The organism is Nocardia sp. NPDC055029 (assembly GCF_053608525.1).
Genome location: NZ_JBSGVQ010000002.1, coordinates 1 through 227,856 on the forward strand (window position 1 = coordinate 1; position 227,856 = coordinate 227,856).

218 protein-coding genes and 3 pseudogenes (1 of these 221 only partly in view) are annotated in these 227,856 nt (G+C 66.7%); 117 read left to right on the forward strand and 104 right to left on the reverse strand.

Annotated features, from left to right (window positions below; all coding sequences use genetic code 11):
* Nucleotides 1–22 precede the first annotated feature (22 nt).
* Nucleotides 23–904: a glucosyl-3-phosphoglycerate synthase gene (locus ACWF9G_RS01875; protein WP_452512943.1), complete on the reverse strand. Its 882-nt coding sequence runs from the start codon at nt 902–904 to the stop codon at nt 23–25.
* Between the two features lie 187 nt (nt 905–1,091).
* On the opposite strand from ACWF9G_RS01875, the gene ACWF9G_RS01880 reads away from it, so the two are divergent.
* Nucleotides 1,092–2,393: a TerD family protein gene (locus ACWF9G_RS01880; protein ID WP_452512945.1), complete on the forward strand. Its 1,302-nt coding sequence runs from the start codon at nt 1,092–1,094 to the stop codon at nt 2,391–2,393.
* Here the strand turns inward: ACWF9G_RS01880 and ACWF9G_RS01885 are convergent.
* Nucleotides 2,363–3,307 (reverse strand): LysR family transcriptional regulator, encoded by a 945-nt coding sequence (locus ACWF9G_RS01885; RefSeq protein ID WP_452512946.1) that lies wholly within the window; start codon nt 3,305–3,307, stop codon nt 2,363–2,365. The genes ACWF9G_RS01880 and ACWF9G_RS01885 overlap by 31 nt on opposite strands.
* A 135-nt stretch (nt 3,308–3,442) precedes the next feature.
* Here ACWF9G_RS01885 and ACWF9G_RS01890 point away from each other — a divergent pair, with 135 nt between their 5' ends.
* The 4 genes from ACWF9G_RS01890 to ACWF9G_RS01905 all read left to right on the forward strand — a co-directional run bounded on the left by ACWF9G_RS01890 (nt 3,443) and on the right by ACWF9G_RS01905 (nt 10,476).
* The gene (locus ACWF9G_RS01890) at nt 3,443–4,834 is read left to right on the forward strand and encodes an MFS transporter (RefSeq protein WP_452512948.1); all 1,392 of its coding nucleotides are present in this window, start codon (nt 3,443–3,445) and stop codon (nt 4,832–4,834) included.
* Nucleotides 4,831–5,577, forward strand: coding sequence for a 3-hydroxybutyrate dehydrogenase (locus ACWF9G_RS01895; RefSeq protein ID WP_452512950.1), 747 nt, complete (start codon nt 4,831–4,833; stop codon nt 5,575–5,577). Before ACWF9G_RS01890 ends, ACWF9G_RS01895 begins: the two co-directional genes overlap by 4 nt.
* The gene (locus ACWF9G_RS01900) at nt 5,574–7,520 is read left to right on the forward strand and encodes an acetoacetate--CoA ligase (RefSeq protein WP_452512951.1); all 1,947 of its coding nucleotides are present in this window, start codon (nt 5,574–5,576) and stop codon (nt 7,518–7,520) included. Before ACWF9G_RS01895 ends, ACWF9G_RS01900 begins: the two co-directional genes overlap by 4 nt.
* Before the next feature lie 1,183 nt (nt 7,521–8,703).
* A complete protein-coding gene (locus tag ACWF9G_RS01905; protein WP_452512952.1) occupies nt 8,704–10,476 on the forward strand; it encodes an exonuclease domain-containing protein in 1,773 nt (590 codons plus the stop codon).
* Between the two features lie 15 nt (nt 10,477–10,491).
* Here the strand turns inward: ACWF9G_RS01905 and ACWF9G_RS01910 are convergent, their stop codons facing one another.
* The 5 genes from ACWF9G_RS01910 to cysD are packed head-to-tail and all read right to left on the reverse strand — an operon-like array spanning nt 10,492 to nt 16,397.
* On the reverse strand, nt 10,492–11,625 hold the full coding sequence (locus tag ACWF9G_RS01910) for a sulfotransferase family protein (RefSeq protein WP_452512954.1): 1,134 nt from the start codon (nt 11,623–11,625) through the stop codon (nt 10,492–10,494).
* A gap of 17 nt (nt 11,626–11,642) precedes the next feature.
* Complete coding sequence (locus ACWF9G_RS01915) at nt 11,643–12,428, reverse strand: SDR family oxidoreductase (protein WP_452512956.1); 786 nt, start codon at nt 12,426–12,428, stop codon at nt 11,643–11,645.
* Nucleotides 12,425–13,642, reverse strand: a complete 1,218-nt coding sequence (locus ACWF9G_RS01920; RefSeq protein WP_452512958.1) for a hypothetical protein — start codon at nt 13,640–13,642, stop codon at nt 12,425–12,427. Before ACWF9G_RS01920 ends, ACWF9G_RS01915 begins: the two co-directional genes overlap by 4 nt.
* Nucleotides 13,639–15,492, reverse strand: a complete 1,854-nt coding sequence (gene cysC / locus ACWF9G_RS01925; protein ID WP_452512960.1) for an adenylyl-sulfate kinase — start codon at nt 15,490–15,492, stop codon at nt 13,639–13,641. Before cysC ends, ACWF9G_RS01920 begins: the two co-directional genes overlap by 4 nt.
* Entirely contained in the window at nt 15,492–16,397 is a 906-nt protein-coding gene (cysD, locus tag ACWF9G_RS01930; protein ID WP_452512962.1) for a sulfate adenylyltransferase subunit CysD, read from the reverse strand. Before cysD ends, cysC begins: the two co-directional genes overlap by 1 nt.
* A gap of 87 nt (nt 16,398–16,484) precedes the next feature.
* Between cysD and ACWF9G_RS01935 the strand changes: the two genes are divergently transcribed.
* The 6 genes from ACWF9G_RS01935 to ACWF9G_RS01960 all read left to right on the forward strand — a co-directional run bounded on the left by ACWF9G_RS01935 (nt 16,485) and on the right by ACWF9G_RS01960 (nt 21,792).
* A complete protein-coding gene (locus tag ACWF9G_RS01935) occupies nt 16,485–17,393 on the forward strand; it encodes an IclR family transcriptional regulator (protein ID WP_452512963.1) in 909 nt (302 codons plus the stop codon).
* A 109-nt stretch (nt 17,394–17,502) separates the two neighbouring features.
* Nucleotides 17,503–18,474 (forward strand): hypothetical protein, encoded by a 972-nt coding sequence (locus ACWF9G_RS01940; protein ID WP_379311172.1) that lies wholly within the window; start codon nt 17,503–17,505, stop codon nt 18,472–18,474.
* A gap of 169 nt (nt 18,475–18,643) precedes the next feature.
* The gene (locus ACWF9G_RS01945; RefSeq protein ID WP_452512964.1) at nt 18,644–19,534 is read left to right on the forward strand and encodes a DUF5995 family protein; all 891 of its coding nucleotides are present in this window, start codon (nt 18,644–18,646) and stop codon (nt 19,532–19,534) included.
* A 100-nt stretch (nt 19,535–19,634) separates the two neighbouring features.
* Complete coding sequence (locus tag ACWF9G_RS01950; RefSeq protein WP_452512966.1) at nt 19,635–20,288, forward strand: GNAT family N-acetyltransferase; 654 nt, start codon at nt 19,635–19,637, stop codon at nt 20,286–20,288.
* Nucleotides 20,289–20,533: 245 nt separating this feature from the next.
* Nucleotides 20,534–20,920, forward strand: coding sequence for a VOC family protein (locus ACWF9G_RS01955; RefSeq protein ID WP_452512968.1), 387 nt, complete (start codon nt 20,534–20,536; stop codon nt 20,918–20,920).
* On the forward strand, nt 20,917–21,792 hold the full coding sequence (locus ACWF9G_RS01960; RefSeq protein WP_452512969.1) for a sigma-70 family RNA polymerase sigma factor: 876 nt from the start codon (nt 20,917–20,919) through the stop codon (nt 21,790–21,792). The genes ACWF9G_RS01955 and ACWF9G_RS01960 overlap by 4 nt, the downstream gene beginning before the upstream one ends.
* A 145-nt stretch (nt 21,793–21,937) precedes the next feature.
* Here ACWF9G_RS01960 and ACWF9G_RS01965 read toward each other — a convergent pair whose 3' ends face one another.
* Nucleotides 21,938–22,534, reverse strand: coding sequence for a TetR/AcrR family transcriptional regulator (locus tag ACWF9G_RS01965; RefSeq protein ID WP_452512971.1), 597 nt, complete (start codon nt 22,532–22,534; stop codon nt 21,938–21,940).
* 142 nt (nt 22,535–22,676) lie between these two features.
* Here ACWF9G_RS01965 and ACWF9G_RS01970 point away from each other — a divergent pair, with 142 nt between their 5' ends.
* From ACWF9G_RS01970 to ACWF9G_RS01985, 4 genes are all read left to right on the forward strand, one after another.
* Complete coding sequence (locus ACWF9G_RS01970) at nt 22,677–25,052, forward strand: MMPL family transporter (protein ID WP_452512972.1); 2,376 nt, start codon at nt 22,677–22,679, stop codon at nt 25,050–25,052.
* Nucleotides 25,053–25,088: 36 nt separating this feature from the next.
* Nucleotides 25,089–25,961: a phytanoyl-CoA dioxygenase family protein gene (locus ACWF9G_RS01975; RefSeq protein ID WP_452512974.1), complete on the forward strand. Its 873-nt coding sequence runs from the start codon at nt 25,089–25,091 to the stop codon at nt 25,959–25,961.
* A 68-nt stretch (nt 25,962–26,029) separates the two neighbouring features.
* The gene (locus ACWF9G_RS01980) at nt 26,030–27,187 is read left to right on the forward strand and encodes a zinc-binding dehydrogenase (protein WP_452512976.1); all 1,158 of its coding nucleotides are present in this window, start codon (nt 26,030–26,032) and stop codon (nt 27,185–27,187) included.
* Between the two features lie 159 nt (nt 27,188–27,346).
* On the forward strand, nt 27,347–28,573 hold the full coding sequence (locus ACWF9G_RS01985; protein ID WP_452512977.1) for a PucR family transcriptional regulator: 1,227 nt from the start codon (nt 27,347–27,349) through the stop codon (nt 28,571–28,573).
* Nucleotides 28,574–28,587: 14 nt separating this feature from the next.
* On the opposite strand, the gene ACWF9G_RS01990 is transcribed toward ACWF9G_RS01985, so the two are convergent.
* The gene (locus ACWF9G_RS01990; RefSeq protein ID WP_452512979.1) at nt 28,588–29,082 is read right to left on the reverse strand and encodes an SRPBCC family protein; all 495 of its coding nucleotides are present in this window, start codon (nt 29,080–29,082) and stop codon (nt 28,588–28,590) included.
* Between the two features lie 295 nt (nt 29,083–29,377).
* Here ACWF9G_RS01990 and ACWF9G_RS01995 point away from each other — a divergent pair, with 295 nt between their 5' ends.
* From ACWF9G_RS01995 to ACWF9G_RS02020, 6 genes are all read left to right on the forward strand, one after another.
* A complete protein-coding gene (locus ACWF9G_RS01995; protein WP_452512981.1) occupies nt 29,378–30,937 on the forward strand; it encodes a flavin-containing monooxygenase in 1,560 nt (519 codons plus the stop codon).
* A complete protein-coding gene (locus ACWF9G_RS02000) occupies nt 30,930–31,904 on the forward strand; it encodes an alpha/beta fold hydrolase (protein ID WP_452512983.1) in 975 nt (324 codons plus the stop codon). Before ACWF9G_RS01995 ends, ACWF9G_RS02000 begins: the two co-directional genes overlap by 8 nt.
* Before the next feature lie 146 nt (nt 31,905–32,050).
* Nucleotides 32,051–33,472, forward strand: a complete 1,422-nt coding sequence (locus ACWF9G_RS02005; protein WP_452512984.1) for a flavin monoamine oxidase family protein — start codon at nt 32,051–32,053, stop codon at nt 33,470–33,472.
* Between the two features lie 10 nt (nt 33,473–33,482).
* The gene (locus ACWF9G_RS02010) at nt 33,483–34,913 is read left to right on the forward strand and encodes an aminobutyraldehyde dehydrogenase (protein ID WP_452512986.1); all 1,431 of its coding nucleotides are present in this window, start codon (nt 33,483–33,485) and stop codon (nt 34,911–34,913) included.
* A 138-nt stretch (nt 34,914–35,051) separates the two neighbouring features.
* The gene (gabT, locus tag ACWF9G_RS02015) at nt 35,052–36,395 is read left to right on the forward strand and encodes a 4-aminobutyrate--2-oxoglutarate transaminase (RefSeq protein WP_452512988.1); all 1,344 of its coding nucleotides are present in this window, start codon (nt 35,052–35,054) and stop codon (nt 36,393–36,395) included.
* Entirely contained in the window at nt 36,392–37,846 is a 1,455-nt protein-coding gene (locus ACWF9G_RS02020; RefSeq protein ID WP_452512990.1) for an NAD-dependent succinate-semialdehyde dehydrogenase, read from the forward strand. Before gabT ends, ACWF9G_RS02020 begins: the two co-directional genes overlap by 4 nt.
* 743 nt (nt 37,847–38,589) lie before the next feature.
* On the opposite strand, the gene ACWF9G_RS02025 is transcribed toward ACWF9G_RS02020, so the two are convergent.
* On the reverse strand, nt 38,590–39,369 hold the full coding sequence (locus ACWF9G_RS02025; protein WP_452512992.1) for an alpha/beta fold hydrolase: 780 nt from the start codon (nt 39,367–39,369) through the stop codon (nt 38,590–38,592).
* A 60-nt stretch (nt 39,370–39,429) separates the two neighbouring features.
* Here ACWF9G_RS02025 and ACWF9G_RS02030 point away from each other — a divergent pair, with 60 nt between their 5' ends.
* The gene (locus ACWF9G_RS02030) at nt 39,430–41,196 is read left to right on the forward strand and encodes a GNAT family N-acetyltransferase (protein WP_452512993.1); all 1,767 of its coding nucleotides are present in this window, start codon (nt 39,430–39,432) and stop codon (nt 41,194–41,196) included.
* Between the two features lie 307 nt (nt 41,197–41,503).
* Here the strand turns inward: ACWF9G_RS02030 and ACWF9G_RS02035 are convergent.
* A pseudogene (locus ACWF9G_RS02035) lies at nt 41,504–41,677 on the reverse strand (response regulator); the annotation flags it as partial.
* 306 nt (nt 41,678–41,983) lie between these two features.
* Here ACWF9G_RS02035 and ACWF9G_RS02040 point away from each other — a divergent pair.
* Together ACWF9G_RS02040 and ACWF9G_RS02045 are read left to right on the forward strand one after the other, a co-directional pair.
* Nucleotides 41,984–42,931 (forward strand): ATP-binding cassette domain-containing protein, encoded by a 948-nt coding sequence (locus ACWF9G_RS02040; RefSeq protein WP_379310092.1) that lies wholly within the window; start codon nt 41,984–41,986, stop codon nt 42,929–42,931.
* The gene (locus tag ACWF9G_RS02045) at nt 42,928–43,713 is read left to right on the forward strand and encodes an ABC transporter permease (protein ID WP_452512995.1); all 786 of its coding nucleotides are present in this window, start codon (nt 42,928–42,930) and stop codon (nt 43,711–43,713) included. The genes ACWF9G_RS02040 and ACWF9G_RS02045 overlap by 4 nt, the downstream gene beginning before the upstream one ends.
* On the opposite strand, the gene ACWF9G_RS02050 is transcribed toward ACWF9G_RS02045, so the two are convergent.
* The 7 genes from ACWF9G_RS02050 to ACWF9G_RS02080 form a co-directional block, all read right to left on the reverse strand.
* On the reverse strand, nt 43,693–46,845 hold the full coding sequence (locus tag ACWF9G_RS02050) for an ATP-binding protein (protein ID WP_452512997.1): 3,153 nt from the start codon (nt 46,843–46,845) through the stop codon (nt 43,693–43,695). The two genes, ACWF9G_RS02045 and ACWF9G_RS02050, sit on opposite strands and share 21 nt — an antisense overlap.
* Nucleotides 46,846–46,905: 60 nt before the next feature.
* Nucleotides 46,906–47,604, reverse strand: a complete 699-nt coding sequence (locus ACWF9G_RS02055) for a hypothetical protein (protein WP_379310646.1) — start codon at nt 47,602–47,604, stop codon at nt 46,906–46,908.
* A gap of 33 nt (nt 47,605–47,637) precedes the next feature.
* Entirely contained in the window at nt 47,638–48,822 is a 1,185-nt protein-coding gene (locus tag ACWF9G_RS02060) for a serine hydrolase domain-containing protein (RefSeq protein ID WP_452512999.1), read from the reverse strand.
* Nucleotides 48,823–49,392: 570 nt separating this feature from the next.
* A complete protein-coding gene (locus tag ACWF9G_RS02065) occupies nt 49,393–49,686 on the reverse strand; it encodes a TetR-like C-terminal domain-containing protein (protein ID WP_452513354.1) in 294 nt (97 codons plus the stop codon).
* Complete coding sequence (locus ACWF9G_RS02070; protein ID WP_452513001.1) at nt 49,581–49,895, reverse strand: TetR/AcrR family transcriptional regulator; 315 nt, start codon at nt 49,893–49,895, stop codon at nt 49,581–49,583. The genes ACWF9G_RS02065 and ACWF9G_RS02070 overlap by 106 nt, the downstream gene beginning before the upstream one ends.
* A gap of 93 nt (nt 49,896–49,988) precedes the next feature.
* A complete protein-coding gene (cutA, locus tag ACWF9G_RS02075) occupies nt 49,989–50,321 on the reverse strand; it encodes a divalent-cation tolerance protein CutA (RefSeq protein WP_452513002.1) in 333 nt (110 codons plus the stop codon).
* 393 nt (nt 50,322–50,714) lie between these two features.
* Entirely contained in the window at nt 50,715–51,806 is a 1,092-nt protein-coding gene (locus tag ACWF9G_RS02080; RefSeq protein ID WP_452513004.1) for an MCE family protein, read from the reverse strand.
* A gap of 444 nt (nt 51,807–52,250) precedes the next feature.
* Between ACWF9G_RS02080 and ACWF9G_RS02085 the strand changes: the two genes are divergently transcribed.
* The 4 genes from ACWF9G_RS02085 (at nt 52,251) to ACWF9G_RS02100 (ending at nt 56,782) form a co-directional block, all read left to right on the forward strand.
* Nucleotides 52,251–53,798, forward strand: a complete 1,548-nt coding sequence (locus ACWF9G_RS02085; RefSeq protein WP_452513006.1) for an MFS transporter — start codon at nt 52,251–52,253, stop codon at nt 53,796–53,798.
* Between the two features lie 99 nt (nt 53,799–53,897).
* Nucleotides 53,898–54,821: a hypothetical protein gene (locus ACWF9G_RS02090; RefSeq protein ID WP_452513008.1), complete on the forward strand. Its 924-nt coding sequence runs from the start codon at nt 53,898–53,900 to the stop codon at nt 54,819–54,821.
* Between the two features lie 15 nt (nt 54,822–54,836).
* Nucleotides 54,837–55,577: a hypothetical protein gene (locus tag ACWF9G_RS02095; RefSeq protein ID WP_452513010.1), complete on the forward strand. Its 741-nt coding sequence runs from the start codon at nt 54,837–54,839 to the stop codon at nt 55,575–55,577.
* 167 nt (nt 55,578–55,744) lie between these two features.
* Nucleotides 55,745–56,782, forward strand: coding sequence for an amidohydrolase family protein (locus ACWF9G_RS02100; RefSeq protein ID WP_452513012.1), 1,038 nt, complete (start codon nt 55,745–55,747; stop codon nt 56,780–56,782).
* A 9-nt stretch (nt 56,783–56,791) separates the two neighbouring features.
* Here the strand turns inward: ACWF9G_RS02100 and ACWF9G_RS02105 are convergent, their stop codons facing one another.
* The 5 genes and pseudogenes from ACWF9G_RS02105 to ACWF9G_RS02125 all read right to left on the reverse strand — a co-directional run bounded on the left by ACWF9G_RS02105 (nt 56,792) and on the right by ACWF9G_RS02125 (nt 63,156).
* Nucleotides 56,792–57,457, reverse strand: coding sequence for a TetR/AcrR family transcriptional regulator (locus ACWF9G_RS02105; RefSeq protein ID WP_379310638.1), 666 nt, complete (start codon nt 57,455–57,457; stop codon nt 56,792–56,794).
* Between the two features lie 210 nt (nt 57,458–57,667).
* Nucleotides 57,668–59,434 (reverse strand): AMP-dependent synthetase/ligase, encoded by a 1,767-nt coding sequence (locus ACWF9G_RS02110; RefSeq protein WP_452513014.1) that lies wholly within the window; start codon nt 59,432–59,434, stop codon nt 57,668–57,670.
* Nucleotides 59,435–59,500: 66 nt separating this feature from the next.
* A pseudogene (gene mhpA / locus ACWF9G_RS02115) lies at nt 59,501–61,020 on the reverse strand (bifunctional 3-(3-hydroxy-phenyl)propionate/3-hydroxycinnamic acid hydroxylase MhpA).
* Nucleotides 61,021–61,084: 64 nt separating this feature from the next.
* Nucleotides 61,085–62,023 (reverse strand): fumarylacetoacetate hydrolase family protein, encoded by a 939-nt coding sequence (locus tag ACWF9G_RS02120; RefSeq protein ID WP_379310635.1) that lies wholly within the window; start codon nt 62,021–62,023, stop codon nt 61,085–61,087.
* Nucleotides 62,020–63,156, reverse strand: a complete 1,137-nt coding sequence (locus tag ACWF9G_RS02125; RefSeq protein ID WP_452513016.1) for a VOC family protein — start codon at nt 63,154–63,156, stop codon at nt 62,020–62,022. Before ACWF9G_RS02125 ends, ACWF9G_RS02120 begins: the two co-directional genes overlap by 4 nt.
* 137 nt (nt 63,157–63,293) lie before the next feature.
* Between ACWF9G_RS02125 and ACWF9G_RS02130 the strand changes: the two genes are divergently transcribed.
* Together ACWF9G_RS02130 and ACWF9G_RS02135 are read left to right on the forward strand one after the other, a co-directional pair.
* Nucleotides 63,294–63,923 carry a TetR/AcrR family transcriptional regulator gene (locus ACWF9G_RS02130; protein ID WP_452513356.1) on the forward strand — a complete coding sequence of 210 codons (630 nt, stop codon included), beginning with the start codon at nt 63,294–63,296 and terminating at the stop codon, nt 63,921–63,923.
* A 328-nt stretch (nt 63,924–64,251) separates the two neighbouring features.
* A protein-coding gene (locus ACWF9G_RS02135) for an IS5 family transposase (RefSeq protein ID WP_452513017.1) occupies nt 64,252–65,060 on the forward strand; the annotation gives its coding sequence in 2 pieces (ribosomal slippage) (nt 64,252–64,564 and nt 64,564–65,060; 810 coding nt in all).
* Between the two features lie 29 nt (nt 65,061–65,089).
* Here ACWF9G_RS02135 and ACWF9G_RS02140 read toward each other — a convergent pair.
* The 6 genes from ACWF9G_RS02140 to ACWF9G_RS02165 all read right to left on the reverse strand — a co-directional run bounded on the left by ACWF9G_RS02140 (nt 65,090) and on the right by ACWF9G_RS02165 (nt 71,049).
* A complete protein-coding gene (locus ACWF9G_RS02140) occupies nt 65,090–66,094 on the reverse strand; it encodes an alpha/beta hydrolase (protein ID WP_452513019.1) in 1,005 nt (334 codons plus the stop codon).
* A gap of 126 nt (nt 66,095–66,220) precedes the next feature.
* Nucleotides 66,221–66,940: a response regulator transcription factor gene (locus ACWF9G_RS02145; protein ID WP_452513021.1), complete on the reverse strand. Its 720-nt coding sequence runs from the start codon at nt 66,938–66,940 to the stop codon at nt 66,221–66,223.
* A gap of 20 nt (nt 66,941–66,960) precedes the next feature.
* Nucleotides 66,961–67,794, reverse strand: coding sequence for an SDR family NAD(P)-dependent oxidoreductase (locus tag ACWF9G_RS02150; protein ID WP_452513022.1), 834 nt, complete (start codon nt 67,792–67,794; stop codon nt 66,961–66,963).
* Nucleotides 67,795–67,935: 141 nt separating this feature from the next.
* Complete coding sequence (locus tag ACWF9G_RS02155) at nt 67,936–69,096, reverse strand: amidohydrolase family protein (RefSeq protein ID WP_452513023.1); 1,161 nt, start codon at nt 69,094–69,096, stop codon at nt 67,936–67,938.
* 259 nt (nt 69,097–69,355) lie between these two features.
* The gene (locus ACWF9G_RS02160; RefSeq protein WP_452513024.1) at nt 69,356–70,084 is read right to left on the reverse strand and encodes a hypothetical protein; all 729 of its coding nucleotides are present in this window, start codon (nt 70,082–70,084) and stop codon (nt 69,356–69,358) included.
* A 53-nt stretch (nt 70,085–70,137) separates the two neighbouring features.
* Entirely contained in the window at nt 70,138–71,049 is a 912-nt protein-coding gene (locus ACWF9G_RS02165) for a cutinase family protein (RefSeq protein WP_452513025.1), read from the reverse strand.
* Between the two features lie 263 nt (nt 71,050–71,312).
* On the opposite strand from ACWF9G_RS02165, the gene ACWF9G_RS02170 reads away from it, so the two are divergent.
* The 4 genes from ACWF9G_RS02170 to ACWF9G_RS02185 all read left to right on the forward strand — a co-directional run bounded on the left by ACWF9G_RS02170 (nt 71,313) and on the right by ACWF9G_RS02185 (nt 74,862).
* Complete coding sequence (locus ACWF9G_RS02170) at nt 71,313–72,014, forward strand: response regulator transcription factor (RefSeq protein WP_452513358.1); 702 nt, start codon at nt 71,313–71,315, stop codon at nt 72,012–72,014.
* Between the two features lie 32 nt (nt 72,015–72,046).
* Nucleotides 72,047–73,339: a sensor histidine kinase gene (locus ACWF9G_RS02175; protein WP_452513026.1), complete on the forward strand. Its 1,293-nt coding sequence runs from the start codon at nt 72,047–72,049 to the stop codon at nt 73,337–73,339.
* Between the two features lie 122 nt (nt 73,340–73,461).
* Nucleotides 73,462–74,196 carry an LmeA family phospholipid-binding protein gene (locus ACWF9G_RS02180; protein ID WP_452513028.1) on the forward strand — a complete coding sequence of 245 codons (735 nt, stop codon included), beginning with the start codon at nt 73,462–73,464 and terminating at the stop codon, nt 74,194–74,196.
* Nucleotides 74,197–74,298: 102 nt separating this feature from the next.
* The gene (locus ACWF9G_RS02185; protein ID WP_452513029.1) at nt 74,299–74,862 is read left to right on the forward strand and encodes a YhgE/Pip domain-containing protein; all 564 of its coding nucleotides are present in this window, start codon (nt 74,299–74,301) and stop codon (nt 74,860–74,862) included.
* 103 nt (nt 74,863–74,965) lie between these two features.
* On the opposite strand, the gene ACWF9G_RS02190 is transcribed toward ACWF9G_RS02185, so the two are convergent.
* Nucleotides 74,966–76,795, reverse strand: coding sequence for an acyl-CoA dehydrogenase (locus tag ACWF9G_RS02190; protein ID WP_452513030.1), 1,830 nt, complete (start codon nt 76,793–76,795; stop codon nt 74,966–74,968).
* A 221-nt stretch (nt 76,796–77,016) separates the two neighbouring features.
* On the reverse strand, nt 77,017–78,225 hold the full coding sequence (locus ACWF9G_RS02195; protein WP_452513031.1) for a TetR/AcrR family transcriptional regulator: 1,209 nt from the start codon (nt 78,223–78,225) through the stop codon (nt 77,017–77,019).
* Nucleotides 78,226–78,476: 251 nt separating this feature from the next.
* Here ACWF9G_RS02195 and ACWF9G_RS02200 point away from each other — a divergent pair, with 251 nt between their 5' ends.
* From ACWF9G_RS02200 to ACWF9G_RS02240, 9 genes are all read left to right on the forward strand, one after another.
* Complete coding sequence (locus ACWF9G_RS02200; RefSeq protein ID WP_452513033.1) at nt 78,477–78,650, forward strand: hypothetical protein; 174 nt, start codon at nt 78,477–78,479, stop codon at nt 78,648–78,650.
* Nucleotides 78,651–78,904: 254 nt separating this feature from the next.
* Nucleotides 78,905–79,651, forward strand: a complete 747-nt coding sequence (locus ACWF9G_RS02205; RefSeq protein ID WP_452513035.1) for a lysophospholipid acyltransferase family protein — start codon at nt 78,905–78,907, stop codon at nt 79,649–79,651.
* A gap of 100 nt (nt 79,652–79,751) precedes the next feature.
* The gene (locus ACWF9G_RS02210) at nt 79,752–80,612 is read left to right on the forward strand and encodes an alpha/beta fold hydrolase (RefSeq protein WP_452513360.1); all 861 of its coding nucleotides are present in this window, start codon (nt 79,752–79,754) and stop codon (nt 80,610–80,612) included.
* Nucleotides 80,609–81,634 (forward strand): VOC family protein, encoded by a 1,026-nt coding sequence (locus ACWF9G_RS02215; RefSeq protein ID WP_452513037.1) that lies wholly within the window; start codon nt 80,609–80,611, stop codon nt 81,632–81,634. The genes ACWF9G_RS02210 and ACWF9G_RS02215 overlap by 4 nt, the downstream gene beginning before the upstream one ends.
* A complete protein-coding gene (mhpA, locus tag ACWF9G_RS02220) occupies nt 81,631–83,391 on the forward strand; it encodes a bifunctional 3-(3-hydroxy-phenyl)propionate/3-hydroxycinnamic acid hydroxylase MhpA (RefSeq protein ID WP_452513361.1) in 1,761 nt (586 codons plus the stop codon). The genes ACWF9G_RS02215 and mhpA (ACWF9G_RS02220) overlap by 4 nt, the downstream gene beginning before the upstream one ends.
* Nucleotides 83,388–84,203, forward strand: a complete 816-nt coding sequence (locus ACWF9G_RS02225) for a 2-keto-4-pentenoate hydratase (RefSeq protein ID WP_452513039.1) — start codon at nt 83,388–83,390, stop codon at nt 84,201–84,203. The genes mhpA (ACWF9G_RS02220) and ACWF9G_RS02225 overlap by 4 nt, the downstream gene beginning before the upstream one ends.
* Complete coding sequence (locus tag ACWF9G_RS02230; protein ID WP_452513041.1) at nt 84,203–85,144, forward strand: acetaldehyde dehydrogenase (acetylating); 942 nt, start codon at nt 84,203–84,205, stop codon at nt 85,142–85,144. Before ACWF9G_RS02225 ends, ACWF9G_RS02230 begins: the two co-directional genes overlap by 1 nt.
* Nucleotides 85,144–86,157 carry a 4-hydroxy-2-oxovalerate aldolase gene (gene dmpG, locus ACWF9G_RS02235; RefSeq protein WP_452513042.1) on the forward strand — a complete coding sequence of 338 codons (1,014 nt, stop codon included), beginning with the start codon at nt 85,144–85,146 and terminating at the stop codon, nt 86,155–86,157. Before ACWF9G_RS02230 ends, dmpG begins: the two co-directional genes overlap by 1 nt.
* A gap of 99 nt (nt 86,158–86,256) precedes the next feature.
* The gene (locus ACWF9G_RS02240; protein WP_452513362.1) at nt 86,257–86,910 is read left to right on the forward strand and encodes a TetR/AcrR family transcriptional regulator; all 654 of its coding nucleotides are present in this window, start codon (nt 86,257–86,259) and stop codon (nt 86,908–86,910) included.
* Here the strand turns inward: ACWF9G_RS02240 and ACWF9G_RS02245 are convergent.
* The 3 genes from ACWF9G_RS02245 to ACWF9G_RS02255 form a co-directional block, all read right to left on the reverse strand.
* Nucleotides 86,867–87,514, reverse strand: a complete 648-nt coding sequence (locus ACWF9G_RS02245) for a TetR/AcrR family transcriptional regulator (protein ID WP_452513044.1) — start codon at nt 87,512–87,514, stop codon at nt 86,867–86,869. The genes ACWF9G_RS02240 and ACWF9G_RS02245 overlap by 44 nt on opposite strands.
* A gap of 559 nt (nt 87,515–88,073) precedes the next feature.
* Nucleotides 88,074–88,694, reverse strand: coding sequence for a hypothetical protein (locus tag ACWF9G_RS02250; protein WP_452513045.1), 621 nt, complete (start codon nt 88,692–88,694; stop codon nt 88,074–88,076).
* Nucleotides 88,695–88,843: 149 nt separating this feature from the next.
* The gene (locus ACWF9G_RS02255) at nt 88,844–89,455 is read right to left on the reverse strand and encodes a hypothetical protein (RefSeq protein ID WP_452513047.1); all 612 of its coding nucleotides are present in this window, start codon (nt 89,453–89,455) and stop codon (nt 88,844–88,846) included.
* Nucleotides 89,456–89,832: 377 nt separating this feature from the next.
* Between ACWF9G_RS02255 and ACWF9G_RS02260 the strand changes: the two genes are divergently transcribed.
* The 5 genes from ACWF9G_RS02260 (at nt 89,833) to ACWF9G_RS02280 (ending at nt 93,915) form a co-directional block, all read left to right on the forward strand.
* A complete protein-coding gene (locus tag ACWF9G_RS02260; protein ID WP_452513049.1) occupies nt 89,833–91,449 on the forward strand; it encodes a sensor histidine kinase in 1,617 nt (538 codons plus the stop codon).
* Nucleotides 91,446–92,120 (forward strand): response regulator transcription factor, encoded by a 675-nt coding sequence (locus ACWF9G_RS02265; RefSeq protein ID WP_452513051.1) that lies wholly within the window; start codon nt 91,446–91,448, stop codon nt 92,118–92,120. Before ACWF9G_RS02260 ends, ACWF9G_RS02265 begins: the two co-directional genes overlap by 4 nt.
* Nucleotides 92,121–92,225: 105 nt before the next feature.
* A complete protein-coding gene (locus tag ACWF9G_RS02270; RefSeq protein ID WP_379310525.1) occupies nt 92,226–92,390 on the forward strand; it encodes a hypothetical protein in 165 nt (54 codons plus the stop codon).
* Nucleotides 92,391–92,642: 252 nt separating this feature from the next.
* Nucleotides 92,643–93,278: a TetR/AcrR family transcriptional regulator gene (locus ACWF9G_RS02275; protein ID WP_452513053.1), complete on the forward strand. Its 636-nt coding sequence runs from the start codon at nt 92,643–92,645 to the stop codon at nt 93,276–93,278.
* A gap of 193 nt (nt 93,279–93,471) precedes the next feature.
* Nucleotides 93,472–93,915 (forward strand): hypothetical protein, encoded by a 444-nt coding sequence (locus ACWF9G_RS02280; RefSeq protein WP_452513055.1) that lies wholly within the window; start codon nt 93,472–93,474, stop codon nt 93,913–93,915.
* A 596-nt stretch (nt 93,916–94,511) separates the two neighbouring features.
* Here ACWF9G_RS02280 and ACWF9G_RS02285 read toward each other — a convergent pair.
* Nucleotides 94,512–94,742, reverse strand: a complete 231-nt coding sequence (locus tag ACWF9G_RS02285; RefSeq protein WP_452513057.1) for an SDR family NAD(P)-dependent oxidoreductase — start codon at nt 94,740–94,742, stop codon at nt 94,512–94,514.
* Nucleotides 94,743–94,762: 20 nt separating this feature from the next.
* Between ACWF9G_RS02285 and ACWF9G_RS02290 the strand changes: the two genes are divergently transcribed.
* The 3 genes from ACWF9G_RS02290 to ACWF9G_RS02300 all read left to right on the forward strand — a co-directional run bounded on the left by ACWF9G_RS02290 (nt 94,763) and on the right by ACWF9G_RS02300 (nt 96,117).
* The gene (locus ACWF9G_RS02290) at nt 94,763–94,990 is read left to right on the forward strand and encodes a hypothetical protein (protein WP_452513059.1); all 228 of its coding nucleotides are present in this window, start codon (nt 94,763–94,765) and stop codon (nt 94,988–94,990) included.
* A 165-nt stretch (nt 94,991–95,155) separates the two neighbouring features.
* Entirely contained in the window at nt 95,156–95,560 is a 405-nt protein-coding gene (locus tag ACWF9G_RS02295; RefSeq protein WP_452513061.1) for a hypothetical protein, read from the forward strand.
* A 266-nt stretch (nt 95,561–95,826) separates the two neighbouring features.
* The gene (locus ACWF9G_RS02300) at nt 95,827–96,117 is read left to right on the forward strand and encodes a hypothetical protein (RefSeq protein ID WP_452513062.1); all 291 of its coding nucleotides are present in this window, start codon (nt 95,827–95,829) and stop codon (nt 96,115–96,117) included.
* A gap of 220 nt (nt 96,118–96,337) precedes the next feature.
* Here the strand turns inward: ACWF9G_RS02300 and ACWF9G_RS02305 are convergent, their stop codons facing one another.
* Nucleotides 96,338–96,979, reverse strand: coding sequence for a TetR/AcrR family transcriptional regulator (locus ACWF9G_RS02305; protein WP_379310518.1), 642 nt, complete (start codon nt 96,977–96,979; stop codon nt 96,338–96,340).
* Between the two features lie 169 nt (nt 96,980–97,148).
* Here ACWF9G_RS02305 and ACWF9G_RS02310 point away from each other — a divergent pair, with 169 nt between their 5' ends.
* From ACWF9G_RS02310 to ACWF9G_RS02325, 4 genes are read left to right on the forward strand one after another with little or no spacing between them, the layout of a single operon-like run.
* Nucleotides 97,149–98,249, forward strand: coding sequence for a hypothetical protein (locus ACWF9G_RS02310; protein WP_452513064.1), 1,101 nt, complete (start codon nt 97,149–97,151; stop codon nt 98,247–98,249).
* 15 nt (nt 98,250–98,264) lie between these two features.
* Entirely contained in the window at nt 98,265–98,825 is a 561-nt protein-coding gene (locus tag ACWF9G_RS02315) for an ester cyclase (RefSeq protein ID WP_379310516.1), read from the forward strand.
* Between the two features lie 34 nt (nt 98,826–98,859).
* Nucleotides 98,860–100,452 carry a zinc-binding dehydrogenase gene (locus ACWF9G_RS02320; protein WP_452513066.1) on the forward strand — a complete coding sequence of 531 codons (1,593 nt, stop codon included), beginning with the start codon at nt 98,860–98,862 and terminating at the stop codon, nt 100,450–100,452.
* Nucleotides 100,449–101,243, forward strand: coding sequence for an MBL fold metallo-hydrolase (locus ACWF9G_RS02325; protein ID WP_379310514.1), 795 nt, complete (start codon nt 100,449–100,451; stop codon nt 101,241–101,243). The genes ACWF9G_RS02320 and ACWF9G_RS02325 overlap by 4 nt, the downstream gene beginning before the upstream one ends.
* Nucleotides 101,244–101,525: 282 nt before the next feature.
* Here ACWF9G_RS02325 and ACWF9G_RS02330 read toward each other — a convergent pair whose 3' ends face one another.
* Complete coding sequence (locus ACWF9G_RS02330; RefSeq protein ID WP_452513069.1) at nt 101,526–105,857, reverse strand: nSTAND1 domain-containing NTPase; 4,332 nt, start codon at nt 105,855–105,857, stop codon at nt 101,526–101,528.
* Nucleotides 105,858–106,180: 323 nt separating this feature from the next.
* Entirely contained in the window at nt 106,181–107,293 is a 1,113-nt protein-coding gene (locus ACWF9G_RS02335; protein WP_452513071.1) for a helix-turn-helix domain-containing protein, read from the reverse strand.
* Nucleotides 107,294–107,507: 214 nt separating this feature from the next.
* Between ACWF9G_RS02335 and ACWF9G_RS02340 the strand changes: the two genes are divergently transcribed.
* Nucleotides 107,508–108,206 carry a carboxymuconolactone decarboxylase family protein gene (locus ACWF9G_RS02340; protein WP_452513072.1) on the forward strand — a complete coding sequence of 233 codons (699 nt, stop codon included), beginning with the start codon at nt 107,508–107,510 and terminating at the stop codon, nt 108,204–108,206.
* 117 nt (nt 108,207–108,323) lie between these two features.
* On the opposite strand, the gene ACWF9G_RS02345 is transcribed toward ACWF9G_RS02340, so the two are convergent.
* A complete protein-coding gene (locus ACWF9G_RS02345; RefSeq protein ID WP_452513075.1) occupies nt 108,324–108,944 on the reverse strand; it encodes a TetR/AcrR family transcriptional regulator in 621 nt (206 codons plus the stop codon).
* 16 nt (nt 108,945–108,960) lie between these two features.
* On the opposite strand from ACWF9G_RS02345, the gene ACWF9G_RS02350 reads away from it, so the two are divergent.
* The 3 genes from ACWF9G_RS02350 to ACWF9G_RS02360 all read left to right on the forward strand — a co-directional run bounded on the left by ACWF9G_RS02350 (nt 108,961) and on the right by ACWF9G_RS02360 (nt 111,020).
* Nucleotides 108,961–109,647 (forward strand): hypothetical protein, encoded by a 687-nt coding sequence (locus ACWF9G_RS02350; protein ID WP_452513077.1) that lies wholly within the window; start codon nt 108,961–108,963, stop codon nt 109,645–109,647.
* Between the two features lie 155 nt (nt 109,648–109,802).
* Nucleotides 109,803–110,651 (forward strand): alpha/beta fold hydrolase, encoded by an 849-nt coding sequence (locus tag ACWF9G_RS02355; protein ID WP_452513078.1) that lies wholly within the window; start codon nt 109,803–109,805, stop codon nt 110,649–110,651.
* A gap of 36 nt (nt 110,652–110,687) precedes the next feature.
* Nucleotides 110,688–111,020 carry an alkyl sulfatase C-terminal domain-containing protein gene (locus tag ACWF9G_RS02360; protein WP_452513080.1) on the forward strand — a complete coding sequence of 111 codons (333 nt, stop codon included), beginning with the start codon at nt 110,688–110,690 and terminating at the stop codon, nt 111,018–111,020.
* 142 nt (nt 111,021–111,162) lie between these two features.
* Here the strand turns inward: ACWF9G_RS02360 and ACWF9G_RS02365 are convergent, their stop codons facing one another.
* Both ACWF9G_RS02365 and ACWF9G_RS02370 read right to left on the reverse strand, forming a co-directional pair.
* Nucleotides 111,163–112,686 carry an FAD-binding oxidoreductase gene (locus ACWF9G_RS02365; protein ID WP_452513082.1) on the reverse strand — a complete coding sequence of 508 codons (1,524 nt, stop codon included), beginning with the start codon at nt 112,684–112,686 and terminating at the stop codon, nt 111,163–111,165.
* Nucleotides 112,687–112,863: 177 nt separating this feature from the next.
* The gene (locus ACWF9G_RS02370) at nt 112,864–115,326 is read right to left on the reverse strand and encodes an FHA domain-containing protein (RefSeq protein ID WP_452513084.1); all 2,463 of its coding nucleotides are present in this window, start codon (nt 115,324–115,326) and stop codon (nt 112,864–112,866) included.
* 554 nt (nt 115,327–115,880) lie between these two features.
* Between ACWF9G_RS02370 and ACWF9G_RS02375 the strand changes: the two genes are divergently transcribed.
* From ACWF9G_RS02375 to ACWF9G_RS02385, 3 genes are all read left to right on the forward strand, one after another.
* Nucleotides 115,881–116,657 carry a histidine phosphatase family protein gene (locus ACWF9G_RS02375; protein ID WP_379309555.1) on the forward strand — a complete coding sequence of 259 codons (777 nt, stop codon included), beginning with the start codon at nt 115,881–115,883 and terminating at the stop codon, nt 116,655–116,657.
* A 224-nt stretch (nt 116,658–116,881) separates the two neighbouring features.
* Nucleotides 116,882–118,141, forward strand: coding sequence for a sensor histidine kinase (locus ACWF9G_RS02380; protein ID WP_452513086.1), 1,260 nt, complete (start codon nt 116,882–116,884; stop codon nt 118,139–118,141).
* Complete coding sequence (locus ACWF9G_RS02385) at nt 118,129–118,773, forward strand: response regulator (RefSeq protein WP_379309557.1); 645 nt, start codon at nt 118,129–118,131, stop codon at nt 118,771–118,773. Before ACWF9G_RS02380 ends, ACWF9G_RS02385 begins: the two co-directional genes overlap by 13 nt.
* 42 nt (nt 118,774–118,815) lie before the next feature.
* Here ACWF9G_RS02385 and ACWF9G_RS02390 read toward each other — a convergent pair whose 3' ends face one another.
* Complete coding sequence (locus tag ACWF9G_RS02390) at nt 118,816–120,327, reverse strand: alpha/beta fold hydrolase (RefSeq protein ID WP_452513088.1); 1,512 nt, start codon at nt 120,325–120,327, stop codon at nt 118,816–118,818.
* Nucleotides 120,328–120,394: 67 nt separating this feature from the next.
* A complete protein-coding gene (locus ACWF9G_RS02395; protein WP_379309559.1) occupies nt 120,395–121,582 on the reverse strand; it encodes a serine hydrolase domain-containing protein in 1,188 nt (395 codons plus the stop codon).
* A gap of 233 nt (nt 121,583–121,815) precedes the next feature.
* Between ACWF9G_RS02395 and ACWF9G_RS02400 the strand changes: the two genes are divergently transcribed.
* The 6 genes from ACWF9G_RS02400 (at nt 121,816) to ACWF9G_RS02425 (ending at nt 125,885) form a co-directional block, all read left to right on the forward strand.
* A complete protein-coding gene (locus ACWF9G_RS02400) occupies nt 121,816–122,130 on the forward strand; it encodes a hypothetical protein (RefSeq protein WP_379309560.1) in 315 nt (104 codons plus the stop codon).
* 423 nt (nt 122,131–122,553) lie between these two features.
* Nucleotides 122,554–122,691, forward strand: coding sequence for a hypothetical protein (locus tag ACWF9G_RS02405; protein ID WP_452513090.1), 138 nt, complete (start codon nt 122,554–122,556; stop codon nt 122,689–122,691).
* Nucleotides 122,692–123,077: 386 nt separating this feature from the next.
* Complete coding sequence (locus tag ACWF9G_RS02410; protein WP_379309564.1) at nt 123,078–123,416, forward strand: WXG100 family type VII secretion target; 339 nt, start codon at nt 123,078–123,080, stop codon at nt 123,414–123,416.
* Entirely contained in the window at nt 123,416–123,715 is a 300-nt protein-coding gene (locus ACWF9G_RS02415) for a WXG100 family type VII secretion target (protein ID WP_379309565.1), read from the forward strand. The genes ACWF9G_RS02410 and ACWF9G_RS02415 overlap by 1 nt, the downstream gene beginning before the upstream one ends.
* Nucleotides 123,716–123,720: 5 nt before the next feature.
* On the forward strand, nt 123,721–125,235 hold the full coding sequence (locus tag ACWF9G_RS02420) for a polymorphic toxin type 37 domain-containing protein (RefSeq protein ID WP_452513093.1): 1,515 nt from the start codon (nt 123,721–123,723) through the stop codon (nt 125,233–125,235).
* Nucleotides 125,223–125,885 (forward strand): pentapeptide repeat-containing protein, encoded by a 663-nt coding sequence (locus tag ACWF9G_RS02425; RefSeq protein WP_379309567.1) that lies wholly within the window; start codon nt 125,223–125,225, stop codon nt 125,883–125,885. The genes ACWF9G_RS02420 and ACWF9G_RS02425 overlap by 13 nt, the downstream gene beginning before the upstream one ends.
* Nucleotides 125,886–126,207: 322 nt before the next feature.
* Here the strand turns inward: ACWF9G_RS02425 and ACWF9G_RS02430 are convergent, their stop codons facing one another.
* A complete protein-coding gene (locus tag ACWF9G_RS02430) occupies nt 126,208–126,702 on the reverse strand; it encodes a flavoprotein (RefSeq protein WP_379309568.1) in 495 nt (164 codons plus the stop codon).
* Nucleotides 126,703–126,740: 38 nt separating this feature from the next.
* The gene (locus ACWF9G_RS02435) at nt 126,741–128,099 is read right to left on the reverse strand and encodes a helix-turn-helix domain-containing protein (RefSeq protein WP_379309569.1); all 1,359 of its coding nucleotides are present in this window, start codon (nt 128,097–128,099) and stop codon (nt 126,741–126,743) included.
* Nucleotides 128,100–128,405: 306 nt separating this feature from the next.
* On the opposite strand from ACWF9G_RS02435, the gene ACWF9G_RS02440 reads away from it, so the two are divergent.
* Genes ACWF9G_RS02440 through ACWF9G_RS02450 form a run of 3 tightly spaced genes read left to right on the forward strand, consistent with a single transcriptional unit; the run spans nt 128,406 to nt 130,897 of the window.
* Nucleotides 128,406–129,092 carry a hypothetical protein gene (locus ACWF9G_RS02440; protein ID WP_379309570.1) on the forward strand — a complete coding sequence of 229 codons (687 nt, stop codon included), beginning with the start codon at nt 128,406–128,408 and terminating at the stop codon, nt 129,090–129,092.
* The gene (locus tag ACWF9G_RS02445; RefSeq protein ID WP_452513097.1) at nt 129,089–130,234 is read left to right on the forward strand and encodes a radical SAM protein; all 1,146 of its coding nucleotides are present in this window, start codon (nt 129,089–129,091) and stop codon (nt 130,232–130,234) included. The genes ACWF9G_RS02440 and ACWF9G_RS02445 overlap by 4 nt, the downstream gene beginning before the upstream one ends.
* Nucleotides 130,235–130,243: 9 nt before the next feature.
* Nucleotides 130,244–130,897, forward strand: a complete 654-nt coding sequence (locus ACWF9G_RS02450) for a hypothetical protein (protein WP_452513099.1) — start codon at nt 130,244–130,246, stop codon at nt 130,895–130,897.
* A 57-nt stretch (nt 130,898–130,954) separates the two neighbouring features.
* Here ACWF9G_RS02450 and ACWF9G_RS02455 read toward each other — a convergent pair whose 3' ends face one another.
* A complete protein-coding gene (locus tag ACWF9G_RS02455) occupies nt 130,955–131,401 on the reverse strand; it encodes an NUDIX hydrolase (RefSeq protein WP_452513364.1) in 447 nt (148 codons plus the stop codon).
* Between the two features lie 102 nt (nt 131,402–131,503).
* Between ACWF9G_RS02455 and ACWF9G_RS02460 the strand changes: the two genes are divergently transcribed.
* Nucleotides 131,504–131,707 carry a hypothetical protein gene (locus tag ACWF9G_RS02460; protein ID WP_452513101.1) on the forward strand — a complete coding sequence of 68 codons (204 nt, stop codon included), beginning with the start codon at nt 131,504–131,506 and terminating at the stop codon, nt 131,705–131,707.
* A 351-nt stretch (nt 131,708–132,058) separates the two neighbouring features.
* Here the strand turns inward: ACWF9G_RS02460 and ACWF9G_RS02465 are convergent, their stop codons facing one another.
* The 7 genes from ACWF9G_RS02465 to ACWF9G_RS02495 form a co-directional block, all read right to left on the reverse strand.
* Nucleotides 132,059–132,601, reverse strand: a complete 543-nt coding sequence (locus tag ACWF9G_RS02465; protein WP_379309573.1) for a hypothetical protein — start codon at nt 132,599–132,601, stop codon at nt 132,059–132,061.
* A 415-nt stretch (nt 132,602–133,016) separates the two neighbouring features.
* Nucleotides 133,017–133,427 carry a lasso peptide biosynthesis B2 protein gene (locus ACWF9G_RS02470; RefSeq protein ID WP_452513103.1) on the reverse strand — a complete coding sequence of 137 codons (411 nt, stop codon included), beginning with the start codon at nt 133,425–133,427 and terminating at the stop codon, nt 133,017–133,019.
* Nucleotides 133,424–133,684 carry a lasso peptide biosynthesis PqqD family chaperone gene (locus ACWF9G_RS02475; protein ID WP_379309575.1) on the reverse strand — a complete coding sequence of 87 codons (261 nt, stop codon included), beginning with the start codon at nt 133,682–133,684 and terminating at the stop codon, nt 133,424–133,426. Before ACWF9G_RS02475 ends, ACWF9G_RS02470 begins: the two co-directional genes overlap by 4 nt.
* Complete coding sequence (locus ACWF9G_RS02480) at nt 133,665–135,530, reverse strand: asparagine synthase-related protein (protein ID WP_452513105.1); 1,866 nt, start codon at nt 135,528–135,530, stop codon at nt 133,665–133,667. Before ACWF9G_RS02480 ends, ACWF9G_RS02475 begins: the two co-directional genes overlap by 20 nt.
* Nucleotides 135,531–135,670: 140 nt before the next feature.
* Entirely contained in the window at nt 135,671–135,826 is a 156-nt protein-coding gene (locus ACWF9G_RS02485) for a lasso RiPP family leader peptide-containing protein (protein ID WP_452513107.1), read from the reverse strand.
* A gap of 387 nt (nt 135,827–136,213) precedes the next feature.
* Nucleotides 136,214–136,417: a hypothetical protein gene (locus tag ACWF9G_RS02490; protein ID WP_452513109.1), complete on the reverse strand. Its 204-nt coding sequence runs from the start codon at nt 136,415–136,417 to the stop codon at nt 136,214–136,216.
* A gap of 9 nt (nt 136,418–136,426) precedes the next feature.
* A complete protein-coding gene (locus ACWF9G_RS02495) occupies nt 136,427–136,654 on the reverse strand; it encodes a three-helix bundle dimerization domain-containing protein (RefSeq protein ID WP_379309580.1) in 228 nt (75 codons plus the stop codon).
* Between the two features lie 416 nt (nt 136,655–137,070).
* Between ACWF9G_RS02495 and ACWF9G_RS02500 the strand changes: the two genes are divergently transcribed.
* Complete coding sequence (locus ACWF9G_RS02500; protein WP_379309581.1) at nt 137,071–137,535, forward strand: hypothetical protein; 465 nt, start codon at nt 137,071–137,073, stop codon at nt 137,533–137,535.
* A gap of 405 nt (nt 137,536–137,940) precedes the next feature.
* Here ACWF9G_RS02500 and ACWF9G_RS02505 read toward each other — a convergent pair whose 3' ends face one another.
* Nucleotides 137,941–138,456 (reverse strand): hypothetical protein, encoded by a 516-nt coding sequence (locus ACWF9G_RS02505; protein ID WP_452513112.1) that lies wholly within the window; start codon nt 138,454–138,456, stop codon nt 137,941–137,943.
* Between the two features lie 255 nt (nt 138,457–138,711).
* Here ACWF9G_RS02505 and ACWF9G_RS02510 point away from each other — a divergent pair, with 255 nt between their 5' ends.
* The gene (locus tag ACWF9G_RS02510) at nt 138,712–139,245 is read left to right on the forward strand and encodes a hypothetical protein (protein ID WP_379309584.1); all 534 of its coding nucleotides are present in this window, start codon (nt 138,712–138,714) and stop codon (nt 139,243–139,245) included.
* 183 nt (nt 139,246–139,428) lie between these two features.
* On the opposite strand, the gene ACWF9G_RS02515 is transcribed toward ACWF9G_RS02510, so the two are convergent.
* Both ACWF9G_RS02515 and ACWF9G_RS02520 read right to left on the reverse strand, forming a co-directional pair.
* Nucleotides 139,429–139,902: a hypothetical protein gene (locus ACWF9G_RS02515; protein ID WP_379309585.1), complete on the reverse strand. Its 474-nt coding sequence runs from the start codon at nt 139,900–139,902 to the stop codon at nt 139,429–139,431.
* A 95-nt stretch (nt 139,903–139,997) separates the two neighbouring features.
* Complete coding sequence (locus ACWF9G_RS02520; protein ID WP_379309586.1) at nt 139,998–140,999, reverse strand: helix-turn-helix transcriptional regulator; 1,002 nt, start codon at nt 140,997–140,999, stop codon at nt 139,998–140,000.
* A gap of 109 nt (nt 141,000–141,108) precedes the next feature.
* Here ACWF9G_RS02520 and ACWF9G_RS02525 point away from each other — a divergent pair, with 109 nt between their 5' ends.
* Both ACWF9G_RS02525 and ACWF9G_RS02530 read left to right on the forward strand, forming a co-directional pair.
* Nucleotides 141,109–141,576, forward strand: a complete 468-nt coding sequence (locus ACWF9G_RS02525) for a VOC family protein (protein WP_452513115.1) — start codon at nt 141,109–141,111, stop codon at nt 141,574–141,576.
* Nucleotides 141,577–141,888: 312 nt separating this feature from the next.
* Entirely contained in the window at nt 141,889–142,659 is a 771-nt protein-coding gene (locus tag ACWF9G_RS02530) for a MerR family transcriptional regulator (RefSeq protein WP_452513117.1), read from the forward strand.
* Between the two features lie 241 nt (nt 142,660–142,900).
* Here ACWF9G_RS02530 and ACWF9G_RS02535 read toward each other — a convergent pair whose 3' ends face one another.
* Together ACWF9G_RS02535 and ACWF9G_RS02540 are read right to left on the reverse strand one after the other, a co-directional pair.
* Nucleotides 142,901–143,971 carry a hypothetical protein gene (locus tag ACWF9G_RS02535; RefSeq protein WP_452513118.1) on the reverse strand — a complete coding sequence of 357 codons (1,071 nt, stop codon included), beginning with the start codon at nt 143,969–143,971 and terminating at the stop codon, nt 142,901–142,903.
* A 171-nt stretch (nt 143,972–144,142) separates the two neighbouring features.
* Nucleotides 144,143–144,652, reverse strand: a complete 510-nt coding sequence (locus ACWF9G_RS02540; protein WP_379305805.1) for a MarR family winged helix-turn-helix transcriptional regulator — start codon at nt 144,650–144,652, stop codon at nt 144,143–144,145.
* Between the two features lie 92 nt (nt 144,653–144,744).
* Here ACWF9G_RS02540 and ACWF9G_RS02545 point away from each other — a divergent pair, with 92 nt between their 5' ends.
* Nucleotides 144,745–146,841 (forward strand): MMPL family transporter, encoded by a 2,097-nt coding sequence (locus tag ACWF9G_RS02545; RefSeq protein WP_452513365.1) that lies wholly within the window; start codon nt 144,745–144,747, stop codon nt 146,839–146,841.
* 90 nt (nt 146,842–146,931) lie between these two features.
* Here ACWF9G_RS02545 and ACWF9G_RS02550 read toward each other — a convergent pair whose 3' ends face one another.
* Nucleotides 146,932–148,659, reverse strand: coding sequence for a GMC oxidoreductase (locus ACWF9G_RS02550; protein ID WP_452513120.1), 1,728 nt, complete (start codon nt 148,657–148,659; stop codon nt 146,932–146,934).
* A gap of 99 nt (nt 148,660–148,758) precedes the next feature.
* Between ACWF9G_RS02550 and ACWF9G_RS02555 the strand changes: the two genes are divergently transcribed.
* From ACWF9G_RS02555 to ACWF9G_RS02565, 3 genes are all read left to right on the forward strand, one after another.
* Complete coding sequence (locus ACWF9G_RS02555) at nt 148,759–149,490, forward strand: MerR family transcriptional regulator (RefSeq protein WP_452513122.1); 732 nt, start codon at nt 148,759–148,761, stop codon at nt 149,488–149,490.
* Nucleotides 149,491–149,497: 7 nt separating this feature from the next.
* On the forward strand, nt 149,498–150,217 hold the full coding sequence (locus tag ACWF9G_RS02560) for a TetR/AcrR family transcriptional regulator (protein WP_452513124.1): 720 nt from the start codon (nt 149,498–149,500) through the stop codon (nt 150,215–150,217).
* Nucleotides 150,218–150,356: 139 nt separating this feature from the next.
* Entirely contained in the window at nt 150,357–150,950 is a 594-nt protein-coding gene (locus ACWF9G_RS02565) for a hypothetical protein (protein WP_379305813.1), read from the forward strand.
* A gap of 89 nt (nt 150,951–151,039) precedes the next feature.
* Here the strand turns inward: ACWF9G_RS02565 and ACWF9G_RS02570 are convergent, their stop codons facing one another.
* Complete coding sequence (locus ACWF9G_RS02570) at nt 151,040–151,207, reverse strand: hypothetical protein (RefSeq protein WP_452513126.1); 168 nt, start codon at nt 151,205–151,207, stop codon at nt 151,040–151,042.
* Nucleotides 151,208–151,395: 188 nt separating this feature from the next.
* Between ACWF9G_RS02570 and ACWF9G_RS02575 the strand changes: the two genes are divergently transcribed.
* Nucleotides 151,396–152,394 (forward strand): AurF N-oxygenase family protein, encoded by a 999-nt coding sequence (locus tag ACWF9G_RS02575; RefSeq protein ID WP_379305817.1) that lies wholly within the window; start codon nt 151,396–151,398, stop codon nt 152,392–152,394.
* A gap of 21 nt (nt 152,395–152,415) precedes the next feature.
* Here the strand turns inward: ACWF9G_RS02575 and ACWF9G_RS02580 are convergent, their stop codons facing one another.
* The gene (locus tag ACWF9G_RS02580; protein WP_379305819.1) at nt 152,416–153,144 is read right to left on the reverse strand and encodes a TetR/AcrR family transcriptional regulator; all 729 of its coding nucleotides are present in this window, start codon (nt 153,142–153,144) and stop codon (nt 152,416–152,418) included.
* A gap of 38 nt (nt 153,145–153,182) precedes the next feature.
* Nucleotides 153,183–154,505, reverse strand: coding sequence for a family 1 glycosylhydrolase (locus ACWF9G_RS02585; RefSeq protein WP_452513129.1), 1,323 nt, complete (start codon nt 154,503–154,505; stop codon nt 153,183–153,185).
* A 344-nt stretch (nt 154,506–154,849) separates the two neighbouring features.
* Between ACWF9G_RS02585 and ACWF9G_RS02590 the strand changes: the two genes are divergently transcribed.
* Nucleotides 154,850–155,332, forward strand: a complete 483-nt coding sequence (locus tag ACWF9G_RS02590) for a nitroreductase family deazaflavin-dependent oxidoreductase (protein ID WP_452513131.1) — start codon at nt 154,850–154,852, stop codon at nt 155,330–155,332.
* A 3-nt stretch (nt 155,333–155,335) separates the two neighbouring features.
* On the opposite strand, the gene ACWF9G_RS02595 is transcribed toward ACWF9G_RS02590, so the two are convergent.
* Together ACWF9G_RS02595 and ACWF9G_RS02600 are read right to left on the reverse strand one after the other, a co-directional pair.
* A complete protein-coding gene (locus ACWF9G_RS02595) occupies nt 155,336–156,544 on the reverse strand; it encodes a site-specific integrase (protein WP_452513133.1) in 1,209 nt (402 codons plus the stop codon).
* A 72-nt stretch (nt 156,545–156,616) separates the two neighbouring features.
* A complete protein-coding gene (locus tag ACWF9G_RS02600; protein ID WP_379305827.1) occupies nt 156,617–156,820 on the reverse strand; it encodes a hypothetical protein in 204 nt (67 codons plus the stop codon).
* A gap of 165 nt (nt 156,821–156,985) precedes the next feature.
* Here ACWF9G_RS02600 and ACWF9G_RS02605 point away from each other — a divergent pair, with 165 nt between their 5' ends.
* Nucleotides 156,986–157,543 carry a hypothetical protein gene (locus ACWF9G_RS02605; RefSeq protein ID WP_452513135.1) on the forward strand — a complete coding sequence of 186 codons (558 nt, stop codon included), beginning with the start codon at nt 156,986–156,988 and terminating at the stop codon, nt 157,541–157,543.
* A gap of 5 nt (nt 157,544–157,548) precedes the next feature.
* On the opposite strand, the gene ACWF9G_RS02610 is transcribed toward ACWF9G_RS02605, so the two are convergent.
* A complete protein-coding gene (locus tag ACWF9G_RS02610) occupies nt 157,549–158,250 on the reverse strand; it encodes a winged helix-turn-helix transcriptional regulator (RefSeq protein ID WP_379305830.1) in 702 nt (233 codons plus the stop codon).
* Between the two features lie 90 nt (nt 158,251–158,340).
* Between ACWF9G_RS02610 and ACWF9G_RS02615 the strand changes: the two genes are divergently transcribed.
* Entirely contained in the window at nt 158,341–159,471 is a 1,131-nt protein-coding gene (locus ACWF9G_RS02615; RefSeq protein WP_452513138.1) for an acyl-CoA dehydrogenase family protein, read from the forward strand.
* Between the two features lie 31 nt (nt 159,472–159,502).
* Here ACWF9G_RS02615 and ACWF9G_RS02620 read toward each other — a convergent pair whose 3' ends face one another.
* The gene (locus ACWF9G_RS02620; RefSeq protein WP_452513139.1) at nt 159,503–159,853 is read right to left on the reverse strand and encodes a hypothetical protein; all 351 of its coding nucleotides are present in this window, start codon (nt 159,851–159,853) and stop codon (nt 159,503–159,505) included.
* A gap of 30 nt (nt 159,854–159,883) precedes the next feature.
* Entirely contained in the window at nt 159,884–161,026 is a 1,143-nt protein-coding gene (locus ACWF9G_RS02625; RefSeq protein WP_452513141.1) for a DUF6183 family protein, read from the reverse strand.
* A 221-nt stretch (nt 161,027–161,247) separates the two neighbouring features.
* Between ACWF9G_RS02625 and ACWF9G_RS02630 the strand changes: the two genes are divergently transcribed.
* A complete protein-coding gene (locus ACWF9G_RS02630; protein WP_452513143.1) occupies nt 161,248–161,643 on the forward strand; it encodes a RidA family protein in 396 nt (131 codons plus the stop codon).
* A 48-nt stretch (nt 161,644–161,691) separates the two neighbouring features.
* Here ACWF9G_RS02630 and ACWF9G_RS02635 read toward each other — a convergent pair whose 3' ends face one another.
* Together ACWF9G_RS02635 and ACWF9G_RS02640 are read right to left on the reverse strand one after the other, a co-directional pair.
* On the reverse strand, nt 161,692–162,819 hold the full coding sequence (locus ACWF9G_RS02635) for an acyl-CoA dehydrogenase family protein (protein ID WP_452513145.1): 1,128 nt from the start codon (nt 162,817–162,819) through the stop codon (nt 161,692–161,694).
* A gap of 9 nt (nt 162,820–162,828) precedes the next feature.
* Complete coding sequence (locus ACWF9G_RS02640; protein WP_379305842.1) at nt 162,829–163,992, reverse strand: acyl-CoA dehydrogenase family protein; 1,164 nt, start codon at nt 163,990–163,992, stop codon at nt 162,829–162,831.
* A 71-nt stretch (nt 163,993–164,063) separates the two neighbouring features.
* Here ACWF9G_RS02640 and ACWF9G_RS02645 point away from each other — a divergent pair, with 71 nt between their 5' ends.
* Nucleotides 164,064–164,648, forward strand: coding sequence for a QsdR family transcriptional regulator (locus ACWF9G_RS02645; RefSeq protein WP_452513147.1), 585 nt, complete (start codon nt 164,064–164,066; stop codon nt 164,646–164,648).
* 107 nt (nt 164,649–164,755) lie between these two features.
* A complete protein-coding gene (locus ACWF9G_RS02650; protein ID WP_452513149.1) occupies nt 164,756–165,595 on the forward strand; it encodes an alpha/beta fold hydrolase in 840 nt (279 codons plus the stop codon).
* Nucleotides 165,596–165,702: 107 nt separating this feature from the next.
* On the opposite strand, the gene ACWF9G_RS02655 is transcribed toward ACWF9G_RS02650, so the two are convergent.
* From ACWF9G_RS02655 to ACWF9G_RS02665, 3 genes are all read right to left on the reverse strand, one after another.
* Nucleotides 165,703–166,686, reverse strand: coding sequence for a TauD/TfdA family dioxygenase (locus ACWF9G_RS02655; protein WP_452513151.1), 984 nt, complete (start codon nt 166,684–166,686; stop codon nt 165,703–165,705).
* A gap of 77 nt (nt 166,687–166,763) precedes the next feature.
* On the reverse strand, nt 166,764–167,762 hold the full coding sequence (locus tag ACWF9G_RS02660; RefSeq protein ID WP_452513153.1) for a hypothetical protein: 999 nt from the start codon (nt 167,760–167,762) through the stop codon (nt 166,764–166,766).
* Between the two features lie 244 nt (nt 167,763–168,006).
* Nucleotides 168,007–168,405 (reverse strand): VOC family protein, encoded by a 399-nt coding sequence (locus tag ACWF9G_RS02665; protein ID WP_452513155.1) that lies wholly within the window; start codon nt 168,403–168,405, stop codon nt 168,007–168,009.
* A gap of 103 nt (nt 168,406–168,508) precedes the next feature.
* On the opposite strand from ACWF9G_RS02665, the gene ACWF9G_RS02670 reads away from it, so the two are divergent.
* Together ACWF9G_RS02670 and ACWF9G_RS02675 are read left to right on the forward strand one after the other, a co-directional pair.
* Nucleotides 168,509–169,504, forward strand: a complete 996-nt coding sequence (locus tag ACWF9G_RS02670; RefSeq protein WP_452513157.1) for a helix-turn-helix transcriptional regulator — start codon at nt 168,509–168,511, stop codon at nt 169,502–169,504.
* A gap of 453 nt (nt 169,505–169,957) precedes the next feature.
* Entirely contained in the window at nt 169,958–170,353 is a 396-nt protein-coding gene (locus ACWF9G_RS02675; RefSeq protein WP_452513159.1) for an NUDIX hydrolase, read from the forward strand.
* Here the strand turns inward: ACWF9G_RS02675 and ACWF9G_RS02680 are convergent.
* Nucleotides 170,340–171,695: a hypothetical protein gene (locus ACWF9G_RS02680; RefSeq protein WP_452513160.1), complete on the reverse strand. Its 1,356-nt coding sequence runs from the start codon at nt 171,693–171,695 to the stop codon at nt 170,340–170,342. The two genes, ACWF9G_RS02675 and ACWF9G_RS02680, sit on opposite strands and share 14 nt — an antisense overlap.
* A gap of 233 nt (nt 171,696–171,928) precedes the next feature.
* On the opposite strand from ACWF9G_RS02680, the gene ACWF9G_RS02685 reads away from it, so the two are divergent.
* From ACWF9G_RS02685 to ACWF9G_RS02695, 3 genes are all read left to right on the forward strand, one after another.
* The gene (locus tag ACWF9G_RS02685; RefSeq protein WP_452513162.1) at nt 171,929–172,144 is read left to right on the forward strand and encodes a hypothetical protein; all 216 of its coding nucleotides are present in this window, start codon (nt 171,929–171,931) and stop codon (nt 172,142–172,144) included.
* Nucleotides 172,145–172,319: 175 nt separating this feature from the next.
* Nucleotides 172,320–172,799, forward strand: coding sequence for a DNA-directed RNA polymerase subunit beta (locus ACWF9G_RS02690; RefSeq protein WP_452513164.1), 480 nt, complete (start codon nt 172,320–172,322; stop codon nt 172,797–172,799).
* A 71-nt stretch (nt 172,800–172,870) separates the two neighbouring features.
* Nucleotides 172,871–173,014 carry a hypothetical protein gene (locus ACWF9G_RS02695; RefSeq protein ID WP_452513166.1) on the forward strand — a complete coding sequence of 48 codons (144 nt, stop codon included), beginning with the start codon at nt 172,871–172,873 and terminating at the stop codon, nt 173,012–173,014.
* Between the two features lie 171 nt (nt 173,015–173,185).
* Here ACWF9G_RS02695 and ACWF9G_RS02700 read toward each other — a convergent pair whose 3' ends face one another.
* Complete coding sequence (locus ACWF9G_RS02700; protein WP_452513167.1) at nt 173,186–173,629, reverse strand: winged helix-turn-helix transcriptional regulator; 444 nt, start codon at nt 173,627–173,629, stop codon at nt 173,186–173,188.
* A 129-nt stretch (nt 173,630–173,758) separates the two neighbouring features.
* Between ACWF9G_RS02700 and ACWF9G_RS02705 the strand changes: the two genes are divergently transcribed.
* The 6 genes from ACWF9G_RS02705 to ACWF9G_RS02730 all read left to right on the forward strand — a co-directional run bounded on the left by ACWF9G_RS02705 (nt 173,759) and on the right by ACWF9G_RS02730 (nt 178,100).
* A complete protein-coding gene (locus ACWF9G_RS02705) occupies nt 173,759–174,631 on the forward strand; it encodes an aldo/keto reductase family oxidoreductase (RefSeq protein WP_452513169.1) in 873 nt (290 codons plus the stop codon).
* Nucleotides 174,632–174,928: 297 nt separating this feature from the next.
* Nucleotides 174,929–175,252 (forward strand): hypothetical protein, encoded by a 324-nt coding sequence (locus ACWF9G_RS02710; protein WP_452496817.1) that lies wholly within the window; start codon nt 174,929–174,931, stop codon nt 175,250–175,252.
* A gap of 6 nt (nt 175,253–175,258) precedes the next feature.
* Nucleotides 175,259–176,254, forward strand: a complete 996-nt coding sequence (locus ACWF9G_RS02715) for a hypothetical protein (protein ID WP_452513171.1) — start codon at nt 175,259–175,261, stop codon at nt 176,252–176,254.
* 368 nt (nt 176,255–176,622) lie between these two features.
* Nucleotides 176,623–176,793: a hypothetical protein gene (locus ACWF9G_RS02720; RefSeq protein ID WP_452513172.1), complete on the forward strand. Its 171-nt coding sequence runs from the start codon at nt 176,623–176,625 to the stop codon at nt 176,791–176,793.
* Between the two features lie 33 nt (nt 176,794–176,826).
* Complete coding sequence (locus tag ACWF9G_RS02725) at nt 176,827–177,765, forward strand: LysR family transcriptional regulator (RefSeq protein ID WP_452513174.1); 939 nt, start codon at nt 176,827–176,829, stop codon at nt 177,763–177,765.
* 32 nt (nt 177,766–177,797) lie between these two features.
* On the forward strand, nt 177,798–178,100 hold the full coding sequence (locus tag ACWF9G_RS02730; RefSeq protein ID WP_452513177.1) for a DUF6506 family protein: 303 nt from the start codon (nt 177,798–177,800) through the stop codon (nt 178,098–178,100).
* 214 nt (nt 178,101–178,314) lie between these two features.
* Here ACWF9G_RS02730 and ACWF9G_RS02735 read toward each other — a convergent pair whose 3' ends face one another.
* Both ACWF9G_RS02735 and ACWF9G_RS02740 read right to left on the reverse strand, forming a co-directional pair.
* The gene (locus ACWF9G_RS02735) at nt 178,315–178,854 is read right to left on the reverse strand and encodes a TerD family protein (RefSeq protein ID WP_452513180.1); all 540 of its coding nucleotides are present in this window, start codon (nt 178,852–178,854) and stop codon (nt 178,315–178,317) included.
* Between the two features lie 137 nt (nt 178,855–178,991).
* Nucleotides 178,992–179,780, reverse strand: a complete 789-nt coding sequence (locus ACWF9G_RS02740; RefSeq protein ID WP_452513181.1) for a CPBP family glutamic-type intramembrane protease — start codon at nt 179,778–179,780, stop codon at nt 178,992–178,994.
* Nucleotides 179,781–179,878: 98 nt separating this feature from the next.
* On the opposite strand from ACWF9G_RS02740, the gene ACWF9G_RS02745 reads away from it, so the two are divergent.
* Both ACWF9G_RS02745 and ACWF9G_RS02750 read left to right on the forward strand, forming a co-directional pair.
* On the forward strand, nt 179,879–180,736 hold the full coding sequence (locus tag ACWF9G_RS02745) for a helix-turn-helix domain-containing protein (RefSeq protein ID WP_452513183.1): 858 nt from the start codon (nt 179,879–179,881) through the stop codon (nt 180,734–180,736).
* Nucleotides 180,733–181,551, forward strand: coding sequence for a DUF998 domain-containing protein (locus tag ACWF9G_RS02750; protein WP_452513185.1), 819 nt, complete (start codon nt 180,733–180,735; stop codon nt 181,549–181,551). The genes ACWF9G_RS02745 and ACWF9G_RS02750 overlap by 4 nt, the downstream gene beginning before the upstream one ends.
* Before the next feature lie 492 nt (nt 181,552–182,043).
* Here the strand turns inward: ACWF9G_RS02750 and ACWF9G_RS02755 are convergent, their stop codons facing one another.
* A complete protein-coding gene (locus tag ACWF9G_RS02755; protein ID WP_452513187.1) occupies nt 182,044–182,262 on the reverse strand; it encodes a hypothetical protein in 219 nt (72 codons plus the stop codon).
* Nucleotides 182,263–182,374: 112 nt separating this feature from the next.
* Between ACWF9G_RS02755 and ACWF9G_RS02760 the strand changes: the two genes are divergently transcribed.
* Both ACWF9G_RS02760 and ACWF9G_RS02765 read left to right on the forward strand, forming a co-directional pair.
* Nucleotides 182,375–183,049 (forward strand): response regulator, encoded by a 675-nt coding sequence (locus ACWF9G_RS02760; protein WP_452513189.1) that lies wholly within the window; start codon nt 182,375–182,377, stop codon nt 183,047–183,049.
* On the forward strand, nt 183,037–184,320 hold the full coding sequence (locus ACWF9G_RS02765; protein ID WP_452513191.1) for a sensor histidine kinase: 1,284 nt from the start codon (nt 183,037–183,039) through the stop codon (nt 184,318–184,320). Before ACWF9G_RS02760 ends, ACWF9G_RS02765 begins: the two co-directional genes overlap by 13 nt.
* Before the next feature lie 446 nt (nt 184,321–184,766).
* Here ACWF9G_RS02765 and ACWF9G_RS02770 read toward each other — a convergent pair whose 3' ends face one another.
* Nucleotides 184,767–185,123: a hypothetical protein gene (locus ACWF9G_RS02770; protein ID WP_452513193.1), complete on the reverse strand. Its 357-nt coding sequence runs from the start codon at nt 185,121–185,123 to the stop codon at nt 184,767–184,769.
* A gap of 199 nt (nt 185,124–185,322) precedes the next feature.
* Between ACWF9G_RS02770 and ACWF9G_RS02775 the strand changes: the two genes are divergently transcribed.
* Nucleotides 185,323–185,832: a hypothetical protein gene (locus ACWF9G_RS02775; protein WP_452513195.1), complete on the forward strand. Its 510-nt coding sequence runs from the start codon at nt 185,323–185,325 to the stop codon at nt 185,830–185,832.
* Between the two features lie 88 nt (nt 185,833–185,920).
* Here ACWF9G_RS02775 and ACWF9G_RS02780 read toward each other — a convergent pair whose 3' ends face one another.
* Entirely contained in the window at nt 185,921–186,082 is a 162-nt protein-coding gene (locus ACWF9G_RS02780) for a hypothetical protein (RefSeq protein WP_452513197.1), read from the reverse strand.
* A gap of 225 nt (nt 186,083–186,307) precedes the next feature.
* On the opposite strand from ACWF9G_RS02780, the gene ACWF9G_RS02785 reads away from it, so the two are divergent.
* The 9 genes from ACWF9G_RS02785 (at nt 186,308) to ACWF9G_RS02825 (ending at nt 198,231) form a co-directional block, all read left to right on the forward strand.
* The gene (locus tag ACWF9G_RS02785; protein ID WP_452513199.1) at nt 186,308–186,649 is read left to right on the forward strand and encodes a hypothetical protein; all 342 of its coding nucleotides are present in this window, start codon (nt 186,308–186,310) and stop codon (nt 186,647–186,649) included.
* 777 nt (nt 186,650–187,426) lie between these two features.
* On the forward strand, nt 187,427–188,377 hold the full coding sequence (locus ACWF9G_RS02790) for a hypothetical protein (protein ID WP_452513200.1): 951 nt from the start codon (nt 187,427–187,429) through the stop codon (nt 188,375–188,377).
* A 130-nt stretch (nt 188,378–188,507) separates the two neighbouring features.
* Complete coding sequence (locus ACWF9G_RS02795; protein ID WP_452513202.1) at nt 188,508–189,959, forward strand: S8 family peptidase; 1,452 nt, start codon at nt 188,508–188,510, stop codon at nt 189,957–189,959.
* 87 nt (nt 189,960–190,046) lie between these two features.
* Entirely contained in the window at nt 190,047–191,252 is a 1,206-nt protein-coding gene (locus tag ACWF9G_RS02800) for a GNAT family N-acetyltransferase (protein WP_452513204.1), read from the forward strand.
* 410 nt (nt 191,253–191,662) lie between these two features.
* Entirely contained in the window at nt 191,663–192,268 is a 606-nt protein-coding gene (locus ACWF9G_RS02805) for an HdeD family acid-resistance protein (protein ID WP_452513206.1), read from the forward strand.
* 224 nt (nt 192,269–192,492) lie between these two features.
* A complete protein-coding gene (locus ACWF9G_RS02810) occupies nt 192,493–193,929 on the forward strand; it encodes a three-helix bundle dimerization domain-containing protein (RefSeq protein ID WP_452513208.1) in 1,437 nt (478 codons plus the stop codon).
* A 277-nt stretch (nt 193,930–194,206) separates the two neighbouring features.
* Entirely contained in the window at nt 194,207–195,838 is a 1,632-nt protein-coding gene (locus tag ACWF9G_RS02815; RefSeq protein WP_452513210.1) for a TlrC/CarA/OleB/SrmB family ABC-F type ribosomal protection protein, read from the forward strand.
* A 90-nt stretch (nt 195,839–195,928) separates the two neighbouring features.
* Nucleotides 195,929–197,296, forward strand: a complete 1,368-nt coding sequence (locus ACWF9G_RS02820; protein WP_452513212.1) for an MFS transporter — start codon at nt 195,929–195,931, stop codon at nt 197,294–197,296.
* A gap of 107 nt (nt 197,297–197,403) precedes the next feature.
* Nucleotides 197,404–198,231, forward strand: a complete 828-nt coding sequence (locus ACWF9G_RS02825) for an alpha/beta fold hydrolase (RefSeq protein WP_452513213.1) — start codon at nt 197,404–197,406, stop codon at nt 198,229–198,231.
* 39 nt (nt 198,232–198,270) lie between these two features.
* Here the strand turns inward: ACWF9G_RS02825 and ACWF9G_RS02830 are convergent, their stop codons facing one another.
* On the reverse strand, nt 198,271–199,236 hold the full coding sequence (locus tag ACWF9G_RS02830) for a helix-turn-helix transcriptional regulator (RefSeq protein ID WP_452513215.1): 966 nt from the start codon (nt 199,234–199,236) through the stop codon (nt 198,271–198,273).
* Nucleotides 199,237–199,298: 62 nt separating this feature from the next.
* On the opposite strand from ACWF9G_RS02830, the gene ACWF9G_RS02835 reads away from it, so the two are divergent.
* Nucleotides 199,299–200,435 carry an epoxide hydrolase family protein gene (locus tag ACWF9G_RS02835; RefSeq protein ID WP_452513217.1) on the forward strand — a complete coding sequence of 379 codons (1,137 nt, stop codon included), beginning with the start codon at nt 199,299–199,301 and terminating at the stop codon, nt 200,433–200,435.
* 6 nt (nt 200,436–200,441) lie between these two features.
* Here ACWF9G_RS02835 and ACWF9G_RS02840 read toward each other — a convergent pair whose 3' ends face one another.
* The 3 genes from ACWF9G_RS02840 to ACWF9G_RS02850 are packed head-to-tail and all read right to left on the reverse strand — an operon-like array spanning nt 200,442 to nt 203,505.
* The gene (locus tag ACWF9G_RS02840; RefSeq protein ID WP_452513219.1) at nt 200,442–201,998 is read right to left on the reverse strand and encodes a multicopper oxidase family protein; all 1,557 of its coding nucleotides are present in this window, start codon (nt 201,996–201,998) and stop codon (nt 200,442–200,444) included.
* 5 nt (nt 201,999–202,003) lie between these two features.
* A complete protein-coding gene (locus ACWF9G_RS02845) occupies nt 202,004–202,387 on the reverse strand; it encodes a hypothetical protein (RefSeq protein ID WP_452513221.1) in 384 nt (127 codons plus the stop codon).
* Nucleotides 202,384–203,505 (reverse strand): amidohydrolase family protein, encoded by a 1,122-nt coding sequence (locus ACWF9G_RS02850; RefSeq protein ID WP_452513223.1) that lies wholly within the window; start codon nt 203,503–203,505, stop codon nt 202,384–202,386. The genes ACWF9G_RS02845 and ACWF9G_RS02850 overlap by 4 nt, the downstream gene beginning before the upstream one ends.
* 161 nt (nt 203,506–203,666) lie before the next feature.
* Here ACWF9G_RS02850 and sigJ point away from each other — a divergent pair, with 161 nt between their 5' ends.
* Complete coding sequence (gene sigJ / locus ACWF9G_RS02855; RefSeq protein WP_452513224.1) at nt 203,667–204,605, forward strand: RNA polymerase sigma factor SigJ; 939 nt, start codon at nt 203,667–203,669, stop codon at nt 204,603–204,605.
* A gap of 18 nt (nt 204,606–204,623) precedes the next feature.
* On the opposite strand, the gene ACWF9G_RS02860 is transcribed toward sigJ, so the two are convergent.
* A complete protein-coding gene (locus tag ACWF9G_RS02860; protein ID WP_452513226.1) occupies nt 204,624–205,628 on the reverse strand; it encodes a saccharopine dehydrogenase in 1,005 nt (334 codons plus the stop codon).
* Nucleotides 205,629–205,694: 66 nt separating this feature from the next.
* Between ACWF9G_RS02860 and ACWF9G_RS02865 the strand changes: the two genes are divergently transcribed.
* Nucleotides 205,695–206,303 carry a TetR/AcrR family transcriptional regulator gene (locus ACWF9G_RS02865; protein ID WP_452513228.1) on the forward strand — a complete coding sequence of 203 codons (609 nt, stop codon included), beginning with the start codon at nt 205,695–205,697 and terminating at the stop codon, nt 206,301–206,303.
* 31 nt (nt 206,304–206,334) lie between these two features.
* Nucleotides 206,335–206,688 (forward strand): hypothetical protein, encoded by a 354-nt coding sequence (locus ACWF9G_RS02870; protein ID WP_452513230.1) that lies wholly within the window; start codon nt 206,335–206,337, stop codon nt 206,686–206,688.
* Nucleotides 206,689–206,721: 33 nt separating this feature from the next.
* On the opposite strand, the gene ACWF9G_RS02875 is transcribed toward ACWF9G_RS02870, so the two are convergent.
* Complete coding sequence (locus ACWF9G_RS02875) at nt 206,722–207,111, reverse strand: SRPBCC family protein (RefSeq protein ID WP_379305926.1); 390 nt, start codon at nt 207,109–207,111, stop codon at nt 206,722–206,724.
* 185 nt (nt 207,112–207,296) lie between these two features.
* Here ACWF9G_RS02875 and ACWF9G_RS02880 point away from each other — a divergent pair, with 185 nt between their 5' ends.
* Nucleotides 207,297–207,908, forward strand: a complete 612-nt coding sequence (locus tag ACWF9G_RS02880; protein WP_452513232.1) for a CGNR zinc finger domain-containing protein — start codon at nt 207,297–207,299, stop codon at nt 207,906–207,908.
* A 36-nt stretch (nt 207,909–207,944) separates the two neighbouring features.
* Here ACWF9G_RS02880 and ACWF9G_RS02885 read toward each other — a convergent pair whose 3' ends face one another.
* The 19 genes and pseudogenes from ACWF9G_RS02885 to ACWF9G_RS02975 form a co-directional block, all read right to left on the reverse strand.
* On the reverse strand, nt 207,945–208,583 hold the full coding sequence (locus tag ACWF9G_RS02885) for a class I SAM-dependent methyltransferase (RefSeq protein WP_452513234.1): 639 nt from the start codon (nt 208,581–208,583) through the stop codon (nt 207,945–207,947).
* Between the two features lie 2 nt (nt 208,584–208,585).
* The gene (nuoN, locus tag ACWF9G_RS02890; RefSeq protein ID WP_452513236.1) at nt 208,586–210,208 is read right to left on the reverse strand and encodes an NADH-quinone oxidoreductase subunit NuoN; all 1,623 of its coding nucleotides are present in this window, start codon (nt 210,206–210,208) and stop codon (nt 208,586–208,588) included.
* The gene (locus tag ACWF9G_RS02895) at nt 210,205–211,827 is read right to left on the reverse strand and encodes an NADH-quinone oxidoreductase subunit M (RefSeq protein WP_452513238.1); all 1,623 of its coding nucleotides are present in this window, start codon (nt 211,825–211,827) and stop codon (nt 210,205–210,207) included. The genes nuoN and ACWF9G_RS02895 overlap by 4 nt, the downstream gene beginning before the upstream one ends.
* Nucleotides 211,824–213,710 carry an NADH-quinone oxidoreductase subunit L gene (gene nuoL, locus ACWF9G_RS02900; protein WP_452513240.1) on the reverse strand — a complete coding sequence of 629 codons (1,887 nt, stop codon included), beginning with the start codon at nt 213,708–213,710 and terminating at the stop codon, nt 211,824–211,826. The genes ACWF9G_RS02895 and nuoL overlap by 4 nt, the downstream gene beginning before the upstream one ends.
* A 1-nt stretch (nt 213,711) precedes the next feature.
* The gene (gene nuoK, locus ACWF9G_RS02905) at nt 213,712–214,011 is read right to left on the reverse strand and encodes an NADH-quinone oxidoreductase subunit NuoK (RefSeq protein WP_189028720.1); all 300 of its coding nucleotides are present in this window, start codon (nt 214,009–214,011) and stop codon (nt 213,712–213,714) included.
* Complete coding sequence (locus ACWF9G_RS02910; RefSeq protein WP_379305937.1) at nt 214,008–214,829, reverse strand: NADH-quinone oxidoreductase subunit J; 822 nt, start codon at nt 214,827–214,829, stop codon at nt 214,008–214,010. The genes nuoK and ACWF9G_RS02910 overlap by 4 nt, the downstream gene beginning before the upstream one ends.
* Nucleotides 214,826–215,386 (reverse strand): NADH-quinone oxidoreductase subunit NuoI, encoded by a 561-nt coding sequence (nuoI, locus tag ACWF9G_RS02915; protein WP_452513367.1) that lies wholly within the window; start codon nt 215,384–215,386, stop codon nt 214,826–214,828. Before nuoI ends, ACWF9G_RS02910 begins: the two co-directional genes overlap by 4 nt.
* Nucleotides 215,381–216,610 (reverse strand): annotated as a pseudogene (nuoH, locus tag ACWF9G_RS02920) (NADH-quinone oxidoreductase subunit NuoH); the annotation flags it as partial. The pseudogene nuoH and the gene nuoI, both read right to left, overlap by 6 nt.
* A complete protein-coding gene (locus tag ACWF9G_RS02925) occupies nt 216,603–219,062 on the reverse strand; it encodes an NADH-quinone oxidoreductase subunit G (RefSeq protein ID WP_452513242.1) in 2,460 nt (819 codons plus the stop codon). The pseudogene nuoH and the gene ACWF9G_RS02925, both read right to left, overlap by 8 nt.
* Nucleotides 219,059–220,381: an NADH-quinone oxidoreductase subunit NuoF gene (gene nuoF / locus ACWF9G_RS02930; protein WP_379305943.1), complete on the reverse strand. Its 1,323-nt coding sequence runs from the start codon at nt 220,379–220,381 to the stop codon at nt 219,059–219,061. The genes ACWF9G_RS02925 and nuoF overlap by 4 nt, the downstream gene beginning before the upstream one ends.
* 1 nt (nt 220,382) lies before the next feature.
* Nucleotides 220,383–221,084 carry an NADH-quinone oxidoreductase subunit NuoE gene (gene nuoE / locus ACWF9G_RS02935; protein ID WP_452513244.1) on the reverse strand — a complete coding sequence of 234 codons (702 nt, stop codon included), beginning with the start codon at nt 221,082–221,084 and terminating at the stop codon, nt 220,383–220,385.
* Nucleotides 221,081–222,394 carry an NADH dehydrogenase (quinone) subunit D gene (gene nuoD / locus ACWF9G_RS02940; RefSeq protein WP_452513245.1) on the reverse strand — a complete coding sequence of 438 codons (1,314 nt, stop codon included), beginning with the start codon at nt 222,392–222,394 and terminating at the stop codon, nt 221,081–221,083. Before nuoD ends, nuoE begins: the two co-directional genes overlap by 4 nt.
* Nucleotides 222,394–223,149, reverse strand: coding sequence for an NADH-quinone oxidoreductase subunit C (locus tag ACWF9G_RS02945; RefSeq protein ID WP_452513247.1), 756 nt, complete (start codon nt 223,147–223,149; stop codon nt 222,394–222,396). Before ACWF9G_RS02945 ends, nuoD begins: the two co-directional genes overlap by 1 nt.
* The gene (locus ACWF9G_RS02950; RefSeq protein WP_379305951.1) at nt 223,146–223,700 is read right to left on the reverse strand and encodes a NuoB/complex I 20 kDa subunit family protein; all 555 of its coding nucleotides are present in this window, start codon (nt 223,698–223,700) and stop codon (nt 223,146–223,148) included. The genes ACWF9G_RS02945 and ACWF9G_RS02950 overlap by 4 nt, the downstream gene beginning before the upstream one ends.
* A 10-nt stretch (nt 223,701–223,710) precedes the next feature.
* Entirely contained in the window at nt 223,711–224,091 is a 381-nt protein-coding gene (locus tag ACWF9G_RS02955) for an NADH-quinone oxidoreductase subunit A (RefSeq protein WP_189028737.1), read from the reverse strand.
* A 370-nt stretch (nt 224,092–224,461) separates the two neighbouring features.
* Nucleotides 224,462–224,863, reverse strand: a complete 402-nt coding sequence (locus tag ACWF9G_RS02960; RefSeq protein ID WP_452513248.1) for an Rv3143 family two-component system response regulator — start codon at nt 224,861–224,863, stop codon at nt 224,462–224,464.
* A 99-nt stretch (nt 224,864–224,962) separates the two neighbouring features.
* Nucleotides 224,963–226,057 carry a hypothetical protein gene (locus ACWF9G_RS02965; protein WP_452513250.1) on the reverse strand — a complete coding sequence of 365 codons (1,095 nt, stop codon included), beginning with the start codon at nt 226,055–226,057 and terminating at the stop codon, nt 224,963–224,965.
* 94 nt (nt 226,058–226,151) lie between these two features.
* Nucleotides 226,152–227,345, reverse strand: coding sequence for a hypothetical protein (locus tag ACWF9G_RS02970; RefSeq protein ID WP_452513252.1), 1,194 nt, complete (start codon nt 227,343–227,345; stop codon nt 226,152–226,154).
* Nucleotides 227,346–227,405: 60 nt separating this feature from the next.
* Nucleotides 227,406–227,856 carry the 3' portion of a LysR family transcriptional regulator gene (locus tag ACWF9G_RS02975; protein ID WP_379305959.1) on the reverse strand. 431 nt of this gene lie beyond the right edge of the window, so the window shows 451 of its 882 coding nt (coding positions 432–882); the start codon falls outside the window, past its right edge; the stop codon is at nt 227,406–227,408.

Below are 227,856 nucleotides of genomic sequence, written 5' to 3' on the forward strand. Positions count from 1 at the left end.
GGCCGGACCGGCGTTCATGGTTTCAGGTGCTCGCGCGCTGGGCCGCGATCAGCTGTGTTATCGGTGGGCGGTCGGTGAGGCTGACCTCGGACGGTGTTCGCTGCCAGCCGGTTTCACCCGGCTGGAACTGCACGAGCCCGATCCCGGAGTCGCGGATGCCGAGCCGGTCGAGCAGGGTCGCCACGACCTGTCTGCTCATCACCGCGAGTTCGTGGGTCGGCCTGCTGCGGTGCACCCGGGTGCCGAGGTCGACCTGGGCGATCGCCGAGAGTCCGTGCCGCTGCCAGCAGTCGATGAGGATCCCGATCTCCGCGCCGTATCCGCTGGCGACGGAGATGTCACCGAGAAACGTTCGGGTGGCGGCATATTCGCCGCCGAGCGGCTGCACGATCTCGGCCAGGGCTGGGGCGAGGGCGGTGAGCAGCGGGCGGGCCACCAGCTGCGTCACCCGTCCGCCGCCGTCGGCGTCGACGCCCGTCGCGCTCGCCAGCGGCCGCCGGTAGTACCCCTTCACCAGCGCCAGACCGGGATCATCGAGCAGCGGCGCGAGCAGGGAGGGCACGAACGACGGATTCGGCTCGACGAGATCGGCGTCGAGGAAGACGATCAGATCACCCGTGCACACCGCGAGCGAGCGCCACAGCACCTCGCCTTTCCCCGGCCTCGGGACCACGGCGGGCAGCGCCTCCTCCCGGGTGTAGACCGTGGCGCCCGCCGCCCGTGCCCGTGCGATGGTGCGATCGGCCGAGCCGGCGTCGAGGACAAGTAGTTCGTCGACCAGCCCGCCGAGCCAGGGCCGCGCGGCGGCGATCACCCCGGCGACGGTGTCCTCGTCGTCGAGTGCGGGCACCACCACCGAGACCCGGCGACCCAGCTTGTGGTCGATCAGTTCACGGACGTCCATGCAGACCAGTGAACGACAGACGGCTGCGCACCGCCACTGTTCCCCGCGATTGCTGTGATCGAAGCCAACGAGCCCCGAGCTCACTGGTGCGGACGCAGGGCCGATCCCGCTCCGCGGGAGTACCGTTGGCCTGATCGCGCTGGTAGCGGTTGCTCGGCGCGGCAATCGACCGGTGGAGGGCGGCGTCATGACGGAGAGCGCAACGGTGGCCGAGGTGGCCAAGGGGTCCAAGACCGATCTGGTCGAGGGCCGGTACACGGTGCGCATCGACCTCGACGGCCCGGCCGGAGCGGTGGATGTGTCGGCGGTGCTGGTGACGGCCGATGGCCGGGTGCGTTCCGACGCCGATTTCGTGTTCTTCAACAATCCGGCGGCGCCGGGTGTGCGGTTGGAGTCCGATGCCGTGGTGTCGGTGGATCTTTCGGCAGTGCCCGCCGATATTCATCGGGTGGTGATCGCCGGCAGCACCGAAGCGCAGGGCATGCGGTTCGGGGAGGTCACCGGGTTGCGAGTGTCGGTCACGGGCACCGCGCAGACGCTGAGTTTCGTACCATCCGGACTGGATTCGGAGACCGTGCTGCAGGCCGTCGCGTTGTATCGGCGCGGGAGCGGATGGCGGCTCGACGCGATCGGGCAGGGATACAGCGCCGGGCTCGCGGCGTTCGCGACCGAGCACGGGATCGCCGTCGACGAGGAGCCGAGCGTGCCGCCTGCTGGTGTGCCGCAACCTGTTCCGGTCGCGCCCGCGGTCGATCTGCGCAAGGTCGACGTGGTTCTCACCAAGGACTCGCTCGACAAACGCGCCAGCATCGACCTGCGCAAGGGCGACCCCGGCTACGTACTCACCGTCGGTCTCGAATGGGACGGGCGCGGCGCGCAGTACGACCCGGCCGGGCGCGTGACGAAGTTCGGCAAGGGCGACCTCGACGTGTACTTCTTCTGCCGCAACGAGATCACCGGCGACTACGTGGTGATCAGCGGCGAGAAGGGCCACCAGGGCGACCTCGCCGCCTGGCCGTTCATCCACCACCAGGGCGACAGCCGCGGTCCCGGCGCGCACAACCTCCCCGCGACCGAGCAGGTTGTCGTGCGCCCCACCGAGAACGGCGATCTGCTGCTCAACGTCTACCAGTCCGTCGACAACGGCGCGGGCGCCATCGACACCTTCGGTCGGCCCCGCGTCCGTGTCCGCTACGGCCGCCCCGGCCCGGACGGTTTCCCGGGCCCCGACGCCGACCAGATCACCGTCGTCATCGGCAACGGCAAGAACTCCTTCTGGGCCACCGTCGCCCACATCGATGTCCGTGACGGCGTTCTGACCGTCGACGGCACCACGCGCTACAGTCGCGCCTTCAGCGAGAAGATGCCGGTCCTCGACACCGCGGGCACCTGGTTGCGCTCGGCCAAGAACGGTCCGGTCGGCCGCAGCAAGAGCAGCAACGGCCTGGGCCTGAGCCACTACGCGGGCCGCTGCCCCGACCCACGCTGATCCCCGAGTAGTTCCGCGCGCCGCTCGTCGACCGTGGCGCGCAGGGCATCGACGACCGCGGCGACCTCGGGGCGGCGCAGTGTCTCCGCGCGTGTGACGAGCCAGTAGGTGAGCCGCACCCGCACCTGCTCGCCGAGCACGCGCACCAGATCGTCGTGGCGGTCGGCCATGAAGCAGGGCAGCAGGCCGATCCCCGCCGCGGCCCTGGTGGCCTCGACGTGGACGAAAACATTGGTCGAGGAGACGGATTGGCGCATGGCGGGTGCGAAGCTGGTGGCCAGGTCGAGATCGTCGACCTGCAGGATCGATTCGATGAAGTAGACGAGCGGGTAGCGGCGCAGGTCCTCGATCGTCTCCGGTGTGCCGCGGTCGGCGAGGTAGTCGCGCGCGGCGTAGAGGCCCAAGCTGTAGTCACCCAGCCTGATCGCCTCGGCCCGATGGACCTGGGGCTGGCCGACCACCACCTCGATATCGAGCCCACTGCGCTGGGTGGACGCGCGCCGTGTCGTCGCGATGATCTCCACCGCCACTCGCGGATGCTTGCGCTGCACGCGCGCGGCGGCCGGGGCCGCCAGATACGCGCTGAAGCCGTCGGTGGCCGAAAGCCGAACCACCCCTTCGAGTTCCCGCTCGCCATCGGTCGCACCGAGCGAACGCACCGCGGCCTCGATCGTCTCGGCCGCCGACAGCGCCGCCCGCCCCAGGTCCGTCAGTTCCCAGCCGCTGGTGGCCTTGGTCAGCACCCGTCCGCCGACCGCCCGCTCGAGTGCGGCGATCCGCCGCGAGATCGTCGTGTGGTTGATTCCCAGCTCCTCCGCGGCGGCGACATACCGCCCCGACCGGCCGACGGCCAGGAGAACCAGCAGGTCGTCGGCGCTGGGACGCCGACCCGGATCAGGCGAGGTCGCGCTCATTTCTGCATCCTTGCAGATGCGCGGTGCGAACTTGGCCATTGCGACCGAATCCGATCTGCACGAATACTCTCCCCAGTGCTAGTGGGCCATGTCACATTCATGCGGTGGTGTGGTCGTGATCACCAAGGAGTAGTGATGAGCGTCAGCAACGCGACCAAGCAGGCCGGCGACGATCCGGGCGGGGCACCCAGCGGTCTGCGCCGGGTGGTGGCCGCCTCGATGGCAGGCACCGTCGTCGAATGGTACGAATTCTTCCTCTACGGCACCGCCGCCACCCTCGTCTTCAGCAAGGTGTTCTTCGCCAAGGGGACCAGCGATCTCGATGCGATCCTCGCGGCCTTCGTCACCTACGCCGTCGGCTTCGCGGCCCGCCCGCTCGGCGGCATCGTCTTCGGCTACTTCGGCGACCGCTACGGCCGCAAGCAGCTGCTGCAACTGAGTCTCGTCCTGGTCGGCGGCGCGACCTTCCTGATGGGCTGTCTGCCCACCTTCACCCAGATCGGCTATTGGGCGCCGGCCATGCTGGTGACGCTGCGGTTCATCCAGGGCTTCGCGATCGGCGGCGAATGGGGTGGTGCGGTCCTGCTGGTCGCCGAGCACAGTCCCAGCCGCAGCCGCGCGTTCTGGGCGAGCTGGCCGCAGGCGGGTGTGCCCGCGGGCAATCTGCTCGCCACCGTCGTGCTGCTCGTGCTGACCTCGACGCTGTCCGAGGCCGCGTTCCTGAGCTGGGGCTGGCGGGTCGCGTTCTGGCTGTCGGCGGTGGTCGTACTGGTCGGCTACTACGTGCGCACCAAGGTGACCGACGCCCCGATCTTCGTCGAGGCGCAGCGGCACAGGGAACAGGTCGAGGCGACGTCGTTCAGCGTGTTCGAGGTGCTGCGCCGCTACCCGCGTGGCGTCTTCACCGCGATGGGACTGCGTTTCGGCGAGAACATCATGTACTACCTGGTCGTCACGTTCTCGATCACCTACCTGAAGGTGCACGTGCACGCCGACACCACGACGATCCTGTGGTGGCTGCTGGCCGCGCACGCCGTGCACATGGCGGTCATCCCGCTCGCGGGTCGTCTCGGTGACCGCGTCGGCCGCCGCCCCGTCTACCTGGTCGGTGCGGTGGCTGCCGCGACCTGGGGCTTCTTCGCCTTCCCGTTGATGGACACCGCCAACAGCGCGCTGATCCTGTCGGCGATCATCATCGGCCTGGTCTTCCACGGCCTGATGTACGCGGGTCAGCCCGCGATCATGGCGGAGATGTTCCCGACCCGGATGCGGTATTCCGGTGTGTCGCTGGGCTATCAGGTCACCTCGATCGTGGCGGGTTCGCTCGCGCCGATCATCGCGGTCAAGCTGCTCGACTCCTACGGTTCCTCGGTCCCGATCGCGGTGTATCTGGCGGCGGCGTCGGTCGTCACGGTGGTCGCGGTGCTGTGCGCCAAGGAGACCAAGGGCATCGACCTCGAATCCCTCGACGCCGCCGATGCCGCCACCGTGGCCGCGACCACACAGGTCAAGGTCGTGTCGGCATGACCGACCTCATCGGACGCAAGGCGCTGGTCACCGGTGCGGCGGGCGGGATCGGGGCGGCCTGCGCGCACGAGCTGGCCGCGCGCGGGGCGGCGGTCACCGTCGCCGATATCGACGAGGTCGGCGCGAAGACCGTGGCCACCGAGATCGGCGGAAGTGCCTGGGCGGTGGATCTTCTCGACGTCGGCGCGCTGGCGGAGCTGAGCCTGTCGGTCGACATCCTGGTGAACAACGCAGGCGTGCAGACCGTCAGCCCGATCGAGGACTTCCCGCCCGAGCGGTTCCGGCTCATCCAGACGCTGATGGTGGAGGCGCCGTTCCTGCTCATCCGCGCCGCGCTGCCGCACATGTACGAGCAAGGATTCGGGCGCATCGTCAATATCTCGTCGGTCCACGGGCTGCGCGCGTCCCCGTTCAAGGTGGCGTACGTGACCGCCAAGCACGCACTGGAAGGGCTGTCGAAGGTGACGGCGCTCGAGGGCGGCCCGCACGGCGTCACCAGCAACTGCGTGAACCCCGGCTACGTGCGAACACCGTTGGTGGACAAGCAGATCGCCGAGCAGGCCGTCGCACACGGCATCCCCGAACAGGAAGTGGTGGAGAAGGTGCTGCTCACCGAGAGCGTGATCAAACGGCTGATCGAACCGGAGGAGGTCGCGCGACTGGTCACCTGGCTGGCGTCCGACGACGCGGGGATGGTCACCGGCTCCTCCTACGTCATGGACGGGGGGTGGAGCGCGCGATGACGAGTGTGACCGTGGCGCCGCAGTGGGTGCTGACCGAGCAGGACATCGCCAAGGCGCGGATCACCGATTTCGCACGGTTCGTGGAGTCGCGGCACCCGGTCGCGCTCCCGGACTACCGGGCGCTGTGGCAGTGGTCGGTCGACGACCTGGCCGGGTTCTGGGGTGCGCTGTGGGACTACTTCTCCCTGGGGGAGCGGTCCGCCGTCGTGCTCGCCAACGCGGACATGCCTGGGGCACAGTGGTTTCCGGGTGCGCGGTTGAACTACGTCGACCAGGTTATCCGGCAGGCACGGACTGATCGGCCCGCGATCATCTCGGTCGACGAGGGCGGCACGGTCACGGAGTGGTCGTGGGACGAAATGCTGGGCCGAGCAGCCGGATTCGCGCGGACCCTGCGGGAACTAGGTATCCGGCCCGGCGATCGGGTAGTCGGCTACCTGCCCAACATCCCCGAGGCGGTGATCGCGTTCCTGGCGACCGCCGGCCTCGGGGCGGTGTGGAGTGCCTGCGGGCAGGACTACACGGCAAAGGCTGCCATGGATCGGCTCGGTCAGCTGGAACCCGCCGTGCTGGTAACCACCGACGGCTACCGGTTCGGCGGCAAGGAACACCACAGGGTCGCCGAGGTCGAGGCACTGCGCGACGGTCTGCCGGGGCTGCGGGCGACGGTGCTGGTGTCGCGGTTGGGTGGCGTGGTCGACGGCGCGCTCGACTGGGACAAGGTGAGTGCCGACGACGGAACGCGGTGGCGCACCGAGCAGGTGGCGTTCGATCACCCGCTGTGGGTCCTGTACTCCTCGGGGACGACCGGTCTCCCCAAGGGCATCGTGCACGGCCACGGCGGCGTGCTGCTCGAACATCTCAAGGCGATGGCACTGCAGTCCGACATCGGACCCGACGACACCTTCTTCTGGTACACCAGCCCGAGCTGGATGATGTGGAACTTCCAGGTCGCCGGACTGCTGGCCGGCGCGACCATCGTCTGCTATCCGGGCAGCCCGACGGCCCCGAAGCCGGATGCCCTGTGGGACATGGCCGCGCACCTGCGCGTCACGGTGCTCGGCGCCAGCCCCGGCTATGTCCTGGCGTGCGCGAAGGCCGACGTGGTCCCGCGGCGCGACTACGATCTGTCCGCGCTGCGCCTGATCGGCATCACCGGTTCCGCGCTGCCCGCCAGCTCGTCGATCTGGTTGCGCGACAACGTCGTCGCCCACATCCCGGTCGCCTCGATCAGCGGCGGCACCGACGTCGTCTCGGCTTTCGCCGGCGGCGCGCCGACCGTCCCCGTCCGTCCGGGCGAGTTGTCCGCGCCGTACCTCGGCGTCGCACTGGCAGCCTGGGACGACCAGGGTAGGCCCGTCCACGGCGCCGTCGGTGAACTCGTCGTCACGAAACCCATGCCGTCGATGCCGATCCGCTTCTGGAACGACCCCGACGGATCCCGCTACCGCGCCGCCTATTTCGAGGACTACCCCGGTGTCTGGCGCCACGGAGACTGGATCACCGTCACCGACCAGCACAGCGTCATCGTCCACGGCCGCTCCGATTCCACCCTCAACCGGCACGGCATCCGCATGGGCAGCGCCGACATCTACCAGGCTGTCGACCGACTCCCCGACATCGTCGACTCGCTCGTCATCGGCGCCGAACAGCCGGACGGCGGCTACTGGATGCCGCTGTTCGTGGTCCTGCCCACCGGCGCCACTCTCACCGACGACATGAAATCCCGCATCATCGTCACCATCCGCACCGAAGTGTCCCCTCGCCATGTCCCCGACGAGATCATCGCCGCACCCGGCGTGCCCCGCACCAGGACCGGCAAGAAGCTGGAGGTTCCCATCAAGCGAATCCTGCAGGGCGCTACCCCATCCCAGGTCCTCGACACCTCCGCGGTCGATCACCCGGCCCTCCTCGACTGGTATGCCCAGGTCCGTCGCCCCTGACGCTGCGTGGGCGACGACCACGGTGCGTAACGTGCGGTCTGCCGGATCCGATCCGCAATCGTGTGATCCGATATCTCGATGAGGGGGCAACGTGCGCGGGACGGCCGGTCTGACGAAACGAATTCTCACAGCGGGGGCCGCGGGATGCCTCGGCCTGCTCGGCGACAGCGGTGTCGCGGCCGCCGAACCGGGACTCACCACACGCGTGGGGGCGAGCATCATCGGCGAAGCTGGGGATTGGCCCGGCGGGAATGGGATCTCCAGGGCGCACGGAGTCGGAGGAAACGGCGGCGTCCAGCTGGCGGCTGGACCGGGCGGCAATGGCAATGGGGGCGGCAATGGCAATGGGGGTGGCAATGGAAATGGGGGCGGGAATCAGGGGAACAACGGGAACTCGAACCCGGGAAGCGGGAACGGTAACCAGGGTAACGGGGGCGGGAATCAGGGCAACAACGGCAACCCGAACCCGGGAAGCGGGAACGGCAATCAGGGTAACGGGGGCGGGAATCAGGGCAACAACGGCAACCCGAACCCGGGAAGCGGGAACGGTAACCAGGGTAACGGGGGCGGGAATCAGGGCAACAACGGCAACCCGAACCCGGGAAGCGGGAACGGCAATCAGGGTTACGGGGGCGGGAATCAGGGCAACTATGTGAACCCCAACCTAGGCAACGGAACCGAGCCCGAAGCGACGGCCGAAGAGCCCGACCCCAGCGGCCGGGCCCCCGCTGCGCCGTCCCCGCCTGCCCCCGAAGCACCCGGACCGTCCGTACCTGCTCCGGCCGCACCACCCGGTGAAGGTGGGGCGCCGCACGCTCCAGTGGCCCAGAGCAGTGACGCGCCGGTACCCTCGCACGACGTCACACCCACCAGCGCCACGGACGCCCTCCCCGCGCCGAATCTCCTGTCGGTAATCGGCGGACTCCTCGCGCTAGGAATAGCCGGCGGCGGATCGGCCGCGCTGAGCTTTCAGAGCGCGGCACAGGCGCAGGCCCGTGTCACCGCGGCGCGAGCCGAGTTCTTCGGCCCACGTCCGTAACCCACCCGCCGAACACAGGCCTGCTGTCCTGTCGCGCGCAGCCGCGATGCTGACCAATGTGGGTGACGCGCTGAACGGCCGCTGAATCCCATTGCGGCCTGCAACATTTCGGCGCTCGATGACGATGCGATGCTCATGCAACCGATGACACGTCGCGACGAGCAACAGCAGACCTCCGGCTTCGGGGAATTCACCGTGGTGGATGTCGAGACCTCAGGACTCCAGCCGCGGCGACACCGGGTGCTATCGGTTGCCGCACTCACGTTGGACAGCACGGGACAGGTGACCCGTGAGTTCCACACCCTGGTGGATCCCGGGTGCGACCCGGGTCCAGTCCATGTCCACGGTCTCACCGCCGAGGTGCTGCGCGGCTCACCGCGATTCGCGCAGGTGCACGAGCAACTGTCGTCGATGCTGGACGGCCGGGTCCTGGTGGCGCACAACGCGGTGTTCGACTTCGGCTTCCTTGCGACGGAGTTCCAGCGGGCCGGCGGGATACTCCCGGTTCAGCGGCGACTGTGCACGCTGGCGTTCGCCCGTCGGGTCGGACTGCCGACTCCGGACTACAAGCTGGGTACGCTGGCCGACTACTACGGTGTGCCGCAGCAGAAGGCGCACGACGCTCTGGACGACACCCGCGTCCTCGCGAACGTGCTGCGCGCGCTGGTGGCCGATGCGGCCCGCCTTGGCATCGCCCCGCCCCTGCTGACGTGCACGCCGGACACAGACAGCCCGGCGCAGACTGCGTGGGTGACCGAGCGCCGCGGCCCGAAGCAGTCGTGTGTGTACGCCTACCCGGGGCGCTGGGAGCCGGATGGGCCACTGCGCCAGGGCATGAAAGTCGCGTTCACCGGGGAAACCCGAGTCCAGCGCGAGGAGTTGGTGGCGCGGGCTGAAGCCGCCGGGATCGACGTGACGAGCATGGTCAGCGGCCGGACGAGTGTTCTGGTCACCAACGCGCCCGATTGCGGAACAAGCAAGGCGATCAAGGCGATCCAGCACGCGACGCCTACCGTCGACGAAACCCGTTTCCTCGAGCTCCTCGCAACAACCGAGCCGGGAATTCCCCGGGAGGGCCAGCGCACCAAGGTGCCCCCGCGCCGTCGAATTCCCAGGCCCGCGGGCAGGCTGGCGGGACGCAGGGTCCTGGTCCTCGGCGGCACCCACGACGAGGCCGCCACGAGCAGAACCCGGATTGTGGAGCTCGGCGGATCGGCGGCGGTGAACCTGTCCGCCTCGGTGACGGATCTGCTGCTTCTCGCGGGCGGTGACACCGATCGCCGAGTACGGAAGGCAACCGAGCTGGGGCTACCTGTCCACGGAGCCGAACTGTTGGAGCCGACGGCGCCGACAGCTCCCGAATCTGCGCCGGGCAGAGTGGAGCCGTCAGCCTCCGAACCGACCGTGCTGGCGCGGGGCCAGGTGGTAGACCTGCCGATGGAGGCGGAATCGTGGACCGTGCGCGCCACGTGGAACCAGCTCGGTCACGCGGCCGTCGACCTGATCGCCTTCCTGGTCGACAGTGCCGAGAAGGTCGCCGCCTCCGGCGATTTCGTGTTCTACAACCAGCCGGAAGCCGGTGGGGCCCGGCTCTCCGAAGAGGGCCCCACCGAGCAGTCCATCACGATCTCCCTCGATGACCTTCCCGAACACTGCACCCGCGTCGTCTTCGCGGCCGCCATCGACGCTCCCGGCGTCACCTTCGGCGACGTCGGGGCGATCGAAGTCGACGTCGCTCCCGGCCTCGAATCGGGCGCCGTGATCCGAGCGACCCTCGACGCAGCCACCGTCGAACGAACCCTGTTGCTCGCCGAGCTGTACCTGCGCGGCGAGACCTGGCGCCTGCGCGCCGTCGGTCAGGGTTACGAATTCGACCTCGCCGCCCTGGCACGCAAGCACGGGGTGGAGGTCGAATAGCGCATTCGTCGGCGCTCAGGCGCCGAAGCGGTCGGCGACCATCTCCTCGGTGAGTCCGTAGTCGGCGAGCGAGTAGTGGTGGGTGGGTTTGCGGTCGCCGGTGCGGCTTTCGTTGTCGAGGGCGGTGATGGCGGTGCGTGCCTCCTCGGTGAAATCGGCGCCGATCCGGGTGTAGATGCGTTCGACGACGCCGAAGGGGTCGGCGCGCAGGTCGTCGAACTCGACGTCGATGAAGGTGGCGTCGGTGTGGCGGGCGCGGGCCGCGGTGAATGCGGAGAGGCCGCGGGCCCACAGGTCGAGCTGGGTACGGCCGATGGTCTCGCCGGTGAAAGTGGTCGACCAGCCGCGGGTGGCGTGTTCGTTGAGGCTGCACACCGACGGGATGATGGTGGCGGGGTCGCGGTGGGTCTGGATGACGACGGCGTCCGGGTAGACGGCGAGCAGGGCGTCCAGGCAGAACAGGTGACTGGGGTTCTTGAGAACCCAGCGGCGGGTGTCGTTCATGCCGATCAGCTGCAGGTTGCGACGGTGGCGCGCGTAGGCGGGCGTCCAGTCCTGGCCGGCCAGCCACCGCGAGTAGCTAGGGACGTAGGCCAGGCATTCGTAGGAATGCGAGGTGCCCGACTGCCGCAGCAACTGCCAGCATTCCTCCACGTCGGAGGCGCTCATGTAGTGCAGGCCCATGAATTCGGGGTTCTGCACCTGATGCTGCCGCAGGCCCGCGTCGATCTGCTGGTAGGCCGGATTCTCCGACCAGGTTTCGCGTGGCGGGCGCGGCTGCGGGAAGTCGGTCAGCCACATCTCCAGACCCTGGTTGGCCGGATCGGCCGCCAGCAGACGGTGCAGCGCGGTGGTACCGGTCCGAGGCAGACCGGTGACGAAGATCGGCCGGGTGACGGGTGTGTCGACATAGCCGGGATTGGCCGCCCACGCGGCCTCACTCAGCGCGCGAGCGACGAGTGTGCCGCGCAGGAAGAATCGCGACATCTTGCTGCCGAGCTCGGTGAGTCCGGCCTCGTCGCGATAGGAGTCGAGCAGCACCTGCAACGCCTCGGTGTAGTCGTCGGTCCCGAAATCGGTGAGACCGGTGAGTTTGGTGGCTGAGGTGTGCAGGTCAGCCACGGTGCCGACATCGGTGCGCACGGTCATCGAAGGAAACTCCTTGCTCAGTTGTGGTATTCGCCGCAGTTGACGTCGAGGGTCTGACCGGTGATCGCCGAGGACCAGTCGGACGCGAGAAACACCACGGCACGGGCGATCTCGTCGGGCTCGGGCAACCGTTTCAGGTCGGACTTCGAGGCGGTCTGTTCGTAGACCTGCTCGACGGTGATGCCGTACTTCTCGGCGACCTGACCGAAGTACCACTTCAGCTGGTCGGTCCAGATGTAGCCCGGCAGCACACTGTTGACCCGCACACCCTTGCCGCCGAGCTCGGTCGCCAAGGTCTGCGACATCGCCAGCAACGCGGCTTTGGTGAGTTTGTAGCTGCCGTACCGCGGTTCGGAGTGCCGCACGACCATCGAATTGATCATCACCACAGCGCCTTTGGCCTCGGCGAGGGCGGGTGTGAACGCCTGCGTCATGCGCAGGCCACCCAGCACCGTCATGTCGAGGCTCGAGCGGATGTGGTCGAAGTCGGTACGGTCGAGCGGCTTCATCGACGGCACGGAGAACGCGTTGTTCACCAGCGCGTCCACCCGCCCGAAGGTCTCGACGGTCTTCGCCACCAGATTCTGGACCGCTGCCTCGTCGGTGATGTCGGTGGGCACGCTCAGCGTGGCGCCACCTGCCGCCCCGATCTCGGCGGCCACCTCGAGCAGCCGCGATTCGGTCCGCGCCGCCAGCACCACCATCGCGCCCGCGGCGGCGGCCTCCAGGCAGATCGACCGGCCGAGCCCGGGACCGACCCCGGAAACGACGACGACTTTTCCATCCAACAAAGCCCCGCTCATCCGAGCATCCTTTCTGCGAAAGCCCGCTGCCGGGCGGCGATCCGGTCACGCCAGCCTGCGGCGTCGATCCGGTTGTCTTCGATATGGGGGAGGTGCTGTGCGACCTCGGTGACCGGCACGAGGGTGACCGTCGGGCCGTCGGCCTCGGTCATCGGCCGGTCGGTGCGCTGCCACCGGAACTGCAGGATGCCCCGCGTGCGCCCGGTGGTCTCGATCCAGTTCGCGATGCCGGGATCCTGCTTGCTCACCACCATCCGGATCATCCCGTCCGGATCCACCTGCGCCTGCGCGTGATTGAGGCTGGTCTGGTGGTTGACGTAGTCGAGCGAGATGTACCAGAGGCTGCCCAGCTGGAAACCCTGATACGGCGCATCCGATTTCGGGACGGTGATCACCAGCGCCTGATCGTCGGCGAGATCGAAGTGCCCCACCGAGGAGTACTGGGTGCTCAGTCCGCCCGGGGTGAGCCGCGGTGTGGTGAGGGTGTTCACCGGCAGATCCAGATAGAACCACTTCGGGAAGTTGAACCAGGTGTGCACCCGGGTGAGCAGCATCTTCGCCGCGGCGCCGTAGCGTTTGCGCATCCGCGCCAGATCCGGCTCGATCGGGGCGGTGCCGATCGTATCGACCCGTTCGATGCGGATCGAGCCCTTGCGCTCGGTCCAGTCGCTGTAGACCTCACGCACGGCCAGCATGGACGCCCCCTCACCGAGCGCGAAGTAGCCGGGGCCCGCGTCCGGCTTGGCAGGGCCGAACCGGATCGAGAAGCTGCCGTCCTCGGCGATCGGAATCCGCCGATCATCGAAGGCGTCCTCACCACCTGGGACGTCAGTCGCGGTGTAATCACCCTTGAGCACTTGGAAACTGAGGTCGACGGTGGTGCCGCGCACGCCGCTCACCAGGTACTCCGCGTCGGGCTCGATGTTCGCGTGGTAATAGAGCGTGTCCGGATTGTCCAGGCCCATCTTGGCGTACGGCCCGGTCGACGACACGAAATACGGATGGCTGGTGCCGTGCGCGCCGGAGAGCCGCAGACAGGCGGCGACGCTCGCGGCGAGGTAGTCGTAGCCCTCGGCGAGATCGGTCTCGCTACGCACGAATTCGGCGCCGGCGATGAGCTTTTCGGCCTGAGCCACCGCGGCCGTGAACGGCGCGGTGAGCGGCTCCGGTGGCGCGGTGCTCCCGGCTTCGGTGGCGGTACTGGAGTGGGTCAACGGTCTGCGATTCCTAGCTCTCGGAGGATATGGGCGGCGATGTCGGCGGGAGAGCCGAGATCGGGGGTGATGACGAGATCGGCGTGCTCGGGTCGTTCGTACGGCGAGCTGATACCGGTGAAACCGGGCAGCTCACCGGCGCGAGCCTTGGCGTAGAGCCCCTTGGGGTCGCGCCGTTCGCATTCCGGCAGCGGCGTGTCGACGAAGACCTCGTGGAACGGCAACGTCCGCTCGGCGTGCGTGGTGCGTGCGCGGGCACGCTGCTCGGCGAACGGGCTGATCACCGACACGATGGCGACCGCACCCGAATCGGCGAACAATGCCGCGACTTCCGCGACCCGGCGCACGTTCTCGTCCCGGTCGGCGGGGGAGAAGCCGAGACCGGCGTTGAGGCCGTGCCGCAGATTGTCACCGTCGAGCAGGTAGGCCGCGCGACCCGCCGCGACCAGCTGACGCTCCACCTCGACCGCGATCGTGGACTTCCCCGAGCCCGACAGGCCGGTCAGCCAGATCGTGGCGCCGGAGTGCGTGCGATCCTCGCGGGTCACCGCCGAGCGATGCCAGACCACCGTCGCCGGTGCGGCGTGCGCGCCGGTGTCGCGTCCGGTGACCATGCCCGCGGCGACCGTCTGATCGGTCACCGGGTCGATCAGGATGAAACTGCCGGTGCGCCGGTTCTCCCGGTACGGATCGAACAGCAGCGGTTGCCTGCTGCGCAGCCGGACCCGGGCGATGTCGTTGAGCGACAACGCGTCCACGTCCTCGACCCGGTGCAAGGTGTTGACGTCGAGCTGGTACTCGATGGCGGTGACTTCCGCGGGTGAGGTCTGTGCCGCGGTGCGCACCAGATACCGCGCGCCCTCGCGCAACTGCGTGGTCTCGGAGAACCAGCACACCATCGCGTCCAGATCGGCGCCCTGTTGCGGGCGGTTGCCCGGCCTGGCCAGCAGATCGCCACGGCCGATGTCGATCTCGTCGTCGAGCGTCAGCGAGATCGCCATGCCGGTGAACGCCTCGTCGACCTTGGTCCCGCCCGGCCCCCAGATCTCGCGCACCCGCGAGGAATGCCCGGCGGGCAGCACCACCACTTCGTCACCGGGCTTGAAGATGCCGCCTGCGACGGTGCCCGCGTAGCTGCGATGGTCGAGGCCCTGCTGAGCCCGGATGACGTACTGGATCGGCAGCCGCGCATCGATGAGATTGCGGTCCGAGGCGATGTGCACGTCCTCGAGGTGGCGCAGCAGCGGTGGTCCGGGATACCAGTCCATATGCCCGGAGCTCTCGACGACATTGTCGCCGAGCAGGGCCGAGACAGGAACGAAACTCAGGTCACCGACCGTCAATTTCGCGGCGAACGCGGCGAATTCGGTGCGGATCTCCTCGAACCGCTCCTGCGACCAGTCGACCAGATCCATCTTGTTCACGCACACCACCAGGTGCGGCACCCCGAGCAGGGTGGCCAGAAAGGCGTGCCTGCGGGTCTGCTCGGACACCCCGGTACGGGCGTCGACCAGGATCAGCGCGAGGTCGGCGGTGGACGCGCCGGTGACCATGTTGCGGGTGTACTGCACATGGCCCGGAGTGTCGGCGATGACGAATTTGCGCCGCGGTGTCGTCACATAGCGGTAGGCGACGTCGATGGTGATGCCCTGCTCGCGTTCGGCGCGCAGCCCGTCGGTGACGAGCGCGAGATCGGCCGAGTCGCCGCCGCGTTCGGTGCTCACCCGCTCGATCGCGGCCAGCTGGTCGTCGAACAGCGACTTGGAGTCGTAGAGCAGCCTGCCGATGAGGGTCGACTTGCCGTCGTCGACGCTGCCCGCGGTCGCCAGGCGTAACAGGTTGCGGCTCATCAGAAGTAGCCCTCTCGCTTGCGGTCTTCCATGCCGGTCTCGGAGATCCGGTCGTCGGCGCGGGTGGCGCCGCGCTCGGTCAGCCGGGTGGCGGCGGTCTCGGCGATCACCTTCGCCGCGGTGTCCGCGTCACTCTCCACGCACCCGGTGCAGGTGGCGTCGCCGACGGTGCGGAAGCGCACGGTCGCCTCGAACGTGCGCTCACCCGGTTGCGGGGTGATGAACCGGCCCGCCGACAACAGCATGCCGTCGCGTTCGACGACCTGGCGCCGATGCGCGTAGTACAGCGTCGGCAGCTCGACGGCCTCGCGGTCGATGTACTCCCAGATGTCGAGCTCGGTCCAGTTCGACAGCGGGAACACGCGGATGTGCTCGCCCTGCTGATGCCGCCCGTTGTAGAGGTTCCACACCTCGGGCCGCTGCGCCCGCGGATCCCACTCGCCGAAACGGTTGCGGAAGCTGAAGACGCGCTCCTTGGCCCGTGCCTTCTCCTCGTCGCGGCGCGCGCCACCGAACACGGCGTCGAAACGGTGTTCACCGATCGCCCGCAGCAAGGTGGTGGTCTGCAACGGATTGCGGGTGCTGCCGGGGCGTTCCACCGAGCGGCCCGCGTCGATGTCGTCCTGGACCCGTGCGACCAGCAGCCGCGCGCCGGTGCGGTCGGCGGTCCGATCGCGGAACTCGATCACCTCGTCGAAATTGTGCCCGGTGTCCACGTGCAGCAGCGGAAACGGCAGCGGCGCGGGCCAGAAGGCCCGCCGCGCCAGGTGCAACAGCACCGCCGAATCCTTGCCACCGGAAAACAACAGCACCGGCCGCTCGAACGTGGCCGCCACCTCCCGGAAGATGTGCACCGACTCGGCCTCCAAGGCCGCCAGATGCGACAACTCGTACCCCGTCTGCACTGTTCACCTACTTCGTTCGCTGCTCCGGCGGCAGAACTTCCATCGCCGGGTTGCAATGTCGAATATTCGACGCTATTGTTCGATATTGTGACACCGACGATAAGCCGGGCCGAGCGCGCCGGTCAAGAGGCGACCGCTGATTCGGTGGGCGAAGTGGGTGTCGCATCACCGCCGACCCAACGGGTCGTCAAGGTGCTCGAGCTGCTCTCGCGGCACCCGACCGATCGGCTGTCCCTGGCCCGGATCGTTCGCGAAGCGGGATTGTCCAGAGCCACCGCGCACGCGGTGCTCACCCAGCTCACCGCGGACGGCTGGACCGTGCGCGACGACGACGGCTGCTACGGCATCGGTCTGCGCCTGCTGACCGTCGCCCGCCGAGCCGAAGCGGCCTTCCCGCTGCGCCGCACCGCGGCGCCCCACCTGCGCGCCCTGTTCGAGCGCACCGGTGATCCGGTGTTCCTCGCCGAACGCGACGGGGACAGCATCGTGGTCACCGAGGTCGTCGGGAACCCGTCCGCGGGCTGGATCCGCCCTGGCCGCAGGCTCCCGCTCGCGCCGCCTGTCTGCCGTGAATTCGTCGCCTGGGCGCCCGAGCCGGCCCGGCAGGCGTGGCTCGCGACCGCCGATCCGGTCCACCGCGATCGCCTGGCCCGCGTCCTCGCCGAGATCCGTGCCCGCGGCTACTCGGTCGAACGGCTCGTCGACGATTCGACGCCGATGCTGGAAGTGCTGGCGGGCCTGCGGGAGTCGCCGATCACCGCCGCGCTGCGCGCACAACTGGGCTCGGTCATCACCGAACTGATCACCATCGACTACCTGCCCGACGAGCTCGGACCCGAGAACGCCGTCGTCACCCTCGCCGCACCGGTGCGCGATGCGCGTGGCGCGGTGGTCGCCGCGGTCGTGAGCTGCCCCGACACCCGCTTGTCGGCGGCGGCGCTGAGCGATCTCGGCTCCGCCACCGTCGCCGCCGCCGACCGGATCAGCGCGTTGTAGCCGCCCGGCCCACGGCACCCGTCGAGGACGGTTCACCATTACGCTGACGGGTGAACCTGGCCTGACCCGCAGGACGGTCGCGGAGGCAGGTGGCGAGGGAGGACTCGACGTGGCAAACGACAGCGATCGCTGGTGGGAGGCGCCGGGCATGTCGGGGGAGTCCCCGCAGACCGGAGCCGACCCCTACTCCCAGCCCTCCATCCCGCAGCAGCCGGGCGGATATCCGCCGCCGCAGTACGGTGCGCCTCAGCCCGGGTACGGGCAACCGCCGTATGGCCAGCAGCCTTACGCGCCGCAGCCCTACGGCCAGCAGCCCTATGCGCAACAGCCGTACGGGTATGCGCCACAACCGAATCCGGGTCCGCCGCGCAGCGGAAACGGCGCCGGTGTGATCATCGCGGTGGTCGTCGTTGTCGCGTTGATCGCTGTCGTCGGGATCGCCGCCGTCGTGATCGGCACCAGCAGTTCCGACGACACCTCCGCCGCGGCGACCTCGACCACCGCGACGACGGTGAAAGCGGGACCGCTGACCGGCACGACCACCGCACCGGCGACGCCGGGTTCGAAAGGCGTGCTCGTCGCCTCCTACCGCGTCGCCTACGACGTGCCGTCCGCGTGGTCGGTGTCCGAGGAGTACGACACCATGTCCTTCACCACGGGGCTCGGCTCGATGAACGGCCGCGGCCAGGCGACCGAAGGCGAGAGCTACTGCCCCGGCTCGGCCTATCGCGCCATGGCGGGCGTCACCACGACCACCGAATCCGATCCCGCGGCCGCTGCCAAGGCCGTCGCGAAAATCGCTGCGGCAGGCGGATACTCGGACCCGACCGGCGGAAAGCTGACCTCACCGACCGCGCTCACGACCCAGAGTGGTGTCACCGGCCAGTTCGTCGAGAGCACAGGCCCCTGGAAGCCGACGGTCGCCGGCTGCACCGCCGACTCCTACTCGGTGTACACCTTCGCCTTCAAAAACGCCGCCAATACGTTGCTGGTGCTGACCCTCCTCGTCGACCGCAACGCCACCGGCGAACTCACCGCCGACCAGGCCAAGAAGATCATCACCAGCTTGCGCCTGGTCTGAGCTCTGGTCAGGACTGTTACGGGAGCGTCGCCAGATAGTCGATGAAATCGGTGGCGGAAAGTGGTTTCCGGCATTCGCCCAGGCTATGGCACCGTTCGCCCGGTTTCCCGGCTCGCTTCGCGCCGTGTTGTGCGCTGCGGTGCCGGCTCGCGGGTGGTGGAATCTGCGGGTGCGTGTATCGAGTGGAATAGCTGCTGTCGTTGCGGCCCTGATCATGATCCTGCCCGCTGTCGTCGCGGGACCGGCCACCGGCGCTGTTCGCGACACGGCGTGTGGTTCGACGCTCTCGTCTGCCGATATCGCCGACGTCGCACGGCTGTCGGATACTTCGACGATCACCGGCGCCGACAGTCTCGCGCGACTCGAGAACGCGGTGGACCGGCACCACCGGATCACCGAGATCCTCGTCGCCCACCGGGACCTGCGCGGTCTGTTCGCCGTCGGCCTCGACGGCGTCGAAAATGCGGCCGTCATGCCGCTCCAGCGCGACCCCGCCGCGTTCGCGAACCGCGAGTACGCGCACGCGATCAGCACGGAACTCCTGCACCGATTCCTCGACAACCTGCACGCCGAATTCACCGGCGGTGTTACCGAACCCCACTGGGCCCACTATTTCGCCCTCGCCCAGGACTGCGGCGTATCCAGAGCCCGCACCGCGATGGCAGGCTACAACGCCCATCTCACCGTCGACCTGACGTATTCGGTTGCGGCAGTGGGCAGTCGACCCGAGAACGCCCCGGACTACTTCAAGATCGTCGCGAGCATCGCCGCCGTCGGCGACGTGATCATCGACCGCACCAAAGCGGTCTACGGCGCCGACCTCGGTCCACTGTGGCGGTTCTACTTCGTCGGCGAGGGACTCGACCAGCTGTTCGGCGCCGGCGTCGCCACCGAGCAGATGCTCATCGCCGCCGACCTGGGCGCCAATACCGTCATCTTCACCAACGGCCTTGCCCTGCAGGATCCCGCCCTCGCCCCTACGGTGCGCGCGGAGGTCACGGCCTTGTGGCAGGCGGCCGACCTGGCCTTCGACGCACTGGCGCGGATCAACGCCCTGTGATGCGCTTCCAGCACTGGGTGTGCAGCGCACAGACATCCAGGTCGCTGCTGGTAGACAAATCGTTGGCCGCGACGGCCGCTCGATGGTCATGATGGCCGGTATGAGCCTGATGAAGTACTGGCCCCTGGCCGGATTGCAGGTGCGTACACCCCGACTGGAATTGAGATTGCCCGATCCGCAGGACCTGGGCGCACTTGCCGGGCTGGCCGCTGAGGGAGTGCACGATCCGGCAGTGCAACCGTTTACCGCCGAGTGGACAGACGCAGACCCGGACGTCCGCGCACAGCGGGTACTGCAGTGGCACTGGCGATGCTGGGCCGAGTGGCAGGCCGACGCGTGGAGCCTCAACTTCGTCGTGCTCCGAGACGGAACCGTGGTCGGTACCCAGTCGCTCGCCGCGAAGAACTTCGCGGTCTGCGCCGAGGTGAACACCGGCTCCTGGCTCGGCCGAACACACCACGGCCAAGGAATCGGAACGGAGATGCGGGCCGCGGTCCTAAATCTGGCCTTCGCCGGGCTCGGAGCGAATTCGGCGGTCTCCGGCGCCTTCGAGGACAACCAGGGCTCCCATGGGGTCTCCCGCAAACTCGGGTACGAGCCCGACGGTATCGAAGTGCACGCGGTGCGGGGAAAGCCGGCGGTTCTCCGACGACTGCGGCTGACGCATGCCCGATGGGAAGCCCATCGAAGCGTGCCCGTAGAAGTGACCGGACTGACGGAATGCTTGCCGCTGTTCGGCATTCGAAGGTCTTGAGGTGCAGCGGCATTCGGCATGAGCGCGCATCGTCAGCGAACGCGCGCTACGCGGCAGGACAGTGCATCGGGCTCGACGGCGGAAATCGTGTGTGGAGGCGGGTTCGGTACGTCCCGAGTGGGTGCTGCGATTCGCTCGGCAATCGCTTCGGGGGCGATCCTGTTACCTTTTGCGGACCACACTCGTCATAGAAGCGACGACCGGTTACGGACGGTCTCGCATCTACGATCGAAGTGGAGCAGCCGATGCTGACCAACATCATGTACGTGACGATCTACGTCACCGATCAAGACCGCGCGCTGGAGTTCTACACCGAAGGCCTCGGCTTGGACAAGCGGATCGACTTCACCGGGCCCGATGGGCGTTTCCTCACCGTAGGAATCGCCGATAGCCCGGTGCAGATCATTCTGTGGCCGCAGTCCGCGGACGGGCCGGTGGTCGGGACCCGAAACGGTGCGCCGGGCCAGCTGATTCTCGAATCCGATGATCTGCGAAAGGACTTCGAGGTGTTCCGCGGTCGCGGAGTGACTTTCGTGAAATCCGAGCCCGAGGATTATCCGTTCGGGATCCGGGTCGAGGCGACAGACCCAGACGGCAACCGAATCTCGCTGCGCGAGCAGCGTAAGCCGTGACCGGCCACCCATTCGGCCTGGTGGCCGAGACGTTCGAGGCCCAGCGCGATCGGCTGCGTACCGTCGCCTATCGCGTGCTGGGCTCGCACGCCGATGCCGAGGACGTGGTCCAGGAAGCATGGCTGCGCTTGATCCGTCTGGACACAGCGACGATCGATAGCCTGGCGGGCTGGCTGACCACCGTGGTCGGCCGAATCAGCCTGGATCTGCTGCGCTCCCGCCAAGCCCGCCCCGAAACCGGATATGGGCAGGAGTTTCCGGGGTTCGTGGTGACACCTGACGACGGCCCTACACCGGATGAGCAAGTCGCGCTGGCAGATTCGGTTGGGCTCGCCCTGCTGGTCGTGCTCGATACCCTCAGCCCGAGCGAGCGCCTTGCGTTCGTCCTGCACGATATGTTCGCGGTCTCGTTCTCCGAAATCGGGCAGATCCTGGGCAAATCCGCCGATGCCAGCAAGATGATCGCCAGTCGCGCCCGCCGCAAGGTTCAAGCCACGGAACGTCGAGCGGGGCCCGGGCGTGAGCACCAAGAGGTCGTCCAAGCCTTCCGTGCCGCGGCCCTAGCCGGCGACTTCGAAGCGCTCCTGCGCGTCCTCGACCCGCAAGTGAAGTTGACTGTCGACACTTCCGACGGTGTGGTCGTCACCCTGGGCGCGACCGCGGTTGCCTCCGGCGCTCGCATGTTCTCCGGCGAGGTCGCTCGACAACGGCCCGTGCTGGTCAACGGCATCCCTGGCCATATGTCCTGGCGTCCTGACGGAACCCCTCTCTCAGTCATTGCCTTCACCGTCACCGATGGCCGGATCACCGCGCTTCACATCGTGATCGACCCGGCCAAACTTGCCTCGGTCCGGTTGCCCGAACCGGCCTGAACCGGCTCCGTCAGAGTTGGCCGGCCCGCGCAGGCGAGTGACCCTTTGTGCGGGTCACTTCTTTCCATGCCGGCTGGTTCGCCCCGGCCCAGTTTCTGGCCCGTTTCGGCGACACGGTCCGCGGTGGTCGGATCCGAAATGCAATTCATTCTCTGGTGATGATCTCCCAGATCCATTCTGCGACATCGGGTGTCGGTGTCTGCGGCAGATGTTCCAGCCAGTAGGTGATGACGGCGAGTATCGCCCCGGCCAGTGCGGCGGCGTCGACCGCGGCCGGGACTGGGGATTCGACCGGCGCGTGCTGGCCGAGGAGCCCGATTCCTTCGACGAGGATGGTGGCGATACTGCGAGCCAGTCGTGCGTGGACCGCGGCGGATCCGTGGGCGCCGAGCACATTGCGATACAGCTGGGCGTGATCGGCGATGTGTTGGAGGTAGTCGACCAGGAACTGCGGCGGTTGACCGGGCAACCCTTCGTCGAGTCCTTCGGTCCGTAGTGAGACGCCCGCGTCGAGGGCGTGGCGGTCGATGGCGTCGGCGAGCAGCGTCTCCTTGTCGGTGTAGTGGTCGTAGAAGGTGCTGCGGCTCACTCCCGCGCGCTGGGTGATGTCGGAGATCGCGATGCCGTCCACCGGGCCTTCTTGCCCGAGTTTCAGGATCGCGTCTTGCAGTAACCCGCGGCTGCGCAGCACGCGCGCGTCATCGGATGCCGGTTTGCGCTGGGCTGTCTGCTCTCGATTCACACCTCAACCTTCCCATCTCCGCTTCGTGTGCTGCGCGACACGTTGACGTGCCTAGGCACCTCCCTTTTATCCTACATGTGTAGGTAAACCGACAGATGTAGGCAAACGGACGTTTGTAGGTTTTGATTCTGAAGGGGTAGGCATGGCTCGTGTTCTCTATCGCCTCGGCGATCTCTGTTTCCGAAACCCGTGGCGGGTGGTCGCGGCTTGGTCGCTGATCGCTGTTGTCGTTGCCACGGTCGGGATCACGTTGGGCGCCAAGGTTTCCGACAAGTTCGAGATCCCCGGTACCGAGTCCGATCGTGCGCTGCAGGTACTGGTCGACAGCTTCGGCAAGGGCGCGCCGACTACGCCCGGCGAGGCCGCGGCACGCCTTGTCGTCCGGGCGCCGGCAGGCCAGGGCCTGCCGCTGGAGCGGATCGACGCCGAGCTGGCAGGGCTGACCGGCGTACCGGGCATCGAGTCGGTCACCCCGGCCTCGCCGGCGGTCGCTGAGCGCGGTGATGTCACCTTCGCCGACATCAGCTTCTCCCGGCCGGTGGATCCGGCAGCGAAGGCGGCGGTGGACAAGGCGCACACGACGTTTCAGGCGATGGGGTTGCGTCCTCTGCTGACCGGTGGCCCGTACTACTCGGAGGCCTCGTTTGTCGGTCCGGCCGAGGCGATCGGTGTGGCGATCGCGATGGGGGTGTTGCTCGTGACCTTCGCGTCGCTGCTGGCCGCCGGGTTGCCGATCCTGATCGGGTTGATCGGCGTCGCTGTCGGAACCGGCGGTGTGGTGGCGGTCTCCACCCTGTTCGACGCATCCTCGGCCACCCTGGCGTTGTCGTTGATGCTGGGCCTGGCGGTGGGTATCGACTACACGCTGTTCATCGTGTCCCGCCACCGACAGCAGCTCGCCGAGGGCATGGCTGTGCGCGAATCGGTGGCCCGGTCGATCGGGACGGCGGGCAGCGCTGTCGTCTTCGCCGGTGCGACGGTGCTCATCGCCCTGTGTGGGCTGTCGATCGCCGGGATACCGTTCCTGACCGGTATGGGTCTGGCGGCCGCGGCGTGCGTCAGCGTCGTGGTGGCGCTGGCCGTCACCCTTCTGCCTGCGCTACTCGGATTCTCCGGTGCCCGGCTCATTCCCCGTGGGCGCGGGCTTCGCGCGATCGAGGGCGCGCGACGGCCCAACCGGTGGGGCCGGATCGTCACCGAACGTCCGATCACCACCCTGGTCGCGGGAATCGCGGCTCTGGCGGTACTCGCGCTGCCGGTCGCGGATCTGCGTCTCGGCCTGCCGAATGCCGGTCAAGACCCCGCAGGCACGGTGTCACGCACGTCCCATGACCTGCTGGCCCATGCCTACACGCCGGGACTGAACGGGCCTCTCATCGCAGTCGTCGACGGTGAGCCCGGCCGGATCCACGCTCAGACTGAGGCCGCGGTGCTGCGGATCACCGCGATGCCCGGGGTCGCGATGGTCTTGCCGCCGGAGGTCGACGATGCGGGCGACACCGCTCAGTTCGTCGTCGTTCCCGCTACCGCTCCCAGTTCCGAACGGACCGCCGAGCTGGTGCGCGCCATCCGTGACAGCGCAGGGGACCTGCGTACCGAACAGGGCGCGGCCCTGCACTTGACCGGTGAGACCGTGATCGGGATCGACGTGGCAGACAAGCTCTCCGACGCCCTGGTCCCGTTCCTTATCGTCGTGGTCGGTCTCGCGCTGGTGTTGCTGATGGTGGCGTTCCGGTCGGTTCTGGTGCCGCTGACCGCGGCGCTGGGATTCCTGCTGTCGTTGGCGGTCGCACTCGGCGCGACGACTGCGGTCTACCAGTGGGGGTGGCTGGGCTCGCTGCTGAACGTGCATCACCCCGCCCCGATCCTGGCATTCCTGCCGATCCTGTTGATCGGCGTACTTTTCGGCCTGGCAATGGACTATCAGGTGTTCCTGATGTCGCGGATGCGGGAGGCCTACGTCAGCGGCAAGAACACGGCGCTGGAGGCGGTGCGCATCGGATACGCGGACAGCGCCCGGGTGATCACCGCAGCGGCCGTGATCATGATCGCGGTCTTCGCCGGATTCCTGTTCAGCCACAACACGATGATCGGGCCGATCGGCTTCGCGATGGGCATCGGCGTGCTGTTCGACGCGCTCGTCGTCCGCATGACACTCATCCCGGCAGTCATGGCCCTGCTCGGCCGCCACGCGTGGTGGCTGCCCGCGTCACTCGAACGGTGGATGCCCCACGTCGACATCGAAGGCGAAACACTACCCGAACCAGCCGCGCCGAACCCGGAGCGAAAGGAGGCCGCTGTGCAGCAGTCAGGCCTACACCGGGCCACGGTGGGGGAATCGGAGACCGAGGTGTGCAGTGTGCACCGGCATCAGGTGCACTCGTGGGCGCCGTGGCGTAGTGGACAGACGCCGCCGCAGGCAGAGTGGCATTACGCCGGTGGCCGCGAAGTGCGGGTGTCCGAGCAGTCCATTCCGGAGGCGAAATGCGCTGGCGAGCAGCAGCATCCGACCTCATAGCGGTGAGTCCATCCAGTCGAGACGAAGGTGAAAACCATGACATCAACGGCAGAGCGCCGGTCACGGCCCTTGCGCAAGGTATCGCGGTCGACGGAGGTGCGGGAGACCCTGCAAATCGTGGCCGAGGACGGGGCGGTGATCATCGGCGAGTTCCTCTCCGTCGATCAGGTCCGCCGGTTCAACGCCGAACTCGACCCCGCCCTGGCAGGAGTTTCAGCAGGATCGCAGCATTGGAACCCGATCATGCAGGAGTTCCACGGCGCCAACACCCAACGCATGACCGGCCTGGTGACACAGAGCCCGACCTTCCGCACCGAAATCCTCGACGACGATCTCCTACACGCCCTGTGCGAGGGAACATTCCGCGATCAGCTGGGGGACTGGTGGCTCTCGACCGGGCAGGTCATCCAGATCGGTCCCGGCAACCGGGCCCAGTTCCTGCATCGTGACAACGAGAACTATCCCGCCTTCGCCGCAATGGGCCGGTACGCACCCGAAGTGTGTGCCAATCTCCTTGTCGCGCTGACCGATTTCACCGACGCCAACGGCGCGACCAGGGTATTGCCGGGGACTCATCTGGCCGACGACTTCGGTGTCCGCGGAGATCCAGGGGAAACCGTTGCCGCCGAAATGAGCGCCGGTGACGCATTGTATTTCTCCGGCAAAGTCCTGCACGGTGGCGGCGCCAATCGGACCCATGATCACAGCCGACGGGCAGTGAGCATCGCCGTCCAAGCATCGTTTCTGACTCCGGAGGAGGCACACGCGCTGCTGATCGACCGAGACACAATCCGCGACCTGCCCGCGCGGGTGCAGAAACTACTCGGATTCCGCTCGCAGTACCCCGTGGGATCACCGGGCCTGTGGACATCCGATGCCCACGAGATCGCTCGTCACCTCGGCCTCTGACAAGTCGTATACGACGGTCCACCACGGCCGCGCACCACTGTTCAGTGACACGAATCAGGAAGCCTCACATGCCTACTCACGACATCGCGAGTTCGCGGCCTACGTCGATCCGCGCCGTCGTCCTCGACGACGACGGCAAGATCGCGCTCAGGGACGTCGACCTCGCACCCCCGGGACCCGGCGAAGTACAGGTACGGATCGTCGCTGCCGGGGTCTGTCACTCCGACCTGCACGTCACCGCCGGCGCGTGGCAGGTGCCCCGACCGCTGGTCCTGGGGCACGAGGGATCAGGGATCGTCACCGGGGTCGGAGAAGGTGTCGACGAGCTCGAGATCGGCGACCACGTCGTCCTGTCCTGGGTGCCCGGTTGTGGGCACTGCCGAACCTGTCGCGCCGGGCGACCGGCACAATGCTCACTGGTGGCCGCCATCGTCGCGCCCGGCGGGGTGCTCTACGACGGCACGACCCGGCTGTCGGACGCGGAGGGCCGCATCCACCACTATCTCGGAGTGTCGTCGTTCGCCGAGGAAGTCGTCGTCCCGGTTTCGGGCGCCATCAAGGTTCGCGATGATGCTCCGCTCGAGGATGTCGCGATCATCGGCTGTGCCATCGCGACCGGTGTCGGCGCGGTACGTAACACCGCGGCGGTCCGACCGGAGTCCACCGTGGCCGTGATCGGCTGCGGCGGAGTCGGTCTGGCGTGCATCCAGGGCGCGAGGCTGGAAGGCGCCACCCGGATCGTCGCGGTCGACATCGTGGCCGAGAAACTCGAACTGGCTATGACTCTGGGGGCAACCGACATCGTCGATGCCGCCGCTGTGCCCGATGTGGTTGCCGCGCTTCGTTCGGTCGTACCTGACGGCTACGACTATGTGTTCGACGCCATCGGCAAAATACGGACCACCGAGCAGGCCATCGCCGCACTTGGGCTCGGCGGCGCGGCGGTGATCGTGGGCCTCCCGGCGCAGGGAGAACACGCGACCTTCGATCCGCTCGCACTCGCCGAAGCCGACCAACGCATCCTCGGCTGCAACTACGGCTCGTCCATCCCGCACCGCGACATCCCGGAACTGGTGGATGAGGTCATGGCCGGACGCCTCGATCTGGCATCGATGATCTCCGCCCGCCGGCCGCTGTCGGAAGCTGCCGACGCCCTGGCCGACCTGTCTGCCGGCCATGCCCTACGTCAGCTACTGCTCCCCGACCGGGACGTCGTCGAGGGCTGAGGAGTTGCAGCGGCCGCCCTGCGCACCGATGGGAGTGGAGTGTGCGGCGCTCACCGCTGCGGACGGCAAGAGCGTGCGGCTCTTCGTAGCGGCGCGGGCATCGTGGCCGTTCTCGGAGAGTCGGGTGCAATCGAGGCAGCGATGGTGAACAGTGCCCCTATGGAGGAACTGTGGCCGGTGCCGAGCGAACGGGCGTGCGTGTTGATGCGTGGCGTTGCCGAACGGATCCTGCCCACCACCGAGGCGCTTGTCGACGAAGTGTTCTCCGCCTCTCAGCTCGGCACCCAGTACCCGTTCATCGTGGAGGATCCGGTACTCGCCGCCGGCGACCGGCGGATGCACAAGGCGTATCTCATCCACTGGCTCACCGCGACCATCCAGAACCCTGGCCGGCGCGTTCCGCCGTGCGAAGATCCCGAGACTCTGGGTTTCGCCCGCGACCTCGTGCGGCGAGGGCTGGACACCAGCGATCTGGGATCGTGGCGGGCCGGCCAGCGGGTTGCGTGGCAACGGTGGACCGACGAGTGTTTCGGTGCGACGAGCGACCACGAACTGCTCCGCGAGACCCTGCGGGTGTCGGGCTGTTCGATCATCACCTTCGTCGACGATTCGATGGCCGCGCTGTCCGCCTATGTCGAAGCCGAACGTACCGACCTGGCCCGCAGCGCCCACGCAGAACGGCACTCGACCGCCCAGCTGTTGCTCGAAGGCGCACCGATCAGCCGTGCGCGCGCCGAGGCCCGCCTCGGCTACGCCCTCACCGGTAACCATGTGGCAGCCATCGTCTGGGTGGATTCCACCGAACGCTCCGAGGCCATCGAAACGGCAGCCGAGCAGGTGATGCGGGCCTGCGGAGCCGGTCGGCGGTTGACGCTGGTGGCGAGCACCAACGCGCTGTGGTTGTGGCTGCCTACCGATCAGGTCCCGCCGATATCGGTGTTGCGGCAGGAGCTGGCGGGATTGTCCGGCGTGCGGGTGGCATTGGGCCGCCCCGGACGCGACATCGAGGGCTTCCGCCGCACCCACCTGGACGCGGCCACGGCGCAGCGGGTCCTGGCACGGTTGGGCTCGGCCCGCCAGATCGTTCGCTACGAGGACATCCAGCTCGTCGCGGCCCTGTCCGCCGATATGGTCCAAGCCGAACAGTTCGTCGCCGACACCCTCGGCGAATTCGCGACCGCCGACACCGTCCTGCGGGAAACAGCGCTGACCTACGTGCAGGAACGGTTCAACGCCACCAGCACCGCCGAGCGCCTGTTCACCCACCGCAACACCATCGAGCGCCGGCTGACCCGCGTCGACCGGCTGTTGCCGCAACCGCTGGTCGACAACGCGACCAGCGTGGTCGCCGCGCTGATGTATCTGCAGTTGCGCGACGACCGTTGACCGGGTTGCCGGAGCTAGAAACGATCGGCGTTGCGAGCAGCGTGACGGCCGGCGAGCTTTTCGAGGTTGGCCAGTGAGGTCGTGAATTCGGTAGCGAGCATTCGCCGCAGCAGCCGTGTCACGATCGGAATGAACCGGCCATAGGAAAGCTCGATCGATGACCCGTAGGTGACGTAGGCGAGTTCGGCGCCCGCAGCGTCGGTCACCGGTTCCATCCGCACGAACGGCCGGATCTCGCCGACACCGGGAAACCCTTTCCCGGTAAAGGTGCGTTCGCGTTGCGCAACGACAGTGCGCAGGGTCCAGGTGGTGACCGATGTCAACGGCCCAGCCACGACACTGATCTCTTCGAAACTGCGCCCGATTCCGAACGGACGGTCGACTTGGGTCACCTCGCGAACGTTGTTGCACCATTGGGCGTTGTGGCGCGGATCTTCGGTGAACTCCCACACTGCCGCCACCGGCACCGGCATCAGCCGCGATGCGCTGAACTCGTGAAATTCTGACATGCGCCCAGCCTGGCGCGTCGGTTGTGCCGTCGGCCACGCCGCCGTGCACCCTCATCCGTCGCCGGTGCGACACACTGCACCGCCGCCGCACGGGAGGCAACTGAGCCGATTTCATCAACTGGACGTCGACGGCTCATCACCCACTTCCCTCCGGCGAGCCCGAATTCGCCCGCACCGGCCGGTGTGCACTGTGCACCTGTCCAGGTCCCAGCTGGGGGCACGGCGCTGTAGTTGGCGACCTGTCACCAGAGGGAGGGTGGGTCAACGCCTAACCAACGGAAAAGGGGTGAATGTGATGAACACGTCGACGATCGTCAACGAAGAGTTCGACATCGTGATCATCGGTGCCGGAATCTCGGGAATCGGCGCCGCTCGCTACGCCACGAAAGCGTTTCCGACCAAACGCGTCGTCGTGCTGGAAAGCCGCGACAATATCGGTGGCACATGGGATCTGTTCCGCTACCCCGGCATTCGATCGGATTCGGACCTGCACACCTTCGGCTACGAATTCAAACCGTGGAAGGACCGCGCCGCGATCGCCGACGCCCCGCTCATCCGCGACTACCTGCACGAGACCGTGCAGGAAAACGGGCTCGAAAAGTTGATCCGCTTCCGGCACCGGGTGATCTCGGCGGACTGGTCCACCGCCGAAGCGGCCTGGACCTTGCAGGTACAGATCGACAACGGCGGTGAGTCGGCCACCCACCATCAGATCAAGGCGAACTGGGTCTTCGCAGCGACCGGGTACTACCGCTACGAGGAGGGCTTCACCCCGCATTTCGAGGGACGCGACGATTTCGCCGGGGACATCCTTCATCCGCAGCACTGGCCGGAGGGCTACGACTACGCCGGCAAGAAGGTAGTGGTGATCGGCAGCGGCGCCACCGCGATCACGCTCGTGCCGTCGATGGCCTCGGGCCCGGGCGCAGCCGAGCACGTGACGATGCTGCAGCGCACCCCGACCTACGTGATGTCGCTGCCGCGGGTGGACTCGCTCGCGCTGACACTGACCAAGTTGTTCGGAGAGCAGCGTGGGTACGCGTTGACCCGGTTCAAGAACATCTGGCTCGATCGCGCGGTTGTGAAGGGCCTGCGCATGTTCCCGCGGGCCGGCCGCGCGCTGATCCGCCACGTCAACAAGGGCCTGCTACCGCAGGGTTTCGACGTCGACACCCATTTCAACCCTCCTTATGATCCGTGGGATCAGCGGCTGTGCCTGGCACCCGACGGCGACTTCTTCGAATCGATCCGCGACGGCGACGCCTCGGTGGTCACCGACAAGATCGTTCGGTTCACCGAGACCGGCATCCTGCTCGAATCCGGTCGCGAGCTGGCGGCCGACGTCATCGTCACGGCCACCGGCCTGAACCTGCAGTTGCTCGGCGGCATGGACCTGCGGGTCGACGGGAACCTGGTCAACCTCGCCGAATCGATCGCCTATCGCGGCATGCTGCTCTCCGGTGTCCCCAACTGGGCGATCGCGGTCGGGTACACGACCTCGTCGTGGACGCTGAAGATCAGCCTGATGTGCCGCTACTTCTGCGACCTGCTCGCGCACATGGACAGCTTCGGCTACGACACCGCGGTCGCGGTGGCCGAGCCCGGAATGCAGACCAGGCCGGTGCTCGACATCAGCGCCGGGTATGTGTTGCGTTCGCAGCACACCGTGCCTCGGCAAGGAACTGAACTGCCCTGGCGGATGGGGCTGTCCTACCCGGAAGACGCCAAACTGCTCCGGGGCGCGCTGTTCGACGAGAGCCTGCACCTCAGCGCCAGCACCGACCGGCCCTTCAGCGGCGACACATCCACCGTCGGCGAACTGACCGGAGCGGCACAGGAATCCGGCAATGTCTGAGCTGTCCGTGCGGAGTCCGGATCAGTTCACCCGTCTGCCCAGCGGCATCCGTGTCTGCTATCGCGTCGACGGTCAGCTCGGGCAGCCCGCAGTCCTGCTGATCGGTGGTCTCGGTGAAGACCTGACCATGTGGTCCCAGCACTTCGTAACAGCTCTCGTGTCGCGCGGTTTCCTCGTCGTCCGGATGGACAACCGGGACAGTGGGCGGTCGACCTTCGTCTCCACTCCCGCCCCGGGCGTCCTGCGCCTGGCATCGGCACGCCCACGCTCGGATGCCTACACCCTCGCCGACTGCGCAACCGACTGCGCGTACCTGATTGAGCACCTCGGCGTCGGTTCTGCTCATGTTGTCGGGCGATCGATGGGCGGCATGATCGCGCAGACGATCGCCGCTGAATTCCCGACGCGCGCCGCATCATTGACCTCGATCTACTCGACAACGGGCAACCCCGGGGTCGGGCGTGCGTCGTTGAAGACGACCTTCATCCTGGCCACCCAGGCGCCGCGGACGAAACCGCAGGCGGTCAAAGCGCACCTGCGGCTGACCGCCGATCTGGCGGGCTCGGGGTATCCCATCGACGTGCTCGCCGAGGCCGAGCACGCAGCCACCCAGTGGGATAGAACCGCCGGCGACGGCCCTGCGGGGATGCAACGCCAGCTACAAGCCATCCAGGCCTCCGGCGACCGCACCGCCGAGCTGCGCACGATCAACGTGCCCACGCTCGTCATCAACGGCGAACGCGACCCCCTCGTCGACCCCTCGGGGGGTGAGGCCACCGCGGCCGCCATCCCCAACTCCCGCCACATCGTCATCGCCGGAATGGGTCACCACATTCCGGACGCGCTTGCCGACCTGATCGTCGAACGCGTGGCCGCCCACATCGACAAGCACATCCCGAAACCGGTTACGGCACAGCACCGTCGACGATCCACTGCTAAGAAGCGCCAGGGACGAACCCGATCATGAAAGCCGACGACAGGTGCCAACCACCGGCCCAGTCGCGATAGCCGGCCCCGGGCTCGTCGCGCCGCGGGCCCCGGCAGCGGCGCAGAGGAGATCAGGACCAGGAGCCGACGTTTCCCACTCACCGATAGCACAGGAGGACTCACCCCATGAGCGAGCAACTTACTGCCGACGTCGTCGTCGTCGGTGCCGGAGTGTCGGGACTCACCGCAGCCCGCCGACTCCACCAAGCCGGACATTCTGTCGTTGTGCTGGAAGCAGGCGACCGGGTCGGAGGACGTACCGTCAACCTCGATGTCGCACCCGGTGTGATCACCGAGGGCGGCGGGCAGTGGGTCGGACCCGGTCAAGACCACGTGCTGGCGCTGCTGGACGAACTCGGCCTCGACACGTTCAAGACCTTCGTCGAGGGCAAGTCGATCTATCTGCGTAAAGGCAAGAAGAAGCTGTACAAGGGCACGATCCCGCCGTTGAACCCGATGGTTCTGGCCGACTACGCCCAGATGCAGCTGCGTCTGGAGCGGATGGCGAAAACGGTTCCGCTCGATGCGCCGTGGAACGCACCCGAGGCCCGCCACTGGGACAGCATCACCTTCGGACAGTGGATCGACGCGAACTCCTTCACCAAGGAAGTACGGCTGCTGTTCAAGCTGGCCTTCACCGTGACCGACGGCGAAGATCTGCACAGCACCTCGCTGCTGGTGCAGCTGGCCCGCATCGCCGGCTGTGGCGGGATCGAGCACCTGGTCAACATCACCGGTGGCGCGCAGGAATCCCGGGTGGTGGGCGGCACCCAGCTGATCTCGCTGCGCATGGCCGAAGCCCTGCCCGGAAGGGTCGTGCTCGACTCGCCGGTCTCGCAGATCACCCAGGACGACACCGGGGTGCTGGTGTCCTCTGCCCGTGCCGATGTTCGCGCCGACCAGGTGATCGTCGCGATGGCCCCCTCCGACGCCAACCGCATCCGGTTCGCACCGGACCTGCCGACCCGCCGGGCCATGCTGCAGCGCCGCTGGTGCAACGGCACCGAGAGCAAACTGTTCGCGATCTATGACCGACCGTTCTGGCGCGACAACGGATTCAACGGCCAGGCCATCACCGACCTGCGGGTCGCCAACTACGTCGTCGACAACTCCCCGCCCGACGGCAGCGTCGGGATCCTGCTCACCTTCCTCGGCACCGCCGGATCCGGGTACGGCCTGCACTGGAGCGATGACATCCTCGACAACCCCGAGGTGCGCCGCGCGATGTTGCTGGCAGACCTGCAGACCTTGTTCGGGCCCGAGGCTGCACACCCGCGGGCCTATCTGGAGAAGGACTGGACGCACGAACCGTGGATCAGCGGGTGCGTCAGCTCCCGTCCGCCCGGCGTGATCACCCAGTACACCGACGCCGACCGCCGACCGGTCGGGCGCATCCACTGGGCAGGCACCGAGACCGCCACCATCAACCAGGGCTACATCGACGGCGCGGTGAGCGCGGGCCAGCGAGCAGCCGAAGCCGCGGGCTGGGCACTGTCGCAGATCCCGGTGACTTCGCCTGCCGGACCAGTCGCCACCGCACAACGCTGAGAGGGAAATCATGTCGATCGCGCTGTTGCGCAACTATATCGATGGCCAGTTCGTGCCCTCGATGTCCACCGAGGCTCTGGACCTGATCAATCCGGTTGACGAGCACGTGGTGGGTCGGGCACCGATCTCGACTCGGGGCGATGTCGAGGCGGCGGTCGCCGCCGCATCACGCGCTTTTCTCACCTGGGGCAAGACCACCCCGGCCTTCCGGCAGTCGGCACTGCTGAAACTGGCCGACGCGATCGAGGCACACAGCGACGAGATCGTCGACGCGCAGTGCCGCAACACCGGTCAGCCGCGGGCGGTCATCGCCGGCGAGGAGGTGGCGGTGGCTGCCGACCAGCTGCGCTTCTTCGCCGGAGCGGCCAGATTGCTCGAGGGCAAAGCCGCCGGGGAATACATGGACGGATTCACCTCCTACGTGCGGCGCGAACCGATCGGGGTCGTCGGGCAGGTGACGCCGTGGAACTACCCGTTCATGATGGCGATCTGGAAGATCGGACCAGCCCTGGCCGCCGGTAACACCGTGGTACTCAAGCCCAGTGACACGACACCCGAAAGCACTCTTGTCCTGGCGCGGATCAGCAAAGGGATCCTGCCCGACGGGGTGTTCAACGTGGTGCTCGGTGACAGCGGCACCGGCGCGGCGCTGGTATCGCGTCCCGCGCTCGGGCTGGTCTCGATCACCGGATCGGTGCGGGCCGGGATCGCTGTCGCGGCCGCGGCGGCAGAGCAGGTCACACGCTTACACCTCGAACTCGGCGGCAACGCACCGGCGGTGGTGTTCGCCGACGCCGACATCGACAAGGCAGCCGGTGGTATCGCCGAGGCGGCCTTCTTCAACGCAGGACAGGACTGCACCGCCGCAGCCCGGGTCCTGGTCCACCACTCCGTCCACGACCAGCTCGTCGAGGCGCTGGTGAAAAAGGCGGAGACCCTGCGCCCCGGACTGCCCGAGGACCCGAATGCCTTCTACGGCCCGTTGAACAACATCGACCACTTCACCGCGGTCACCGACAAACTCGAGGCCCTTCCATCGCACGCCCGGATCGTCTGCGGTGGCCAACGGGTGGGCAACCTGGGCTACCTCCTCGAGCCCACCATCATCACCGGTGTCGGTCAGCACGACGAGATCGTGCAGCAGGAGACCTTCGGGCCGGTGCTGACCGTGCAGGCCTTCACCGACGAAGCCCAGGCCATCGACTACGCCAACGACGTGCCCTACGGCCTGGCGGCGAGCGTGTGGACCCGCGACCACGGCACCGTCGAACGGCTGACCCTGGCATTGGATTTCGGCGCGGTATGGGTGAACTGCCACATCCCGCTGGTCGCCGAGATGCCCCACGGCGGATTCAAATACTCCGGATATGGCAAAGACCTCTCCGCCTACAGCGTCGAGGAATACACCCGGATCAAGCACGTGATGAGCACCCACGACTGACACCCGAACAGTCCTGCTCCGGGTGGTGTGCTGCGCAGCCCGGGCGGGGCAATCTCCACGAATCACTCGAATCACAGTGGTGTGGAGCAAATTACGAGTATTCGGCACCCACCGAACCGTTCACTTGGGAGATTTCCGATGATCGACATCGCCTATCGTCTCGCGCAACAGCGCTCTATCGTCACCGCGCTGCCTGGGCCACGTTCCGCCGCACTGGCAAAGCGGCGCGGCCGGGCCGTCGCGGCCGGCGTCGGCTCCGCGGTGCCGGTGTATGCCGCCGACGCCGATGGAGGGGTGATCGTCGACGTCGACGGCAACTCCTTCATCGATCTCGGCTCAGGGATCGCGGTGACCACCGTCGGCGCGGCCAACCCGGAGGTGGCCGCCGCGGTGGCCGAGCAAGCCCGCCGCTTCACCCACACCTGCTTCATGGTCACCCCGTACGAGGGGTACATCGAGGTCGCCGAACAGCTCGCGGCCTTGACCCCGGGCGCATACGACAAGCGCACGGTCCTGTTCAACTCCGGCGCCGAAGCCGTGGAAAATGCCGTCAAGGTCGCGCGCCTGGCCACCGGCAAGACCGCGGTGGTCGCCTTCGATCACGCCTATCACGGCCGCACCAACCTGACCATGGCGCTGACCGCGAAGTCGATGCCCTACAAGGCCCAGTTCGGGCCGTTCGCGCCCGAGGTCTACCGGATGCCTGCCTCGTATCCTTACCGCGACAGGCTGTCTGGCGACCTCGCTGCCCGCCGCGCCATCGAGCAGATCGACAAGCAGATCGGCGCCGAATCGCTGGCCGCGATCATTATCGAACCGATCCAGGGCGAAGGCGGGTTCATCACTCCGGCCCCGGGTTTTCTTCCCGCGCTGGCGGATTGGGCCAAACAGCACGGTGTGGTGTTCATCGCCGATGAGGTGCAGACCGGTTTCGCACGCACCGGCGCCTGGTTCGCCAGTGAACACGAGCAGATCGAGCCCGACATCATCACCATGGCCAAGGGCATCGCCGGCGGCATGCCCCTGGCCGCGATCACCGGCCGCGCCGAACTGCTCGATGCGGTACACCCGGGTGGGCTCGGCGGCACCTACGGCGGCAACCCGGTGTCCTGCGCGGCCGCGCTGGCCACCCTGCACACGATGCACGATCTCGACCTGCCTGTCCGGGCACGGGCCATCGAGCACGCGATCAAACCCCGGTTGCAGGAATTGGCTGACCGGACCGGTGTGATCGGCGACGTTCGCGGCCGCGGCGCGATGCTGGCCATCGAGATCGTCCACCCCGGCAGCACCGATCCAGACCCCGAACTCACCAAGTGGATCGCCGCCGAAGCCCTCACCCAAGGAGTGGTGTTGCTGACCTGCGGCACCCACTCCAACGTGATCCGGTTGCTGCCACCGCTGGTGATCAGCGACCACCTGCTCGACGAGGCCGTCACCGTGCTCGGCGATGTCCTGCACGCAGCGGCAGGCCGCCGATGACCGACTTCGACGCCCTGCTGTCCACGCTGCCGACCGACCTGTGGATCGGCGGGCACCAAGTCCGAGCGGCCACCGGGTCGACGTTCCCCGTCCACAACCCCGCCACCGGAAAGGTCCTGGCCGAGGTGGCCGATGCTGACCCAGCCGACGGCGCACAGGCCCTGACCATCGCAACCGCAGCGCAACCGGCGTGGGCGGCGACGCCGCCACGCCGCCGCGCGGAAATCCTGCACCGGGCATGGGAACTGGTGACAGCTAGCCGACACGACTTCGCGCTGCTGATGACCCTGGAAATGGGCAAGCCACTACCCGACAGCCATGCCGAGGTCGGCTACGGTGCTGAGTTCCTGCGCTGGTTCGCCGAGGAAGCCGTGCGGATCAACGGCCGCTACACGCCCTCCCCATCCGGGAACGGCCGGATCCTGGTGACCAAACAGCCCGTCGGCCCGACCTTGGCGATCACGCCGTGGAATTTCCCCCTGGCCATGGGCACCCGCAAGATCGGCCCCGCACTCGCCGCCGGCTGCACGATGGTGGTCAAGCCCGCCTCCGAAACGCCACTGACCATGCTGCTGCTCGGCCAGATTCTCGCCGAGGCCGGCCTGCCGCCCGGCGTCCTGTCGATCCTGCCGACCTCGCGATCAGCGCAACTGACCGACCCGATGCTGACCGACCCGCGGCTGCGCAAGCTCACCTTCACCGGATCCACCGCGGTGGGAAAGCGCCTGCTCGCGCGCGCAGCCACCTCGGTGTTGCGAACCTCTATGGAGCTAGGCGGCAACGCACCGTTTGTCGTGTTCGCCGACGCCGATCTCGATGCCGCGATCGAAGGGGCCATGGCCGCCAAGATGCGCAACACCGGCCAGGCATGTACCGCCGCGAATCGCTTCCATGTCGACAACGCGGTCCGCGCCGAATTCACCGCTCGGCTCACCGAACGCATGCGCGGGCTCACCATCGGCCCGGGCCACCTCGACGGCGTACAGGTCGGCCCGTTGATCACCGACAAGCAGCGACGTGCGGTCGACGAACTGGTGATCGACGCCGTCACCAAGGGCGCGGTAGTCACCACCGGCGGCACCTACACTGACGGCGACGGCTACTTCTACGCCCCGACCGTGCTGACCGACATCAGCGCCGATGCGCGCATTCTGCGTGAGGAGGTATTCGGCCCGGTGGCCGCGATCGCCGGCTTCGACGACGAGGATCAGGCCGTCTACGCCGCCAACCACACCGAATACGGGTTGGCCGCCTACATCTACACCCGTGACCTGCACCGCGCACTGCGGGTATCGGATGCACTCGAAGCCGGGATGGTCGGAGTGAACCGCGGGATCATCTCCGACGTCGCGGCCCCGTTCGGCGGAATCAAACAATCCGGCCTCGGTCGGGAAGCCGGCAGCGAAGGCATCGACGAATACCTCGAAACCAAATACGTTGCGCTGCAATAGTGGATGTCGGCTGCGGCCCGGTGTCTCGGTATAGCCGGCACCTGCGGCAGCGCTGACCTTCTGGTTGCAGGGACATGGCGTGCGTTTCCTACTCGACCTCACAACCTCGTGTCCCCGCCAACGTTCTCGTGTGACCAGCACCGCGGCTCGACACCGGCAGTTTCTGGTTCGAGTCCAGATGGGGGAGCAGAACTACCAGTAGATTAGCCAAGAATTCCTGGCCGAAGTTCCGGGTCCTGCCACCGTTTCGCCTGGTCATCGCAGATTCTTACTCGATCTGACGATGCCGGTCCGCTCGGTACGGGCGGTTTTCGGCCTTCGCACTGCAACGTGCCATGTCTGGTTTCGCGCCGCTCCGGCTACGGCCGGTGGCTCGACGTCCGCGCGCACACGCTACCGGCTTCGGTTGACAACGTCTGCCCAGAAGCATCATTCGCGGTGCAGAGCAGATCTGCGGCGGTGGTCCGGGTAGCCGGCACGCACCATGAATTCGTCGCATTTGTCGGCGAAGCGCACACACCCACACGGCCCGCACACCTTGTGCAGCTGGCGCTGCGCCACACGAGATCCGGCTGGCGCTCGGCTGTTATGCACCCGTCCTGGGACCGATTCGATCAGTTCCGTGTAGCCAGAGCGTACATTTGGGCGCTCGGACCCCAGTCGGACCGGCCGATGGCGAGCTGTGGGGCACGGGCGATCGTATCGGGCGGTTGGCCCCAGAACGAATCGCTAGGGCGTCGTGCCTACGCGTGTCGTGCTACGTCCTCGCACAGGATGCTCGGCCAGCGTGCGAGATCGGCCGGTGTGTGCGCCACCTCCAGTGTGGCCGCCGGCAGCAGGTCCACCAGCGCCTCGGCGGTCGACACCGGATGGGCGAGGTCGTCGATCCAGGCCAACACCGTGGTCGGCACCTCGATCGCGGCGATCGCCTCGGGGGCGGGCAGGTCGCTCATCGCTGCCCCGCGGAACAGTGAGGGCAGTAGGTGCTCGGCGACATCCGGCACGGTTTCCGGCGTTCCGACGGTGGCCGGCGGGCGAGGCACGGTGAGATCGGCACCGAGGAAGGCGTCGAGTCCCTGCTCCTCGATCAAGCGGGCATTCTTCCGGTAGATCTCGGCCTTCGCGGCGCGGGTGCGCCAGGCGGTCGCGGGTACCAGCAGGGTGAGACCGGAGAATCGGCCAGGATCGCGGACAGCGGCATGCAGCAGTGTCCCGGTGCCCATCGAAGGACCGACACCGTGCACCTGTTCACCGGGGAACCAGTGGTCGAGCAGGTTCAGCAGGTCATCGGCCAGAACCGGCCACCGATAGTCCTCGGGGACGGTACGGCCCGTCGAGTGGCCGTGGCCGCGCGCGTCGTACCGCAGCAGTCGGGTTCCGCTGAGTCCGCGGCCGAGATCGAGGTCCATCAGACGGTCGCGGTGGCGGCTGGAGGTGAGGCCGTGGAGTTGGACGACTGGGTGGCCGCCCTCGTCGCTCAGTTCCACGTCGAGGTCGGCGCCGGGAACACGGAAGGTCGGCACGGCGGCTCCAAGGGTGCTGGTGAGACGGCGATCGCTCGGGAGGAAGCCTAGGATACAGTCATGCGGCTGACCAACGTCGCGCACTTGCGCCTGCCGTTCGGCCGCCTGCTGGGCTTCGACGTCACTGCGGGTCGCGTGGGCCGGTCACTTCCCGTGTCCTTCGACCAACGACGCCACGTCGGCGCCGGCGACCGAGCGGGATCCTGGATGGCGTTGTCCTTCAGGCTCTCCGCGCCGGTACCGCCCGACGAGTTCGCGACCGCCTGGCTGGCGGTGATCGAGCGGCACGGCACGCTGCGGTCGGTCTTCGTGCCGGGCGAGGACGGCGAGCCTCGGCTGCACGAGGTCGATATCCTCCCCGGCGGCTGGGTCGAGCATGTGATCGCTCCGGGGCAGGCGGTCAACGATGCGCTCCGCGCCGTGCTCGACCGTGCTTGTACACCGTACGGTCGCCCGTCGTACCGGCTCTGCGTGCTCGAGACCGCGGTAGGGCCGACCGTGGTGGTCGCCGCCGACCACGCGCACGTCGACATGTGGTCGATGCTGGTGATCGCGCGCGACCTGCTCACCGCGCTGGCCGCGGTGCAGAGCGGTCGTGCACCGTCGTTGCCGCCCGCACCCGCCTTCGCGGAGCACACCCGCGCGCTGCGGGATCGCCCGCCGGCACCCGACGAGGTGCACCGCCGCTGGGCAGAGGTGCTGGCGGGCAGCGGCGATGTGATGCCACGGTTCCCGCTGCCGCTGGGTGAGGCGACGTTGCAGGAGGAGCGCGTGGAGGTGCGCGATGTCCTCGACGTCGACGACAGCGCCGCGTTCTCGGCGCAGGCCCGCGACGACGGCGTCTCGACCTTGGCGCTGGTGGTGGGGGCGATGACCGAGGTGACCTACGAGTTGGCCGGCACCGCACTGCGGGCCGTGTTTCCGGTGCACAGTCGGTACGACACCACCTGGCACGACTCGGTGGGGTGGTTCATCACCAACTCGGTGCTCGAGTCGGCCGACTCCGATCCCCGTGCCAGCGCGGAGGCGGTGAAGGAGGCCGTCCGGATGGGGTCCTGGCCACTGGAGGACATCCTGCGTCCGTGGGGCGGGATGCCCGAGGCGCCGGGGATGTTCGCGATTTCGTGGCTGGACCTGCGCCGGCTGCCGGTGCGAGTCGACGCGACCGGATTGGAGGCGCAGTACGTCGGCGCGACGATTCGGACCGACGGCGTGATGCTCTGGTTCATCCTCGACGAGGCGGGGCTGCACCTGCGCTGCCGGTATCCGGACACTCCCGAAGCCCGGCGGCACGTCGGCGCCTGGCTGGACACGCTGATCGCCCGACTGCAGTCACGGGCACGGGCTTCGGTCGGTGGTCGGCTCCGACTCGGCGACCGGATCTATCGTGTGCAGCGGGCGGGGCGTGCCGACGTGCCAACGCTGGTCGCGCTGCTCTCCGACGACGAGATCGGCCGTACCCGCGAAGGTTTCGAAATCGCCCGCTACGAGGAGGCATACGATGCCGTCACCAGGGACCCGTCGCACTATCTGGCCGTGGTCCGGGACGAGGGCGACCGGATCGTCGGCACCATGCAGCTCACCATCATTCCGGGGCTGTCCCGCGGCGGCGCCACCCGCCTCCAGATCGAGGGAGTCCGGGTCGCTGCCTCGGAACGCTCTCGCGGCATCGGAACCGCGATGCTCGAGTGGGCACATGACCACGGCAGGCACCGAGGTGCGACACTCGCGCAGGTCACCACAGACCGGGTCCGCGAGCGGGCTCACGCCTTTTATGCGCGGCTCGGGTACGACAACAGTCACGTCGGGCTGAAGCGGGCGCTCTGACCGATTCCCGGCGCTCGCTCAGGGGCGCGAGAGGGCGCCTCGTCCAACGTCCGGTGGTGACTGAACCGCCGTGGCAGGCCGATCACCGGGATTTGTCGCAGGTTGGTGACTCAGGGCACGAACCTGCGACATCTCACCTGGGGTTCTACTGCCACTTACCCAATCCAACCGTCGCGATGACGGCGGCATCTGCGCCTATCGCAGAGTCAGGTCTGAGTAAAACGACACGACCTTGCTCGCGTCACCCGATTCTGCCATTACCTGAGTACTCCCATGCGCGCAAAGCTGCGCAACCTCTCTCTCGACTGAGCACGCCGATGCGGTCGTTGACCTTCGACCGAGCGCTGAGCACACAGATTGGCACATCGTTGCCCAGCGAGCGCAACGCGGTCACCACCGCGACGCCGTCCAGTTCGGGCATGTTCAGGTCGAGGACCATGGCCGCGGGCGGGTTGTCGACAATACGCTGCAGCAGGCGTTGACCTGGTTCAACATCGCCACCTCACGGCTGTCCGACGACGAGATGGCCGAGCGCGACACCGAACTGGGCTTTCTCTGCTACGCCAACCACATCATCGCCGCGCCGCCGCCGCGTCCGCCGGGCGCTGGAACTACCCCCAGACGACCTCGACGACTCGGTCGCCTCCCTGGCCGAGGCGGCCGACGAATTCACCCGCGGTTTCACGTACGCAACCCGGTGAAACCGTCAGGCAACCGTGGTGAAGTCGGGGTACCGCAATCTTCCTCTCGACAGCGACCGAGCCGGTCGCGAATCCGAGGAGGAATCATGACGAGCAACCGCCCGCCGGCGATCACGGCGACCGGGCTGCGGAAGTCCTACGGCGACCACCAGGTGTTGGCGGGGATCGATCTGCGGGTCGATGCCGGGACCATCTTCGCGCTGTTGGGTCCGAACGGTGCCGGAAAGACCACCACCGTGCAGACTCTGTCCACCATGATCGCCGCCGACGCGGGCGAGCTGCGCGTCGCGGGGCACGATGTCGGGCGCGAGCCCGACGAGGTCCGGGCCGCCATCGGTGTCACCGGTCAGTTCGCGGCGGTGGACAACTTGCTCACCGGCGAGGAGAACCTGGCCATGATGGCCGTGCTGCACCACCTCGGGCGGCGCGAACGCAAGGAACGCGTCAGCCGTCTGATCGAGCAGTTCGATCTGGTGGATGCCGCCCGCAGGCCCGCGTCCACCTATTCCGGTGGTATGCGCCGACGGCTGGATATCGCCATGGGCCTGGTCGGCGATCCACAGGTGCTGTTCCTGGACGAACCGACCACCGGACTCGATCCGCGCAGCCGCCGTGCGGTCTGGCGCTTGGTACGGGAATTGGTCGCCGGCGGCACCACTGTCTTCCTGACTACGCAGTACCTGGAGGAGGCCGACCAACTGGCCGATCAGATCGCTTTGATCGACGGCGGCAAGGTGGTCGCGCAGGGAACTCCGGAGCAGCTCAAGCGCCTGGTACCGGGTGGCCACGTGAACCTGCGCTTCACCGACGCCCGGGCGCTCGCCGCGGCGGCGCTGCTGCTTGGCGCCACCACCCGCGACGACGACGAACTAACGCTGCAGATTCCGAGCGATGGCGGCGTCGACACCCTGCATACCCTGCTCGACCGGCTGTCCGCAGCCGCCATCCAAGCCGCCGAATTGTCCATCCACACCCCCGATCTCGACGATGTTTTCCTCGCCCTCACCGGCCAGCCGAAGGAGTCCGTGCGATGAGCACCACGATGAAGTACGCCCTGACCGATTCCATGATGATGGTGCGGCGCAGCCTGCTGCACATCGTGCGCTACCCCGCCATGACGGTGCCGCTCGTCATCGGACCGATCGTCTTCCTCCTCTTGTTCGTCTACGTCTTCGGCGGCACCCTCGGAGCCGGGCTCGGAAACTCCGGTGGGCGAGGCGATTACGTCAACTATGTGACTCCGGGCATTCTGCTGCTGGCGGTCTCGGGCGCGGCGACGGCCACTGCTGTGTCGGTGTGCACAGACATGACACAGGGCATTGTGGCGCGGTTCCGCACCATGTCCATCTTCCGGCCATCCCTGTTGACCGGACATGTGGTCGGCAGCATGGTGCAGACCTTCCTCAGTGTCACGGTCGTCATCGCCGCCGCGGTCGTGGTCGGATTCCGGCCGAGCGCCGGACCGCTCGAATGGCTGGGCGCCGCAGGCATACTGGCGCTGCTGACCATGGCGATCACCTGGATCGCCGTGCTGATGGGGCTGGTCAGCGACAGCGTCGAAACCGCGTCCAATCTGCCCATGCTGCTGATGGTCCTGCCCTTCTTCGGCAGCGGTTTCGTACCCACCGACTCCATGCCGACCTGGCTGGGCTGGATCGCCGAGCACCAGCCTTTCACCCCGGTCATGGAAACCCTGCGCGGCCTGATGCTGGGCACCGAGATCGGGAACAACGGCCTGATCGCCGTCGCCTGGTGTGTGGCCATCACCGCCGCCGCAAGCTTCGGCGCCACCAAACTACTGAACCGCGAGCCCTAACCCATCCCGGACCGTGTCGAGCGCTTCGGCTCGCACACCAGCCACATCCAAGGCGGCGTACGTCGAGACAGCCTCGACGTACGCCGCCTTATCGGCGTTCTCGGCGCTCACCCGAGTTCGATTGCTGGACATGGTCGGATGGATCTGGCGCGGGGGGTCGAGCCGCTCGGCCAGCGCGACCATACGGGCTCCGACCGCCGGTTGGTCCCGAGAGATCTGCACCTGGGCGAGCGCCAGCAGGCCGGCCCCGCAGGCCGTCAACTCCGCGAGGAATCCACCCGGCTGCGCCGCTGGTTGCTCCAGCAGCGCGATCACCTGCCGGGGCAGGTCCGCCGCCAGCTCGTCGACCAGATCCAACCGGCTGTGATAGGCGTGGGCCAGCACGATCGCGGACAGGCTTTCCAGCGCCCACACCTGCACCCCGCGCGGGTCCGGCCGGTAGAACGGGTTCGCGGGATGCGATAGCAGCCCGGCGATTTCCCGCCAGCGCCACAGACCATCCTCGATGTCGCCACACGCCAATCGGATCTCGGCATTCGCCACCAGGGTGTACGGGTGCGCGAACGGGTCGGCTGGATCGGGCACCCGCGACAGCCACCGCTGCGCCGTATCGACGTCGCCGAGTTGCAGCGCGGCCATGGCCATCGCGACCATGAGGTCATTGCGGTCGGGCCGGGGGCCGACATCCTCGATCAAGCCGAGGGCGTATTCGCAGTGCGTGCTGGCCTGTTCGGCGCGTTCGGACAGCAAGGCGAGTTTTCCGATCCGGCAGTGCGCCTGGTACCGCAGCCACACGATGTTCGCGCGCTGCGCGCTCCCGTCCAGGACGGTGAGCGCGCGCTCGGTGGCGGTGAGCGCGGTATCCCGGTCGCCGAATTGTTCGGCACGGAAACTCGCGACCAGCCAGGCGATTCCGGCGAGCAGGGGATACGGTGACGCGCACCGCTCATCGAGCGGGCCGGGGTCGGTCGACAACTTGGGTACAGCCGTGACGATGGCCGCCATCGCCCGGACCGGCGTGTCGGGCAGCGCGGGTGGTAGGCGTCGCAACACCACCAAGGATCTCAATTCGAATCCGCTCTGGGTCGCACCACTGAGCACACAGACGACGGCGGCGGTCCGGGTGACCTCCACCAGCTCCGGGCCGGGCCGGAAATGCGAAAGCACCCAGGCGCATTCGCGCGCCGACTCCGCGATTCGCGAGTATTGCGCCCCGGCGTACCACCAGCCTCCCAGCGTCGCCCAGACGGCTGCCACCGTCGGCCCGTCCGCCCGATCCAACCCGATCCGGAGCGCCCGCGCCAGATTGTCCTGTTCGGCGCGCAGCCCGGCAGGATCGACCAGGCCGGTGAACGCGCTCACATTGCGACTGATGCCGAAATCGCGGGCCCACGCCAGGAATTCGGTCCGCGCCCGGTCCTCCTCGCCCGCCTCGGCCCGCCGGGTAGCGGCGAACTCCCGGACGGTCTCCAGCATACGGAAACGCGTGCCGGTCGCCGCCTCGACAACCTGGATCAGCGACTGATCCACCAGATGTTCGAGCAGATCCAGGGTGTCGTCGAGCTCGCCGCCGCACAACCGATTCCCCGCCTCGGCGGTGAACCCGCCCGGGAAGACCGACAGCATCCGCATGGCCGCCCGGCCCTGTTTGTCGAGCAGGTTCCAGCTCCAGTCGACGACCGCGTGCAAGGTCCGATGCCGTAGCGGTGCATCACGAGATCCTCCCCGCAGCAGCGTGAACCGATCGATGAGCCGACGTGACACATCGGCGACGGTCAGCACGCGCACCCGGGCCGCTGCCAGTTCGATAGCGAGGGGCAGTCCGTCCAGATGCGCGCACAGCGCCGCCACCTCCGCCGGGGGCAGGTCGATGTCCGGCCGCACCGCGCGGGCGCGCTGGGCGAAGAGTTCGGCGGCGGTGCCGGACGGCAGTTCCGGCAACGCGTGCACGGCCTCGGAGCTCAAACCCAGCGGTGCGCGGCTGGTGACGAGCACGCGGAGTTCGCCGGTCAGTGACACCAGAGCGCTCACCAGTTCGGCGACGCCGGAGCGGACCTGTTCGCAGTTGTCGAGAATCAGCAGGGCGGGTCCCGATCCCAGAGCTTCGGCGATTCCGCTGACCAGACCTTTCCCGCTGCCCGCCGGCGAGGTGGCGCCGGTACCGAGCGCGCCGGCCACCGTCGCGGCCACCGTATCGTCGTTGCCGATGGCGGCCAGCTCGATCAGATGTATCGTGCGTTGCTCGGCCGCCTGGCCGATGGCATGTGCCAGGCGAGTCTTGCCCAGCCCGCCCGGACCTACGATCGACACCACCCGCGCGGAGCGCAGCAGCGCGGTCACTGTCGCGATGTCGTCCGACCGTCCGAGCAAAGGATTCGGATCGTGCCGGATACCTTCTCGCACAACGGGTTCGCTTGATCGCAGCAGCTCCCGGTGGACTGCTCGCAGCGCCGCACCGGGATCGGCGCCCATCTCGTCGCGTAGTGCCCTGCGGTAGCGGTCGTAGCGGATGAGCGCGGTGGCGGACCCGGCCGTTTCACCCTCCGCGCGCAGCAACTCCGCCAGCACTTCCTCATCGCGCGGCGCACCCGCCGCGATTTCCATCAGCGGCTCGACCGCCTCGGCGTACCTGCCGGTGCGGGACAAGGCCAGCGCCCGCAGTCGCAGCAAGGTCCGATACGCGGGTGCCCGGCTCGCACGCAGCGCGGTCACCGGATCGTCGAGATCGGGATACTCCTCGACCGAACCGTCCCACAGCGCCAGCCCCGCCTCCGCCTGTTCGAGGGTGGCGAGGTGGTCTCCGGATCGGGCATGCCGCTGTGCCGCCGCCGCCCGGATCTCCAGCGCGGCCGAATCAACCTGCTCCGGAACCAGATTCAGGCGATACCCATTCGATGTGCTCGCGATGAGTTCGGCACCCAACTGCGAGCGGGTCCGCGACACCAGCACCTGAAGCGCCTTCGACGGGTTCTCCGGCATGGCATCGAGCCAGATCCCCGCCACCAGCGCCGAGGCACTGACCCCGGTCCGCAACTCACCGGCGAGCAGTGCGAGCAGAGCCCGCGAACGAGCCCCGTGGATCTCCCGGCCGGACAGCGCTACCCCGGACAGGAACGTCAACTCGATTCTCACCCTCACACCTTAGTGGCGCGCCGACCGATCGGCGCGCCACTAGGTGAGCTCGAACTCCGGCTACTTTGCGGATGCGGGCATCGGCGAGTTGATGGTCGCGAAATACTGCGTCACCGCAGCGAGCGCCACCGGGGCCGACACCAGCAGCTGTCCTGCGATGGTGCCGAGCGCGCCGGCCGCCATCGCACCGCCGAGACACCCGAGGGCCGCAGCGGGAAGGAACGGCCCGAACAGTCCGACGATGGTGGCGGCCGCGACCGTGGCGCCTGCGAGTCCGCCCAGTACACAACCCACTGCCGCGCCGCCGATGCCGCCGACCAGCGCGCCGATACTGATACCGAGGCCGATGGTGCTGGCCATGCGCGCCCACGCCGCCTGCTCCCGCTCATACGGGGTGCGCCAGCCCGACTGGTCTTCGAAGGGCAGCGCCACCGGCTGGTAGCTGGCGAGAACAGGATCGAGCCGCGGGGTCAGGGTGGCCGTATTCGCACTGATGTCGGCGTGGATCGGGAAGACGAAATCGTCGACGCGGAAGCGTAATTCGGTTCCGGCGAGCAGCTTCCCGCCAGCGGACTCGATTCTGAATACCCCGTCCTCGACGGACATGGAACCGCTATCGATGGTGATGGTGGCCGTGGTGGTGTCACTGGTCGCGGTGAACCCGACGCTCTCGGCAGAGTCTGCGGACGCGGTGCCCGCGGACAGCCCGAGCGCGGCGATGAGCGCGGCGGCGGCAAGCGTGTAGGCGCGAATGGTCATGGCGTGGAAGTCCTCTGATCGCGGGAGAGTTGGCTACTTGGCCGGGCACAGTGCGGCGGAGGTGATATCGGTCAGCGCACCCAGCGCGGTGCCGTGGTCGGCGTTCACGGTCGCCACGATGGTCCGCTCGCCGTCGCGGGTGCCCATGCTGTAGGTAAAGGCGCCGTTGATCGCGCCCGCCATGCCGTACGCCGTGGTGCCGCAGGGCAGCGTCTGCTCGAAGATGCCTGCGCCATAGCGGGTCTGCGGAATCCAGCCCGCACCTTCGGTGCTCACAGTCGTCCACATTTCCCGGTGCAGTTCCGCCGGCAATAGTTCACCGCGCAGGATCGCCTCCAGGAATCGGCTGAGATCGGCTGTGGTGGAGATGATTCCACCAGCCGCGTAGCCCCAGGAGGCATTGATGTCGGTGACATCGTGGACCGGGGCGGCGGGGTCGAGGCTGGCGAGGTTGGAGTACATGCGCGAGTGCGGACCGCGAATCGTGAATTCCCCGTCCGGCGGCAGGTAGGTGCCGGACAGCTGGAGCGGCACGACGACCAGTCGTTCGAGTTCCGCGGCGAAGGTTCGCCCGGTCGCCTTCTCGATGATCAGGCCGAGCAGATCGTGGTTGACGTTCGAGTAGCGGAAGCCGCCGCCGGGGGCGAAGTAGGGCGGGAACTTCACTGCGATCTCGACGATTTCGACCGGTCCCAGGTTGTCGAAACGGTGTTCCAGGTAGTTCTGGCCGACGAAGTTGTCGAATATCGTCTGATCCTCCAGGAAGTTCCGCAGACCGCTGGTGTGGTTCAGCAGATGCCGCAGTGTGATCGCGCCGCCGTCATTGCCATTGCCCTGCACCAGGCCGGGCAACCACTTCTCCACGGTGTCGTCGAGGCTCAGTTCGCCCTCGGCGACAAGACGCAGTGTCATGAAAGCGGTGAACGCCTTGGAGATGCTGCCGACCCGAATACGGTCCTCGGCCCGCTGCTGGCGGCCGTCGGTGATATCGCCGGCACCTGCTCGGCCCCACCAGGAACGATCGCCATCACGCAGTTCGGCCGCGGCTCCCGGCAGACCGGTGGCGACCGCACGCTCGAGAGCCTGCTGGACGGCTTGACTGGCTTCGGGGGTGGCGTTGGCCGGCGTGGCGGCGGTGGTGCCGCAAGCGGCGGTGCCGATGGCGGTGGTGGCGACGACGAGTGCGGCGATGCCGGCGCGAATTGCTTTGGTGCTCATGATCTTCTCCTTGTTCGCGACCACTCGGTCGCTGTCGAGAAGAAGAGTGCGCGCCCTCGGATTCACCGTGGTTCCGCCGCGGTTTCACGCCCGGCCCACGGTGAAACCGGCTCGAATCCCGCAGGTGTGCAGTGATAGGTCCGGCTCCCACGTCGTCTACCGACTGCCCGGGCGCACCGTCGCCCTGTCCCGGGACTACCGGAGCCCGCGGCCGTCTCCGACCACCCCGGACTCCCACAGCACCTCGGCTTGGCATCGCGCGAGCGTCTCGCCATCAGCGCCTTCGGCGACCACGATCTCGAACCCCCCTCGGAGGCTCCTGTCGGCGGCTCCCACGGCGTGGAAGACTCTCGGGTGCATCATTGTCAGCCACCCTCGGCGGGGCACATCGAAGAAGGGAACGCGGGCGACCTGCGAATCTGCTCTGGCCGACTGGTAGTCGAGGCGGACTTCGCTCTGAGCTGAGAAGAGGCGGCGTTTCCTAGGTGTAGGTTCCCGGCAATTCGGAGGACTTCTGACTGATCCGGAACTCGCAGGCGCCCGGACAGCTCATGCCCGAGACCGGGGCTCCTATCGGCCGATCCCTTGGAGCAGTTGATCGACCACACGCTCGAGGAAGGGTTCGTCAATCGGCTGGTGGGTCAGTAGTGCACGAAAGTGCACTGGCGCGATCAACGCCTCCAGAGCCATTGCTGCGTCGACGGTTTCGGGAACTTCGCCCCGCGCTACGGCACGGTCGATCATTACCCGTGCGAGCTCTAATCGTGACTGCCAGAACTCGATCCGACTGCTTGCCAGCACCGAATCGTCATCAGCGCAGCCATTGCCCGCGCCAACGCGATCCCCTGGGGGCCTGCTTGGTATGTCGCAATCGAGCGGGCGAATTCGATCAAATCCTTACGCACCGACCCCGAGTCGGGTATCGGCAAGTGCTGGGAGCTGAAGCTGAGCAGCGCGTGGAGGATGACGTGTTCCCGGGTCTCCCAGCGTCGATAGATCGAGGACTCGTGCACCCCGGCGAGCCTTGCGACCTCGCCGATACTCACCGCGTCGGGACCGTTCTCCGCGGCCATTGAATCGAATCCGAGAGGTCGCGCAGCGGTGCGTCGGCATGGGCGTCACCGCCGGGCCCGAACTCCTCACCCGCGCAACAACAGCGCGGGCTCCTATTCCTGCGAAACTGTAGGGTTTTCAACCCACTCGGCGTACTTCTCGATCGTCCACGGCACCGGTGTCGCGCTGATCTCGGGCCCGCTCCACGGATGCAACTCCGCGATGCGTTCGGCGAGACGGTCCCGACCGGCTGCGGCGACGCGGAACGTCAACCTCCACTCCGGGCCGGTGCCGACTTTCCCGAGGTGCCAGAAAACGCTGTCCTGCTTGACGATCTCGGCACCAGCGGCGAGACGATCACCGACGACACTCGCTGCGATCGTGTGCGCGTCGTGTTTGGTAGGCAACGTCGTGGTCACGGCCCACACGCGAGATTCGGAAGTCATGATGTCGAGGCTAGCGCCGGGCGGTCGCGGTGGCGGCGATGTCACCACACGGCCCGCACCGCCGCGGCCGGCGGCGGGTCATCTAGACCGCGAGATCAGCGCCGACGGTCTGCTCCGACACCCCAGCTTCCGCGGTATACGTACCGACAAGACTTTCGACGAGGTCGGCCTGCCCAGCTGACATCAGGTGCAGGCCGGCCAGCTCGTGCGGCTGGTGGAAGTGATGGCACTACCGCAGATCTCGCTGGGCGTCGTGCCTTTGGTGCACGAACGCGGCGATGTCGGCTCTGCGGGATTCTGGATCTTCGACGACGACGTGGTCGTGCTAGAGCCCCCGATGGCGGGCATCCAGGTTGAACTGCCGAGCGTGCTTGGGGCGAGGGCGATTTCGAGCTACTTTGTCAGACCTAGCAGCGCGGCTGTGAGGCCGTAGTCGGGACCGAAGTCTTGCATGTTCCCCGTGCGGCAGCCGTCCGCGCGCATCTGGATCCGCTCGCAGAAGACACTGATGATCTCACCCGACAACGCTGGACCGATCAGTGCGTGAGTGCGGAAGTAGCGTCCCTCCTTGTCCATGGTTCCGTCGATGTTCTGCATCAGCAGCGGCACGATATCGACGAGTTCGATCATCGCGCCGGAATTGGCGCGTAGCTGGTTGGTGACGTTGGTCAGGCCGGTGAGTGAGGCGGCGAGTTCGTCCTGGTGCCCGGCGAATGTGGTGCTGGTGTTGGCCAGGAACGCGTTGAGCTGATCGAGGGTGGCTTGCAGGCCGGGGGCCTGTTCGGCCAGTAGCCCCGACATGGCGGTCATCCGGTTGCTGAAATCGCGCACGGACTGGTCGTTGTCGGCCAGCATCGTCGTCAGCTCGTTGAGCTTGATGATGATGGTGGAGATGGCGTCCTTGTTGTCGATACCGACCTTCAACGCCGAGGACAGGGCGTCGAGGGTTTCGCGGATCTTCTGGCCGTTGCCGTTGAGTACCGGGTAGAGCACCCGGCCCGAGAGCGGGCCGAGTCCTTCATGGCCGGGTTCGGGCTCGAGTGAGGCGGAGAACTGGTCGATGGTCTTGATCATCGTGTCCAGCTCGACCGGGGTGCGGGTGCGCGCCTTGGGCAGGTGCTCACCGGACTTCATCGCCTCACCGCCGGTATAGGGCGGGGTGATCTCGATGTGGCGGTCGGTCACGATCGAGGGCGAGATGATCGCGGCGATCGCTTCCTTGGGGATCTTCACTCCGCCGTCGATGGTCATGTGGACCTCGACGTAGGTGCCCTTGGGAATGATCTTGTCGACCTTTCCGACGGCCAGTCCGAGGACCATGACGTCGTTGCCCTCGTACATGCCGGCGATGTTCTCGAAGTCGGCCGTGATCTCGGTTGCGGGTGTCGACTCGGGCAGGGATGCGCAGCCGCTGAGTGCAAGGGCGGCCGCCCCACCCGCCAACCCATATCGCCATCGGACCCTGGTCCTGTTTCTGGCCAGCATTAGATCCCTTCGAACCGAAAGAAGTGATGAGATGGTCACAGATGATAGAAGCAAACAGCAGAGTAGGTGATGAAACCATCAAATTTGACCGATGACTCGGCTTGTGGGTGGCACCGCGTCCGATCGATGCCCGCACCCGGTCGCGCTCCCGGCCTTCTGCTCGGTGCTCGAATCGACCGTGAGGCTGCGTGACTTGCTCGGCATGGGGGCGGGTGGTCGGGTCTGCGAGCTCAAAACTGGAACGGTATGGATGATGTCCGTCACTCATGAGCGATCTATCATTGCCCTGGTTGGATGTTGACATCATTATTGATGAAATAGTCACCATGGCCGCGTGCTGCGTGCCTTATACGGATCGGTGAACGGAAGGCCTGCTCTTCGGGCCGGTTGTCCAGGGCCGGCCACACGCACTGCTCGAGCTCGATACGTCTGTCAGGAGGAAAGATGGGTTACGAACCACTCGCGTCGCGGGCTTTGCCGTCGTCCGGTAACGCGGTTGCCGGACGGGCCGGTACCGGGGGAGTCCTCTTCGCGATGTGCACCTGTCTGGTGCTGGTTGTCGCTTCGGTGTCGGCGCTCAACCTGGCGATGCCGGACCTGGCCATCGACCTCTCGGCGTCCACGACATCGCTGACCTGGATCGCAGACGCGTACACCGTTGCCCTAGCCGCGCTCGTGCTACCGATCGGCGCACTCGGCGACCGATTCGGTCGCCGGAATATCCTGATCGCGGGCACGATCGTATTCGCGATCGCGTCCCTTGCCGCTGCCTCGGTCGACACCACCGAATTGCTCATCGGATGGCGCGCCGTGATGGGCGTCGGCGCCGCCATGATCATGCCTGGAACGCTGTCGACCATCACAGCGGCCTTTCCCGCCAACCGCCGGGACCGCGGTGTCGCGATCTGGTCGGGATTCGCGGCAGCCGGCGCGATCATCGGCCTGCTCGGCGCGGGACTCCTTCTCGAACAGTGGAGTTGGCGCTCGATTTTCGTCACCAGTGCCCTGGTCGCCGTTCTCGGCGGACTGGCGGCGCTGATCCTGGCCCCCAACACCAAGGATGAGGAACGGCATCCGCTCGACCACCCGGGGGCGTGGACCAGTGCGGTAGCGATCGGCGCACTCGTGTACGGAATCATCGAGGGCAGCGAGGCGGGCTGGACGAGCTGGCCCGTCGTTGTGAGCCTCGCGGTTTCGGCGGTCGCGTTGACGTTGTACGCGGTGCTGGGGCTCCGCAACAACCACCCATTGCTGGACCCACGGCTGTTCGGAATCCCGGGATTCCGGGCCGGCGCGATCACGATCCTTGTGCAATTCATGGCCGTCTTCGGGTTCTTCTTCGTCGGACTGCAGTACCTGCAGCTGATCCTGGGCTACAGCCCGCTGAAGAGCGCCCTGGCGCTGGTCCCGATCGCCGTGGTGGTCTTGCCGACCAGCGTCCTCACTCCGCGACTGACCCGAATTGTCGGGATCAAGGCGGTGATGGGTGCCGGGCTGTTGCTGCTCGCCGCCGGCATGCTCGCGTTGTCGTTCCTGGAGGTCGACTCCGGCTACCTCCCGTTCTTCGGCGGCCTGATTGTCTCAGGGCTGGGCGTCGGTCTGACGAGCACCGTCGGCACCGCGGTCATCGTCGGATCATTGCGGATCGAGCAACAAGGCGTGGCCTCGGCGATGAACGACGCGACCCGCGAAGTCGGCTCCGCGGTCGGTATCGCGCTGATGGGGTCGGTCTTCGCGAGTCACTACAAGTCGGCACTGCCATCGGTCGACCAGTTGCCGCCGGAAGCCGTCCATGCGGTGGAGTCATCCCCAGCGGCAGGCATCCATGTCGCGGGTCTGATCGGTCCGCAAGGCCCGGCGCTGGCCGAAGCGGTGCGGTCGGCCTTCATCAACGGGCTCACGGCGTCATTGATCGCGGTGGGCGTCATCGTCGCTGTCGCGGGTGTCGGTGCGCTGCTGTTCGCACCGCACCAGCAGCCCACTCCGGAATAGATGCGGCGAACGTCTGTGTACGCGTCGGATCGAGTGAATCGAATCAGAAAGGAGCGGTTGGGGATGTCGAATCTGCGCCGCCTCGTCACCGTGCCCGCGATGGGGGTCGTGCTCTCCGCCGCGCTGTTGGCCGCCGGGTGTGGCATCCCCGGCGGGACGCATCAGAGCGACGGAAACTCAACGGCTGGAACCCCGCACGCCACGCCAAGTGCCGTTCCGGTGGAGGCGGTCGTACCCGGCGACGCCGGACATCGATGGGCGGCTGCCGCCTCCGCGGTCTTGACGCCCGGCATCCAGGCGAACACGCAGGGAGCTGGGCAATGCACGACGAACTATGTCTTCGTCGACGACACCGGTGGGGTCTATCTCGGCCAGGCCGCGCATTGCGCCACCCTGGGTGAGTCCACCGAAACCGACGGATGTCAGGCCACGAGTCAGCCGCTCGACACCGCTGTCCAGTTCACTCGCCATGGCTCACTCCGCGGCGCCGGCACCAACATCGGTACCGGCCGGCTGGCCTACAGCAGTTGGCTGACCATGCAGCAACTCGGTGAGGCAGATCGAAACGCGTGTGCGTACAACGACTTCGCGCTCATCGAGATCGACCCCGCACTCGTCGATCAGGTCAACCCGAGCCTGCCCTACTGGGGTGGCCCGACCGGGCTCAACACCACCGGCACGCCCGCGGGGGACCGCGTCTACAGCTATGGGAACTCGAGCTTGCGCGCCGGTCTCGCGGCGCTGTCGCCCCAGCGAGGCGAGAGCTTCGCCGATGACAGCTCTCTCGGCGGTTGGTCCCACGCGCTGAAATCGCCGACCCCCGGTATTCCGGGCGACAGCGGGGCCGCCTTCCTCGACAGCGAAGGACGGGCCGTCGGCACGCTCTCGACGATGGGGATCGGGCTCCCCATCGTCAACAACATCGGCGACCTCAGTCGTGAATTCGCCTACGCACGAGCGCATTCCGGGATCTCCGGGCTGCGCCTCGTGTTCGGAACCGAAGCATTCGACCCCAACCGGTGACAAGGAGTGGACAACGTGATTGCACGACGACGGATTGGGCGCTGGTGGGCCGGCGCGGTGGTCTGCACCGCGTTGCTGGTCGGGGGCTGCGCCGCCGGTACCGCCGGGCTCACCTCGGGCACGCAAGCAAGCTCGGACGAAGCTCGGGATCAGCTGCTGCTGACGTCGAGTGAACTGCCCGCTGGATCTTCCCCGGTCGAGGTATCGGAAGACCGGATCGCCGACGGATTCGCCACCGCGGCGGGGGTCGCTGACTGGAGCACCACCGCCGGACCGTTGACCGTGATGCCGGCAGAATGCGGACCGGCGCAGAAGGACCTCGCGAATCAGCTGCAGCAGCTCACCGGCAATGCGTCATTCGCGGGCGCGCAGACCGTCGATGGCATCGTCTTCACGGAAGTCATCTCCGACACGGCCGTAGACCTGGCCTCGATCTCGGACATCCTTGCCCGATGCGGACAGATGACTGTGTCCGCATCGGTATTGGGCAAAGAAGTGAGCAGCACGAGCGTGGACATTTCGACCCTGTCCACGCCCGGCGATCTGAATGCGCTGGGTGCCACCGCATTCCACACCGCGGTCCGTTCCGATGTGGTCGGGCAGCAGGCCATGGCCACGAGCTCCTACACCGGGTGCGCAGTCATCGGCGGCATGACCATCGTCGTTCGCGCCGAGAATCTGGCAGGGGGCGGCGAGAGCGCGTTCGAGGCCGTCTTCAACTCGGCCGTGGAGAAGGTGCGGGCCGCCATGCAGTAGCTCCTGCACTCGATGCCGTCACCGACAGGGCGTTGCCTGCCCAGTCCTGGAAGTTCGGAACAGAAGGATGCGGATGACACATCACTCATATATGATGAACTTATCAAAGAATGCCGTTGCCTTCGTCACGTGACGAACGCAACGGAGATGAGAGGAAGCTGCTGTCCATGGATCGGATCGACGTACATCAGCACCTGATACCGCCCATGTATCGGGAGGCGCTGATCAGTCAGGGGATCAGCGCCGCGGGTGGACGCGAGGTACCGGCCTGGTCGGTGGACTCTGCCCGGGAGATGATGAACGAATCCGGGATCGGGGCGGCGGTGCTGTCGGTGTCGACCCCGGGAACCAGCTTTCTGGCCGACCCGGACGACGCCGCGACCCTCGCCCGTGCCGTGAACGACTTCTCCGCGGCCGTCGCAGACCAGGAGCCCGACCGCTTCGGCTTCTTCGCGACGGTTCCGTGGCCGGACGTGGATGCGGCTGCCGCGGAGGCGACGCGGGCACTGGACACCCTCAACGCCGACGGTGTGGTGCTGCTGAGCAACGCGCGCGGCGTGTACGTCGGGCAGCCGAACCAGGACGCGCTGTTCCGGGTGCTCGACGAGCGTTCGGCGGTGGTGTTCGTGCATCCGGCGGATGTGCCGGGACCGACCGTGGACGGAGTGCCGCCCTTCGCCACCGACTTCCTGCTCGACACGAGTCGCGCCGCGTACCTGCTCGTCCGCAATGAGATTCGCCGACGATATCCCAATATCCGGTTCATCCTCAGCCACGGCGGCGGGTTCGTACCATACGCCGCGCACCGGATGGCGCTGGCGATCTTCAGCGAGACCGGGCGCAGTCCCGTCGAGGTGCTCGAGGAGTTCGCCGGCTTCTACTTCGACACCGCATTGTCCTCGAGCGCGGCGGCGCTGCCGAGCTTGCTGGCCTTCGCCGATCCCGGTCACGTGCTCTACGGCAGTGACTGGCCCTTCGCGCCACAGGCCGCAGTGGCCTGGTTCGATGCCGGACTGGGGGAGTTCGACGGTGTCAGCCGAGACGCTCGAGACGCGATCCGCCACGGCAACGCCGCCGCGCTGCTTCCCCGCTTCGGCGGAGCACCGGCCGCCGTGCCGACGGCTCCGCTGTTGACACGGACGCGCCGCGAGCTGCGCAGGCGCGCCTTCGGGGCGATCGCGCGGGCGGCCTCTCGGCGGGCCTGACTCAGCGGCCTACGCCCCGGTCTGCAGGGGCAGGTCGGGGTTGGTGGGCAGCTCGGGCAGCGGGGCGGAGCTGAGGCGTTGCGCGGACCGCTTGTTCATGCCGAACATGCGCAGGGCTCGATAGGTCATCTCGTCGGCGAGTGCGGCCGCGTCCGCGTCGGGTTTGGCGTCGAGCAGCTGGAGCAGTCCGAGCAGTGTTCCGCCCGCCGCCATGATGGCCAGATCGGGATCCATCGGTTCGAAGCGCCCGGCCTCCTGGGCGGCGATGATGTCCTGGCGCGCGCTGGGTGCGAGCCCTTGATCGCGCAGCATCACTCCCATGCCGGAGTGGAGGACGACGCGCACCATCTCCGGGAGCTGGCGTTGCAGCCGACCGGTCAGCCGGAAGCTGACCGCGAAGATCTCCGCGGGGTCGTCGTAGCGGGCCACGATGTGGTCCCGCATCTCGTTGTAGACCTTCAGCGCGGACTGCACGGCCTCGTCGAAGAGCTGTTCCTTGGAATCGAAATGGTTGTAGAAGGATCCGAAACCGACGTCCGCGGCGTCGGTGATCTCCTTGATGCTCACCGCCGACTGGCCTTCGGACAGGAACTTCCGCGCCGCGCCGAGCAATGCGTTGCGCGTGCGTTCCCTGCGGCGATCGGTACGCGTGGGTGCGATCTGTTCGGCTGTCATCTGCCCTCCACCTCGAGTTGCCGCAAGAATCATAACTGATCGTACATTCAGTACCGATTCGTGCGCAGATGTGTGACGGTGGTATCTCATGTACGTCGAGTGAGGGCGTCGACGTACCGATCGATCGTCGCGGGCAGGGCGGATGAGGGGCATAGGCGAGCGACATATGCGTCGAACGTGATGCCCCTCATCCGGACTCGCGCTTGGAATCTAACTTCGGCCGTAGATTTCGTCGATGAGCGCGGCGTGATTGGCGACGACCGCGGCACGTTTGACCTTCAAGCTCGGCGTGAGCTCGCCGGCTTCCACGCTGAGCTCGCGGGGAATGATCCGGTACTCCTTGATCGTTTCCCAGCGATTCAGCGACGCGTTCACCGCATCGATCGAGGTCCGGACGGTGTCGCGAATCGCTTCCTGCTGCATCGATGCGGTCACCGCGGTATCCAGGGCGAGCAGAATGCTGGCGAAGTGTCTCCCGTCGGCGATGACGACAGCTTGCGAGACGATCGGGCACGCGGACTTCACGGCCGACTCGATGGCTGTCGGCGCGATGTACTTGCCCCCGCTGGTCTTGGCGAGGTCCTTCTTTCGATCGGTGATGGTGAGGAAGCCGGACTCGTCGACCTGACCGATGTCGCCTGTCGAGAACCAGCCGGAGGGTGAGATCACCGCGGCTGTTTGGATGGGGAGGTTGTGGTAGCCGCGCATCACGCCCGGACCGCGCAGGAGAATCTCGCCGTCCTCGGCGATGTCGACTTCCATGCCGGGGAAGGCTGTTCCGACGGTGCCGATCTGTGCGGTGCCCGGCCGGTTGACGAACGATGCTCCCGTGGTTTCGGTCAGCCCGTAGCCTTCGAGGATCGGTAGTCCTGCGGCCTCGAACCACTCCGCGATCTGGGGCGCCAATGCCGCACTGCCCGACACGAGGTATTCGAGGTTGCCGCCGAACCGCGAGCGGATGCGGGAGAACACGAGCCGGTCGGCGATCGCGAGCGCGGCCGAGTGCCAGGGTGGGATCCGCTTTCCGGACTGCCGGCCTCGCACCGCGGCGATGCCGAGCGAGAAGGCCCACCGGTAGGCCGCCGCGCTGAGCCCGCCGGAAGCCGTGGCGGTGGTGGCGACCCGGCTGTAGATCTTCTCGAAGATGCGAGGTGCGGCTGCCATGAACGTGGGCTGGATGACCGGAAGATTGTCGATGATCCTGTCCAGCCGGCCGTCGATGGCGGTGATGAATCCGATCTCGTACTGCGCCGCCAGGAGCAGCTTTCCGAAGACGTGGGACAGCGGCAGCCACAGGAACTGCACGTGGTCCGGCCGTACCACCTCCTCGGTGGCGACCGCTGCTCCCAGATACAGCCAGTTCCCGTGGGTCAGCTCGACACCCTTCGGGCGCCCGGTCGTGCCCGAGGTGTAGATGATGGTCGCCAGGTGGTCGGGGGCGAGCTGTGCCAGTGCCTCGTCGATCGAGGCCGGGTTGGCTGTCAAGTACTGCCGCCCGGCCTCGATCGCCGCTGTCCACGACAGCACCCCGGGTTCGGAGCTGTCACCGTCGAAGAGGACGACCTGCCGGATCGCCCCGACGAAGCCGGATTCTGTTCGCAGCTTCCGCAGCTGTTCGACGTTCTCGACGAACGCGACCGCGGCGCCGCAGTCGGTGAGGATGAAGGCGACGTCCTCCGGGTTCGTCGTGGGATAGACGGTTGTCGCGGCCGCCCCGGCCAACGATATGCCGAGGTCGGCGAGCACCCACTCGATTCGGGTCGAGCTGGCGACAGCCACCCGATCCTCGGCGCGGACGCCCATGCCGAGCAGCGCGGCGCTGAGCTCGCGCGCTCGGACCGCGGTCTCGGACCACGTCAGCGACTGCCAGTTGTCAGCGTGATCCGGGTACCGAAACGCTTCTGCCTGAGGGTTACGGTCGCACTGGGCCAGAAATCGGGCGCCGACCGAATCGAACCCGGTGTGGGTGACAGGCAATGGACTCTCTTTCACTTGAAATCGACTGCTGCGAACAGTTGTCGGGGGGTAGGGATTTCGATCTCGTCAGACGCGGGCCGGCCGGTCGAGCCGCACGACCCCGCGAGACAGCGCAGACGACTCGCTGCCCGCCTGCTGAATGGTTCCGTCCGGCCGGACGAGAACGGCTCCCGCGCCGTAACCCCGCAGCCACCGGCTCAGGATCGCGGACGAGGTCGCCTCCACGACAACGGCATGACGGCTCTCGAGCTCTCGCCGCAGGGCGGCATCGATCGGCACGTCGGTGACCACCGCGTACCGGCCCGCGATGAGGTCGTCGAGACGGCGGCCATCGGCGAGCCCCGGGTTGGGGATCAGTCGGCCGACCGCTCCGCGGTACCGGCGCGGAGCATCGACCAGGGCGCTGCGGTGGAGCGCGGGTGTCTCACCGGAGGCGACGAGGCGAGACACCAGCGGCATGTATCGAGCGCAGATGCCTACGCCGCGGCGTACCCGGTCACCGAGCCGGCCGCCCGCGGACATGACGACGCCGACGGTCCGCGCCAGGCGAATCATGGCTTGTGCGTGCGGCTTACGCTCGATCTCGTAGGTGTCGAGCATGTCGTCGGACAAGCGCCCCTGCAGCACTGCGGCGAGTTTCCACGACAGGTTGGCGGCATCGCGAAGGCCGGCGCCCATGCCCTGACCGATGAACGGGGGCGAGAGATGCGCCGCGTCACCGAGGATGAAGATCCGGCCGAGACGCCAGCGGTCGGCGAGCGCGGCACGAAAGGTGTACTCCGCGACTCGGACGAGCTCGAGGGCATCGAGCGGTACGCCGTCGAGCCAAGGTCGGAGTCGCGGCAGGAGCTGCGCGATGTCCTGGAAGTCCGCCGCCTTCTCGCCGTCGTCGAGCCGGAATTCCCAACGGTATCGGGTGTCGCCGATACGCATGAAGGTGGCGGCGTGCGTGGCATCGCAGACTTGCTGGATGCCGTCCCATTGACCGAGGTCCGCCGCGGTGCGGATGTCGACCACCAGCCATCGTTGCCGGAAGCTACCCTCGCGCAGCTCGGTACCGATCGCGTCGCGAACCCTGCTGTTGGCGCCATCGCACCCGAGTACGTACCGCGCCCGGATGCTGCTCGGTTCGCCGGTGGATCGATCGGTGTATTCGACTCGGACGCTGTCGATCTCGTCGATGACGCCGGTGACCTCGACCTCGCCCCGCATCGTCACCGACGGGTACCGGCCGAGGTTGTCTCGCAACAGTGCTTCCAGTACCGGCTGATCGAACAGGTTGGCCTCGACGTGGCCGTTGGAGCCACCGTTCGGATCTCGGTCGAACTGTGCGAGGACCTCATGGTCGACGCTGTCCAGAAGTCGTAGGCCCAGAGCGGGTCGCGATGTCGCGTCGAAAGCCTCGCCCACGCCCAGCCTGGTGAGAATCCGGCGTACCTCACCGTCGAGGTGTACTGCCCGCGGTACACACCGGGCCAGCGCTCGAGGACGACACACTCGATTCCGTACTGCGCGAGCAGGGTCGCCGCAGTGAGACCGGTCGGTCCCGCGCCCACGATGGCGACGGGCACGATCGAAGTGCTCATGCCGTCGGCCTGTCGCTGGTGCCGCGAGGTGCGGATATCCGACCAGGGAGTGCCGACCAGGCGATCACCGTGCGTACCGCACAGCCGTACGTTGCCTGCCCAGATCGACGGCGCCGTCGTCGGTGGCGATCGCCGCTTCGATGACGTCACCGTGCTGGAGATACTTCGAGTTTTTGGCCTGGCGGTCGAAGAACAGCTTCCACTTGATCTTGGGCGGCAGCATCGCGCCGATGACCTCCACCGGCTTGGCAGGCGCGCTGATCGCGGTCCCCACCGGGGTGCCGGTGAGGAGCAGATCTCCGGCGTCCATGCGCTGGAACCGGGACAGCGCCCGCACGGTGTCGAGCGGCTTGTAGATCATGTCGGCCACGGTCATGTCCTGGCGCTTGTCGCCGTTGACCCACAGCCGCAGCCGCAGGTCGACGAACCGTTCCAGCTCGCCGTCTTCCAGGAGTACCAGCGCGGGGCCCGTCGGGGTGAAGGTCGGGTACGACTTTCCCTCGTAGTACTGGGTTTGCGGCAATTGCACGTCGCGTGCGGAGATGTCGTTGGTGACGACGAGTCCTGCGATGTAGTCGCCGAGGTTGTCGGCGTCGATCTCGGCACCGACGGGCATCTCCTTGCCGAACACCAGCCCGATCTCGACTTCGTAGTCCAGCAGCCGCACGTGGCTCGGACGAATGACGTCGTCGTGGGGCCCGCTGATCGATCCCGATGTCTTCCTGAAGAAGGTGAGTGGTACCGAGTCGGGATCGCCGCCGGAATCCTTCACGTGGGAGGCGAAGTTCGTCATCTGAGCGACCACTCGACAGGGGGTCGTCACCGGGGACAGCAACGCGAGCTCGTGTACCGGGACCAGGTCGGCGTTGCGGGCGGCATCGGCGATCGTGGCACGGTCGGCGAGCAGCTCGGCGGTCGTGGTGGCGCTGGTCTCGATGCGGGCCGCGCCCGCGCCGGTGTGCAGCCACCAGCCGTCGATTGTCCGGAGAACGGTGTGTGTCATGAGCGAGCTACTTTCATCAGGCCGACGAGGCGGCGGAGGTCGAATTCGTTGTCTTCTTCACGGAGTGCGCTGACCATCGCGCCGAGTTCTGCCGCGGCGTGCCGACCGGGTGCGACTCCGAGGAAGTCGGCGGTGGCGGGCGGTCCCCACTGCGCGAGGCCCGAGGCGGTCATCGGAGCCCAGCCGGGTGCCTCGGTGTTGTCGAACAGGTCGCCGTCGCTGAAGTGCTCCACCATGAATCCGTCCGGATCTCGCCAGTAGTCGAAGATCTGACTGCCTTGGACGTGCCGGCCGATGCCCCAGGAGTGGTGGTAGCCGTGGTCGTGCAGGTAGGCGCCGCCTGCGGCGAGGGTGTCGAGGTCGGGCACCTGGAAGGCGGAATGCACGTACCGGTTGCTCGGCCCGAGGGTCAGGGCGAGGGTGTGGTGATCGGTCGGGATCGACCCCTGGTCGCAGCGGATGAAGCTCATAACCGGGCCACGTTCGCGTTGCCGGTCGTAGTAGAGGAAATCGCTGACGATGAGGCCGAGGTACTGGAGGTACCAGTCGAGGGTTTCCCGATAGCGAGTGGTCTGTACAACGACGTGTCCGAGTCGCTGGATCGGTGCGGGTTCGCGCGGCGGTCGCTGGGGCCTGTTGATTCGTATCGTTTCGTCCCCGCGGTTCCAGTCCAGCGGGGCAGGGGTCGGTAGGGGATCGAGGCGATGCGTTTCGGCCACCACGCGCACCCGGAGGCCGCTGGGGTCCGTCGTGCCGACCGTCCAGCCACCGAGCGACTCCTGCAGCGGGAATGTCCTGGTGTCGAGCGCTGTCGCCAGCCGCTCGAGATCGGTCAGGTCGGCGGCGTGGAAGACCGGGCCGGTGAACCGCGAGACGGCCCCGCGGCGGATCCGGACGCACGGAGCTCCTGCGCGGGCGCCGCGTAGTTGCAGTTCGTGCTGGTCACGGTACGCGGTGCGGAAGCCGAACGCGTGGGCGAACGCCTCGGCTCGGATCAGGTCGGGCTTCTCGAATTCCAGCCAGGCGAGGTCGAGGACCTTGATGACGGGATTCGGGTGTCTGCCGGGATGCTCGCCGGGTAGGGCGCCGTGTTCGCTGTGTATCCCTGCGTGTGCATCGCGATGGCCATGCATCGGTGACTCCTTCGCTTGACTGACGATATCATCACTCAAGACGTATCTGTCAGTCAAGGGCTATTGGATGATATCGTCAACTATGAGTATGCGATCATTGATGCGAGGTCGGGATCGATGGATTCCGAGTGGAGGGCATGATGGATGACGGTGCGAGCGCCAATCGTCTGGAGCGGCGAAAAGCGCGAACTCGGGCCGCGCTCGTCTCAGCTGCGCAGGTCTTCATCGCCCAGGGCAGACTCAACGTGCCCATTTTGGAGATCACGCAGGCCGCGGACGTCGGCATGGGGTCGTTCTACAACCACTTCTCGAGCCGGGAGGAACTCCTGCAGGTGGCGGTGGGGGAGGTCCTCGACCGGCTAGGCGCCGTGCTGGATGAGCTGACGGCCGGGATCGACGATCCGGCGCATGTCTTTGCCCAGAGCTTCCGCTTGGCCGGCAGACTCCATCGGCGTGAGCCCACCGCCAGCAAGGTTTTGCTCGCGGAGGGACTTGTTTACGCGGGCTCGGGCAAAGGAGTCGCCGCACGGGCGCGCCGAGATATCGAAACGGGTGTGCGAGCAGGTCGATTCTTCGTGCGCGATGTCGAGCTCGCGCTGGTTATCGTGTCGGGCGCTGCGCTGTGTCTCGGGCAGTTGCTGCACGAACAGCCGACTCGCGACGACTCCGCGGCCGTCGATCAGGTAGCCGAAGACCTGCTTCGGATGCTCGGGTTGAGTGTGGACGAGGCGCACGACATAAGTCAGCGCCCCTTGCCTGAGCTCTGAGTCGGCCTATGCCTTGCCCTGGGAAGGTCGATGTGGGGTGGCCGGCCGACGTCGCTGACGGCCGGGCGCGACACGGGGCGACCCCATGGGTTGGTGATGTAGCTGCTGATCGAACAGCTATGCTTGCGGCCTGAGACAGGCTGGCGCCGTGGTTCTTTCCCCTGAGCTTTGCTGTCGGTCGGCGGTTGTTCACTGTGGGTACGGCGTAGACCCACAGCGAACAACGACTAGGCCCTGTCCTGTAATTCGTTGTGCTGGTTGGTGTTAGCTGTAGAACGTGGTTGGTCGTGGCGAGTTGACGGATCGGGCATGGGCTCGGATCGAGCCCATGTTGCCGGTATCGGGCCGGGGCCGACGGTGGCGTGATCACCGGCAGGTGATCAATGCGATTCTGTGGAAACTCCGGACCGGCGCACCGTGGCGTGACCTGCCCGAACGATATGGGCCGTGGAAGACCGCCCACGAGCGGCTGCGGATGTGGACCGTCGACGGCACCTGGCAGGCGATTCTGGATGAGGTGATCGTCAAGGATGACTCGATCGGGCAGGTCGAGTGGACCCTGAGTGTGGATTCGACCATTGTCCGGGCCCACCAGCACGCTGCCGGTGCCCGGAAAAAGGGGGCGCCACAAGCGCAAACATCGCCGTCGATGGGGAAGCGCTCGGCCGGTCGCGCGGCGGGCTGAGTACCAAGATCCATCTCGCAGTCGATGGCCGCGGCCTGCCGATGCGAGTGTTGCTCACACCCGGTCAGGCCGGTGACAACCCGCAAATCCTGCCGCTGCTCGACGGGATCAGCGTTGCCCGCACCGGCCCCGGCAGGCCACGGACACGGCCGGAGACCGTGATTGCCGACAAAGCGTATGCACATCCATCGACCCGAGCCGCGCTGCGCCGCCGGCGAGTCAGATTCGTCAGTCCCGAACGAGACGACCAGATCGCCCGCCGACGGGCCAAGGGATCGGCGGGCGGTCGGCCACCGATGTTCGACCATGAGACCTACATGCAGCGCAATGTGGTCGAGCGATGCTTCAACAGACTCAAGCAATTCCGTGACCTGGCCACCCGCTACGCCAAACGCGCCGTCTACTACCAGGCCGAACTCACCATCGCCGCGATCATCCTCTGGCTCCGATGACTTACAGGACAGAACCTAGTCGGATCGGTTCAGCCGATAGCCCCGGACAAGGTGGGAAGCATCTTGATCACCTGGGCTTCCCAGTACTTCCAGGCGTGGATGCCGGCGGAAGGAAAGTCGTAGGTCACAGCAGGTGCCCCTAGTGCGGTCATCCGCGCCTGGAACGAACGTGAGTTGCTCAGGGAGAGTGTCTCGAGCGCTGATCCCTCTGCCGCCGCCCGACTCGGCTCACCCGACTCTGTCGGCACACCGGTTGCGGCCGACACCCAGACCCTGGTCCCGTTCTTGATCAAGTCGGGCGCGAAGAACATGGGATCCATTCGTTCCCATTTATCGGACGTCGGCGAACTGATCATGCACGCGATATTGTAGCCACCGGCCTTGGCCATCGCCGCGGCGATCGCCCCGCGCATGCCCGGCGCCGAAGGGCTGAGATATCCGGACAGTGATGCGGCATAGCTGAACTGACTCGGGTGGTGGGCCGCGAGCGCCAGCGCAGCGCTTCCGCCCATCGAGAGTCCCACTACGCCGTTACGTACCGGGGACAGGCCGAGTCGTTCGTGCAATGCGCCAGGCAGTACCCGAGTCAGCAGTGTTTCCCAGGTGTAGGTGTAGGATTTTCCGGGGCCGGTCTCCGCTGCTTCCACCGAAATATTTGCGATTTCGGATGGTGAGCTCTCCGGCTGACGGGAGGGGCGGTCCCAGTCCATGTAGAAGCTGGACTGTCCGCCGATCGGCATCACAACGTTGATATTGTTTTCCGTCAGAGTTCGAGCGACCTCTGTTTCGATTTCCCATCCGTTGAGGTCTTCGCGTGCCCACATGCCATCGAGGGCATACACCACACGCTGTGTGTTGCCGTCTGCCGCGCGGAATACTCGGCTCTTGACGGGCCCCATGTCGGAGTCGACCCAGAAGTCGACTCCGGTCGGGTTGAAGGCGGCGTTCGCGCGAGGCACGGTCGTGTAGACGAGAAGTACTGCGAGCGATGAGAACAGGGACAGCCAAAATGTCATTCGGGCGAGCGCGATCAACGCTTCGTCTCTTTTCTGGGGTAGTCGGATCCAGTTGTGCGACTGGTCGGCTGGGCGGCGCCCAGCTCGAATTGGATCCTACGGAGCAGATGTGAAGATTCTGGCTGCCTGATTCTGAGACAAATTTTAATCCAGGTCGCTTCTCAGCACGTACCCGACGCCATGGATGGTGTGAATCAATCGGTCGTGGTCACCTGATTCCAATTTGCGTCGAAGGTGAGAAATGAAGACTCCGACCACGTTGCTCTGCGTCGGAAAACTGTACCCCCACACCAGTTCGAGGAGCTGCTCGCGGCTTACTGTCTGACCGTGGTGCAGGGCGAGAGTATGCAGCAGGTCGTACTCGCGCCGCGTCAGGGCGATTTCCTTGCCCGCGATCGTGACGCGTCGAGACGAGTCGCTGATCTGAAGCGGACCGATTGTGAAGGTAGGTGGGTGGACGACCTGCTGGCCGCGGGTACGGCGCAGCATCGCGTGGAGACGTGCGGTGAGTTCCTCGAGAACAAACGGTTTCACGAGGTAGTCGTCAGCGCCCACCTCGAGGCCTTCGACTCGCTCGGCGAGACCGGTCTTCGCGCTGAGGATGCATATCGGTACATCGCTACCGAGCGCACGGATCGCACGAATCACCTGGAGTCCGTCGAGATTCGGCATCTGGAGGTCGAGGACTATCGCGGCCGGTGGATGGCTTCTGAAAACATGGATCGCCTCGACTCCGTCGGCTGCTGTACGCACCTCGAAGCCGAGGAGGGTCAGCCCCCGCTCGAGCGACTCGCGGATGTGCACGTCGTCGTCGACGACGAGGACTGGGTCCGGTGCCTGATAGCCAATGGTCGCCGGCGTCACAGCGCCTGTGTGGGGTTCCGTCACGAATGCAGACCGACAAGTTGGTCGCTGGCCTCGCGAAGACGCTGCCCCAGGATCGGGTCCTGTGCCTCCATGGACGGCAGGCGCAGCTCACCGTCCTCGAAGTAGCCGCCGGTGGTGTCTTTCAGCGCGGGGTCCGTGGCGAGGGCGGTGAGTCGGTGAGCCCCGTCGGCTGCTGGAATCATTCGTACGCGCTTGACCGCTGCCACGATCGGCTTGGCGAACCACGGGGCGTTGTTCCATATGCCGGTGGCTACCATCCCCGGGTGAACGGCATTGACCGTGACCCTGGACTGTTCGAGCTCCGCGGCAAGGCTTCGGGCGTACAGGACGTTGGCGAGTTTGGACCTCGCGTATGCCTTCATGGTCGAGTAGCCGCGAAGGTAGTGGAGGTCGTCGAAGTCGATGTTGCCGCGGTAGTGCGCGGTGGATGCCGTGATCACGATGCGGGCTGACTCCGGGGACACGAGCAGCGGCTTGACGGACTCGGTCAAGAGGTATGGCGCAAGATGATTGACGGCGAAGGTGGCTTCGTATCCGTCTTCGGTCGTGGTATGCGACGCAAACACCGCGCCCGCATTATTGATCAGGATGTCGATCGCGTCGTACCGATTGCGTACTGTCGTCGCGAGAGATCGCACGGAGGCGAGCGACGCGAAATCGGCCTGGAGCACATCCGTTCGGGCGGCGCCCGCCGCACGGGCTCTTGTCGATGCGGCTTGCAGCCGGGCTTCGTCTCGGCCGACCAGCACGAGGTGCGTGCCAGGAGCGAGTTGGATGGCGCATTCCAGGCCGATGCCTGACGTTGCGCCAGTGATGAGAATTGTCTGCACGACCCCTCCGCAGTCAAGATCAATAGTGATGACTTAATCATATGTGGTTGTTGTGACTGGAAGGCAATCGGCAAACCGGGCTCAGGGAGCTGCCGGGCGCGCAGAGGGCCGCTGCGCGCCCGGCGGCAGGCGGATGGGAGGTCAGCCTGCGTTGATCGCCGCGGCCAGTCTGGGAAGCTGGCGCAGCGGGGCGTGGTGCTCGACTTCCATGCGCTGGTCGGCATCGAAGATGTCGCTGAGTCCCGGGGCGGGGTCATGGGTTCCGGACTGTGGCAGGGTGGTCGCGCTGAACGGCCAGTCGGAACCGAAGACGATATGGTCTCGACTCGTCACGGCCGAAACTGCCGACATCGCGGCAGGAGACGCGCTGAGTGCGGTGTCGTAGAAGAATCGCGAGATCTGTGTCTTCGCGTCGAGCAGGGATGGCTTACCCAGGCCCTGCGGCCAGTTTTCGCCGATCGCCGTCTCCGACGCGACGCCGATCCGCCACGACAGGAACGGCAGGGTGCCGCCTGCGTGGGAGAGTTGGAAGCGGATGTTGGGGTACCGCTGGGTGACGCCGGTCAGCATCATCATCGTCGCGGCTCGGGTCGTGTCGAACGTGAACTCTTCGAGGAAGTCGGGCAAGGGCAAGGTTGGCTTGGCGTCGTCCGGGATCGCGGCGGGGTGCACGAAAACGTAGGCCTTGCGCTCGTTCAGCGCAATCATCAAGGGCTCGTAGGAGGGGTCGCCCAGGTACACGCCGTTGTAGGCGGACAGTAGGACGATGCCGTCGGCGTGGAGGACGTCGAGGGCGTGGATCGCCTCGGCGACCGACGCGGCGATGTCCGGCATAGGGAGGACCGCGAACGAGCCGAAGCGCGTGGGGTGTTGCTTGGTGAGCCCGGCGACATAGTCGTTGCAGTAGCGAGCCATGTCGTTGGCTTCCTTGCCCGCGGGCAGGAACCCGACGCCGGGGTCGGAGACCGACAGGGCCTGGGCCTGGATGCCGTAGTAGTCCATGAACGCCAGCGCGGACTCGGGTGACCACTCGGGAGTCGGGTAGCCGCCGATGGTGAAGTGTCCGTGCGACAGCAATGCCGCCCGGTAGTCCGGTGGCAGCACGTGGGAGTGCAGGTCGATGCGATACGTGCCGCTCGGCGCGGCCTGCTGAGCGCGGGCCGTTCCGGCCGCGCCGAACTGAGTCGACGTGCTCAGGGGGAGGGCCGTCGCCGCGGCTATGCCGAGGGTGCCTGCGACGGTCCCACCCAGCATGCGGCGGCGGCTCACGCCGGCGCGTGACGGTGTATCGGATTCGTTCACGAGTATGTCCTTCCTGGCGGTTGGTTCAGCCGCACCGCGGATCCGCACTTGGTGGTGCCGGGATGGTCGGTATCCGCTCGGCGGTCGATGCCGCGTTGTGGGAGTGTTCGATCGAGCTGATCGAGCCGAGTAACGCGCTCAATCGCTGACGAAAATATCAGATGCGATCAAATTGCTCACTGAACCGGTGATCTTGGGTCCTGTTCGGTCTGCCGGGCCGACGGACACGGTCGGCCCGGCAGACCGAAGTTTCGGAGCGCTACTTCGCCTGCTGCTCGCTCTTCTGCTGCTGCTCGCTCTTCACCGACGGCTGGTTGATCGTGGTGAAGTACTGGACCGCGGCGTAAATCGCCACCGGGGCGGCGATCAGCAGCTGGCCGGCCAGCACGCCGAGGAAGCCGCCGGCCGCGACGCCCGCGATGCAACCCTGAACTTCGGCGGGCAGTCCACTGAACATGGTGGCAAGAGCACCGGTGAGGGACGCTCCCGTCGCGCCGCCGATGACGCAGCCCACCGCTGCGCCGCCGATGCCGCCGACCATCGCGCCGATCGAAGCGCCGAGTCCGATGGTGCTGGTCATGCGGCTCCACGCGTCCTTCTCGCGGTCGTAGTCGTTCTTCCAAGTGGCCTGATCTTCGTACGGCAGTGCGATCGGCTCGTAGTGAGCCTTGTCGAGGGTGAACTGCGGGGTGAGCGTCGCCGTCCGCTCCTTGATCTCGGCTTCGATGGGGAAGACGAATTCGTCGACGCGGAACTTCAGTTCGGTGCCGGCGAGGACCTTGCCGTCCGGCGCCTTCACCTTCAGGGTGCCATCCTCGACGACCAGGGAGCCCGCGTCGATCTGGATGAGTGTGGTCTTGTCGGTTGTGGCCGTGGTGTAGTTCACGACACCGAGGTCCTCGGAGGGGGCGGCGTGTGCGGTCCCGACGCCGGCGGCCAGCGCGCCGATCATGACCGCAGAGACTGCTGTGAGGTATTTGATGCGCATTTCTGTTCTTTCTTGTGGTGGTGGAGATTCCCGGGGAGGGTCTGGATGGCAGGTCAGCCGAGTCCGGAGAGCCAGTCGTGGAGCCAGGTGACGGCGGTGTGACTGCCGTCTACCCGGTAGCTGCCGTACGACATGTGCGTTCCGGATCCGTAGAAGTTGGCCAGCTGACGTGCGCGTTCAGTGCGTGCCTGTTCGCTGAGTCCGCCCTGTTCGTCGGTGGATCGCAGGGCGGCCAGCAATTCGGCTGCTCTGGCTCGGTAGAGGGGGAGGTCGTCGGGGTGGTCGTCGGAGATGCCGGCCAAGCTGCCGGCGATGACGGTGATGAAGTCTTCGTCGTCTGTCGAGCAGTAGAGGTCGCCGATCGCGCAGATGGTGCGGACGCGGGAAGCGATCGACCCGAACCCTTCTGGACGCGACCCCCGGACGCCGACGCCGGCGGCGGGTGGGCCGACCTGGATGTCGGCCGGTGACCGTTGTGGGTCGGAGAGCAGGCCGACCGCTTTCAGGCGGTCCGGCGACACCACGCCACGGCCACGTCCGATCTCTGCCGCCAGGTCGCCGGCAGCGTCCGCGCCCTGGCTGTAGCCGACTAGAGCGAAGTGCGTGTTCGCGCAGCGCTCCGCAGTGGTGCGCATCATCTCCCGTGCGGTATCCACGGCGACCTTCTGTGATGCGCCATAGGCCTTGCCCTCCCAGGGGAAGGCCGTCGCGGGGTAATCGACATAGGCCACCTGCTCGTGCGCGGGCAGACCATCGGTTACGCCGGCCAGCATGCCGGGGCCGGTGGTGTGCCTTGTTTCACCGGTCTCCCACGTGCCTGGTATCGCGATGACATAGACGGCGGGGCAGCCCGGGTCGGCTCCGGCACTGCTCGCGGTCATGCCTTGGATGGCCGTGCCCGCGGCCATCGTGATGGCTGTACCGGCAGCCAACGCGATGGCCGCGGCGTGAACGTTCACTCGCACCTTTCTTGCTCCTTCGTCGGTCTGCGCTGATGGGTTGTCGGGACAGCAGCGTGACCGGCGTCATCGGCGGAGTTGCTCACTGCTGGTATAAACCGTCACAGATGATGCTCTGATCAGCAATCGCTGTCAGAGAACTCTCAAGCAATCGGTAAACCTCCGATAGGGAAGTGTCCGACCGGCAGAGGAAGAGATTTCAGGTGAACCCAGCAACCACTGCGCGCACGACGCCGACGCGCGAAGTGAACGCAGTCGAGGTCCGCACCGTGTCGGGCGAGTACGGGACTGTGCTGATCGTCGACGACGACGCCGATGTGCGTGAATCACTGGAACGCGGTCTACGTCTACACGGGTTCGGGGTGTGTGTCGCGGCTGACGGCGCGGGGGCGCTGACCGCGATCCGCACGCGCATGCCCGACGTCGTGGTACTCGACATCGAGATGCCGGGATTGGATGGGCTGGCCTTCATCACCGCGCTGCGCGCACTCGGCAGCGACGTGCCCATTTGTGTGCTGAGTGGCCGTACCCGGGTGACCGACCGCGTCGAGGGGCTCGAACTCGGCGCCGACGACTACCTGACCAAGCCGTTCGACTTCGTGGAACTGACCGCGCGATTACATGCTCTGCTTCGGCGGCGCGGTAGCGGCTGGAGTGCTGCACAGGAATCGGTCACTGTGGGTGCGCTACGCATCGAGTTCGCGGCACGCCTGGTGTCGGTGCAGGGCCGGGACGTTCCGCTGACGCGACGGGAGTTCGAGCTGATCAGCGTGCTGGCCGCCCACCGTGGTTCGGTCGTGACCCGTGACCGGTTGCTGGAAACGGTATGGGGCTATGACTTTCGACCGCAGACGAACGTCGTGGACGTTGTCGTCGGTCACCTTCGTCGAAAGCTGGAGACCGGCGGCGTCCCCCGCCTACTGCACACGGTGCGAGCCGTGGGATTCGTACTACGGGAGGAACTGCCGTGAATGGAATCCTTTCTCTGCGAACGCGAGTCGCGGTGGCCGCCGCGACGGGAACCACGCTCATCGTCGGCGCCCTTGCTGTCTTCTTGTTCGTTGCCATCGAGGAGAACAACATCCGGCATGTCGATGAACAGCTGGACATCATGACGGGGCTCGTCGAAGCCAATGTCGGTACGGCACAGCTGTTCATCGGCCGGTTGAGTGACGGCGGTATCGCGGCGATCACTCTCTCTCACGACGGCACTGTCCTGGCGAGTACGTCAACGGAGCTCCCACGACTACCCGCAGGGCATCAGACCTTGGTGATGGCGGATGCCGGATACCGTGTCAAGACCATGGTGGTAGAGCAATCGCCCATCGGCCCCCATTCTGTGTCGGTCGCCGCCCCGTTGTCCGCGGCGGAATCGGTAACACGTGAGCAGCGCCAGCACGTGCTCCTCGCCGGCGCGGCAGCGATCGCCGTCGCATCAGGGTTGGGTTGGATTCTCGGTGGCCGGGCGATCAGACCGCTGGTGGACCTGACACGCCGAATCGACGAAGGTGGCGGACTCCCCGAGGCGGGTGGGTGGTTCCGTGTGCGGGAGGCCGAACAGCTCACTGCTGCTGTCCGGTCGATGCTCGCGCGCATCGACTCGGCGCAGCAGCGGACGATGTCCGCTCTCGAGACAGCCAGGACGTTCGCGAACTCGGCGGCCCATGAGCTGCGAACTCCGCTGACCGCAATGCGCACCGATATCGAGATCGCGCGTGACGTCGAACTGGTTGCCGATGTGCGCGCGGAGATCCTCGGAGATGCACTGCGAAAACACAGCCGAGTGGAATCGACTCTGGTGGCATTGGAACTGCTGGCTGCCGGCGAGCTCACCTCCGAGCATGCGAATGAACCTGCCGATCTGGTCGAGCTGGCCTACTTGGCGATCGCGGATGCGGCGCGCGTGCATCCGGGAATCCACCTGGGCGTATCAGGCGATGAACGAGCGGATTGCCATTGCTCCCCAGCCGGAATTCGGCTGATCCTCGACAACGCGATTGCCAACGCGGTACGCCACGGGCGGGCTACGCGGATCGAGATTTCGGTGCAGCGAGCCGGGCACGGGGTGCTGCTGGCGGTCGACGACAACGGTGCCGGTCTCCCGGAGGGCGAGCGGACAGCGGTATTCGCCCGGTTCCGGCGCGGCACCGGCGCCGCACGTGAAGGCTCGGGCCTGGGGCTCGCGTTGGTTGCGCAACAGGCCGAACTGCACGGCGGCCGGGCAGAGTTGGTCACCAGCACACTGGGTGGCCTGCGGCTCGCTGTCGATATCGCCTGCTCGGGCATCGGCCGGTAGGTGGGCGAAATCACCCAACTTGGCCGCTTCGGTCATATATGATGATTTCGTCACTATTGGTGCAGTGATGCAAATGGCACCCTGGATCATCCCTGGATCCGCAGGGGTCTGGAGGAGGATGCATGAAGCTTCAAGAGTTGGATGCCGTTGGTCATGACCACGTCCCTGCGCGGAGCGCACGGCGAAGAATCGCGCGCGGTGCCACGCTCGGACTCGTTGTCGCGCTCGTGCTGGCGACGATCGGGATAACGTCCGCTGAGCTCTACCTGAGGAACCGCCTCGAGCATTGTCTGGCTGCCGGTCTGCACGATGACCTCGGTTCTTCGGTGGACGTGAACCTCGGCACGCGTCCAGTCGTGCTCAGTCTGATCGACCGGCAGATCCCGGAGCTGACCGTAGACGGCGACAATGCCCAGTTCGGGCCGGCGGTGGGCATGGCAGTCCACACCACGCTGCACCGGGTCTCTCTGTCGAAGGACGGCGGTTCGGCCACCGTGGGCAGCTCCGAAGCGCGCGTCGACTGGGGTGCTGAAGACATCGAGCGGACGTTGCATGGCCTGGCCGGTGATGTCAGCACGTCAGCCGTCGACGGCACGGTTGATGTCACAGGGATCGTCGGAGTGGTCTCAGTACGTCTGCGCCCCTTCATCGAAGGCGGGGCGATCCGGGTCGAGACGGTATCCGCCCGCGGTGTCCCGACGCAGCTTGCGGACGAGATCGCAGACCTGCTGATGCAAGGTCTCCGCGACTATCCGCTGGGACTTCAGCCGGAATCGGTGATCGTGACCGATTCGGGAATCCGGGTCGAGCTCCGTGGTGGCAGTGCTGATCTCCCGATCACCGGCGACAGGTGCTGATAATTTCATCAATAGTTGCTTGACCTGCGAAGAGCTCGTGGTCGATGATCGAAATGGTCGGTAGTACGTAGTTGCCAGGCAGTCAGGAAAGGAGACGGTTCCATGGCGATCACCGTTAAGGACCTGATGAGGTGGCTCCGGCCCAGTGCTGTCGTCGCAGTGCTCGCGGCGCTGCTGGCCACGATGTATCTGGGATACATCGTCGACCCGGAGGGGAACTTGCACGACTTCCCGGTCGGACTGGTCAACCTCGACGTCGGAGACGTCGTCGGAGGTCAACAGGTCAACGTGGGTGATCAGATCGAGGCCGCGCTGGTTCAGCAGATTCCTGCCGACACAGTCGATCTGCGTGAAATGGGTCTGCCGGAGCTACACAGGGCAATGCTCAACGGCACGATCTACGGGGCGATCGTCATTCCGAGCGACTTCACCAAGCGTGTCTCCATCCTCGGCGCGGCCAGTGTTGTGCCCGGCGACGTAGAGCGGCCCGTCACGGTCCGGGCAATCCTCTACTACGACGCCCGAGCGAGCTCAGGCTTGGCTCACGGAGTGTGGATGGCACTCCTCGGTCTGGCGATCGGTCTGGTCATCGGCCTTGTCGCAACCAGCTTCTACGACAGAAAGGGGCTCGAACGCCGAGCCGGTTCGACGTCCGGAACGCGTTGAGCACTAACGATTTTCGCGCACCGCAGACGCTGCGTTCCCGTATTCCGTCGAAGAGCGGATGCCGACCGGCGCCGACCGCGGCAGGTCGGCGCCGGCCCGAAGGTCAGAAGGCGGCCTCGTCGAGCTCCATGATCGCGGTATCTATTTCCGATATCACCACACGGTCGGCGCTGAGCCGCGGCAGGACGGTTCTGGCGAAGTAGGACGCAACCGCGATCTTGCCTGCATAGAGGTCCTTGTCCCTGGTAGCGGAGGGAAGGGCGATCGAAGCGACTTCGGCGGCTACCAACAGTCGCCACCCGATCAGCAGATCGCCTACTGCGAGCAGGAAGCGGACCGACTCCAGCCCGATCTTGTAGAGCTCCCGACTGTCACCCGCTGCCGCGAGCAGGTGCTGTGTCAGGGTGGCGGTCATCGCCTGCACGTCGTCGAGTGCGGTCATCAGTAGCGCGCGTTCGGCTTTGAACTCAGGCGTGCCGGATTCGGGCTGGGCGGTTGCCCGGACATGATCGGCGATATGGGCGAAAGCGACGCCGCGGTCGCGGGCGATTTTGCGGAAGAAGAAGTCCTGCGCCTGGATGGCGGTGGTGCCCTCGTAGAGCGAGTCGATCTTGGCGTCGCGGATGTACTGCTCGATCGGGTAGTCCTGCAGGAAGCCGGAGCCACCGAAGGTCTGCAGCGAGTCGGTCAGGTACTGGTAGGCGCGCTCGGAGCCGACACCCTTGACGATCGGGAGCAGCAGGTCGTTCACGCGGGCGGCCAGCTCGGCGTCGGCGCCCGAAACCCGCAGCGCGGTGACCGGGTCCTGGTGTGCCGCGGTGTAGAGGTATATCGCGCGCAGGCCTTCTGCGTAGGCCTTCTGCATCATCAGCGACCGCCGGACATCCGGGTGGTGGCTGATGGTCACCTTCGGAGCGGTCTTGTCGGCGATCTGAGTCAGGTCGGCGCCCTGAACACGGGTCTTGGCGTATTCCAGCGCGTTGAGGTAACCGGTCGACAGGGTCGCAATGGCTTTGGTGCCGACCATCATGCGGGCTTCCTCGATGACCTGGAACATCTGTGCGATGCCGCTGTGCGCGTCACCGACGAGCCAGCCCTTGGCGGGCACGCCGTGTCCGCCGAAGGTGAGTTCACAGGTGGCCGAGGCTTTCAGGCCCATTTTGTGCTCGACGTTGGTGACGAACACCCCGTTGCGATCACCGAGTTCACCGGTCTCGTGGTCGAAGTGGAACTTCGGCACCAGAAACAGACTCAGGCCCTTGGTTCCCGGGCCGGCGCCCTCGGGGCGAGCCAGGACCTGGTGGATGATGTTTTCGTGCAGGTCGTCGGCATCGGCCGAGGTGATGAACCTCTTCACGCCCTCGATGTGCCAGGAGCCGTCCTCCTGTTCGATGGCCGTGGTACGACCGGCGCCGACGTCGGAGCCGGCGTCCGGCTCGGTCAGCACCATTGTGGCGCCCCAGTTCTTTTCGACCGCGATCCTGCCCCAGCGACGTTGGGCTTCGGTACCGATGCGGTCGACGATATCGGCCATGTTGGGCCCGGTCAGGTACATGTATGCCGCCGGTTGGGCGCCCAGGATGAGTTCGCTGACAGCCCATGCGAGCATGCGCGGTGCCGGGATGCCGCCGATGGCCTCGGACTTCGCGATACGCCACCATTCACCGGCCTGCCACGCTCGCACCGAACGCTTGAACGCCTCCGGTAGCCGCACGGTGTGGGTCTCGGGATCGAATTCCGGAGGGTTGCGGTCAGTTTCGGCGAACGATGCCGCGGCTGGTCCCTCGGCGATCCGTGCCGCTTCGACAAGCATCGTTCGCACGGTGTCGCCATCCAGGTCACCGAACGCGCCGGTGCCCAGTACGTCCTCCAGCCCGAAGACCTCCAGCAGATTGAACTCGAGGTCTCGGACGTTGCTCTTGTAGTGGCCCACTGGCCCAGTCCCTTCGACGGTCCGGTCGACGTGACCGGAACTGAGGTGGAGAGCGCGGATCCGGCACGCGCCGTGAGCAATTGTGGTTGCGTACCGAACCGCTACGCAACCGTAAGTTACTCACCGCTAAGTGAATATCTAGGCGCGGTCGCCTTCAGAATCTGGACATTCGGAGTTAAGTTGATGGCAGCTAAGTCGGTCGATTGGTGTGCGCCGCTGTGTCAGTCGTGCAGCACGATACGGTCGCCGATAGCGATCAGCGCACCTGCCAGATTCTGGCGGCTGAGGGCGCGCGGATTGCGTACGGCATCGATCACGACAGTGCTGATCGCCTGGATGAGGACCCGGGCCTCTGGCGGCGTCAATTCGGAATCGGCTGACTGCAGCAGTCGAGCCCAGCCCAGGATCCCGTCGCGATGGATCCGGCGGTAGTGCTCGGCTTGCGGCTCCGGCAGATGTCCAACCTCGCTGACGGTTGTTCCGAGCAAATCCGGTTGTTGAAGTGCGAATCCGACGAATGACTCCAGCAGTAGGTGCACTGCTTCCCGAGCGTCTCGGCCCTCGGCCAGCGCGCGGGCGGTGTAGAGGCCGATCCACTGCTCGTTGCGCACGATGATCTCGTTCAGCAAGTCGGCCTTGCTCGAAAAATGGTGATAGAGAGCGGGTCCTCTCACCCCGACAGCTGCCCCGATGTCCTCGATACCTACGGCGGCATAACCTCGGGAGTTGAACAGGCGTGCGGCTGCGCCGATGAGGCGCTCGGGTCGGATCGCTCGCTCGAAGTCCGCGGAGTGCGGCGGCGAAGTAGACGGCCGGGACGTTGGAGGCGTGGCGCCGCCTGGGGGCAATTCGGTGGTGAGAAGCCGCAGGATCGCGGCCTCGAGTATTGATGTGAACGCCGTTGTCGGCAGCTCCTGGCGGTGATATGACGGGCTGACCGCAACTGAGAGAACGCACCAGCTCAGCAGTTCTGCGTCCTTGTCGGGTAGTTCTGGGCGATGCGCGCGCACTGCCCGGCGCAGGTGCCTGGTCAATCGGACCGCCCGAATCAGTACCGAACGGCGGTGTACGGAGGCGAGGTTTCGGAACTCGAGCTGCCACAGCCTCGGCAGTCCGCGCAGTTCGAGGGCGATAGCAACAAGCTCTTCGAATACCCGATGACCGCTCACGTCATGGGCTGCGGCAGCGTCCAGCCGGGCCACCGTCGAATCCAAGCCTGACATCAAACAGTGACCGAGTAGCTCCTGCTTGTTGCGGAAATGGCGATACAGCGCGGTCGATGAAATCCCGACCGCAGTGGCGATGTCGGTCATGGATGTGCCGTGGTATCCCGCCTGTGAGAAGGCGTCGGCGGCCGCGGCCAGGATGGTTGCGCGGCGGTCGCGTGGCCGACGGCGAATCGGGCGGCTGGCCGGGATGCTGGTGCTCATTGCCTCCCAGTGTGGCGTACCCGGTCGTGGTCCGGTGTTCGGTCGTTGGCAGACCTACCGTCGAGATTCCTGCCTGTGCCGGGGTGGCGCCCCAGGCGGTTCAGTGGGTGAACTCACAACATCATGGGTTAGATCATCAAATATGATCACCTCATCAACTACGCGGGCGGTGATCGCTTCGCGTGTCAATCGGCACCGGATACGAGGTGGAAGTCATGAGTAGAACCTTGACGCGCCCGAATGCTCACTCCGTGACGATGTCCGGCCAGCACGCGCCTCTATGGATTGTCCGCGGGGTCGGAGCGGTTCAGATTCTCTTCGGAGTCACCGTCATCGCCTCCTGCGCGGCCGGGGTGGACATGGGAACCGGCACCGCTATGCCGGTGATGTTGCTGACCGGAACCGGGTTCGCGCTGCTGCGATGACACGCGTACACGACTGAATGGCATGGAGGGCAGGCCAGGTCGTCGCGAACAGATGCGTTCGCTGGTTGTGAGGTGTCCATTGGGTTCGGCCGTCGGGCCGGCCCGTGTTCTCGGAATCGTCAATATGTTTGCGCCACCGCGCAGCGAAAGTGCAATGGAAGCGAGAAGTAGTGCCTGACAGTGGTGTTCAGCCGCTCCATGATGGGCCGTTCGAAGACTTGCCACAGGGCGGGGGCCAGGTCGAATCAACGCCGATGCCGATTGTCGTCCGTATTCTGCTCTGGGCGTTCCGGTGGTACCACCGTCATGAGATCGGCGGGGTGCTCGAGCCGCCGACGGGACCGGCGCTGGCGGTCGCCAATCACGGCTTCGGTGGTGTTTTCGACCTCAATGTGTTGGCTGCTCGCGCGGCGTACACCCGAATCGGGGACCCGCGAAGGGTGGTCACCCTTACGCATCACATGGCGTGGGCGCTCGGGCTCGGTCCGATTCTGTCGAAGCTGGGCGCTGAGCCTGCGACCGGTGAGAATGCGCTTCGGGCGCTTGCGCACGGCGCGCACGTGCTCGTCTTTCCTGGCGGCGATGTGGATGCCTTCAAGCCGTGGAGCAGGCGCAACAGGATCATCTTCGATGGTCGGACGGGGTTCGCTCGGCTGGCAATCCAGGCGGGAGTTCCGATCCTGCCGATAGTCACCTCGGGGGCGGGGGAATCGCTGATCTGCCTGTCCGACGGCCGTGCGCTGGCTCGCTGGCTTCGACTGGACAAGCTGCTGAGGCTGAAGCGATTGCCGGTGACCCTTTCGCTGCCGTGGGGGCTTACCGCCGGGGTCGCGGGACTACTGCCTTACATCCCCCTGCCCACCAAGGTGCGCACCACGGTGCTTCCGGTGATGGCGCCTGTGGCGGGCGAGCAGCCGTCGGAGTTCGCGGAGCGGGTGCGCCATGCGATGCAGGCCGAGATGGATCGCCAGACCGCGAACCGCATCCCGATGATCGGCTGACAACAGTCCAGTTCTGATTCTTTCATCAAAACCACTTGACGAGGAATCAATCGGAGGTGATGATTATATCAACTTCATTGGGAGGTACATCGTGGCAAGCATCGACAAGGGTGTCGACACCGGACGAACGGTCCAGGTCGGCAACTGCGAGGTCTACTTCAACGAGTTCGGGACCGGGCCGGCGGTCGTGCTGTTGCACGGCGGTGGCCCCGGCGCGACCGGGCTGTCGAACTACTCGCGCAATATCGACGTCCTGGCGAAGAACTTCCGGGTGATCGTGCCGGACATGCCCGGCTACGGCCGGTCATCGAAATGGGTCGACCAGTCCGACCCGTTCGGCTACCTGGCTCGGGTGCTCGGAGAGTTCCTCGACGTCGTGGAAGTGGACTCGGCGGACCTGATCGGCAACTCCTACGGTGGGGCTGCTGCGCTGCGGCTTGCGATGGACCGACCGGAAAAGGTGGGGCGACTGATCCTGATGGGCCCTGGCGGCGTCGGTTCTTCTCGCGCCTTGCCGACCCAAGGTCTACAAGAACTACTCAACTACTACCCGGGAAGCGGTCCCAGTCGCGAGAAGATCATCCGCTTCATCCGCGAATGTCTGGTGTACGACGGTTCGACGGTCCCGAATGACCTGATCGAGGAACGCTACCGGGCAAGCATCGACCCCGAGGTGATCGCTCACCCGCCGTTGCGCCGTCCCTCCGGCTTGTTCGCACTGCGCACGCTCGTGCGGATGGACTTCACCCGTGATTCGCGCCTGAAGAAGGTCGAGCACCCGACACTGGTCGTGTGGGGCGCGGATGACAAGGTCAACCGGCCATCGGGCGGTAGGGCGCTCGCCGAGGCGATGCCGAATTGCGATCTGTACCTGATCGCGCGCACCGGCCACTGGGCGCAGTGGGAGCGGGCGGATCTGTTCAACGCCCTCGCGATCGAGTTCTTGAAGGCTGAGCGATGAACGGCGATGGGGTGTTCGACGACGGATCGGTCTTCGGTGCAGTCCACCTCGGCTATATCGTCGTGGAGTCCTCGCGGTTGACCGATTGGCATCGCTTCGGGACCGACGCGATCGGTATGCACGCCGATGAAGTGGATCGTTCTACGCTGCGTTTCCGTCTCGATGATCACGCATGCCGATTCCTCGTCCAGCACGGTGCACAGGAAGATGTGACAGCCATCGGCTGGCAGGTCGACGATCACCAGTCATTCGACCGCATCATCTCCCGGGTCTCGGATCGTGGCGTGCCCATCACCGAGGGCAGTGCCGAGGACGCCGCGCGCCGCGGCGTAGAGCGGCTGTGGCGGTTTCCCGGCCCCAAAGGGATCACGCAGGAGATCTTCACCGTCCCGGTGACCACACCCGACCCGCTGCGCATGCTCAGCTCCGGCTGGGTGACCGGCGAAGCCGGAATGGGCCACGTGGCGATCGTGTCGAAGGAACCGGAAACACTGCGGGGCTACTACGAGACGGTCTTCGACTCCCGCCTCAGTGACTACATCGACGAGAACGTGTCCGGTCTCAAGCTCAAGATCAGGTTTCTGCGGGTGAACGAGCGCCACCACTCGATCGCTATCGCGAACATCCGCGGCGTGAAGATCAATCCGATCAGGACTCGCGTGCAGCACATCAACATCCAGTCGGGTTCGCTCGACGACATGCTGGCGGCCTACGAGAGAGTCACTGATCTGGGCTTCCGGATGGCCTGGGCAGTCGGTCAACACACCAACGACCGAGAGCTGTCCTTCTACTGCGTGACCCCGTCCGGGTTCGAACTCGAGGTCGGCTGGAACCCGATCGTTGTCGGTCCGGAACGCGAGTCCACGTGGGAGCCGACCACCTACCAGGGCATCAGCATCTGGGGCCACACCCCGGTCGGCGAGACCGTACTGGACAAGTTCAACCAGTTCCGGCAAGTCGTCCGTACCTTGCGGACACCCGAGATCACAGTCCCCCAACTCACCGGAGGCATGGCGCGATGAAATCGTTCGACTACGACGTGGTAGTCGTCGGACTGGGGCCGACCGGTTTGACCCTGGCGAACCTGCTGGGCCGGCGCGACGTGCGCGTTCTGGTGCTCGAACGCGAGCCGGAGTTCTACGGTCTGGCTCGAGCTGTCTATACCGACGACGAAGGCATGCGGATCTTCCAGACCGCCGGAGTTGCCGACGAAGCCTCGGCCCAGATGAACCTGGACTGCACTGTGCAGTGGGTACGCAAAGACGGTTCGGTGCTCGCCCAGTTCAATCAGGCTTCGCGCCCGCTGGGATGGCCGGTGGCGAACTTCCTGTACCAGCCCTACCTGGAGAACACGCTCGAGCAGGCCCTCGACCGGTATCCCCATGTGACCGTGCGCCGGGGCCGAGAGGTGCTCAGCTTCGACCAAGACGCCAACGGCGTACTCGTACGACATGCCGAATGTCAGGGCACCGGATACGGCAAGCACGACGCCGACACCGACACGACCACCACCGAGGAAGTCCGGGCGAAATTCCTCGTCGGATGCGATGGCGGGCGCAGTGTGGTGCGCACGCAGTTGGGCATCGACATGACCGGCACGAGCTTCCCCGAACGCTGGCTCGTGGTCGATCTGATCGCCAACGACGGCATCGATGCCTTCCGTCACCTGCCGTATTTCGACTTCGTCTGCGACCCCGAAATGCCCACGGTGTCATGCCCGCAACCTGGCGGACATCACCGTTTCGAGTTCATGCTCCACGATGAGCAGAGCAAAGAAGAGATGGAGGATCCCGAAAAGGTCCGCCACCTCATCGGCGAATACGTCGACCCTGACGAAGTCCAGGTATTGCGCAAGCTGGTCTACACCTTCAACGCCGTGGTCGCAGACCAATGGAGACAAGGTCGCATCCTCCTCGCCGGCGACGCCGCGCATATGACCCCGCAGTTCATCGGTCAGGGCATGAACTCCGGCGTTCGCGACGCAGACAACCTGTCGTGGAAACTCAGCGCCATCGTCCACCACGGTGCCAGTCTCGACATTCTCGACACCTACGAATCCGAACGGCGGCCACACGCCAAGGCCATGATCGACCTGTCGGTGCTGAACAAGAGCCTTGTCTCGATCGACAACAAGCTCGCGGCGGGTGCTCGCGATGTCGCGTTGGCGACCGCACTGAAGGTTCCCGGACTCAACACGTGGATCCGGGAGGCGAAGATGAAGCCTTCCCCGCGGTTCCGTCGCGGCTCCTATCTGGGACTTCCTCGCAAGATGCTGCGCGGAGTGGAAGGCACCTTGGCGCCACAACCGGACGTCCGCACCTTCAATGGTCGGCATCAGCGATTCGATGATGCACTCGGCCTCGGTTTCGCCGTCATCGGCTACGGCAACGATCCGCGTGAGGGGCTGAGCCTCGCCCAGCGAAATGCCCTGCAGGTACTCGGTACACGATTCGTCACCGTGTATCCGACCGGAGGCCGCCCCCAGGGCGAGCCCGGGGATGCGCGCCTCGACGCCACCGACTACCTCGACGTCGAGGACCATACCGGCGAACTGGCGCATTGGTTCACCAAAGCCGGTGTTTCCCTGGGCGGCACGGTTCTCCTGAGGCCGGACAAGTACGTATTCGGCACCGCTGCGAAATCCGAGGGCTCCGAGCTGGTCACCGCCTTGCTCGTCCGCCTCGCACTCACTCCCGAAATCCTGTCAGCGAACCAGAGTCCGAGCCCGCTTCGCATCGTGCGGTCCGCATCGCCCGTCAAACTGGAGGAAGCACGATGACCACGGCCACCAAAGAGCTGCCAGCAGTGCGCGCGGCTGCCGAACGACTCGCGAACGCAGCAGATTTGGGCATGCCCGTCGCAGCGGTTCGCGACCTGATCGGCTCCGACGATGTCGAGCTGGCTTACGCGGTTCAGAGCTTGGGTACCCGTCGGCGGATCGAAGCCGGAGCGCGGGTGGTCGGACACAAAATCGGACTGACCTCGCCAGCAGTGCAGCGGCAGCTCGGTGTCGACCAGCCCGATTTCGGTGTGCTTTTCCACGACATGGACGCGGGCACAACACCGGCAAGGGAGCGGCCGAAACTGCTGCAGCCCAAGATCGAGGCCGAACTCGCCTTCGTCCTCGGCTCCGACCTGACCGGAGACGACCTCAACCCCATCACCGTCCGCGGCGCCGTCGACTACGCCGCTGCCGCGCTCGAGATCGTTGACAGCCGGATTGCCGGGTGGGACATCACTTTCGGCGACACGGTTGCCGACAACGCGTCGAGCGGCTGGTTCGTGCTCGGCGCGCAGCGGCTCTCGCTCGAAGACTTCGAGCCGAGGGATATCACGATGTCCATGACCATCGACGGCGACGTTGTCTCCCGCGGCAAGGGCGTGGACTGCCTCGGCGATCCCCTGGTAGCACTGGCCTGGCTCGCACGTACCGCCCAGGACCTGGGAGATCCACTACGGGCGGGCGAGGTCGTCCTGTCCGGTGCGTTGGGTCCGATGGCACCCCTACGGCCCGGCGTCCGTGTACACGCCGAACTGTCACAGCGTTCGGGGCCGCTCGGCACCGTCGACTTCACATTGGAGGAGGAGTAATGAGCCGCACCAAAGTCGCAGTCATCGGATCGGGCAATATCGGCACCGATCTGATGATCAAGGTGTTGCGCCTGTCCGACACACTCGAAATGGCCGCCATGGTCGGTATCGACCCCGACTCCGACGGTCTCGCCCGCGCGGCCCGGATGGGGGTGCAAACCACTGCTCGCGGTGTAGAGGGACTGATCTCCCTGCCCGATTTCGACGACATCGACATCGTCTTCGACGCCACCTCGGCCGGTGCGCACAAGGCCAACGCCGTAGCCCTCGAGCCTTTCGGTAAACGCCTGATCGACCTGACGCCGGCGGCAATCGGGCCCTTCGTCGTTCCAGCGGTGAATCTGGATCAGCACCTGGCGGCCAACAACGTCAACATGGTCACCTGCGGCGGGCAAGCGACCATCCCGGTGGTCGCGGCGATCGCTCGGGTCACCACAGTTCCCTACGCTGAAATCGTCGCCTCGATCGCGTCGAAGTCCGCAGGACCCGGTACCCGTGCCAACATCGATGAGTTCACCGAAACCACGTCCAACGCGATCGCCGCGGTGGGCGGGGCTCAGCGCGGACGAGCGATCATCGTGCTCAACCCAGCCGAGCCGCCGCTGATCATGCGCGACACCGTGCTCGCGCTCATCGACAACGCCGACCCCGAGGTCCACACGCGGATCAAGGAGTCCATCCTGGCGATGGTGGCTGATGTCGCCGCCTACGTGCCCGGCTATCGGCTGAAGCAGGACGTGCAGATCACCCCGGTCGAGGCCGAAGCTCCACTGCACACGCTCGCCGGAGACACCCCCGTCACTCACCAGGTCAGCGTTTACCTCGAGGTGGAGGGTGCCGCGCACTACCTGCCCGCCTACGCCGGCAACCTCGACATCATGACCTCGGCAGCGCTGCAGGTCGCCGAACGCATCGCCGCATCCACCCGGGAGAGTGTGTAATGACGACCACCGAGATCTTCCTGCAGGACGTCACCCTGCGCGATGGCATGCACGCCCTGCGGCACCGCGTCGATCCTGACACGGTCGCACGGATTGCTGCGGCACTCGATGCCGCCGGTGTGGACGCGATCGAGGTCGCCCACGGCGACGGTCTGCATGGCGGAAGCCTCAACTACGGCCCGGGTAGCCACACCGATTGGGAGTGGATCGAAGCTGCCGCGGGCGCCCTGCAATTCGCCCGGCTGACGACGTTGCTGCTGCCCGGCATCGGCACCATCGAAGACCTGCGTCGTGCGTTCGACCTCGGCGTGCGCTCGGTCCGGGTGGCTACACACTGCACCGAGGCCGACATCGCTGCCCAGCACATCTCCTCTGCGCGCGAACTCGGTATGGATGTGTCCGGGTTCTTGATGATGAGCCACATGAACAGCCCCGAAGGGCTGGCTGGCCAGGCAAAACTCATGGAATCCTATGGCGCGCACTGCGTCTACGTCACCGACTCCGGTGGGCGACTCACCATGGACGGTGTCCGTGAACGCGTCCGCGCCTATCGGGAAGTGCTCGAACCGGGCACCGAGATCGGTATCCACGCCCACCAGAACCTCTCTCTGGCCGTAGCGAACAGTGTCGTCGCGGTGGAGGAGGGGGTGACTCGCGTAGACGCGTCGCTGGCCGGACTCGGTGCCGGTGCCGGCAACACTCCGCTCGAAGCATTCGTGGCGGTAGCCGACCTGAGCGGCTGGGATCACGGTGCGAACCTCGATCAACTGACCGACGCGGCCGACGACTTGGTGCGTCCATTGATGGACCGGCCCGTCCAGGTAGACCGTGAGACGTTGACCCTCGGCTACGCAGGCGTCTACTCGAGCTTCCTGCGACACGCCGAGAACGCTTCAGCCACCTACGGCGTCGACGTGCGCACTCTGCTCACTGCCGCCGGCCGCCGTGGTCTGGTGGGTGGACAGGAAGACATGATCGCCGACATTGCACTCGACCTGGTCAGCGATCACTGAGGCTTCCGGCCTGCGCGGGCCGGAAGGTGACGCGGTCCCAGCTTTTGTCACAGGAGGCTGGGACCGCCGTCCCCACAATCCAGAGGTTGGTGGGCAGTGATGGCCGGGGCCAGGCGATACGCGGGCAGGACCGTCGCGGCGCGCAAAGCGGAAAGACGGCAGCAGTTTCTGGACGCGGCGGCCCGGATCTGTGCCGAGCGTGGCAACATGGCCTGCTCGCTGGCCGAGATCTGTACATCCGCCGGCTTGTCGAAGCGGCAGTTCTATGAGGAGTTCGAAACCCGCGACGACGTGCTCATCGCGACCTATGTCCAGGTCCAGCACGACGCTGCGGCCGCGGTCGCACTTGCGCTGGCAAGCATGGCGACTGTGCCGGCCGACCCCGCTGCAGTCATGCGTACTGGCCTGACCGCCTACCTTGTTTCGATCGACAGCGTGCCGAATCGGGCCAAGTTCGCCCTTGCCGAGGTAATCGGCGTCCATGAGCACACCGAAAAGCAGTGCAGGGAGCTCGGCGGAAACTGGGCAGCGCATATCCAGAGAAAGCTCGAGACGATCGGGATAGGGCTGGATGGCGACCGCGCCCTGCACACCGTCCCGCTGCTCGCCGCTACGGTCAACGCCATCGCACGCGAATCGATGTTGCGTGAGACCAAGCCACCGCTGTCGGATCTGATCGATCTGCTGACCGACGTGGTGATGCCGCTGGTTACGCGAAGGGTTTCGGCAGATTGCGAGGTAGGGGATTTGTAGCCAGCCGCTCCGCCGCTTCGCTCGACATGCCGAGCATGCGCAAGACCCGCCCGGTCACCTGGTCGGTCAGCGCGCCGGCATCAGCGTTGGGCGTACGGTCGAGTAGCTGCAGCAGGCCGAGTAGTGCGCCACCTGCTGTCATCATGGCCATTTCGACATCCATCAGATCGAACCTCCCAGCTTCCTGCGCGGCGGCGATGTCGCGGCGAGCTCGGGGAGCGAGGCCTTCGTCGCGGACGAGGATCGATGTTCCCGAATGCAGGATTACTCGTACACCTTCGGGGAAGTCGCGCTGCATCCGGCCGGTCATCCGGAAACTCACTGCGAACACCTCTGCGGGGTCGTCGTAATCTGCGACAACCATGTCACGAAGGCTGCCGTAGGTATTCAAGACGGCTCTGACGGCCTCCTCGAACAGCTCGTCCTTCGAGGAGAAGTGGTTGTAGAACGACCCGAATCCGACGTCGGCGGCATCGGTGATCTCCTGAATGCTCACCGCGGTTCTACCGTCGGCCAGGAACGCCGTCGCCGCGGACAGAAGTGCATTTCGCGTGCGTTCCCGGCGCCTGTCGACCCGATTCAGCGAAGCGGGTTCGGCTGTCATCGGCCCTCCCCTCCTTGCTGAAGCATGAATCGCTACTGACTAAACTATCAGAATTGGGTCGAAATAGTATCCCCTGCAGGTCAGAACAAGTTCGGGCGCCTCGTCGAGTCTCGTTCGCCGACCACGGTGGTGGTGGATGTAGATGTTCAACGGCTAGGTCCTCGACTGTCCTCGGCGCTGTGACAACAGCCCGACTCTAGGAGGGTCGGGCGACAGACCGGACCGGCATACGCTCGGGTGAACGGCCACGGCGGGCCAGCACATGCTCGCTCTGTGCGAGTGCATGGCCCAGACTCCGCGCGCCGCGAGCTTCTGATGTTGTGGCTGAGTCAGTCGAGGCTTTTCAGGGCTGCCGCCCACGGCGCCGGTTCGCCTTCGTTGATCCGGATGAAGCGCACACCCCAGTCGGCGAGGTTGGACAGTGCGGCAGCGACTGGGTTCCATGTTCGTCGGTTCTATGGCCCACCGACTCGTCGCCTCCGGATCGACGGTTGAACGTCCCCGGTGACGGTCTGACAGCCAACCTGGGCGGTGCCAACCCTTCTGGTTGCGGGGTCGGTCAGTAGGGCGGTCTCGGTAGACGTGTCGAATCCGCCGAACGTAGAACGTAGCTGCCACTGCCGATGATGTCGTGGTGCTGTTTGTCGGCCGGACAGACGCCCGATGCCGCCGGCGAGAACCCGTCGTAGAACAAGCCCGAGCACTTACGGCACCAGCGCCACTTGGCCTGCCCTCCTGCCCCGTCGCGATTGCCTTCGTCTTCCAGTCGGTAATGGCCGGAGCCGAAATTCACATGCTGAGAGACGATGTCCGGTGACGGGCAGACTCCAGCGAACTGGCCGGGAGTAGTTTCGAACCAGAGTCCTTGGCATCGACGGCACCAGCGCCACCCGGACTGGCCCTGTCCACCATCGGGGTCTTCCTTCAGGATGTAGTCGCCGGTTCCGTCGTCATGGTGGCCACCGTCGAAGATGTCACCGGCCGGGCAGCCGCCGCGGGTGCCGTTGCCCGTGTACCAGAGACCACTGCAACGCGAGCACCGCTTCCACAGGCGCTGCGTAGCAGAAGCCGGCGCGGCGTTCTCTACCATCAAAGGCAGAGTTAGAGCGGCTATTCCGACACCCGCTGCGACACGCAGCAGTGCGCGCCGCGAGGGAAACATTTCGTCGTTAGTGGACATCGGATCCACCTTTCTCCTTCGAGTAGTGGGGTCACAGCGTTCGGCTCCGGACAAGTTCGACAGGCGGTCATCGGCGTAAGGGGCTGGCCACCGCCGGGGAGGGCGGGCGGCCTGGCCATCAGGCGGCCGGGCCGTCCGCCCGGCGGACGCTATTGGTCGTTGGGTCCGTCGTTACGCCAGATCTGCAGAGTCCATCGCCACTGACCGCTGTTGTCGCCGAGGTTGTCGTCGTTGATTCCGTAGCCGAGGCGAACTGGGATGGTCGGGGCTTCGAAGCAGTTCACCGCAGCGAGTTCGCTGAGCAGATGCGGGTTGTACGGGTTGGGATCGGATCCGGAAGCGACCCAGCCTCCGGGGTTGTTGTTGAGCCGGAAGACGTTGGCGTATTTGGGCCAGCCGGGGAATGGGTAGCCCTCTGGCGCCTGCTCGGCCTTTCCGTCCATGTTGTAGTTCTCGGTGATCCAACCTTGGACGTTGACCAGTGAAGTCCATTCCACTTTCACGTGAAGGGCGTTGCCCGGTGAGATCCCGTTGTGAGGGTCGGGCCCCGGTGGGAAGTTCGCGTGCCCGCCGCCGGTCTGGGTGATGGTGAACTGCTCGTCGGGTCCGGCACCGGACAGGCACTTCTGCATGCCGGTCAAGTCGTCCGCGTGTGCGGGGGCGGCGGTGAGGATCATGGCACCCGCGCAGGCCACGGACAGGGCCAGCGCGACGATCCTGGAACCCGGGCCAGGACGGCATTGCAGGGCGAGGCGGTTCATGTTTGCTCCAATTATGTTCTAGGAAGGAAGGGTTCAACTTCTTCTGTGGACGTTTCCAGTGTGGGAGGGCCGAGCTGGGGCTGCCTCCGAGAGATCCTGGCGCCGGCACGTGGCTGTCCAGGAGACGGTTGTGCGGAAACCTTGGTTGCGCTGGCTGGCCGTCGCTGGATTTGATCAATTGGACGCAGCGAGTGAAGGGGGAAACCGTGGCCCACGATGCCGGTGTCGGGCGGGTGCCGGTGCGCGAGCGGCGTTGGCTCGGCGCCGGTTTGGGGGTCGCCGCTGCTTGCGTGCCCGCTGTGTGGGCGACGGTGGTGTCGTGGTCGGTGATGGCGCCGACCTGGTGGGAGGAACTCCCGCCTCGGCTGGTCGGTGTCGTGGTGCTGGTCACGGGTCTGATGGTGTGGATTCGCCTGGCTTCGCCCCGGACCGGCCAATTGATCGTGCTCGGGGGTGGGTTGTACTACCTGCAGTTCTTCCGTGCGGCCGAAGGCGTGCTGTTCGCGCTCGGTTTCTGCCTGGCGTATCTGTGGACCGCGGTTGCGGCGCATGTCCTGCTCGTCTGGCCGAGCGGCCGGTTCGGGAGCACCGTCGATCGCGGTTTCATCGTGTGCTGCTACTGCGCGGCGGTCGGGACGCAGGTGATCCGGTACATCCTCGACGATCCACAGGGTCCGTGGGCGCTACACCTGCCACAGCCAGGCAGTGTGTGGGGGACGATCGGAAGCACTTGCGCCGCAGTGATGTTCGTAGTCTCGGTCGGATTGGCGGTGCGGCGTTGGCTGTCCAGCCCGGTGCGTCGTCTGCCATCGGGTCCGGTCTGGGCGGGCATTGCGATCGCCGCGTCGGTCAAGTTCGCCGAGGCGGCGGCCAGCTTGGTCCCGACTCCGTTCGCGCTGCGTCTGGCGCTGGGATGGCTGTTCACCGTCGCGACGATGGTGTTGATGCCGGCGCTGTACCTGATCGGCTGGCTGTATCGGCGGTTCGGCCACCGTCGCGTGGTGGATCTGCTGTTGTCCCTGCAGGACAATGTTGCAGCCCTCACTGATCCGGCCTCGCTGCAGCAGACTCTCAGACGGACCCTCGGTGATCCGACCCTTGTCGTGGCTTACCGCCATGACAGTGAGGGATATGTCGATGTTCACGGCCTGCCGACCGAGATAGACCAAGCCGGCCCGGGTCGGGCTGTCACCGAAGTGCGTCGTAGCGGCGCGGTGATCGGGGTGATCGAACACGACGAGGTGCTGAGCCAACACGGGGAGGTGATCGACGCGGCAGTTGCCGCAGCTGGTCTGGCGATCGAGAACACCCGCCTTTATGCCACTCTGCACGCGCAACTGGAGCAGATCCGCGCCTCCAGGTTACGTCTGACCCAGACCGCGTTCGAGGAGCGCCAGCGTATCCAACGCGATCTCCACGACGGTGCCCAGCAGAGGTTCTTCGTCGTCCTCATGCTCCTCGACCGTGCGCAGCGGATGCTGGCGGAAGACCCGAACCTTACCGGCGAGCTCTCGGCAACTGTGCGCGGTGCGCATGGCGAACTCACCACAGCGCTGCGTAGTCTGCGGGAGCTCATCCAAGGCATCTACCCGACCGTGCTGGCCGACCACGGGTTGGCAGCCGCGATCGCCAACCTTGTCGACCAGGCACCGATACCTGTCGACTTCACCGTGACCTCCACCCGCTGGGCCCGGCACATCGAGATGACGGCGTACTTCGTCATCAGCGAAGCCCTGGCCAACGTGTACAAACACGCGGCCGCGACCCAGGTCCGGCTCGAGGTCGGAGTCCGCGACCAGCTGCTGATCACGACAATCATCGATAACGGCCGCGGCGGCGCCCGCCACACCGAGGGACTGGGGTTGGCGAGCCTGCAGAACCGGATCGATGCCGTCGGGGGGACCCTTTCTGTCCGGAGCAGGCCAGGCCAAGGAACCACCGTCATCGCGGCCATCCCACATCCGCACCCGAACACCACAACGGAGCTGTCATGAGAGTCGTCATCGTCGAAAACCAAGGCTTCTATCTGGATTTGCTGACCGACGCCCTGCGAGGCCGCGGCATCGAAGTGGCCGGGCGGGCCGCCAACCGCTCCGAAGCTCTGCGGGTCATCGACGAGACCGCACCGGATCTCGCCGTATGCGATATCCGGCTCACCGACGCCAGCGACGACGAGGGCCTCCGCGTCGCTGAACTGGTTCGTGCCCAGTACCCCGACGTCGCGCTGCTGGCCCTCTCGGCGCACTTGGAACCCGCCTACGCCGAGCGACTACTGATCATGGATACCGTCCCCCGCGCCGTCGGTTACCTCGGTAAAGAACGTCTGGGCGATCTCGATGAACTGGTCCAAGCCTTCCACCGCATCACACGCGGCGAGGTCGTCATCGACCCGTACATCATCAGCCAACTCATGGCCCGCCGCCGCACCGACAACCCGCTCGACCGGCTCACGCACGCCGAACGACGTGTCCTGGCTCTTGCCGCGGAGGGCTACTCCAATCTCGGCATCGCCCAGAAGCTCAACTCCAAGATCAGTACCGTCGAACACCATCTTTCCACGATCACCGACAAACTCGGCCTCGCTCAGGCCGACGAACCTACCCGGCGGCAGGTCAACATCCGCGTCCTGGCCACCCTGGCATACCTACGCGGCAATCACGGATAAACGTCGAGATTGTCGTAATCGCCAAAACGTGATGTGTCACCTTCGTGATTGAAGACGTAGTCGGTGGTCGGCGTCCTACAGCCCCGATCGAAGTCGGGTCGGGCGTTGGTGCGCGCGTTCGTCGACCGTGCCCGGACCGCCGGGGCTGGTGAGGTGGCGGTGGTGCTCGACACCGACCCGCAAGGGCGGTGGGGCCGTCGGCGGTTCTTCGAGGCGCTCGGCGTCACCGCCGAGCCCGGCAGCGCCCTGCACTTCCGCCTCGTGCTGTGAGACGGTCCGGGGCTGCCAGGCCCTGACGGGGACGGCCCGGCCGACCCGGACCTGTGCGGGGCGTGCATCCCGCCAGAAGCTCGCCACCGCGCGATATCGACGCCTGCCCTGACAGGTGTCGCAGGCGACGAACGCCTCCATCAAATGAGTGTTGCATTCGTTGTGGTCGCCGATCATCAGGCCGGTGAGCCGCGGAGGGCCTTTTGCACACCTTTGCGCAGGTGTGGGATGGTGGTGGGTGAAAGGACGGACGTGACTGCGACGACGCATTCGACCACCGTCGGCCTCGGGCCGCGTGCGCTGGCCAACCGACGACGCATCGTCGCTGTGGCCGGGGACGAGTTGCTGCGAAATCCCCTGGCGAGTATGGAAGACATCGCTGTTGCCGCAGGGATGGTCCGCCGGACCCTGTACGGTCATTTCCCCACCAGGGAAGCGCTGATCGACGGCATGCTCGACGAGGCCTTCGAGCAGGTCGGTCGCGCACTCGACGGTATCGACACCGCGCAACCGCCCGCCCGGGCGACCGCGGATATGGCGGTCGCGCTGTGGGCTGTCGGCGACGAGTTCCAGCTGCTGCTGCGCCTGGACGAAGCCGGGTCGCGGGCCCGGATGGCCGACCGGCTCGCGCCCGTCCGCGCCCGGCTGATCACGTTGATAGCGGCTGGTCAAGCCGACGGAACCTTCGCTGGTCACCTTCCGCCCACAGCGTTGGCCGGGGTACTCACGGCGCTGGTGCTCGAGCTGCTGAATGCGCACAGCGATGGTGAGTGGGTCAGCGCCGAAGCCGCGCGCGACGCTGCCCTGGCTTGCCTGATCGCGGTCGGCGTCGACCGTTCGGGTGCCGCGGAGATCGCCCGGTCCGCCGCGGAGGCCGCGCAGCACTGATCGCAGGTGTGCTCGTCGGGCGATCGCTCGTCGAAACATGCTGTTCCCGAATGGATCCAAGGTGTGCTCTCCGGCACGAACCCTGGGCGGCTGTGAGTCCCTTCACGAGTTCTTGCACATTGGTGTGCAATGGACGTAGTTTCACAGCTACGTGCAATTGCACGATGGTGTGAAAATGTCGAAGGAGCGGGATATGACCAGCCAGGTGGCAACCGTGCGCATGGCGTACGCGACCAAGACCTCCACCGGGGGTGCCCCCGTCGATGTGTCCTCGTGGATGCTGCGCGGTGTGGGCGCGATCCGTGTCCTGTACGGCCTCGTCCCGTTCGCCACGCTGATCCTGGGGACCGATGTCGGCACCGGAATGGCCGTCCCTGTCTTCGTCGTGGTCGGCCTGGTGTCCGTCTTGCTCGGCCTGGCCACCGTTGCGCTGACTCCTCGGCTGCTGGGCCGCGACGACGTCGTCCTGGCCGCCGTCGGCGTCGACGCGATCCTCGTGGTCCTCGGCGTGGCCGCGCTCATGGTGGGCTGGGATCAGTTCACGGTCGCCGCCGCCGCGGTCGTCCTCGGCGGGGTGGTGATCGGGGCGTTGTCCGCGGCGGTCGTCGCGATCGTCACGGCGGTGCGCGAAGCCTGATCCGCGGACACGGTGCGAAGTGCCCGAGCGGCGCCCCGGAATTCCGGAGGCGCCGTTCGTGATTGGATGCGGTGCGGGGATTTCAGGGCAGAGTGGTTCCTTGCCAGTGCAGGGTTTCGAGGGCGACGGTGATGTGAACGCTGGATCATCCGAGGGGCGGGTAGGGGTTGCGGGCGCGAGCGAGCCTGCGGAGCAAGGTATTTCGTTGGATGTAGAGCCGATCGAGCTGGCTGGTCGAGCCATCGCCTTCGCGTACTGGCAACCACAGCACGTCACCATCCGCGAGATCGTTCTCGCCGCCACCGTCAGGAACCTTGAAGGCCCATCCGCAGGCCGACGATATCGGTATTCGCGGCATGGCAGGGCATCGGTGATGCCAGGAGGCGTAGAGCACTGCGGGATCACCAGCTCGGCGGGCTGCTGTCTCGACGGCGAATGCGGTGGCTGTGACGTGACGGACGGCACCGACGACTTGTTTGTTCGAGAAGCCGATCCCATTGCCCAGGTTGTAGATTCGGTGCTCGCCTGGCGGATGGCATCGAGCGCTAGCAGATGTTCATGCGCTAGGTCGGTTGCGTCACCAGCTACGTGGGCAGTCATCCACCAAGGGCAACGAAATCGCGCAGCGGATCACCGCGATCGAGAAATCCCTGGCAGAGATCACCCGACGCCAGGACAACATCCTCGAGGTAGCGCACTTCGAGCCGGGTGGAGTCGCACAGTGCCCAGACCCCGGCCTTGCTCGCGGTGTAGGGGCCGTGGACGGGTGAGTGGATGAAGGCTGCCATGGACGAAATCGCCAGCAGGTACCCGCGGTGCTCCTGCACGAAGGGCAGACCGGCGCGAAATGTACGCCAGACACGTCGACGGCCCGTCCCCGGGCGACGGTGTCACCACCGAGAGCGGCTGCCTGCCGGTGCGTGGCGTCGCCGTCGAGATCGAGCAGGGCGAGGTTGGCGCCGCGAGCACGCAGCGATGTGGCGACGGCGGCGCCGAGCCCGCCGGTGGAGCCGGTGATGGCGACGGTGCGCCCGGTGAGTTCGTATCGGGGCATGGCAGGTCCTCGGATCGGTGAGCCGGGCTGGGTCCAGGCGTCGAGTTGGCCAAGCAGCGTCTGCATGCGGTGGTGCCGGTCGAGAACGGTGTCGGTGACGATGTTGACGATTCCGCGAGCGGCGGAGACGGGAATCCATCGACGGGACAGATGATTCGAGTGCGTCGGGCCGCTAGCATCACGAGCGTGGGCGACCAGGACCGGCCGAGCGAGCGGGTTGTCGAGCAGCGACTGCGAAACCGCGCGATAGAGGCACTGGAGACACTCGTCGAGGGGGACGAGGGTGTTCGTACATGGGGGTACGGGGAATACATCAACGAGTTCTTCGACACAATTGACGACGGCGGAGCGTGGCTATGGCGCGAATGGTCGACGTTCACACCGGCAGAGGTGACCGCGCTCGACAAGGTGCAGCGAGCACTCCTTGATGCCTGTGCCGCGACACCTCGGATTTCCTCCGATGAGGAGTTCGTCGCTTCGGGGTGGCCTAGGCGTATCAAGCCGGTCGCGGCCGCGGCGCTCGAACTGATGCAGTCGAGAGGTCGTTTTCGAGAGGATCGCGAGGAAGATGTGCCTTCGCGTGCGAGCTGAACTCACACCACCGATCGCACGGGAATCGGCATGAGCGTGCATCGGCAGGCCGCCAGTCCAGGGGCGCGCTCAACCGCGCGACATGCGGCATGACAGTGCGTTGAGAACGCACCCGCTGCAACGGCAAAGCGGCCAAGGCGCTGCCTGTGCCTGGGCAACCCTTCAGAGTGTTGGTGAGTCGCTCCCATACGTCTCAATCACCATGTACGTAAAGTGATCTGGACGCTCGTTGGTTGTCAATCCGACCTTTGCATGGAGGCCACGCGATGTCAGAAAACGAAGCTCAGCAGACCACACCCAACCAGGCAGCCACGCTGTCACTGGCGTACACCCAAGATCAGCCCGCTATCGCATTCGCTGAAGGATCGGCGATCCCTACAACCCTTCCGGTCGTGGATGGTGACGGTCGAGTGGTGGCCGTCTACCGAGCCGAGGCGCTTCCCCCGTCGCAGGCGCAGTCGCGGTCGTTCACCACCGCAGACCACGCCCTCATCTATGAACCGGAGCACGGGCTGTTCGATGTCAGCTACGCAGCCGCTTGGACGCTCGGCCGATAGCCGTCATCGAGGAAGCGGCGGTGACCGGTTTCGATCGGTCCCGCTGCGTCCGCGTGCAGTCCTCGGGGTGTCAGTCAGCATCGTTCCAAGGATGATCAGACATCCTGCATTCGCCATGAGGGTGCGTTCGGCCGACCACAGCCCGGCCGGTCGGAGCCGCCCCGTAAGCGGCATGTGCGGAAGTAGCGACGGCCCCGAGATACCCCGGGGCCGTTAATCTTCAGCTAACGCATCCCACGCTATTCGCCGCCGGCGGGTCGAGGTGAGTGGTGATGAGGCCGACCATCAGGTCGACGGTGAAGTCGAATTCGCGGTCGCGATCGAAGCGGGCGAGATGGGGTGCGGCCTGGGCGACTTGCGGGAGGCCGGAGGCTTCCAGGGTGTGTTGGCGGTCGGCGATTTCTTCGGGGTCGGTTGTTCCGAAGGTGGGGCCTGCGGAGACCTCGCGCAGGAGGGTGCCGATCATCGTGGCCAAGAGGGAGCGCATGAGGTGGACTGCTTGTTCAGTGCTGCAGCCGGTTCGGCGGAGCACGGTGAGAATGCTCTCGGCGGGGGTCAGGCCGGCGGTCGAGGACAGTTGGCGGGTGAGGACGAGGGTTGCGGCGCGGGGGTGGGCGAGGGTGACGCGGCGGAATTCCTGAGCCCAGGCGCGTAGGTCGCCTTCGATGGAGTCGGTGGGCGTGGGCGGGTGCAGTTGTTCGAGTAGGTACTCGGCGACGGCATCGAGGAGGTCGTCCTTGTCGTCGACGTAGTGGTAGAGGCTCTTGGCGTCGACGCCGAGGACGCGGCTGACCGAACGCATGGTCACGGCCTCGATGCCCTCGACGTCGATGACGCCGAGGGCGGCATCCCGGATTGCCACCCGGGACAGCTGCGCTTGTTCCTTCCGGGGACGGCCTCGTCGGGGTGCGCTCGATGCTCGCTTGTCCGCTGTCACGCCGGTCATGATTCCACTCTTGCATATTTCCACGGCGTGGGTTTAATCTGGCATTAATTCCACGCCGTGGGATTAATGATGTGAGGTGATACCGATGCGAATGCCGTGGCGACTGGGTGACGTGCTGGACCTGGCGAGCATCGGCTCGCGGGTCGACAGCCTCACCGACCTCTCGAGGATCGATGGCGGCCCAGGGGCGCGGCTGACCGCTGTCCGGACCCAGGCGCAGGACTTCCGCCGGGAATTCATCGAAACCGGTACCCCCGACAGCGTGACCACCTGTGACCTGGTGACCCTGCCGTATCCGACCCGGTTCGGCCTGTTCCGCGCCTCCCGGGCGATCGCGCCGTTCCTGGCGATCACCAACCGCCTGCTGGTCATCCGGTGGCACGAGAGCGACGGAACTCCCCGGGTATTGCTGTTCGAGCCCAGCGATGTCGAACTCAGCCGCTACACACCGTATTTCGACAAGCTCGCCGCTCGCACGCCCGATGTCGTGCTGAAGCGGATGGTGACCGAGCACGCGACCGTGCTCACGCACCTGGCGCGCCTGCGCATCGACCCGTCCGAGGTCGACTACCTGATGTTCGACCATCTGCACACCCAGGACCTGCGCCGCTGGATCGGCGCGACAGCGCCCCAGCCCGATCTCGGAGAGCAGCCGAAGCCGCTGTTCCCGCGGGCGAAGGTCATCGTGCAACGCGACGAACTCGCCGCGATGGCCGACCTGCATCCGTTGCAGCGGCCGTGGTACCAGCCCGGCACCTACCGCGACGTGCCCCCGGAAGCGTTCCTGCCCATCGATGGATCGGTCGTCCTCGGTCCGGGCGTCGCGGTGGTGAAGACGCCGGGACACGTCTTCGGCAATCAGAGCCTGGTCCTCAACACCGCCACCGGCGTGTGGGTGAGCAGCGAGAACGTCATCGCCGCCGAATGCCTGACACCGGAGCATTCCCGGATGCCGGGATTGGCTCGCTGGGCGCGCGAGTGGGACCAGGAGGTTGTGCTCAACGCCAACACCATCGAAACCACTGTCGACCAGTACAACTCGATCGTGCTGGAGAAGACGCTGGCCGACCGAAGCCAGCGCGATTCCCGCTTCCTGCAGTTCTTCCCGTCGAGCGAGCTCACCGCGTCGTGGACCAATCCCGGTACGTCGCCGACGTTCACCCACGACGCCATCACTCATCACTGACCCCTAGGAGACCTCATGACCGATCGATTCGCCGTACCGCCCGTCGAGGTGCTGAGGTCCAGGGAGAAGCTGGTCCTCGATCACTTCCACGACGAGGTGGCGCAAGAGTGGGATGCGGTGCTGTCCACGTTTCCGCACCCGCACTACGAGATCATCCCCACCCTCACGGTGCACGACGGTGATTCCGAGGTGCGTGGCTACTACCACGACACCCGGGTCGCCTTCCCCGATCAGGATCACGAGATCATCGCCCTGCGGCACAGTGCTGACGCCGTGATCGTCGAATTCTGGCTTCTCGGAACCCATCTGGGGCCGTTCGGCGGGGTGCCGCCCACCGGCTCACGGCACCGCACGCGGGTGACGGCCTACTTCGTCTTCGACGAGGACGAGAACCTGGTCATCGAGCGGATCTACTTCGACACGCTGTCGATGCTCAAGCAACTCATCGGCGGAGTGAATCTGCGCGACCCCCGCAACTGGCCGCTGGCCGTCCGCGCCGTGCGCGGGCTGCTCGCGCTGTCCAGTCATCCGAACTCGCTGCTGGTCGATACCCCGCGCGCCGACCTGTCGGCCTGACTCCACACATCGTGCTGTGAAAGGACACCCACCCATGCGTGCACTCATCGGCGGCACCGGTCGGCACTGGCAGCTGCGGAACATCGAAGCCCCGCACCAACTCGGTGCGATCCGCCTCCAGGTCATGGCCGCCGGGCTGAATCGCGCCGACCTCTACGCCCTCGACGGCAGCTACACCGCCAACTCCCAGCAGGCCGGCGAGTTCACCGCGGGCATGGAGGTGGCGGGCGTCGTGGAAACGTCCAGTCCGCTGGCACCGCACCTCACGGCCGGGACACGGGTCATGGGCATCACGGTCGGTGGTTTCGCCGACTACGCGCTGTGTGATCCACGGTTGCTCGTGCCCATCCCGGACGGTCTGAGCTTCGAGGAGGCCGCGACCCTGCCGGTCGGGTTGATCACCGAACACGATGCCCTGGTCAGCCAGGCGGGTTTCGTCGCGGGCAACAGCGTGCTGATCGTCGGCGGCACCAGCTCGATCGGCCTGGTGGGCATCCAGCTCGCCAAGGCACTCGGTGCAAGCGTTGTCATCGCCACGACCACCAGTGACGACAAGCGGGACGCACTCACCGCCGCGGGTGCCGACGTCACCGTCGACACCACCACCCAGGACCTCGCGGAGGCGGTGGCGGCGGCCACGAACGGCAGCGGTGTCGACATCGCCCTCGACCATGTCGGTGGAGAACTCTTCGCGCAGTTGCCGGCGGCAACCGCGATCGGCGGCACCATCGTCAGCATCGGCAGACTCGCCGGTGCCGCGACCACCCTCGACCTCGACACCATCGCCTTCCGCCGCCAGCGTCTTCTCGGCACCACATTCAGTATTCGCACCCGTGCCGAGCTGGCCGAAGTGGTTGCCGCGCTGACCCCGCAGGCCCTTCCCGCCGTCGCCGCGGGCAGGATCAGTCCGCGCGTGGACAGCGTGTTCGCTCCCGAACAAGCCGAACACGCCGCCGAGCGGCTCCGCGGGAATGGGGCGGTCGGCAAGATCGTGTTGTCCTTCGCCGACGCACACAGCGGGCCCGCTCCGTCACCGTCGCCGCGCGCCAACATGTTCGGCACCATCCGCCAGATCGGTTATGTCGTGCGCGATATCGAGTCTTCCATGCGCGGATTCATCGATAGCGGCATAGGTCCCTGGTTCTACCTGACGGGACTGAGGCCAGGGAATTTCATCTATCGCGGCGAGCCGTCGGGCATGGTGATGGATGTCGCGGTCGCCAACAGCGGCGATATCCAGATCGAGCTCATTCAGCCCGTGAACCAGGAACCGTCGATGTACAAGGACTTCCTCGACGCAGGCCATGAGGGCATGCAGCACATCGCCTACTGGGCCGAGAACTATCAGGATCTCTACGACGGGGCACTGGCTGCCGGGTTCACCGTCGGACAGGAAGGCGAAATCGGCGGCCCGACAGGACGATTCGCCTACCTCGAAACCGAACACCACCCCGGTACCGTCATCGAGATCTCCGACCTGAGCGGGACGAAGAAGTTCGTCTTCGACCTCATCAGGCTCGCGGCAGCGAACTGGGACGGTACCCACCCGATCCAGGTCGTCGACCCTGCCCTGCTCAGCGGCGATCCCGCGGCGATGGACGAGATGAAGACAGCGCTGGGCGGATGAAGGTCCATCACCTCAACTGCGGCACCATGCACCCGATCGCCACACCCGGCGGACTGATCTGCCACGTCCTGCTGGTGGAAACACCACGAGGACTCGTCCTCGTCGACGCGGGCTTGGGTCTGCGTGATTCCCGTTCTCCCGGCGAAAGGTTCGGGCCCGCCCGCTTCTATGTCCGGCCCGTATTCGATCCTGCCGAGGCCGCAATCACGCAGATCCAGCGGCTCGGCTTCGATCCCCACGACGTGCGCCATATCGTGCTCACCCATTTCGACGCCGACCACGCCGGCGGCCTGGCCGACTTTCCCTGGGCTCAGGTGCACCTCACCGCGGCGGAGTCCTTCGCCGCCCGGCATCCCCGCACGCTGGTCGAACGCGGGCGTTACCTACCTGCGCAGCGATCCCACAACCCGATCCTCGTCGAACACACGCCGGACGCGGGGGAGGCCTGGCGCGGGTTCGCCGGCGCCGAAGAGCTCACCGACATCTCGACCGGCATCGTGCTGATCACTCTGCCCGGCCACAGCCGCGGCCATGCGGCGGTGGCGGTCGATGCCGGTGATCGGTGGATTCTGCACGTCGGTGACTCCTTTTACCACCACGGTCAGCTCGACGGAACCCGCTCAACGCCGCGGGCGATCACGGCGATGGAACGAGTCATCGCCTATGACTGGAAACGGGTCGTGGCCAATCATGAACGCCTTTCCGAGCTGTGGAACGCCGCCGACCCCGACCTGCTGCTGGTCAATGCGCACGACCCGTATCTGCTCCACAAGGCGCTCGGACCGGCTTGACCCTGTCGGCCTACCGGATCACACTCGTCGGCCGAACCCTAGCCACCACCCGCGACACAGCACGCCGAACACTGACGGCCCCGTCAACGCGCGCTAGCCGCCCAGCTGGACGGGCGGAATCGGCGCGTCAATGGCAACGTGCCGGTTCCGTTCCCATCTTCTCTTCGATGTGCCCCCGGCAGGACACGCACAACATGGACAACGGGGAAAGCCTGGTCATCGTGGGAACGTACCTGGTCTGAGTGGCATTCGGGTGTGGCGGAGAACAGGGCTGTCAGCGGATCAGTCGGGCACGTTCAGCATGGGGCAGGGGGCTCGGTACTCGATGGTCGGCGACACCCACTCGTCCCATTCGGCTCGGGTCATGTTGGCGGTTAGTTTGCCGCAGAGTTCCTCGCCCCACCTGTTGGGGCCGGGCCACAGTATCCATCCGTCGTCCGCTCCGCGGGACACGATGTGGCTGCCGTCGGCGGTGAAAGCCAGACCTAGTACGGCACCTGTGTGGCCGGTCATCGGGTTACCGACCGGCCGACCGGTCTGAACTTCGCGCAGCTGCAGTTCCGATGTCTTGATGTTGGCGGCAACGGCGTAGGTGCCGTCGGGACTGAACGCGACGGCACCGCCATGGCTACCGCCCTCGGTGGCGATCCACGGTTCGTCGATCGGCTGCCCGGTGGCCGCATCGTGCAGGCGCAGCGACTTGGTCGTGCTGACCAGTATGCGTTGGCCGTCCGGGCTGATCGCGGCGCCGGCGATCGGGGCTTCGTCGTCCTGTTCCACGAGGTCGGCGAGAAGGCCACCCCGGCTGATGATGGGTGGTCCGGCAGGCTCCCCGGTGTCGGTGTTCCAAACGCGGACAGCGGAGGGCGTCATTTCAAGTGGGTTGGCGAAGACGTTGCCGGTCTCCTCCACCCTGTTGGTGTCGCCGGAGGCGAAATGCGTTGGCGCCACGGTGATCAGCCGGTGCCCGTCGGCGCTGAATCCGACGGTGGAGACGAAGTCTTCATCGCCGCCCAGCGCGGTGCCCCGGGCCGGGCTCGTCGAGATATCCCAGAGCCAGGGGTAGGAGTCGAGGAAGAGGGAAGCGAGACGACGCCCGTCCGGGCTGAAGGACAATCCCAGGATCGTCTTGGTAGGACCGGTCAGGGGCGGGCCGTCGGGCTCACCCGTGTGCGCATCCCAGATGTGGACCGTATTGGCGATGCCGTCGGCGGAGGCGATGGCCTGTCCATCCGGTCGCCAGGCCAGTGCGGATACCCGCCCGACGTGGCCGGTCGAAATCGTACGTATGAGCTCGCCGGTGTCGATCCGCCACAACGCGATGTCGGATTGGTTGTTCGCGTCACGTGTCGCGGCGGTGCGCCCGTCAGGACTGACCGCAGTCGGCGCGGACCCGACAAAGGCGAGGCCTGGGAGTTGTGTCCCGATCCATTGATCGGGATCGGCTGCCCACACGTGGATCGTATTGTCGCCGCCGCTGATGATCCGGGTGCCATCGCCGCTGTAGGCCACGGCGGTGACGGCCTCGGTGTGACCGCTCGAGGGTGGCCCGACCGCCGTCCCGGTGTCGGCGTCGCGCACGCGGATCTTGCCGTCGGAGGCCCCGATGGCGACACGGCGCCCGTCCGGGCTGAACGCCAAGTCGTAGGGCCCATAACCGAATTCGGTCAGCCCGTCAACGATCGGCCTGCCCGAGTCGGCGTCGGTGATGCGCAGCTGCGACCCGTCCGAGGGCGTGCGGGTGTCGTCGTCGGCCGACGACGAATCCGTAGGGTCGCTGCCGACCCGATAACTGATCGAGGCGATGCGCCGGCCGTCAGGGCTGAAGTCCACATCGGTGACCGAGCCCTTATGCGAGGGCAATGGCGGACCCGCCGGCTGGTGGCTGTCGACATGCCACAGCCGCGCCAGTCCATCCAATCCGCCCGTGGCCAGCCGGGACCCGTCCGCGCTGAATGCGACCGCTGATACCACACCGTCGTGTCCGCGGATCGGCTCGCCCGTCTGCGCACCCGTTGTCACCTTCCACAGCCGGGCCGTGCCATCACGGTTCCCCGTGGCGAGCAGGGCACCATCGGGGCTGAACTCCATACTTGTGACGTCGTCGAATTGACCGGTTAGCACGTGCACGGCCGCGCCGGTATTCGCGTCCCAAATGCGCACGGACTTGTCCTCTGCGGCCGAAGCGATCCAGCGCCCATCTCTGGTGTACTCGATGCCCCAAGCCTTTTCCGAGTGCCCGGCCAGCGGATCTCCGACGGGCTCACCGGATTCGAGATCCCACCTGCGGATCAGGCCGTCATCGTCGGCCGAAAGAACGTGGCGGCCATCGGGACTGATCGCGATGCCGTTGACATCCGATGGCGCCGTGATCACCCGCTCCAAACGCCGCGTATCGATCAGCGTGTTCAGTAGGGCATCCGGATCCGATCCGGGCGCCAAGGTCTCGGCTGCGAGCATTTGCTGTATCGCGCGCCGGTCACCGCCCAACCGGGCACCGCCGAGCATCGCGCGTGACTGCCCGACGAGCTTGGCCGCGATCGCCTCCTGGGCTTGTCGGCGGGCCTGCTGCTCGGCGGAACGTGCTCGGTTGAGGCTGATGACGGCGACGGCCGCAACCAGGACAATCACGGCGAGCAGCGCCGCCAGCACCTGTGAACGCCGCCGCAGCGTGCGTGCGTGCGCTTGCGCCTCCAGTTTGTCCGCTTCCAGTTTGCGATTCGTGCGACGGCGCGACGCGAGCAGGAACTCGCCGGCGGGGTCGAGGCGTGCCCCGAATCCCCGCTGTGCACTCAATGTTTCGGCCCGGGCCAGCCGCACACCGTCGAGCAGCCAGTCATCGTGGCGGCCGCTTCGCTCCCACGCGACGACAGCCCGCTCGACCGCGTCGGCGTCGCGCAGGTCCGACGCTTCGGCCCGTAACCAGCCCGCCAGCTCGTCCCACTGGTGCAGCAGACTCTCCAAGGCCGCCTCGACGACGATCCGGCCGTCGCGCTCACCCTTGACCAGCAGCCGCCGACCGACGAAAGCGTTCAACAGCGCGTGACTGTGCTCGGGCAGGTCGGCCCAGCGCGCGATGCGGCGCATCGGTTGATCGGTGTCCGAATTCACCGTCGCCAGCCAGGGGATAAAGGCGTCATGCAATCGATCGAGCTGCTCGGAGCGCTCTGCCGGATCCGCCGCCAGCAGGTTGTCGATTTCGTTCTGCACTACTCGGCGCATGCCGCCCATCGCCTCGTAGCGGTCGACGGTGACGGCGTCCTCGCTGCCGGCATAGTCCTCATAGAGCCGCGACAGGGTCAATGCCAAGAGCGGCAACGTGTCGGCGCCGCCGGACGCATCCTGGGCGAGTCGGTCGACGAGCTCCGGGGTCAGTTCGAACCTGGTTCCCGACTCCGCTGCACGTCGGGCGGGCCCGTAGATGACCTCGGTGAACTGAGCCTGCGGCATCGCCTTCAATCGGTCGAACAGGTGACTCTGCACGGTCGACAACTGCGGCGCGGTCTGCAGCGGCTCATACCGATCCGAGCGAATCGTGGCGACCACGATCATGTCCAGCCCGGTCGAATCGTCGTCGCTCAACAGCCGCCCGAGCAGCTCCAGGAACTCTGGCCCCTCTTCCCCCGCGTCGGCACCGAACAATTCCTCGGCCTGGTCGAGCGGCAGCACCAGTGTCGGCGGCGTCGCCGATGTCGGCGCATCCAGCAATCGGTTACGCGCGGCCACGGCCGCCTCGGCCAGCCATGCCCGTACCGTGCCGTCGTCGGAGATCGCGTTCTTGATTTCCCCCAAGTTCGGCTCGATCAGACCGACCTCCTTGCGGAGGTCATGGATCGAGCGGGCCAGACCGGTCTCGCCGGTCAGCGTATGACGTTGCGGGCGTACCACAGGCATCGTCAAGAACCGTCGGTCGTCGCGGTGCACGCGGGGCAACATGCCGGCACGCAGAAACGACGACTTCCCGACCCCCGACGGCCCGAGGATGACGAACATCCGTTCGCGGCCAGCGACACGCATCTCACGAAGTTCGTCCAGCGCACGCACGATCTGCGCGTCCCGTCCGAAATAGACTGCGGCATCGACCGATTCGAGCGGCTGCCAACCCCGATACGGTGAGCGGTCCGGGTCGTCGGGCGGCGGCCACGCGAAGCTGTCGGCGCCGATCCCCACCTCCCGCAGCCCCGCCAGCAGCCGATGCAACCCGTCGACCTGCAGCCGCACCGGCTGCTCGTCACCGTCGACAACGACCTCTGCCGCAGGGCCGTCCCCGAACAGGTCGCAGCTCTGCCACGCGCGGGTCACGTCCTTTTCGTGGAACGCTTCGATCCGTGCACAGAAGATCGGTTTGCGCATGCCCTCAGCCTGGCGATATTCAGCGTGGCACTCCGCAGAGGTCGCCCAACTGCTCGACAGCAGGCAGATAACCGCCTCGCAGCGCGCGTTCACCTGCCACAGTGCTTCCGTCCACAGCATCCCCGTACGGATACCGGTCTCGGGGTCCAGATCGAGGTAGATCTCGCCGGCCAACCCCGGCTCGGCCTGCTCGAGCCAGCGCTTCACTGCGATCGCGTGACGATTGTCCCGCCTCGAATGACTCAGGAAGACGCGCGACATCTGATCACACAGCCCGGGAACAGAGTGCGGTTTTGAGCCGCGATGAGCCCACGAGCCACATCGTCAACCCCGCGGTCGCGTCTGGCTTTCCGACGCGCCATTGGTGCGACCATGTTGCCTCCCTGCGGAACGAAGGAACTCGATGCGGGCAGTGACTCCTATCTTGAGCCGCCACACCGGCCCGGTGAACGAGTAGCCCCCTACTCGATTTCCGAGAATCGTCATCAGGAGCTGGCGTCCCCAACAGCAGATATGGCGCTGCCCAGCCCGAAGAGCGCCACTGTCGACCTAAGTTGACCTGGGCCGAATGACTTTCTCCGCGCTCATGTCCGGTAGGTGTCGTGGAACGCTTCGCGCACGGTGGCTGCGCAGTGTCGATCCCGCTGCTCTATCCCGCTCACGATCTCCGACACTCGCCAGTAGTGCGACGGGACCAATCGGCCGCTGGTGACCACGCCCAGCGCCGCGTTTGCCGCCTCATCGGGTTTGTCGGCGGCGACCAGCGCCAGGCCGAGGTCCAGGTTCGCCATCGCGATTCGGCGCGGTCGGACGCACGCCGCGCGCTGGAGGTCGGCCACGACATTGCGCGCGTAGACCTCGGCCGCCGGGTCACCCAGCCAGGACAACGTGGTGGCGACGTAGGTATCGGCCTTCGACGGGTCGTAGCGAAAGTGATGCTCGGGCCGGTCGGGGGTGCGCAGGCCGGATACCAGGCGCGCGACATTGCGCAGCGCCCCGTATGTACCCGCGCTGTCACCGATTCGTGCCAGGGCGCGGCCCTGCTGCGCGGTCGCTTGGATGTAGGCCGAACTGTCGGCGGGGGAGACATCGCGCGCCGCCTGCGACAACTCGGCCGCTGCGGCGAACTCCCGATTGACGAGGTGCTGCCAGGCCCGCGTCTCCAGCGTCCAGGCCGATATCTCCGGGTGCTCGGACTCCTCGGCGATATCGCGGGCAGCGCGCAGACGGGCAGCGGCGGCCGGGAGTTCGTCCAGGTCGATGTGGCATGTTCCCGCCAGCAGGGAGAGCCACCCGGCAGTGACCAGAAGGCGGCGGTGCTGGACCAGTGTCATCTTCCCGTCCAGCAAGCGCGCTGTGTATCCGAGATGCTGACGAATGCTGACCAGCAGGTCGGCGGGCGCGGTGGTGGAGTATGCCGACGCCAGATCATCCACGGCCATCTCCAGCCGGTCCAAGGTATCCCCGCCGACATCGGACGCGGCGACCCGTTGTATCCATTCGGCCCCGGCGCGTTCCCCGTCGGCCGGTTCGCCAAGTGCGGCGGTGTAGGCGGCGGCGACCTCGGCCGGTACCGGCCGCTTGCCGGACTCGATGAGCGACAGATACGCGGGTGAGTAGTGCGTCATCCGGGCGATTTCGCGCAGCCCTATCCCGGCCGCCTCACGCGCGGCTCTCAGCTGTGCGCCCGGTTCCATCGCGGTGATCCTTCGGCTCGGTGAGCTGTGAACACTCTGTCAACACCGTAAGCCTGTGACCACCAATAACGCACGCCTAGCGTTGATTTCAGCCCCACTGCCGGGCCGATGCTCGGGGGCGATCCTCGGCACATCGTGCGCAGTGAGCTGTGCAGACGATGGCGAAAGCTCTCCGGCGGTGGGCGCATTCACCGAACGACCAACAGGGGGACCGATGAGCGACGCGATCACACCTCGGCTCGATGAGCTGACCGAGCGGGCCGCGCGGCGGTCTATGGCGATCCGCCGCGCGCTCGAACCGCCGTACGGGTGGTTGCTGTACAGCCCGTTCAGGGTCGTCTGCGCTGGGTCGCTGGACAACGTGGCCGCGTGGCTGACCGCCGCCGAACAACGCGACGGGCAGATCACCGCCTTCGACCGGGCCGGTCCTCATGGATTACCGGATCCGCAAGGCACGCCCACCGTTGCAGCACGGCTAGGTGAAGACAGCGCAGGCAGCGAAATCTGCAGGTCAGCTACTGACCCGCTGATGGTGAGGCGCAGCAAGGACCTGAACATGTCTCGCCTTGCGATCAACCGAGCCGCGCCCGAAGGCTACGAGGCTGTCGTCGCGCTGGATCAATACCTACACCACAACATCGACCCTATCCTGTTCGACCTGGTGAGGCTGCGGGCCTCTCAACTCAACGGGTGCGCGTTCTGCATCGACCTGCACGCCACCGACCTCGACAAGCACGGGTGCCGCGGCCGTACCTGCCCCGCAGCCGCGCGTGCGGCCGCAGCCTCCATCCCTGTCACAGAAAACAGCCTGCCACCGAAATCATTCCCCACATCGCTTCTCAGTGGCGAGAGGGAACTCCAACCGCCTAGTCGACACCGGCCGCGCGCCAGGGCAGTTGGATTCACGCAGTGAGCGTTCGGTAAACGGTCCGAGACTACGAGGCGATGGTTAACCTGGCCGCGATTCACGCGCTGACCCGCCGGTTGGCTCGCGACAGCGCGCCAACCGGCTGAGTTCTCGGGCACGCTCTCAGGGGTTGTCGGCCCTTGACATGTCCAGCGATATGCCGAGTCTCAGGGTTTGCAGGAGTTCGCGAAGCCATGCTCCGTCGGACTCGTCGACCGCCATGTCCATGGCGACGCCCTTGGCGATGGCCAGGATCAGCCTGGCGAGGACTTCCGATCGCACCGGCAGCCAGGTGAGGCCTGCGTCGCGAACGATGTCGTCGATCAGGGTTTGGACGGCTGCGCGCAAGGTTCGGTCGCGTTCGGCGAGCTCGGCGCGCAGCGTCGGGTTGGTGCGTGAGGCAACCGCGAGCTCTGATTTGAGCAGGCCCCAATGACGTTCGGCGGCAGCGGTGTTCATCCACTGCTCGAGCGCGTCGAGCCGTTCGTCGATGGTGCCGGAGCTCAGCGTCGACCGCACGGTTTCGATCTCGCCGTCGAGGAAGCTGTCGAGCACCGCCAGCGCCAGTTGTTCCTTGCTCGCGAAGTTCGAATACACCGCACCCCGACTGTATCCGGCGTTGGCGGCCACGTGATCGTTGCTGGTGGCCGCGTAGCCGTTTCCGAGATACAGCTCGGTCGCGGATTCGATCAGCCGGGCGCGAGTCCGCGCTTGCGACTCGGATCGACTCAGTCGTTTCGCCATCATCCTGTTCCGTGAATTGGGCCGGACCCTGGATCTCGACGATATCAACCACGCCAACTCGCATGCTGATAGCATCTGGATGCTGTCGACATCTGAAATCGAGTGTCGAACCGAGGTCTCCTCACGACGAATCACCGGGATGGATATGACAATCACTGATGTCCCAAGCGGCTCGATGCCGCTGCCCACCGCCTCCGCGCGGCGCCCACGCCTGGATGCGCTTGCCGAACTCAACATCCACGAGCTGCGCAGACTCTTCCGCGAGGCCCCCGCGACCACCCCGGCCGATTTCGACCGACTCTCCGGCGACCTCGTGCTGCGCGGCCTCGCCCTCCCCGGCGGTGCGCTGATGCGTCGCCTCGTTGCCCGCCCAGGATTCATCTGGACCGGCAAGTCTTTCCGACGCGTGGATGCCGCGACAACCTTCGGCCACAACTTCTTCAACGCGTTCGGCGGAACCCGCGCGCTACCGTTCGTCGCCACGGTCGGCCCGTCCATGACCGACGGCGCATCCGCGGCGCGGATCGACTACGGCGACCAGCGTGTGCGGGGCACCTGGTGGTCGCGGCGGTTGTACGACGAGGTTCGCGAGATCGAGCCAGGGCTGTGGCTGGGTCCCGGATATCTGCGCATCGGTGGCACTCGAATCACGCTGTGCTGGTTCGCGGTCGACAAGACGGTCAGTTTCGAGGTGGTGGCATGACAACTAACCGTCGATCGAGCTTTCTCGGAAATTGCTGGTGCCGTGCGGCATTCGCGATCATCACCGTCGCTGGTGCGGTTACCGGCGTCCTCGCCGCACCGGCGACACGGGCGGACGTCGCCGATTCATCACAATGCCAACCAGATTCGCGCGCGATGGCGCTCGGCCAAGCCGGACAGGGTCTCGCGGCCGTGACCCAGCTCGCCCGACACTGTGGCGTGCCGGTGGCCGCCGTCGGCCCGGATCCCGCCGCCGACAATGACGGCGCTGGCCTGTGGCCCGCAGGTGTCAACGACTACTCGTGCAAAGCAACGCCCGGCGGCCCGGCACCCGTGTTGCTGCTGCCCGGGATGCTCGTGCCGGGCGAGTTGTTCTACTGGGTGCGACTCGCGCCCGGCCTGCAGGCCGCTGGGCACTGCGTGTTCGCGATGGAACTTCCTGCGCTTGCTACCGCGACCCCGTCAGTCGGCGCGCACGCCGTCAAGCAGAAGCTCGCGACGATCCGGGCGGCCACCGGATACCCCGACCCGGCGGTGGTCACTTACTCGGTCGGCGCGATCTACGCGCGGCAAGCGATCCGCGAAGGCGATACCGAGATCAGCCACCTGGTCACCCTCGCCGGACAGAACAACGGATTCAGCCCGGCCGTCGCCACCCTGATCAACTTTCCTGTGCTGCATCAGGCCGTCGGCTTGGTCTGTCCGATGTGCATCGCGATGGCATTCGGATCGCCCTACCTGCGCGACCTCGCCGCCGCCGACACCGCCCGCCTGGTGCCGACCACCACCCTTTCCTCGCGCCTGGACTGGGCTTCGGTCCCCGAGGACAACGCTGTGCCCGGCGCCCGCAATCTCGTCCTCCAGGATCTGTGCTCGAGTGACCTGGCCGGACACCTCACCGGCGAATGGTCGGCCCAAGCACTCGAGGTGACCGTGGCAGCGCTCGCCAACCGTGAAATCGCGCCGCTGCCCGCGCCCTATTGCGGACTTGGCCTGCCGTTGTGAACGCTCGCGCAACCGGCCATCCGGTTGCGCGCGGCCATGGAATTGCGCGACGGAGTCCAGGCCGAGGGCCAGATGAACACCGACAGCATGGACACCATTCTGGCTATGCCGGTGGATCTGCTCTTCGACTACGCGGCCGTCCACATCGACGGACCGTCGGCAGCCGGGGTCGACCTGCGCGTCAACTTCACCGTCAAGGAACCGGTGAACGAAGACTGGACCATGTGGGTGCGGCACGGCGTCCTGAACGCGCGCCGCAGATACGTCGGCGGGGCGCAACTGCGCCTCGCCGGCCTCGGTCAATGCACGGTCGGTGTGGGGGACCGGATCGGAAGGTTCCGGGTCATCGCAGGTACATATCCCGTCTGAGGGATCGCGATGTCCTGCGGGCGTTGGTCAATCGGTGACAACTTTATGGTGCCCGGGGTGAGGCATGTCGAACATGAGAACGGGGACGACCTGCGGTTTTCGGGTGGGCGGTTGGTGAACGAAGCCGATTGTCAGTGGTCGATCAGTGTGACGCGGGCGGGATGCTCTGCTCGTACTGGAAGACGTTGTGGGGGTCGTACTTCGCCTTGATTTTGCGCAGCCGCTCGAAGCGCTGGCTCCCCCAGTAGGCGGTCTCCCACTCTTGCATTCCGATGTTCGGCACGTTGACGTAGGCGCCGTCCGCGTAGGGCCGCAGCGCCTGGCTGAACTCAGCGGTCCAGGCCTGGGCCTGTGAGGTCAGCGGGTCGCCGACGCCGGGTTGTGTTGAACGAGTACCCCAGGCTGCGCCGATCTCGCCGTAGAAAAGCGCGTCACGATGCGCGAACGCCGTGCCGCCGGGTGGCTCCCTCTTGATCGCCCCGCCGAAGGCATCGACGAAGTAGTTGCTCTCCTCTGTGGGAGCGTTTCGCATGAAGTCGCCGATGATGTCGATCGCCTTCTTCGGAAACCGCTCTTTGACGAACTCCGAGAAGAACTTCCAGTTCGCGGGCTCTTGCGCGAGCGGGAGCTGGGCTCGCGCATAGATGTCGCCCCAGTTACCGACCTGCACCGTGACATCGGGTGTGCCGACCGACAGGATCGGAGCCAGCATCTCTCTGGCCTGTGCCGCTGCCCCGTCGACAAGCCACGCGGTCAGCAGGATCTGGGACTTGTGGATCTCGAGCTCGGATCCCAGACGGCTGTCGGCGGGCGGTACCACACGCTGCCACGCCTCGAAGACCCCGAAAAGGTCCCCAAGTCCATCCCATGTCGCCTGCAGATAAGCGAGATGCTCGAGCGGATACACCGTATAGGTGAGTTGTGTGACGATCCCGAAGTTGCCGTTTCCCGCCCCGCGGAGCGCCCAGAGCAGGTCCGAGTGGTGCTCCAAGTCCGCGTTGATCACCTCGGCGCAGTCGTGACCCGACGGGACGACGACCTCGGCCGCCACCAGGCTGTCACAGGCCATGCCGAGCCAGCGGTTGAGGGGCCCGAGACCACCGCCGAGCGTCGCACCACACAGGCTCACGCTGCCCTCGCTTCCGGTGGTGACCGCCAGGTTCTGCTTCGCGAGCGTCGTCACCCCTTCCAGTTGGTTCAGCCCGGCGCCGACCGTCGCGATGCGAGCGCCATGGTCGATCTGGACCGATTTCAGCTGGCTGACGTCGATGACGATGCCGTTGTCGACGTTCGACCAGCCTTCGAGGGCGTGGCGGCCACTCCGCACCCGCAACGCGATGTCGTGCTGCCGCGCCCACGTCAGGGCGTTCACCACGTCCTGGGTTTCCTGCGCGAAGACGATGACCAGCGGATAGTGAGTGAAGAGCTGGTCCCAGCCGAGTCGCGCCTCCGTGTACGACGCGTCACCCGGGTGGACGATGTGGCCGGTCAGCGTCGCGGGCGGGCATCCCGGGCTTTTACTCGGGTGGTCCGCGGCCACAATTCCCGGGGCGCTTGTGTCCGCAATCTCCGGCGTGTCTGCGGCCGTAAGGCCCGAGGCAACGACTGCTCCGACGCCGGCGGCCGCCGACGTCCTGAGCAGGTCACGGCGAGAAAGATCGCTCAAGGTTCAGATCCTCTCGATCGGTCTACGCCAGTGCCGGGCTGCCAAGGGAACTCTTACACGCGGCCGCTAACACTTTCGCGGCGCTGTGCGGCGTGCTCGACCCGAACTGCTGCCGCTGACCTACGCCCGTCATCGGTGCCTAAATCCTGGTACACAGGCTGCTCTGTGCTTGTCGTGTCAAATCCGCGCAGGGCGGGCACCGCGCCGCCGTGGCCGCATCTGGTACAGGCGATACCAGGCCAGTGTGAGGAAGACGGCCGCCAGAGCGGCGACGACTCCCATGTCGAGCAGCCACGTGCCGAGGGTGTGCTTCCAGAGCGGGTCGGGTCCACCATCGTGCGGTGAGAGGGTGTCCAGGTCGAGACTGGCCGCTCCAGCGCCGTAGCCCCAGCGAGATGGTGACAGGTAGGACAGCTGTTGCAGAACGGGCGTGCCGGGCAGTCGCACCAGACCGCCGGTGAGCACGAGTTGTGCCATCGACAGCACGATCAGCAGCGGCAGTGTCTTTTCCGAGGTGTTCACCGAGACCGACACCAGCAAGCCCATCGCCAGCGACGCGATGCCCAGCATCGCCATCGCCAAGATCAATTCCACTTCGACCGAGGTGAATATCCCTTTCGGCGGGAAACTCTCACCGATAGTGCCGATCAAGAACAACACCACCGACTGAAGGATGGTGATCACACCCAAGACCAGTAGTTTCGACATCAAATAGACTCCGGCCGACAGGCCTGCGGCGCGTTCTCTGCGGTAGATCGTCTGTTCCTTGACGATCTCGCGGATCGAGTTGCCGGTGCCGACGAAGCAGGCACCGAATATCAAGATCATGAGCTTGGTCGGGGCGTCGGTGTTGGTTCCCGGTGTCCCGGTGAATCCCTCGCCCGACGGGATCGCAGCGATCAAACCGCCCAGCAGCAGCGGCATTACGCCGAGCAACACCAGATAGCTGCGGTCCGAGGCGATCACCGCCAAGTAGCGCCTGCACAGTGTGCTGAGCTGGCTGAGCTTGGACTGCGGCGCGGGCGGCGGTGCCGGTGGGCGCTGCACTTCCGCCTGTCCGACGTCGTCAATCGGCCCGACATCGACGTAGTTCTCGTAGCGCGGGGAGTCCCGGAATTCACCGGCCCAGTCGCGGTCCTCCTCCCGATCGAATGCTTGGAACACCTCGGCCCAGGTGCGCTGCCCGAATTGCTGCAACCCCTCTGCGGGCGGTCCGTAATAGGCCAGCCTGCCGCCGGGCACCAGGACCAGCAGGCGGTCACACGAATCGAGATTCGCCACGCTGTGGGTGACGACGATGACGGTGCGCCCGTCGTGGGCGAGTTCGGACAGCATTTCCATGACCGTCTTGTCCAGGCCTGGGTCCAGGCCGGAGGTCGGCTCGTCGAGGAACAACAGGGACGGTTTGGTCAGCAACTCGAGTGCGACGCTCACCCGTTTGCGTTGCCCGCCGGAGAGTCGATCGATGCGAGTGTCGGCGTGCCGCGTCAAACCGAGCTCGTCGAGGACCTCGTCGACCCGCTGTTCGCGCTCCTCCCTGCGTGTGTCACCGGGGAAGCGCAGTTCGGCCGCGTAGAGCAGGGCGCGCCGGGTCGGGAGCTGGTTGTGCAGGATGTCCTCCTGCGGAACGAGCCCGATCCGGTGCCGGAGTTCGTCGTAATTGGTGTACAGGTCGCGTCCGTCGTAGCGGACGGTCCCCTCGGTCGCGGGCCGCAGCCCGGTGACCGCGCCCAACAAGGTCGACTTGCCCGCTCCGCTGGGTCCGATGACCCCGACGAGCGAGTGCTGCGGGATAGGGAAGGTCACATCGTCGAGGAGAACTTTGCCTTCCGGTGTCCGCACGATGAGGTTTTGCACGCAGACCGAGATGTCACCGGTGTCGACGGACTCGCGCAGTTCGTTGCCGACGAGTCGGTAGGTGGTGTGTCCCATGCCGATCAGATCGGATTCGGAGAGGTCCGCGGCGTCGACCTGGTGTCCGTTGACGTAGGTGCCGTTGTGGCTGTCGAGGTCGACGACTCGATACCTGCCTTCGGCGATCACCTGCAGTTCGGCGTGATGGCGAGAGACCATGAGGTCGGGCACGACGATGTCGTTGTCGGCGGCGCGCCCGATCCGCAGCGTGTCCGAGCTGATCCGTACTACCGCGCCAGGATGGGCGGCCGGAGGCGAGGGCCGAGACACGCGCCGGGGCAGGCCCGGCTCGAACTTGGTGATCGTGGCGTCATCGTCGAGGTCATAGCCGGGATCCGGGACGACCATCGTGTCCCCACCTCTATCGCCATCGGTCTCGGGCTCGAGGCCGGGCGATGTTTCCAGCGAGCAGGACAACTGCGCACCGTCTTTGGCATGACCGAGCTGGAAGGTCTCGTCGTGGTCGATCACCATCCGCTCGACGCGGTGACCGTCGAAAAAGGTGCCGTTGAGGCTGTGCGCGTCCTCGATCTCCCAACCGTGCGACCCCTGCTCCAGCACCGCGTGCAAGGTCGAGACGCGCGGATCGGTGACAACAATGTCGGCGTCCGGATCGCGGCCGACGTTGTATGTACCCCCGGCACGTAGTCGATAGACGCGTTCTCGCGTCTGCACCACAAGAACCGGCGATTCGGAGAATTCTGTGGAGGACTGCCCATCCGCCATAAAAGGAGTATACGACCGTGCCGAACTGTCGTGGTGACAATAGGCCGAAACCATCCCTCGTAGTGTCCGCTCTGTCCATTTCCGCGCCATGAGCTGTACCTCGCTGACCAGCGCAAACCCGTCCCGGAGAGCGCAGAGGTAATCACACTCGATCGCGCGTAATCCGCAGCGCAGCCGCTCAACGGCCGAGTCGGAGAAAGACACTGGTGGAATTCGCGATATGAATCCGATGGAACCGGATGCAAGATCGAAGCCGAATATTTCCAAATTTGTTTCATGCATCGAATTTCGTCGCATATTGCATGCCGACCAACCGATCTGATGAACACAACCGATGATGTCCCGCAATGCTCGCTCGTCCACGGCGTCGGACGGCGAGCGGACTTCGGCTGTTACCCGGCAGGGTGCGTGCCGCGCCACCAGACGTCGTGTGTAGTCCAGAGCGGACTGTGCCCAGACATCCGCCCGCACCGCGGTGCGGGCGGACAAGAACGTGGCCGAAGGTTCCCGTCCACCGGGAGACGTTCTTGGGGGCCTGTCGTGCCGATCCTAATGTGACTCCGGCCACTGGAACGTTTCAGTGTGGCCTGCACCATATTTATGAGGGAGTCTCTATGAATCTGATGAAGTCTCGCCTGTTCGCGATGATCGCAGTGATCATCGCGGCGGTGGCGCTCATGGCAGCCGGAGCGGGTGGCGCGGCCGCAGCGCCGCAAACCGGTGAAATGTTCCTCACCTTTGTCCGCCACGGCGAATCGGCAGGCAATACTTCCGGTCTGATCGACACTTCCGTCCCCGGACCCGGCCTGACCGAGAAGGGGAGGGTGCAAGCCGCCGCGGTAGCCGAGCTGCTCGACGACTGCAAGTTCGACGGCGTCTACGCGTCGACGATGGTTCGGACCCAGCAGACGGCAGAGCCGACCGCGAAGCTGTGTGGTCATTCGACAGTCGTCGAAGCGGGTCTGCACGAGATCGAGGCAGGCATCTACGAGGGCACGCCGGAGAGGGAGGCGCGTGAGGGTTACTTGGCCGCACCGATCCAGTGGCTGCAGGGCAACCTCGATGCCCGGATCCCCGGCTCGATGAACGGCCACGAGTTCAAGAAGCGCATGGACGACTCGATCCAGGACATCCAGGACCGCGGCAGCAAGCGTGCGGTGATCTTCTCCCATGGCGGTGCCATCATGTTCTGGGCGCTCATGTCCGTCTCCGATCCTGACATGAGCAAGCTGCAGTCCGATCCGCTGCACAACACCGGCCGGGTGGTCGTGAAGGGCTCCCCGGCGAAGGGCTGGAAGCTCGTCTCGTGGGACGGCCATTCCGCCGGCTGAACCCGCCATCTCGTCGTCCAGGGCATGGGCCGCTGCCAGCAGTGCTGGGCGGCCCATGTCGTGGCGATGACAGCGCGCGCCCTGCGACACCCGAAAGCTCATCCGTGGCGTGGCGGTCAGATGACCGAACCGAAGATCGGCGTGAGCGAAGCTGTGCCCGGGGCGATGCGGGCCTCGGGCATGGAGGGCACCGGCCGGGCGCGGTCGCGTCCTGTTCTGACAGCATGACGAGCGTGATCAAGGCCCTGCGCTCCGCACGAGACAAAGCACGGCGGCTGCCGGGCGCTGTCTGGTACCTGGCGGTCGGCGGTGTCACCGCGCTGTTCGCGCTGTTCGCGGTGGTCGCCCTGCTGATCGTCTGCGCTTTCTGCCTGATCGGCGTGGGCATACCGGCGCTGCCCGAGGTGATTCGGCTGGCTCGGCCGTTGGTGTCGTTCGATCGGCGCAGGGCGGCACGTTATCTCGGTGAACAGACGGTGCAGGCCTATCAGCCGTTCACCGGCGGCTTGCGGCAGCGGGTCGCGACGGTGTTCACCGATCCGGCGAACCGCCGGGACTTCGGCTGGCTGGTCGCACACGCGCTGACCGGCATCTATCTCGCGGTGTTCGCCATCGCGCTGCCGCTCAGCACCTTCGTTCAGTTGGTGATCCCGGGATTCTGGCAGTTGATGCCGGCGGGGGAGGAGTACGCCAGTTTCGGTTTCGTGGTCGACTCGTGGCCGAAGGCGATACTGAGCTTCTTCCTCGCGTTCCCGGTGGCCCTGGTGACTCTGCAGCTTCCGGTGGCCGCGCGCTGGCAGGCAATGGCCACCCGTGCCCTGCTGAAACCGACCGAGGGCGCCATGCTGGCCGATCGGGTCGCGGCCCTCACCGCGACACGGGCCGCCGCGCTGGACGCGCACGGTGCCGAGCTGCGCCGGATCGAGCGTGACCTGCATGACGGCGCGCAGGCCCGGCTCGCGGCGGTGATCATGCAACTCGGGCTGGCCGACCAACTGCGCGACCAGGATCCGGAAACGGCGCAGGGTCTGGTGCGCAAGGCGCAGGACACCGCGACGGCCGCGCTGGCCGAGCTGCGTGATGTGGTGCGCAACGTGTACCCGCCGGTGCTCACCGATCGTGGCCTGGTGAGTGCCATCTCGGCGGTGGCCGCCCGCAACCCGATCCCCTGTGTGCTCGATCTCGGTGAAGTGGGCAGGCGTCCCGCCGCGGTGGAGGCGGCGGCGTATTTCGTCATCACCGAGGCGCTCACCAACGCCACCAAGCACTCCGGCGCCGCGGCCATTTCCCTGGTGCTCGGCGGTGCGTCCGAGCTGTTGACGATCGAGATCCACGACGACGGGGTGGGCGGTGCCGTGGAGACCTACGACGGCGGGCTGGCCGGTATTCGGCGCAGGGCCGAGGCGCTCGACGGCCGGGTGACGCTGACCAGTCCACCCGGTGGCCCTACTGTATTGCGGGTGGAGTTGCCGTGCGGGTCATGATCGCCGAGGACGATGCCTTGCTGCGGGAGGGCCTGGTGTTGCTGCTGAGCACGGCGGGCATCGAGGTGGTGGCCGCCGTGGACAACGCGGACGACTTCCTCGCGGCGGTGGCCGCGGATCGGCCGGACGCGGTCGTCGTCGATGTGCGCCTGCCGCCGACGTTCACCGACGACGGTTTACGCGCGGCCGTCAGCGCGCGCAAACTGCACCCCGGCCTGCCGGTGCTGGTGCTGTCGTCCTGGGTAGAGGACAGCTACGCAGCGGAACTGCTCGGTGACGGCATGGGCGGTATCGGCTATCTGCTCAAGGAGCGGGTCGGCAAGGTGGATCGCTTCCTCGATTCGCTGCGCCGGGTCGCGGCGGGCGGCACCGCGATGGACCCCGAGGTGATCTCGCAACTGCTGGTGCGGCGCAAGGCCGATGACCCGCTGGCCGCGCTGACCGCCCGCGAGCGCGAGGTGCTCGCGTTGATGGCCGAGGGTCACAACAACACGACCATCGCGGAGCGGCTGGTGGTCAGCGAAGGCGCTGTGCACAAACACATTCGGAGTATTTTCGCCAAGCTCGGACTCTCCGCCGAGGACGTCGGCCATCGTCGGGTACTTGCCGTCCTGACTTACCTGAACGCGTGAAGCCCTGAACCCGTTGGGGTTCAGGGCTTCACCCGGCTCCGGTCAGCTGACTCGACAGGTCATATCGCCGGCCGGCAGCGTGCCGTCGCGGAAGTAGGTGTTCACCGCCGAATACACGCAGGAGTTCTGGTAGCGCCCGAAGATCCAGTGGATCGGCACATCCTGGAGGGTGACCATGCGGGACGCGCTCAAAGCGTTGTGCAGGGCGACCGCTCCGTCGTACGCGGTCCTGGTGTCACCGGTGGATTGCACGATCATGGCGGGCACCGCGTTGCGCACCACCGTGGTCGGTTCGGTGGGCGGGGCCCAGAACGCGCAGGGTGTGATGTTGTTGGTGAATCCGGCGAACACCGGTTCGGTGGCGCGGGCAGCCTCGATGTTGCGCCGATAGAATTCCGGATCCCGCGGTGCGGCAACGTCACCGCACATGATGGCCATCTGTGCCGAATTATCGTTCGGCCGTGCATTCAACGCGAATCCGAGTGTGGCATTCAACGTTTCGTCGGGCTGGGCGGGCTTGCCCGCGGCAGCATCGGCGATGGTACGGATCTGACCGGCGAGCATCCCGTACTGGTCCGGGCTGTCCAGCCCGACGAACAGCACCACCGGCAGCCAATGTTCGTCGATCTCATACTCGCCCAAGCGGATCGGCGTGTCCGCAGCCTGTTTGATCAGATCCTGGACAGCGCCGCGAACCTGGGCCCGGCTGGTTCCGAAGTGGTATTCACCGTCACGTGTCGCGACCCAATCCGCCCACAGGTCGAGTGCGGCCTCGTTGGCCGGACCCATGGCCTGCATCATGCCGACCGTCCCGTAGGCGTCCGGGTCGGCCGCGCTGTCCAGCACCATCCGGTCGCTGCGTTCGGGGAACATCTGCATGTACACCGCACCGAGGTAGGTGCCGTACGAGGTGCCGAAGTAGCTGATCTTCTCCGCGCCGAGAATGCCGCGGATGACGTCCATGTCCCGGGCGGTGTTGCGGGTGGTGATGTGGGGCAGTCGAGCCGCTTCGGTAGCGGCGCAGCGGGCGGCCAGGTCCCTTTGTATCGCAACGGATTCCGCGAAGCCTGCCGCGTCGAGGCCGGCCGAATGCAGCCCGAAGCCGATCGGCCACCGGCAGTCGACGGCGGACGAGCGCCCGACGCCACGCGGATCCATGCCGATCAGGTCGTAGCGTGCCCGTACCTCGGGCGTCATCGCGTTGCCGACATCGACCATGAAGTCCAGGCCTTCGCCGCCGGGACCGCCGGAGTTGGACAGCATGACGCCGCGCTGCGGTGCGGGATCGGTGCCGGCGATCCGGGAGATCGCCACTGTGAGCGTAGGCCCCTGTGGGTCGGCGTAATTCACCGGCACAGTGACGTCGGCGCACTGTGCCCCGGCCTCATCCAATTTCGGAACCCCGCAGTCTTTCCAATCCAACTGCTGACTGGTGAGCCGGTCCTGCACCGCGGTGTGCGGTTTCGTCTCGTCCTCGGGACCGGCACAGCCGATCAGTCCGCCACAGGCCACCAGGACGGTCAAGGCGACCGTCAGCCCTTTCGTGTGTTGCACTGTCTCTCCTCGGAAGGTGTTCGGCCGCAAGCAATATGGGGGCCGTGGTTGCTGGTGGGCGGGGCGATCACGAGGCGCACAGGGCGGCGTCCAGTACACCGTTGACCGCATCGGCCTCCTCCTCGGTGGCCGGCAGCTGGTTGACCGTGACGGTCACCGCGGTGCCTTCGGCCGTCACGCCGTTGCGTGTCTCGAAGCCGGGAATGCTGCCGCCGTGCCCCCAGACCTCTTTGCCGCACGGCGTGATCCGGTGGATCAGGGCGAGGCCGTAATCCGCGCCCGGCATGCGGTCGAACGGCACGGTGCGTTTCATCTCGGCCAATTGCGCAGGGGGCAACAGCTTTCCGGCGAGCAGTGCGGCGAAGAACCGGTTCATGTCGGTCGCGGTGGCGACCATGTCACCCGCGGTGGCGGCCCAGGACGGGTCGAAGTCGGTGAAATCGACTGGCGTACCGTCGATCCGGTGATATCCGCGGGCGTGCGGGCCACGGATGATGGTGTCGCGGGCAGCGGGCACATAGGTATCGCGCAGGCCGATCGGCTCGAGGAGTCGGCGCCCGATCTCGTCGGCGGCCGGATTGCCGGTCACCCGCTCGATCAGCAGACCGGCCAGCAGGTAATTGGTGTTCGTGTAGGTGGATTTCGCGCCCGGTTCGAACTGCGGCGGCGTCGTCATCGCCCGGCGGACCAGCTCGGTCATCTCGAAGTGCTGCCACCGGAGCGTTTCCTCGTCCGGGTCGATCTGTTCGGAATTCTGGGCTGTGATGCCGTCGCCGGAGCCACGACCGAGATAGTCCGGTACTCCGCTGGTGTGCTGCAACACTTGCCGCACCGTGATCCGGTTGCCGTCATTGCCGTTGCCCCGCACCAGACCGGGCAGGTAGCGCTCGATCGACGAGTCCAGGTCGACCTTGCCCTCGGCGACCAGCTGCATGATCACCGTCGCCACGTAGGTCTTCGTGTTGCTGCCGATCCGGACGCGCGCGTCGTCCGGGAACGGTGCGCGAGTGTTCAGGTCGCCGACACCCGCGGTGAACGTCCGATGTCCGGCGGGTCCGTCGATCACCACCTGCACACCGGGAAATCCTTGGCGCACCAGCTTTTCCATTGCGGTGGCCACTGCGGGCGGTGGCGTCTTCGCCGCCTCTTCCGGTGCGCCCACCGATGCCTCACCGCACGCGGCCGCAGAGAGCACCGCGCCCACCACTACGACCGAAAGGGCCGCTTTACCGGAGTTGCGCCGAAATGGGTTCATGAGCAGTGTCTTCCTCCTGTTCGAGCCGGAAGGCATGGGTGCGTCCCCGACGATTCGAGCCTAGGAATCGGCAGTCCTCGCGCCCATGCCGCGCGCACCCGAATGCTGGGTACTGTCTGCAGGCGTGACGTGGTAGTGCTAGCACCACCACGTCAGCAGTTGGTCGTCACGAATTCTCAGGGATCATTTGGTTGGATGTCTGTGACGATGACGTCAGATCAACAGTGGCCCTTATGGCGGAATGCAATACGGGCTCACGATTGCCGGAACACTGGAGCGCCACCGTGGCCGACGGACTGCTGTTCACCGACAGCATCGCCGCGCATTATCGGCTCGACGTCGAGCGACCGAACCTGATCTGGCTGTACGAGCAGACCGCTCGGGTGTACAGCGACACCTCTCAGCTCCAGCTCAGTGCGAAGTTCGAGAGGCGTGGGAACATCTCGGCACCGATCACGGAAATGACCAAACGTCTGCGCGATGTTGCCGGACGCATTCGACGCCACGGTCGGATGCATGGAGCGCCGAGTCTTGGTGCAGGACTATAAGATCGACGAGCTGCTGGGTCTCGACGCTGACAAGCCGATCCCTGAGCTCACCGAGGTCGCCCGCACACCCCGAACTCTCGCGATCCCCTCAACGATTGACGACAGTTCGACAGCGGCCTGACGAGGCCGCCAACGGTAAGGCGTGGTAGCCCGCCTCTCATGCCCGACCGTTGTTGGGTGTCGGACACCGGTTTGCTGGCGGGGGTTCTCGCAACGGGAATCCAGGTCGCCAACATCCGAACGTCTGTCATGAGTCCCGAGCGAGGAGGCTCGGATGAATGCCGGTCCCAACGCGATGTCGCAGGTTGGGTTCCTCGGCAGGACACACAAAACATGGGCAACCGGAAAACGCCTGGTCATAGCGGATTATTACACGATCTAGCGATCTCGGTTGGCCGGTGCCGATCCTATCGCGTTCTCATCTTGGATGTGCCCACGGCGGGGCATATCCAAGATGAGAACGCGTGTGACCTGGGGATTTGCTGCGGGGTCGAGGCGGCCTCGGGCAAGATCAGCGGCGCGACCGGCAAGATCAGCATCGTCCACATCTCGGCACGGTGACCGGGGTCGTCGGTCCCGCCAGCATCCAGCCCTATGTCACCGTGGTCAGCGACTCCGGCGACACTGTGACCACCTTCGGGCGAGTTCAGGACGTCTGAGTCACTCGGGCCCGGTTGATGGCTTCGGCGATCGACCGGGCGACCTGCCCAAGTGCCCGCCACCTCGGCAACTTCCGCACCGGCGTCGGATCCGAACCCGTCGCGACCGGCAATCCTACAATTCGTCGGGCAGTAGCGTGAACGCCTTGTGCTCGGTCAGTGGGCGAATCGCCCGGAATGCCCGGTCATACTGGCCGGGCTCGATTCCTTTGGGCAGAGACCTCGTCTGTTGCAGCCCCACGCTGCCGTGTCTAGGCTGACTCCGATGGCGTGAGAACGGGGGGAAGCATGGCGGGTGAAAACGATACTTCTGGAACAGTTTTCGCGATCGTGCCGGGTGAGGTGACCGATGCTGGTGTCTATATCCAGCAGGTCGCGGAGTCCCTGATCAACGGACTCGGCACGCTTGACCGCGAGGTATCGACTGTCCTGGACAATTGGAGCGGTGCGGCGGCAGAGGCGTTCGGGGACGGCTGGACTGAAACCAAGAAGGGTGCCGCAGACGTATTGAACGCCCTCGCGACGATGGGCGAACTTCTGGGCATCGCGAGCAAAGCCGTTGTCAGTCAAGACGTCTCGAACTCCGATGCTTTGAGTTCGCTCGACCTACCGCAGTTGAACATGTGATGGACGACTCCCGCGACTTCACCTTCGACATCGATGAGTTGGACCAGCTCATCAGTCGCGCCAATGGATTCATCGGCTTCCTCACCGAAAGCCTCGACGGTATCAACAACCGAATCGCCTCCATCCAGCAAAGCTGGCAGGGGGCCGCTGCCGACGCCCAAGAGGAGGTCTACCGAGAATGGGCTACCGGGGCTGCCACGGTAATTGAAGGGCTCACCCAGATGTACGATGCCGCCGTCACAGCCCGCGACGCCTACAGTGCGGCAGCGGAAGCCAACCTGAGAATGAGCGGTGGCTGACTTCTATGGGCGCAGTGTCGCCGCAGTCCTATGACAGCGCGGCCGCGGCATGCTACGACTTGTCGAAGAAATTCCAAACCGTCTACGAAACGCCGCAAACCGTACTCTTAGAAACAAGCGCGATGGCCGGCGGCTATGAAGCAGTCAAGTCGTGGTCGAAAGCCTACGACGACCGTGCCGCCGCATTGACAATGGTCGCGACCAACTTCGCGCGAGCCCTGCAACACTTCGGGGACATACTGACAGCGTCCAGCTACAACTGGAAGTCCGGGGAATACACAGCCAACCGCAGTACCAACAAGGGCGACCCGCCATCGTTGCCCACCGGCATCCCGTCCGAGCTACCCTACGGCGCGGGCGCAGTAGTCGGTATCGCGTCATCAGGAGCCTATACCAACGGACTTCAGACAGACTGGACCGAACTGCAGGACAAGGTCACCACGTTTGTCACCGGCGGCCAAGTCCCCGATGGAGATACCGACAAACTCGCACGCGCCGTAACTATGTGGAAGACCTTCGCCAATTCAGACCCTCTCGAGTACGGCGTGGCCCGGCTACTAACCGTCGCCTCCGGGCTGGAACAAGGCTTCGGACCTAAAGTCCCGGCCGACATCCCGAACCATACAGCCAATCTTCGCAAGCTCGCTGACAAACTCCGCGAAATCCGTACCGCCGCCCACGACATCGCCAACGCGGTCGAAGCCCACAATGTAGCCTTGACGAAAATGCGCGCCGATATCAATACTCAGTTCGCAGCGGTAGTTGTGGTCACCGCAATCTCGATCGGGCGTTCGATGGTAAATGTCAAAGAGCAGCCAGCGAAGGAAAAGGCGCCGAGCAAGCAGCAGTCGCAGTCGCCTAACGACAACAAAGTCGAGATAGATATCGACTTCCTCAACGACGCCGCCTGGGCCATAGCCGGACCCGCCAACACATTCCTCACCACCCTCAGCACCCTCACTTTCACCACTGCTAACCTGACAAACGGCGACCTTCTGACCATTGTCGAGTTGCCGATAGTGATCACTGCCACGAACACCGAGGTAATCGGGAAGAGTTCAGAGAACAAATCGAACACGCCCGGGACGCCTGAGTACAAAGCCCGTCACGATGAGTTGTCGAAGGACCCCGCGAAAAATGGAAAGTCCAATCCGGCATCGGAGAGAGAAGCTGAGGTAGGATTGCAAGCGGAACGTGATGGCAAGATTCCAGGGCCTATAACGCGTGCTCAACCGGGGCCGAATAATGAAGATATGGGCGAGTTCGTAGATGCGACGGGCCAGCGCTGGGACGTGAAGAGCTCCCCTGACAGTCAGCCATCGTACCGGCCAAATGCTGGTCAGGAGATCAGTGACCCTCAATCTGATGAGAAATTTGTCAAGATGATCAATAAAGACCTCGCTGACGATGAGAATGTCCTAATTGATCCTGACGGAATGTCGCCAGCGCGGCGTGCGCGATTGGAACAACTAGTTTCTGAACATCCCGAGTGGGAAGGAAAAGTAGTATGGGGCAGTTGATTTATGGCCGGACCAGGAGCGATGTCAAGCGTTGGCCTTCTGACCCTGCGGCTCAAGCGGCTCTGGGGCTCTATCTGGATCAATTGCCACCGGTGTCGATATCGATGTCGACATCCAATCTCTTCAATGGGGACGGTCTGAACCTTTCCCGCTCTGATGTATCGGGTTTGTTCTTGGAGGGCGCGTCCTTGAATGGGGCCGATCTGACTTCGGCATGTGTATCCGATGCGGATCTGTATACAGCGTGGATGATTTCGGCCGATTTGCGTAATGCTGATTTCAGTCGTAGCGATCTCCGCAAGGTCGAAGGTCGTGGCTGTTCGGCATCTGGTGGTATTTTCTGTGATGCCCGTCTTCAGAGCGCGGTCTTCGAGGATTCGGACTTCCGGCGTGCAAATCTGGTTGGTGCTGACTTGCGGAGCGCAAGCTTTGCGGATGCCGATCTCGGATCCGCCGATCTGCGAGGCTGCGAGTTTTCTTCGACAGACTTTTCGGACGCACGAATGGGCGGATGTTCGGTGGCAGGCGCTTCGGGGTCCATAATTGGTCCAGTGGATGTCGGAGTGAAATCGGCTATGGTTCTCGCGGGTCTTGAGCTCAAGAAATGGTTCAGCGAAAACGGGGCTGTGGATGTCACCATTCGATCGTGACCCGGCTGTCATTGACTCCGAACTTTCGAAGGTGCCCATGAGGTGTTTTACCCCGAGATCAACAGGCAGGTATTGGTCGATCATGCCTTCATCGTGGCGGGCGGCGTGATCACCAAAGCAGCTCGTGCTTGGATCGGCAATAGGCTTGACGCCAGCAAGCGGAGCCAGAGGGGCTGCTGCACGACGAGGTGACAGTGTGACCTATCAATGCAGCAGCCCCCGGCGAGTGGGCGGGTAAGGCCTTGGTGTGCAAGCACCCGCGCGCCCTATGTGAGTGCATGGCCAGGCTACAGGCGTGCCGGCTTTCCGATGTTGGACATAGTCAGCCGAGGCTTTTCAGAGCTGCTGCCCACGGCACCGGTTCGCCTTCGTTGACCCGGATGAAGCGCACGCCCCAGTCGGTGAGGTTTGACAGTGCGGCAGCGACTGGCGGGAACTGGAATTGAGCTGCTCGTCCGTGCGGAACCGCTACGACTGGTAGCCCGGCTCCGGTCGTTTCGACCAGCAGAGCCAGTGGCAGTGTGTCGCCAATTCCCGCTGCCCATTTCGCCATGGAACTTGTCGTCAGCGGCGCGGCGATGACCGCGTCGGGCGGCGGCAGCAGGTCTTTGGTGCCGGGGATCTTGAACTCCGACCGAACGGGGTATCCGGTCTGTGCCGCGAGTGCTTCGGTGTCGATGAATCGAGCGCCGTTGGGGGAGGCCAGAACACACACGTCCCAACCGTCTGCCTGCGCGAGGGTCACCAGTTCCCCGACGTCCCCTGCCCCACCGGCTCCTGTCACGATTGCGTACAGAACTCTTGTGCGCTCACCCATGTCCCCATCATGGCAGGCAATGGGTGATGCGTCTTCGCCTACAGCGCCACGGCACCGACCCGGGAAGCGAGTTTGCCGAGGTCACCGGTGACGAGGTCGCGTCCGGCCTTGATCATCATGTGGCCCACTAGTTCCTGCACCGTGTCCATGTTGCGGACCTGTTGTGGCGCGATGCGCTCCGCTCGTAACAGTGCGTCCAGGGACATGGTGTGGTCGTCGCGGGCTGCGGCGGCACGCCCGACTTCTACGAAGTACTGTGCGGCGCGGCCGACGGTCGGCAACGATCGAGGGTCGAGGCGGTGGGCGAGATCGAGCACTCGTTCCGGGGATCCTTCTTCCATGGCTACGGTCATGTTCCACAACGCCACGTTGGCCGAGCCGAAGGAGACGTTGCCGACGATCGTGGTGGGATCGTCGATGGTCGCGCGGTCGAGTTGAGCCGCGTACTCGGCGGCCTGGGCGAGGTGATCGTGGGGGCTGGCGCCCATGGTGGCGGTGACCAAAGAGGCTTGGAGGTGGAGCATTCCGACTGTTTGTATCTCGGGGGCGGTAGTTGCGTCGGGTCCGACCTGGGCGGCGGTGTGCACGGCGCAGTCTAGGGCAGCCTTGAGGGACTCGGGTCGGGCGAGGAGTACCTGGCTGCGTACGTAGGCGCCCGAGGCGATGCCTTGTCTGCTGTCGATGCGTTTGGCAGCGGATTCGGCTGCTTGCGCGGCTGACCAGGCGACGGCGAAGTAGCCGCGTGCGCGCAGTGCCACCGAGGTCTCGGAAGCGACCTGGGCCAACGCATCCCACGCGGCGCGGCGGTCTCGGGGCTTTCCGCTGTGGGCTTGGCGGTACAGATCGGTGATCGCCGGTGCCAGCAAGGGGCCTAGTTTCGCGTATTCGCAGGCCATTTGGAGTTTGGTGATGCGTCGGGCGAGCGCGACGAGTTCGCCGATCTCGCGGACCGGCTGATCGTTTCCGATGTTGCCTGCTGCCCAGAAGGCTGTTTCGATGGCGGGCACCGAGGCGTCGAAGTCGTCGGTGGCGGGGCTGCTGCTGGGGAGGATGTCTTCGGTGGTGGCCGAGGCGACGGCCGCTGCCGCGAGGACGAGCAGCTGGCGACGGTCGACCTCGGTTGCCGCGTTCTGCCGGGGGAGTCGGAACCACAGCAGTTCCTCTGGGATGTGCAGAGCTGTTGCCCATTGGACCAGCTTGGACATCTTTTCGGGAGCTTCGCGGGACTCGATCCGGCTCAAGGTCGCCTGGGACATGTCGAGCCAGTTGGCGACGTCGAGTTGGGTGATCGGGGACTTGTGCATGGGGTGGGTGCGGAAGGCGAAGATCACCCGGCCCATGTGCCAGGAGGCCAAGGCGTCGCGCATGTGATCGCTGGCCCAGAACTCGGCGGGCATGACCGGTGCGCCGACAGCGGGTTCTTCGCGCGCGCAACTACTGCATGCCGTACCGGTGTTGAATCGGGACAACCGAGTCCCGCACATCGGGCATTCGCGCGCGTTGTTGGTCGTCCGCATCATCCGCCCCGTTCCGCGATCATGGCCGTCCCCAACGGTTTTTCCGACGGTACCACCGGCTCTACCCAGCCCATATGCGCCTTCTGCATACGCCGGAATTCCCGAGACTCGTTGTGTGTATAGCCAATTCGCTATCGACGCGGCGATCGTCGGTGTGTCCGATATCAATCCTGCGGAAGGGGCGACATGGCGCTATCACTGTTGGTGCCGATCCTCGGGCCACCGGCATCCGGAAAGACAACGCTCACGCTGGCGCTGGGCAAGAATCCCGACCGGCACGTGTTCAGATTGCGCGAACACGTGCCGCCCGAGGTGGTCAGGCAGACCGCCAGCCACGGCCCGCGCGACCTCGGCTGGATCGACGATGACGTCGTTAATCCGGCGGTGCGCCAGTATCTGAGCACCGTGGCCACCGATTCCCGGATCCACACGGTGCTCCTGGACAACTATCCCGGCACGGGCCAGCAGGTCGAGGCGCTGCTCGAGATAGCGCGGGAGCTCGCACCTGGCTGTGCCGTCGAGCCGATCGAGCTCGTGCTCGACGCGCCGGCCAGACGTAAGAGGGCGCGAGCACGTCGAGTCTGTCACCGATGTGAGCGCGATCCGGCCGCCGATCCGCGCCTGCCCGCCACCGCGTCGACGTTCGGCGGATGGACCTGCGTGAACTGTGGCTCGCTGCTGCACCCGCGGCGAGGCGACGCTCCGACACTGTTCGCCGCCCGCACTCGACGCCACGACGACACGGTCGAGGACGTGCGTACCGCGTTCGACCGTGCGGGCATCCCTACCAACTCCGTCGACGGCGCCGACGACGCCGCGACCCTCGCACGAATCGTCGAGCCCCTGCTCATCGTGAGGAGCACCACCGCATGACCAGCACAACCCCTCTGGGACTCCCGACTTTCCGGCCCGACACCTACGGCCACGCCCGTATGCCGCGCAACGCCGGACAGCGCGAACCACATCGTGTCGACAAGGTCTCCTATGGCCGGTTCCGCAACGTCTACCTCTACATCACCGAGGCTTGCCAGTTGCGGTGCGAGCACTGCTACATGGGCGAGCGGCTCGAGCGGGCGTTGAAGATGACCCCGCAGCAGATCGTCGACACCCTCACCACCTGGCGGCAGCTCGGCGGCGACAAGCTCACCATCCTCGGTGGTGAGCCGACCCTGCACCCCTGGTACATCGACGCCATCCGGGCGGCGAGGACCATCGGCTACGGCCACGTCATCACCACCACCAACGCCCAGGCCATCGCCCGCAAGAAGTTCGCCCAGCTCACCCCTGAGGACTTCGCCTACGTTCAGGTCAGCATGGACGGCGGCAGCGCGGTCATCCACGACACGGTCCGCGGTGAGGGCACTTTCGACCAGGCGATGCAGACCAGCGCCGAACTGTGCGAGCGCGGGTTCGACACCCGCATCATCTGCACGGTCAACAAAGCCAACGAGGGTGATGTCCTGCGCCTGCTCGACATCGCCGACGACATCGGCGCGAGCCTGGTCAAGTTCCACGTGTTCTCCACCATCGGCACCGGCCACGGCAACGCCGACATGGCGATGAATCCCCTGGAATGGGTGAACTTCTGCGCCAGGCTCGAATTGGTTGCACCGGAACACAAGTCACGGGTGTGGTTCCAGCCCACCTACGCCCGCCGCGACCAAATGGACCGCTACGCCGGGGAGGGCTACCAGGGCTGCATCGGCCGCACCCTCGACCGGATCTCGATCTTCCCCGACGGTCGCTGCTACGTGTGCAGCTACCTCTTCGATACCGACACCTACTACGCCAAGATGCGCGACGGCCAGGTGCTGCTCAACCGCGACAGCGAGGTCAACGAGTTCGATCTGTTCACCAAACCTCTCGTCGGCAGCGCCTGCGGCGGCTGCAAGGAATCGGCGTGCATGGGTGGCTGCCCGGCCGAGGAACTGGTCATGGGGTCTTCGTCGTGCTCGGCCTACCCCGACATCGTGCCGGTCTGCCGACTGTGGAAATCCAGCGCGAAACCCGAATAGGAGACCCCAATGCACACCATGGAAACCGTCATCGAACCGCTTCGCTCGCTCGACTGGAACGACGTGGAGGCTGTCGAGTCGGCCACCCGCAAGTCCTTCGAACTGCTCGCCGCCCAGAAGTACCTGCTGCGCCGCGAGTTGACCACGCTGCCCGACAACCCCGATCTCGCCGCACTGTGCGAGCACTACGACATCCTCGACAAGATCGTGCTGCACGACGACCTCGAAACCGGAATCCGGTTGCGCCTGCACATCTTCGGCCCCGGTTATTACGACCGCCCGCACAACCACCGCTGGACCTACGCCAGCCGCATCCTGCGCGGGGAATACCAGCACCGGCTCTACGGCGAAGCCCAACTCGATACCGAGATAGACGTTTCGAGCCTGCGCGCGGTCCACGTCCGCCAGGAACGAGTCGGGGCCAGTTACGCGCTGCACCACAGCGCTGTTCACGCCGTGGTCGCCGAACCCGGCACCGTGTCGCTGGTGCTGCGCGGCCCTGCCATCAAGGAACGGTTCCTGGTCATGGACGCCAAGAACGGCGAGTCCTGGTGGCAATACGGGGCCACGAAGGAATCCCTCGAAGACGCTGTGGAGAAACGCATGTCCCCGCAGCGCCTCGAGGAACTGATCGCCTCGCTCGATGAGTGGCAGCTCATCTGACGAGGTCTAGCGACGGTGGGGACCGGTGAGAGAGGTTACGGTCCCCACCGTCACCTGTCACCAGCCGAACAGTGACAGTGACTTGCCGGAGGAGATGTGGCCCAGTGCTTCCCGGCAGTAGGGGATCATGTCCGCTGGGAGAGCGTCGGCGGCGAACCATTCCAGCGCATCGCACTTGTCGGGTTCCATGTTCGTCGGTTCGCCCTCCCACTGCCGGACCTGGAAGAAGAACGCGACGCGCCCGCCGGACGAGCTGTTGTGCATGATGTGCGCGAACTCGACGTCCTCGGGCGCGATCTGCACACCGATCTCCTCGGCGGCTTCACGCCGCAGCGCCTCGACAACCGACTCCTCGGCCTCGAGGTGTCCCGAGGGCGGGTGGAAGGCGCCATCGGCGTACCCGGTGCCAGCTCGCCGGCCGAACAGGATCCTCCCCTGGTCGTCGGTGAGCAGCAGGTGCACATCACCGATGAGGGTGTGCCTTTCAGTGCTGGCCACAGCCATTTCTTGCCTCTCTCTCGATGCGCTCGACATGAACGCGAGCACGACCATAAGCCATCGGCGGCCCATGTACTACTGGTCCGCCGCATCGGAATCGGAGACCCCATGTCGGACCAAGTCACCCTCCATCGCAGCGAAGGTCAGCTCCTCGTTGTCCCCAGCCAGACACCCGAAAACTTCCGCGCGATCATCACTTTCGGTGCGGCAGCCAGGCACGGCCGTCGCGATGCCTGCCTCCCCGAATGTCAGCGAGTCGGCTACCACCGTCAGGACTTCGCGACGAACTCTGGTCGCCACCACATGGAGTGAGATGGACACCACCGACTCGTGGGACTGCGTCCACGCCGGCACGGATCATCGGGGCTCCCGATATACCTCGAACTCAGCGCCTTGCCACCCTGGCCGAAGAAACACTCCCCGCCGCCACAGCCGCCGGAACAATGAACCCCACTACACCCCCGAACCAGGGCCAGTACTGCACCAGCGCACGGCGGCGGCAGTACCGGGCAACCCGAAACGCCACGGGAATCCGCTTCTTCGGTTGCCCATGTTCTACCCAGACGGGGCGCCTTCATTGGTCTAATCCACCGAATCATGGTCGCCCAAACTGCGGGATCTGACGCAACCGTTGCGCGGAGACCGACCCGAGTTCTTCTGAGGTCAGCCCATCAACGCAGGTCCAGTTTGCCCGTCCCGGGCGCTGTACCTCCATGGGCCGCTGAGAGTCACGTTGGACTGACTCCCCACTCCCAGAGACTTCCGGACCTCGCCGATGAACCGGTCCCGATGCTGCTGTTGCCGTTGTCGTGCTGCGCGCCACGTATCGTCCGGCGGGACGGAGCCATTGAACGCGGCGGCCATCACATCCATATCGGCGAGATGCAATTTCTCAGCCGCGACAACGACTTCACGCGGCGCGATCAGACGCAGCCTGCTCAAGCTCGCCATCGCGCGGCTGCGGCCTTCTTCAGCCTTCTCCTTCTGATCGACAACGCCAGCAGCGTCGCCCACCGCCCGCAGCTCCAGAGTGCGTGCGGCACTACCGGAGAAGCTCGCCTCGAGGTACTCCACGTAGGCATCGACGAGGGACTCTCGGAACCACCTCCGGTGCTCCCGTCGCCCCGTGACGTAGAGCGTTCCAAATGACAGGACGGCGGCCAGGGTGGCAGCAACCGCACTCAGGATTGACGGAATCTGTGTCATACGGACCCGCTTGCCAGTCGACGATCAGTGCTCTACCAGCCTATGCGGACATCACAGCGGCTCGGGCGTGTTCGGTAAACGGTCGTTTTCCGAACGCTCCAGCGGAAGCGGCCGGGCTCGGGTGATCGCGAACGGGTGTTTGGTCCACAGTCGGATGTCGGCCAGCGCCGTGAAGATCTGGGATTCCAGTCGAGCATGTGCTCGATCCGCTGCTGGCGGTGGCGTTGCCGGATCCAGCCGAATTCCACTCCTTGCGTACTGGATCGATTCTCCGGTGTAGTCCAGTCCCTGTACGTGCGAAGGTCGTCAGCGACCTGGCCCTTTGCGGACATGTCGACTCCAGCGCAGGCAACACCGACACAGGAGGCCGGTGAGCCGACAGGCCCCCCCGAAACCCGCACAGGGAAAGTCGAGGTCAGCATGGGGGGACGGTGAGCAGGGTGTGGTAGGTGGCGGTGTCCTCGGGCTCGCCGACGCGGCGTCCCTGCGCTTCGACCCAGGCGTGGGCGGCAAAGGGTGGAGTGCGTACTCCCGTGCACCAGATGGGCCAGGTGCCACCGAGCCGACACAGCAAGGTGGTAGCCAGGGAACGCTGCAGGCAGTACCGGCCCGAGCACGCGACGCTGACGGCGGTCACGTCCTGGCGGGCCCGCAGGGCAGTGGCGTAGTCGGCGGGCACCGATCCGCGGCGTGCCACGTGCAGGACAGTGCGCAGGCGCCGGGGCGGGAGGCGAGCCAGCAGCCGTGCGGCTACGACGGCGGTGCGTGCGGCGATACGGCGGCCCAGCGGTGGGCGGGTTTGTCCGGTGTCGAGGATCTGGCTCACGGGGCGCTCACCACCAGGCCGACGCGGGTGAGGTGGTCGAGTAAAGCCGCGACGTCGGCCCCGGCGCGGTCGCGGTCGACGGGGCGGGTCGCTGCGAGCCGGTCGGCGACCTGTTCAGGGGTAGCGCCGTCGAGCAGCGCCGAGACGACGGCGGCACCGGTGGTGTTGAGCTGCCAGTAGCGGCCGTCGCGTTCGTCGAGTAGGACCATGCCGTCCTGGGTGGGGCAGCAGGAGACGTCAGTGCGCAGCTGTGTCAACGGGATGCTCCTCATGTGGGCTGGTAGGGGTGAGGTAGGCGGGGACGGGATGGGTTGCCAGGTCGCGCAGCCACGCCTCGGTCGCCAGGGTGTACTCCAACTGGGCGCAGCCGCCGGTGTGCAGGCCCGGGCTGAGCAGGACACGCCGTAGCTCGTTCTCCTGCGCGAGGCCCGCGGCCACCAGATGCGAGGTGTCGGCCCAGTCGGCGAGTTGGCGGGAGTGGGTTTTCAGGCCGTCGTACCATTCGTGGCCGCAGTGGTCCTTGGTGGTGCGGGCCAGGAGGTGTTCGGGCACCAGACCCTTCATCGCGGCGGCCAGCAGTGGTTTGTAGGACCAGGGGTCGCCCGCTTCCTGGGTGCGCACCGACAGGCAGGCCGTCAGGACGGCGTCGTCGCAGAACGGGCTGTCGACCGGCAGCCCCCTCGCTGTGCCGGCGTCGGTGATGAGCCCGGCCAACCTTCCGGCTTCCCTCATCTGGTGGATCCAGGCATGCCGACCGGGGTCGGCGGCCAGCGGTTCGGCCTGTTCGGCGGCGCAGCACAGTAACCCGGCGAGCTCGTCGGCGGCCAACGTGCTCGCCCACACCGGAAGGACAATCCGCTGTCCCCATGTCTCGGGCGTGGATGCGGAAACGGCGGGTTCGCGGAGGCGGCCGGCGGCCGCGGTCAGCCAGGCCGGGTAGGAGCCGCCGCCCAGCAGCATGCGGGCGGTGGCGCCCAGCGGCCAGCGGTGGCGGGCCTTGAACCCTGCGGTGTGGCGCAGTGCGAGCCGGGGGTGGTGGCGCAGCAGCTCGTGGAGGTAGGAGGCGGGGGGCGAGACGGCGTGGTCGCCGCCGTGACCGGACAGCCGCAGCGTGGCTCCCCGGGCGCGCATCGCGTGGGTGAGGTGGCGCTGGATCTCCCCGTCGCGCAACAGGGCCGAGGGTTCGTCCAGTGGGTCGTGTCGCTGGTCCAGGCCGGTGAAGCAGCCGGGCAGCTCGTCCGAGGGGAAGGTCAGGTGTTCGATGTGGGGCAGATGGTCGGCGGCGTAGCGGGCGTAGTGGTGGTCGAGGTTGCCGGGGGCGCTCCAGTGCAGGGTCGCGGTGACCAGGCGGGCTCCGGCTTCGGCGGCCAGGAAACACAGTGAGGTGGAATCCATGCCGCCGGACAGGTCCGCGGCCAGCACCCAGCCCGGGCGAGCCCGCAGCGCCACCGCCTCACGCAGGGCCTCACGCAGGCGACTGGCCGCCTGCGCCAAGGGCAGGTCCGCAGCCGGGGGGTGCCACCACCTGATGGTGCGGCAGGCCCCGTCTGGGTCCAGGTGCAGCGCCTCACCGGGCGTGACGGTGTCCACGCCATGCCACATCGCCGCACCCGCCAACGGGTGCGGCAACCCGACAGCGAGGCGGGCCGTGAGCTGGGCGGTGTCCGGGTCGGCACCGGTGAGCCAAGCCAGGGTCCGCGCCCGGTCCGCGCACACGGTCACCCCCTCGATACTTGTCCGGTATACGCGACGCCCCCCGGATGCACTCCCACGCACGTACACATGTCTGTCCAGGGCCGCGACCACGTGAAAGCTGCCATGGACACCGCCTAGCGCCGCCTCCAGGTCCGCGACCGCGTGCACACCCTCGAGGCGGGCGGTCAGGTCTGCGGTGGTCGCCGAGGAGGTGCCCACCACTGCCAGCATCCGCCCGCCCACCACTGCTAGGCGCATCTCCTGGGGCGGCCAGGAACCCAGCAGCCACGGCCGCCCCGACGGGTAGGACACCACCTGGTCGGCCCGCTCCCGCAACCGGGTCAGCACGGCAGGTAGCGCTGCCCGGTCCGGGACGATCACGAACCAGCACGCCGACGTATCGCTCACCTCGCAGTCAGCTCCTGACATCTCGCCTGCTTCTTCGATGAACGGACCCGTCCTGCCCGTCGGGGTCGATGGGTGCCGGTCCGCGCCCGCGGACGGCCGCGGACCGGCACCTCAGTTCACTTCAGCTGCTGGCTGCGGCCCTAATACATGTACGAATCAGCGCCATTCATGTACGAATGAGTGCCCTCGACAGGGCCGATTGGTGCGCCCTGGGTGAGGTCGGCGAAGTCGCCGACCTCGGCCAGCAGCGGGGTTTCATAGATCTCGGCGGGCTCGATGTTCAGTGTCTCGTTCATCGTTCACCTCCAGATCGACTCGGGCGGGCCATCCGCCCATTGATACCTTAAATGCATAACTTGACTGGCTGACCCCGCTGCGGGGATTTCTGCCGCCATGTCCAGCACCGCTGTTTTGCCGACCCCTGGCTCGCCCCGGATGACCAACACGGCTTCGGATGTCTGCCCGCGGACGAACGCCGTCACCAGATCCCGTTCGACCTCACGACCAACCAGCACGGCGACCTCACCCTGTTCTTGTGGAGCTGTTCATCGAGTTGACGCCCCCGTGGAGAAGACGACGTCGACTTCGCAGTCGTTGCTGGTAGGGGATTCGGCGCTGTCATGCATACCGTAGGGCGGCTACGTCACGATGCTGTGAAGCCGCCGCTCGGCGTGGCGGTCGAACTAGTCGTCGGCCATGCCGGGGAACCGGCGGTGCAGACCGTCGACGAAACGGCGAATCTGGCGCAGGTCGGCTTGCCACGCGGCGCGCTGCTGCGGGGAGCCGGCCAGTGCCATGTCGGTTTCGAGCCTCGCCGCGTGCGCGGTGAGCATCTCGACGAATTCCCGGGCTTGAGCCACGTCGGGATCGTCGTCCTGGCGGCTCATGCCGACCGCTCAACTGGAGTTCGACAGGACCCGATCGACGTTGCGTTCGACCAGAAGCGGAACGAAGTCCCGAACCGGCGCCGTCGAGAAATGCTGGTAGGCGCTGCGGGCGATGTCGGCAACGGTGTCAGCGTCGATCTGGGGGTAGCGCTGCTCGAGTCGAGTGACGACCTCACTGATGCGGTTTCCTCTTCGTTCGCCATAACCCGTTGTCGCGGCCTGTCGGCGAACGGTCAACCTCGCCTGCCCGATCTCGGCAGTATGGCACCGACCGGCTCGACGTGCCTGGCCAGCCGAATCCGAACTCCGCCAGGTCGCAGCCGGGCTCGCTGCCGGCGGTTGGCTCTGACCGGATTTGTGTACTGCCCCGTCTGTTCACCGCAGACGGTGGATTCGTCGTCGACACCTGGCGCGAGGGCTACGCGAACCTGTTCCGGCACGTCACCCCGGTAGTCGACCGGGATGGCGCCGAGTTGTTCGACCGCAGGATGGTTGCGGGCGGACGCGGTACCGATCTCCCGAACCCCCGCGCGGGCGGTGGCGGACTACCCTCGACCACAGGGCCGGCATCTCCACGCAGGCTGCCGACGTACGTGGGGACGCCATCCAGGCCGTCATGCAGTCGCATCATCCAACTCCACGGGGAAGGCGCCATGACCACGATCCATCTCCACCAGACCACCACCGCGACGCCCGAGCAGTTCCTCGCCGGCCTCACCGATTTCGGCCCGGGCCGCAAGGAACTCTTCGGCAACAGCGCGGACAACTATCTCGAGGTGCACCACGAAGGCCCTCATGATGCCGACGTCACGGAGGGCTCGCGCGGCATCTGGGAACGCCTGCACTATGACTGGACCGACCCTCACCGCGTCCTGATGACGACCACCGACTCCAACCTGTGGGGCGGCGCCTCTGGCCACACCTACACCCTCACGCAGCAGTCCGCTGGGACGACCGACGTGGACGTCGTCGTTGTCCGCGACGGGAAGAACCTCAAGGGACGGCTGCTCGCGATCGTGCTCGGAGCCTTCGGCACGCGCATCCTGGGGAAGGAGCTCAGGAAGTCGGTCGAGGCGATCGAAGCCCGCGGCGACGGCGCACACGGCACGGCCACCTAGTAGGGCCCGTCGGAGAGTTCTCGCGGAACGGCGGCGACGTCGACCAGCGCGCCGTTGCGCCACACGGTGACCTCGACGCGTCGGCCGATGGTGCGCTCGACCATGAGGGCTGGATATCGGTCGCGGTCGCGACGGGGCGTCCATCGATCGCCACGAGAATGTCCCTGGCGCGGAGACCGGTATAGCTGGAGTAAGTGACTATTGAACCGGGTGAGGCGGGTGCGGTGTCAGTAGGCCATTGGTATGCCAATGTGGTGCCGATCAAATCGAGCTGAACGATCCGCACGACCGTGTCGATGTCGGCGGTATCCGGCGGCGGGGTGATCGCGGCGCGCACCGTGGCGTGGATGTCGCTGCCGTGGTTGAGGGCTTCGACGGCGGCACGCCCGAGGGAGAGGGGCCGTCTCAATACAGTGACGGCAGTGCCTTCGCCACATGACGTTGGAACTCCGCCTGGAGCGGAACCAGGCGAGTGTGATTGTCCTTTGCGGATTCGAAGCTGTCGGCCCACACCGAGTCGTATGCCGCACGACGTACCTCAGTCGCCAAAGTCTGCAACTGGTCATCGAACACACGAGCATTCGCCTGCTCGAACCGGAGGACGGCGTCGGACCAGCCCACCGCGGTGGGGGTTTCCCACTGCCGTGATGGCCACTGGCCCGACTCCTTGAAGATCGTCAGGACGCGGTCGAGCTCGACGTCAGCGGCGTTGATCAAGTCCGCGAGTGCAACCTGAAGTGCGAGAACACTCTCGCGCTGAAAGGTGTTGCGCGCCAACTGGCGCTCACGTTCGAACTGAACATCTCGCGCAGCCGCCTCGCGACGACTCGTGAATCGCTCCTTGTAGATCGTGAGTACCGACGTCGACAACGAACCGAGCGCCACACCAACGAAGCCGAAAATCGCTTCTGTCGCCACCACCCCATGACTCCTATCGCGGCAGTCGACCTCGACCGTCCCGAACACTCAATGGTCTTGGTGCTGAAGATGAGTCGGTCAACGAGGCATCCGGGTTCGATCATCTCAGACTGTGTGCCACGATCGCCATACTCGAGTTCCGTAGATGCGGTCCCTATTCTCGTCTAGCTACGATGATCGGACAGTGATCCCTGGAGGCGCTGGCGGCTTCGCTGGAGGCCGGCAGGTACCCCCACGGGATCTCCTGATGGAGAGGTAATGGGTACCGTGTACTGCCCTGTTATGGAGCTCAACCTGTTGAAGGACCTGCAGGACAGGATCGGCTTCGAGAACTACGCCAACGGATTCGGGTTGCTCGAGTACGGGAGTACCTCCGAGCTCGAGGCTTGGTCGGAGAACCCGGAGTTCACCACCCGGTTGGTTCCCTTCGCGCAGGCGAATGGTTCTGGTTCGTTCTATGCGCTCTGGCGGTTTAACGACCAGGCGGAACTCACTGCCTTGCCTGTTGTGGTTTTCGGGGACGAGGGTGGACTGCACGTGGTCGCACGTAATGTGCGGGAGCTCTTCCAGCTCATCGGCTTCGATTCGGAGATCATGGTGGACTGGGACGAAGTCTCATTCTGGCGCGAGTCGGACGAACCGCACAGCACGGGCCACGCCGAGTACACGGCCTGGCTCGCACAGCACTTCGGCCTGCCGGTGGCCGAGAATCCGGAGGCGGTTGTCGCTACGGCACAGGCGGAATTCGGGCAGCAGTTCGCCGACTGGGCTCGTCGCTTCTTGCCCAACTAGGGGCGCCGTTGGCGAACGGCGAGCCAATGCTGCTGGCCCGACCGAATGTGGTTCCAGCGCACGCTCGGACAGCTCATCGATGCCGACTGCGACGGCCCGCTGTGGGCACATGGCGGTTCCCGCGTGGGCGATGAGGAGACCGTGGCCGAGGTGATCTCGGAGTTCGAACGCGCGAGCGCCTGTCTACGCCGCAGCGTTCGCGAGCTGCCGATAGAGCCGCGCCAGTTTCGCGGCGTCCTTGCGATCGAATCCGATCATTTCGTCGATCTCGCGGGACAGGAACTCGAGCCAGTCCGCGATCGCGGCGTGCTGTGCGGGGCGGAGGCCGCGCAGGGTCGTCTCGTCGTCGCGTCGCGCACTGCGGAGATAGCTGCTGAGAAAGATCCAGAGCTCGAAGTCGTACGGTTGGATCAGCATCAGCTTCAGCACCGCCGGGAGGTAGTACTCGACGGCCTGCGCGGTCATGTACGTGAAGTCTTCCATGTGCAGACTGGGCAGAAAGCTCGCGCGATCGATATCTGCCCGCGAGCGGCCGTGAAAGTGCGCGATGACGTACGGCGCGTCGATACTCGGCGGTGCGAGTTCGTCCTCGGTGAGCGGCAGCGAGCCCGTGAACACCTGATCGATTCGGTGCGTGACCTCATCGCGACTCCTCATGGCCGCCACAACCTACCTCACCATTGCTGCAGGCCGGTCTTGGTTGACTCCTGATCTGTGAGAATTCGTCCTCGCTGCATATGTTTCGAACGTGCTCATGACCTCGGGCGTGCGGCCCGCGCGGCTCGCCGGGACAGCGCGGTGAAAGCGTCACGCAGTGAGTCCGGGCCGATCACTTCGATTTCGGTGTCGAATCGTGCCAGCGTCGCGGCGAGTGCGGGCCAGGACCAGGAGCCGGTCAGGAGTCTGGTTCGTGCGGGGCCGAGTTCCTCGACGGTTCCGTCGCCGGCGAACGGTGCCACCTGTGCGACGGGGAGATCGAGGATCACCTCGCCCCGGCAGGGCCAGCTGTCGGCGCTGTCGGAGCCTTTGAATCGGGCGGACAGGAACGCGGCGACGTCGCCACCTGGTACTTGGCGTGGGGTGAAGCGTGGCCCGTTGGGGACGCGCAGTGCCATCCGATCGGCACGGTGTATCCGCCAATCGTGCCGCTGGGGATCCCATCCGATCAGGTACCAGCGACCACCCCGAGCCACGAGGTGGTGCGGATGTACCCGCCGTGCCGGTTGCAACCCCGGATGCGGTGAATCTGCCACTGACCGGTAGTCGAACCGCACCTCCTCCGCGGACCGGACGGCGGCGCTCAGCGCGAGCAGAACGGCGGTGTCGACCTGGGGATCTACCCTGCGCCCGCCCGGTTCGACCGCGATCACCTCGAGGGCGTCGACGCGTTGGCGCAGGCGGGAGGGCATGACCTGCCGCACGGTCGTCAAGGCGCGTGCGGCCGCCTCCTCGATACCCGCTCCCGTTCCGACTGCGATCCGTAACGCCACCGCGAGCGCGACCGCCTGCTCATCGTCGAACAGGAGCGGGGGCAGCTCGCTGCCCGCGTCGAGCCGGTAACCACCCTCGGGTCCCTTCACCGCGTGAATCGGGTAGCCGAGTTCGCGCAGCCGCTCGACGTCGCGGCGAACCGTGCGTTCGCTCACGGCCAGCCGTTCGGCGAGCAGCATTCCAGGCCAGTCACGGCGGACCTGCAGCAACGACAACAGCGAGAGCAGGCGGCGGGAGGTCGCTGTCGACGATGCGATCGGCATGTGTCCAGGCTGCCACAAATAGCGGACGTTCCCTGACCGGTACTGCTGACAGGGTGGAATTTGTCGCCGGAGTCCTCCGGTGGCGAAACACTCCGAAGGGATCTGTCAGATGTCGGTAAACGCTGTCGCTCACTTGAACTTCCACGGTCAGGCTCGCGCGGCTCTGGAGTTCTACCAGTCGGTGTTCGGTGGCCGGATCACCGTCGCGACCTACGGTGACTTCGGGATGCCCGCCGCGCTGCCCGACGCCGCCAAGGTGGTGTTCGGTCAGGTCGTCGCCGACGACGGGTTCCGGGTCATGGCCTATGACGTGCCCGGTGCGGACGCGCCGGTCGCCCAGGACCCGCCGACCACCCGCCGCGAGAACGGCGCCACCCTCACCGCGGAATCCTTCTTCCTCTCGGTCCGTGGTGACACCGTCGAGGAGGTGGGCGCGCTGTGGGGACGACTCGCGGACGGGGCGACCGTCATCGAGGAGTTCGGCCCGGCACAGTGGGCGCCCGGGTTCGGGATGCTGCGCGATCGCTTCGGTGTCACCTGGATCCTTGACGTCGCAGCTGAATACGCCCAGGCCTGAGGCAATTTCACCGGGGTGCGGCGATTGGTCGCACCTCGGTGGGTCCTTGCTCGATTACAGCGGATCGTGCAATTGAGCCAAGAAGCTGGAACATGCGCAAGCAAATGATCGTCGCGACGGTCCTGCTCGCCTTCGCCACGACCGGCATCGTGGTCGGACAGGTGGCGTCGACCAATCCGCAGCCACTGTTTCGACTTGGTCGAGGCCGCGGCCGACAACCGTCCCAGGTCCGGGCCTTGAGGTTCACGTTGCGTCAACGTTTAACGTCGAGGTGCCGGACAGGCCGGCCGAGTTTGAACGGGAGGTGTGGGCGTGTCCTGGTCGGTCGCCGAGATAGCTCGCATGTCTGGAGTGACGCCGCGGACGCTTCGTCACTACGACGAAAGAGGGCTGCTCCCTCCGGCGGGCATCCGTAGCAACGGCTACCGCTTCTACGAGCCGGAACAACTCTTGCGGCTACAGCAGATCCTCGTGTTGCGGGAGCTGGACCTGGGGCTCGACGCCATCGCAGCGATTCTCGACCGGCAGACCGACCGCGTGCAGGCTCTGCGCGACCGCTACACGAGGGTGATCCGCGAGCGTGATCGCCTTACTCGCGTCGCGCAGACCCTTGCCCGCACCATCGAGGAGCTCGAGAGACAGGAAGGAGCAGCGGGCATGGTCGAGATCAACAGGCCGGAGAACCTTTTCGAAGGCTTCGACCCGAGCCGGTACGAATCAGAGGTGCTGGACGATTTTCCGGACCAGCAGCAGGCACGGGAGCGGTCGAAGCGCTTCACCGACTCGCTGAGCGCCGAGGAAACAGTGCGGATGCAACGGGAAACGACAGCGGCGATGATTCGTATGGCCGAGCTCATGGCATCCGGCACGGTGGTGAGCGACCGCTCCGTTCAGGCCGAGATCGACGTCGCGTACCAGTTGATCCGCCCGACCTGGAATCCGGACGCCGACGCGTTCAAGAAGTTGGCCCGGACGTACCTCGACGATCCGGCTCATACGGTGAATTTCGACCGGATCGCTCCCGGGCTCGCGCAGTACTACCGCGACGCGATGGTGGTCTTCGCCGACACTCGGCTCAATTGAGCCGATATCCAACCGTCGCGAACGAGGACGGCCTCGGGCTGATTATCGGTGCGGGGGTCAGCGCGCGGTCGGGCCTGGGCGTGTCTCGAAATGACACCGCAGGTGTGAGACTGGTTGAGGGGCGGTGTCTTTGACAGTGGCGAGGTTTCCGGTAGTTGGTGGATCGACCAAGATTCAACTGCATACCGGAGACCTCGTGACCGCACCGGCGGTGACGGGCCACCGGGGATTCTCTGCCCGATCAAACGGGTAGTGCGCCGCGGTGTCCGCCGCCTTGCCGCCCACGCTCGGTCAGCGCGACTACCCCGTGGCCCGCCATCCGGGTCTGCGGACCCAGGGTGAGCGGACCCACAGATGCCCGTTCAGCGATACGCAAGGGGGTCATCGCATCCGGGATTCCTGTCCGATGCTGGAACTCCACCCATTGCGAGTCCCGAATTTCGGTGAAATCCGCACCGCCGGACCGATCTCCGATCCGGCCGAACAGGATGCCGGAGACGATGTCGTCCCAGGCGTCGGGTGCGAAGCCGTGGTCGCGCAACCACTCCGACACCGGCTCGGCACGCAGACCCAGCTCGGACGGGTGGGGGTCGCCAGACAACGCCGGGTCCTCGTGAACGCGATCATCGAGGCCGGCCCCGCGTATCATCTCGCCGTTTTCGGCGATACCCCAACCACCCCATTCGTAGTCGCCCGGTTCCTTGTACCAGTGTGCTGCGCCGAATCGACCGCTCAGCTCGGCACAACGTTCATTCCTGGACGGGCGCGACATGCTGGTGAGCCATGCCTGTTTGACGTCATCGGACTCGTTCTGCATGAACGTCTCCCAGACGTAGGATTTCTGCGCCTCCTGGATCCGCCGGTCGTCACGGGGGTAGTGCGAAGCCGGATCCCCGAATACGAGCGTCCAGCCATCGAGAACGGGGCTGACGTAGACCCGTTCACACTCCTCGATCGGATGTCGTCGGTTTTCCAAGGCCACAACGGTGCCCATCGCGACGGTTGCCGGGACCGGATCCGACAGCCCGAACGCGTCGAGTACCGCGGCTTGGTCATCGGTGGGCAGCGCCCACCACAAGCAATCCTCCGCTGCTCGCAGGGGTTGGGGCCGCTCGCGTGCCAGCTTGGCCATGATGAACCGATGCAGCAGCGCGAGGTCGGCGGGTTCGATAGTGTGCCAGCCGATTTCGGCGAGGGCGGCGAGTGCGCTGCGCCGTTCGGACAGGTGCGACCGTCTGACCTGCTGCAGCAGTGGAACCAGCTGCGCGCGGTCGGTGGCGCCGAACTGAGCGAGGTAGTGATCGATGGACATCGGTGACAAGAACCCTCCGCATGAGCAAGTGCCTGGTTGGCGAGCGGTCAGTCGTGCACAGTGCCAGAACCCTCCGACAGCTGGGCGCCCTTCGCCGGTGGACAGCCAGGCCATTCGGCTGCTGACCCAGCGAGCGGCGTTCGGCAACCATCTACCACTTCGAAACACTGCCTAGCCGGCGGTCGCTCCCGGCAGTTCGCCGTAGAAATCGCGCAGGGCGGCGGTGATCCCGACGAAAACTCGGTGGGCGGCGGCCAGGTCGGCGTCGGGCAGGTCGGCCAGTGCCGCCCGGGTGCGCGCGCTGAGGGGGCCGAAGAACCCGGCTGCCACGGACATCCCGTGGTCGGTGTAGCCGAGGTGGACGCGCCGCCGGTCCGTGGGGTCGGGGACGCGCTCGAGATGTCCGGATTCGATCATGCGCTCGACCAAGTAGGTGACAGCGGGTGCGGAGACGCCCATGAGCTTGCTCAGCTGGCCCGCGGTGAGCGGTGCGCCTTCGGCGTCCGCGGTCGCGACATGCATGAGGGCACGGAAGTCGTTCGGGCGCAGGTCGTTCGACCGCGCGAAGACGTGCCCGATCTGTTCGGAGATCGCGGTCAGCGCGCGCAGATCCCGGGCGATCTCGGTTTCCAGCCCCGTCCGGTCGAGGGCCGGGTCGGTGTTCGCGGTGTCCTCGTCCACGCGGTGTCTCCTTTCGGTCCGGCTGCGAGCTTATCCGCTCCGCGGGGTCGGCATTGCCAGGTAGTTAAGTTTCTGAAATAGTTTCCCGCGTGATGCGAGCGAGTAGTGGACAGGGATGGGACCGGTTCGCCCGGCTGGTCACCGGACGGCGATCGTGGGCGGTGCTGCTGGTGGTGTTCGCGGCCGCGATGGCCGTCATGGCGTTGGCGGGCAGCAACGACAGTGCTGGGCAGGCCCCGGTGTCGCTACCGTCGTCGGCGGAATCCGCCCGGGCCGCCGCGGCGGCCGCGGACTTCCCGGACGCGGGGCAAGCCGCCGCGATCATGGTGGCGACTCGCACCGACGACGGCGTACTGACAGCTCCCGACATGGCGGCGCTGGAGGACGCGCTCGTCCGGGCCGATGTGCATTCGACCGGCAGTCCCCGTCTCGTTTCGGCGCCCGACGGTCGCGCCGCCATCGCCCAGATTCCGGTGTCCGCTGACCTCAACGGTTTCGCGCTCACCGACCGGATCGACGCGCTGCGTGCCACCGTCACCACCGGATTGCCCGAACAGCTGCGGGTGCAGGTGACCGGTGGGCCTGCCTTCGGGGCCGATATCGCCGACTCGTTCTCCGGGGCGAACACGCTGCTGCTGATCGTGACGGCGCTGGTGGTGATGACGCTGCTGATCGTCACCTACCGCTCACCGATCTTGTGGCTGGTCCCGTTGACGGTCGTCGGCCTGGCCGACCGCGTAGCCACCAGCGTGGGCACCGCGCTGGCCCAGATCACCGGCCTGACCTTCGACGGTTCGACCTCCGGCATCACCAGCGTCCTGGTCTTCGGCGCAGGCACGAACTACGCGTTGCTGCTGGTCTCGCGGTACCGCGACGAACTGCATCGGCATCGCGACCATCGCGACGCCCTGCGCGCGGCGGTGCGCCATGCCGCGCCCGCCATCGTCGCCAGCAACATCACCGTCGTGCTGGCCCTGCTGACGTTGCTGCTGGCCGCACTGCCCAATACGCGCAGTCTGGGTGCGTTCGCCGCGGCCGGACTCGTCGTCGCGGTGATCTTCGTGCTCTTCGCCCTGCCACCCGCCCTGGCGTTGTGTGGGCGAGGTGTCTTCTGGCCGTTCGTGCCCAGCGCGGACGGTCGTGATCCGGCCGAGCACGGCATTTGGGCGGCCGTGGCGATGCGGGTGGTTCGCCGCCCTGCCGTCGTCGCGGGCGCCGCGTCAGCGGTCCTGGTCGTCTTCGCGACCGGGCTCGCGACCACCGACATCGGGCTCTCCCGCACCGAGCAGTTCCGGGTCGAGGCCGAATCCGTCGACGGCCTGCAGACCATGGCCGCGCACTTCCCCTCCGGCTCCGCCGATCCCGCTGTAGTGATCGCGCGCACCACCGCCGCCGACTCCGTGCAGTCGGAACTCGAAGGAGTGCAGGGTGTTTCGCGTGCCACGCGAACCGGCACCTCCGGTAGCGGCACCACGCGCTGGTCTGTCGTCCTGGACGCGCCACCCGGCTCGGTGGAGGCGTTCAGCACGGTCGAGGCGATCAGGACCGCGGTCGGTGACGTACCCGATGCCGACGCGCTCGTCGGTGGTTCCGATGCCGAGGCACTCGACATCCGCGACGCCGCCCGCCGCGATCAGGCGATGGTCATCCCGCTGATCCTCGCCGTCGTGCTGCTGGTCCTGCTGGCGCTGTTGCGCGCGGTCCCCGCGGCGGTTCTGCTGGTCGGTGTGACGGTGCTCAGTGCGCTCGCGGCGCTCGGTGCGGGCAGCTGGATCAGCGACACGGTGTTCGGGTTCCCGGCGCTGGACACCAACGTTCCGCTGTTCGGTTTCCTGTTCCTGGTCGCCCTCGGCGTGGACTACACGATCTTCCTGGTGACCAGAGCGCGCGAGGAGGCGGCCGCGCACGGCACCACCCAGGGGATGGTCCGCGCCGTCGCCTCGACCGGAGCGGTGATCACCAGCGCCGGCGCGGTCCTCGCCGCGGTGTTCTGTGTGCTGGGCGTGCTGCCGTTGATCACGCTCACTCAGCTGGGCATCGTCGTCGGCGTCGGCATCCTGCTCGATACCTTCGTCGTGCGGACGCTGGTGGTTCCGGCGTTGTTCGAGCTACTGGGTGACAAGGTCTGGTGGCCGGCGATGCCCGTGAAAACCGCAGGTGCGCAACCGGAGACCGTCGCCGCCGCGTAATACTCAGGCCGAATGGAGACCGCGTGGCGAAAACCGAGAAGCCCCGGACACTCGGTGCGAAACCGAGTGTCCGGGGCCTCTTCTGGGATCTCAGCCCGCGGTCTGTTCCTTGCTGCGGATCTCCACGATCGGCAGCACCAGCGCTGCGGGCGCGCCCGCGGGCACGGCGGGCTGCTGCGGGGCCACCGGTTCGATCCGGGTGTAGCCGACGCTCTGCTCGGGGCGGGTGTCGACCTCGCCCTTGTTCGGCCAGTAGGCGGCCGCGCGCTCGGCCTGGGCGGTGATGGTCAGCGACGGGTTCACGCCCAGGTTCGCCGAGACGGCGGCGCCGTCGACGACACTGAGTGTGGGGTAACCGAACACACGGTGGTAGGCGTCGATCACGCCGTGCTCACGGTCGGCGCCGATGGCGGCACCGCCGAGGAAGTGCGCGGTCAGCGGGACATTGAACACCTCGCCCCAGGTGCCGCCCGCGACACCGCCGATCTTCTCCGCGACCCGGCGGGTGACATCGTTGCCCGCCGGAATCCAGGTCGGATTCGGTTCGCCGTGGCCCTGCTTGGAGGTGAGCTTGCGGCCGCCGAACAGGCCGCGCTTGGTGTAGGTGGTGATCGAATTGTCCAGGTGCTGCATCACCAGCGAGATGATGGTGCGCTCGCTCCAGTTCTTCACGCTCAGGAAGCGCACCAGCAGCAGCGGATGCATCAGCGCGACGCCGAGGAAGCGCAGCCAGCGCGGGACCTTGCCGCCACCGTCGACCATCAGAGTCTGCAGCAGACCCATCGAGTTGGAGCCCTTGCCGTAGCGCACCGGCTCGATGTGGGTGTCGGGGGTCGGGTGGATCGAGGAGGTGATCGCGACGCCCTTGGTGAAGTCCTGACCGGGCGCCAGCGTCTTGGTCGCCGCGCCGACGATGGACTCGGAATTGGTGCGGGTCAGCAGGCCCAGCTTGTCCGAGAGGTTCGGCAGCACACCCTGATCGCGCATCGAGTGCAGCAGCTTCTGGGTGCCGAGGGTGCCCGCGGCGAGGACGACCTGCTTGGCCGTGAAGGTCTTGGGGTCCTTGCGGACCCAGGCACCGGTGCGCTCGGTCGCGACATCCCAGGTGCCATCCGGCAGCGGCCGCAGCGCGTTGACCGTCGTCATCGGAATGATCTGTGCCCCGGCCTTTTCCGCGAGGTACAGGTAGTTCTTGACCAGGGTGTTCTTGGCGCCGAACTTGCAGCCGACCATGCAGTCACCGCACTCCACGCACCCGGTGCGCTCGGGGCCGACGCCACCGAAGTACGGGTCTGCCACGGTCTTGCCCGGCTCGCCGAAGAACACGCCGACGGGGGTCTGCACGAAGGTGTCACCGACGCCCATGTCCTCGGCGACGGCCTTGAAGATCTCGTCGGCGGGGGTCATGTGCGGGTTCTGCACCACGCCGAGCATCTTCTTGGCCCGCTCGTAGTACGGGGTGAGCTCGGCGCGCCAGTCGGTGATGTCGCGCCACTGGGCGTCCTGGAAGAACGGCTCCGGCGGCACGTAGAGGGTGTTGGCGTAATTCAGCGAACCACCGCCGACACCGGCGCCGCCGAGGATCAGCACGTCGCGCAGTGGATGGATGCGCTGGATGCCGAAGCAGCCGAGCTTGGGCGCCCATAGGAATTTGCGCAGGTCCCAGCTGGTTTTTGGTAGCTCGTCGTCGGTGAATCGGCGGCCGGCCTCGAGAATGCCGACCTTGTATCCCTTCTCCACCAGGCGCAGTGCGGTAACACTGCCGCCGAAGCCGGAGCCGACGATCAAGACGTCGAAGTCGGTGGTGCGATCGGACATACGAGGGCTCCTCGAAGGGTGTCGACAGTGACGTCGGTAACGCTAACGTCGACAGCCAGAGCTGTCAAAGTTCGCCGGGATCGGCCCTATGCTGGTCGGGTGCCTCGATACACCCGTGCGGAACTCGCCGACATCAGCGGCGTGGCGGCGCGCACGATCCGCTACTACCACTCGCTCGGCGTGCTGCCGAAACCCGGCCGCGCGGGCAAGGAGGTCGTGTACTCCGGCGCGCACCTGGACCGGCTGCGCGACATCGTCGCCATGCAGGCCCGCGGGTTGCGTCTGGACGCCATCCGCGAGGTGTTCGACGCCGAACCGTCGCCCGGCGCCGGTGACTGGCGGACGCTGTTCGATCCGCGCGCCGCGCAGGCGGGGGAGCGTGCGGTCTTGGTCGACGACGCCGAACTGACCGGACTGCTCGGCGACCGCGGCACCGACGTCCTCGCCGAACTGATCGCTGCGGGCTACCTCGAGCGTCGCGGCGACAGCTGGTTCGTCCCCGACCGCCCCATGCTCAAGGGCGCGCTCGTGCTCTACGACGTCGGTACCGACATCACCCTCAGCGGTGTGCTGCGCACGCTGATCCGGGAACGGATCGCCGACCTCGCCGACGATGTCGTGCGCACGGTTCGCGCCGCGGCGGGCACGGGGTACGGCGGGGAGGACATCGGCGTCGACCTCAGCCGCTTCCGCGACCAGTTCCTCGCCATGGCCTGGGAGGTCGGCGGCGCGACCTTCGCCGCGGAGATCGAACGCGCGGCGGGTTCGGTGGACCCGGTCGAGGACACGGCCGAACGTCGCCGTCTGCACGGCGCCGCCGGTGCGCGATGATCGGTCGATGAGTACCGACCGACCAGGGCCGCGGGCACTGGCTCGCGCCCAGACGATCGCCGACATCAAACGGATCGGCCGGGAGCATCTCGCGTCGCAGGGCGCCGCGGCGCTGTCGTTGCGCGCGGTCGCCCGTGATTTGGGCGTTGTCTCCTCGGCGGTGTACCGATACGTGAAAAGCCGCGACGAACTGCTGACCATGCTCGTGGTCGACGGCTACAACGCGCTCGGCGACGCGGTCGACGCCGCGCTGGCCGGCGCACCCGACGACCCGGCGACCCGCTTCCGGACGGTGGCGCGGACGGTCCGGGCATGGGCGCTGGCCGAGCCCGCCTGGTACGGCCTGCTCTTCGGCACACCCGTGCCCGGCTATGCCGCGCCCGCCGAGGACACCGAAGCGCCCGGCGTGCGGGTGATCGCGACGCTGCTCGGCATCGTCGACACCGCCTACCGCGCCGGGCAGCTCAGCGCCCCCGCCACGGAACCGGTGATCTCACCATCCACCACGGGCGATTTCTCCGCTATTCGTGAGCAATTCGGCCTTGCCGCCCCGGACTGGCTGATCGCTGTCGCCCTCACCGCCTGGGCGACCCTGTTCGGTGCCGTGAACTTCGACGTTTTCGACATGTACGGCCGCGATACCTTCGCCGATCGGGCCGAAGTGTTCGACGTGCAGGTCGACCAGTTGTTGCGGATGCTCGGCTTCACGCAGGTTGCCACAAACTAGCCATTCGGTTCGGAGCGTCGGACCGCCTACCGTAGACCGGTCGGTACGGTAGCGAACGAGGTGATTCCCGCGGTATGTGGGGTGAGAGATGTGTGAACGGCGATGTCCACCGGTGTCGCCAACGAACGGGAGTGCCCGAGTGAATTCTCGCGAGGAGATCTTGCGCCGAGTCCGTGACGGGCTGCTCGACCTGCCCGACGACGAGCGTCGGGTGCCGATGCGCCGTACGTCGGGCCACGGTGACGACGTCGATCCGGCCGAACGGGCCGCCGTACTCACCCGATTCGCCGAGCGGTTGCGTGAACACGGTTCCCTCGTGCGGACCGTCGACATCGCGGGTCTGCCCGCCGCTGTCGCCGATGTGCTCTTCGGCATGAGCGCGAGCTCGGTCCTGGCGGCTGTCGAACCGGGCCCGGCCTGGCTCGATCACTGGGCGAGCGCACCGGGTCACCGGGTCGTGCACGGCGGCCCGGGCACCACCGAAACCGGTGACGCGGTGGTCCGCGACGCCGTCGCGGGCGACGCGTCGACCGGTTCGCTGGCCCTGGACGTCGACGGTGGTCCTGCCGTCTCCGAAGTGATCCCGCAAGTCTGCGTAGTCCGCGCCGACCGGGTATTCGGCTCCCTCCCCGACGCCCTCGACCGACTCGACCCTCGACGCCCTCTGGTCTGGCTGGGCGGTCCCGCCGACGCCGAACTGGCCCGTCAACTGGTCGTCATCCTCGTCGAATAGCCGGTCACGCTCGTCGGACCTGGCGATCGACGAGCGGGCCAGTGCACCCTCCGGCAGGCGCACCTGTCTCGATGCGCCCGCAGTCTGGCTCAGGTGAGCGCGTGCACGATCGCCGACACGAGACGGCCGAACATGCGGACCACGAAGGGCGCCGACTCGACGATCACGTCGGCCACCACTCCGCCGTCCTCCACCACGTCGGCGTCTGACTTCTTCCGGCGTTTGGACTTTCGACGTCTGCGGTTGAACATCTCCATGCCTTGTCATACGTACGAGCGACGCCAGGGGTTCCCCCAATTCGCCACTTGATTCAGCGGGCCCTGCGTACGACGGTCACAAGTCGGCGCGGTGGGTTGTGTGGGACTGGAAGTCTCAGTTATTCTCGGGGCAGCCGGTGTGATGGTGCTTACAGTGCCTGCGCCGGACGCGAACCGAGGAGGCACCGATGACGCTGACCGAATCGAGCCGTGGCGGACTCATCACCGAGGAGTACCGAGATGCGCTGGCGACCCTTTCACAGGGGTCCGTCGACCGGCATTTCGATCCCTACCTCGATATCGACTGGGATTCGCCGGAGCTCGCCCTTGACCCGAACGATGTGCGCTGGGTGCTCTCGCCCGAGGTCGATCCGCTGGGCGCGACCCAGTGGTACCGCGACCAGCCGCTCGACAAGCAGATCGCGATCGGCAAGTGGCGCACCGCCAATGTCATCAAGGTCGGCGCTGCCTTCGAGAGCATCCTGATCCGCGGAATGATGCAGTACATCATGAAGCTGCCCAACGGCTCGCCCGAGTTCCGGTACTGCTTGCACGAGATGACCGAAGAGTGCAACCACATCCAGATGTTCCAGGAACTGGTCAACCGCATCGGCATCGACGTGCCGGGCATGCGGCCGCTGTTCAAGGCGCTCTCCCCGCTGATCGGTGTCGCAGGCGGCTACGCCCACACGATCCTGTTCATCGGCATCCTCGGCGGCGAGGAACCGATCGACCATTACCAGAAAGCTGTGATCCGCGAGGGCGCGTCGATGCCGCCGATGGTGTTGCGCACCATGGAGATCCACATCGCCGAGGAAGCGCGCCACATCTCCTTCGCCGGCGAATTCCTCGCCGCGCACATCGGGCGGATGGGCAAGTTCAACCGTGGCGCGTGTTCGGTGGCGTTCCCGATCGCCATGCGCTGGCTGGCCGGCGAGATCATGGCGCCGCCGCGGTCGTTCGAGCGTGAATTCGACATTCCGCACGAGGTGATCGAGCAGGCGTTCTGGAAGTCCGAGCACTCCCAGAAGATCCTGTCCGGCTACTTCGGCGACATGCGCAAACTGGCCGACGACCTGGGCCTGATGAACCCGACCGCGCGCCGGATGTGGCGGGCACTCGGCGTCGACGGCCCGGCCTCGCGGTATCGCAGCGAGCCCGAGCGCGGTACACGCCGGATCGCGTGAATGTCGGTCGGTGGCGGTGGCTCAGCCGACGTCACCGGCGGCCAGCTGGGAAATGATCTCGACGAGCTGCTGATCGGGATCGAGGGTGAGGCCGTGCCTGCGGGCGACGCCGTCGACGACGTGCCACGCGTAGGAGGCGACCTCCTCGATCAGTTGCTCCCTGGTCAGCACTGGGTTCGGGTCGTTGGCCCAGCGGGTGACGGTGGCTTCGGTCATCGACACGATGGCGAAGGTCATGGTGTCGGCCGAGCTGTCGTCGGTCACGCCGACGACACCGGCGAGACCGGTGACCAGCGCCCTGGTGGACGCAGCGATGGTCCCGATCAGCGCGCTCATCGCATCGACATCGGGATCGGTCTCCGACGGGCCGGTGCGCAGGAACTCGTGCAGCCGCGGATGTTCCTCGATCCAGGTGACCACGCCGCCGACCGTGCGCACGAGAATTTCGTGGATGGACCCGTCGCCGATATCGAGGGCGTCTTCGATGTCGGCGACGAACCGGTCGGCGATCTCGCTCCTGATCCGGCGATCCAGCTCGTCACGACCGGCGAACTGCCGGTAGACCACGGATTTCGCGAGGCCGGCGTTCTCGGCGATCTGCACGATCGGGACCTCGACGCCGGCGGGCGCCTGCTCGATCAACTCGACCGCCGACAGCACGATCCGCTCCCGGCGGCTGTCGTTGTGCGGCTGCCATCGGGCTTGTCTGCCGCTCACGGCGCTGGAGGGGCGTGACGTTGCGCTCGACACCCGCCCGAGTGTAGAGCACCCGGCGGGTCCCGAAACCGCTACCGCGGGACCGACACGGGATCGGTGCAGCTCGTCAGCGCGTCGACCAGGGAGCACGGCACGGGCCCGCGGGTCGGTCGATAGTCGGCGGGGACACCGCCCAGCGCGGTGATCGCCCGGTAGGCCGCCACGGCGTCGGTCGGCTTGCGGGTGAGGGTGGGATCGGTCAGCACGTCGACGGTGTAGAGGCCGAAACGTGGTGTGTAGGAACCCCATTCGTAGTTGTCGGTGAGGCTCCAGTAGTTGTAGCCCATCAGCGGGATGCCGTCGGCGACGGCGCGCTGCAACCAGTAGACGGTGTCGCGCAGCGAATCGGCGCGGGTGTAGCCGTCTGTGCGTGGCAGCCCGTTCTCGGTGGGGATGCCGTTCTCGACGATGTAGAGGGGCTTGCCGGGAAAGCGGCGCGCGTAGTGGTCGAGTGCGTAGTAGATGCCTTCGGCCTGCAGTGGGATCGTCCAGAGCCGGTCGAAATCGGGGACGGCGAGCTGGGTGGGGGACAGGCCGTAGTAGTAATCGATGCCGATGTAGTCCAGGCGGGCCGAGATCCGGTCGAGCAGTGGGCCGCTGACCGCATCGTCGGCGGCGGGGATGTAGGCGACATTGCTGGTGACCTGGGCGGCGGGCTGTACGGCATGGATGTGGTCGTAGATGCTGTTGTGCGCCTGCGTGATTCGCTCGCCCATGGTGAGCGCGTCGGTCGCGCCGATACCGCCCCGGCGCAGTTCGTTGACCAGGTAGAACGTCGGCTCGTTGAAGGTCACCCAGAGCGGGTCGACGCCGGCGAAGCGGTCGACAACGCGCCGGGCATTGGCCAGCCAGTTCGTCACGATCTCGGGATCGCGCCAGCCACCCCGGTCAGCGGCCCAGCCCGGGTACACCCAGTGGTCGAGGGTCAGCATGGGTCGCATGCCCGCGTCGGTGATCGCCTGTACGACATCGTCGTAGAAGGCGAGTGCGCTCTCGTCCCAGACGCCGGGTTGCGGTTGCACGCGGGCCCACTCGATGCCGATGCGGTACACGCGCACACCGAGATCCGCGGCGAGGGCGATGTCGGATCGGTAGCGCGTGCGGAAGTCGACCGAATTCAGGTACGGGTCGTGGGTGGCGCCCGACTCGGCGTACCGGCGCCAATTGCTGTCCGGCGCATCGCCTTCGGCTTGGAATCCGGAAGCCGCCACGCCCCAGAGGAATTCGGGTCCGAGGGGTGCCAGCTGAGCGGGTGCGGGAGGTCGGGCGAGGGCGGGGGAGAGGCTGGCCGGGAGCAGCGCCGCGGCGGCCAAGGCGACCGTGACAAGGAATCGGCGACCACTGGGGGAGGGCATGACACTCACTCCTGGCATGAAAGGGGAGGGGAGTGTTTCAGTGTGCGGCATTGGGCAGGTGGATTCCGGGAATCAGGTCGGTGCGGCGGCGAACCAACTCGAAGGTCAATTTTGAACATGTCCATACGAAGATATGCGCATCTATTTATGCGATACCCTCGCCATTCCGCCTACGACCACCACCGGTAGGAACGGTCTCATCACTTTCCGACAACTCACCAGCACGGACGAGGGAAGGGGCAGTCTCCGCATGTCGCGACGGCACTCCGGGAAGTCGAGTGAGTTGCCTCTCAGGGGACCGTCCTGAGTCGATGGATCCGTTTCCCTCGAGCCAGGATTCGAGGATGGCGTGGAATCCCTTACCTGCCCTCGCACGCGAGTTCGCCACACAGCCCTGGGTGATGCGTGGCTCTGGCGTCGTCTTACCGGCCGAACGACTGCTGCGCAGGCTCAGCGGCGGCCGGTGGGGAGTTCTCGACCTGGCCGGCCTCCCGTCGATCGAGGTCACCGTGGTCGGTCGCAAGTCGGGTCAGCCACGGACCACGTCACTGCTGTGCGTCCCGGACGGTGACGGCTTCTATCTCGTCGGCTCGAACTGGGGCAAGCCGCAACATCCGGCGTGGTCGGCGAACCTGCGCGCGGCACGCACCGCCTCGGTTCGCTATAACAGCAGTTCGTCGTTCGCGGTGACGGTCACGGAGATCACCGGCGTCGAGCGAAAGCGCGTCTGGGATCAGGTCGTGGAGTTCTGGCCCGGCTACGAGATGGAGTTCGAACTCTCCGGCGGCCGCGAGTTCCGCATCTTCCGGCTGGACCGGATCAGCTGATCGTCACAAACCGAGCTTGGTGACGGCATTGTCCTCGAGCGGGTTCGCGGTGCGGATGTAGCCGTGCACCGTGCGCGGGTTCGCCCAGCGGCCCTGGCGCATGATCTCGCGGTCGCTGGCGCCACCGAGTGCGGCTTGGGTGGCGAAGCCTGCCCGCAGCGAGTGGCCGGAGAACAGGTCGGGGTCGAGGCCTGCCCGAGCGGCATAGCGTTTGACCAGCTCGGCCACCGCTCGCCCGGACAGCGGGGCTGCGCCGATGGAACCGTGCCGGTTGATGGTGGGGAACAGCGGGCGTTCGGTGTCCGTGCTGAGCGGTGTGCCGGTGAAGCCGTGGCAGCGATGGATCGTCGTGTCGGGCACGGGGTGTTCGGCCGCCCACGACCGTGTGCCGGGATCGCCCGCGTCGGCGTGGACCTCCAGTAGCCGGACCCAATCGGCGAACGCGCAGATCGGGCAGGTCCGGGGGTGTTTGCCGCGGGGCAGGGCGATGCGCTGTTCGGCGACGCCGGTGGGGTCGGTCTTCGTGGTCGGCAGGTGTACGACGAGCAGTGGCTCGCCGGTGGTGTGATCGGTGCGTACGTGGACGTCACTGATTCGCAGGCCCGCGAGCTCGCTGCGCCGCAGCGCGCCGGCGAATCCGACCAGGAGTGCGAGAGCATCGCGACGACGGGCTGGTTCGGTGGGCCAGCCGGGTTCGGGAAGTTCGGCGAGCAGTTGATCGAGGGTGTGCAGCAGGACCGGCCGTTTGCGGGTCGGCGGGGTGCGCCGGGTGCGCCGGATGCCGCGCAGCGTGAGCCGGACGACATCAGAACGCGTCGGCGAGGGGAGTCCGTTGGCGGCGTGGACTGCGGCGATGGCGGCGGACTTGCGGTCCAGCGTCGCGGGGCTGAATGCCCAGGCGCCGCTGTCGCGGCGGGCATCGGCGGCCGCGGCGAGATACACGGCGACGTCGAGTGGGTCGGCGGGCAGCGCCTGGCGTTGCTCGGCCGCGCACCAGCCCGCCCAGGCTATCCAGTCGGTGCGGTAGGCCCGCAGGGTGTTCGCCGACTGGGAGGCTTCGAGGTAGCGGCGTAGGGAAACGGCCTGGACGTCGTCGAATCGTTCGCGGACCAGGCGCAGGGCGGCGGTGTCGACGAGGACGCTGCGCACGCCGCGGCGCAGTTCGGTCCGTACCTGTTCGGGAAGGACGACCGCTGCGTCGCTGCCGCTCACGTCGCCACTCCTCGCGCGAATCAGTCTGTCGCCGATGCTCCTGGCGTTCGAGCCTAGGTCATCGGGACGCGATCACGGCATCTCCGCCAGCTCGGCGAGCTTGGTGTGGATGTAGGCGGCGAGCCGGTGCCGGGCCGCGGTGGTGAGGAAACTGGTGTCACCGAGTCGCGGAAAATGGTCATCGACTTGGCCTGACGGCGTTTCGGCGACGTTGGTGGAATCGCCGACGAGTTCGAGATGTGCCGGATGTTGCTGGGGGAGAGGAACATTCGGCACGTCCGTGTCGGTGTGCGCTGCTCCGTGACGTACCATGACGAAACCCTAACGTTTTGATTACGGCCGTTGCCAACATGGCGGGCCCGGTAGTGATAACTGCCACGTTTTCTCATTTGGTGGATCATCGGGCCGTGGCATGTGTCTCTGGACCGCCATCATGGACCGATGGACGCCGTCTTCGCCGACACGGAGATCCGTTTCGCGAGCTATGAGTTCCCCGGCGCGACGGTCTACACGAGTGGGGCGATCGGCCTCGCGGAGATCCGTGATGTCGATCCGCGGGCGACGCCGCCGGAGGTGCGTACCGTGCGCGGCGAGACACTGTTCGTCCTCGCCGCACAGCGCTCCGAGCTCGATGACTTCGCCACCCGTCACGGTATTCCGGTGCGGCGAAGGCCTGATGTCTGGGCTGACCTGCTCGAACCGTTCCTCGATACCTCCTTCGATCCCGACGATGTCCGCGCCACGCTGGATCGGCTGCGCCGCGCGGGGGTGTCGCCCGCGGAAGTCGACGAGATTCGCGGCCGGGTCGAGCGGGCCATGCTCGCCTACAACATCGACAGCATGCTGTGGGAGTGGGTGCACCTGGGCCTTTACGATCTGCTGAGCGCGGGGATCGGCACGTTGGTCAGTCCGGCGGTGCGGGAAACCCTCGGCGATCCGGCAGGGCTGTACGCGTGGGCGATGGAGATCGCCGATCGGCCGGGCGATGCGAGTTCCTGAGCGAGTCAGGACGCACGGGCGGTCGCGTCCTCGGCCATGGCCGATTCGCGGACGTATCCGGCGACGGGGCTCAGTCGCAGGACGGTGGACATCCTGCGGGTGAGCGCGGGTGGGCCGGTGAACACCACCTGGCCGGTGCGCTGGGCATGGCTCAGGGGCATCCGGCCCAGCCACACTTCGTAGAGCGTTGCCACGTCCGCGACGATGGTGACGTCGACCGGGTAGCCGGGATCGGTTTCGCACACCGAGGGCGTTGCGCCTTCGACGACGATCCAGAATCGCCGCACGTCGTCGGTGAACCGGACCTGCAGGACGTTCCGTCTGCCGGGAAGGCTCGCGGTGTCGACGCGGGTGTGCATCCACCAGACGAGCAGTGCCGCGTCGAGCTCTTCGTCGCGGGGTGCGCCGAAGGTCCAGCGTGCGCCCCATTCGCCGAGTCCGAACAGGATCGGTTGGAGTTGGGTGCCCGCATCGGTGAGCAGGTGTTCGGTGCCGATCTTCTCGATCAGCCCGGCGCGTTCGAACTGGCGCAGCCGTTTGGCGAGCAGGCTGCGCGAGAGGCCGGGCAGGCCGCGGGCGAGGTCGTTGAAGCGGGTGGTGCCGAGGTAGAGGTCGCGCAGGATCAGCAGCGACCAGCGTTCGCCGAGCACGTCGAGCGCGCGGGAGATGGGGCAGTATTGGCCGTAGCCTGCGGTCGTAGTCGTCATGGTCACCTCACCGACGGGGTCCACTTTCAGGACCGGGGGAGTCCACTTTCTGGACTATCTGGTTATCGCGGCGGTTCCTACCTTCGAAACATGACTTCCACATTTACCGACACCACGTCCACCATCGACCGCGTTGCCCTGGCGCGCGAGATCGGTGAATCCCTGCGCCCCGAGGTGCCCGAGCGGGACCGCACCGGCGAGATCTCCGTCGTCGCATTCGACCGGTTGCGGGCCAGCGGCCTGTCCGCCGCGCTCGTGCCCACCGAGTTCGGGGGCGGCGGCGCGAGCCACCAGGAGATGGGAGAGATCCTGCGAGAACTCGGCAGGCACGACCCGTCGACCGCTGTCGCGTTCGCGATGCACTCCCATCTCGTCGCCGCCCAGGTGTGGCGGCACAACCACGGCGTGGACGCCTCGGCGGTGTTCGCGAAGGTGGCGGCAGGCGCGATCCTGGTGAGCACCGGCGCTTCGGACTGGGTGGACTCCAACGGTGCGGCCGTGCGCGTGGACGGTGGGTATCGGGTGAGTGCCCGCAAAGCGCCTGCCAGCGGTTGTGAGGTGGGCGATGTGCTCGTCACCAGCGTCCGTTTCGAGGGCGAAAGCGAGCAGGTGCTGCACTGCGCGATCCCGATGACCGCGCCCGGGGTAAGCATCGACAAGACCTGGGACACGTTGGGCCTGCGGGCCAGCGGCTCACACACCGTGGTCCTCGACGACGTGTTCGTCCCCGATGCCGCGGTGTCGTTGATTCGTCCCGCCGGGGTGTGGCCGCCGGTGCTGAACGTGGTGATCGGCGCGGCACTTCCCCTGGTGCTCGCCGCCTACCTCGGTGTCGCCGACTCCGCTGTCGAGCTCACCGCGCGACTGCTGGCAGGCCGTGCCGAACCGCACACGCTGCAGTCGGCAGGCGAGATGCTCAACGCCTACACCACCGCCGCCGACCTCGTCGCCGCCATGTTCACCGACTCCGACAACCTCGGTTTCGCCAACACCGACGAGTACGCGGGCCGGACCCTGAGCCGCAAAACCGTCGCCGCCGACGCCCTCATCACCACGGTGCGCCTGGCGATCGAGACCACCGGCGGTGCGGGCTACTCGCGCTCATGCGACCTCGAACGCCTCTACCGCGACATCCACGGCTGCCAGTTCCACCCGCTCCCGAGGGCAAAGCAGACTCGCTTCAGCGGCCGGGTCCTGTTGGGCCACAGCCCACTCGGCTGACCATGATGGTGGGTCCGGCCCGGACCGGACACTACCCGTAGAGGTGGGAGTTGACGGTTGGGTCGTTGGCCAGCACGTAGTCGACGACGCTCCAGAATTCCGGGAGCCGTGGGTGGACGAGACCGTCCTCCCGTGAGAGCACCACGCCATGGAGCTCGCTCGCAGATCCGTCCTGGCAGGCTGCCACCAGGGTCGCGGCGGGGGCGGGGCTGTTCTGGACCGGTCCGACCCGGCAGCCGAACGTGACATGGTCGGTCATGGAGTTCTCACCCCAGGTGCCGAGAATGACGTCGATCCAGGTGTCGTGGTCCTGGTCTGCATGGTGGTAGCTGTTCGCGAAGTACGCGGCATGAGCGATACCGGCGAGTTGATCTTCGGTCACCGGTATGACGGCGATGCTGCCATGCCGGTGTCAGTCGGTGTCGGTGGCGGCGAGGACCGACACGGACGGGTCGGGGGTGATGGCGAACACGCCCAGGTCCCAGGCGATTCGTTCGAACCACGGGGTGTCGGCGGAGAAGGTGAACCAACGGGCGTCGTTCGCGCGGCGGGTGATGGCGGCGATGGTGTCGATGTCGGTGGCGCCGCACAGAGCCCCGAGGGATTGCCAGGCGGCGAGCCGGCCGTATCCGACGCCCTCGCCACTGTTGTAGGCGCCGCCGTTGGCCGCCGCGGCGAACAGGATTCGCCAGACCCGGGCGGGGGTGGTCGGGGTGACCACCAGGTCGGTCGCGGCGGGGTGACGGGCCTGCAGGCAGGCGAGGGGGAGGGTTTCGAGGACTGCGGCGGCCGTAGCGGGATCGGGAAGGCTGGTGAGCGCGAAGGTGCGGGCTTCGATGCGGCCGTTGGAGTGGGTTTTCCAGTTGGCGACGGCCTGCTCGAGCTGTTCGGTCGATTCCGGGGTCGTTGTCTCACGGGCCCTCGGGAGGGCGATGCGGGTATGTCTGCTCAGCGCCGGGGTCGGATCGGTGTCGAACGGCAGGGCAACCGACGACCCGTTTCCGCTGTAGTGGCGAATCGGCAGATCGTGTTCGAAGTCTGTGCGCTGCAGCGGAAGTGGGCGGAGGGGATGGCGTGCCCAGTGCGGCGAGGCGGTCCACCGCGCGATGGGGTCGAGTTCCGTCACGGTGACGCCACGAAAGAGGAGCTCGTGCAGCAGACAGGCGCGCAGTTCCTCCGCGATCGGCCCGGCCGCACCGGCCTGGAGGAAGGCCGTGACCGCATCGTCGGCGTCGAGCAGTCCGGCGAGCAGGGCCGCGAGGTGCCGGACCCGGCGTTTCGTCGGCCGCATCACCGCGACGACGTGCAGTGCGGCGGTCACCTTTCCGGGTATCTGTGCGCCGAGGAGAGACCGGAACGCGGAGTCGAGCAACGCTCGGCCCAGGTCGGGATCGACTTTCGGGGCGGACGCACGGGCGAGGGCGACGACGAACTCCGGATCCGCGGCGGCAATGTGGTTGTCGACGGCGGTTCTCCACACGCGGAAGGGGTCTTGGCGGGTCAGCTCGCCGACGATGTTGTCGATCTCGCGGTTCACCGGCTCCGAGACGTTCACGCTGTGACACTACCCATGCACCTGCGACGGGCGCCATCGTCGGAAATGCTTGTGGGACTTCAGGTGTAGTGCGATTCCTCGGTCGGCGTGCGTTGAGCCTGCGGCCTGGCTGGGTGCGTCACTCGCGGGCGCGCGAAGTTTCTCCGATCACCGTGTTGTCACACTCGCGATCCCTGCGTCGTCACCTCAGTGCGAACCGTTCGCGACGACAGGAGAGACACGTGTCTGTGGAGATCATCAATCCGGCCGAGCTGCATGATCCGACGGGGTTCGGCTACAGCCACGTCGCGAGGGTGACCGGGGAACTCGTGCTGATCGCGGGTCAGTACGACTCCGACGGCGACGGGCACACGACGACCACGGATTTCGCGGGGCAGGTCGATCGGGCGTTCGGCAATCTCGGGATCGCGTTGCGGTCGGCCGGGCTCGACTACGGCGATGTCGCGCAGCTGCGGACGTTCATCGTCGATCACGACCTCGACAAGCTGACGATCCTCGGGAAGAAGATCGCCGAGATCTGGGGTGAGCGGCCGCCGGTGCAAACCCTGCTTGGCGTTGCCGCGCTGGCGCTGCCGGGGATGCTGTTCGAGGTGGACGCGGTCGCGGTCCGGGGTTGATCGGGGAACTGCTCGACATCGCCGCGGCGGCGATGTCGAGCAGTGTCCTCAGATTTCGGCCAGCTGGTGGTCGGCGACGTGCCCGGCCAGGTAGCGCAGGTGATCGCTCGAATCACCGAGGGTGTGCTCGATGGCGGTCAGGCGTGCGGTGTAGTGCCCGACGGGGTATTCGGCGGTCATGCCGATGCCGCCGTGCATCTGGATGGCCTCCTGCCCGATGTGCCTGCCCGAGCGCCCGATTCGCAGTTTCGCGCGGGACGCGACCATGGGATCGGCGACACCGTCGGCCAGCGACATCGACGCGTACAGGCTCATGCTGCGTGCCAGCTCCAGCGAGACGTACATGTCGGCGGCGCGCTGGGTGAGGGTCTGGAAACTGCGCAGCGCAACCCCGAACTGCTTGCGGGTGCCGAGGTAATCGGTGGTGAGCCGCAGCGCTTCGGCCATCGCTCCGACCGCTTCGGCGCCCAGTGCCGCCTGCGCGGTGATCATCGCGTCGGCGATGAGATCGCCTGCGTCCTTCGGTGTGCCGAGCAGTTCGGCTGCCGCGCCGTCGAATTCGATGTCGGCGCCGTGCCTGCCGTCGTGGGTGCGGAACCCGGTCCTGGTCACGCCCGGTGCGGTGGGGTCGACGAGGAACAGTGCGGTTCCGCCGCCGGGCAGGGCCGCGCTGACGATGAGCCGGTCGGCGCTGTCACCGTAGGCGACAGGGTGTTTGCGCCCGGCCAGCTGCCAGCCGTCACCGTGCGGCAACGCCTGTGTGCCGATGCGCGTGGAGGGCCACCGCGTGCCGGGCTCGGCGTGAGCGAAGACCGGTCGCAACTCGCCGTCGGCGATCTTGGGCAGGAGTTCTTTGCGCTGGGTCTCGGTACCGGCCCGGCCGATGATCGCGGCGGGCAGGAGTGCGCAGTCCAGGACGGGTTCCGGTGCCAGGGCGCGGCCGAGTTCCTCGAGCACGAGCATCGTCTCGATCGGGCCGGCGCCCATGCCGCCGTCTTCGGCCGAGATGGTCAGGCCGAGCAGGCCGATCTCGGCGAAGGTCGACCACACCTGCGGGTCCCAGCCGAGTTCACCGCCGATGACCTCGCGGCGGCGTTCCGGCGTGTAGTGGCGGGTCAGGACGCTGCGCACCGTGTCGCGCAGCATGGTCTGTTCGGTGCTGAGTTCGAAATCCATGGCGGTGCCTCACAGTCCGAGGATCGTCGAAGCGATGATGCTGCGCTGCACCTCGTTGGATCCTCCGTAGATCGATGTCTTGCGGTAGTTCAGGTAGGTGGCGGTGCTGCGGCGTGCCCAGTCCGGGGTGTCGGCTTCGGCGGCGAGGGATTCCGGGCCCGCGATGTCGACGAACAGTTCGGTGACGGCCTGCTGCAGTTCGGTGCCGCGGAGTTTGAGAATCGAGGACACCGGATTCGGGGCGCCGTCGGCCGAGCCCGCGACAACCCGCATCTGGACGAGTTCCAGTGCCAGCAGCTCGTTTTCGAGGTCGGCGATGCGGGCGGCGAAGACCGGATCGTCGAGCAGGGTGCCGGTGTCGAGCCGGGTCTGCTTGGCGTATTCCTTGGCCAGCCACAGCCGCACCTTGGTCTGCCCGACGGCGGCGATGCCGGTGCGCTCGTTGCCGAGCAGGAACTTGGCGTAGGTCCAGCCCTGGTTCTCCACGCCGACGAGCTGGTCGGCGGGCACCCGCACGTTCTCCAGGAAGACCTCGTTGACTTCGAAACCGCCGTCGATCAGCTCGATCGGCCGGACGGTGACACCGGGGGAGTCCAGGGGGAACAGCAGCATCGAGATGCCTGCCTGCTTCTTGGGTGCGTCCGGGTCGGTGCGGGCCAGGCAGAACATCCAGTCCGCGCTCTGGGCGGCGGTGGTCCAGGTCTTCTGGCCGTTGATCACGTACTCGTCGCCGTCCCGAACGGCGACGGTGCGCAGCGAGGCCAGGTCGGAACCGGCGTCGGGCTCGGAGAAGCCCTGGCACCACCAGATGTCGAGGTTCGCGGTGGCGGGCAGGAAGCGCTGCTTCATCTCCTGCGAGCCGAACTGCGCGATCACCGGCCCGATCATGTTGGTGTTGAACGTGAGCGGCTCCGGGACCGACGCGAGCTGCATTTCGTCGTGCCAGATGTGGCGCTGGATCGGGGTCCAGTCGCGGCCACCCCATTCGACCGGCCAATGCGGCACAGCCAGCCCGTGCGCATGCAGGATGCGCTGGGTCGTGACGATGTCGTCCTTGCTGAGTTCGGCCATGTGCCTGGCTCGATTACGGATGTCGGCGGGGATTTCGTCCCGGAAGAAAGCACGTAGCTCGTCGCGGAAGGCGAGCTCGTCCTCGGTGAGTGCCAGTTGCATGGTCGAGTATGTTACACAGAGATGCGTATGTATCAAATGGTAGCCGCGAAGGAGCGCTTATGCTGTGCGATGTGACGCGAGCCGAGGGGACGAGAGCGCCGGGACGCCCTGCCGCGGCCAGCCGTGACGACGTGCTGCGAGCCGCGGTCGAGGTCTTCCTGTCCGGCAATCGCGTCGACGTGAACGCCATCGCCGCCCAGCTCGGCCTCGGCCGCACCAGCATCTACCGGTGGTTCGGCTCCCGCGACGGGCTGCTCGGCGCGGCGATCGCCCGCCAGCTCGAGCGGATGGTCGCCTACGCCGATCGCGCCAGTGACACCACCGGTGCCGAACGCCTCAACGAGATCCTCGATCGCTGCATCCACTGGCTGGTCGAGGACGACTCGCTGCGCACCTATTTCGACAACGAGTCGACCGGGGCGCTGCGCTTGATCACCCGCAGCGACGGTCCCGTCCACCAAGCCGCGGTCGCCGTCGTGGAAGGTCTCATCGAGCGCGCCGAGGAACAGGGCTATCGCCCGCCGATCGAACGCGCCACCTTGGCTTACGCACTGGTCAGACTCTGGGAAGCATTCCTGTACAACGACGCCGTGGCCGGCTTCCGCGGTGACGTCGACCGCCTGCGCCAGGTCCAAGCCGCACTGCTGCGCGCCTGAGCCCTGAGCCCGTTGTTCTGGTCCAGCACGATTTCGGCTGCACCGATGACTTTCGGGTGTATCCGTCGTCGATACCTCTGAAGATATCGACAGACAGGAGTCCAGGCATGACCTTGGTACGAGCGAACGGTGTGGATCTCGGCGTCGAGAAATTCGGCCGTGCGGACGATTCGCTGGTCCTGCTGGTCGGCGGCACGACGATGTTGTCCTGGCCCGACGCGCTGTGCGAGCGGCTCGCCTCGGGCGGGCGGCGCGTGGTCCGCTACGACCTGCGTGACTCCGGCGCGTCGACGACCCTCGACCCGGAGAATCCGGCCTACGACCTGCGGGATCTCGCCGCCGACGCGGCCGCGCTGGTCGGGGTGCTCGGTGCCGGGACCGCACATCTCGGTGGGGTCGGCGGCGGTGGGATGGTCGCTCAGGTCGCCGCGCTGGAACATCCGGACGTGTTCTCCTCACTGACCCTCGTCGGCACCAGGCCGGTGGCGCCGGGCCCGGTCGACGAGGATCTGCCGGACCACGACGCTGCGATCATGGCCGCGCTGTTCTCTCGGCCGCGGCCGGACTGGACCGACCGGGATGCCGTGGCAGCGTTCGCCGCCGAGGGTGCCGAGGCGATGGGCAACGATCCGGAGGAGGCGAAGGCGAGGGCGGCCCGAATCTGGGACCGGACGCCGTCGAGCAATCCCACGGTGCACCAGGCGAACCAGCTCGGGATGGTGTTCTCCCGGATCGATTGCACCCCCCGATGGCGGGAGCGGCTCGGTGAGCTCGACGTCCCCACGCTCGTGGTGCACGGTCGCGCCGACCCGTTCTTCCCGGTCGGCAACGGCGAGGTCCTCGCCGCCGAGATCCCCGCGGCGCGACTGCTCGTCCTCGACGACATGGGTACCGCCCTGCGGGTTGCCGCTGCCAACGAGGTCGCTGCCGCCATGCTCGCCCTCTGACCGCTCACCTGGACGCGCTGGGATGCGAATGGTCACCCGGTCGGCGACTCGGTCGGTACTGCTCGGGCGCGGATCAGCGGGCTGCCCCAAGTCTCGGGAAACCCGGATCAGCGGGTGAGGATGTATCCGTCGTGTGCCCGGTGGTCGCGGGAGCGGCGCAGGTCGGCGATGGCGAACGTGCGTTGCACCCAGCGGTCGGCGCCGTCGTAGCGAGGTTGGAAGGCGGTGCGGCCATGGACAGTGACCCGATTGTCGATAATGGCCAGGTCGCCGGGTGTGAGTACCGTGGTGCGGGCGACAGAGTTGCAGGCTTGGCCGAATTCGGTCAGTGCTGCCTCGGCGCGCGGTGTCAGCGCGGTCGTCGCGATCGTGGCCATCCGGATGTCGGGGTCGTCGATGGCGCCGGAAAGCAGCGGCTGGGGTGAGCGCGCGGTGTCGTCCGAGGGGAAGGAGGGCGGCGGTGCGGTGATGAATTCTGGTGCGAACAACGTTTCCCGGGTCGCTTCGCTGAGCAAGGGCAGTACCTGCCGAATGCAGGCGGTACGCAGACCGGCAACCCGGTCGTGGTCGGCGCGCAGGCACAGCAGCAGCACATAGTCGGGTTCGTGCAGGTGGAAGGCGTTCTCGTTGTGGAAGGTCAGCAACACCGAACCGGCGTTTCCCGAGAAGGATTCCTTGCCACGCACCGGTACGACATCCTGCACGAGGGCACCGGACTTCTCGGCCAGATACGCGACTGGGTCACCGAGTCCGCAGGCGACCATGGTGAGTACGGCAGCGGAGACGATCGCCGCACGCTGCACCGAATCCGATGTCGAGGGTGTGGCGGGCAGCATCGTCTCGTCGACCGGCAGGCCATGGATCACCAGTGACCCCAGCGGTCCCGAGTGCCGGCGGAACTGCCGAACGCCGCGACGCAGCCTCAGCGGCAACGCATCCCAGGAATGACGTGCCCGCGCGACCCACGCAGGGTCGTCCACCCGGTCGTGGTCTCCCGTGCACAGGGTTCGAGCGAGTCGGTCGATCTCGGCTGTATCAGCAGGAGTCAACTCCAGGTCCGCGAAGTCGACGGTGTCAGCGATTTCGTGCATCGACGCTCTCTCCCGGTTCAGCACATCAGCGGCAGGGCAACTGTTCTCAGATCGAGGTGGCGCAGCGCACAGGACTGTCATCCGTGCCGTAGTGCAGACACCGCGTCGGCGATGTAATGGTCCCCGAATCGGATCAACGGTGCGTACTGGGCAGCCCGCCGGTGCCGCATCAGCCGGAGTTCGCCGACTGCGTTGTCCGGGCCGGTCGGCAGCTGCGCGATGGAGCGGCGTAGCCGGACCATCGAATACGCGAGGGTGACATGGCGTTCGCTGTCGATGAGGTCGGCCTCGAGCAGCGCGTCCCGGGCGTCGGCGAGTTCCGGATCGCGCGCGACCAACTGCTCGTAGGTGTCGGGTACAGCTTTGAGCAGGTCTCTCATCGCGGCGCGGAACGTTTTGTAGCCGCGGTGCTGTCGGCCACTCAGCGGGGTCGCGACCTCTGGCGGCTGCATGGTGGGGCGGACAGCCGCCAGATAGTAGTCCACCGGAATCGTGCTGGCATGGATCATCGCAGCGGGAAACCCACGCACGTAGGTGGTCGCGTGTGCGAGCCGTGTCAGTGCAGCCTCGCCCGCCCCGTGGCGCAGATGATGCGCGGCGTCGGTCACCGCGACCGCTGCGCAGATGTTGAACAGAACGTGGACCTGGTGCCCGACGAGCCAACGGGCTGTCCACTCGTCCTCCAGCGAAATTCCGTCAGAAATCTCGGGACTGGTCGAGAAGTCAAGGGACGGTCCGTCATCCCCTGCGGCGCCGGTGAGATCGAGTACGGCCTGCCGCATACCCGCGGTCTCTACCGCCAGATCGGCACCCGAGAGCGGGGCTCTGCTCAGGTCCCGCACACCGCGATGGATGACGAGAGCACCGTGCAGAGCTGCCTGCTGATCGGACAAGTCCACCTCACGGACTCGGAAGAACGACTGACTCACCGACTCGGCAGGCAAATCCTCGCCAACCACCATCTCGGTCTCCGCCGCTATGGCGTCGACCAGCCCGCCGGCCGCGGCAGCAGCCCGCTGTAGCGCTGTGGTGCGCTCGACCGGACCGGCATGGGTGGGGACCTCGTCCAATGCCATCGCAGTCCGTTGCGCCTCAGCCTGTATACGAACGTCCAGATTCGGGACGGTTCCCCCAGCCCTCGGTTCGCGGAAAACAGCGACCGGTGGGTGCGGGACCGCCTCCGAGGTGCTCATACCTCCAGAATATCCCGGGGTAAGACCCTCAGGTGGGTGTTCGACTTCACCCACGGATACGAATTTCGTTGTCCGGTAAAGGATCTCGATGTCGGTATAAGCATCCTGAGATGCCGATGAGCGGATTTCAACCGGCGAACTTCGCGGCGGCCTGCTCGGTGACCGGGGTGAAGAGGTTGATCAGGTTGCCGTCGGGATCGCGAAACAGCAACGACCGGTTCCCCCACGGCATCGTCGTGGGCTCGTTGACGAAATCCTCGACCGTCTCTCGCAACCGCCGGTAATCGGCATCGACGTCGGCGACCAGGAATTCGATGATCGCCGAGTGATTGTCGGCTGGGTGCGCGCTGCCCGCAGCGAACAGGGCCACGGTGCGGGTGCTTCCGATCGCGAGGGTGCCGGCTGGTGTGACGATTTCGGCGAAATCCGGTGTAGCCCAGTGTGCTTCGACGCCGGTCACGTGGCGATAGAAACTGACCAGCCGCTGGATGTCGTCGGTGATCAGACGGATCGAGACGAGCTTCATGGTGTGCTCCTGCTGTCGGATGAGGCGGAGGTTCCACCGCCGCACGCCACGGTAGAGCCGATACCGGACAGTTTCCGCCCGGTGTGGATGCGAGAATTTCCCGATGACGCGCCCCACCGCCCGAGTGCTGGCCCTGCTCGAGCTGTTGCAGACCGGCGGTACTCATACCGTCGGCGAACTCGCCGGACGGCTCGGCGTCGATGAACGCACCGTCAGGCGATACGTCACCCATCTCACCGACCTGGATATCCCGGTCCGATCGGTGCGGGGCCGCTACGGGGGATACCGGCTCGCTCCCGGATACCGAATGCCACCGTTGATGCTGACCGACGACGAGGCGGTGGCCGTGTTACTCGGGCTCCTCACCAGCCGCGGCGCCGACCGGCCGACAGCGGCCGCCCGCGCAGCCGACAGCGCGACGGCCAAACTCCGCCGCGTCCTACCCCCACGTCTGACGGCCCGGCTGGACGCACTGATCAACACCGTCGAATTCACCGCCGACGCGCGCCCGGAAGCGGCTGTCGAGACTGCCGTCCTGCTCCGGCTCGCCGAGGCCACCCGCGAGCACCGACCGGTCGCAATCGGGTACACCGACCGAAACGGGCGGTCCAGCCAACGAACCGTGCACCCCTACGGGCTCGTCGACCACTCCGGCCGGTGGTATCTGACAGGGATGGACAGCAACAGCGACGAACTACGCCAGTTCCGGCTGGACCGCATCACCGCGGTGAGCACACAGCCCGGAACGTTCGCTCCGCCCACCGGATTCGAGCCGGCCGCTCATCTGCTGTCCGCATTGGCCAACGCGCCCTATCGGCACGAGGTATCGATCCGAGTCCAGGGCACACTCACCCAGGTCCGCCCGCTGCTCCCTGCGACGATCGCGACCGTGCATGAGATCGACTCGCAGCCCGCTGACACCAACCCGTGGGTCCGGATCCGAATCCGCGCCGAACAACTGGACTGGATTCCCGCCCTGCTCGCCGGCCTGAACCGCCCGTTCATCATCGAGCACCCCGACACACTCAACGACGCTGTACGCGCCCTGGCCAGCCAACTCACCGAGGCCGCCGACGGCCAAGACCAAACCCATAGGTAGCAGCCCGGGACGCTCGGTAATGCCGCTGATCGCGCGTGCTGTTCCGGGCCTGTGGATGACCGCCAAGCGCGAAGCCGGCGAGCACAGGCAAGTGAGGCCAGCGGCTGGCGAGAGCCGTAGGATCGACGCCCCGCAACGCTTGACCACCCTCGATTTCCAGCAAAGTTTGATGCCGGGCGATCAGGTCTCAACTCGACCCGCTGGACATCGGCGGCTACGACCTCCTGCGGATCGGCCATCGAAGTCGGTCCGATCTGACGGAACTCCGAACTCGGCAATTCCGTTCTGCCATCGCATTCCATTACCGTCGACGGTATGAGGGATACCCAGTGGACAATCCTCGGTGAGCAGGTACTCGACGAGAACCGGCACATCCGGTTGTCGACCGCCGATATCCGTCTGCCGGATGGGGTGGAGTTCACCCAGTACGTCGTCAGGATGCCACGGTGCGCGATGACCCTGGTGCTCAATGACTCCCGCGAGGTGCTGCTGATGTACCGGCACCGGTGGATCATCGACCAGTGGGTTTGGGAGCTGCCTGGCGGGTATGTCGACCACGCCGAAGACGTGGCCTCGGCGGCGGCCCGCGAAGTCGAGGAAGAAACCGGGTGGCGTCCGCGCACCATGCAACACCTGGTGACCTACCAACCCGCGATCGGCACGCTTGACCAGCCGCAGGAGGTGTATCTTGCTCGAGGTGCCGACCTCACTGACACACGCCCGGACATCAATGAAGCCGAGGCGATTCGGTGGGTACCGCTCGATGAGGCTGTGCGGATGATCGACCGTGGCGAAATCATCGGTGCGGCAACGGTAGTCGGCGTGTACCGAGCGCTCACACTGACTTAGCCGCCGCCACCCGTTGACGGAAGTCCGCGACTTCTGGCATTTCCTCGTAAGAGGCGAGGCGTGCCCGCACATCGCGCAGGTAGGCGTGCGTTCGGCGGGACTCCATGCCACCAGACAATTCGAGCGCCTGTGAACCTACCCGGACCGCTTCGCGCGGGTCTTCCGCCGCGAGGCTCGACGCGAGCAAGCACAAGTTGAATACGCGGCCACGCTGGTACCCATCGCTCATATCCAGCGACGCCCGCGCCAGTCTCGCTGCACGATCGTGCTCGCCGAGATCCTGGAAGCATTGACCGGCTTTGGCCGACATATACGCCGAGTCGAGGTAGGTCAGCCAGTTGGGGCGGTTCGCCTCGCCCCGATCGAACGCGCGCTCCGCCTCGTTGAGCGATGCACCGCAGGACCGCTCGTCGGACCGCGCGGCATGCCCATGCGCTTCGACCATATGGCAACCGGCCTCCAATGTCGGCAGGCCCGCAGAGCGCGCCGCGATCCGTGCCGCCCGAGCGAGATCGATCGCGTCACCGGGGCGGCCGACGTAGGTTGCCTGATGACTCATCGCGGCAAGAATCTCCGCGCTGAGCGCCGCATCTCCTGCTGCACGTGCCATCCGCAGCGACTGGATCAAGTACCTTTGCGCGAGGCCATGTTCTTCTAGGTCGTAGGCGGCCCAGCCCGCCAGTTTCGTCAGCTCGGCCGCTACAGCGAACAGCTGCCGTCCGATCTGTTCGGTGTAGCTGCCACGCAGCAGCGGTGTCACCGAGGTGTGTAAGTAATGCACAACCGTGGAGCGCACCTTGCCACCACCGACCTGATTGTCGAGATCACTGAACGCCCAGGTCATCGTTCGCACAGCGTCGATATCAGCGACCCCGACGCGGCGCAGACCGCTCGATGAGACCGGGTGTTCAGCGCCCGGCAGGGTCAGCCACCGCATGCTTGCGGCTGGGTAGACCGCGACGGCGTAGGCAGTGCCCTCCAGGAACCGGCGACGCTCCACATCACTCCTCCACAACGCAGTCGCCGAGGCGGTCGCCTCCACGAGGCTCAACGAGAATTCCAATCCCAAGTCAGGCGACTCTGTACCGGACATACCGCAATCGGCTGGCACCACACGACGACCACACAATTCGGTGAGGACGTCTGCGATCAATTTTGGCCCCGGCTGCGTCGGATGCTCACCGGTCAGCCATCGACCGACCGATGTGTGGTCGTAGCGGAGCTCGATGCCGATTGATCTGCCACGCTCGACAATTCGGCGCGCAAATCCTTTTCGACTTACTCGGATCTCGGCGAGTAGTTCTGCTAGCTGATGATTTGGCTGCTTGGGGTGTCGGCCCATATTCGCAGTCTGGCACGGCTACCTCGACAGTGACGACCATCGGCCAATTCCGCACACCCCCGGCGCACACACCTACCCGTTGCGCGCGCCTTACATGGTGCCGCCGAACGAGATGTGCTGGAACAGCCCCAACGTCATCATCGCGCTTTGATGCGACCCCGACGATGACGACCGACACCGGGTTCGCGAAGCCGCCGCCGACCCCAGATCGCCGAGCCGACAGAGGTGACCCGATGACCAGCACCCTCGAAACCGATGTTCTCGCCCTCCTCGAACGGGGCGGGATGCTGACCGCCGACACGATCGCCCACAACCTCAACACCCCGAGGTGGCGTGTGTCGCGCGTCCTGCACGCGTTGCGCCGCAACGGCGACGCCTTCCAGAATCGGCGTGCGCAGTGGCAGATTTCGGCCGGGCAGCGTCGCCCGCAACGGCAGGCGACCCGATGAGCCACTTCACCCCGCCGACCCCCTCGCCCCGGCCGCCGCTGGCCGACCTGGTGGCCACGTTGGAAGCGATGCGCGAAGCCGGATGGGTAACGACCGCGCCCGGGCCGACACCACTCGAGGCGACCAGCCCGATAGGGCTGCACGTCCCGGCAGTTGAGTACCCCGGGGGCCAGCGATGACGCAGACCAGCCCACCTGACCAGGCATTCGCCGAAACACCGCGCTCGCGGTGCGAGTTCTACCGGCGCGTGTGTTCTCTGCCCACAGTGATCGACCCGGTTACCGGGCGGATCACAATGCGGGCCGGGTTGGTCGGCGCGGTGATGATGCCGACCGATCTGGCGTACCAGGTCAAAACCAGCCTCGATGTTCGTGGGGTCGCGCCGTTACCGATCATCGGCCACCCCCGCGCCGCCATGTGGACCTTTTTGGTCAGGGCCGATATCCGGCCGATCGGTGACCCGGAACAGGTCGCCAGACTACGGAAAGCGCGGGTGGTGGTGGTCCGCGAAGGCGATATCGCATTGCCGTCCCCGGCACCTGACCCGCTGATGGTCCGTACGTGGGAATCCCCGGCCATCAGCGCGTTCCGGCCCTCTGGCGCAGTCGTCATCGAATGCGCCCTGGGGTGCCTACCTGGAGAGCGTCGGCGATGACCCACGGCGGTCACTCACCCTGCCCCGACGAACCCGACATCCATCTCACGATCCAGTTCTCCAGTATCCGAATGGATTTCGTCGCGTGCCTGACGGCCGCGCTGGTGTTCGTCTGTGAAGTGACCGCCCGCCGACCCGGCACCGTAGCCATGGATTCCAGAGACTGCGCGGGGGTTCCCCGCCTGCCGAACGAACGCCTGTATCTGCTGCCCTGACCGGCCCTCTCCCGAACCAACCGAATGTCCACCCATGTGGCCATGGAGGTGGGTTGCGCCCTGAAACGAGCCACTTCCGGGTCCGGTCCAGATTGGACCCGGACGGCTCATCGCAATCGACAGTGTTCCGTGTGACAGCGTGGCGGTGTCGGGACGGTTGGTTGTGTCGGGTCAGGAAGTGCGAGCGTCGTGCTTGTCTCGGTTGGCAAGGACCTGATCCATGTGGATCTGTGCCCAGTGCCTGAGGTCGCGTGTCAGGTGGTGGAGTGAGAGGCCGAGGTCGGTCAGCTCGTAGGTGACGGTCACGGGGACGGTTGGCGTCACGGTGCGGGTGAGTAGGCCGTCGCGTTCGAGTGCTCGTAGGGTCTGGGTCAGCATCTTCTGGCTGACTCCCGTCAGCAGGCGGGAGATCTCGGAGTAGCGCATCGCTCGTGCGGCATCCGATGCACCGGGCTGGTCGGATTTGTCTGCTGCGTCGCCGCCGAGTGCGCACAGGATCAGCACGACCCACTTGTCCGAGATCCGGTCGAGGAGCTGGCGGCTGGGGCATACCGCCAGAAACGCGTTGTACTCCGTCTTGGCCTGCGCCCTCTGGGCGGCCTTCGTTGGCTTCACTGATCTCAACTTTCACCTGTGGGAGAGTTACGCACTTCAGAGTGCCTACTTCCCAACGGGAAGTACCTCTTCAATACTCGTCCAGGAAGGCCGAAACGCCACCCACGGCGAAACGCGAAAGGCACAACGATGAACGCGCCAACCACATCACTTCCCGGCGGCACCTGGACGCTGGGCAACTCGACCATCACCCGATTCGGTTATGGCGCGATGCAACTCGCCGGCCCGTGGGTCATGGGGCCTCCCGCCGACCACGACGGCGCCCTGGCAGTATTGCGCGAGGCGGTCGCGGCCGGTATCACCCACGTCGACACCAGCGACGCGTACGGACCGCGCGTCACCAACGAGCTGATCCGTGAGGCGTTGCATCCCTACCCGGAGTCGCTGTTCCTCGCTACCAAGGTGGGGGCGAACCGCGACGCGCAAGGCGGCTGGCCCACGGCCCGGCGACCCGAAGATCTGCGCAAGCAGGTCCACGAGAACCTCCAGTCCCTCGGGGTCGAGACCCTCGATCTGGTCAACATGCGTATGGGCGATGCCGAAGGCCCCAAGCCTGGTTCGCTCGCCGAGGCGTTCGAGACGCTCGTCGAACTCCAGCGCGAGGGACTGATCCGTCACCTCGGTGTCAGCAACGTCACCACCGAGCAGGTCGCCGAGGCGCGCGGTATCGCCCCCATCGTGTGCGTGCAGAACATGTACAACCTCGCCCACCGCCACGACGACGACCTCATCGACAGGCTCGCCGCCGACGGCATTGCCTACGTGCCGTTCTTCCCGCTGGGGGGCTTCACGCCGCTACAGTCCGATGCACTCTCGGGGGTCGCGGTCCGGCTTGGGGCGACGCCGATGTCGGTCGCGTTGGCCTGGCTGTTGCAGCGCTCACCGAACATCCTGCTCATCCCCGGCACGTCATCGACAGCCCATCTGCGTGAGAACATCGTCGGCGCTGGGCTTTCCCTCTCCGATGATGACGTGGCCGACCTGGAGAGTATCGGCCACTGAACACCTGCAGGCCGTGCCCGGGTCCAGCGACAGGCACGTCGCTAGACCCGGCGCAGGTTCCGTTTGTACACGGCAAGCGTTACAGAGGCGACCTGCGGGAACCTGGTTCGCCGCAGAGTGTCTCGCGAACAATCGTTGGCGAGACACTGCGACCGTGGCGGGCGACTCGAACGCTCGATCGATCTGACTGCCCTGAAAATGCCGAGTGCGTTCGGTAGCCTTCACTTTGTTTTTGTTGACGTGTCGAGCAAGCGGCCCATGATGATCGCCGGAGCCGTCAGTGCATAGGATCGGCCGGTGCCCAAAATCACCCTGTCCAACTCGCACTCGGACAGGATGTTGACTCTCTGGCTCGAACCTCGGGGCGAGGACTACTGGATGTATCCGGGTGAGGACTTCACCGTCGAGTTCGACGACGGCGACTACGCCGCGGGCGTCATCGGAGCCGACGGCGGACAGTTCCTGGTGCAGTGGGAAGACGACGGATTGCGGGTGTGGGCGGCCTCTGGCCTTCCGAAGGTCAGGGATCGAACCGGTACCGAACTCGAGTGCGGTCACCGACGACCGGATGAGGTCGACAACGCCTGGCGAGAAGCCGGGAGATTCGGTCCCACAGGCTAGTCCGGCATGGTCGTGCTCGATGTTCCCCTGGTTTCTCACCGAGTGGAACATGCTCGGCGTCGGCGACTCAAGGCGGCCCGCTTTTGTCGCGGCGCAGACAATTCCGTCCCGGATACGATCGGGATCGAGGTGCGCCTGCTCCGAGGCGGCCTACGATCCCCGGAAGCCGAGGTCGATCCCACAGTGCCCCTACCGTTGCGGCTAACGGCATTCGACGAACACTTCTATCGCACCGCTGCGTCGGCAACGGCGGTCGTCGTCGGCCTGGCGTGCGCCGTCATCGGATTCGCGATCGACGACTCGACGATCGCGACGCTCAGCTTGGTTCTGGCCCCGCTCGGCGCGATCGGACTGGTCGATCGCTACGCCGAGCGTGCCGAACTGTCACCGGTGGTTCTGCCCGCCCGGCAACCCGATGCTGTAGTGCTGCGGTACCGCCCGCTGCGCGCGCTGGCGGTCATGACCGCGGGCGCGGTTTTCGGCGGTATCACCGTAATCGCCGGTTCGCTGCAAGGGCTCTGGGAAGCCGTTGCGTACGGCATTCCCCTCTGCGTGATCTTCCTACTGATAGCCGCGATGATGGTCGTCTCTCGCGTGTTGGTGCGGCTCACGATCTCCCCACACTGGATCAGGGTCCGGTTACTGGGCACCGATCAGGAAATCGCCTGGGACAGCATCATCGAGATCGGCATCGCGGAGACACCCGAGGGTGATGTCATCATTATCACCTGCCATGAGACAGGAGTGCGTCACCACCGACGTATCGGTTGGCTCGCCGCGCGTCGGCGACTTCCCGGGCCAGGACCCGAAGAGCAGTGGACGATCCCAGCCGCCTACTGGGGAACCGACCCGATTATGCTGCTCGATGCGCTGACGTGCCTGCATGAGGACTCGGCAATTCGCGCCCGGCTCTGCCCCGGACTCCTGACAGACTTGTTGATACACGGTCGCGAATTGTCGGCACCGGCCGATCCGGAAGATACCGCCGACCGGCAGAGGTGACGACCCGGCCGATGTCGTCCATCGTCCTTATGCAGCAGCGGTTCCAGCCGCGCCCACCGGCATCGGTCATATCCGCCCGCCCCGCGACCGACACCCTGGTCACGAAATCTCCGGCACTTCAAGTCCGCTCGGCTGCTGAACCTCCTACCGGAGACCTCTTCTGCTCCAGGTCACTGACACGCGCACCAGTGCCGCATCTTCCACCACCGCAACCGACAGCCCGACCTCACCGGACCACCACTTTCGACACGCCCTAGTGCCGTCGAGGTCGGGATCAGCGCCACCTGATTCTGCGAGAACACCGCCCCTCATCGCTGAGAGTCACAGCCGACGGCGGACTCGCAGGCGCGGGTGTTCGGAAACCTGTTGTGCAGGAGGCCGACCGGCTCGGCCGCAACCTCCTCGAGGGCCTGATCGTGCTCAACGATCGATTCCAGCGGGGCATCTCGGTGAAGGTGCTGCACGGCATCGCGGCCGGCCGGTCAGCTCGAACTCGAGGAACTCGACGAGTTCCTGCTCGCGCGGGCGATGGAGCATGATTCCCCGCCGCTGAAGTGCGTTAGCGTCGTCGGGTGGAGTTGCGACAGTTGCGGTATTTCCTCGCGGTGGCCGAGGAGCGCAATCTCACCAGAGCCGCCGACCTGGTCGGGATCCGGCCAACCTCGCTGAGCCAGCAGATCATCGCGCTGGAACGCGAGCTCGGTGCGGCACTGTTCGTGCGTACCGCGGCGGGAATGTCGGTGACACCAGCGGGTCTGCGACTGGTGCCGCACGCGCAGGCAGCGGTGGACGCTACGCGCCGGGCACAGCGTGCGGTGCGGGAGAGCCACGCTCTTCGTGTCGCTGTGACGCCCGGAGCGCCGCCTCAGTTCGCGGCGGCGATCTGGCAGGCCGCGGGTGATCCGGTCGCCGAGATCACCGATATGCAGACCGCGGAACAGCTTTCGGCGCTGCGGGCGGGAACCCTCGACGCCGGGGTGCTCCTGCTGCCCGCCGACCTGGCTGGACTGGAGCATGCGGTCGTCGCCGATGTCGAGCTCGGTGTAGTGGTAGCGGACGAGCATCGGCTGGCACAGCAGCAGGCACTACGATGGACCGACCTCGAGGGCAGCGCACTGCTGTGGTTCGCGCGTTCGGCGGCGCCGGGCTACCACGACGCCGTCCGCGAATCCTGGACGCGCGCGGGCTGGCAGCCTGCGGCGATTCGCGAGAGTTCGCCGCGCCGAGCGTTGTTCACCGCCGAACTCGGTTTCGGAGGCGATGTCCTCGCTCTCCGCCCGGCCTGGGATGTCCGCCCCGGCGACGGGTTGTCGTGGATTCCGTTTGCCGCCGAGGCAGCCCGCATCCGCTACGCCCTCGTCTGGAACACCACGGATTCCGCCGCTGCCCGCTACCACGAGATAGCGGCTGACCTGGCGTGTGCGGTTCCGCCACAGGCTCATCCGGTGCCGCCTCGTGGACAGGACGCCCGGCGATCGGCTCAGATGGAGAGCGATCGGGTCGCGCCCTAGCGCGGCCCCACCGCACTACGAGAGGTACCGAGATGGCGCTCACCGCATGGGGATTCATCTACACCGCGTCCGGCAGTAATCCGGCTCGGGAAACGGTCGTCGAAACTCCCGGCTGCCGCTCGGTATTCGTCGGAGTGAACGATCCGAGCCAGGTGGTCGACGTGGCGCGGCGACTGGTCGACGGCGGCGCGCAGTTGATCGAACTGTGCGGTGGTTTCGGCCCCGTCTGGACCGCCCGGGTGATCGAGGCGGTCAAGGGAGCGGTTCCGGTGGGCGCCGTGGCCTACGGCACCGAAGCCGTCGACCAGGTGCACGCGCTGTTCGCCGACCACTGACCGGTCAGCATTTGTCCCGGCCGGAAGCGGTGACTTGCACGCGGCGCATCGGCGACGCATACGCCCACCGTGCCCCGCCCACGGTCCGTGTATGGGCCCGAGCCCCCCGATTGCCAAATCACACAATGATCATCGGTCGGGTCGGCGGTGCCACTACTAGACGCTTACGGGCGACCCACGCCGCGCGACGGCCTGCGACGAGGACAGTCGCGGTTCAGTTCAGGTAGGCGGTGAGGTGGGGGACGGCGTCGACGACGTGCTCTGCCGAGATGGGTTCGGCGATGAGGGTGAACTGCCAATCATTGTGGGGGCGGTGCAGTTTGCCGAGGACGAGGCCGGTGTGGGAGCGGGCGGTGGCCAGGTCGGTCCGTGCCAGTTCGGTGCGGGTGACGCTGTCGCTGACACGGGTGAAGGCGTTCTCGATCTGCTCGAATCGTTGTCCGGTGTAGCAGGTGATGAGGAGCACGACGGTGGTGACGTCCGTAGCCAGCCGGGTCAGGTCGAGCACCATGATCTCGTCGTCTCCGTCGCCGACGCCGTCCAGGCTGTCACCCAGGTGGCGGATGGCGCCGTCTCGCGAGGTCAGTTGTTCGTGAAAGGCGATGTCGGCGAAGCGTGTTCCGATGAACGACAGCGCGGCCACGTTGAGGTCGATGTCTTTCGCGCGCCGCCGGAACTTGGGTGCGCGCACGGGATCCCAGCCCAGACCCACAGTGATGTGGGTCAGTGCGGCGTGGGGGACTGCTCCGGGCATGTGACGCTCCTGGTCGAGTTGCTTCGGCCGGTTGCCGTCCGGATCCCCCGGCGCACTTACCCGCAAACATGCCGGATAGACCCGGCCCCCGCAACCGAGTGGCGGTTCGCGGGAACGGGTTTCGTCGGCTCCGTAGGTCAGGAAGCCGTGGCCGGCTCGATGCTGTGGCGCTTGACGAGCAGCACGATCGCCAGCAGCGGGTAGACCAGAATCGGCAGCAGGGTGCCCGGATACATGGTTTGGTCGGCGAGGATGACCGTTCCGGTGAGCAAGGTGAAGTCGAACAGGCCGTGCAGCACGGAGTTGACCGTGTTGCCGCGGCTGACCCGGCGAGTCAGATAGAAGAAGTACCCGGCCAGGCTGACGATGATCGCCTGTGGCAGCGCGCTGACACCGTGCGTCACCCCGTTGGCCAGGTGCACCGCGCCGAACACGATGCTCGACCACAAAGCGACCCTGCCCTCGGTGAGCCCGTGATCGCGCAACACCAGCACGCCGATGCCACGGAACATGCCTTCCTCACCCCAGCCGACGAACTGGGTGGCGATCAGCAGCACCAGCACATACAGCAGTCCTTTGTCGGCCAGTGCGCTGTAGTTGATGCCGAAGACGATCGCGACGATGAAGATGATCGGCACGATCCGCACCCACGACCGGGTCGGCCGGTCGTCGTGCAAGACCGGCCGTAACCAGCCCAGGTAGGCGATCACGCCGTAGGTGAAGGCCAGTGCCACACCCAGCGGGATGATCATGCCGAAGAACACCGCGCGCGTGGAGAAGAAGTCGTCGGCACCGGTGAGCTCCGTCATCAGCAGGCCGCCGAGCTGGATGATCGCGAGATAGACGATCACGACCAGCGCGAACATCGGGTAGGTCAGGCGACGACGGGTTCCCGTGGCAGACAACACGGTTTCTGGCGTGCTCATGTGGGCAACCTAGCTGTTCGCAATCGGTCTCGGGCGGATGGTGCTGGTCATCGTGTCGGCGCTGCGCAGGGCTTTCACGTTTCCGTAGCCTGGACCGGGTGGGAGTTGCGGATATCGACTGTGGGCCCGGTGTTGGTTGGGATTTCGCGGGTCCGTCCCCTGCCGCGCCGTCGGGTGCCGCGATCATCGGATACCGCGATGTGGGTGGCGCCGGGTTGGACTTGCGGGTTGCCGCGACGACGGCGGTCGCCGTGGTGATCGAGTTCGGGGGTCGCGACCTGATTGTCGACGACGCTGCTGGGCGGCAGGCATTGGGCGGTTTCGCCGTGGGACTTCCCATGGCGGCCATGCGCATTCGGAGCAGGCAGGCCGAGTGCGTGGAGGTTCGCATGTCGCCGATCCGGGCGCACTCCCTGCTGGGTATCGCCGCAAACGATCTGGGCCGAGGCGTTGTCCCGTTGGAGGACCTGTGGGGATCGCAGGTTCGGCGACTACGCGAGCGACTCGCGGACGCCGGGACGTGGGAGGAACGGTTCGCACTGACGACATCGTTTCTGGCGCAGTGCGACAGGCCGACGCGGACGCCGGATCCCGAGGTGATCGCCGCCTGGCATCGCATCCTCGCCTCCGGTGGCCAGGTGAAGGTCGGCGAGCTCGCCGAATCCCTCGGATGGAGCCGTAAACGGCTGTGGGCGAGGTTCGAATCCCAGATCGGTCTGACACCCAAGCGGGCGTCGATGCTGGTCCGATTCCGGTGCGCGGTCGTCGGTTTGCTGGCCGGCCGGCCCGCCGCCGACGTCGCTGCGGTGTGTGGGTACACCGATCAGGCCCATCTGTGCCGGGATATGGCGATCTTCGCGGACCGCACACCGGGGGCGCTGCACGCGGACAGCCTGCCTGTCATCGCCCTGGATCGGTACCGGGCCTGGGGAACATTTTTCCAATCTCCGGGGTGACCGATCGGTCGATAGTGGTGATCACCTCGGGTGCGGTCGGCGAGCCGAACGCAACTCGAACCCTCACCCCGATCGACGACGAGAGGACACGTGTCGTGACCGACACCGTTCGCCCTGCGAAGCCACAGACCGCCCAAACCTCAGCACGTATCGGAGAAAAGTCAGCGGCGACGAGACTGCTGCTGGCTTGCGGTGTCATCGCTCCGCTGCTCAACATTGTTGTCGTTCTCGTCCTCGGGGCTATACGCCCTGACTACAACCCCTGGGTTGTCCCCGACAGCAACCTCGAACTGGGCCCGGGTGGGTGGATGCAAATAACCAACTACATCGTCACCGGAACGCTCCTGCTCGCCTTTGCCATCGGGATGAGGCGGGTTCTGCGTTCAGGACGTGGTTCCACCTGGGGGCCCATCCTGCTCGGCATCTATGGCTTCACCTTCTTCGCCATCGGGCCCATCCTTCCCGACCCGTCGCTAGGTTATCCAGCAGGAGCATCCGAAGCGCTGACCATCCACGGCGCCGTTCATATTCTCCTAGGTCTGGTGCAGTTCACGTCGCTGACTGCGGCCTGCTTCGTCCTGGCACGGCGCGATGCTGCGCTCGACAGTCGCGGCTGGTCCCGGTATTCGGTTGCCACCGGCCTGCTGGTCGCCACCTCCTATGTCGTGTTCGTCCTCATCGCCAAATTGGTCGACGGGGGACCAGCCGGGCTCATCGAACGAATCGGTATCTTCGCCGGCGGCATCTGGGTTGCCCTGCTGGCGATCCGCCTGATGAGCAGATCAGTCCCACGCGTGCGACTTGCACCACTCTGAATCGCCCCGGCGGGTCGGGAGACTTCATCGTCTGAAGTTCGTGAGTTCGAGGAGGTATCCGCCGGAGTTGCGTGAGCTGGGTGTGCGTGGCCTTCGTGATCGACGCCTATGCCCACCGGATTTTGGGCTGGAGGACCAGCACGTCGATGACCACGGCGGTGGTCCTCGATTCGATCGGGGAGGGGACGCACCCGCCGGCGGGAAGTAACGGCGGGTGCGTCGGATCAGGCGGTATCGGGCAGCGCGTGGCTGTGGACGAGTCCGCATCGCGAGGGCAGCTCGTGATGCGGCACCCGCCAGGCGTGTGCGAGGAAGCTCGGCGGGTTGTCGGGTCCATTCGATCGGTGAGCCAGAGCTGCCGTACCTGATCCAGTAGCGATACTTCCGTACCTATCGTGAGAATTTCGTGACCGGACGAGCGGCCGGGACAACGGCAAACGGCCCTCGATGTCTCGGGGAGTCGACATCGAGGGCCGCGGTGAGCGGGGGGGATCAGTAGGTGTACAGATCCCAGCCGCCGATGACCTCGACGCACTCCCACTGCGAGCCGCCGGTGACCGGCGAGTTGCCGTCGGCAGCGCACGCTTCGAAAGTGGCGTAGTTGCCGACCCAGCCGGTGTGCGCCAGCGGGGCGGCGTTGGCCAGCCCTGCACCCGCGGCGATGGAGCCCAGGGCGATGGCGGAGGCGGCGATCGCGGTCTTGATCTTCATGGCTTTCCTTTCGTACCAACCCGGTGGCTCCCGGGCTGAGCCCATTCCATGTGATCGACCATGAGAATTTCATGATGGAAATGCGGCGGGGGGTGGGCTACCGTCGCTGCTCGTGCGTGTGTTGGTGGTGGAGGACGACGAGAAGCTGGGTCAACAGATCGCGACCGGGCTGCGAAAAGCCGGATTCGCGGTCGATCTGGCGCAGAGCCTCGTCGACGCGGATATGAACATCTCGGTGAATCGATATGACGTGCTCGTCGTGGACCGGGGTATGCCCGACGGCGACGGTGTGCAGTTGATCGCCGCCTATCGTTCTGCGGGCTACCGGGTACCTGCGCTGGTGCTCACCGCCCGTGACGGGTTGTCCGACCGCATAGCGGGATTCGAGCACGGCGCCGACGACTACCTCACCAAGCCCTTCGCACTCGCCGAACTGGCGGCTCGGGTGCGGGCGCTGTGCAGGCGCCGCGACAATCCCGCGCCGACGCGAGTTGTGCTGGGCGACATCGACATCGATCTGCCCCGTCGCCGGGTCCAGCGCGGCGGGATTCTGCGCACGCTGACACCGAAGGAGTTCGCGGTGCTGGAGCTGCTCGCCGCGCGGGTGGGCACGGTGGTGACCAGGTCGGAACTGATCGAGGCCTGCTGGGACGAGATGGCCGAGCCCAATTCCAATGTCGTGGACGCCGTCATGGCTGGTCTGCGTCGTAAACTGGGGTCGCCGCAGGTGATCGAAACGGTTCGCGGCGCGGGTTTTGTTCTCGGCGGGGCGGCATGCGCACGCTGATCTCGACCTCCGATCCGCGGCCCGCGGTGGCACGTCTGCGCCGCACCCGCAATCAGCTCACCCTGCTGATCACCGCCATCACTGCCATCTGCCTCATCGTCCTCAGTGTCGGCGTCGCGGTGATCGACGCTCGCTCCCGCGACGACGCCCTGGACAGCGAGCTCGACCGGGTGCTGACCGGGCTCGCGCCGCGGGTCTATCTCGACGATGACGACGAGGTCGACACCTCGGAGCTGCCCGGCCAGGAGCTGGTCGGCGGCAAGATCGCGATCCTGGTGGTGACCCCGCAGGACACCGGTGGGTGGACGGTGCACTACGGCCATCTGCGCTCGCACATGCCCGCGGAGAGCGGGATCGCCGCCATGGCCGACGCCGCGCTGCGCGAGCAAGGCGAGACCGTCTATCGGGACTCCATCGACAGCGCTGGGCGCGACGCGCGATTGGCCGCAGCCGCGTTCGGCTGGGAGGACTCCGATCGCGAGGCCGTGCTGATCACCGGCGGCGATCCCGATGGCTGGGACCGTGGGCGCGCACTGTTGCTGTGGGCGTTGGTCGTCGGTGGTGTCACCATGGCGATGGCGGCCGGGGTGGCCGGGCATCTGCTGTCGGGACGGAGCATGCGGCAGGCGCTGGCGATGCTCGACGAGCAGGAACGTTTCCTCGGTGACGCCGCGCACGAGCTGCGCACCCCACTGGCCACCCACCGTCTCGTCACCGCGCCGCGCCCTCGTTCGGCGGCGGAAGCCGAGCAGGTGGTGGACAACGCAAGAGCGCTCGGCGCCAGGATGGAGCGGGTGGTGGCCGGGCTGCTCACGCGCGCCCGGATGCAGTCCGGCGTCACCAGAATGGAACGGGTGCAATTGCTGCTCGACCAGCTCACCGAATCGGTGATCGACGAGTTCGACGGTGCCAATATCGTGCTGCACGCGAATCCGACTGTAGTGGTGGGTGATCCGAGCCTGCTGAGCTTGGCCATCCGCAATCTGGTGGAGAACGCGCTCACCCACGGCTCGGTGAATCCGCGCGCGCCCGTCGAGGTGTACGTCGGTGAGGGGCGGGTGAACGTGCGCGACCACGGCACCGGGCTGGCGCCACAGCTGTCGTCGAATCCGTTCGAACGTGGCGTCACCGGTGGGCGTGGCAGCGGCATCGGGCTGGCGCTGGTGGCCTGGATCGCCGAACTACACAGTGGCACGGCGACTATCGAACCGGTCGCTGGTGGTGGGGCGATGGCGACCTTGCGGCTGCCGCCGCCCGGGTCCGCGCTCTAGGCGTGCTGTTCCGCCGCGACGGCTGAGGTGGAGGACTGGGCGGAGATCCGCCGGTTGCATGGCATTCAGCGGCTGTGTACCGACGCCGACGCCACCCCGCAATCAGGGCATGCCACTGCATCCACCCGCGCTCTGGCGTTGATGCCGACACCGCCGTCCTCGTGACAAACACCTTCTACCACTGTCCCCGCCATGTGCGGGAACAAACCCCGACCAAATCCACTCGATACTCATACCGGAACTGCTCTCGCGCAACATCATTCACGTGTAGGGCGGAGTGCGCGGCACGAGTGCCACCCGAACTCGTCGGCTGACGGTGGAGTTCACGCTTCCGGCGCCGGAACCCACCCGTGTCGCCTCACAGTCGGAAAGTTCACGAGAAGAGGTCGCCGCAGATGCGATGTCCCGATTCGATGTCAGTTCGGTGGGTTCGCGGGAGTCGGACGTCAGACGACCGATGGCCGGTCCAGGCCTGAGTAGAGCGGGCGCCCCTGTACGACGAGCCGTCGCGCCACCTCGCGGCGGGCGTAGGTGCTGCCTTCCGGGTGACTCGCGCAGAAGCGGCCTTCGGCGCGGGTGAGAAGTTTGAGGTTGACCAGCCGGATCGGGGACAGTGGGCCGGTGACCGCGTCCGGGATCTCGGCGTCGGTCAACCCGATCATCACCACCGCCCCATCGTCACTGTCGATGTAGGGGTCCGGCACGTCGGGAAGTTCCACGTGCGGCAGGGCCATGGTGAGCAGGCCGGATTGCGCGAGGGTATCGGTGAACCGGAATCCGAGGTGGGCCGCCTGATTCGACACCGGGGGTGCTGTTTCAGCCGAGCGCCGCAGCCGACCGCCCGGGGGCTAACCTGCCACTTGGAATACCTCGGCGTGGCAGCAAGAAAGCACAAGAATGCGCGTGACAGCGAAGAAGGGTCGATTCGTCCTCCGATGGGCGGTAGCGGCATCGGTGATGATGGCACTCGTCGGCTGTGGAGAGTCTCGAGGAACCACGGGCGTGGCGACCAGCGCGCCCGGGATCCCGACGGCCGTCAGTGCACAGCCGCTCGGCATCGGGAGCATGAACCAACCGTGCTTCCCACAACCAGGCTTCTATCCGGCGGCGGACGCTTACGCCGGTCCCGCACCGCATCCGGTCGCGGTATTCGACAACGAGTACGGCGCGATTTGGAATACGCCGCTGCAACCTCCCGAGTGGATGAACCAGTCGGACCCGCTCAGATATCAGCTTGTTGTATGTCTGGGAACCAGCCAGGACGGCGGCGAGCTGATCCAGGCCTGCGAATTCGCCGGGGATAAGCGGTTACCGCTGTTCCGTGGGCGATACGTTGCCAAGGTCTACGAGGCGAAGTCGGCAAAGCTGCTGGGCACCGAGGTCATTCTCGGGGACGCTTACCGCGGGTGCCCGATAGTGGTGCGGTTCGCGCCGAACGAGCGGCAATGGCTGTTCTCGAATCCGGACCTGATCGAATTGCAAAGGGTGCTGGGCAAATACGTCTACCGATGAACAGCACGAGTGCTGGAGTCGGGGATCAGGCCTCCCGGGGGTTCCGGCAGAAGCGGCGCGGAAACAACGGATCTGGTGTAGTTACTGGTCAGGCCATCAGCTCGGGGGGATGGTGCTGGGCGTTCGAGGTGGGGCGTCCGCCGACGCGGGCGCGGGCGGATTCGAGTCCTTCGAGGGTGCCTTCGCTGTTGAGGTCGGCGGTCATCTCGTCCATGGCGGCGATATTGCGTGGAGGATTTTCGGTCAGCATGATCGGCTGCTTGTAACCTTGTGCCCAATTCCAAAGGACTTAGTCCTCTATTTGCCCGAAAGTTGCGGTGGTGGGATCGGGGTCCGTGAAACGCTTCGCACCTCACGATCGGAGGTTTCAGTTGGCAATTGTAGGACTGTTCGGTCTGATTTGTTGCGGATCCGACTCCGCCATTGATGACCCGTTGACGATGTGGCTTCTCGACGTCGGTATCGGACGTCGGCGGTGACGGCGCGGGCTGATCTGTATGTCATCGCCCGGCTCGACATCGGAGATGCTGCAATCGATGTCTACTGCTGCGAGGTCTATTTCGACCATGCCGTCGACGGAACTCTCTGCGGCCGCACCAGCGCAAGCTGGTCCAGGACACTGCAACTGGGTCCGGACATGTCGGCCGACCTCGACGGGCTCGACCGGGCGATGGCCGCTGCCAGGTATTTCCGTACCAGTAGCTGGCGTGTGCGGGTCACGGCCAGTGGTGCCGTGCGCTACTTCGCAGACGCAACAGCTGGCCTTCGATCAGCTGTGGACGGCCCCGTTGCCTTGGCTCGCGATTACCCTGCATGACCGCGTGGCAGTCCAGAGATGCGATTTATGGACCGGTCACGGGCGAATAATCAACCGGAATCCCTGATGTGAGGTCGAGGTATCGACCGCTTCGGCCATTCTGGCCGCCGGTCGGCACCGTCGACAGCAGTTCGGGGCGCACACCTGTGAGCCGGCGGCTGCATCCGATGTTGGCGTGCCAGGCGCACACCGAGCGGACCAGCCCAATAGACAATCGCGCCTTCGCCTGTCTCAGCGTCGGTGAACAAGTGAGCGTCGTAGTCCATGACCCGCACCGCGGTCTCGACACTCGCGGTGGTCAGCGCACAGCGTTTGGCGTTAGGTGTGGCATCCGTACCAGGCCTTGCGTGTCGGCGCTGTTGTGGACGCCCGTACCACCGAGCACAGTTTCCGCGGCCTTCCGTTGTAGATTCGTAGCGTTGGTTCCAACCAAACGGAAACGGAAATAATCCGAGGTGTTCGGCAACGAGCTAGGTGTCTGACCGCCGATAATGTTCACTTATCGGCGGTCAGCTGGCGACCCTGGCGATTCGAGTCCTCAACGGCCGACACGGTTTTCGTTTCGTCTAATTCGTAGGTAGACGACGAAACCAACGTTACGATTCTCCCGTGTCGAGCGTCTGCAACTATCCGGGCTGTGCCCGTCCCATTACCCGCGGCGGTGGCCCGGGTCGTCCGTCCGAGTACTGCGATCACCCGGACCACACGCGATGGCGCGCCTGGCGTGAACGGCAACGGTTGCAACAGGAGTCGGAGAGTGCGGGGGATTCCGTCACTGTGACGACTCAGGGGCCGGTGACGGTGGCACGGTTGCGGGCCGACGAGCTGCTCGGTCAGTTCCGTGGGCTCGCCGAACAATTGGGGACCACGCTCAATGCGGCAGTCGTGGAGCTGCAGACACTGGGGGACCCGTCGGTGGCGGAAGCGCAGGTCCAGGCGGTGCAGGCGGATGCAGCGCGGCGGATCGCCGAGGCCGAGATGGCTACCGTCACTGCCGAACAGGCGCGACGGGATGCCGAGGAAGGGCGGGCACTGGCCGAATCGGTGGCGCAGGAGGCGGCGCTCGCCGCCGAAGAAGCCGAACAGGCGGTGACGGAAGCGCTCGCCGCCAGGGATGAAGTACTGGCCTCGGTGGAGCAGCTGAGCAAACAGGCGGCCGACGACGTCTTCGCCGCGCGCAGCGAGGCCGAAGCCGAAGTGCGTGCCGCGCAACGGAAAGCGGACGACGAGGTCGATACCGCACGGCAGCACGCGGCCGACAGCATCGCACGCGTCCAGCAGCAGGCCGATGCCGAGGTCGCGCACCAACGCCGGGATGCCGAAGCGCGGATCGCCGCCGCGAACGCCGAACGGGATCTGGCGATCCAACGGGCCGCCGACGCCGACCGAGCCACCGAACGCGCCGAACAAGCCACCGCCGAACGGGTGGAAGCCGCGGCCGAAGCCCGCGAGGAATGGCGCCGCGCTCGGACCGAACTCGACACCACCCGAACCGAACTCGATCGCACCCGCGCCGAGCTCGCCGAGCTTCGCCGCACCACCGCGGCGGAGGCCGAACAACGGCGCGTCGAATCGGCGGCCGCGCTCGACCAACTGCGGACCGAGACCGCGCAACGATCGGCCGCGCTGGACGACGCCCGTCAGCAGACCCTCGCGCGCGCCGAACGTGCCGAACGTCAACTCGACGAACTGCTGGCGAGCCGGACGCGACAACCTGCGGGCGAGTGACCACCGACGCCTGCGAATCGAGGCCGATCTGCTCGGTGCGACCAGGTTCGCGGCGGGGGTCGGGCGTGTCGCGAATCCGGTTGTGGCGCAACGGTGGCGGCTCGGCCCGGCGCACTGTTCACTGGTAGCCATGGCTTCCACCGCTCGACCCAGCAGGCAGCGGCGACCAGGGGTGCCCGGCCCCGCGGTCTCGCCGGCCGAACTGGTCGTCGTCACCACGCCGACCGCCACCGAGATCACGCCGATCGCGCTGCGTGAGAACCGTTCCGTGCGCACCCACGTCGACGAACTGCTCCCCGCCGACGCGCACCTGGTTCCGATCTTCGGTCCGGAAAACCGGCTGGCGGCGAGACTGGCCGACACACCGCAGGCCGCGGTCGCCGGGGAGTACCTCAGCTACTACTCGGTGCGTGGTGCGGTGAGCGATCTCGCGGCACTCGCGGACCGGCTTCGCCACGACGACACCGTCGCCGCCGCCTATGTGAAGCCCGCGGCCGAACCGCCCCTCGCACCACTGGCCGAGAACACCGTCGCACCGGACGCGCCTGCCGTGACACCCGATTACCGCAGCAGGCAGGGCTATCTGGACGCCGCGCCGACCGGGATCGACGCGGCGTGGGCCCATACCCGGCCCGGTGGGCTCGGCACCGGGGTGCGGGTGATCGATGTCGAGGGTGCCTGGCGATTCACCCACGAAGACCTGCGGCAGAACCAAGGCGGCGTGATCGGCGGAACCTCCTCGGCCGACATCGGCTGGCGCAACCACGGCACCGCCGTCGCAGGAGAGATCAGCGGCGATCACAATGGCTTCGGTATCACCGGGATCGCGCCCGAAGCTCACATCAGGGCGATCTCGATCTTCGGGACCGGCTCGGCCACCGCGATCCGCTCGGCGGCCGATGCCCTCGACCCCGGTGACGTCCTGCTCATCGAACTGCACCGCCCCGGACCCCGATTCGACTACCGGAGTCAACCCGACCAGCGCGGCTACATCGCCGTCGAATGGTGGCCCGACGATTTCGCCGCCATCCGATACGCCGTCGGCCGCGGCATCATCGTCGTCGAGGCCGCAGGCAACGGGAACGAGAACCTCGACGATCCCGTCTACGACGCGCGCCCCGGCGACTTTCCCGCGACCTGGCACAACCCGTTCCGTGGCGGCGACACCGACTCCGGCGCCGTCCTCGTCGGCGCGGGCGCCCCACCACCGGGCCTGCACGGCCGCGACCACGGCCCCGCCCGCTCCCGGCTCCCGTTCTCCAATTACGGTGCCCGCCTGGATGTCCAGGGCTGGGGCCGTGAGGTCACCACCACCGGCTACGGCGACCTCCAAGGCGGCGCCGACGAAGACCTCTGGTACACCGACGAATTCAGCGGTACCTCGAGCGCATCCCCGATCGTCGTCGGCGCCATCGCCGCCTATCAGGGCATGCGAGCATCCGGTGCGGGCCGCGCCACGCCGGACCAGATCAGGTCCCTCCTGCGCACCACCGGCTCACCACAAACCCCAGCCCCCGGCCGCCCCACCACCCAGCGCATCGGCACCCTCCCGGACCTGCGCGCAATGCTCGGACGGACATAGCCCACCTAGTGCAGGTAGGTCGAGGCGGTGGCCGGGCAGGCGGAAAATGGGATGTGCGGGGGTGGGTGGGCGTGGGATGGTACGGGGATGGCATCGGCGAAGAGCTTCACTGTGCGGTCGGCTACCGGCGAGGATCGGGCCGCGATCATCGGGTTGCAGGAGGCCGGGTTCGGGGTGCGATTCGGAGAGGACGAACACCGGTTCCTGGGGAAGTTGTTTCCGGTCGAGCGGTCGCTGGTCGCGGTCGACGGTGATCGGATCGTGGGGCACACTGTCGATCTGACGATGACGGTGACCGTGCCGGGGGAGCGCACCGTCCAGGCGTGCGGTGTGTCCGGGGTGGCGGTCGCGCCGACGCATCGGCGGCGTGGGATCCTGCGGGAACTGTATGCCGCGCAGCACGAGCGGACCGAGGCCGACGGGCTGCCGCTGACGATCTTCACCGCCAGCGAGGGCACGATCTACGGTCGGTTCGGGTACGACACGGCGATCCTCACCACCCGGATCTCCATCGATCGGCGGCGGGCCGAATTCCGTTCGACCACACCCGATCCCGGCGGTGTCTCGTTGGTGACGCTCGCCGAGGCCGCACCGCATGTCCAGCAGGTGTACGAGCGCTGGCAGCGGACGGTGCCCGGCGCGCAGGTGCGGCCCGAACCCAAGTGGGACCTGTTCTTCGCCGATGTGGAGCGCCAGCGCGGCGGCGCCACCTCGCTGTTCGCGCTGATCCACCCCGACGGCTACGCCCTGTACCGGCGGCGCTACCACGATCAGCGGTCCGTCGCGATCGTGTGGGAGTACCGGGCCCTCACCCCCGACGCCCACGCCGCGTTGTGGCGGGTGCTGCTCGGCATGGACCTGATCGACGCGGTGGAAGTCGAGATCGCCGACGACGATCCGCTGCCGTACCTGCTCACCGACCCACGGGCCGTTCGGATGACCGATCGCGGGGACGCGCTGTGGGCGCGGCTCATGGACGTTCCCGCAGCCCTGACCGCGCGCACCTACCGCCACGACGTCGACACGGTGCTGTCGGTGCACGATCCGTTCCGGTCGGCGGGCGGCACCTTCGCGCTGCGAATTCGCGACGGCATCGCCGAATGTGAACCCACCACCCTGCCCGCCGAGCTCGGCTTCGACATCAACGTGCTCGGCGCCCTGTACTTCGGCGCGCATCGGGCCAAGAACCTCGCCGCCGCGCATCGGATCCGGGTCGATGCGCCCGCCGCGCTGCGGGACTTCGACGCAGCGTTCACCACCGACCGCGCGCCCGAACTCGGCTGGTTCTTCTGACGCGCCAGCAAAGACGCAGCGTGTGCCCGGTGCCGGACGCGTAGCGTGGGTAGCCGTGGATTCGCGCGAGGTCGATCCCTTGGTTCGGGTGCGTGGCGCCCGAGTCCACAATCTGCGTGATGTCGATGCGGATAGGCCCAAGAATGCCCTGGTCGCGTTCACCGGTGTGTCCGGCTCAGGCAAGTCGTCGCCGGCGTTCGGCACCCTCTACGCGGAGTCGCGGACACCCTCGAGATCCGCTACCGCGACACCACGATCGCCGAGGTGCTCGGGGACACCGGAACAGATCGCGGCCGACACCACCAGCCGGACCGCGCCCTATCTGCGGAATCGGTTGACGTGAACACCCGACGGGCGGCGCGCCCGGGCAAATCTACGGCTATCCGATGGTGCGGGCCTATTGTGGGGCCATGCCCGTGTATGACGGGGAGGGGAAACCGGCGCGTGACCGAACCCGGCAGGCGATGCTGATCGCCGGCGGGTGCTCGGTCGTTCTCGGCATCGCGACACTGCTGTGGCCCGCCCGCAGCCAATCCACGCTGGCCGTCCTGTTCGGCACGTCGCTGCTGCTCAGTGCGGCCCTGCAGGCGTATCTGGCGGTGCGGGCGCGGATCGCGTTGCTGCTGCGGGGACTGGTTCTGGTCAGTGCCGCGCTCACCGTCATCCTGGCGATGCTGGCCTTCGAAGGCGGCAACATCGAACTGCTCGCGCTGTGGATCGGGATCGGCTGGGCGATCCGCGGCATCGTGCAGGCGCTGGTCGCGGCCTGGGACGCCGGCGTCACCGACGGCTGGCTGCACGAAATCTGCGGACTCGGCACGGCGGCGATCGGGATCACGATGATCGCCATGAAGTTTCAGACCGTCACCGGGCTGGCCACGGTCACCGGGAGCGCGCTGCTCGTGATCGGCGTGCTGGAACTGCTCGCCGGTGGGATGCTGAACACGGCACTGCGCGCCGCACGGCAGGCGCCGACCGGAACCGCGGTGATCCACCGACCGGCCGCCACCGAATAGAGAGTAGCGAATCCCACACTGGCAGTGCGGGATTCGATGTTTACGCGAACGCCCGGACAACGTGATGTTGCGGGCAGCGGAGCGGGTGCTGAACTCTGCGTGCCAGGCCGTTCACAGCTGGGGCAACTGTGCTGCGCGCCGGTAGCGTGGCCCGCGGCGTGCGCACGGGAGGGCCCGGTCGGCGCGCCGCGTCCGCAGCCCGATGTGAGCCCAGGAGAATTGTGGTGTCGCGTGTAACCCCCGGCGAAGCCGCCGATACCGTCCAGCGTGAAGAGCTGGCCATGCGGCGCATGACCGAGAGTCTGGTCGAAGACCTGTCCGATAACGTCCCCGCCGACCAGGTGACCTCGGCGGTAGGCGCCGCGCATCATCGGTTCGCGGGCAAGCCGATCCGGGAGTTCGTGCCGATCCTGGTCGAGCGGATCGTGCGCACCGAACTCGCCGATCCCGATCCGACCGTCCGGGTGCCCGCGCCCGCGACCACCGTCCGCGCCACCACCCCGGACCCGGACCCGGCACCGGCCACTGCGCCCGAAACCGACGGGGAGCGCAGGAGCTTGGTGAGCAGGCGTGGCGTGCTACCGCTGTCGATCGGTGCGGTCACCGTCGTCGCCGCGGTCGCGGCCGGGGTGATCCTGCTGCCGGGCGGTGCGGACGCACCCGCCGCCGAGACGCCCGTCGCGGCCGCGACCATCGTGCGCGGAGTCGTCGGCTCGGAGAAGATGGCGTTCTTCCAGGACGAGCGCGTGGTGAAGGTGCTCGCCGACAACGGGGTGAAGGTGGAGGTCGAGCCGGCCGGGTCGCGCCAGATCGCGACGACCGTCGACCTCGGGCGCTACGACTTCGCGTTCCCGTCGAGCAGCCCCGCCGCCGAACGGATCCAGCGGCAGCGCAACATCACCGCCAAGTACACGCCGTTCTCCTCGCCGATCGCGATCGCCACCTATCGGCCGATCGCGGACCTGCTGACCGCGGCCGGGGTGATCAAGCCCGGCCCGGTCGCGACCTTCGACATGAACCGGTACCTGGAACTCGCGGGCACCGGCGTGCAGTGGGACGACCTGCCCGGCAACACCACCTACCCGGTCGCCAAGAACATCCTGGTCTCGACCACCGACCCGCGCAGCTCCAACTCCGCCGCCATGTACCTGTCGATCGCGAGCTACGTCGCCAACGACCACACCATCGTGCGCGGCGCCACCGCAGAGCAGCATGTGCTGCCCGCCCTGTCGAAACTGTTTCTCGCCCAGGGCTACACCGACAACAGCAGCGAAGGGCCGTTCACCCAGTACCTCACCAACGGGATGGGCCCGACACCGCTGGTGTGCATCTACGAAGCCCAGTTCGTCGAGGCCGCGGGTGCGGGCCGGATCAAGCCGGACATGGTGCTGACCTACCCGACCCCGACGGTGCTGTCGAGCCACACCCTTGTCCCGCTGACCGACACCGGTGACGTGATCGGCAAGCTGCTCACCGAGAACCCCGAGCTGCGGCGTCTGGCCGCCGAGCACGGCTTCCGCACCGGCGACAACGCCCAGTTCACGGCCATCGCCACCGAACGGAATGTGCCGGTGCCCGCCGATCTGATCGACGTGGTCGACGCACCCGCCTACGACACACTCGAGCACCTGCTCGACGGAGTCGCGAACTCCTACAACTGATCGACTGCTCACCGAGTGCCGCGCAGCTCCACAGCTGCGCGGCACGCGTGTTTCCAGCCACGGAAGAAGGGGGTGGCGAACCGAGCGGACTGTCGTTATGGTCGGAGACCTCATGGGTATCGGTTTCCTGTTCTTGTGATCGCGCCGAACGCGTAGAGCTGAGCTCCGCGTTCCGCCGCCGCACGCCACCCCGCTCGGTCCGCGTGCGTTTCCCTCGATCCAGCCCCGGCATGGGGCCTTTCGTGCGGCCTCGCGCGGGCCGAGAACAGGAGCTGACATGACCAGCACCGCCCAACTCACCCTCCACGACGTGACCAAGCGCTACGACGCCACCACCGTTGTGGACACCGTGTCGTTGTCGATCGCACCCGGTGAAACGGTCGGCGTGATCGGCGAGAACGGTTCAGGCAAGTCGACCCTGCTGCGGCTGCTCGCCGGTGCCGAACAGCCCGACAACGGCAGCGTGATCGTCTCGGCGCCCGGCGGCATCGGCTATCTCCCACAGGTACTCGAACTGCTCGGCACCGCGACCGTCGCCGCGGCCATCGACCACGCACTGGCCGACCTGCGGGCACTCGAGGCACAGCTACGCAGCACCGAACAGCAACTGGCACACGGGGATCCGGCACTGCTCGACGACTACGCGGCATTGCTCGCCCGGTTCGAAGCACGCGACGGCTACCTGGCCGACGCACGCGTCGACATCGCCCTGGCCGCGCTCGGGCTGCCCGGACTCGACCGGGACCGCCCGCTCTCGACCCTGTCCGGCGGGGAGAAGGCCCGGCTCGCGCTGGCGGCGACGCTGGCCTCGGCGCCGGAACTGCTGTTGCTCGACGAACCGACCAACGACCTCGACGACGCCGCGGTCGCCTGGCTCGAACAGCAGCTGCGCGCGCATCGGGGCACGGTGGTCGCGGTGACCCACGACCGGGTGTTCCTGGAACGGATCACCAGCACCATCCTCGAAGTCGAGGCCGGGCAGGTGGCCCGCTTCGGTGACGGCTACGCCGGCTACCTGGCGGCGAAAGCGGCCCAACGGCGCAGGGCCGCACAGGAATACGCGGACTGGCGGGCCGAACTGGCCCGCAGCAGGCGACTGGCCGCATCGAACGTGATCCGGCTCGAAGCGATTCCGCGGAAGCTGCCGCTGGCCGTGTTCGCCGCCGGACCGTTCCGGGCGCGGGGGCGCGGGCACGGTGCGATGTCGCGCATCCGCAATGCCAAAGAGCGGGTAGCGCGGCTCCATGCCGATCCGGTGGCGGCGCCGATCGATCCGCTGGAATTCCATGCGACGGTGCCGACCACGATCGAGGCCGCGCCGACGGGGCCGGTCGCCGAGCTGACCGGCGTCCGCGTCGACGATCGCCTCACGCTGCCCGCGCTGCGCGTCGAACCCGGCGCGCGGTTGCTCGTGACCGGGCCGAACGGCGCGGGCAAGACCACCCTGTTGCGAGTACTCGCCGGTGACTTGCAGCCTGATGCCGGGACCGTGCGGATCACCGGCAGGGTGGGCTGGCTGCGGCAGGAACCACCCCGCTACCCGGCGTCGGCGACCGTCCTCACCGCGTTCGCCACCGGCAGACCGGGCCACCCCGACGACCACGCGGACACCCTGCTCGACCTCGGCCTGTTCCGTCCCACCGAAATCGCGCTGCGGGTCGGTGAGCTGTCCCACGGGCAGCGCAGGCGCATCGAGATCGCCCGCCTGGTCACCGAACCCGCCGACCTGCTGCTGCTCGACGAACCGACCAACCATCTCGCCCCGGCGCTCGTCGAGGAACTCGAGCAGGCGCTCGACGACTTTCGGGGCGCCCTGGTGATCGTCACCCACGACCGGCAGTTGCGGCGCCGGTTCACCGGGGACCGGATGGCGTTGCGGGAAGGGAAGGTGGCCGCGGCGGCCGCCTAAGTTCGGCCGAATTTGCTGTTCCGGCAACGATTCTGGTCAATCCGCATGCGCGGTGGCGATACTCGGGCCTTCATCCGAGGAGGACAACCCATGCTCGACACCCGCACGCGCGCCACGGTCGGCGCCGTTCACCCCTGGACGGTGCTGGCCGTGTGCTCGCTGAGCCTGTTCGTCGTCGGGCTCGACGCGACCATCGTCACCGTCGCCCTGCCCGCGATCGCCGACGGCGTGCGCGTCGGCACCCAGGGGCTGGAATGGATCGTCGACGCCTACACCCTGGCGCTGGCGAGCTTCCTCATCACCTCCGGCGCGCTCGCCGACCGGTTCGGCAGGCGCCGCGTATTCCGGCTCGGGCTGGTCGTCTTCGGTGTCGCGTCGGCGGCGTGCGCGATCGCCCCGACGGTCGAGGTGCTGATCGCGGCCAGGATCGCCCAGGGCATCGGTGGCTCGATGCTGAGCCCGGTGGCGCTGGCGATCGTGGTGGCCACGATCACCGATCCGCGGCAGCGCGCCAGGGCGATCGGGGTGTGGGCAGCGGTGTTCGGGCTGAGCATGGCGGTCGGGCCGACGCTCGGTGGCGCGCTGGTGGACTGGTTCGGCTGGCGATCGGTGTTCTGGATCGCGGTGCCGGTCGTGGTCGTCGCCCTCGCGCTGACGATGCTCGTCGTTCCCGAATCCCGGGGACAGCGTCCGCGGCGGATCGACGGTGCGGGGCAGGTGCTGCTGGTCGTGGTCGTCGGGGCGGTGATCACGGTGCTCATCGAAGGCCCGCGGATCGGCTGGACGTCGACCGCGGCGATGCTGGGCTATCTCGGCATCGGTGTGGCGGCAGGCGGATTCGTGTGGGTCGAGGGCAGGGCGGCCGAACCGTTGATGGATCTGCGGCTGTTTCGGCGGCCGCCGTTCACCGCCGCGGTGGCCGGCGCGGTCGTCGTGTTCGTCGCGCTGACGACGACCTTGCTGTTGAGCACCTGGCATCTGCAGCTCGAGCGGGGCATGAGCGCGGTCGCGGCGGGCGCGATCACGCTGCCGTTGGCGGTGGCCGCGACGGTGTGCGCACCGCTGTCGGGAGTGCTCGTCGGGCGCGTCGGTGCCCGGCCGCCACTGCTGCTGGCGGGCGGATTCCTCACCGCCGGTGGGCTGTTGACGGCTGCGGCAGGGACGGACACGGCGGTACTCCTGGTCGCCCTCGGTCTCGTCGGCATCGGATTCGGATTCGCCAACGCGCCCATCACCAACACCGCGGTGAGCGGACTGCCCGCCGACCGGGCCGGAGTCGCGGGCGGCATCACCTCCACCGCTCGGCAGGTGGGCGCGGCGGTCGGTATCGCGGTGGCGGGCGGGCTGATCGCCGCGGCAGATCCGATCGACGGCGCGCGGGTCGGGTGGTCTGTGGTGGCGGCGTGCGGTCTTCTGGTGCTCGTCCTCGCCCGACTTGCCCCGGCGAAATCATCCTGACCTGCGGAGTCGGCTGTCGCGAAAATGTTTTCGCGGCGAGCGATGAGTTCCCGGATCGGCCACCGTCTCAATGAGTGCTACCTGTAGCCGAGATCCGGGAGAGTCTGATGACCGCCAGCTCCGCCATCATTACCGGCACCCTCGTGGTGCCCGATGCCCGCCTGTACTACGAGGTCCGCGGGACGGGACCGCTGTTCGTGCTCGTCGGTGCGCCGATGAACGCCGCCGCGTTCGCGCCGCTGGCCGAACAACTCGCCACCACCAACACCGTGCTGACCACCGACCCACGTGGACATTTCGCCAGCCCCCTCGACGACCCTCGGCAGGATTCGACGGTGCTCGCCCGCGCCGACGACCTCGCCCGGCTGATCACCCACCTCGACGCCGGTCCGGCGGTGGTGTTCGGTTCCAGCGGTGGCGCCGTCAGCGCGCTGGCGCTCGCCCAGACCAGTCCCGACCTGGTCACCACCGTCGTCGCCCACGAACCGCCGCTGCGTGAGCTGCTGTCCGACGCGGCGGACCAGCGCGCCGTCACCGAGGGCATCATCGCCACCTACGACTCCGGCGACGTGCTCGACGCGTGGCGGAAATTCTTCGCCCAGACCGGTTTCGCGATCCCGGACGCGCAGGTGCAGCGAATGTTCGGCGGTGACCGCGACCCACGACAGGTCGACAGCGAACGCCACTGGTTCGACCATGAACTGCGTGCCACCACCAGCTGGGTGCCCGACCTGGCACTGCTGCGCTCCGCGCCCACCCGCGTGATCGTCGGCATCGGCGCAGACTCGACCGGGCAGTTCTGTGACCGCACGTCGCGAGAGCTGGCGGCGGCATTGGGGATCGAGCCGGTGTTGTTCCCCGGTGATCACACCGGATTCGTCGGTGGGCCGGCCGCGTTCGCCGCCCGCCTGCAGGAAGTCCTCGACGAGCCGTGAGAGGTGCTGGGGCAGGGCGTCGTCGGTGGGCAGTCGGTGCTAGTCGGCATCCGGTGCATCGATCGCGGCACGGCAGCGGTCACTCAATCTGCGCAGTGCCGTGATGAGTTCGGGTGGGCCGGTGACGGTGAAATCGGTGTCCAGCGCGGTGATCATCCAGGCCAGCGAGGCAGGGGAGTCCGCGCCGAGATGCAGCAGACAGGACTTGTCGTCGACCGGTTCGAGAACACCGGTACCGGGCCACAGACGTTCGGCTATCTCGGTGGCAGGCCGGTGCAGGGTGACGATGGTGCGCCACGGCCACGACGCGCTCGAGAGCCTGCGCGACAGATACGTGGCCGCGTCACCGCCGGGCAGTGGGCGTGGGGTGAAGCGCGGGCCGGTCGGGATCCGCGGACGGAGCCGGTCGACGCGGAACGATCGCCAGTCCGCCCGGTCGACGTCCCAGGCGACCAGATACCAGTGCCTGCTGACATTGACCAGCGAGTCGGGTTCGGTGTCGCGCACGGAGGTACGGCCCGTGTGATCGGTGTAGTCGAACCGCAGGCGTTCCTGCCGCCGGCACGCGTCCGCGATCGCCAGCAGCGTCTCCGACGGCACACGCGGTGCCTCGGCGGCGACGCGCACCATCGACTGCTGCAGGGTGCTCAACCGGTGACGCAGCCGCGACGGCAGCACCTGTTCCAGCTTGGCCAGCGCCCGCAGCGAGGCGTCCTCGATGCCGGTGACGGTGCCACCCGAGGTGGTCCGCAGACCGACCGCGACGGCCACCGCCTCCTCGTCGTCGAGCAGCAGCGGCGGCATCGACGCACCGGCGCCTAGTCGATAGCCCGCCGTTCCCTGCAAGGCTTGCACCGGATAGCCGAGCCCACGCAGCCGTTCGATATCCCGGCGTACCGTGCGTGCCGTGACGTCGAGCTTGGCGGCGAGCTCGGCGCCGGACCACGCGCGGTGGGTCTGCAACAGCGACAACAGACGAAGCAATCGGGCCGACGTTTCGGACATGCCTCCAGAATGCCCGCAGCTTAGGTCCGATTCCGGCCTAAGCGGTTCGTAGCGTGGTCGGCATGAGCGACATCCACCCCTTCCGGATCGATATTCCGCAATCCGACCTCGACGATCTGCACGACCGCCTCGCCCGCACCCGCTGGGCCGAGGACCTGCCCGAGACCGGCTGGACCTACGGCCTGCCCACCGCCTACCTGCGTGGTCTCGCCGACTACTGGCGCACCGGTTTCGACTGGCGCGCCGCCGAAGCCGCGCGCAATGCCCGGCCCCAGTTCGTCACCGACATCGACGGGCAGCGCCTCCATTTCACCCACGTCCGCTCACCCGAATCCGGCGCGCTGCCGCTGGTCCTCGTGCACGGGTGGCCGTTCACCGATTTCGCCGCGACGATCGGGCCGCTGACCGACCCCCGCGCCCACGGCGCAGACCCGCGCGACGCCTTCGACGTGGTGATCCCGACCCTGCCCGGTTTCGGCTTCTCCGGTCCCACCCGACAGCCGGGGCAGGCCGCCACCGAACGGTCAGCGGTCCTGATCGCGCAGCTCATGAGCAGACTCGGCTACTCCCACTACGGGGCGCAGGGCAGCGATGCCGGGTCGTTCATCGCCCCGCACCTGGGCCGCATCGATACCGAACATGTCGCCGGGGTCCATCTCAATGCCGCGATCACCATTCCCGCCTGGGACGACGACGGCGCGGGCTACTCCGCGCAGGATCAGGAAAAGCTTGCCGCACTCCAGGATTGGAGCGGCAACGAGACCTCCGCCTATGCGAGCGTGCACAGCACCCGCCCGCAGACCCTGGCCCACGCGGTGACCGATTCACCCGCGGGACTGCTCGGCTGGGTCGTCGACGTCGTCAACACCTACAAGGATCCCGCCGCCGCCCTGCCCGAGGACTCGCTCGATCGCGACGCGCTGCTCGCCGAGGTCGCGATCCTCTGGTTCACCGGCACGGCAGGTTCCTCGATGCGCCTGTACAAGGAATCCCAGCAGTGGGGTGCCGACCTGCCCAGCTCCGGCGTGCCCACCGGCATCGCGGTCTTCCCCGGTGACAGCACAATTCGCGGTATCGCCGAGAAACAGAACAACCTGGTGCGCTGGACCGAATTCGACCGCGGCGGGCATTTCGCGGCGATGGAGGCGCCCGATGTGTTCGTCGACGATGTGCGGGAATTCTTCCGGCCGTTGCGCTGACCGCTCTCACCGCACCTGGAAGTCGGCCATCATCGCCATGTCCTCGTGTTCGAGATTGTGGCAGTGCAGCATGAACGGGCCCGCGTAATCGGTGAAGCGGACCGCGACCGTCACCATCTCGGCGGGCCGGACGTCGACAGTGTCCTTCCAGCCCGCGTCGAACGGCCCCGGTGCCCGGTTGTTGCGGGCGATCACCTGGAACGGGTCCAGATGCACATGCACCGGATGGTGGAAATCGGTGATGAAACGCCAGATCTCGACGGTGCCGCGGCGCGGGTCCGCCAGCGCCCGGCCCGGTTCGTAGGGAGCGCCGTTGACAGTCCAGCCGTCGGGGCGCAGCCGGAACAGGAAGGTGCGTTCGGCGACGGCGGTGGCCGGGTCCAGGCGCTCGAGGTCGGTGAGCCGGTCCGGGACGGCGGTGTCATCCGGGACAGGTGGTCCGGTGACGTCGAAGCGCAGGACATCGGCCGCCGAGCCGGTGCCGAGGGTGTTGCGGAGTCGGACCTCGGTGCCGGGCGGGTAGGCGGCGAAATCGATGACGACGTCGAACCGTTCGGCGGGAGAGATGTCGAGGTGCCGGTGCCGGATCGGGTGGTCGAGCAGGCCGCCGTCGCTGCCGATCTGCACGAATCCACCGCCGGGAACAGCGGGTTCGAGCGCGAGCCGGTACCGGCGCGCATTGGAGGCGTTGAGGAGCCGGAACCGGTAGCGCACCGGCGCGACCCGCAGCCGCGGCCACGGTGCACCGTTGACGAGGATCACGTCGCCCAGCACGCCGTTCATGTACCGGTCGGTGACGCCGGGGGTGTGCAGGGACGGGTCGAGGAGCGGATAGGCGAACGATCCGTCAGCGGCGAAGGACCGGTCGCTGATGCACAAAGGAATGTCGCGGTCGCCGCGCGGCAGCGGCAAGGCGTCCTCGACATCGTCACCGATGAGGTGGAACCCGGCGAGGCCACGCCAAACGGCCGGACCGGTGAACCCATGCCGGTGGTCGTGGTACCAGAGCGAGGCGGCGCGCTGTCTGTTCGGATACAGGTAGGTGCGTTCACCGTGTGCGACCGAGCCGGTGGCGGTGATGGTCCCGTGCCTGTGGCTTCGGGCAGGGGTGCCGGTCGCACCGACCGGCAGCACCACATCCATCGGATAGCCGTCGCTGTCGGCCGGTGTGTGTCCGCCGTGCAGGTGCACCACCGTCGGATGGGGGAGTTCGTTGCGGTGGCGCACGGCGGTGGCACGGCCCGATCGTGCCCGGATGGTCGGGCCGGGGAAGGTGCCGTGATAGGTCCACGCCTCGGTCCGCAGTCCGGGCAGGATGTCGAGATCGGCGCTCTGCTGGACGATGTCGTAATAGTCGGTGGTCGCGTCGGCGCGCACAGGCCGCAGCACCGCCGGGATCGGTAACTCCGATCGGAACGGACGCGGCACCGGTGTGGCGCTGGGTAGCAGCACACCCGGCTGACCAGGTGCCGTGATCCGTGGGACGCCCACCCAACCGGCCGCACCGAGCGCCGCGGCCGCACCGACACCGGCTCCCGCGCGCAGGAATCCCCGCCTGCTCACGCCACTCACCGCTGCCACCGCCACGCCCAGCTCACCAGCAACGCCGTTCCGATCGCCAACCCGACCGCCAGCGGAATGTGCACCGCGAGTACTCGCTGCTCACCGAGCGGGATGAGCGCCGCACCGATCAGCGCCTGGACCACCGCGGTGCGCGCCGGCCATGCCGGACCACCGCCCAAACGCCACAACAACACCGCCGAGATCAGCTGGAGCAAGAACACCATCGCGACCAGGCCGCCGTTGCGGCTGTGCAGTGCCAATGCCTCGAAATGTCCGGCGAGGAAACCACCGGCCAGGGCTGCCTGGGCGAAGACGAGCACCGCCGCGACGGTCGCTGTGGTCCGGAACAGGGCCACCGGCCAGGTGTAGGCGGTCTCGGCCGCGGTCATCGGGCCTGCCGCACGCCGCGCCGCCACACCTCGGTGATCGCGAGGGTGGCGGTGATGTCGATGGTCGGATCTCCGTCGACGAGCAGCAGATCGGCGCGCAGGCCGGGAGCGATCCGGCCGCGATCGGTCAGCCCGAAACGGCAGGCGGGTCTGCTGGTCGCGGCGGCGAGCACCTCCGGTGGGGTCAGTCCGGCCTCGGTCAACAGCACCAGTTCGCGATGCAGCCCGGTGCCGTGAGCGGGGACGAACGGCGTGGCGTCGGTGCCTGCCAGCAGTGCCACTCCAGCGCCGTGCAGGGTGCCCGCGACACGCATCGCGTCGTCGAAGGACCCCGGCACAGCGCAGTCGGCGACGTTCTCGCGGCCCTGGGTGATCGCCTCGAAGTAGGCCAGGGTGCTCACCACGAAGATGTCACGGTCCACGATCTGTGCGATCAGATCTGCGGTGCGCGCGGAGAAGTCGGTCCACACGTGTGCGAGACCGTCGACTCCCGCGGTCAGCGCGATCTGTACCTCGGCCTCGGTGACGGCATGTGCGATCACCGGCAAACCCGCCGCGTGCGCTTCGGTGACCAGTGCGCTCGCCGTGGCCGCGGACAACGGCGGCAGCTCGACCCCGTGGACAGCGCCGTCGTCGATGACGATCTTCAGATAGTCGGCCCCTTCGGCGAGTCTGGCCCGCACGAAGTCACCCGCCTCGGCCGGATCCGCGATGGTGTCGAACAGGGCGACATCGAGTTCGGCGACCCCCGGCACCGACAGCAGCTGACTCGGATGACCACCCGGCGCGGTCGCCAGGGTGCCCGCGCTCCGGAAGTCGGCGAGATCGTCGCGCCGGTCCGCCGCAGCCCGCTGCTCGGCCAACCGTGCCGGGAGACAGAACATGTCGAGTTCGGTGGTGACGCCGTAGGTGAGGGCGCGGGCAAGGTCGCCGGTGTCGAAGGTGTGGGTGTGGGCGTCGATCAAGCCGGGCAGCAGGGTGCGGCCGGTGCCGTCGACGATCACGTCGGCGGGGCCGTCGTCCTCGGCGACGATTCGATCGCCGTCGACGAGGACCGAGGTGCGGTCGAGGATGTGTTCGCCGTCGAAGACACGGACGTCACGGATACGGGTGCGCATGGCAACCTCCAGGTGGGAGAAGCAGATTCGCCAACAAGGAGTGGAACCGGATCGTCGACTGTGACAGGCGAACAGCGTGCGCGTGGGATGGATCACACGCACGGGCACCCCTGTCACATATCAGGTGGCCGCGCACCTCTCTGTAGCGACACCTTTCCGCTATGAAGGAGGACACCGTGGCCGAGCACAGCGATGACACCGCCGACGCGACCGACGTTTTCGTGAACCACCGCGAACTGCTGTTCTCGGTGGTCTACAACATGCTCGGCACCGTCGCCGACACCGAGGACGTCCTGCAGGAGGTGTGGCTGGCATGGGCGGCGCGAGCGCGCGGAAACCGCATCGACAACCCCCGCGCCTACCTGACCCGGATCGCGGTGAACCAGGCGCTGGCCCGGCGCGCCGCCGTCAGCCGTCGACGCGAAGACTATGTGGGCCAATGGCTCCCCGAACCACTCGTCGACGACGCACCCGAGGACGACGGAGCCGCCGTGGTCGTGCGGACCGAGTCGTTCTCGATGGCGATGCTGGTGGTCCTGGAATCACTGACCCCGCTCGAACGCGCCGTGTTCGTCCTCAACGAGGTCTTCGCCTACCCGCACACCGAGATCGCCGACATCGTCGACCGCTCGCCCGCGGCGGTCCGCCAGCTCGCCCACCGCGCCCGCGCGCATGTGCAGGCCCGCAGGCCACGCACCCAGGCGGACCCCCGGGTCTGCCGCGCGGTGACCGAACGGTTCGTCGCCGCCGCGATGGGTGGTGACCTCGAGGAACTGCTGGCCGTGCTGTCCCCTGACGTCACCCTGTGGACCGACGGCGGCGGCACCGGACCCGCGACCAGCCTGCGCCCGGTGCACGGGCGAATGCCGGTGGCGCAGGTGTTTCTTGCCGTCGCCGCCGGGGGCCTCGACGGCTACCGGGTCGGATGGCGGACCGTCAGCGGCGACCCGTGCGCGGTCGTCTTCGACGGCGACGCGCCATTGGCTGTCGTTGTCCTCGACGTCGCCGCCGACGACACCGTGGTCGGCATCTACTCGGTCACCAACCCCGCGAAACTCACCCACCTGACCCCCGCCGGCCCCGGCATGCTCGGGTCATGACCCAGGCGGTTCTCCCGCTCAGCCTGCATCGACGAGGACGGCTCCCACCTCGGCCATCCGCTGCGCGGCATAGCCGGGATCGATCAACGCCTCCGGCGTGTAGGCACCGGGGCCGACCTCGTCACCGCGCAGCCCGAGCAGTCGTTCGACACCGAGAGCGACTCCGAGCGCGGTCAACGGCCGCTGCCCGGCCGGATGGACGAGGTAGCGGCTCCTGCGGTGCGGCGCTCCCGCCGCGTCGATTCCGTGCAGGTCGATGCGGATTTCGATCGAGGCGGGTTCTCCCCTGCGCCTGCTCGGGGATTCCCCGACCGCCAGGTCGACCCGGACATCCGGCGCCCCGGTCGCCATCGCCAGGCTCGGCACGTCGAGGATCGGGATGCTCTGTCCCGTCAGACTGGTGCCGTCGACAGTGCGCACCTCCACCTGGGCATCCTCGGCAGCGAGCCAGGTGAAGATCCCGTCGCGGCGCACCAGACCCGCCGAGGTGACGGCGTACCAGCGTTCGAGATCGGCGACACCGGCGGGCCCGCCCGTGTCCGTCTCATCGAGCACGGCGGCGAGCCGGACGCTGTCGACCCGGTCGAACTCCCGCGCCTCGTGCAGTGCCGCCAGCACCGCGAGGCCGGCGAGGAAGTGGCTCGCCACCAGAATCGGTGCGGTGCTTGCCCGTTGGGCACCCGTGACGACTTCCGGTCCGATATCGAACAGTCCACTCGAGATGCTGAGGTACGGCAACCCGTGGTCCTGGGCATAGCCCAGTCCGTTGAGCCGGTCGTCCCACAGCGTTGCGACCACTGCCGAGTAAGCCGCTTCGGCAGGCAGACCGAGATCGCGCCGCCGCAGATCGACAGTCACGGCGTTCGCGGTGCCGAGTGAGTCGGCGACCCGCTGCGCGCGGTCCAGATCGCGGCCCGCGATCGTGAGCGGCAGCGTCGGGTGCCAGCGACGCAGCAGGGCCGCCGTGTCGGAACCGGCTTGTCCGGAACCGCCCAGCATCAGGACGGAGGGTGAATGCGCCATGGTGATTTCCTCTCCCAGCCACTAAGCTACATTTTGTAACCTACTCTTTGTAGCTAAACTGGTGGCATGACGCAAGGGAGGACGATGCCCGCACGATCACCTCGGTTGTCCAAGGCGGCCCGGCGCGAACAACTGCTCGACACCGCGCTGACGATGGTGCGCGAGCACGGCACCGACGGGCTGACCCTCGTCACCCTCGCCGAAGCCGCCGGCGTGAGCAGGCCGATCGTCTATGACCACTTCGGCACCCGCCCCGAACTGCTGCTGGCCCTCTACCGCAGGCTCGACGAACGACACCGCCTCGCCGCGGAGCACGCCGTGCGGGACGCCGAACCCGCCGTCGAGGAGATCGCGCGGGTGATGAGCGCCGCCTACTTCGCCTGCGCCACCGACATGCCCGAGTTCGACGCGATCTCCGCTGCCCTGAAGGGCAACCCGGACGTCCAGGCGATCCAGCACGACATGCTCGACAGCTACCGCGACTGGATGGCCACCGCCCTGCTGCCCTACTCGGGCCTGGACGCCGCCGCGCTCCGACTGCGCTGCGTCGCGGTCCTCGGCGCCGCCGAAACCCTGGGCGCCGAGCTGAACCGAGGCGCGACAACCGCAGACGAAGCGGTCGCCGCCCTCACCGACCTGATCATCGGCAGCATCGGCGTCGCGCAGCGCCGATGACATACTCTCGCCCCTCGGTAGGATTCGGCGGGTGCCAGATACTTCCGAGATAGCTCGACTCTTCGATCGGCGACTGCGGCAGTGGGGTGCGCCCGGCGATCCGGTGGCGTGGGATGTGTTGCGCGACAGGATCTGTGCCGTGCCCGCACCGGAGACCGCGACGGAGTTCGCGGCGTTGCTGCGGGAGGAGTTCGCGGCGTTGCTGCGGGAGGAGTTCGCCCTCCTGGTGGGTGTCGACATCGACGATGACGCTGCCGAACGCGAGTTCGTGGCCGGTGGCCGGTCGGAAACAGTGCACCTGCCGACGTGGCGCACCATCGTACTGCCGCTGCTGACAACCCGTGCGCGGCAGTTGTACGGGGAGCTGCCGACAGAACGGCCATGACGCCGAGGTCGGGCCGGATTCGGTGTGCGAGCTCTACTCCAGGGTCTTCTTGAACAGTTCCAGCACGTGTGCCATAGCGGGGCCCCACTCGGTGGCCAGTTCGGCAGGTAGCACGTCGTGTGTCCATGTGACGGTGCAGTGCCCGTTGTCGCGCGCGGAAACCTGAATCGTCGCGTTGTCGTGTACCGGTCGCGTGGTGTCACCCACGACGGAGAAGACCAACCGCTTGCCGGGGTGGTCGAGGGTAATCAGTCGCTCCCGCAGCGCCGTTCCGCCGGCGAATGTCACGACCCGCACGTCGGGTCCGTCCATTGTGCTGTCGAGGACGAACCCGGGAGCCATCCTTACCGGCCCGTCGGCGAAGTCGGCGAGGATCTGCCACGCCGCGTCCGAATCCGCCGCGATCGCAATCTCTTTGGTCACTGAAGCCATGATGGTCGCCTACTTCCTCTTTCTACTGAGCTACTACACAGAACTGGTTGCCGTCGGTGTCGGCGAGCACGACCCATCCGTCCTCGTCGAATCGCCGCACCCCCATGATCTAACTGACGTAAAGAATACGGTAGTTACATACCCATCCAACGTCAATAGGTGGTTATGATGGCGTCATGGTGGAACCGCGCCCAGACAACGACCAAGCCGGAACGGCGCCCGGCCAGTTGCGCTGGATCGAAGAGTTCATCAACACCCGCCGCGCCGACCGCGACGACATCGCCTCCCCTGAGCAGCTCGTCGCCTGGCTACAGGAGCGGAATCTGGTCACCGCACCAGTGAACGCCACACCGCAGCAACGGGACCGAGCCGAACAGATTCGAGAAGGACTTCGCGCGCTGATCGCCGGCAACAACGCCGAGCCGGTCGACAGTCCGCGCCCCGACGGTCTGAACCCCACCGCCGGCACCATTTTCGCCCGGCTCGCACCCGCCCTGCCGATGACACTCGACGTCACCGCCCAGCCCCCGCAGCTGATCCCTGCCACCGGCGACCCGATCGATGCCGCATTGACCCGGCTGCTCATCGCCGTCGCCGAGGCGGTTGCCACCAGCACCTGGCAACGGCTCAAAGCCTGCAGGGAACCGAGCTGCCGCTGGGCGTACTACGACCACTCCCGTAACCGCCGTCGCACCTGGTGCTCCATGGACCTCTGCGGCAACCGCGCCAAAGCTCGCAACCACCACCGCCGTTCCAGTGCGCCAGAACCGGCACTGCCGAGATCTTGACGCACAACACAGAGCCGAACAGCTGGGCTCCGGCCCTTACCGGCGACGGACGGTCGCGAGCCAGGCGGGCGTGGCATCGCTGAATCGTGTTCGGAGGCTGTCTGATTCGATGGAGTCGACGCGCCAGTCTTCGTCGGCATCGAAGGGCGCCGACAGTGACTCCCTGCTGACGGGATGGGGTCCGGGGTCGGGGCCGGTGTCGCTGAAGCAGAGAACGTAGAGGGTCCCGCCGTGGTCGAGAACCGAGGCCAGGCTCGCCGCGTAGTCGTGTCGTTCGGTCTCGTCGAAGGTGTGGAAGAGCCCGCAGTCCAGGACCGTTCGGAAACGGCGATGCAGACGTTCGAGACGGAGTGCGTCGGCTACCGCGAAGGTGGCGGCTGTGTCACGGTCGTCTGCGTGCTGCCGCGCGATGGCGACAGCCGACTCGGCCACGTCGACACCGAATACCGTCAGGCCGAGCGATGCGAGGTAGAGCGCGTTCTCGCCGGTGCCGCACCCCGCGTCGAGTACCTCGCCGGAGAATCCGCCCGCCTCGGCCAGCCGCACCAGGGCCGGTTGCGGACCGCCGATGTCCCACGGTGCGGGGCCGTCGCGATAGGACGCATCCCACGGCCGCCCCGACTGCCGTTCGTGGCTGGTCGAGGGTCGGCCGCGGAGCGGATCGTCGGAAGGCATGGTCAGCGGATGAGCGTGGCGGACTCTTCGGCCAGGTCGAGCAGCGGCTGCGGGAAGACACCCAACAGCAGCGTGGCGCCCGCGCTGAACGCGACCACCAGGGTCGTCGCGAACGGTGCGGTCACGGTGGGGGCGTCGGCGGGGGGATCGGTGAAGAACATCAGGACGATCACCCGGATATAGAAGAACGCCGCGATCGCGCTGCACACCACGCCGATGATGACCAGCGAGGTGTAGCCCGCCCCCGAGGCCGCCGCGAACACCGCGAACTTGCTGACGAAACCGCTCGTCAGCGGCAAACCGGCGAACGAGAGCAGCAGCAGCGCGAAAACCGAAGCCAACCAGGGGGACCGGCGACCCAGACCCGCCCACTGCGACAGCGCGGTCGCTTCGTCACCGGAGGAGTCGCGCACCAGGGTCACGACCGCGAAGGCGCCGACCGTACCGAGACCATAAGCCAGCAGGTAGAACAGGATCGCCGCGATACCCGCGGTGTCAGCGGCGACGAGGCCGACGAGCAAGAAGCCCGCGTGCGCGATCGAGGAATACGCGAGCATCCGCTTCACATCGGTCTGCGTGATCGCCATGACCGCGCCGACGGCCATCGTCGCCACCGCCACCGCCGCGAGCACCGGCCGCCAATCGTCGCGCAGCGCCTCGGCCGCCACCATCAGCACCCGCAGGGTCGCCCCGACCGCGGCGATCTTGGTGGCGGCGGCCATGAACGCGGTGATCGGCGTCGGCGCACCTTGATAGACGTCGGGCACCCAGGCCTGGAACGGGACCGCGCCGATCTTGAACAGCAACCCCACAGCGAGCATCGCGATACCGAGCAGCGCCAGCGTCGCGTTCTCGGGCTGGGTGTCCAGTGCCGCACCGATGCCGGGCAGCGAGACGGTGCCGGTCTGCCCGTACAGCAGGGCGACGCCGTAGAGGAAGAACGCCGACGAGAACGCGCCGAGCAGGAAGTACTTGAGCGCCGCTTCCTGCGACAGCAACCGCCTGCGCCGGGCCAGCCCGCACAGCAGATACAGCGGCAGCGACAGCACTTCGAGCGCGACGAACATCGTCAGCAGATCGTTCGAGGCGGGGAACAACAGCAGGCCGCCGAGCGCGAGCATGGTCAGCGGGAACACCTCGGTGGTGGACACTCCGGCCCGCACAGCGGCCAGCTCGTGCGCGCTGCCGGGCACCGCCGATGCCTGCGGGGTGAACGCGTCGACACCTCGTTCGAGGACGGCAGCTGCCCGGCTCCAGGTGCCCGGCCCGCTGCGGGCCCGCGGCACCGCGGCCCGCTCGGCGATCAACAGCAGGCCGAGCAGCGCGACCACCAGGATCGTGCCCTGCAGGAACAGGGTCACGCCGTCCACCGCGACGGCACCCACCACGGCGGTGCCCTCGGTTCCCGCGAGCAGGATGACGGCAACCAATGCGCCGAGCACACCGGCCAATCCGAGAACCACGTGCGTGAGATAGCGGGAAGGCCGTGGCACGAACGCCTCGACCAGCACACCGACCACGCCGACCGCGAACACGATCAGCATCGGTGCGAGCAGGTGGTATTCGATGCTCGGTGCGGGCAGGGTGGCCGCGAGCTCGTTGATGGTCACGGAGTCCGTCCTCATTTGTGTCCGCCTGCGGGCGGGGCGGCCGCACCTGCTTCGGGAGCGGGGACCGTCGGAGCGGGATCGTGCTTACCGATCGTCGAGAGGGTGTGTCCCACTGCGGGATCCACCAGGTCAAGGACCGGTTTGGGATAGAAGCCGAGCGCCAGCAGGGCGACAAGCAGCGGTACCACGACGACGAGTTCGCGTGGCACCAGGTCACGCAGGTGCTCGTTGCCCTGCTTCACCGGACCCGTCATCATCCGCTGGTACATCCACAGCACGTAGATCGCGGCCAGCACCAGCGCACCGGTCGCGACGACCGCCGCCACCTTGTACTTGGCGAAGGTTCCGATGAGGACCAGGAATTCGCTGACGAACGGTGCGAGACCCGGCAGCGACAGGGTGGCCAGGCCGGCGATCAAGAAGGTGCCCGCCAGCACCGGCGCGACCTTCTGCACACCGCCGAACTCGGCGATCATCCTGGTACCGCGCCGCGACACGAGGAATCCGGCGATGAGGAACAGCGCGGCCGTGGACAGTCCGTGGTTGACCATGTAGAGCGCCGCCCCGGACTGCGCCTGGGTCGTCATCGCGAAGATACCGAGGATGATGAACCCGAAATGCGAGATCGAGGTGTAGGCGATCAGGCGCATCACATCGGTCTGCCCGATCGCGAGCAGCGCGCCGTAGACGATGCCGATCACCGCGAGGGTGATCACCAACGGCGCGAACGTGTCCGAGGCGAGCGGGAACAGCAGCAGGCAATACCGGAGCATGCCGAACGTGCCGACCTTGTCGACCACGGCCATCATCAGCACCGCGCTCGACGGGGTGGCCGAGACGGCGGCATCAGGCAGCCAGGTGTGCAGCGGCCACAGCGGCGCCTTCACCGCGAACGCGAACATGAACCCGAGGAACAGCGCGTTCACCACCGCGGTGCTGCCACCGAGTTGACCGTTGTTGGCCGCGGCGACCACGGTCCGCAGATCGAAGGTGCCCGCCGAGCCGTCGCCGAGCCCTGCCTGCGCGGTCAGCACATACAGCCCGATGACCGCGGCGAGCATGATCAGTCCGCCGAACAGGTTGTACAGCAGGAACTTCACCGCGGCTCGCGAGCGTTGCGCGCGGATGGCGGCATCGCTGGTGCGTGCTCCGAAGCCGCCGATGAGGAAGTACATCGGGATGAGCATCGCCTCGAAGAAGATGTAGAACAGCAGGATGTCGAGGGCGAGGAAGGAGATCAGCACCATCGACTCGACCAGCAGCATCAGCGCCATGTAGATGTGGGCAGACCTGCGCCCGCCGCCTGCCGCGGTGTCGTCGTGCCAGCCTGCCAGGATCAGCAACGGCATCAGCACCGCCGTCAGCAGCACGAGGACGGTGGCGATGCCGTCGAGGCCGAGGGTGTAGCCGACGCCGAACGCCGGAATCCATTCGTGCGATTCGACGAACTGGTACTGGTCGCCGCCGGGCTGGAACCGGACCGTCACCGTGACGGCGACCGCGAGCACACCGATCGACACCGCGAAAGCCAGTGCGCGGGCCACATTCCGGTGTGCGGCGGGCACTGCGAGCACCACCGCGGCGCCGACCGCGGGGGCGAGCCAGAGTGTCGTCAGCCAGGGAAACGAGTTCACCAGAACCTCACCGCCAGCAGGGCAGCGGCCACCAGGGCCGCGCCGGTGAACATGGACAGGGCGTAGGAACGCACGAAACCGGTCTGTATCCGCCGGATTCGCGCCGACAGTCCGCCGATCCCGGCGGCTGTGCCGTTGACGATGCCGTCGACACCGCGCGCGTCGAGGAACACCAGCGCGCGGGTGAGATGGCGACCGGGACGCTCGAACGCCGCCTCGTTGACCGCGTCGCCGTAGAGATCCTTGCGCGCGGCCGTCGTGAACACCGTGACCTTCTCGGGAGCGATCTCCGGGACCGGGCTCTCGGCGTACTTGCGGTAGGCGACCGCGACACCGACGGCGACGGCGGTCAACGCCAGCGCGGTGACCACGCCCGCGGGCACGACGGGTTCCGCGTGATGCGAGCCGACGACCGGTTCGAGCCAGTGCTGCAGCGAGGAACCCCAGACGAACATTCCGCCTGCGAAGACGGAACCGAACGCGAGCAGGATCATCGGGCCGGTCATCACCGCGGGCGCTTCGTGCGGGTGGGTGTCCGGCTTCCAGCGGCGCTCGCCGAAGAACGTCATCAGCATGACGCGTGTCATGTAGAACGCGGTGAGCGCGGCGCCGACGAGGGTGACAGTGCCGAGCAGAATGCCGGTCGCGCCACCGTAGTCGAAGGCGACCTCGATGATCTTGTCCTTGGAGAAGAATCCGGAGAACGGCGGCACCCCGATGATGGCCAGGTAGCCGAGACCGAAGGTGACGTAGGTGATCGGCAGCAGCTTGCGCAGCCCGCCGTAGCGCCGCATGTCGGTCTCGTCGTTCATCGCGTGCATCACCGAACCGGCGCCGAGGAACAGGCCCGCCTTGAAGAAGCCGTGGGTGAGCAGGTGCATGATCGCGAACGCGTAGCCGGCCGGGCCGAGACCGACCGCCAGGATCATGTACCCGATCTGGCTCATCGTCGAGGCTGCCAGTGCCTTCTTGATGTCGTCCTTGGCGCAGCCGACGATCGCACCGAACAGCAGCGTCACCGCGCCGACGGCGATGACCGCCGTGCGCGCATCGGGCGCGAGGTTGTAGATCGGGTTGGAGCGGGCGATGAGGTACACACCCGCGGTGACCATGGTGGCCGCGTGGATGAGCGCCGAGACCGGTGTCGGGCCTTCCATGGCGTCACCGAGCCAGGACTGCAGCGGCACCTGCGCGGACTTGCCGCAGGCGGCCAGCAACAGCAGCAACCCGATCGCGGTGAGCGTGCCCTCGCTCGCACCGGGCGTCGCCGCGAAGACAGTGCGGAAATCGAACGAGCCGAACACCGCGAACATCGTCATCATGGCGATCGCCAGGCCCATGTCACCGACCCGGTTCACCACGAATGCCTTCTTGGCTGCCGTTGCGGCCGAGGGCTTTTCGTACCAGAACCCGATCAGCAGATAGGACGCCAGACCGACACCTTCCCAGCCGAGGTAGAGCACCAGGTAGTTGTCGGCCAGGACCAGCACGAGCATGGCGGCCAGGAACAGGTTGAGGTAGCCGAAGAACCGGCGCTGGCCCGGATCGTGGCTCATGTAGCCGATCGAGTAGAGGTGGATCAGCGATCCGACGCCGGTGATGAGCAGGGCGAAGCAGATCGAGAGCTGATCGAGTTGCAGGCCGAACCCGACCTGGAGGTCACCGACGGGCACCCACTCGAACAGTTCCTGGTGGATCGCGCGCTCGGCATCGGCGCGACCGAGCATGTCGACAAAGGCGACGGCGGCCACCACGAAGGAGGCCAGCGCGGCGGCGGTGCCGAGGTAGGCGCCCCAGCGGTCGGCGAAGCGCCCGAGCACGAGCAGCACGATCGCGCCCGCGAGCGGGAGGACGGGCAGCAGCCACAACGTTGCGGTGCCCATGTCAGAACTTCAGCAGGTTGGCGTCGTCGACCGAGGTCGACCGGCGGGCACGGAAGATCGTCATGATGATGGCAAGGCCGACGACCACTTCGGCGGCCGCGACGACCATGGTGAAGAACGCGATCACCTGACCGTCGAGATTGCTGTGCAGGCGGGCGAAGGTGACGAACGCCAGGTTCACCGCGTTGAGCATCAGCTCGATGCACATGAACACCACGATGGCGTTGCGGCGCAACAGCACTCCCGCGGCGCCGATGGTGAACAGCAGCGCAGACAGGAACAGGTAGTTCTGGGGGTTCACCGGGTGCCTTCCTCGTCGGCCGTCGGGGTGACGTCGCTGCCCGTACCGACCGAGAGCGCGGCGGCCTCGGTGTGGGCCCGGGTGCGGCGGTGACGCAGGATCGTGCTCACCGACAGTTCGGCGAAGGTGCCGTCAGGGAGCTGAGCGGGGCTGTCGACGGCGTTGTGCCTGGCGTAGACGCCCGGGGTGGGTTGCGGGGTGACACGTTCGCCCGCGGTGCGGAACCGGTCGCGTGACATCTCGCGCTGACCGCGCCGCGGCGTGAAATGGTCACGGTGCGCGAGCACCATCGCGCCGATGGTCGCGGTGATCAGCAGCGCGCCGGTGAGTTCGAACGCCCACACGTAGCGCAGGAAGATCAGTTCGGCCAGTTCGGCGATGACGTCGCGGCCGCCGAATCCACGTCCGGGGTAGCTGGTTGCGCTGTCGCGCAGCGCCGCGCCGATGCCGCCGATGAGCAGCAGCCCGAATCCGAGACCGACGATCGCGGCGGCGATCCGCTGCCCGCGCAACGTTTCCCGCAGTGATTCGGCCGAGTCGACGCCGACGAGCATCAGCACGAACAGGAACAGCATCATCACCGCGCCGGTGTAGACCACGATCTGCACGACGCCGAGGAACAGTGCGCCCTGGGCGATGTAGAACACGGCGAGCGCGATCATGGTGGCGGCCAGGCAGATCGCCGAGTGCACGGCCTTGGCGGCGGTCACCATGCCGAGGGCGCCGAGCACGGCGATCGGGGCGAGCACCCAGAACAGCACCGCCTCACCGGTGGAGGTGGACGCGATCTCGGCGGCCAGTACGGGTGCGGTGGTCATCGCAGCACCTCTTCCGACGTGGTGGGGCTGACCCGGCCCAGGTAGTAGTCGGCTTCGTCGGTGCCGGGCGCCATCGCGTGCGGCGGAGCGGTCATGCCGTCGCGCAGCGGGGCGAGGAGGCGGTCCTTCTCGTAGATCAGGTCGGCGCGGTTGTCGTCGGTGAGCTCGTACTCGTTGGTCATCGTGAGCGCCCGGGTGGGACACGCTTCGATGCACAGGCCGCAGCCGATGCAGCGCAGATAGTTGATCTGGTAGACGCGGCCGTACCGTTCACCAGGGGAATAGCGTTCGTCCTCGGTGTTGTCGGCGCCTTCGACGAAGATGGCGTCGGCGGGGCAGGCCCACGCGCACAGTTCGCAGCCGATGCATTTCTCGAGGCCGTCGTCGTACCGGTTGAGCTGGTGGCGGCCGTGATAGCGCGGCGCGGTCGGCACCTTCTGCTCGGGGTAGGACTCGGTGTTGGGCTTCTTGAACATCGTGGCCGCGGTGACCGCGAAACCGGCGAGCGGTTCGAACAGGCCGATCTCGGGCTGTTCGCCGGCCGGGCGCGGCGGCATCGGCGGGACCGGGAAGCCGAGGAACACCGGGGATTTCACGGGTTCCTCCGGCAGCGGTGGCAGGCCTTCGGCGCGGCCGGCGCGCAGGAACATCGCGATCATCGCCGCGGTGATGAGGATGCCGACGGTCACCAGGATCGCGGTCTGGCCGGGAATGCCCTCGATGTCGAGGACCCGGGCGGTGGCCACGATCATCACCCACACCAGCGAGGTCGGGATGAGCAGCTTCCAGCCGAGGTTCATGAACTGGTCGTAGCGCAGGCGGGGCAGGGTGCCGCGCAGCCAGACGAACACGAACAGGAACGTCCACACCTTGGCGGTGAACCACAGCAGCGGCCACCAGCCGGAGTTGGCGCCCTCCCACAGGCTGATCGGGAACGGCGCCCGCCAGCCGCCGAGGAACAGGGTGGTCGCCAGCGCGGACACCGTGGCCATGTTGACGTATTCGGCGAGCATGAACATCGCGAACTTGAGCGAGGAGTACTCGGTGTGGAAGCCACCGACCAGTTCGCCTTCGGCTTCGGGCAGGTCGAACGGTGCCCGGTTGGTCTCGCCGACCATCGCCACGCAGTAGATCAGGAACGAGGGCAGCAGCAGGAAGACGTACCAGGTGCCTTCCTGGGCGGTCACGATCCCGGAGGTCGCCATGGTCCCGGACAGCAGGAACACGGTCGCGAAGGTGAGTGCCATCGCGATCTCGTAGGAAATCACCTGCGCGGTGGATCGCAGACCGCCCAGCAGCGGGTAGGTCGAACCCGACGACCAGCCGGCCAGCACGATGCCGTAGACGCCGATGGAGGTGATGGCGAGGATGTAGAGGACGCCGACGGGCATGTCGGTCAGTTGCAGCGGGGTGCGCTGGCCCAGGATCGACACCTCGGGACCGAACGGGATGACCGCGAACGCCATGAACGCCGGGATCACCGAGATGATCGGGGCGAGCACGAAGATCGGTTTGTCCACGATCGCCGGAATGATGTCTTCCTTGAGCGCCATCTTCACGCCGTCGGCGATCGACTGGAACATGCCCTTCGGCCCGACCCGGTTGGGGCCGAGGCGCATCTGCATCCTGGCGACGACTTTGCGTTCGGCGTACACCGCGATCAGCGGCACCAGCATCAGGTACACGAACACGCCGAGTGCCTTGAGGACCACCAGCCAGAGCGGGTCGGTGCCGAAGACAGGTGCCGAATCGGCCGCGAGGTGCAGCACGGGATCACTCATGACGGTGTTCCTTCATCCTGTCGTCGGCGCGGCGCAGGCGCACCAGGGCGCCCGGCGTCACGCCGAGGGTGGCGGCGACCGTCGAACCGGGCGAGTGCAGCGGCAGCCACACCACCCGGTCGGGCAGGTCCGTGATCATCAGCGGCAGCGTGATCTCGCCGCGGTCGGTGTAGACGATGACGTGATCGGCGTCGGCGGCTTCGATCTCGGCGGCGGTCGCGGCGGACAGTCGCACCACCGGCGGCCGGGCGATGCCGGCGAGGTTGGGTTCGCCGTCCTGCATGCGGCCCGCGTCGAGCAGCATCCGCCAGCCGACGAGTATTGCGGTGCCAGGACCCGTTACGGGTGGGGTCTGGCTGGTCGATTCCGGCGCGGAGATCGGCGCACCGGTCCACGCGCCGAGGGCGTCGAGTTCGGTGCGGGCGGAGGCCGGGTCCGGCAGGTTGATCGGCGTCCCTATTTCGGCGGCGAGGGAGTGCAGGACCCGCAGGTCCGACAGCGGTGCGGCGACTCGGCGGGTGGTGTCCAGCGGTGCGGCGCTGAACGGGCGTGGCCTGCCCTCCCAAGTGCGGAAGGTGCCGGACTTCTCCATCACGGACGCGACCGGGAAGACGACGTCGGCGCGTTCGGTGACAGCGCTGTGGCGCAGTTCCAGGCTGACGACGAAGCGGGCGTCGTCGATGGCGGCCAGTGCCGCGGCCGGGTCCGGCAGGTCGACCGGATCGACGCCGCCGATGATCAGCGCGCCGAGTTGTGCGGCGCTCGCCAGAATTCCTGCGGTGTCGCGGCCGAGGGTGACGGGCAGTTCCTCGGCCTGCCAACGGTGCCGAACCTGTTGGCGTGCAGCGGGATCGACAACCGGCCTGCCGCCGGGCAGCAGCCCGGGCAGCGCGCCCGCTTCCAGTGCACCGCGCTCACCCGCACGACGCGGCACCCACGCGAGTCCGGCACCGGTGGTGTCGGCCAGGCGGACCACCGCCGACAGCGCGCCGGGGCTGCCCGCGAGTCGCTCGCCGGCCATGATGACCGCTCCCGGCGTGCGCAGCAGCGCCATCAGTTCGGCTGCGTCCGCTGATGTTTCGGCACCGATGGCGTCGAGGACACCGGCTTCGCCGCACGGCGGAGTCTGGATGAGCGAACCCGACATGCGTTCGAGCCCACGTGAAGCGAACGGCGCCAGCGACACCACGCGCGTGCCGCTAGTCCGGGCGGCCTTGCGCAGCCGCAGGTAGACGATGGGCGATTCCTCTTCCGGCTCGAAACCCACCAGCAGCACGACGGGGGCAGTGGAGAGCGCCGTGTAGTCGACCTGGACGCCGCGTCCGGCGATGCGGGCCGCGAGGAATCGTTCCTCTTCCTCGGAGTGCATCCGGCTGCGGAAGTCGATGTCGTTGGTGGCGAGCACCATGCGCGCGAACTTGCTGTAGGCGTAGGCCTCTTCTTCGGTGACCCGGCCGCCGACGAGCACACCCGCGTTGCCGATCGCGGCCCGCAGTCCGGTCGCGGCGGCCGCGAGTGCCTCTGGCCAGGAGGCCGGTGCGAGCACGCCGTCCCAGCCGCGCACCAGCGGCGTGGTGAGACGGTCACGTTCGGTGGCGTAGGTGAAGGCCCAGCGGCCCTTGTCGCAGTTCCACTCCTCGTTGACCTGCGGGTCGTCACCGGCCAAGCGGCGCAGGACCTTTCCGCGCCGGTGATCGGTGCGCTGGGCACAGCCGGAGGCGCAGTGCTCGCAGACACTCGGGGTGGACACCAGGTCGAACGGGCGCGCCCGGAATCGGTAGGAGGTGCCGGTGAGCGCGCCCACCGGACAGATCTGCACCGTATTACCGGAGAAATAGGAGTCCAGCGGTTCGGCCTGGGCGATGCCGACCTGTTGCAGCGCACCGCGATCCATCAGCTCGATGAACGGGTCGCCTGCGACCTGCTGGGAGAACCGGGTGCACCGCGCGCACAGCACGCACCGTTCCCGGTCGAGCAGCACCGCCGAGGACAGCGGGATCGGTTTCGGGTAGGTGCGCTTTTCGCCTTCGAACCGCGAATCGGCGCTGCCGGTCGACATCGCCTGGTTCTGCAGCGGGCATTCCCCGCCCTTGTCGCAGACCGGGCAGTCCAGCGGATGATTGATCAGCAGCAGCTCCATCACCCCACGCTGGGCCTTCTCGGCGACCGGTGAGCTGAGCTGGGTGCGCACGATCATCCCGTCGGTGACCGGAATCGTGCAGGAGGCGACCGGCTTTCGCTGTCCTTCCACCTCGACGATGCACTGCCTGCAGGCACCGACCGGATCGAGCAGGGGATGGTCGCAGAAGCGGGGAATCTGTACGCCGATCAGTTCGGCGGCGCGGATCACCAGGGTGCCGACGGGCACCTGGATGGTGGTGTCGTCGATGGTGACGCTGACCAGGTCGGCGGGAACCACCTCGCTGCTGTTTCCTGGCGCGATCGCTGTCATCGGTTCCCTTCCCCTGAGGCCCACACCGTGGCGCGTGCCGGATCGAACGGGCAGCCGCCGCGGCGCTGATGCTCGACGTACTCGTCGCGGAAGTACTTCAGCGAGGAGAAGATCGGGCTGGCCGCGCCGTCACCGAGCGCGCAGAACGACTTGCCGTTGATGTTGTCGGCGATGTCGGCGAGTTTGTCGAGGTCGGCCTCGGTGCCCTGGCCCGCTTCGAGTCTGCGCAGCAGTTGCACGAGCCAGTAGGTGCCCTCGCGGCACGGTGTGCACTTGCCGCAGGATTCGTGGGCGTAGAACTCCGTCCAGCGCAGGACCGCGCGCACGACACAGGTGGTGTCGTCGAAGATCTGCAAGGCCTTGGTGCCCAGCATGGATCCGGCGGCGGCCACACCTTCGTAGTCGAGAGCCACATCGAGGTGGTAGGCGGTGAACAGCGGCGTCGACGAACCACCCGGCGTCCAGAACTTGAGCGTGTGTCCCGCGCGGACGCCACCGGCGTAGGCGAGCAGTTCGCGCAGGGTGATGCCCAGTGGCGCCTCGTACTGGCCGGGTCGCGCGACGTGCCCTGACAGCGAGTACAACGTGAACCCGGGCGATTTCTCGCTGCCCATCGACCGGAACCATTCGGTGCCCTTGCGCAGGATCGCCGGGACGCTGGCAATGGATTCCACATTGTTGACGACCGTCGGGCATGCGTAGAGCCCGGCGACAGCAGGAAACGGCGGCCGCAACCTGGGCTGGCCGCGCCTGCCCTCGAGCGAATCGAGCAGCGCGGTCTCCTCGCCGCAGATGTAGGCGCCCGCACCCGCGTGCACGATCAGTTCCAGGTCGAACCCGGAGCCCAGGATGTTGCGGCCGAGGTAGCCCGCCTCGTAGGCGTCGGCGACGGCGGCCTGCAACCTGCGCAGCACCGGCACCACTTCGCCGCGCACATAGATGAACGCGGTGGCCGCGCGGATCGCGTAGGCGGCGATCACCACACCTTCGATCAGGGTGTGCGGAGTGGCCAGCATCAGCGGAATGTCTTTGCAGGTGCCAGGTTCGGATTCGTCGGCGTTGACGACGAGGTAGTGCGGTTTCGTCGTGCCGTCGGGGCCTGGACCCTGCGGGATGAACGACCACTTCATACCGGTCGGGAAGCCTGCGCCGCCGCGACCGCGCAAACCGGCGTCCTTCACCGTCTGGATCACGTCGTCGGGCGCCATCCGCAGGGCGGCGCGCAGGCCCTCGTAGCCGCCGGTGGCGCGGTAGCTGTCGATGGTCCAGGACTGTGGGCGGTCCCAGTGCTCGCTGAGAACGGGGGTGAGTGTGGTCATCTCAGGCCCCCTGTCCGGTGGAGTCATCTTCTGCCACATCGTTTTCCGCGATGTGCAGCCCGGCCAGAGTGGCCTCGCCCGGAGCTCCGTCGAGTGCGCCGGGGCGTTCGTCGGGGAAGCCGGCGAGGATGCGCGCGGTCTCGCGGAAGGTGCACAGTGGGGCGCCCCGAGTCGGGCGTACCTGATGGCCCGCTCGCAGGGCATCGGTGATCGCCCGCGCCGATTCCGGGGTCTGGTTGTCGAAGAATTCCCAGTTCACCATCATTACCGGCGCGTAATCGCAGGCGGCATTGCACTCGATGTGCTCGAGGGTGATGGCGCCGTCGGCGGTGGTCTCGCCGTGTCCGACGCCCAGATGTTGTTGCAGCGCTTCATAGATCGCGTCGCCGCCGAGGACCGCGCAGAGGGTGTTGGTGCAGACGCCGACGTGGTAGTCGCCGGTCGGGGTGCGCCGGTACATCGAGTAGAAGGTGGCGACGGCGGTTACCTCGGCGCCGGTGAGGCCGAGTTGGTCGGCGCAGAAGTCGATCCCGGTGCCGGTGACATGCCCTTCCTCGGCCTGCACCAGGTGCAGCAGTGGCAGCAGCGCCGATCGGGGGTGCGGGTAGCGGGCGATGATCTCCTTGGCGTCGACTTCGAGTCGCTGCCGCACATGCGGCTGGTACGGCTCCGGCCTGCTGGTGAGCTTGAGCTCTATCTTCATCGGTCCACTCCGCCCATGACGGGGTCGATGCTGGCGACCGAGGCGATGACGTCGGCGACCATGCCGCCCTCGCACATCGCGGCCACCGCCTGCAGATTGGTGAACGAGGGATCGCGGTAGTGCACCCGGTACGGCCGGGTGCTGCCGTCGCTGACCATGTGCACGCCCAGCTCACCGCGCGGTGACTCCACCGCCGTATACACCTGTCCCGCGGGCACACGCATGCCCTCGGTGACGAGCTTGAAGTGATGGATCAGCGATTCCATCGAGGTGCCCATGATCTTGCCGATGTATTTCGGTGAGTTGCCCAGCCCATCGGGGCCGAGCTTCAGGTCGGCGGGCCAGGCGATCTTCTTGTCGTCGACCATGACCGGACCGGGCCGCAGCCGGTCGAGACACTGCTCGACGATCTTGAGCGATTCGGTCATCTCGGCGACCCGGATCAGGTAGCGGCCGTAGCAGTCGCAGCCGGTGGTCGTCGGGATCTCGAATTCGTAGTTCTCGTAGCCGCAGTAGGGCGCCGACTTGCGCAGATCGTGGGGCAGGCCGGTGGCACGCAGGACCGGGCCGGTGATGCCGAGCGCCATGCAGCCGGTGAGGTCGAGGTAGCCGATGTCCTGGGTGCGCTTCTTCCAGATCGGGTTGGCGCTGAGCAGATGCTCCATGTCGCGCAGCCGGCCCGGCATGATCTCGAGGAGTTCGCGGACTTTGGTGACGCCGTCGTCGGGCAGGTCCTGGGCGAGTCCGCCGGGACGGATGAACGCGTGGTTCATCCGCAGGCCGGTGATGGTCTCGAACACGTCGAGGATGAGTTCGCGTTCCCGGAAACCGAACAGCATCGGGGTGAGCGCGCCCAGTTCCATGCCGCCGGTCGCCAGCGCGACCAGATGCGAGGAGATCCGGTTGAGCTCCATCAGCATGACGCGCACGACGGTGGCCCGTTCGGGGATCTGCTCGGTGATGTCGAGCAGCTTCTCCACGCCCAGGCAGTAGGCGGTTTCGTTGAAGAAGGGGGACAGGTAGTCCATCCGGGTCACGAAGGTGACGCCCTGGATCCAGGGGCGGAATTCCAGGTTCTTCTCGATGCCGGTGTGCAGGTAGCCGATGCCGCAGCGGGCTTCGGTGACGGTCTCGCCTTCGATCTCGAGGATCAGGCGCAGCACGCCGTGCGTCGACGGGTGCTGCGGGCCCATGTTGACGACGATGCGTTCTTCGCCCCCACCCTCGAGCACCTCGCTGACCTGGTCCCAGTCCTGGCCTGCGACGGTGACTATCTGTGGTTCGTCGCGGCGGAAATCGGTGTCGGTCATCAGCTGTAGGTCCTCCGCTCGTCGGGCGGCGGTATCCGCGCGCCCTTGTACTCCACCGGGATCCCGCCGAGCGGGTAGTCCTTGCGCTGCGGATGGCCGCGCCAGTCGTCGGGCATGGTGATGCGGGTCAGCGAGGGATGCCCGTCGAAGAGGATGCCGAAGAAGTCGTAGGTCTCGCGTTCGTGCCAGTCGGTGGTCGGATACACCGCGAACAGCGAGGGAATGTGCGGATCGGCATCGGGGGCCGACACTTCCAGCCGCACCCGCCGGTTGTGCGTGATCGACATCAGGTGATAGACCGCGTGCAGTTCGCGGCCTTCGTCGTCGGGATAGTGGACGCCGTTGACGCCGAGGCACAGTTCGAAGCGCAGCGAGGTGTCGTCGCGCAGCGCGCTCGCGACGGCGACCAGATGCTCGCGCCGCACGTGCAGGGTGATCTCGTCGCGGAAGACGACGACCTTCTCGATCACGGTGTCGAAGGCGATCACCCGGTTGGTCAGCGCGGCGCGCAGGGTGCCGACGAACGCGTCGAACCAGCCACCATAGGGCGGTGGGGTGCCCGCGGGCAGGGCGACGGGGGTGACCAGGCCGCCGTATCCGGAGGTGTCCCCGGTACCGGTGACGCCGAACATGCCGCGTCGGGTGCCGATCACCTCGTCCTCGGGTGGCGCCGGCGGCGGGGGCGCGGTGGAGGCTTCCTCCGGAATGTCCTGTCCCGCATTGCTGTCGGTGTTGTCGGGAGCGTCGAACGTCATCGCAGCAGGCCCTCCATCCGGATGGTCGGCGTGCTGGCCAGCGCGGCCTGTTCGGCGGCGCGGATCGCTTCCTCGCGGTTGACGCCCATCGGTGTCTCGGCGATCTTGGCGTGCAGCGCGAGGATCGCGTTGAGCAGCATCTCCGGGCGCGGCGGGCAGCCGGGCAGGTAGATGTCGACCGGGACGACGTGGTCGACACCCTGCACGATCGCGTAGTTGTTGAACATGCCGCCCGAGGACGCGCAGACGCCCATGGCCAGTACCCATTTGGGTTCGGTCATCTGGTCGTAGACCTGCCGCAGCACCGGTGCCATCTTCTGACTGACCCGCCCCGCGACGATCATCAGATCGGCCTGGCGGGGGGAGGCGCGGAACGCCTCCATGCCGAAGCGGGCGATGTCGAATCGCCCTGCGCCGGTGGCCATCATCTCGATCGCGCAGCAGGCCAACCCGAACGTCGCGGGCCAGACCGAGCCCTTACGCAGGTAGCCGGCGAAATCCTCGACGGTGCTCAGCAGGAACCCGCTGGGCAGTTTCTCTTCGAGACCCATTATTTCCCACTCATTCCCAGCTCAGGCCGCCGCGCCGCCACTCGTAGGCGTAGGCGACCGACACATTGACGATGAACAACGCCATCGCGGCGAGCCCGAAGAGCCCGAGCGCATCGAAATGCACGGCCCACGGGTAGAGGAACACGATCTCGATGTCGAAGATGATGAACAACATCGCGGTGAGGTAGTACTTCACCGGAAAGCGCTGTCCCGTGGCGTTTCCCGGGCCGCCCGCGATGGCGTGCGGTGTCGGCTCGATGCCGCATTCGTAGGGTTCCAGCTTGGCCCTGTTGTAGCGCTTCGGGCCGATCAGCGCCGCCATGATGACGGAGAACACCGCGAACGCGGCAGCGATGGCGCCGAGTACGAGCGCGGGCACCTCGATATTCACGACTGCTTTCCCCTCCTCGCTGGAGCAGGTCGAGCCGTGTGGCCCGGCCGCGGACGGCAGCTTTGGCGAGACGGGGCCGACAACGTTGTCCGCCGATACGGGGCTCGCGCAAGGCTGTGCAGCGATGGCGGAGCGTTATACAGGAGCCCGCGCTCGTGTGAGCTAGAGCACAGACTACCGCCGTTTCGGTGGTCCGCCGCGCGTTTCCGGGGCGGGGTTTGATCGATTTCGGTACCGCGATTCATGAGCGATCCGGGGGTAATCCCGGATACGCGCACGACGAACAACCACTGGTGTTACCAGTGGTGATGGACAGAACTGTGCGACTCGGACTATCCGAGGGATCGGGACGATGCCCGATTGCCGCCGATCAGCGGGCGAGCAGGATGCTGGTCACCGCGCGGGTCAGCTGCATGGGGTCGATCGGGTGCGATACCGCCGCCTCCGCGCGCGACCAGTTCGCCAGCCAGGCGTCGTCGGGCCTGCCGGTCAGCACGACCACCGGCGGGCACTCCTCGATCTCGTCCTTGAGCTGCTTGGCGATACCGAGGCCACCCGCGGGCGCGGATTCCCCGTCGAGGATCGCCAGATCGATCCCGCCCGCATCCATCTGCTCGATGACCACCGGCGCGGTGGCGACCTCGAAGAAGTCGAGCTCCGGTAGATCGGCACGCGGCTTACGGCCCAGCGCCAGGATCACCTGTTGCCTGGTGTCGGCATCGTTGCTGTAGACCAGTACGCGCAGCGGGGTGGAACCATTCGATTCGGCCACGCACGGATCGTACGTCCGCGCGGGCCTGCCGCGTGGCAGGTTCGCCGGATCAGCCGGTTGGCCTGCGGGGCAAGGTAGTCCACCGCAGGCTCCCACGGGTTACCAGTTGCCGTCCTGGACTTTCTTGTCGCCCAGGGGGATCACCGGAAGTGGCTGTTCGATGGGCGGATTCGGGTGTTCGTCGGCGAGCCAGTCGCCGGTGGGTTTCACCTCCGCGAGTTCGGTCGATGGCGGGAGGTCGTCGGCGTCGGCGGCGTAGTAGTCGAACCAGGGCAGGTTGTGCTGGGCGTAGGCCTGGGCGGTGATCGGGGTAGGCGGTGCCGGTTCGCCGGTGATCTGCTGCCATTCGGCGGCGGAAGCGAGATGGACGAAGACACGCCCGTCAGCGTCGGGGTGGTAGTCCTCGATCGGGCGCTCGTCGGCGAAGATTTCCTGGCGCATGGTTCCGCCCGCGCCGAGACCCATCTTCCTGGCGGCGGGGCGAGCTCCTCGTGCACGCGGCGAGCCGGTGGGCGCGGCGCCGGGAGCCGGGGCACTGCCGGGAGCGGAGTAGGCGACCGGGGCGACGTAGTGCGGTGCGGCCGGCGCTGCGCCGTAGACCATCTCCTCGGCGAGCCACGGTGCGGTGGGTGCGGCGGGCATGCGTTGCCGCCTGGCGCGTTCGGCGGCGTTCCAGGTCTCCAGTGCGGCATCGGTGAGCCCGTGGACGGCGAGCTGCACACCACCCCATTGCTCGGTGCCCGTCACCTGGCCCTCGACGGTCGCACCGAGTCCGAGCGGCACCGCGACGAACTGGCGGACCGTGCCGTCACCGGAGTTGATGCCGTCCATCCACGGCTGTTGGGGTAGCGCGAGGTAGTTCTGCGGATCCTTGCCGAGGGTGTCGCTCCATGGCTTGCCCGACACCGCGCAGACCTTGCCGACACCGACCTTCAGCGCGGCGGGGGTGGTGGCGGAGAATCGCAGCCACATGGCTTCACGCTGGTAGACCGGCAGCATCACGCCGCCGCGCTTGCGCCATTCGGCGGGCACGGTGTCGGGGTAGTCGGCGACCCGGCGCAGCGGGAACGTACCGAGACCGGGCGGCAGTGGATAGGTGCCCGTCTCGGGCAGTCGCAGGGTGCGGATGAAGGTCACCCGCACGCCGCCCGGCAGTTCCAGCGCGTCCCCGGACAGTTTCACTTCGGTCGACATATCCCACCCCTTCGTTCGATTGCGTACAGACGATGAATCAGCCCCCTGGCGACGACCGTACCCGCGGCACGGGTGAGCGTCCACGGTGTCGCGGTCAGCGACGCGGCGGCAGCCCGAATTCGGCGCGGATGCCGGTGAACAGCAGCTCGACCTGGTCGCCGAAGGTGATCGCGGCTTCGTTGAGCGCCGACAGCGCGCCCTGCAGGGGATCGGCGTGACGGGCATGGAACAGGGTGTTGACGGCGAAGTGCGGTCGGCTGATGGTGCCGCGGTCGTAGGGATTCGGTCGACGCGCGGGTCTGTCGGCGCGTTCCCGGGCGACGGCCTGGAACCGGCCTGCGTCAGGGCCGTATTGGTCTTCGTCGAGCCGGGCGAAGGCGGCATCGGAATCCCGGAACGGCTCGGGGAACGGTTCCCCGGAGCGCAGTGCCGCGAGCGCGGGACGCACCCACGGACGCTCGCTGAGCCCGGCGAATTCGTAGGCGCGCAGCGCGCAGTACTCGCTCAGCTTTCGGAGCCGATCGGCAGGCATCTCGGCGATCGACTCGGCGAGCGCTCGGTCGTAGCCGGCGAGATCGCGAGCAGAGTAGACGTCGGCGAGCGCGGCGATGGGCTCGCCACCCCACGCTTCACGTTCCTGCTGCTGCCACCCACGTGCCTGGTCGGCCGAGGGATCGTTCGTCGCGAGATTCTCCCCGCCGAAGGGGATTTCGAGGTGGGGAACCTGCCGGGGCGCAAGGTCCTCGGGATCGAGGCGGATGCCCGAGTCGATCAGGGGCGGTGCCTCGATATCGACGTCGTGCCCGGGAGCATTCCAGATCAGTGGCGGCCGCAGAACGCTCCCGTCGTCGGGCCACAACCGGATCCGCCAATGGTCGCCAGGGGTGGTGGTGCCGGGCCAGCCGTACCCGACGAACCCGGTGCCCGCGATGTCGACGATGTAGTCGCCCGGCGGAACCGGTGCGGCTTCCCAGGTGTCCACCGGTGAGCTGATGTTCAGTCCGTATTCGCCGATGTGCAGCCGGGCTTCGCTGATCTGTTGCCAGTCGGCATCATCGGCGGGCGGACGCGTCGCCCAGACCTGCACGACGAGCGGCATCTCGAAGTTGTTCTGGTGTGGACTGCGCACCACGACGGTGTGCCCGTCACCGGCGGACGGCCCCTCGGCCAGCGCCGCCTCCAGCAACGACAGCTCGGCGTCCTCCTCGCCCTCCCCACCGTGCAGGACGAACTGGCCGTAGTCGAGAAACAGCTCGAGATGATGTTCGGCGTCCGGATGTCGGGTCATGCGCGGCATCGTGGCACGACGCACCGACAGCTCGGCCGATCCAGGGCGGAGCCGGTCCCGCTACGGCCCGATCGTGGCGTGGAAAGCGTCTGTCCCGGTTTCGAGCGGATCGATGAGGTGGGCCAGAAACAGCCGGGTCGCCGGGGTTGGGGTCGGCGTGGTGACCGCGTGCCAGGCGCGGTCGAGGGGGGTGCCCGGCACGTCGATCGTGTGCAGCGCACCGGATTCCAGGTGCTCGCCGACGGCATCGGAGTGGATGAGGGTGATACCGAGCCCCTCGCGCGCGGCAGCGATGACCGCGCCGTGCGAACCCAGGGTCAGCGTCGGCGGGTCGATTTGGAGACGGTCGATCAGCGCGAGTGTCGCTTCGCGGGTGCCCGAACCGTTGCCGCGCAGTAGCCAGGTGGTGTGGCGTGGATCGTGGGTGTCGCCGGCGCCGACGACGACGAGGGTGCTCGGGCGTCGCGCCTGGATGACCAGGTTCGCCGCGTGTGGGGGGCGGCCCGCGATG

Bases quoted from the DNA above. Each gene is read 5' to 3' on its own strand.
- mhpA (WP_452513361.1), top strand. From the start codon at position 81,631: ATGAAATCGTTCGACTACGACGTGGTAGTCGTCGGACTGGGGCCGACC.
- ACWF9G_RS02950 (WP_379305951.1), bottom strand. From the start codon at position 223,700: ATGGGTCTCGAAGAGAAACTGCCCAGCGGGTTCCTGCTGAGCACCGTC.
- ACWF9G_RS02615 (WP_452513138.1), top strand. From the start codon at position 158,341: ATGACTTCCACATTTACCGACACCACGTCCACCATCGACCGCGTTGCC.
- ACWF9G_RS02055 (WP_379310646.1), bottom strand. From the start codon at position 47,604: ATGACCATTCGCGCCTACACGCTTGCCGCCGCCGCGCTCATCGCCGCG.
- ACWF9G_RS01975 (WP_452512974.1), top strand. From the start codon at position 25,089: ATGACATCAACGGCAGAGCGCCGGTCACGGCCCTTGCGCAAGGTATCG.
- ACWF9G_RS02125 (WP_452513016.1), bottom strand. From the start codon at position 63,156: ATGCATGGCCATCGCGATGCACACGCAGGGATACACAGCGAACACGGC.
- ACWF9G_RS02310 (WP_452513064.1), top strand. From the start codon at position 97,149: ATGCGAATGCCGTGGCGACTGGGTGACGTGCTGGACCTGGCGAGCATC.
- ACWF9G_RS02455 (WP_452513364.1), bottom strand. From the start codon at position 131,401: ATGGCTGTGGCCAGCACTGAAAGGCACACCCTCATCGGTGATGTGCAC.
- ACWF9G_RS02560 (WP_452513124.1), top strand. From the start codon at position 149,498: ATGAGTACCGACCGACCAGGGCCGCGGGCACTGGCTCGCGCCCAGACG.
- ACWF9G_RS02815 (WP_452513210.1), top strand. From the start codon at position 194,207: ATGACCAGCACCGCCCAACTCACCCTCCACGACGTGACCAAGCGCTAC.
- ACWF9G_RS02780 (WP_452513197.1), bottom strand. From the start codon at position 186,082: ATGCTGACCGAAAATCCTCCACGCAATATCGCCGCCATGGACGAGATG.
- ACWF9G_RS02510 (WP_379309584.1), top strand. From the start codon at position 138,712: ATGGGTACCGTGTACTGCCCTGTTATGGAGCTCAACCTGTTGAAGGAC.
- ACWF9G_RS02865 (WP_452513228.1), top strand. From the start codon at position 205,695: ATGACGCAAGGGAGGACGATGCCCGCACGATCACCTCGGTTGTCCAAG.
- ACWF9G_RS02965 (WP_452513250.1), bottom strand. From the start codon at position 226,057: ATGTCGACCGAAGTGAAACTGTCCGGGGACGCGCTGGAACTGCCGGGC.
- ACWF9G_RS02910 (WP_379305937.1), bottom strand. From the start codon at position 214,829: ATGACCACCGCACCCGTACTGGCCGCCGAGATCGCGTCCACCTCCACC.
- ACWF9G_RS02680 (WP_452513160.1), bottom strand. From the start codon at position 171,695: ATGGGCCGACACCCCAAGCAGCCAAATCATCAGCTAGCAGAACTACTC.
- ACWF9G_RS02575 (WP_379305817.1), top strand. From the start codon at position 151,396: ATGACGCTGACCGAATCGAGCCGTGGCGGACTCATCACCGAGGAGTAC.
- ACWF9G_RS02655 (WP_452513151.1), bottom strand. From the start codon at position 166,686: ATGCACGAAATCGCTGACACCGTCGACTTCGCGGACCTGGAGTTGACT.
- ACWF9G_RS02825 (WP_452513213.1), top strand. From the start codon at position 197,404: ATGACCGCCAGCTCCGCCATCATTACCGGCACCCTCGTGGTGCCCGAT.
- ACWF9G_RS02325 (WP_379310514.1), top strand. From the start codon at position 100,449: ATGAAGGTCCATCACCTCAACTGCGGCACCATGCACCCGATCGCCACA.
- ACWF9G_RS02675 (WP_452513159.1), top strand. From the start codon at position 169,958: ATGACCCTGGTGCTCAATGACTCCCGCGAGGTGCTGCTGATGTACCGG.
- ACWF9G_RS02370 (WP_452513084.1), bottom strand. From the start codon at position 115,326: ATGGCGGATGGGCAGTCCTCCACAGAATTCTCCGAATCGCCGGTTCTT.
- ACWF9G_RS02835 (WP_452513217.1), top strand. From the start codon at position 199,299: ATGAGCGACATCCACCCCTTCCGGATCGATATTCCGCAATCCGACCTC.
- ACWF9G_RS02105 (WP_379310638.1), bottom strand. From the start codon at position 57,457: ATGACAGCCGAACAGATCGCACCCACGCGTACCGATCGCCGCAGGGAA.
- ACWF9G_RS02850 (WP_452513223.1), bottom strand. From the start codon at position 203,505: ATGCGCACCCGTATCCGTGACGTCCGTGTCTTCGACGGCGAACACATC.
- ACWF9G_RS02605 (WP_452513135.1), top strand. From the start codon at position 156,986: ATGGACGCCGTCTTCGCCGACACGGAGATCCGTTTCGCGAGCTATGAG.
- ACWF9G_RS02130 (WP_452513356.1), top strand. From the start codon at position 63,294: ATGATGGATGACGGTGCGAGCGCCAATCGTCTGGAGCGGCGAAAAGCG.
- ACWF9G_RS01885 (WP_452512946.1), bottom strand. From the start codon at position 3,307: ATGAGCGCGACCTCGCCTGATCCGGGTCGGCGTCCCAGCGCCGACGAC.
- ACWF9G_RS02945 (WP_452513247.1), bottom strand. From the start codon at position 223,149: ATGACGTTCGACGCTCCCGACAACACCGACAGCAATGCGGGACAGGAC.
- ACWF9G_RS02670 (WP_452513157.1), top strand. From the start codon at position 168,509: ATGACGCGCCCCACCGCCCGAGTGCTGGCCCTGCTCGAGCTGTTGCAG.
- ACWF9G_RS02650 (WP_452513149.1), top strand. From the start codon at position 164,756: ATGACCTTGGTACGAGCGAACGGTGTGGATCTCGGCGTCGAGAAATTC.
- ACWF9G_RS02430 (WP_379309568.1), bottom strand. From the start codon at position 126,702: ATGGGTGAGCGCACAAGAGTTCTGTACGCAATCGTGACAGGAGCCGGT.
- ACWF9G_RS01905 (WP_452512952.1), top strand. From the start codon at position 8,704: ATGACACGTCGCGACGAGCAACAGCAGACCTCCGGCTTCGGGGAATTC.
- ACWF9G_RS02185 (WP_452513029.1), top strand. From the start codon at position 74,299: ATGGCGATCACCGTTAAGGACCTGATGAGGTGGCTCCGGCCCAGTGCT.
- ACWF9G_RS02355 (WP_452513078.1), top strand. From the start codon at position 109,803: ATGGCGCTCGGCCAAGCCGGACAGGGTCTCGCGGCCGTGACCCAGCTC.
- ACWF9G_RS02465 (WP_379309573.1), bottom strand. From the start codon at position 132,601: ATGACACAGATTCCGTCAATCCTGAGTGCGGTTGCTGCCACCCTGGCC.
- ACWF9G_RS01985 (WP_452512977.1), top strand. From the start codon at position 27,347: ATGGAGGAACTGTGGCCGGTGCCGAGCGAACGGGCGTGCGTGTTGATG.
- ACWF9G_RS02215 (WP_452513037.1), top strand. From the start codon at position 80,609: ATGAACGGCGATGGGGTGTTCGACGACGGATCGGTCTTCGGTGCAGTC.
- ACWF9G_RS02030 (WP_452512993.1), top strand. From the start codon at position 39,430: ATGCGGCTGACCAACGTCGCGCACTTGCGCCTGCCGTTCGGCCGCCTG.
- ACWF9G_RS02715 (WP_452513171.1), top strand. From the start codon at position 175,259: ATGGTCGTGCTCGATGTTCCCCTGGTTTCTCACCGAGTGGAACATGCT.
- ACWF9G_RS02590 (WP_452513131.1), top strand. From the start codon at position 154,850: ATGGCGTGGAATCCCTTACCTGCCCTCGCACGCGAGTTCGCCACACAG.
- ACWF9G_RS01880 (WP_452512945.1), top strand. From the start codon at position 1,092: ATGACGGAGAGCGCAACGGTGGCCGAGGTGGCCAAGGGGTCCAAGACC.
- ACWF9G_RS02195 (WP_452513031.1), bottom strand. From the start codon at position 78,225: ATGAGCACCAGCATCCCGGCCAGCCGCCCGATTCGCCGTCGGCCACGC.
- ACWF9G_RS02345 (WP_452513075.1), bottom strand. From the start codon at position 108,944: ATGGCGAAACGACTGAGTCGATCCGAGTCGCAAGCGCGGACTCGCGCC.
- ACWF9G_RS02485 (WP_452513107.1), bottom strand. From the start codon at position 135,826: ATGAACGAGACACTGAACATCGAGCCCGCCGAGATCTATGAAACCCCG.
- ACWF9G_RS02400 (WP_379309560.1), top strand. From the start codon at position 121,816: ATGGCGGAATGCAATACGGGCTCACGATTGCCGGAACACTGGAGCGCC.
- sigJ (WP_452513224.1), top strand. From the start codon at position 203,667: ATGAAGGAGGACACCGTGGCCGAGCACAGCGATGACACCGCCGACGCG.
- ACWF9G_RS02805 (WP_452513206.1), top strand. From the start codon at position 191,663: ATGCCCGTGTATGACGGGGAGGGGAAACCGGCGCGTGACCGAACCCGG.
- ACWF9G_RS02225 (WP_452513039.1), top strand. From the start codon at position 83,388: ATGACCACGGCCACCAAAGAGCTGCCAGCAGTGCGCGCGGCTGCCGAA.
- ACWF9G_RS02490 (WP_452513109.1), bottom strand. From the start codon at position 136,417: ATGAGCCGCCAGGACGACGATCCCGACGTGGCTCAAGCCCGGGAATTC.
- ACWF9G_RS02240 (WP_452513362.1), top strand. From the start codon at position 86,257: ATGGCCGGGGCCAGGCGATACGCGGGCAGGACCGTCGCGGCGCGCAAA.
- ACWF9G_RS02180 (WP_452513028.1), top strand. From the start codon at position 73,462: ATGAAGCTTCAAGAGTTGGATGCCGTTGGTCATGACCACGTCCCTGCG.
- ACWF9G_RS02040 (WP_379310092.1), top strand. From the start codon at position 41,984: ATGACGAGCAACCGCCCGCCGGCGATCACGGCGACCGGGCTGCGGAAG.
- gabT (WP_452512988.1), top strand. From the start codon at position 35,052: ATGATCGACATCGCCTATCGTCTCGCGCAACAGCGCTCTATCGTCACC.
- ACWF9G_RS02085 (WP_452513006.1), top strand. From the start codon at position 52,251: ATGGGTTACGAACCACTCGCGTCGCGGGCTTTGCCGTCGTCCGGTAAC.
- ACWF9G_RS02330 (WP_452513069.1), bottom strand. From the start codon at position 105,857: ATGTCGCGCGTCTTCCTGAGTCATTCGAGGCGGGACAATCGTCACGCG.
- ACWF9G_RS02120 (WP_379310635.1), bottom strand. From the start codon at position 62,023: ATGACACACACCGTTCTCCGGACAATCGACGGCTGGTGGCTGCACACC.
- ACWF9G_RS02885 (WP_452513234.1), bottom strand. From the start codon at position 208,583: ATGCCTTCCGACGATCCGCTCCGCGGCCGACCCTCGACCAGCCACGAA.
- ACWF9G_RS02280 (WP_452513055.1), top strand. From the start codon at position 93,472: ATGACCAGCCAGGTGGCAACCGTGCGCATGGCGTACGCGACCAAGACC.
- dmpG (WP_452513042.1), top strand. From the start codon at position 85,144: ATGACGACCACCGAGATCTTCCTGCAGGACGTCACCCTGCGCGATGGC.
- ACWF9G_RS02525 (WP_452513115.1), top strand. From the start codon at position 141,109: ATGTCGGTAAACGCTGTCGCTCACTTGAACTTCCACGGTCAGGCTCGC.
- ACWF9G_RS02460 (WP_452513101.1), top strand. From the start codon at position 131,504: ATGTCGGACCAAGTCACCCTCCATCGCAGCGAAGGTCAGCTCCTCGTT.
- ACWF9G_RS02515 (WP_379309585.1), bottom strand. From the start codon at position 139,902: ATGAGGAGTCGCGATGAGGTCACGCACCGAATCGATCAGGTGTTCACG.
- nuoD (WP_452513245.1), bottom strand. From the start codon at position 222,394: ATGACCGACACCGATTTCCGCCGCGACGAACCACAGATAGTCACCGTC.
- ACWF9G_RS02230 (WP_452513041.1), top strand. From the start codon at position 84,203: ATGAGCCGCACCAAAGTCGCAGTCATCGGATCGGGCAATATCGGCACC.
- ACWF9G_RS02205 (WP_452513035.1), top strand. From the start codon at position 78,905: ATGCCGATTGTCGTCCGTATTCTGCTCTGGGCGTTCCGGTGGTACCAC.
- ACWF9G_RS02100 (WP_452513012.1), top strand. From the start codon at position 55,745: ATGGATCGGATCGACGTACATCAGCACCTGATACCGCCCATGTATCGG.
- ACWF9G_RS02705 (WP_452513169.1), top strand. From the start codon at position 173,759: ATGAACGCGCCAACCACATCACTTCCCGGCGGCACCTGGACGCTGGGC.
- nuoN (WP_452513236.1), bottom strand. From the start codon at position 210,208: ATGAGGACGGACTCCGTGACCATCAACGAGCTCGCGGCCACCCTGCCC.
- ACWF9G_RS02245 (WP_452513044.1), bottom strand. From the start codon at position 87,514: ATGACAGCCGAACCCGCTTCGCTGAATCGGGTCGACAGGCGCCGGGAA.
- ACWF9G_RS02290 (WP_452513059.1), top strand. From the start codon at position 94,763: ATGTACGCCAGACACGTCGACGGCCCGTCCCCGGGCGACGGTGTCACC.
- ACWF9G_RS02005 (WP_452512984.1), top strand. From the start codon at position 32,051: ATGAGCGAGCAACTTACTGCCGACGTCGTCGTCGTCGGTGCCGGAGTG.
- ACWF9G_RS02395 (WP_379309559.1), bottom strand. From the start codon at position 121,582: ATGAACCCATTTCGGCGCAACTCCGGTAAAGCGGCCCTTTCGGTCGTA.
- ACWF9G_RS02640 (WP_379305842.1), bottom strand. From the start codon at position 163,992: ATGCAACTGGCACTCACCGAGGACGAGCTCGCCTTCCGCGACGAGCTA.
- ACWF9G_RS02585 (WP_452513129.1), bottom strand. From the start codon at position 154,505: ATGCCCTCCCCCAGTGGTCGCCGATTCCTTGTCACGGTCGCCTTGGCC.
- nuoL (WP_452513240.1), bottom strand. From the start codon at position 213,710: ATGGGCACCGCAACGTTGTGGCTGCTGCCCGTCCTCCCGCTCGCGGGC.
- ACWF9G_RS01970 (WP_452512972.1), top strand. From the start codon at position 22,677: ATGGCTCGTGTTCTCTATCGCCTCGGCGATCTCTGTTTCCGAAACCCG.
- ACWF9G_RS02800 (WP_452513204.1), top strand. From the start codon at position 190,047: ATGGCATCGGCGAAGAGCTTCACTGTGCGGTCGGCTACCGGCGAGGAT.
- ACWF9G_RS01910 (WP_452512954.1), bottom strand. From the start codon at position 11,625: ATGACCGTGCGCACCGATGTCGGCACCGTGGCTGACCTGCACACCTCA.
- ACWF9G_RS02300 (WP_452513062.1), top strand. From the start codon at position 95,827: ATGTCAGAAAACGAAGCTCAGCAGACCACACCCAACCAGGCAGCCACG.
- ACWF9G_RS01900 (WP_452512951.1), top strand. From the start codon at position 5,574: ATGACGAGTGTGACCGTGGCGCCGCAGTGGGTGCTGACCGAGCAGGAC.
- ACWF9G_RS02925 (WP_452513242.1), bottom strand. From the start codon at position 219,062: ATGACAGCGATCGCGCCAGGAAACAGCAGCGAGGTGGTTCCCGCCGAC.
- ACWF9G_RS01950 (WP_452512966.1), top strand. From the start codon at position 19,635: ATGAGCCTGATGAAGTACTGGCCCCTGGCCGGATTGCAGGTGCGTACA.
- ACWF9G_RS02045 (WP_452512995.1), top strand. From the start codon at position 42,928: ATGAGCACCACGATGAAGTACGCCCTGACCGATTCCATGATGATGGTG.
- ACWF9G_RS01915 (WP_452512956.1), bottom strand. From the start codon at position 12,428: ATGAGCGGGGCTTTGTTGGATGGAAAAGTCGTCGTCGTTTCCGGGGTC.
- ACWF9G_RS01875 (WP_452512943.1), bottom strand. From the start codon at position 904: ATGGACGTCCGTGAACTGATCGACCACAAGCTGGGTCGCCGGGTCTCG.
- ACWF9G_RS02970 (WP_452513252.1), bottom strand. From the start codon at position 227,345: ATGACCCGACATCCGGACGCCGAACATCATCTCGAGCTGTTTCTCGAC.
- ACWF9G_RS02255 (WP_452513047.1), bottom strand. From the start codon at position 89,455: ATGAACCGCCTCGCCCTGCAATGCCGTCCTGGCCCGGGTTCCAGGATC.
- ACWF9G_RS02070 (WP_452513001.1), bottom strand. From the start codon at position 49,895: ATGGCCGCGGAGAACGGTCCCGACGCGGTGAGTATCGGCGAGGTCGCA.
- ACWF9G_RS02335 (WP_452513071.1), bottom strand. From the start codon at position 107,293: ATGGAACCGGGCGCACAGCTGAGAGCCGCGCGTGAGGCGGCCGGGATA.
- ACWF9G_RS02795 (WP_452513202.1), top strand. From the start codon at position 188,508: ATGGCTTCCACCGCTCGACCCAGCAGGCAGCGGCGACCAGGGGTGCCC.
- ACWF9G_RS02420 (WP_452513093.1), top strand. From the start codon at position 123,721: ATGGGCGCAGTGTCGCCGCAGTCCTATGACAGCGCGGCCGCGGCATGC.
- ACWF9G_RS02845 (WP_452513221.1), bottom strand. From the start codon at position 202,387: ATGACCGCGGCCGAGACCGCCTACACCTGGCCGGTGGCCCTGTTCCGG.
- ACWF9G_RS02860 (WP_452513226.1), bottom strand. From the start codon at position 205,628: ATGGCGCATTCACCCTCCGTCCTGATGCTGGGCGGTTCCGGACAAGCC.
- ACWF9G_RS02415 (WP_379309565.1), top strand. From the start codon at position 123,416: ATGGACGACTCCCGCGACTTCACCTTCGACATCGATGAGTTGGACCAG.
- ACWF9G_RS02610 (WP_379305830.1), bottom strand. From the start codon at position 158,250: ATGACGACTACGACCGCAGGCTACGGCCAATACTGCCCCATCTCCCGC.
- ACWF9G_RS02755 (WP_452513187.1), bottom strand. From the start codon at position 182,262: ATGAAGATCAAGACCGCGATCGCCGCCTCCGCCATCGCCCTGGGCTCC.
- ACWF9G_RS02450 (WP_452513099.1), top strand. From the start codon at position 130,244: ATGCACACCATGGAAACCGTCATCGAACCGCTTCGCTCGCTCGACTGG.
- ACWF9G_RS02445 (WP_452513097.1), top strand. From the start codon at position 129,089: ATGACCAGCACAACCCCTCTGGGACTCCCGACTTTCCGGCCCGACACC.
- ACWF9G_RS02265 (WP_452513051.1), top strand. From the start codon at position 91,446: ATGAGAGTCGTCATCGTCGAAAACCAAGGCTTCTATCTGGATTTGCTG.
- ACWF9G_RS02010 (WP_452512986.1), top strand. From the start codon at position 33,483: ATGTCGATCGCGCTGTTGCGCAACTATATCGATGGCCAGTTCGTGCCC.
- ACWF9G_RS02435 (WP_379309569.1), bottom strand. From the start codon at position 128,099: ATGCCCGCCGAGTTCTGGGCCAGCGATCACATGCGCGACGCCTTGGCC.
- ACWF9G_RS02500 (WP_379309581.1), top strand. From the start codon at position 137,071: ATGACCACGATCCATCTCCACCAGACCACCACCGCGACGCCCGAGCAG.
- ACWF9G_RS02320 (WP_452513066.1), top strand. From the start codon at position 98,860: ATGCGTGCACTCATCGGCGGCACCGGTCGGCACTGGCAGCTGCGGAAC.
- ACWF9G_RS02360 (WP_452513080.1), top strand. From the start codon at position 110,688: ATGGAATTGCGCGACGGAGTCCAGGCCGAGGGCCAGATGAACACCGAC.
- ACWF9G_RS02730 (WP_452513177.1), top strand. From the start codon at position 177,798: ATGGCGCTCACCGCATGGGGATTCATCTACACCGCGTCCGGCAGTAAT.
- ACWF9G_RS02000 (WP_452512983.1), top strand. From the start codon at position 30,930: ATGTCTGAGCTGTCCGTGCGGAGTCCGGATCAGTTCACCCGTCTGCCC.
- ACWF9G_RS02315 (WP_379310516.1), top strand. From the start codon at position 98,265: ATGACCGATCGATTCGCCGTACCGCCCGTCGAGGTGCTGAGGTCCAGG.
- ACWF9G_RS02250 (WP_452513045.1), bottom strand. From the start codon at position 88,694: ATGTCCACTAACGACGAAATGTTTCCCTCGCGGCGCGCACTGCTGCGT.
- ACWF9G_RS02635 (WP_452513145.1), bottom strand. From the start codon at position 162,819: ATGGATTTCGAACTCAGCACCGAACAGACCATGCTGCGCGACACGGTG.
- ACWF9G_RS02340 (WP_452513072.1), top strand. From the start codon at position 107,508: ATGAGCGACGCGATCACACCTCGGCTCGATGAGCTGACCGAGCGGGCC.
- ACWF9G_RS02550 (WP_452513120.1), bottom strand. From the start codon at position 148,659: ATGTCCGATCGCACCACCGACTTCGACGTCTTGATCGTCGGCTCCGGC.
- nuoE (WP_452513244.1), bottom strand. From the start codon at position 221,084: ATGAAGATAGAGCTCAAGCTCACCAGCAGGCCGGAGCCGTACCAGCCG.
- ACWF9G_RS02830 (WP_452513215.1), bottom strand. From the start codon at position 199,236: ATGTCCGAAACGTCGGCCCGATTGCTTCGTCTGTTGTCGCTGTTGCAG.
- ACWF9G_RS01995 (WP_452512981.1), top strand. From the start codon at position 29,378: ATGAACACGTCGACGATCGTCAACGAAGAGTTCGACATCGTGATCATC.
- ACWF9G_RS02060 (WP_452512999.1), bottom strand. From the start codon at position 48,822: ATGAGCACCAAAGCAATTCGCGCCGGCATCGCCGCACTCGTCGTCGCC.
- ACWF9G_RS01955 (WP_452512968.1), top strand. From the start codon at position 20,534: ATGCTGACCAACATCATGTACGTGACGATCTACGTCACCGATCAAGAC.
- ACWF9G_RS01890 (WP_452512948.1), top strand. From the start codon at position 3,443: ATGAGCGTCAGCAACGCGACCAAGCAGGCCGGCGACGATCCGGGCGGG.
- ACWF9G_RS02425 (WP_379309567.1), top strand. From the start codon at position 125,223: ATGGGGCAGTTGATTTATGGCCGGACCAGGAGCGATGTCAAGCGTTGG.
- ACWF9G_RS02570 (WP_452513126.1), bottom strand. From the start codon at position 151,207: ATGGAGATGTTCAACCGCAGACGTCGAAAGTCCAAACGCCGGAAGAAG.
- cysC (WP_452512960.1), bottom strand. From the start codon at position 15,492: ATGAGCCGCAACCTGTTACGCCTGGCGACCGCGGGCAGCGTCGACGAC.
- ACWF9G_RS02880 (WP_452513232.1), top strand. From the start codon at position 207,297: ATGGTGGAACCGCGCCCAGACAACGACCAAGCCGGAACGGCGCCCGGC.
- ACWF9G_RS02160 (WP_452513024.1), bottom strand. From the start codon at position 70,084: ATGCGCATCAAATACCTCACAGCAGTCTCTGCGGTCATGATCGGCGCG.
- ACWF9G_RS02660 (WP_452513153.1), bottom strand. From the start codon at position 167,762: ATGGCATTGGACGAGGTCCCCACCCATGCCGGTCCGGTCGAGCGCACC.
- ACWF9G_RS02020 (WP_452512990.1), top strand. From the start codon at position 36,392: ATGACCGACTTCGACGCCCTGCTGTCCACGCTGCCGACCGACCTGTGG.
- nuoF (WP_379305943.1), bottom strand. From the start codon at position 220,381: ATGACCACACTCACCCCCGTTCTCAGCGAGCACTGGGACCGCCCACAG.
- ACWF9G_RS02380 (WP_452513086.1), top strand. From the start codon at position 116,882: ATGACGAGCGTGATCAAGGCCCTGCGCTCCGCACGAGACAAAGCACGG.
- ACWF9G_RS02520 (WP_379309586.1), bottom strand. From the start codon at position 140,999: ATGCCGATCGCATCGTCGACAGCGACCTCCCGCCGCCTGCTCTCGCTG.
- ACWF9G_RS02695 (WP_452513166.1), top strand. From the start codon at position 172,871: ATGGATTTCGTCGCGTGCCTGACGGCCGCGCTGGTGTTCGTCTGTGAA.
- ACWF9G_RS02090 (WP_452513008.1), top strand. From the start codon at position 53,898: ATGGGGGTCGTGCTCTCCGCCGCGCTGTTGGCCGCCGGGTGTGGCATC.
- ACWF9G_RS01895 (WP_452512950.1), top strand. From the start codon at position 4,831: ATGACCGACCTCATCGGACGCAAGGCGCTGGTCACCGGTGCGGCGGGC.
- ACWF9G_RS02535 (WP_452513118.1), bottom strand. From the start codon at position 143,971: ATGTCCATCGATCACTACCTCGCTCAGTTCGGCGCCACCGACCGCGCG.
- ACWF9G_RS02410 (WP_379309564.1), top strand. From the start codon at position 123,078: ATGGCGGGTGAAAACGATACTTCTGGAACAGTTTTCGCGATCGTGCCG.
- ACWF9G_RS02765 (WP_452513191.1), top strand. From the start codon at position 183,037: ATGCGCACGCTGATCTCGACCTCCGATCCGCGGCCCGCGGTGGCACGT.
- ACWF9G_RS01990 (WP_452512979.1), bottom strand. From the start codon at position 29,082: ATGTCAGAATTTCACGAGTTCAGCGCATCGCGGCTGATGCCGGTGCCG.
- ACWF9G_RS02735 (WP_452513180.1), bottom strand. From the start codon at position 178,854: ATGCCCGGAGCAGTCCCCCACGCCGCACTGACCCACATCACTGTGGGT.
- nuoI (WP_452513367.1), bottom strand. From the start codon at position 215,386: ATGCCGCCGCGCCCGGCCGGCGAACAGCCCGAGATCGGCCTGTTCGAA.
- cutA (WP_452513002.1), bottom strand. From the start codon at position 50,321: ATGACTTCCGAATCTCGCGTGTGGGCCGTGACCACGACGTTGCCTACC.
- ACWF9G_RS02740 (WP_452513181.1), bottom strand. From the start codon at position 179,780: ATGAGCACGCCAGAAACCGTGTTGTCTGCCACGGGAACCCGTCGTCGC.
- ACWF9G_RS01980 (WP_452512976.1), top strand. From the start codon at position 26,030: ATGCCTACTCACGACATCGCGAGTTCGCGGCCTACGTCGATCCGCGCC.
- ACWF9G_RS02820 (WP_452513212.1), top strand. From the start codon at position 195,929: ATGCTCGACACCCGCACGCGCGCCACGGTCGGCGCCGTTCACCCCTGG.
- ACWF9G_RS02080 (WP_452513004.1), bottom strand. From the start codon at position 51,806: ATGCTGGCCAGAAACAGGACCAGGGTCCGATGGCGATATGGGTTGGCG.
- ACWF9G_RS02690 (WP_452513164.1), top strand. From the start codon at position 172,320: ATGACGCAGACCAGCCCACCTGACCAGGCATTCGCCGAAACACCGCGC.
- ACWF9G_RS02665 (WP_452513155.1), bottom strand. From the start codon at position 168,405: ATGAAGCTCGTCTCGATCCGTCTGATCACCGACGACATCCAGCGGCTG.
- ACWF9G_RS02545 (WP_452513365.1), top strand. From the start codon at position 144,745: ATGCGAGCGAGTAGTGGACAGGGATGGGACCGGTTCGCCCGGCTGGTC.
- ACWF9G_RS02440 (WP_379309570.1), top strand. From the start codon at position 128,406: ATGGCGCTATCACTGTTGGTGCCGATCCTCGGGCCACCGGCATCCGGA.
- ACWF9G_RS02685 (WP_452513162.1), top strand. From the start codon at position 171,929: ATGACCAGCACCCTCGAAACCGATGTTCTCGCCCTCCTCGAACGGGGC.